Annotated in this window: 218 protein-coding genes, 1 pseudogene, 2 riboswitches and 3 other annotated features (2 of these 224 cut by a window edge); of the genes and pseudogenes, 185 read left to right on the top strand and 34 right to left on the bottom strand. The window is 46.7% G+C overall.

The features are described 5' to 3' along the window. The 44 genes from AF331_RS06320 to AF331_RS06095 all read left to right on the top strand — a co-directional run. Nucleotides 1-2314, top strand: the 3' portion of a protein-coding gene (locus tag AF331_RS06320; protein ID WP_053427266.1) for a PolC-type DNA polymerase III. 2006 nt of this gene lie to the left of the window's left edge; 2314 of the gene's 4320 nt are visible here — the last part of the coding sequence; its start codon lies off the left edge, out of view; its stop codon occupies nucleotides 2312-2314. Nucleotides 2315-2499: 185 nt separating this feature from the next. Then, complete coding sequence (gene rimP / locus AF331_RS06315) at nucleotides 2500-2970, top strand: ribosome maturation factor RimP (RefSeq protein WP_048004018.1); 471 nt, start codon at nucleotides 2500-2502, stop codon at nucleotides 2968-2970. 36 nt (nucleotides 2971-3006) lie between these two features. Further along, a complete protein-coding gene (gene nusA, locus AF331_RS06310) occupies nucleotides 3007-4137 on the top strand; it encodes a transcription termination factor NusA (protein ID WP_053427265.1) in 1131 nt (376 codons plus the stop codon). 11 nt (nucleotides 4138-4148) lie between these two features. Then, a complete protein-coding gene (rnpM, locus tag AF331_RS06305; RefSeq protein WP_053427264.1) occupies nucleotides 4149-4418 on the top strand; it encodes an RNase P modulator RnpM in 270 nt (89 codons plus the stop codon). Nucleotides 4419-4428: 10 nt separating this feature from the next. Continuing rightward, entirely contained in the window at nucleotides 4429-4746 is a 318-nt protein-coding gene (locus AF331_RS06300) for a YlxQ family RNA-binding protein (RefSeq protein WP_053427263.1), read from the top strand. A 4-nt stretch (nucleotides 4747-4750) separates the two neighbouring features. Further along, on the top strand, nucleotides 4751-6901 hold the full coding sequence (gene infB, locus AF331_RS06295; RefSeq protein WP_053427262.1) for a translation initiation factor IF-2: 2151 nt from the start codon (nucleotides 4751-4753) through the stop codon (nucleotides 6899-6901). Then, a complete protein-coding gene (locus AF331_RS06290) occupies nucleotides 6898-7176 on the top strand; it encodes a DUF503 domain-containing protein (RefSeq protein ID WP_053427261.1) in 279 nt (92 codons plus the stop codon). Before infB ends, AF331_RS06290 begins: the two co-directional genes overlap by 4 nt. A gap of 40 nt (nucleotides 7177-7216) precedes the next feature. Then, nucleotides 7217-7585, top strand: a complete 369-nt coding sequence (gene rbfA / locus AF331_RS06285; protein ID WP_048004012.1) for a 30S ribosome-binding factor RbfA — start codon at nucleotides 7217-7219, stop codon at nucleotides 7583-7585. 62 nt (nucleotides 7586-7647) lie between these two features. Continuing rightward, on the top strand, nucleotides 7648-8556 hold the full coding sequence (gene truB, locus AF331_RS06280) for a tRNA pseudouridine(55) synthase TruB (RefSeq protein WP_053427260.1): 909 nt from the start codon (nucleotides 7648-7650) through the stop codon (nucleotides 8554-8556). Nucleotides 8557-8574: 18 nt separating this feature from the next. Beyond that, entirely contained in the window at nucleotides 8575-9519 is a 945-nt protein-coding gene (ribF, locus tag AF331_RS06275; protein ID WP_053427259.1) for a bifunctional riboflavin kinase/FAD synthetase, read from the top strand. Between the two features lie 133 nt (nucleotides 9520-9652). Beyond that, nucleotides 9653-9922 (top strand): 30S ribosomal protein S15, encoded by a 270-nt coding sequence (rpsO, locus tag AF331_RS06270; RefSeq protein ID WP_053427258.1) that lies wholly within the window; start codon nucleotides 9653-9655, stop codon nucleotides 9920-9922. A 242-nt stretch (nucleotides 9923-10164) separates the two neighbouring features. Continuing rightward, nucleotides 10165-12285 carry a polyribonucleotide nucleotidyltransferase gene (gene pnp / locus AF331_RS06265; RefSeq protein ID WP_053427257.1) on the top strand — a complete coding sequence of 707 codons (2121 nt, stop codon included), beginning with the start codon at nucleotides 10165-10167 and terminating at the stop codon, nucleotides 12283-12285. Between the two features lie 115 nt (nucleotides 12286-12400). Beyond that, nucleotides 12401-13369, top strand: a complete 969-nt coding sequence (locus AF331_RS06260; RefSeq protein ID WP_053427811.1) for a polysaccharide deacetylase family protein — start codon at nucleotides 12401-12403, stop codon at nucleotides 13367-13369. 47 nt (nucleotides 13370-13416) lie between these two features. Further along, complete coding sequence (locus tag AF331_RS06255; RefSeq protein WP_053427256.1) at nucleotides 13417-14658, top strand: M16 family metallopeptidase; 1242 nt, start codon at nucleotides 13417-13419, stop codon at nucleotides 14656-14658. 88 nt (nucleotides 14659-14746) lie between these two features. Continuing rightward, nucleotides 14747-14980 carry a YlmC/YmxH family sporulation protein gene (locus tag AF331_RS06250; RefSeq protein WP_048004006.1) on the top strand — a complete coding sequence of 78 codons (234 nt, stop codon included), beginning with the start codon at nucleotides 14747-14749 and terminating at the stop codon, nucleotides 14978-14980. Between the two features lie 165 nt (nucleotides 14981-15145). Then, the gene (dpaA, locus tag AF331_RS06245; RefSeq protein ID WP_053427255.1) at nucleotides 15146-16045 is read left to right on the top strand and encodes a dipicolinic acid synthetase subunit A; all 900 of its coding nucleotides are present in this window, start codon (nucleotides 15146-15148) and stop codon (nucleotides 16043-16045) included. Then, on the top strand, nucleotides 16042-16635 hold the full coding sequence (locus AF331_RS06240) for a dipicolinate synthase subunit B (RefSeq protein ID WP_053427254.1): 594 nt from the start codon (nucleotides 16042-16044) through the stop codon (nucleotides 16633-16635). The genes dpaA and AF331_RS06240 overlap by 4 nt, the downstream gene beginning before the upstream one ends. Nucleotides 16636-16782: 147 nt before the next feature. Next, nucleotides 16783-17829, top strand: coding sequence for an aspartate-semialdehyde dehydrogenase (gene asd / locus AF331_RS06235; protein ID WP_082346783.1), 1047 nt, complete (start codon nucleotides 16783-16785; stop codon nucleotides 17827-17829). An 84-nt stretch (nucleotides 17830-17913) separates the two neighbouring features. Further along, entirely contained in the window at nucleotides 17914-19170 is a 1257-nt protein-coding gene (dapG, locus tag AF331_RS06230; RefSeq protein ID WP_053427253.1) for an aspartate kinase, read from the top strand. Further along, complete coding sequence (gene dapA / locus AF331_RS06225; protein ID WP_268786504.1) at nucleotides 19167-20036, top strand: 4-hydroxy-tetrahydrodipicolinate synthase; 870 nt, start codon at nucleotides 19167-19169, stop codon at nucleotides 20034-20036. The genes dapG and dapA overlap by 4 nt, the downstream gene beginning before the upstream one ends. Nucleotides 20037-20574: 538 nt before the next feature. Continuing rightward, nucleotides 20575-22248 (top strand): ribonuclease J, encoded by a 1674-nt coding sequence (locus AF331_RS06220; protein ID WP_235576325.1) that lies wholly within the window; start codon nucleotides 20575-20577, stop codon nucleotides 22246-22248. 115 nt (nucleotides 22249-22363) lie between these two features. Further along, on the top strand, nucleotides 22364-23104 hold the full coding sequence (locus AF331_RS06215; RefSeq protein ID WP_053427251.1) for a ClpP family protease: 741 nt from the start codon (nucleotides 22364-22366) through the stop codon (nucleotides 23102-23104). After that, nucleotides 23101-23307 carry a YlzJ-like family protein gene (locus AF331_RS06210; RefSeq protein WP_053427250.1) on the top strand — a complete coding sequence of 69 codons (207 nt, stop codon included), beginning with the start codon at nucleotides 23101-23103 and terminating at the stop codon, nucleotides 23305-23307. Before AF331_RS06215 ends, AF331_RS06210 begins: the two co-directional genes overlap by 4 nt. 178 nt (nucleotides 23308-23485) lie before the next feature. Then, complete coding sequence (locus tag AF331_RS06205; protein ID WP_053427249.1) at nucleotides 23486-25831, top strand: FtsK/SpoIIIE family DNA translocase; 2346 nt, start codon at nucleotides 23486-23488, stop codon at nucleotides 25829-25831. Between the two features lie 395 nt (nucleotides 25832-26226). Beyond that, nucleotides 26227-26952: a GntR family transcriptional regulator gene (locus AF331_RS06195; RefSeq protein ID WP_053427247.1), complete on the top strand. Its 726-nt coding sequence runs from the start codon at nucleotides 26227-26229 to the stop codon at nucleotides 26950-26952. A 43-nt stretch (nucleotides 26953-26995) separates the two neighbouring features. Next, nucleotides 26996-28087, top strand: coding sequence for a BMP family lipoprotein (locus AF331_RS06190; RefSeq protein ID WP_053427246.1), 1092 nt, complete (start codon nucleotides 26996-26998; stop codon nucleotides 28085-28087). 206 nt (nucleotides 28088-28293) lie between these two features. Next, entirely contained in the window at nucleotides 28294-29829 is a 1536-nt protein-coding gene (locus AF331_RS06185) for an ABC transporter ATP-binding protein (protein ID WP_053427245.1), read from the top strand. After that, complete coding sequence (locus tag AF331_RS06180) at nucleotides 29822-30871, top strand: ABC transporter permease (protein WP_048003994.1); 1050 nt, start codon at nucleotides 29822-29824, stop codon at nucleotides 30869-30871. Before AF331_RS06185 ends, AF331_RS06180 begins: the two co-directional genes overlap by 8 nt. Then, on the top strand, nucleotides 30872-31831 hold the full coding sequence (locus tag AF331_RS06175; RefSeq protein WP_053427244.1) for an ABC transporter permease: 960 nt from the start codon (nucleotides 30872-30874) through the stop codon (nucleotides 31829-31831). It begins immediately after the preceding gene. Between the two features lie 186 nt (nucleotides 31832-32017). Next, the gene (yfmF, locus tag AF331_RS06170; RefSeq protein ID WP_053427243.1) at nucleotides 32018-33289 is read left to right on the top strand and encodes an EF-P 5-aminopentanol modification-associated protein YfmF; all 1272 of its coding nucleotides are present in this window, start codon (nucleotides 32018-32020) and stop codon (nucleotides 33287-33289) included. Between the two features lie 4 nt (nucleotides 33290-33293). Further along, on the top strand, nucleotides 33294-34583 hold the full coding sequence (gene yfmH / locus AF331_RS06165; RefSeq protein ID WP_053427242.1) for an EF-P 5-aminopentanol modification-associated protein YfmH: 1290 nt from the start codon (nucleotides 33294-33296) through the stop codon (nucleotides 34581-34583). Between the two features lie 58 nt (nucleotides 34584-34641). Further along, complete coding sequence (ymfI, locus tag AF331_RS06160; protein WP_053427808.1) at nucleotides 34642-35355, top strand: elongation factor P 5-aminopentanone reductase; 714 nt, start codon at nucleotides 34642-34644, stop codon at nucleotides 35353-35355. 245 nt (nucleotides 35356-35600) lie between these two features. Beyond that, on the top strand, nucleotides 35601-35858 hold the full coding sequence (locus AF331_RS06155) for a DUF3243 domain-containing protein (protein WP_048003989.1): 258 nt from the start codon (nucleotides 35601-35603) through the stop codon (nucleotides 35856-35858). A gap of 172 nt (nucleotides 35859-36030) precedes the next feature. After that, nucleotides 36031-36822, top strand: a complete 792-nt coding sequence (locus tag AF331_RS06150) for a DUF3388 domain-containing protein (RefSeq protein WP_048003988.1) — start codon at nucleotides 36031-36033, stop codon at nucleotides 36820-36822. A gap of 19 nt (nucleotides 36823-36841) precedes the next feature. Then, complete coding sequence (locus AF331_RS06145; RefSeq protein ID WP_053427241.1) at nucleotides 36842-37750, top strand: helix-turn-helix domain-containing protein; 909 nt, start codon at nucleotides 36842-36844, stop codon at nucleotides 37748-37750. A 53-nt stretch (nucleotides 37751-37803) separates the two neighbouring features. Beyond that, on the top strand, nucleotides 37804-38382 hold the full coding sequence (gene pgsA, locus AF331_RS06140; protein WP_053427240.1) for a CDP-diacylglycerol--glycerol-3-phosphate 3-phosphatidyltransferase: 579 nt from the start codon (nucleotides 37804-37806) through the stop codon (nucleotides 38380-38382). A 63-nt stretch (nucleotides 38383-38445) separates the two neighbouring features. Beyond that, complete coding sequence (locus AF331_RS06135) at nucleotides 38446-39684, top strand: competence/damage-inducible protein A (RefSeq protein ID WP_053427239.1); 1239 nt, start codon at nucleotides 38446-38448, stop codon at nucleotides 39682-39684. 213 nt (nucleotides 39685-39897) lie between these two features. Further along, entirely contained in the window at nucleotides 39898-40935 is a 1038-nt protein-coding gene (recA, locus tag AF331_RS06130) for a recombinase RecA (RefSeq protein ID WP_053427238.1), read from the top strand. 408 nt (nucleotides 40936-41343) lie between these two features. Next, nucleotides 41344-42903 (top strand): ribonuclease Y, encoded by a 1560-nt coding sequence (rny, locus tag AF331_RS06120; protein WP_048003983.1) that lies wholly within the window; start codon nucleotides 41344-41346, stop codon nucleotides 42901-42903. Nucleotides 42904-43011: 108 nt separating this feature from the next. After that, nucleotides 43012-43815, top strand: a complete 804-nt coding sequence (locus tag AF331_RS06115; protein WP_053427236.1) for a TIGR00282 family metallophosphoesterase — start codon at nucleotides 43012-43014, stop codon at nucleotides 43813-43815. 133 nt (nucleotides 43816-43948) lie between these two features. Next, the gene (gene spoVS / locus AF331_RS06110; RefSeq protein ID WP_034760060.1) at nucleotides 43949-44209 is read left to right on the top strand and encodes a stage V sporulation protein SpoVS; all 261 of its coding nucleotides are present in this window, start codon (nucleotides 43949-43951) and stop codon (nucleotides 44207-44209) included. Between the two features lie 81 nt (nucleotides 44210-44290). Then, the gene (locus AF331_RS06105; protein ID WP_053427235.1) at nucleotides 44291-45220 is read left to right on the top strand and encodes a dipeptidase; all 930 of its coding nucleotides are present in this window, start codon (nucleotides 44291-44293) and stop codon (nucleotides 45218-45220) included. Nucleotides 45221-45349: 129 nt separating this feature from the next. Beyond that, nucleotides 45350-47101 (top strand): 2-oxoacid:acceptor oxidoreductase subunit alpha, encoded by a 1752-nt coding sequence (locus AF331_RS06100; protein ID WP_053427807.1) that lies wholly within the window; start codon nucleotides 45350-45352, stop codon nucleotides 47099-47101. Then, entirely contained in the window at nucleotides 47088-47954 is an 867-nt protein-coding gene (locus AF331_RS06095) for a 2-oxoacid:ferredoxin oxidoreductase subunit beta (RefSeq protein ID WP_053427234.1), read from the top strand. Before AF331_RS06100 ends, AF331_RS06095 begins: the two co-directional genes overlap by 14 nt. 67 nt (nucleotides 47955-48021) lie before the next feature. Here AF331_RS06095 and AF331_RS06090 read toward each other — a convergent pair whose 3' ends face one another. Next, on the bottom strand, nucleotides 48022-48537 hold the full coding sequence (locus AF331_RS06090; RefSeq protein WP_053427233.1) for a hypothetical protein: 516 nt from the start codon (nucleotides 48535-48537) through the stop codon (nucleotides 48022-48024). Between the two features lie 469 nt (nucleotides 48538-49006). On the opposite strand from AF331_RS06090, the gene AF331_RS06085 reads away from it, so the two are divergent. From AF331_RS06085 to AF331_RS06070, 5 genes are all read left to right on the top strand, one after another. Beyond that, nucleotides 49007-50188, top strand: a complete 1182-nt coding sequence (locus AF331_RS06085) for a BMQ_0737 family morphogenetic spore coat protein (RefSeq protein ID WP_142245911.1) — start codon at nucleotides 49007-49009, stop codon at nucleotides 50186-50188. Between the two features lie 41 nt (nucleotides 50189-50229). Continuing rightward, entirely contained in the window at nucleotides 50230-51345 is a 1116-nt protein-coding gene (locus AF331_RS06080; RefSeq protein WP_160316494.1) for a hypothetical protein, read from the top strand. A 23-nt stretch (nucleotides 51346-51368) separates the two neighbouring features. Further along, nucleotides 51369-51503, top strand: a complete 135-nt coding sequence (locus AF331_RS23010; protein WP_258523385.1) for a hypothetical protein — start codon at nucleotides 51369-51371, stop codon at nucleotides 51501-51503. Continuing rightward, entirely contained in the window at nucleotides 51487-51897 is a 411-nt protein-coding gene (locus AF331_RS06075) for a M67 family metallopeptidase (protein ID WP_268786313.1), read from the top strand. The genes AF331_RS23010 and AF331_RS06075 overlap by 17 nt, the downstream gene beginning before the upstream one ends. Before the next feature lie 134 nt (nucleotides 51898-52031). Further along, nucleotides 52032-52730 (top strand): glycosyltransferase, encoded by a 699-nt coding sequence (locus AF331_RS06070; protein WP_053427230.1) that lies wholly within the window; start codon nucleotides 52032-52034, stop codon nucleotides 52728-52730. Nucleotides 52731-52880: 150 nt separating this feature from the next. Here the strand turns inward: AF331_RS06070 and AF331_RS06065 are convergent, their stop codons facing one another. Further along, the gene (locus tag AF331_RS06065) at nucleotides 52881-53786 is read right to left on the bottom strand and encodes an NAD-dependent epimerase/dehydratase family protein (RefSeq protein WP_053427229.1); all 906 of its coding nucleotides are present in this window, start codon (nucleotides 53784-53786) and stop codon (nucleotides 52881-52883) included. A gap of 76 nt (nucleotides 53787-53862) precedes the next feature. Continuing rightward, entirely contained in the window at nucleotides 53863-54930 is a 1068-nt protein-coding gene (locus AF331_RS06060; RefSeq protein ID WP_053427228.1) for a glycosyltransferase family 4 protein, read from the bottom strand. Nucleotides 54931-55105: 175 nt separating this feature from the next. On the opposite strand from AF331_RS06060, the gene AF331_RS06055 reads away from it, so the two are divergent. The 7 genes from AF331_RS06055 (at nucleotide 55106) to AF331_RS06025 (ending at nucleotide 62003) form a co-directional block, all read left to right on the top strand. After that, nucleotides 55106-55807 carry a glycosyltransferase family 2 protein gene (locus AF331_RS06055; RefSeq protein WP_053427227.1) on the top strand — a complete coding sequence of 234 codons (702 nt, stop codon included), beginning with the start codon at nucleotides 55106-55108 and terminating at the stop codon, nucleotides 55805-55807. Beyond that, complete coding sequence (locus tag AF331_RS06050; protein ID WP_053427226.1) at nucleotides 55804-56763, top strand: hypothetical protein; 960 nt, start codon at nucleotides 55804-55806, stop codon at nucleotides 56761-56763. Before AF331_RS06055 ends, AF331_RS06050 begins: the two co-directional genes overlap by 4 nt. Nucleotides 56764-56945: 182 nt before the next feature. Next, nucleotides 56946-58154, top strand: a complete 1209-nt coding sequence (locus AF331_RS06045) for a glycosyltransferase family 4 protein (protein WP_053427225.1) — start codon at nucleotides 56946-56948, stop codon at nucleotides 58152-58154. 97 nt (nucleotides 58155-58251) lie between these two features. Beyond that, nucleotides 58252-59346 (top strand): non-hydrolyzing UDP-N-acetylglucosamine 2-epimerase, encoded by a 1095-nt coding sequence (gene wecB / locus AF331_RS06040; RefSeq protein ID WP_053427224.1) that lies wholly within the window; start codon nucleotides 58252-58254, stop codon nucleotides 59344-59346. Then, on the top strand, nucleotides 59336-60328 hold the full coding sequence (locus AF331_RS06035) for an SDR family NAD(P)-dependent oxidoreductase (RefSeq protein WP_053427223.1): 993 nt from the start codon (nucleotides 59336-59338) through the stop codon (nucleotides 60326-60328). The genes wecB and AF331_RS06035 overlap by 11 nt, the downstream gene beginning before the upstream one ends. Then, nucleotides 60325-61140 (top strand): SDR family oxidoreductase, encoded by an 816-nt coding sequence (locus tag AF331_RS06030; RefSeq protein ID WP_053427222.1) that lies wholly within the window; start codon nucleotides 60325-60327, stop codon nucleotides 61138-61140. Before AF331_RS06035 ends, AF331_RS06030 begins: the two co-directional genes overlap by 4 nt. Further along, complete coding sequence (locus AF331_RS06025) at nucleotides 61122-62003, top strand: NAD-dependent epimerase/dehydratase family protein (protein ID WP_082346780.1); 882 nt, start codon at nucleotides 61122-61124, stop codon at nucleotides 62001-62003. The genes AF331_RS06030 and AF331_RS06025 overlap by 19 nt, the downstream gene beginning before the upstream one ends. A gap of 34 nt (nucleotides 62004-62037) precedes the next feature. Here AF331_RS06025 and AF331_RS06020 read toward each other — a convergent pair whose 3' ends face one another. Next, a complete protein-coding gene (locus AF331_RS06020; RefSeq protein ID WP_053427220.1) occupies nucleotides 62038-62919 on the bottom strand; it encodes a glycosyltransferase family 2 protein in 882 nt (293 codons plus the stop codon). A 122-nt stretch (nucleotides 62920-63041) separates the two neighbouring features. Here AF331_RS06020 and AF331_RS06015 point away from each other — a divergent pair, with 122 nt between their 5' ends. Then, nucleotides 63042-64202: a hypothetical protein gene (locus AF331_RS06015; RefSeq protein ID WP_152915547.1), complete on the top strand. Its 1161-nt coding sequence runs from the start codon at nucleotides 63042-63044 to the stop codon at nucleotides 64200-64202. Between the two features lie 255 nt (nucleotides 64203-64457). Here AF331_RS06015 and AF331_RS06010 read toward each other — a convergent pair whose 3' ends face one another. Beyond that, nucleotides 64458-65420, bottom strand: a complete 963-nt coding sequence (locus tag AF331_RS06010; protein ID WP_152915546.1) for a coiled-coil domain-containing protein — start codon at nucleotides 65418-65420, stop codon at nucleotides 64458-64460. A gap of 303 nt (nucleotides 65421-65723) precedes the next feature. On the opposite strand from AF331_RS06010, the gene miaB reads away from it, so the two are divergent. The 6 genes from miaB to AF331_RS05975 all read left to right on the top strand — a co-directional run bounded on the left by miaB (nucleotide 65724) and on the right by AF331_RS05975 (nucleotide 74108). Then, entirely contained in the window at nucleotides 65724-67280 is a 1557-nt protein-coding gene (miaB, locus tag AF331_RS06005) for a tRNA (N6-isopentenyl adenosine(37)-C2)-methylthiotransferase MiaB (protein WP_053427217.1), read from the top strand. Nucleotide 67281: 1 nt separating this feature from the next. Beyond that, nucleotides 67282-67713, top strand: coding sequence for a YlbF/YmcA family competence regulator (locus AF331_RS06000; protein WP_053427216.1), 432 nt, complete (start codon nucleotides 67282-67284; stop codon nucleotides 67711-67713). Nucleotides 67714-68177: 464 nt separating this feature from the next. Then, nucleotides 68178-68714: an outer spore coat protein CotE gene (locus AF331_RS05990; RefSeq protein ID WP_048003961.1), complete on the top strand. Its 537-nt coding sequence runs from the start codon at nucleotides 68178-68180 to the stop codon at nucleotides 68712-68714. A gap of 144 nt (nucleotides 68715-68858) precedes the next feature. Beyond that, complete coding sequence (locus tag AF331_RS05985) at nucleotides 68859-71021, top strand: DNA topoisomerase III (protein ID WP_082346878.1); 2163 nt, start codon at nucleotides 68859-68861, stop codon at nucleotides 71019-71021. 135 nt (nucleotides 71022-71156) lie between these two features. Further along, nucleotides 71157-72599, top strand: coding sequence for a carbon starvation CstA family protein (locus tag AF331_RS05980; protein ID WP_053427213.1), 1443 nt, complete (start codon nucleotides 71157-71159; stop codon nucleotides 72597-72599). A gap of 168 nt (nucleotides 72600-72767) precedes the next feature. Continuing rightward, nucleotides 72768-74108: an aspartate aminotransferase family protein gene (locus AF331_RS05975; RefSeq protein ID WP_200908237.1), complete on the top strand. Its 1341-nt coding sequence runs from the start codon at nucleotides 72768-72770 to the stop codon at nucleotides 74106-74108. Nucleotides 74109-74152: 44 nt separating this feature from the next. Here the strand turns inward: AF331_RS05975 and AF331_RS05970 are convergent, their stop codons facing one another. Next, entirely contained in the window at nucleotides 74153-75046 is an 894-nt protein-coding gene (locus AF331_RS05970; protein WP_053427212.1) for a VanW family protein, read from the bottom strand. Between the two features lie 164 nt (nucleotides 75047-75210). On the opposite strand from AF331_RS05970, the gene AF331_RS05965 reads away from it, so the two are divergent. The 3 genes from AF331_RS05965 to mutL all read left to right on the top strand — a co-directional run bounded on the left by AF331_RS05965 (nucleotide 75211) and on the right by mutL (nucleotide 80567). Continuing rightward, nucleotides 75211-76002, top strand: coding sequence for a hypothetical protein (locus AF331_RS05965; protein ID WP_053427211.1), 792 nt, complete (start codon nucleotides 75211-75213; stop codon nucleotides 76000-76002). Nucleotides 76003-76130: 128 nt separating this feature from the next. After that, nucleotides 76131-78725 (top strand): DNA mismatch repair protein MutS, encoded by a 2595-nt coding sequence (gene mutS, locus AF331_RS05960; protein WP_053427210.1) that lies wholly within the window; start codon nucleotides 76131-76133, stop codon nucleotides 78723-78725. A gap of 9 nt (nucleotides 78726-78734) precedes the next feature. Continuing rightward, nucleotides 78735-80567: a DNA mismatch repair endonuclease MutL gene (mutL, locus tag AF331_RS05955; protein ID WP_053427209.1), complete on the top strand. Its 1833-nt coding sequence runs from the start codon at nucleotides 78735-78737 to the stop codon at nucleotides 80565-80567. Between the two features lie 40 nt (nucleotides 80568-80607). On the opposite strand, the gene AF331_RS05950 is transcribed toward mutL, so the two are convergent. Beyond that, nucleotides 80608-81054, bottom strand: a complete 447-nt coding sequence (locus AF331_RS05950) for a DUF4385 domain-containing protein (RefSeq protein WP_053427208.1) — start codon at nucleotides 81052-81054, stop codon at nucleotides 80608-80610. A gap of 141 nt (nucleotides 81055-81195) precedes the next feature. Between AF331_RS05950 and AF331_RS05945 the strand changes: the two genes are divergently transcribed. The 6 genes from AF331_RS05945 to spoVK all read left to right on the top strand — a co-directional run bounded on the left by AF331_RS05945 (nucleotide 81196) and on the right by spoVK (nucleotide 87992). Continuing rightward, nucleotides 81196-82206: a class I SAM-dependent methyltransferase gene (locus AF331_RS05945; protein ID WP_053427207.1), complete on the top strand. Its 1011-nt coding sequence runs from the start codon at nucleotides 81196-81198 to the stop codon at nucleotides 82204-82206. A 12-nt stretch (nucleotides 82207-82218) separates the two neighbouring features. Then, a complete protein-coding gene (locus AF331_RS05940) occupies nucleotides 82219-84594 on the top strand; it encodes a penicillin acylase family protein (RefSeq protein WP_053427206.1) in 2376 nt (791 codons plus the stop codon). Nucleotides 84595-84639: 45 nt separating this feature from the next. Beyond that, nucleotides 84640-85431, top strand: coding sequence for an aminoglycoside adenylyltransferase domain-containing protein (locus AF331_RS05935; RefSeq protein ID WP_053427205.1), 792 nt, complete (start codon nucleotides 84640-84642; stop codon nucleotides 85429-85431). Between the two features lie 70 nt (nucleotides 85432-85501). Continuing rightward, a complete protein-coding gene (gene miaA / locus AF331_RS05930) occupies nucleotides 85502-86452 on the top strand; it encodes a tRNA (adenosine(37)-N6)-dimethylallyltransferase MiaA (RefSeq protein WP_053427204.1) in 951 nt (316 codons plus the stop codon). A gap of 28 nt (nucleotides 86453-86480) precedes the next feature. Beyond that, a complete protein-coding gene (hfq, locus tag AF331_RS05925; RefSeq protein WP_048003951.1) occupies nucleotides 86481-86717 on the top strand; it encodes an RNA chaperone Hfq in 237 nt (78 codons plus the stop codon). Between the two features lie 339 nt (nucleotides 86718-87056). Beyond that, a complete protein-coding gene (gene spoVK, locus AF331_RS05920; RefSeq protein WP_235576324.1) occupies nucleotides 87057-87992 on the top strand; it encodes a stage V sporulation protein K in 936 nt (311 codons plus the stop codon). A gap of 32 nt (nucleotides 87993-88024) precedes the next feature. On the opposite strand, the gene AF331_RS05915 is transcribed toward spoVK, so the two are convergent. Continuing rightward, nucleotides 88025-88633: a trimeric intracellular cation channel family protein gene (locus AF331_RS05915; RefSeq protein ID WP_053427203.1), complete on the bottom strand. Its 609-nt coding sequence runs from the start codon at nucleotides 88631-88633 to the stop codon at nucleotides 88025-88027. Nucleotides 88634-88823: 190 nt separating this feature from the next. Here AF331_RS05915 and AF331_RS05910 point away from each other — a divergent pair, with 190 nt between their 5' ends. The 3 genes from AF331_RS05910 (at nucleotide 88824) to glnA (ending at nucleotide 92080) form a co-directional block, all read left to right on the top strand. Continuing rightward, the gene (locus AF331_RS05910) at nucleotides 88824-90101 is read left to right on the top strand and encodes a methionine gamma-lyase family protein (RefSeq protein ID WP_053427202.1); all 1278 of its coding nucleotides are present in this window, start codon (nucleotides 88824-88826) and stop codon (nucleotides 90099-90101) included. Nucleotides 90102-90293: 192 nt separating this feature from the next. After that, entirely contained in the window at nucleotides 90294-90707 is a 414-nt protein-coding gene (locus tag AF331_RS05905) for a MerR family transcriptional regulator (protein WP_053427201.1), read from the top strand. Between the two features lie 38 nt (nucleotides 90708-90745). After that, nucleotides 90746-92080 carry a type I glutamate--ammonia ligase gene (glnA, locus tag AF331_RS05900; protein WP_053427200.1) on the top strand — a complete coding sequence of 445 codons (1335 nt, stop codon included), beginning with the start codon at nucleotides 90746-90748 and terminating at the stop codon, nucleotides 92078-92080. 239 nt (nucleotides 92081-92319) lie between these two features. On the opposite strand, the gene AF331_RS05895 is transcribed toward glnA, so the two are convergent. Continuing rightward, on the bottom strand, nucleotides 92320-93780 hold the full coding sequence (locus AF331_RS05895) for a SulP family inorganic anion transporter (RefSeq protein ID WP_053427199.1): 1461 nt from the start codon (nucleotides 93778-93780) through the stop codon (nucleotides 92320-92322). Between the two features lie 122 nt (nucleotides 93781-93902). On the opposite strand from AF331_RS05895, the gene AF331_RS05890 reads away from it, so the two are divergent. Next, entirely contained in the window at nucleotides 93903-94445 is a 543-nt protein-coding gene (locus AF331_RS05890) for a recombinase family protein (RefSeq protein WP_053427198.1), read from the top strand. Between the two features lie 52 nt (nucleotides 94446-94497). On the opposite strand, the gene lexA is transcribed toward AF331_RS05890, so the two are convergent. Further along, on the bottom strand, nucleotides 94498-95118 hold the full coding sequence (gene lexA, locus AF331_RS05885; RefSeq protein ID WP_053427197.1) for a transcriptional repressor LexA: 621 nt from the start codon (nucleotides 95116-95118) through the stop codon (nucleotides 94498-94500). Nucleotides 95119-95227: 109 nt separating this feature from the next. On the opposite strand from lexA, the gene yneA reads away from it, so the two are divergent. The 10 genes from yneA to AF331_RS05835 all read left to right on the top strand — a co-directional run bounded on the left by yneA (nucleotide 95228) and on the right by AF331_RS05835 (nucleotide 105169). Beyond that, on the top strand, nucleotides 95228-95599 hold the full coding sequence (gene yneA, locus AF331_RS05880; RefSeq protein ID WP_082346773.1) for a cell division suppressor protein YneA: 372 nt from the start codon (nucleotides 95228-95230) through the stop codon (nucleotides 95597-95599). Nucleotides 95600-95611: 12 nt separating this feature from the next. After that, nucleotides 95612-96262 carry a YneB family resolvase-like protein gene (locus tag AF331_RS05875; protein WP_053427195.1) on the top strand — a complete coding sequence of 217 codons (651 nt, stop codon included), beginning with the start codon at nucleotides 95612-95614 and terminating at the stop codon, nucleotides 96260-96262. A 69-nt stretch (nucleotides 96263-96331) separates the two neighbouring features. Next, nucleotides 96332-96562 carry a DUF896 domain-containing protein gene (locus tag AF331_RS05870; RefSeq protein ID WP_053427194.1) on the top strand — a complete coding sequence of 77 codons (231 nt, stop codon included), beginning with the start codon at nucleotides 96332-96334 and terminating at the stop codon, nucleotides 96560-96562. A 195-nt stretch (nucleotides 96563-96757) separates the two neighbouring features. Continuing rightward, entirely contained in the window at nucleotides 96758-98764 is a 2007-nt protein-coding gene (gene tkt / locus AF331_RS05865; RefSeq protein ID WP_053427193.1) for a transketolase, read from the top strand. A 53-nt stretch (nucleotides 98765-98817) separates the two neighbouring features. Continuing rightward, on the top strand, nucleotides 98818-99273 hold the full coding sequence (locus AF331_RS05860; RefSeq protein ID WP_053427192.1) for a GNAT family N-acetyltransferase: 456 nt from the start codon (nucleotides 98818-98820) through the stop codon (nucleotides 99271-99273). A gap of 102 nt (nucleotides 99274-99375) precedes the next feature. After that, complete coding sequence (gene sirA, locus AF331_RS05855; RefSeq protein ID WP_053427191.1) at nucleotides 99376-99813, top strand: sporulation inhibitor of replication protein SirA; 438 nt, start codon at nucleotides 99376-99378, stop codon at nucleotides 99811-99813. A gap of 85 nt (nucleotides 99814-99898) precedes the next feature. Then, on the top strand, nucleotides 99899-100120 hold the full coding sequence (locus AF331_RS05850; RefSeq protein WP_048003937.1) for a YneF family protein: 222 nt from the start codon (nucleotides 99899-99901) through the stop codon (nucleotides 100118-100120). Nucleotides 100121-100370: 250 nt separating this feature from the next. Then, nucleotides 100371-101492, top strand: a complete 1122-nt coding sequence (locus AF331_RS05845; protein ID WP_053427190.1) for a CamS family sex pheromone protein — start codon at nucleotides 100371-100373, stop codon at nucleotides 101490-101492. 133 nt (nucleotides 101493-101625) lie between these two features. Then, nucleotides 101626-103368: an ABC transporter transmembrane domain-containing protein gene (locus tag AF331_RS05840; protein ID WP_053427189.1), complete on the top strand. Its 1743-nt coding sequence runs from the start codon at nucleotides 101626-101628 to the stop codon at nucleotides 103366-103368. 4 nt (nucleotides 103369-103372) lie between these two features. Further along, a complete protein-coding gene (locus AF331_RS05835) occupies nucleotides 103373-105169 on the top strand; it encodes an ABC transporter ATP-binding protein (RefSeq protein WP_053427188.1) in 1797 nt (598 codons plus the stop codon). A 92-nt stretch (nucleotides 105170-105261) separates the two neighbouring features. Here the strand turns inward: AF331_RS05835 and AF331_RS21790 are convergent, their stop codons facing one another. Next, nucleotides 105262-105435 carry an aspartyl-phosphate phosphatase Spo0E family protein gene (locus AF331_RS21790; RefSeq protein ID WP_079516015.1) on the bottom strand — a complete coding sequence of 58 codons (174 nt, stop codon included), beginning with the start codon at nucleotides 105433-105435 and terminating at the stop codon, nucleotides 105262-105264. Nucleotides 105436-105703: 268 nt separating this feature from the next. On the opposite strand from AF331_RS21790, the gene AF331_RS05830 reads away from it, so the two are divergent. The 3 genes from AF331_RS05830 (at nucleotide 105704) to AF331_RS05820 (ending at nucleotide 107429) form a co-directional block, all read left to right on the top strand. Further along, nucleotides 105704-106408, top strand: a complete 705-nt coding sequence (locus tag AF331_RS05830; protein ID WP_053427187.1) for a cytochrome c biogenesis CcdA family protein — start codon at nucleotides 105704-105706, stop codon at nucleotides 106406-106408. Nucleotides 106409-106495: 87 nt separating this feature from the next. Continuing rightward, complete coding sequence (locus tag AF331_RS05825) at nucleotides 106496-106855, top strand: response regulator (protein WP_053427804.1); 360 nt, start codon at nucleotides 106496-106498, stop codon at nucleotides 106853-106855. Nucleotides 106856-106949: 94 nt separating this feature from the next. Further along, the gene (locus AF331_RS05820) at nucleotides 106950-107429 is read left to right on the top strand and encodes a CcdC family protein (RefSeq protein WP_053427803.1); all 480 of its coding nucleotides are present in this window, start codon (nucleotides 106950-106952) and stop codon (nucleotides 107427-107429) included. A 139-nt stretch (nucleotides 107430-107568) separates the two neighbouring features. On the opposite strand, the gene AF331_RS05815 is transcribed toward AF331_RS05820, so the two are convergent. After that, a complete protein-coding gene (locus AF331_RS05815) occupies nucleotides 107569-107994 on the bottom strand; it encodes a DUF2621 domain-containing protein (protein WP_053427186.1) in 426 nt (141 codons plus the stop codon). Nucleotides 107995-108220: 226 nt separating this feature from the next. On the opposite strand from AF331_RS05815, the gene AF331_RS05810 reads away from it, so the two are divergent. From AF331_RS05810 to AF331_RS05750, 13 genes are all read left to right on the top strand, one after another. Beyond that, complete coding sequence (locus tag AF331_RS05810; RefSeq protein ID WP_159642138.1) at nucleotides 108221-109534, top strand: ATP-binding protein; 1314 nt, start codon at nucleotides 108221-108223, stop codon at nucleotides 109532-109534. 219 nt (nucleotides 109535-109753) lie between these two features. Continuing rightward, the gene (locus AF331_RS05805; protein ID WP_053427184.1) at nucleotides 109754-110269 is read left to right on the top strand and encodes a hypothetical protein; all 516 of its coding nucleotides are present in this window, start codon (nucleotides 109754-109756) and stop codon (nucleotides 110267-110269) included. A 100-nt stretch (nucleotides 110270-110369) separates the two neighbouring features. Further along, nucleotides 110370-110507, top strand: coding sequence for a YvrJ family protein (locus tag AF331_RS05800; RefSeq protein ID WP_048004508.1), 138 nt, complete (start codon nucleotides 110370-110372; stop codon nucleotides 110505-110507). A 111-nt stretch (nucleotides 110508-110618) separates the two neighbouring features. Beyond that, nucleotides 110619-111761 (top strand): exonuclease SbcCD subunit D, encoded by a 1143-nt coding sequence (locus AF331_RS05795; protein ID WP_053427183.1) that lies wholly within the window; start codon nucleotides 110619-110621, stop codon nucleotides 111759-111761. Beyond that, nucleotides 111758-114889 carry an AAA family ATPase gene (locus AF331_RS05790; RefSeq protein WP_053427182.1) on the top strand — a complete coding sequence of 1044 codons (3132 nt, stop codon included), beginning with the start codon at nucleotides 111758-111760 and terminating at the stop codon, nucleotides 114887-114889. Before AF331_RS05795 ends, AF331_RS05790 begins: the two co-directional genes overlap by 4 nt. 11 nt (nucleotides 114890-114900) lie before the next feature. Beyond that, entirely contained in the window at nucleotides 114901-115710 is an 810-nt protein-coding gene (locus AF331_RS05785) for an acetate and sugar kinases/Hsc70/actin family protein (RefSeq protein WP_053427181.1), read from the top strand. A gap of 75 nt (nucleotides 115711-115785) precedes the next feature. Further along, a complete protein-coding gene (locus tag AF331_RS05780; protein ID WP_053427180.1) occupies nucleotides 115786-116385 on the top strand; it encodes an SCO family protein in 600 nt (199 codons plus the stop codon). Between the two features lie 571 nt (nucleotides 116386-116956). Beyond that, nucleotides 116957-117508: a VanZ family protein gene (locus AF331_RS05775; RefSeq protein ID WP_082346767.1), complete on the top strand. Its 552-nt coding sequence runs from the start codon at nucleotides 116957-116959 to the stop codon at nucleotides 117506-117508. Nucleotides 117509-117582: 74 nt separating this feature from the next. Then, on the top strand, nucleotides 117583-118788 hold the full coding sequence (locus tag AF331_RS05770) for a phospholipase D-like domain-containing protein (RefSeq protein ID WP_053427178.1): 1206 nt from the start codon (nucleotides 117583-117585) through the stop codon (nucleotides 118786-118788). A gap of 96 nt (nucleotides 118789-118884) precedes the next feature. Beyond that, nucleotides 118885-119328 (top strand): hypothetical protein, encoded by a 444-nt coding sequence (locus tag AF331_RS05765; RefSeq protein ID WP_053427177.1) that lies wholly within the window; start codon nucleotides 118885-118887, stop codon nucleotides 119326-119328. Then, nucleotides 119294-119920 carry an NUDIX hydrolase gene (locus tag AF331_RS05760; protein ID WP_053427176.1) on the top strand — a complete coding sequence of 209 codons (627 nt, stop codon included), beginning with the start codon at nucleotides 119294-119296 and terminating at the stop codon, nucleotides 119918-119920. Before AF331_RS05765 ends, AF331_RS05760 begins: the two co-directional genes overlap by 35 nt. Before the next feature lie 35 nt (nucleotides 119921-119955). Then, entirely contained in the window at nucleotides 119956-120582 is a 627-nt protein-coding gene (locus AF331_RS05755; protein ID WP_053427175.1) for a metal-dependent hydrolase, read from the top strand. 55 nt (nucleotides 120583-120637) lie between these two features. Further along, nucleotides 120638-120859, top strand: a binding site (T-box leader). Nucleotides 120860-120946: 87 nt separating this feature from the next. Beyond that, nucleotides 120947-121942 carry a tryptophan--tRNA ligase gene (locus AF331_RS05750; protein ID WP_053427174.1) on the top strand — a complete coding sequence of 332 codons (996 nt, stop codon included), beginning with the start codon at nucleotides 120947-120949 and terminating at the stop codon, nucleotides 121940-121942. Between the two features lie 90 nt (nucleotides 121943-122032). Here AF331_RS05750 and AF331_RS05745 read toward each other — a convergent pair whose 3' ends face one another. Further along, nucleotides 122033-123166, bottom strand: a complete 1134-nt coding sequence (locus AF331_RS05745; RefSeq protein WP_053427173.1) for an alcohol dehydrogenase catalytic domain-containing protein — start codon at nucleotides 123164-123166, stop codon at nucleotides 122033-122035. 246 nt (nucleotides 123167-123412) lie between these two features. Further along, nucleotides 123413-123521: riboswitch (SAM riboswitch) on the top strand. Nucleotides 123522-123596: 75 nt separating this feature from the next. On the opposite strand from AF331_RS05745, the gene AF331_RS05740 reads away from it, so the two are divergent. Genes AF331_RS05740 through metH form a run of 4 tightly spaced genes read left to right on the top strand, consistent with a single transcriptional unit; the run spans nucleotide 123597 to nucleotide 131191 of the window. Next, nucleotides 123597-124718 (top strand): methionine biosynthesis PLP-dependent protein, encoded by a 1122-nt coding sequence (locus AF331_RS05740; RefSeq protein WP_053427172.1) that lies wholly within the window; start codon nucleotides 123597-123599, stop codon nucleotides 124716-124718. Next, nucleotides 124711-125898 (top strand): cystathionine beta-lyase, encoded by a 1188-nt coding sequence (gene metC / locus AF331_RS05735; protein WP_053427171.1) that lies wholly within the window; start codon nucleotides 124711-124713, stop codon nucleotides 125896-125898. The genes AF331_RS05740 and metC overlap by 8 nt, the downstream gene beginning before the upstream one ends. 15 nt (nucleotides 125899-125913) lie before the next feature. Then, on the top strand, nucleotides 125914-127764 hold the full coding sequence (locus AF331_RS05730) for a bifunctional homocysteine S-methyltransferase/methylenetetrahydrofolate reductase (protein ID WP_053427170.1): 1851 nt from the start codon (nucleotides 125914-125916) through the stop codon (nucleotides 127762-127764). Continuing rightward, nucleotides 127745-131191: a methionine synthase gene (metH, locus tag AF331_RS05725; RefSeq protein ID WP_053427169.1), complete on the top strand. Its 3447-nt coding sequence runs from the start codon at nucleotides 127745-127747 to the stop codon at nucleotides 131189-131191. Before AF331_RS05730 ends, metH begins: the two co-directional genes overlap by 20 nt. A 19-nt stretch (nucleotides 131192-131210) precedes the next feature. On the opposite strand, the gene AF331_RS05720 is transcribed toward metH, so the two are convergent. Beyond that, complete coding sequence (locus AF331_RS05720) at nucleotides 131211-132017, bottom strand: STAS domain-containing protein (protein ID WP_053427168.1); 807 nt, start codon at nucleotides 132015-132017, stop codon at nucleotides 131211-131213. Nucleotides 132018-132141: 124 nt separating this feature from the next. Continuing rightward, complete coding sequence (locus tag AF331_RS05715; protein WP_160316492.1) at nucleotides 132142-132360, bottom strand: hypothetical protein; 219 nt, start codon at nucleotides 132358-132360, stop codon at nucleotides 132142-132144. Nucleotides 132361-132730: 370 nt separating this feature from the next. Here AF331_RS05715 and AF331_RS05710 point away from each other — a divergent pair, with 370 nt between their 5' ends. From AF331_RS05710 to AF331_RS22870, 12 genes are all read left to right on the top strand, one after another. Next, on the top strand, nucleotides 132731-133564 hold the full coding sequence (locus AF331_RS05710; RefSeq protein ID WP_053427166.1) for an STAS domain-containing protein: 834 nt from the start codon (nucleotides 132731-132733) through the stop codon (nucleotides 133562-133564). 109 nt (nucleotides 133565-133673) lie between these two features. Next, nucleotides 133674-134645, top strand: coding sequence for a ring-cleaving dioxygenase (locus tag AF331_RS05705; protein WP_053427165.1), 972 nt, complete (start codon nucleotides 133674-133676; stop codon nucleotides 134643-134645). A gap of 13 nt (nucleotides 134646-134658) precedes the next feature. Continuing rightward, nucleotides 134659-135270, top strand: a complete 612-nt coding sequence (locus tag AF331_RS05700) for an alpha/beta hydrolase (protein WP_053427164.1) — start codon at nucleotides 134659-134661, stop codon at nucleotides 135268-135270. Nucleotides 135271-135356: 86 nt separating this feature from the next. Next, nucleotides 135357-135659, top strand: coding sequence for a TIGR04104 family putative zinc finger protein (locus tag AF331_RS23150; protein WP_053427163.1), 303 nt, complete (start codon nucleotides 135357-135359; stop codon nucleotides 135657-135659). A 105-nt stretch (nucleotides 135660-135764) separates the two neighbouring features. Further along, on the top strand, nucleotides 135765-136748 hold the full coding sequence (locus AF331_RS05690; RefSeq protein WP_053427162.1) for a DUF3231 family protein: 984 nt from the start codon (nucleotides 135765-135767) through the stop codon (nucleotides 136746-136748). A gap of 167 nt (nucleotides 136749-136915) precedes the next feature. Then, a complete protein-coding gene (locus AF331_RS05685; protein WP_053427161.1) occupies nucleotides 136916-137608 on the top strand; it encodes a YwaF family protein in 693 nt (230 codons plus the stop codon). A 68-nt stretch (nucleotides 137609-137676) separates the two neighbouring features. Then, complete coding sequence (locus tag AF331_RS05680) at nucleotides 137677-138243, top strand: glycerol-3-phosphate acyltransferase (RefSeq protein WP_053427160.1); 567 nt, start codon at nucleotides 137677-137679, stop codon at nucleotides 138241-138243. A gap of 12 nt (nucleotides 138244-138255) precedes the next feature. Continuing rightward, nucleotides 138256-139866, top strand: coding sequence for a GNAT family N-acetyltransferase (locus AF331_RS05675; protein ID WP_053427159.1), 1611 nt, complete (start codon nucleotides 138256-138258; stop codon nucleotides 139864-139866). After that, nucleotides 139859-141721, top strand: coding sequence for an LTA synthase family protein (locus AF331_RS05670; protein WP_082346765.1), 1863 nt, complete (start codon nucleotides 139859-139861; stop codon nucleotides 141719-141721). Before AF331_RS05675 ends, AF331_RS05670 begins: the two co-directional genes overlap by 8 nt. Before the next feature lie 524 nt (nucleotides 141722-142245). Beyond that, nucleotides 142246-143085 carry a YitT family protein gene (locus AF331_RS05665; RefSeq protein ID WP_373921207.1) on the top strand — a complete coding sequence of 280 codons (840 nt, stop codon included), beginning with the start codon at nucleotides 142246-142248 and terminating at the stop codon, nucleotides 143083-143085. Nucleotides 143086-143184: 99 nt separating this feature from the next. After that, a complete protein-coding gene (locus AF331_RS05660; protein WP_053427157.1) occupies nucleotides 143185-144003 on the top strand; it encodes an undecaprenyl-diphosphate phosphatase in 819 nt (272 codons plus the stop codon). Nucleotides 144004-144140: 137 nt separating this feature from the next. Next, nucleotides 144141-145010 carry a GNAT family N-acetyltransferase gene (locus AF331_RS22870; protein ID WP_235576322.1) on the top strand — a complete coding sequence of 290 codons (870 nt, stop codon included), beginning with the start codon at nucleotides 144141-144143 and terminating at the stop codon, nucleotides 145008-145010. Nucleotides 145011-145032: 22 nt separating this feature from the next. On the opposite strand, the gene AF331_RS05645 is transcribed toward AF331_RS22870, so the two are convergent. Beyond that, nucleotides 145033-145260: a hypothetical protein gene (locus AF331_RS05645; protein ID WP_053427156.1), complete on the bottom strand. Its 228-nt coding sequence runs from the start codon at nucleotides 145258-145260 to the stop codon at nucleotides 145033-145035. 193 nt (nucleotides 145261-145453) lie between these two features. On the opposite strand from AF331_RS05645, the gene pssA reads away from it, so the two are divergent. Then, nucleotides 145454-146128 carry a CDP-diacylglycerol--serine O-phosphatidyltransferase gene (gene pssA / locus AF331_RS05640; RefSeq protein ID WP_053427155.1) on the top strand — a complete coding sequence of 225 codons (675 nt, stop codon included), beginning with the start codon at nucleotides 145454-145456 and terminating at the stop codon, nucleotides 146126-146128. Between the two features lie 38 nt (nucleotides 146129-146166). Here the strand turns inward: pssA and chrA are convergent, their stop codons facing one another. Continuing rightward, on the bottom strand, nucleotides 146167-147345 hold the full coding sequence (gene chrA / locus AF331_RS05635; RefSeq protein ID WP_053427154.1) for a chromate efflux transporter: 1179 nt from the start codon (nucleotides 147343-147345) through the stop codon (nucleotides 146167-146169). Between the two features lie 16 nt (nucleotides 147346-147361). Next, nucleotides 147362-147670, bottom strand: a complete 309-nt coding sequence (locus tag AF331_RS05630) for a PadR family transcriptional regulator (protein WP_053427153.1) — start codon at nucleotides 147668-147670, stop codon at nucleotides 147362-147364. A 369-nt stretch (nucleotides 147671-148039) separates the two neighbouring features. Here AF331_RS05630 and AF331_RS21785 point away from each other — a divergent pair. The 3 genes and pseudogenes from AF331_RS21785 to AF331_RS05620 all read left to right on the top strand — a co-directional run. Continuing rightward, nucleotides 148040-149815, top strand: a pseudogene (locus tag AF331_RS21785) (hypothetical protein); the annotation flags it as partial. 267 nt (nucleotides 149816-150082) lie between these two features. Continuing rightward, nucleotides 150083-150328 carry a hypothetical protein gene (locus AF331_RS23235; RefSeq protein ID WP_235576360.1) on the top strand — a complete coding sequence of 82 codons (246 nt, stop codon included), beginning with the start codon at nucleotides 150083-150085 and terminating at the stop codon, nucleotides 150326-150328. 178 nt (nucleotides 150329-150506) lie between these two features. Beyond that, the gene (locus AF331_RS05620; RefSeq protein WP_053427152.1) at nucleotides 150507-151952 is read left to right on the top strand and encodes a lipase family alpha/beta hydrolase; all 1446 of its coding nucleotides are present in this window, start codon (nucleotides 150507-150509) and stop codon (nucleotides 151950-151952) included. Nucleotides 151953-152001: 49 nt separating this feature from the next. Here the strand turns inward: AF331_RS05620 and AF331_RS05615 are convergent, their stop codons facing one another. Further along, nucleotides 152002-153195 carry a S8 family peptidase gene (locus AF331_RS05615; protein ID WP_053427151.1) on the bottom strand — a complete coding sequence of 398 codons (1194 nt, stop codon included), beginning with the start codon at nucleotides 153193-153195 and terminating at the stop codon, nucleotides 152002-152004. 548 nt (nucleotides 153196-153743) lie between these two features. On the opposite strand from AF331_RS05615, the gene AF331_RS05610 reads away from it, so the two are divergent. The 9 genes from AF331_RS05610 (at nucleotide 153744) to AF331_RS05575 (ending at nucleotide 162293) form a co-directional block, all read left to right on the top strand. Further along, complete coding sequence (locus AF331_RS05610; protein ID WP_152915545.1) at nucleotides 153744-154010, top strand: CD3324 family protein; 267 nt, start codon at nucleotides 153744-153746, stop codon at nucleotides 154008-154010. A 283-nt stretch (nucleotides 154011-154293) separates the two neighbouring features. Beyond that, nucleotides 154294-154932: a FusB/FusC family EF-G-binding protein gene (locus AF331_RS05605; protein ID WP_053427150.1), complete on the top strand. Its 639-nt coding sequence runs from the start codon at nucleotides 154294-154296 to the stop codon at nucleotides 154930-154932. Nucleotides 154933-155029: 97 nt separating this feature from the next. Next, on the top strand, nucleotides 155030-156094 hold the full coding sequence (gene rlmN, locus AF331_RS05600; protein WP_053427149.1) for a dual-specificity RNA methyltransferase RlmN: 1065 nt from the start codon (nucleotides 155030-155032) through the stop codon (nucleotides 156092-156094). 329 nt (nucleotides 156095-156423) lie between these two features. Beyond that, nucleotides 156424-156903 carry a MarR family winged helix-turn-helix transcriptional regulator gene (locus AF331_RS05595; RefSeq protein ID WP_053427148.1) on the top strand — a complete coding sequence of 160 codons (480 nt, stop codon included), beginning with the start codon at nucleotides 156424-156426 and terminating at the stop codon, nucleotides 156901-156903. 15 nt (nucleotides 156904-156918) lie between these two features. Beyond that, nucleotides 156919-157557, top strand: a complete 639-nt coding sequence (locus tag AF331_RS05590; protein WP_200908247.1) for a nitroreductase family protein — start codon at nucleotides 156919-156921, stop codon at nucleotides 157555-157557. Nucleotides 157558-157594: 37 nt separating this feature from the next. Continuing rightward, entirely contained in the window at nucleotides 157595-157894 is a 300-nt protein-coding gene (locus AF331_RS05585) for a putative quinol monooxygenase (RefSeq protein ID WP_053427146.1), read from the top strand. Between the two features lie 70 nt (nucleotides 157895-157964). Next, nucleotides 157965-158348, top strand: coding sequence for a nuclear transport factor 2 family protein (locus tag AF331_RS05580; protein WP_053427145.1), 384 nt, complete (start codon nucleotides 157965-157967; stop codon nucleotides 158346-158348). Between the two features lie 240 nt (nucleotides 158349-158588). Continuing rightward, nucleotides 158589-159137 carry a CotD family spore coat protein gene (locus AF331_RS23085; protein ID WP_327205387.1) on the top strand — a complete coding sequence of 183 codons (549 nt, stop codon included), beginning with the start codon at nucleotides 158589-158591 and terminating at the stop codon, nucleotides 159135-159137. Nucleotides 159138-159239: 102 nt separating this feature from the next. Next, nucleotides 159240-162293, top strand: coding sequence for a DEAD/DEAH box helicase (locus AF331_RS05575; RefSeq protein WP_082346761.1), 3054 nt, complete (start codon nucleotides 159240-159242; stop codon nucleotides 162291-162293). A gap of 33 nt (nucleotides 162294-162326) precedes the next feature. On the opposite strand, the gene AF331_RS05570 is transcribed toward AF331_RS05575, so the two are convergent. Beyond that, complete coding sequence (locus AF331_RS05570; RefSeq protein ID WP_053427143.1) at nucleotides 162327-162827, bottom strand: DinB family protein; 501 nt, start codon at nucleotides 162825-162827, stop codon at nucleotides 162327-162329. 136 nt (nucleotides 162828-162963) lie between these two features. Here AF331_RS05570 and AF331_RS05565 point away from each other — a divergent pair, with 136 nt between their 5' ends. The 7 genes from AF331_RS05565 (at nucleotide 162964) to AF331_RS05535 (ending at nucleotide 170328) form a co-directional block, all read left to right on the top strand. After that, nucleotides 162964-163152: a hypothetical protein gene (locus tag AF331_RS05565; protein ID WP_053427142.1), complete on the top strand. Its 189-nt coding sequence runs from the start codon at nucleotides 162964-162966 to the stop codon at nucleotides 163150-163152. 140 nt (nucleotides 163153-163292) lie between these two features. Beyond that, nucleotides 163293-164033, top strand: coding sequence for a glycosyltransferase (locus tag AF331_RS05560; protein ID WP_053427141.1), 741 nt, complete (start codon nucleotides 163293-163295; stop codon nucleotides 164031-164033). A 31-nt stretch (nucleotides 164034-164064) separates the two neighbouring features. Then, a complete protein-coding gene (locus tag AF331_RS05555; protein WP_053427140.1) occupies nucleotides 164065-165267 on the top strand; it encodes a glycosyltransferase family 4 protein in 1203 nt (400 codons plus the stop codon). Nucleotides 165268-165339: 72 nt separating this feature from the next. Then, entirely contained in the window at nucleotides 165340-166212 is an 873-nt protein-coding gene (locus AF331_RS05550; protein WP_053427139.1) for a sulfite exporter TauE/SafE family protein, read from the top strand. 235 nt (nucleotides 166213-166447) lie between these two features. Beyond that, the gene (locus tag AF331_RS05545) at nucleotides 166448-167035 is read left to right on the top strand and encodes a TetR/AcrR family transcriptional regulator (protein WP_235576321.1); all 588 of its coding nucleotides are present in this window, start codon (nucleotides 166448-166450) and stop codon (nucleotides 167033-167035) included. A 47-nt stretch (nucleotides 167036-167082) separates the two neighbouring features. Continuing rightward, nucleotides 167083-168489 carry an MDR family MFS transporter gene (locus AF331_RS05540; RefSeq protein WP_053427137.1) on the top strand — a complete coding sequence of 469 codons (1407 nt, stop codon included), beginning with the start codon at nucleotides 167083-167085 and terminating at the stop codon, nucleotides 168487-168489. A 393-nt stretch (nucleotides 168490-168882) separates the two neighbouring features. Further along, the gene (locus tag AF331_RS05535) at nucleotides 168883-170328 is read left to right on the top strand and encodes an N-acetylmuramoyl-L-alanine amidase (RefSeq protein ID WP_053427136.1); all 1446 of its coding nucleotides are present in this window, start codon (nucleotides 168883-168885) and stop codon (nucleotides 170326-170328) included. A gap of 119 nt (nucleotides 170329-170447) precedes the next feature. On the opposite strand, the gene AF331_RS05530 is transcribed toward AF331_RS05535, so the two are convergent. After that, entirely contained in the window at nucleotides 170448-171197 is a 750-nt protein-coding gene (locus AF331_RS05530; RefSeq protein WP_053427135.1) for an AAA family ATPase, read from the bottom strand. Between the two features lie 54 nt (nucleotides 171198-171251). Continuing rightward, the gene (locus AF331_RS05525) at nucleotides 171252-171473 is read right to left on the bottom strand and encodes a hypothetical protein (protein ID WP_053427134.1); all 222 of its coding nucleotides are present in this window, start codon (nucleotides 171471-171473) and stop codon (nucleotides 171252-171254) included. A gap of 165 nt (nucleotides 171474-171638) precedes the next feature. Between AF331_RS05525 and AF331_RS05520 the strand changes: the two genes are divergently transcribed. The 5 genes from AF331_RS05520 to AF331_RS05505 all read left to right on the top strand — a co-directional run bounded on the left by AF331_RS05520 (nucleotide 171639) and on the right by AF331_RS05505 (nucleotide 176217). Next, entirely contained in the window at nucleotides 171639-173108 is a 1470-nt protein-coding gene (locus AF331_RS05520) for a flavin monoamine oxidase family protein (protein WP_235576320.1), read from the top strand. Nucleotides 173109-173209: 101 nt separating this feature from the next. Then, nucleotides 173210-173575: a CotD family spore coat protein gene (locus AF331_RS21775; RefSeq protein ID WP_152915543.1), complete on the top strand. Its 366-nt coding sequence runs from the start codon at nucleotides 173210-173212 to the stop codon at nucleotides 173573-173575. Between the two features lie 165 nt (nucleotides 173576-173740). After that, entirely contained in the window at nucleotides 173741-174847 is a 1107-nt protein-coding gene (spoIIP, locus tag AF331_RS05515; protein ID WP_160316491.1) for a stage II sporulation protein P, read from the top strand. A 104-nt stretch (nucleotides 174848-174951) separates the two neighbouring features. Then, nucleotides 174952-175725 carry an aminoglycoside 6-adenylyltransferase gene (locus tag AF331_RS05510; RefSeq protein WP_053427132.1) on the top strand — a complete coding sequence of 258 codons (774 nt, stop codon included), beginning with the start codon at nucleotides 174952-174954 and terminating at the stop codon, nucleotides 175723-175725. A 57-nt stretch (nucleotides 175726-175782) separates the two neighbouring features. After that, entirely contained in the window at nucleotides 175783-176217 is a 435-nt protein-coding gene (locus AF331_RS05505) for a DUF2512 family protein (protein WP_053427131.1), read from the top strand. Nucleotides 176218-176253: 36 nt separating this feature from the next. On the opposite strand, the gene AF331_RS05500 is transcribed toward AF331_RS05505, so the two are convergent. Further along, nucleotides 176254-176502 (bottom strand): hypothetical protein, encoded by a 249-nt coding sequence (locus AF331_RS05500; RefSeq protein WP_053427130.1) that lies wholly within the window; start codon nucleotides 176500-176502, stop codon nucleotides 176254-176256. 155 nt (nucleotides 176503-176657) lie between these two features. Here AF331_RS05500 and AF331_RS05495 point away from each other — a divergent pair, with 155 nt between their 5' ends. From AF331_RS05495 to AF331_RS05485, 3 genes are all read left to right on the top strand, one after another. Next, the gene (locus AF331_RS05495) at nucleotides 176658-177239 is read left to right on the top strand and encodes a lysophospholipid acyltransferase family protein (RefSeq protein WP_053427129.1); all 582 of its coding nucleotides are present in this window, start codon (nucleotides 176658-176660) and stop codon (nucleotides 177237-177239) included. Between the two features lie 145 nt (nucleotides 177240-177384). Further along, nucleotides 177385-178173, top strand: coding sequence for a hypothetical protein (locus AF331_RS05490; RefSeq protein ID WP_053427128.1), 789 nt, complete (start codon nucleotides 177385-177387; stop codon nucleotides 178171-178173). Next, entirely contained in the window at nucleotides 178173-178634 is a 462-nt protein-coding gene (locus AF331_RS05485; protein WP_053427127.1) for a hypothetical protein, read from the top strand. The genes AF331_RS05490 and AF331_RS05485 overlap by 1 nt, the downstream gene beginning before the upstream one ends. 83 nt (nucleotides 178635-178717) lie before the next feature. Here AF331_RS05485 and fbpA read toward each other — a convergent pair whose 3' ends face one another. Beyond that, entirely contained in the window at nucleotides 178718-178915 is a 198-nt protein-coding gene (gene fbpA, locus AF331_RS05480; RefSeq protein WP_235576319.1) for a Fur-regulated basic protein FbpA, read from the bottom strand. Nucleotides 178916-178997: 82 nt separating this feature from the next. Beyond that, a riboswitch (SAM riboswitch) is annotated at nucleotides 178998-179102 on the bottom strand. Nucleotides 179103-179256: 154 nt separating this feature from the next. Here fbpA and hemG point away from each other — a divergent pair. After that, nucleotides 179257-180645: a protoporphyrinogen oxidase gene (gene hemG / locus AF331_RS05475; RefSeq protein ID WP_053427125.1), complete on the top strand. Its 1389-nt coding sequence runs from the start codon at nucleotides 179257-179259 to the stop codon at nucleotides 180643-180645. Here hemG and AF331_RS05470 read toward each other — a convergent pair. The 3 genes from AF331_RS05470 to AF331_RS05460 all read right to left on the bottom strand — a co-directional run bounded on the left by AF331_RS05470 (nucleotide 180631) and on the right by AF331_RS05460 (nucleotide 183759). Beyond that, entirely contained in the window at nucleotides 180631-181938 is a 1308-nt protein-coding gene (locus tag AF331_RS05470; RefSeq protein WP_053427124.1) for an amino acid permease, read from the bottom strand. The genes hemG and AF331_RS05470 overlap by 15 nt on opposite strands. Continuing rightward, nucleotides 181935-183173: an MFS transporter gene (locus AF331_RS05465; protein WP_053427123.1), complete on the bottom strand. Its 1239-nt coding sequence runs from the start codon at nucleotides 183171-183173 to the stop codon at nucleotides 181935-181937. Before AF331_RS05465 ends, AF331_RS05470 begins: the two co-directional genes overlap by 4 nt. A 196-nt stretch (nucleotides 183174-183369) precedes the next feature. Further along, on the bottom strand, nucleotides 183370-183759 hold the full coding sequence (locus AF331_RS05460) for a tautomerase family protein (protein ID WP_053427122.1): 390 nt from the start codon (nucleotides 183757-183759) through the stop codon (nucleotides 183370-183372). Nucleotides 183760-183921: 162 nt separating this feature from the next. Here AF331_RS05460 and AF331_RS05455 point away from each other — a divergent pair, with 162 nt between their 5' ends. Together AF331_RS05455 and ileS are read left to right on the top strand one after the other, a co-directional pair. Beyond that, nucleotides 183922-184329 carry a hypothetical protein gene (locus AF331_RS05455; RefSeq protein ID WP_053427121.1) on the top strand — a complete coding sequence of 136 codons (408 nt, stop codon included), beginning with the start codon at nucleotides 183922-183924 and terminating at the stop codon, nucleotides 184327-184329. Nucleotides 184330-184392: 63 nt separating this feature from the next. After that, nucleotides 184393-184607 (top strand) — a binding site (T-box leader). 52 nt (nucleotides 184608-184659) lie between these two features. After that, nucleotides 184660-187746, top strand: a complete 3087-nt coding sequence (gene ileS, locus AF331_RS05450; protein ID WP_053427120.1) for an isoleucine--tRNA ligase — start codon at nucleotides 184660-184662, stop codon at nucleotides 187744-187746. Nucleotides 187747-187761: 15 nt separating this feature from the next. Here ileS and AF331_RS05445 read toward each other — a convergent pair whose 3' ends face one another. Next, nucleotides 187762-188787, bottom strand: a complete 1026-nt coding sequence (locus tag AF331_RS05445; protein WP_053427119.1) for an STAS domain-containing protein — start codon at nucleotides 188785-188787, stop codon at nucleotides 187762-187764. Between the two features lie 182 nt (nucleotides 188788-188969). Here AF331_RS05445 and AF331_RS05440 point away from each other — a divergent pair, with 182 nt between their 5' ends. The 3 genes from AF331_RS05440 to AF331_RS05430 all read left to right on the top strand — a co-directional run bounded on the left by AF331_RS05440 (nucleotide 188970) and on the right by AF331_RS05430 (nucleotide 190603). Further along, on the top strand, nucleotides 188970-189857 hold the full coding sequence (locus AF331_RS05440; RefSeq protein WP_053427118.1) for a diacylglycerol/lipid kinase family protein: 888 nt from the start codon (nucleotides 188970-188972) through the stop codon (nucleotides 189855-189857). Next, the gene (locus tag AF331_RS05435) at nucleotides 189854-190165 is read left to right on the top strand and encodes an iron-sulfur cluster biosynthesis family protein (RefSeq protein WP_053427117.1); all 312 of its coding nucleotides are present in this window, start codon (nucleotides 189854-189856) and stop codon (nucleotides 190163-190165) included. Before AF331_RS05440 ends, AF331_RS05435 begins: the two co-directional genes overlap by 4 nt. 69 nt (nucleotides 190166-190234) lie before the next feature. Next, nucleotides 190235-190603 carry a nucleotide excision repair endonuclease gene (locus AF331_RS05430; protein WP_048003582.1) on the top strand — a complete coding sequence of 123 codons (369 nt, stop codon included), beginning with the start codon at nucleotides 190235-190237 and terminating at the stop codon, nucleotides 190601-190603. A 38-nt stretch (nucleotides 190604-190641) separates the two neighbouring features. On the opposite strand, the gene AF331_RS05425 is transcribed toward AF331_RS05430, so the two are convergent. After that, entirely contained in the window at nucleotides 190642-191031 is a 390-nt protein-coding gene (locus tag AF331_RS05425) for a hypothetical protein (RefSeq protein WP_053427116.1), read from the bottom strand. Nucleotides 191032-191170: 139 nt separating this feature from the next. Between AF331_RS05425 and AF331_RS05420 the strand changes: the two genes are divergently transcribed. The 7 genes from AF331_RS05420 (at nucleotide 191171) to AF331_RS05390 (ending at nucleotide 201207) form a co-directional block, all read left to right on the top strand. After that, nucleotides 191171-192925 carry a cache domain-containing sensor histidine kinase gene (locus tag AF331_RS05420; protein ID WP_053427115.1) on the top strand — a complete coding sequence of 585 codons (1755 nt, stop codon included), beginning with the start codon at nucleotides 191171-191173 and terminating at the stop codon, nucleotides 192923-192925. Next, nucleotides 192922-194493 (top strand): response regulator transcription factor, encoded by a 1572-nt coding sequence (locus tag AF331_RS05415; RefSeq protein ID WP_053427114.1) that lies wholly within the window; start codon nucleotides 192922-192924, stop codon nucleotides 194491-194493. The genes AF331_RS05420 and AF331_RS05415 overlap by 4 nt, the downstream gene beginning before the upstream one ends. Next, nucleotides 194490-195818, top strand: a complete 1329-nt coding sequence (locus AF331_RS05410; RefSeq protein ID WP_053427113.1) for an ABC transporter substrate-binding protein — start codon at nucleotides 194490-194492, stop codon at nucleotides 195816-195818. The genes AF331_RS05415 and AF331_RS05410 overlap by 4 nt, the downstream gene beginning before the upstream one ends. Nucleotides 195819-196213: 395 nt before the next feature. Then, a complete protein-coding gene (locus AF331_RS05405) occupies nucleotides 196214-197179 on the top strand; it encodes an ABC transporter permease (protein WP_053427112.1) in 966 nt (321 codons plus the stop codon). Between the two features lie 16 nt (nucleotides 197180-197195). Beyond that, nucleotides 197196-198074 (top strand): carbohydrate ABC transporter permease, encoded by an 879-nt coding sequence (locus AF331_RS05400; RefSeq protein WP_053427111.1) that lies wholly within the window; start codon nucleotides 197196-197198, stop codon nucleotides 198072-198074. Between the two features lie 20 nt (nucleotides 198075-198094). Beyond that, entirely contained in the window at nucleotides 198095-199708 is a 1614-nt protein-coding gene (locus AF331_RS05395) for an ABC transporter substrate-binding protein (RefSeq protein ID WP_152915542.1), read from the top strand. A gap of 20 nt (nucleotides 199709-199728) precedes the next feature. Beyond that, a complete protein-coding gene (locus tag AF331_RS05390; RefSeq protein ID WP_053427109.1) occupies nucleotides 199729-201207 on the top strand; it encodes a glycoside hydrolase family 32 protein in 1479 nt (492 codons plus the stop codon). A 66-nt stretch (nucleotides 201208-201273) separates the two neighbouring features. Here the strand turns inward: AF331_RS05390 and lysS are convergent, their stop codons facing one another. Then, nucleotides 201274-202809, bottom strand: a complete 1536-nt coding sequence (gene lysS / locus AF331_RS05385) for a lysine--tRNA ligase (RefSeq protein ID WP_053427108.1) — start codon at nucleotides 202807-202809, stop codon at nucleotides 201274-201276. A 66-nt stretch (nucleotides 202810-202875) separates the two neighbouring features. Then, nucleotides 202876-203129, bottom strand: a binding site (T-box leader). A gap of 219 nt (nucleotides 203130-203348) precedes the next feature. On the opposite strand from lysS, the gene AF331_RS05380 reads away from it, so the two are divergent. From AF331_RS05380 to AF331_RS05360, 5 genes are read left to right on the top strand one after another with little or no spacing between them, the layout of a single operon-like run. Further along, a complete protein-coding gene (locus tag AF331_RS05380; protein WP_053427107.1) occupies nucleotides 203349-204098 on the top strand; it encodes an IclR family transcriptional regulator in 750 nt (249 codons plus the stop codon). 19 nt (nucleotides 204099-204117) lie between these two features. Next, the gene (locus tag AF331_RS05375) at nucleotides 204118-205074 is read left to right on the top strand and encodes a sugar kinase (protein WP_053427106.1); all 957 of its coding nucleotides are present in this window, start codon (nucleotides 204118-204120) and stop codon (nucleotides 205072-205074) included. An 18-nt stretch (nucleotides 205075-205092) separates the two neighbouring features. Further along, complete coding sequence (locus AF331_RS05370) at nucleotides 205093-205731, top strand: bifunctional 4-hydroxy-2-oxoglutarate aldolase/2-dehydro-3-deoxy-phosphogluconate aldolase (protein ID WP_053427798.1); 639 nt, start codon at nucleotides 205093-205095, stop codon at nucleotides 205729-205731. Then, the gene (gene dgoD / locus AF331_RS05365; RefSeq protein ID WP_053427105.1) at nucleotides 205728-206876 is read left to right on the top strand and encodes a galactonate dehydratase; all 1149 of its coding nucleotides are present in this window, start codon (nucleotides 205728-205730) and stop codon (nucleotides 206874-206876) included. Before AF331_RS05370 ends, dgoD begins: the two co-directional genes overlap by 4 nt. Before the next feature lie 35 nt (nucleotides 206877-206911). Continuing rightward, nucleotides 206912-208264: a GntP family permease gene (locus tag AF331_RS05360; RefSeq protein ID WP_053427104.1), complete on the top strand. Its 1353-nt coding sequence runs from the start codon at nucleotides 206912-206914 to the stop codon at nucleotides 208262-208264. A gap of 336 nt (nucleotides 208265-208600) precedes the next feature. Here AF331_RS05360 and cyoE read toward each other — a convergent pair whose 3' ends face one another. Next, a complete protein-coding gene (gene cyoE, locus AF331_RS05355) occupies nucleotides 208601-209512 on the bottom strand; it encodes a heme o synthase (protein ID WP_053427103.1) in 912 nt (303 codons plus the stop codon). 128 nt (nucleotides 209513-209640) lie between these two features. On the opposite strand from cyoE, the gene AF331_RS05350 reads away from it, so the two are divergent. The 6 genes from AF331_RS05350 to AF331_RS05325 all read left to right on the top strand — a co-directional run bounded on the left by AF331_RS05350 (nucleotide 209641) and on the right by AF331_RS05325 (nucleotide 213075). Further along, nucleotides 209641-210237 carry a TetR/AcrR family transcriptional regulator gene (locus tag AF331_RS05350; RefSeq protein WP_235576318.1) on the top strand — a complete coding sequence of 199 codons (597 nt, stop codon included), beginning with the start codon at nucleotides 209641-209643 and terminating at the stop codon, nucleotides 210235-210237. Between the two features lie 116 nt (nucleotides 210238-210353). Continuing rightward, nucleotides 210354-210962, top strand: coding sequence for a DedA family protein (locus AF331_RS05345; RefSeq protein ID WP_053427101.1), 609 nt, complete (start codon nucleotides 210354-210356; stop codon nucleotides 210960-210962). Between the two features lie 79 nt (nucleotides 210963-211041). Further along, nucleotides 211042-211302, top strand: coding sequence for a hypothetical protein (locus tag AF331_RS05340; RefSeq protein ID WP_053427100.1), 261 nt, complete (start codon nucleotides 211042-211044; stop codon nucleotides 211300-211302). Between the two features lie 142 nt (nucleotides 211303-211444). Next, the gene (locus AF331_RS05335; RefSeq protein ID WP_053427099.1) at nucleotides 211445-211765 is read left to right on the top strand and encodes a hypothetical protein; all 321 of its coding nucleotides are present in this window, start codon (nucleotides 211445-211447) and stop codon (nucleotides 211763-211765) included. Between the two features lie 486 nt (nucleotides 211766-212251). Continuing rightward, on the top strand, nucleotides 212252-212608 hold the full coding sequence (locus AF331_RS05330) for a n-acetylglutamate synthase (protein WP_159641994.1): 357 nt from the start codon (nucleotides 212252-212254) through the stop codon (nucleotides 212606-212608). Continuing rightward, nucleotides 212605-213075, top strand: a complete 471-nt coding sequence (locus AF331_RS05325) for an 8-oxo-dGTP diphosphatase (protein WP_152915541.1) — start codon at nucleotides 212605-212607, stop codon at nucleotides 213073-213075. Before AF331_RS05330 ends, AF331_RS05325 begins: the two co-directional genes overlap by 4 nt. Nucleotides 213076-213095: 20 nt before the next feature. Here the strand turns inward: AF331_RS05325 and AF331_RS05320 are convergent, their stop codons facing one another. Next, complete coding sequence (locus AF331_RS05320) at nucleotides 213096-213974, bottom strand: LysR family transcriptional regulator (protein ID WP_053427098.1); 879 nt, start codon at nucleotides 213972-213974, stop codon at nucleotides 213096-213098. A gap of 111 nt (nucleotides 213975-214085) precedes the next feature. Between AF331_RS05320 and AF331_RS05315 the strand changes: the two genes are divergently transcribed. From AF331_RS05315 to AF331_RS05275, 9 genes are all read left to right on the top strand, one after another. Further along, entirely contained in the window at nucleotides 214086-215171 is a 1086-nt protein-coding gene (locus AF331_RS05315; RefSeq protein ID WP_053427097.1) for a citrate synthase/methylcitrate synthase, read from the top strand. Nucleotides 215172-215401: 230 nt separating this feature from the next. Further along, nucleotides 215402-215875, top strand: coding sequence for a GNAT family N-acetyltransferase (locus AF331_RS05310; RefSeq protein WP_053427096.1), 474 nt, complete (start codon nucleotides 215402-215404; stop codon nucleotides 215873-215875). 37 nt (nucleotides 215876-215912) lie between these two features. Continuing rightward, nucleotides 215913-217694 carry an ATP-binding protein gene (locus AF331_RS05305; protein WP_053427095.1) on the top strand — a complete coding sequence of 594 codons (1782 nt, stop codon included), beginning with the start codon at nucleotides 215913-215915 and terminating at the stop codon, nucleotides 217692-217694. After that, a complete protein-coding gene (locus tag AF331_RS05300; protein ID WP_053427094.1) occupies nucleotides 217691-218341 on the top strand; it encodes a class I SAM-dependent methyltransferase in 651 nt (216 codons plus the stop codon). The genes AF331_RS05305 and AF331_RS05300 overlap by 4 nt, the downstream gene beginning before the upstream one ends. Next, nucleotides 218338-219243 carry an alpha/beta fold hydrolase gene (locus AF331_RS05295; RefSeq protein ID WP_053427093.1) on the top strand — a complete coding sequence of 302 codons (906 nt, stop codon included), beginning with the start codon at nucleotides 218338-218340 and terminating at the stop codon, nucleotides 219241-219243. Before AF331_RS05300 ends, AF331_RS05295 begins: the two co-directional genes overlap by 4 nt. Further along, entirely contained in the window at nucleotides 219227-219445 is a 219-nt protein-coding gene (locus AF331_RS05290; RefSeq protein WP_053427092.1) for a hypothetical protein, read from the top strand. The genes AF331_RS05295 and AF331_RS05290 overlap by 17 nt, the downstream gene beginning before the upstream one ends. Before the next feature lie 79 nt (nucleotides 219446-219524). Then, complete coding sequence (locus AF331_RS05285; RefSeq protein WP_082346869.1) at nucleotides 219525-220232, top strand: HAD family hydrolase; 708 nt, start codon at nucleotides 219525-219527, stop codon at nucleotides 220230-220232. 242 nt (nucleotides 220233-220474) lie between these two features. Beyond that, nucleotides 220475-221749 (top strand): histidine--tRNA ligase, encoded by a 1275-nt coding sequence (locus AF331_RS05280; protein WP_053427091.1) that lies wholly within the window; start codon nucleotides 220475-220477, stop codon nucleotides 221747-221749. A 110-nt stretch (nucleotides 221750-221859) separates the two neighbouring features. Next, nucleotides 221860-223038, top strand: coding sequence for a TraB/GumN family protein (locus tag AF331_RS05275; RefSeq protein ID WP_053427090.1), 1179 nt, complete (start codon nucleotides 221860-221862; stop codon nucleotides 223036-223038). A gap of 88 nt (nucleotides 223039-223126) precedes the next feature. Here the strand turns inward: AF331_RS05275 and AF331_RS05270 are convergent, their stop codons facing one another. Both AF331_RS05270 and AF331_RS21770 read right to left on the bottom strand, forming a co-directional pair. Continuing rightward, the gene (locus tag AF331_RS05270) at nucleotides 223127-224431 is read right to left on the bottom strand and encodes a hemolysin family protein (RefSeq protein WP_082346867.1); all 1305 of its coding nucleotides are present in this window, start codon (nucleotides 224429-224431) and stop codon (nucleotides 223127-223129) included. Between the two features lie 51 nt (nucleotides 224432-224482). Beyond that, a complete protein-coding gene (locus tag AF331_RS21770) occupies nucleotides 224483-224887 on the bottom strand; it encodes a MerR family transcriptional regulator (RefSeq protein WP_179125808.1) in 405 nt (134 codons plus the stop codon). A gap of 216 nt (nucleotides 224888-225103) precedes the next feature. Here AF331_RS21770 and AF331_RS05260 point away from each other — a divergent pair, with 216 nt between their 5' ends. The 6 genes from AF331_RS05260 to AF331_RS05235 all read left to right on the top strand — a co-directional run. After that, on the top strand, nucleotides 225104-225928 hold the full coding sequence (locus AF331_RS05260) for a M55 family metallopeptidase (protein ID WP_053427088.1): 825 nt from the start codon (nucleotides 225104-225106) through the stop codon (nucleotides 225926-225928). Nucleotides 225929-225942: 14 nt separating this feature from the next. After that, on the top strand, nucleotides 225943-226875 hold the full coding sequence (locus tag AF331_RS05255; protein WP_053427087.1) for an ABC transporter permease: 933 nt from the start codon (nucleotides 225943-225945) through the stop codon (nucleotides 226873-226875). Then, nucleotides 226875-227822: an ABC transporter permease gene (locus AF331_RS05250; protein ID WP_053427086.1), complete on the top strand. Its 948-nt coding sequence runs from the start codon at nucleotides 226875-226877 to the stop codon at nucleotides 227820-227822. Before AF331_RS05255 ends, AF331_RS05250 begins: the two co-directional genes overlap by 1 nt. A 4-nt stretch (nucleotides 227823-227826) precedes the next feature. Beyond that, the gene (locus AF331_RS05245; protein ID WP_053427085.1) at nucleotides 227827-228840 is read left to right on the top strand and encodes an ABC transporter ATP-binding protein; all 1014 of its coding nucleotides are present in this window, start codon (nucleotides 227827-227829) and stop codon (nucleotides 228838-228840) included. A 42-nt stretch (nucleotides 228841-228882) separates the two neighbouring features. Beyond that, on the top strand, nucleotides 228883-230508 hold the full coding sequence (locus tag AF331_RS05240) for a peptide ABC transporter substrate-binding protein (RefSeq protein WP_053427084.1): 1626 nt from the start codon (nucleotides 228883-228885) through the stop codon (nucleotides 230506-230508). A gap of 69 nt (nucleotides 230509-230577) precedes the next feature. After that, nucleotides 230578-230686: the 5' portion of a S66 peptidase family protein gene (locus AF331_RS05235; RefSeq protein WP_053427083.1), read on the top strand. Its footprint extends 818 nt past the window's final position; only the first 109 of its 927 coding nucleotides appear in the window; its start codon is at nucleotides 230578-230580; its stop codon lies off the right edge, out of view.

Raw genomic sequence — 230686 nt, 5'->3', positions numbered from 1 at the left:
AGTGTTCGAAGGCATGATGCAAAAAGGCATCGAGGAAGTGCTCGAAACAGCTGAATTCTATGATTACCTTGAGGTTCATCCGAAAGAAGTCTATCAGCATCTGATTGAACTGGATCTCGTGCAGAGTACGAAGAATCTGGAAGATATCATCAAGAATATCGTCGATCTCGGAGAACGGATCAATAAGCCCGTTGTGGCAACAGGAAACGTGCATTATTTGAATGAAACAGACAAGATTTATCGGAAGATCCTCGTGAGTTCCCAAGGTGGGGCGAACCCGCTTAATCGTCATGAACTTCCCGATGTCCATTTCCGTACGACGAATGAGATGCTGGATGCCTTCTCCTTCCTCGGAAAAGACAAGGCCGAGGAGATCGTGGTCGAAAACTCAAACAAAATCGCCGACATGATCGACTCCATCAAACCGATCAAAGACGACCTTTTCACCCCTAAAATCGAAGGGGCAGATGAGGAAATGCGTCGCATGAGCTATGAGATGGCCAAAAGCATTTATGGGGAAGACCTTCCTGAAATCGTCGAAGCGCGTCTTGAAAAAGAGCTGAAGAGCATCATCGGCCATGGATTCGCCGTCATCTATCTCATTTCTGCCAAACTCGTTAAGAAGTCACTGGAGGATGGATATCTTGTTGGGTCCCGTGGATCCGTCGGCTCATCATTCGTCGCCACCATGACGGAGATCACAGAAGTGAATCCACTTCCTCCGCACTACGTGTGCCCGTCCTGCAAGAAGTCGGAGTTCTTCGATGACGGTTCCGTTGGTTCGGGATTCGATCTGCCGAATAAGGACTGTCCGGATTGTGCGATTCCATTCAAAAAAGACGGCCACGATATCCCGTTTGAAACATTCCTAGGATTCAAGGGGGACAAGGTTCCCGATATCGATTTGAACTTCTCGGGGGAATACCAGCCGAAAGCCCATGATTACACGAAGGTGCTGTTCGGGGAAGACAACGTCTATCGTGCCGGGACGATCGGTACAGTAGCCGAGAAAACAGCCTATGGATATGTCAAAGGGTACGCAGGAGACAACAACCTGCAGATCCGCGGCGCAGAGGTCGATCGCCTCGTCAGCGGGTGTACAGGCGTGAAGCGGACCACCGGGCAGCATCCCGGGGGGATCATCGTTGTACCGGATTATATGGATATCTATGATTTCTCACCGATTCAGTTCCCGGCGGATGCGAGTGATTCGGAGTGGCGCACCACTCACTTCGATTTCCATTCCATCCATGATAATCTCCTCAAGCTCGATATCCTTGGACACGATGATCCGACGGTGATCAGGATGCTCCAGGACTTATCGGGAATCGATCCTAAGACGATCCCGACGGATGATCCGGAAGTCATGAAGATATTCAGCGGCACGGAGTCCCTCGGAGTCACCGAAGAGCAGATCATGTGTAAAACGGGTACCCTGGGGATTCCAGAGTTCGGAACAAGATTCGTCCGGCAGATGCTTGAGGATACGAAGCCGACAACATTCTCTGAACTTGTGCAGATCTCCGGTCTTTCCCACGGGACCGATGTATGGCTTGGGAATGCACAGGAATTGATCCATAATAAAATATGCAATCTGAGTGAGGTTATCGGATGCCGGGATGATATCATGGTCTACCTCATCTATCAGGGTCTTGATCCCTCATTGGCATTCAAGATCATGGAGTTCGTCCGAAAAGGAAAAGGGCTTCAGGATGAATGGGTGGATGAAATGAAGAATAACGGTGTACCGGATTGGTATATCGACTCCTGCCTGAAAATCAAGTACATGTTCCCGAAAGCTCATGCTGCCGCCTACGTTCTGATGGCAGTGAGGATTGCATACTTTAAAGTCCACCATGCCCTTTTGTATTATGCCGCCTACTTCACCGTTCGTGCTGAAGACTTCGACATCGAAGCCATGGTGAGGGGCTCTCAAGCTGTAAGGGCCAAGATCGAAGAGATCAATGCCAAAGGACTGGACGCCTCACCAAAAGAAAAGAACACGCTCACCGTCCTTGAGCTTGCACTTGAGATGTGTGAGAGGGGCTACCAATTCCAGAAGGTGGATCTATACCGCTCGGAAGCCGCCGAATTCGTCATCGACGGCGATACCCTCATCCCACCATTCAATGCGATTCCGGGTCTTGGGACGAATGCCGCCCTCAATATCGTAAAGGCGAGGGGAAATGGAGAATTCCTTTCCAAAGAGGATCTACAGCAAAGGGGACGGGTATCCAAGACCATCATCGAATATCTGGATAATCACGGATGCCTGGAGTCCCTGCCGGAGAAAAACCAGCTGTCCTTGTTCTGACCATGATGTAAGGGAATTTTATTTGCATAAAAATATCGGTTATGGTATATTTTTATTGGAAATACTAAGGATAGCTCTAACGTCGAAGAGTGGGGTCGCACCCCACTCTTTCGTTATTACTTGGAGATTTTTTCTATCTTTTATAGTCTTGGTGCAAGATTTTTCATATAGACCAGGAGGTAAGTATGAGTAAAATTACAACACTTGTAGAAGAACTTGTCACACCCATATTGGATGACCTTTCTCTGGAACTGATCGATATGGAGTACGTGAAAGAGGGATCAAACTGGTTCCTTCGCATTTTTATCGATAAGGACAGCGGTGTTGATATCGAGGAATGCGGAATCGTCAGCGAACGCCTCAGCGAGAAGCTGGATGAGCTCGACCCGATCCAGCACAATTATTTCCTGGAGGTCTCCTCACCGGGAGCAGAGCGCCCTCTCAAAAAAGAGAAGGACTTTGAGAAGTCCATCGGAAAGAATGTATACGTGAAACTATATGAACCGATGGATGGAGAAAAAGCATTCGAAGGTTTGCTGTTATCATATACGCCCGAGAAGCTAGAACTTGAACTGACGATCAAAACGCGTAAAAAGAAGGTTGAAATACCGATGGATAAAGTCGCGGCTGCAAGGCTTGCCGTAACCTTTTCCTAACCGAACAACCGCAAAATAAAGGGGGATAAAACCGTCATGAGCACGCAGTTATTAGATGCTCTAACTGTATTAGAGAAAGAAAAAGGCATTGCGAGAGATGTGATCATCGAAGCGATCGAAGCCGCTCTTGTATCGGCCTATAAACGGAATTTCAATCAGGCACAGAATGTAAGGGTGGACTTGAACCTGGACACAGGTACCATGAGGGTCTTCGCCCGCAAGGAAGTCGTGGATGAAGTATTCGATTCCCGTCTTGAGATTTCCGTGCCGGATGCAACAGACATCAATCCAAGCTATGAAGTAGGGGATGTGGTGGAGCTTGAGGTCACTCCGAAGGACTTCGGACGGATCGCAGCCCAGACGGCCAAGCAGGTCGTCACACAGCGTGTACGCGAGGCGGAACGCGGCATCATCTACTCTGAGTTCGTAGATCGTGAAGAGGATATCATGACAGGCATCGTCCAGCGTCAGGATAACCGCTTCATCTATGTGGCTCTTGGTAAAATCGAAGCACTGCTTCCTGTAAGCGAACAGATGCCGAATGAGACTTACAAGCCCCATGACCGCATCAAGGTCTTCATCACCAAAGTCGAGAAGACGACCAAGGGACCTCAGATCTTTGTTTCCCGTACTCATCCAGGCCTGTTGAAGCGCCTCTTCGAAATCGAAGTTCCTGAAATCTTCGACGGTACGGTCGAAATCAAATCTGTTGCACGCGAAGCCGGGGATCGCTCCAAGATCTCCGTTCACGCAGATAATGGTGAAATCGATCCCGTCGGTGCCTGTGTCGGAACCAAGGGTGCCAGGGTTCAGGCAATCGTCAACGAACTCAAAGGGGAAAAGATCGATATCGTGCAATGGTCCGAAGATCCTGTCACATTCGTTGCGAACGCATTGAGCCCTTCCAAGGTGCTTGATGTACAGGTGAATGAGGAAGAGAAGTCCACGCGCGTCATCGTGCCGGATTACCAGCTTTCCCTCGCCATCGGGAAGCGCGGTCAAAATGCCCGTCTTGCCGCCAAGCTCACAAACTGGAAAATTGATATCAAAAGTGAAACAGATGCCAGGGAACTTGGTCTCTATCCCCGCGAGGAGTCCTTCCTCCCAGAAGAAGAAGAGTACGACGCGGATGAGCCTTTGAATATTGATTTCAACGATCAAGATTAAGAGGTGGACACATGAGTACCAATAAAAAGATCCCGCTCCGCAAATGCGTAGCGACCGGTGAAATGAAACCGAAGAAAGACATGATACGAATCGTCCGATCGAAAGAGGGGGAAGTGTCCGTGGACCCGACCGGTAAGAAGTCCGGGCGCGGCGCCTATCTTTCTAAAGATCGGGACATCATTTTGCAAGCAAAAAAGAAGAATACGTTAGCCAATCAACTTCAAGCGAAGATAGATGATTCATTGTATGATGAGTTGATACGTCTTGTAGAAAAGGAGTAACATTTAGCGTATGGAACAGAATCGTTGGATGTCCCTTTTAGGATTGGCCAATCGGGCACGTAAGACCGTATCCGGTGAAGAACTGGTGATCAGGGAAGTCCGCAGGGGTCGGACGAAGCTTGTGATCCTGGCCCGGGATGCTTCCGAGAACACCCGTAAGAAAGTGACGGATAAATGCACCTATTATAAGGTCCCGGTCCGGTTCGTCCCGGATCGATCCCTTCTTGGCCAGGCCATAGGGAAGGATGAAAGGGTGGTCGTCGCCGTCATGGAAGCGGGGTTTGCCGGCAAGCTTTCCGAAATGCTCGATGAATCTCAGTGGGGGTGAACATATGAGCAAGATCCGTGTATATGAATATGCGAAAAAACATAATGTTTCAAGTAAAAACGTGATCGACAAATTAAAGGAATTGAATATTGAGGTATCAAATCATATGGCAACTTTAGAAGACGGTACAATCAAAAAATTGGATAAAACATACGAAGGCAAAAAGCCTGCAGCAGGCAGCAAAGAACAAAAACCTGCAGCACAGTCTGGCCAAGGTGACAGCAAGAAGCCTGCTCCGGCGGCTCAGAAAAACAACAAAGGACCACAGAATCGCGGCAACAACAACAATAAAAAAGGTCCGAACAACTTTAACCGCAATAACAAGAATAATAACAACCGAAATAAACAGAATCGCAACACGAAGCCTGCTCCACAGCAACAGCCTGTGAAGAAAAAAGAGCTTCCTGCCAAAATCACCTTCACTGATTCCCTGACGGTAGCAGAACTTGCGAAAAAGCTCTATAAAGAGCCTTCTGAAATCATCAAAAAACTCTTCATGCTCGGCGTCATGGCTACGATCAATCAGGAGCTTGACAAAGATTCCATCGAATTGATCGCCGGTGAGTACGGAGTGGAAGTAGAAGAGGAAATCAGGATCGATGCAACAGATCTTGAAGTCTACTTCACAGAAGATGATGCAGAGCAGGTACAGGAACGTCCTTCGGTCGTGACCATCATGGGACACGTTGACCACGGGAAAACGACACTCCTTGACTCCATCCGTAATACGAAAGTGACGGCAGGAGAAGCAGGAGGAATCACCCAGCATATCGGTGCTTATCAAGTGGAAGTGGAAGGCAAGAAAATCACTTTCCTTGATACCCCTGGACACGCAGCCTTCACTACAATGCGTGCACGTGGTGCGAAAGTGACCGATATCGCGATCATCGTAGTAGCTGCAGATGACGGTGTAATGCCACAGACGGTCGAAGCGATCAACCATGCGAAAGCCGCTGAAGTTCCTATTATCATCGCAGTGAACAAAATGGATAAAGAAGCAGCCAATCCTGACCGTGTCATGCAGGAACTTACAGAGTATGAACTGGTTCCGGAAGCGTGGGGTGGGGATACGATCTTCGTTCCGTTATCCGCCCTGTCTGGAGAAGGGATCGACAACCTTCTTGAAATGATCATCCTTGTGACTGAGGTGGAGGAGCTAAAAGCGAATCCAAAACGTCTTGCACTGGGTACTGTCATCGAAGCACAGCTGGATAAAGGACGTGGCTCCGTCGCGACACTCCTCGTACAGAATGGAACGCTCAAAGTCGGGGACCCTATCGTAGTAGGTAACACGTATGGCCGCGTTCGTGCCATGGTCAATGATCTTGGACGCCGTGTGAAGGATGCCGGTCCATCTGCGCCTGTTGAAATCACTGGTCTGAACGATGTACCTCAAGCAGGAGACCGCTTCGTCGTATTCGAAGACGAAAAGACGGCCCGTTCTGTTGGTGAGGCACGTGCTACACAGGCCCTTCAGGCACAGCGCGGCGAAAAATCCAAAGTCAGCTTGGAAACTCTGTTTGAACAAATGAAACAAGGGGAAATGAAAGACCTGAACCTTGTTCTTAAAGCAGATGTTCAAGGTTCTGTTGAAGCACTTGCTGCATCCCTACTTAAAATCGAGGTGGAAGGTGTCAATATCCGCATCATCCATACCGGTGTAGGAGCCATCAATGAGTCTGATATCACACTTGCTTCGGCTTCCAACGCCATCGTGATCGGATTCAACGTCCGTCCGGATGTGAATGCTAAACGTACGGCTGAAGCAGAGGGTGTTGAAATTCGTCTTCACCGCATCATCTACAAAGTGATGGAAGAGATCGAAGCAGCCATGAAAGGGATGCTTGATCCTGAATTTGAAGAGAAAATCATCGGTCAGGCAGAAGTACGTCAAACCTTCAAAGTATCCAAAGTGGGTACAATTGCAGGAAGCTATGTAACAGAAGGGAAAATTTCCCGTGATAGCGGCGTGCGCCTGATCCGTGATGGAATTGTCATCTTCGAAGGGGAGCTTGATGCACTCAAGCGTTTCAAAGATGATGCGAAGGAAGTAGCTCGTGGATATGAGTGTGGGATTACCATCAAAAACTTCAATGATGTAAAAGAAGGCGACGTCATCGAAGCCTTCGTCATGGAGGAAATCTCCCGTTCATGATCACCTGCGCCGAATTCGAATGCATGATCCATCAATCAGGATCGCTTAAGGAAAAACGGGCGGTCCTGCAGCGGATCATGACCAGGCTCAAGCAAAAGTATAATGTCTCTGTTGCTGAAGTGGGGCATCAGGATGCATGGCAGAGGACGTCCCTTGCCATCGTCTCTGTGGCCTCCACGAAAGCGGCCAGTCAAAAGGAAGTGGACAGGGCGCTTGCCTTTGTCGATTCCTTCCCTGAGTGGGAGAGGCTGCGTACAACAATCGAATCATTGTAGCACCAGTGATTCATCATAATCCGTTTTTTGAGGTGATAGTATGAGCCATCGTGCTAATCGAGTTGGCGAACAAATGAAAAAAGAGCTGGGTGATATCATCGGGCGCAAGATCAAAGATCCGCGCATCGGGTTTGTGACGGTCACGGATGTTCAAGTAACCGGGGACCTTCAGCAGGCCAAAGTGTATATTACCGTCCTTGGTGGTGAAGCTCAAAGGGAAGATACCTTGAAAGGTCTTGCCAAAGCGAAAGGCTTCATCCGTTCCGAAGTGGGACAAAGGATCCGGCTCCGCAAGACGCCAGAGATCATTTTTGAGTTCGACGAATCGATCGACTACGGCAATCATATCGAATCCCTGTTGAAAAGTGTTCAAGACGAACCAGGAGATTCAACGAATACCGATAAGTAATGCATGGGGCTGATCCAAATCGGATCAGCCCTTTCATTTTCCCTATGAAGGAGTGAAGGAACATGAATGGCATCTTGCCTCTATGGAAGGAACGGGGGATGACGTCGCATGATTGCGTGTTCAAGCTAAGGAAGCTCTTGCGCACTAAAAAGGTGGGGCATACAGGTACGCTCGATCCCGAAGTTGAAGGCGTCCTCCCCATCTGCATCGGAAGGGCGACCAAGGTTGCAGAATATATCACGGATTCCGGCAAGGAATATGTAGGAGAAGTGACCCTTGGCTTCTCTACGACAACCGAGGATGCGACGGGTGAAAAGGTGGAGGAAGCCCCGGTGGAAGGGAGCATCACCCGAAGGGAAGTGGAAGAGGTCCTTGGCGCCATGACCGGGGTCATCCGACAGACGCCTCCCATGTTCTCGGCGATCAAGGTGAACGGCAAGCGTCTCTACGAGTATGCCAGGCAGGGGATCGAAGTGGATAGACCATCACGTGAAGTGACGATCCACCACTTCGAGATTATCGGAGAATGGGAAACCCTCGAAGGAGAACATCCATCGTTCACGTTCAAGGTAGGGTGTTCAAAAGGCACCTATGTACGCACGCTTGCCGTCGAAATCGGGCAGCGGCTTGGCTATCCATCACATATGTCATCCCTTACCCGTACAAGATCGGCATCCTTCGTCAAAGAGGACTGCCTGAGTCTAGCCCAGGTAGAAGAAGCACTCAAAACAAGGCAACCGGAAGAGCTGTTGATCCCTCTCGAATACGGGCTTTCTCATTTGCCGAAATGGGTGATAAATGATACATTAGCATTGAAAGTAAAGAACGGGGCACGCTTGGAAGAACCGGCTGAATGGCCGCAAGAGGAACAGGTGATGATGGTGCATGAAGGAAAGGCGATCGCCATCTATCAACGTCATCCGTCAAAGGGTGGGATCATCAAGCCTGTCAAAGTCCTGTTCAATGACTAATGAAAAAGGTGAACTGCTGTGAAAGTGATAACGCTACATCATCCCCCATCGTTCGATGGACTGGACCTTCCGCCGCTCGTAGTGGCACTCGGTTATTTCGATGGGGTTCACCGGGGGCATCGACAGGTCATCACCACGGCCGTCGAGAAAGCAGGGGAGCTTGGGGCCTCAAGTGCAGTCATGACGTTCGATCCCCATCCCTCCGTCGTCCTTGGACATAAACGGAAGCACATAAAATACATTACTCCGATGGAAGACAAGATTGAACAGATCGAGGGATTGGGCGTGGATTATCTGTTTGTCGTCCGGTTTACATCTGAGTTCGCCGATCTCACCCCGCAGGAATTCGTGGACCTGTATCTGATCGGGATGAATGCCATCCACGTAGTGGCCGGATTCGATTATTCATACGGCCGCCTCGGCAAGGGATCGATGGACAGCCTGCCATTCCATTCCCGGGATCATTTCGGTTCTACGGTAGTGAATAAGCTGACTGAATCCGATACGAAGGTAAGTTCGACCTTGATCCGCCATTCTCTTGATGAAGGAGCCATCGCTGAAGTGAATAAACTCCTTGGAAGGCCCTATACGATGAGGGGAATGGTCGTCCACGGGGAGAAGAGGGGACGGAAGATCGGGTTCCCCACGGCAAATATCGACCTGGCCGATGACTATCTTACACCAAAGGTGGGCGTGTATGCCGTCAAGATGAAGATCAAAGGCCGGTGGTATGACGGAGTATGCAACATCGGGTATAAACCGACGTTCAAAAATCCCGATGAATACAGTCTTTCGATTGAAACCCACGTGTTCGATTTCGACTCTTCCATTTACGGGGAAGAAATTTATCTTCAGTGGCATAAGTGGATCAGGGATGAGAAGAAGTTCAATGGAATTGAAGAACTGATCGCCCAAATCCAAAAAGATAAGGAATCAGCCATAGCATATTTCAAAGGAATTTGAGATTGCCCTTGATTTTTGACTGGAATAGTAGTATTCTTAAAAGTGTATGAAATGAACCTTTGCTTGGCACATCGATTCACCAACGACTGCTGGGTAACAGGGGATTTGAAAGAAATGAATGGAGGTGAAAAGGATGGCTATCACTAAAGAGCGTAAAAACGAACTAATCAGTGAGTACAAAACACATGAGAACGATACTGGATCTCCAGAAGTTCAAATTGCTGTCCTAACAGAAGAAATTAACAACCTGAACGATCACTTGCGCGTTCACAAGAAGGACCACCACTCTCGTCGCGGTCTTCTTAAAATGGTAGGTCACCGTCGTAATCTTCTATCTTACCTACGTAAGAAAGATGTACAACGCTACCGTGAGTTAATCACAAAACTTGGTTTACGTCGATAATCAGACAAAAGGAAGCGGGAATTTTTCCCGCTTTTTCTTTAGTTTTCATAATCCTATCCATTCATCATGAAAGAAAGCAATCGGTTTTGTCTACAATACATAATAGGATGAACGAGGTAAGCCTTCCGCCTGATCCGTACCTGAGGTGACGAGGCTCCTTTTTATAAAAAATGTTCGTAACAATCATACAGGCATGCGTCATCAATGCCTTTAAGTGATATATAAAGAGAGGGGTACAAAAGATGGAACAGACCAAACAAACATTTTCCATTGATTGGGCCGGACGTGAATTGACCGTCGAAGTCGGCCAGCTTGCCAAGCAAGCCAATGGTGCTGCACTGATAAGATATGGAGATACCGCTGTCCTGAGCAGTGCTACAGCGTCAAAGGAACCGAAACCACTAGATTTCTTCCCTTTGACAGTAAACTATGAAGAAAGACTATATGCAGTAGGTAAAATCCCTGGAGGCTTCATCAAACGTGAAGGACGCCCGAGTGAGAGAGCCATCCTTGCCAGCCGACTGATCGATAGACCGATCCGACCACTATTTGCCGATGGTTTCCGTAATGAAGTCCAAGTCATCTCCATGGTCATGAGTGTCGATCAGGACTGCTCATCCGAAATGGCTGCTATGTTCGGGTCTTCTTTGGCGCTTTCTGTATCGGATATCCCGTTCGAAGGACCGATCGCTGGAGTCGTCGTCGGGCTGATCGATGGAGAATTCATCATCAATCCGACAGTCGAGCAGCTTGAGAAGAGTGAAATCCACCTTTCTGTAGCTGGTACGAAAGACGCCATCAACATGGTTGAGGCAGGGGCAGATGAAGTTCCTGAAGAGACGATGCTTGAGGCGATCATGTTCGGGCATGAAGAGATCAAAAAGCTGATTGCCTTCCAGGAAGAAATCATCGCAAAGATGGGTAAAGAAAAACTTGAGATCAAACTGTTCGAACTGGATGAAGTCATCGAAACGGAAGTGCGCTCCCTATGTGAGAGCGAATTGATCCCGGCGATCCAGGTCCAGGAAAAACACGCACGTGAAGAAGCAATCAAAGAAGTGAAAAATAAAGTCATCTCTGTTTACGAAGAAAAAGAAGCAGATGACGCTACGTTGAAACAGGTCAAAAAGGTATTGGACAAACTTGTAAAAAACGAAGTGCGCCGTTTGATCACGGAAGATAAAGTCCGTCCTGATGGGCGTGGAGTGGATGAAATCCGTCCCCTTTCCTCTGAAGTCGGTCTTCTTCCTAGAACGCATGGTTCAGGCTTGTTCACACGTGGACAAACCCAGGCCCTCAGCATCTGTACGCTGGGTGCACTTGGTGACGTTCAGGTCCTTGATGGTCTGGGCATTGAAGAATCCAAGCGATTCATGCATCACTATAACTTCCCTCAATTCAGCGTGGGAGAAACAGGTCCGATCCGTGGCCCTGGCCGTCGTGAAATCGGACACGGAGCGCTCGGAGAAAGAGCTCTTGATCCGATCATCCCTGATGAATCCGACTTCCCATACACGATCCGTCTTGTATCCGAAGTCCTTGAATCCAACGGATCAACATCCCAGGCAAGTATCTGTGCAAGCACCCTGGCGATGATGGATGCGGGTGTTCCGATCAAAGCACCGGTTGCAGGTATTGCAATGGGTCTGATCAAATCAGGTGAACATTATTCCATCCTGACTGATATCCAAGGCATGGAGGATCATCTTGGAGACATGGACTTCAAGGTGGCAGGAACATCCAAAGGGGTTACTGCCCTGCAAATGGACATCAAGATCGATGGACTTTCAAGGGAAATCCTTGAGGAAGCCCTCCAACAAGCGAAAAAAGGCCGTATGCAGATCTTGGACAGCATGCTTGCAACGATCTCAGAATCAAGGACGTCCCTATCCGCCTATGCTCCTAAGATCCTTACGATGCATATCAATCCGGATAAGATCCGCGACGTCATCGGGCCAAGCGGTAAACAGATCAATAAGATCATTGATGAGACCGGCGTGAAGATCGACATCGAGCAGGATGGAACCATCTTCATCTCGTCCACTGATGAAGAGAGCAACAAAAAAGCGAAAAAGACGATCGAAGATATTGTCAGGGAAGTCGAGCCTGGCCAAATGTATCTTGGGAAAGTCAAGCGCGTAGAGAAGTTCGGAGCATTCGTCGAAATCTTCGCAGGAAAAGATGGACTCGTACACATTTCAGAGCTTGCTGAAGAGCGCGTCCGTAAAACAGAAGACGTAGTCGCTGTCGGGGACCAGCTTCTTGTGAAGGTGTTGGATATTGATAATCAAGGCCGTGTCAACCTATCAAGGAAGGCCGTCCTTAAAGAACAGCGTGAAAAAGAAGAGCAAAACCAGGCATAATGTTGTCGATCAAGCCGTCTTGGTGGGATTCCATCCCGCAAGGCGGCTTTTTTTTGCCCGCGTTCTACCTTGTCCCATTCCTTCATACTATTAATAGGGAGGACGGTGAATGCAAATGGGGAGAAAATACTTGATAGCACTACCTGTAATTGCTATTCTGACTTTAGCGGCTGTACAAAACCCTTTGACCGATCAGTATGTCGCGCATCTTAAAGGCCAGTCGGTGACGACAACTTCTAATAAGAGCAACCTCATGCAGCAAATCAAGGAAAAGGCATCCGGGGGGATCAAGCCGCAAGATGCCGTGATTGATCCGGTATGGAAGGCAACACCCGGCTATAATGGTATCGATTTGGATATAGAGGCTTCCTATAAGCAAATGAAGAAGACAGGAACCTTTGATGATGATAAACTTGTGTGGAAGCAGTTGAAGCCTTCTAAGCATCTGGAGGACCTTCCGCCTTCTCCTGTGTACAGAGGGAATCCGGAGAAACCGATGGCTGCATTTATCATCAATGTTGCCTGGGGTAACGAGTATATCCCTGATATGCTGGAGACGCTCAAGAAGCACCAGGTATACGCCACCTTCTTCCTTGAGGGACGGTGGGTAAAGAATAATCCGAAGCTTGCCAGGATGATTGTCGAAGCGGGTCATGAAGTAGGGAATCATTCCTATTCCCACCCTGATATGAAATCCCTGCAAACCTCCAAGGTGAGAGATGAACTGAAACGCACGAATGATATCATCGAGGTGACCACTGGAGAAAAGGTTAAGTGGTTTGCCCCTCCGAGTGGGAGCTATCGGGACGAAGTGGTCGAAATTGCCGATGAAATGGATATGAGGACCATCATGTGGAGTGTGGATACGATTGATTGGCAAAAACCGAGTCCGGATGTGTTGATCGACCGCGTGATGGGAAAAATGCATAAAGGAGCCATTGTCCTTATGCATCCCACTGCGTCTACGGCAAACGCCCTGAATGCCCTCATCGTCCAGGTGAAAGAAAAGGAATTGAGACTAGGGACGGTCTCTAGTTTAATGAAAGAAGAAAGAATCCTTGAAGAAGGAGATAATTCTCCTTGAGTGAGGAAATAGTAAGGACAGGTACATCAAGACTAGGAGGAACTTTTTTGATTAAGAAATATACTTGCCAAAATGGACTGCGAATTGTGCTCGAACAAATCCCGACGGTCCGATCAGTTGCCATCGGGGTTTGGATCGGCGCAGGTTCACGCAATGAAACAAAAGAAAACAACGGGATCTCACATTTTCTTGAACATATGTTTTTCAAGGGGACGAAAACGAAGACGGCAAGGGAAATCGCCGAGTCATTCGATAGTATAGGCGGTCAGGTTAATGCGTTCACATCAAAGGAATACACGTGCTATTATGCGAAGGTGCTCGATAACCATGCCGGCTATGCCTTACATACGTTAGCGGATATGTTCTTCCATTCCACTTATGTGGAAGAGGAATTGAAAAAGGAAAAGAATGTGGTATACGAAGAGATCAAAATGTACGAAGATACACCTGATGACATCGTGCATGATCTATTGAGTAAAGCCGTATATGAAGATCACCCACTGGGCTATCCGATCCTCGGAACGGAAGAAACACTGGACACGTTCAACCAGGCAAAGTTGAAGCAGTATATGCATGACATGTATACTCCTGATCAGGTAGTCGTGTCCATTGCAGGCAACGTAGACGAGTCCTTCATCAAAGAGGTGGAAAAGCTTTTCGGATCCTATGAGGGAGGAAAAGGCCGCGACGACCGTGACCAGCCTCAATTCTTCTATAATAAACTTGCACGGAAGAAGGATACGGAGCAGGCTCATTTATGCCTTGGGTATAACGGCCTTCAAATCGGTCATCCCGACATCTATAACCTCATCATCCTGAACAATGTACTCGGAGGCAGCATGTCCTCACGCCTCTTCCAGGAAGTAAGGGAGCAGCGGGGACTGGCGTACTCAGTATTCTCCTATCACTCCTCCCATGAAGATAGTGGAATGGTCACCATCTATGGAGGGACAGGAGCCAATCAGCTTGATGAGCTGTTCGATACAATCGACTCCACATTGAAAGGCCTCAAGGCAGAGGGTATCACGGAAAAGGAACTCCTTAACAGCAAAGAACAGTTGAAAGGAAATCTGATGCTGAGCCTTGAAAGCACCAACAGCCGCATGAGCCGCAACGGGAAAAATGAACTGTTGTTGAAACAGCACCGGACGCTGGATGAGATCGTCGATGAAATCGATGGCGTCACCATCGATAAGGTGAATCAATTGACCCATGAGATTTTCACGGACGACTATGCAGCCGCATTGATCAGTCCTGATGGGAACCTGCCGTCCAATATGAGAAGATGATCAAAAAAGGTCAGCACATGCTGGCCTTTTTTTTGATTCTGATTGTGAAGAGGGTTGTATACATTAATAATAAAGGGAGGGGAAGCCAGTGAGATTGAGTGAACTGAGCGGAAAGGAAATCGTGGACTACGGAAGAGCTGAAAGGTTGGGGGTTCTGGGACATACTGATCTCGAATTCGATCATCGATCGGGTCAGATCGATGCCTTGATCATTCCCATGGGCAAGTGGATGCGCAAGCAAAGCGGGGAAATACGGGTCCCATGGCATATGATCAGGACCATCGGAACGGATATGATCATCCTGGAAGTGGCCAGGGAATGAAAAAACGGGGAAGCCCGTTTTTTTTTGCTTTCTTGTGATGCGCTCCCAAGTGGGAGGAAGGAATGCACGAGGCATCTCCTCACCCTTTACGTGCTCTATACATAGACTGAAGAAGTGAAAGGCTTCAAGAAGATGCGATTATGGTAAAAGTAGGTGAAAGCACTGATGTTGACCGGAATGCACATCGCAGTTCTGGGTGGAGATGCTCGCCAATTGGAGATTATCCGTAAACTTACTGAGTTGGATGCGAAGATATCCCTTGTCGGTTTTGAACAATTGGATCATGCATTCACCGGGGCTACGAAAGAGAAAATGAGTGAAATTGATTTTTCCATGATGGACGCCATCATTTTACCGGTTCCGGGTACCAATCTTCAAGGGGAGATCGAAACCATCTTTTCAAATGAAAAAGTCGTGTTGACAGAAGAAATCTTAAGCAGGACACCTGACCATTGTACGATCTACTCCGGAATCACCAATGATTATTTAAGCGGGATCGTGGATGCGTCAAAACGCGATCTTATTCAGCTGTTCGAAAGGGATGACGTCGCCATCTATAATTCCATCCCGACAGTAGAAGGTACGATCATGATGGCCATTCAACATACGGATTTCACCATCCATGGTTCGAATATCGTCATCCTCGGACTTGGACGTGTGGGGATGAGCGTGGCCAGGACCTTCCATCATCTCGGGGGCAGGGTGAAGGTGGGAGCAAGGAAAACCGAGCACTTGGCAAGGGCCTCAGAGATGGGACTGGATTCCTTCCAATTAGGTCAGCTGGAAAAGCATGTCGGGCAATGTGATATCTGTATCAATACCATTCCGGCTCCCATCATTACACCCAGGGTCATTGCAAAGATGCCCTCACATATCCTCGTTATCGACCTTGCTTCCAAACCGGGAGGGACCGACTTCCGATTTGCCGAGAAGCGTGGGATCAAGGCACTCCTTGCCCCGGGTCTCCCGGGTATCGTGGCACCGAAGACGGCAGGTCAGATCCTGGCCAATGTTCTATGCAAGCTGATGGATGATCGAAACAAAGGAAAGGGGAGTTCTACGTGAGCATTAAAGGAAAAAGAATCGGATTTGGTCTGACTGGTTCGCACTGTACCTATGATGAAGTATTCCCGCAAATCGAGAAACTGGTCAACGGGGGCGCGGATGTCCTGCCGGTCGTATCGTCAACCATGATGAATACGAACACACGGTTCGGAAAAGGGGAGGACTGGGTCAAGAGAATTGAAGACGTGACGGGACACAAAGTGATTGATTCAATCGTGAAAGCAGAGCCCCTCGGTCCGAAGATTCCCCTGGACTGTATGGTGATTTCGCCCCTTACAGGCAACACCATGAGTAAATTCGCCAACGCCATGACCGACTCCCCGGTCCTGATGGCGGCAAAAGCGACTTTGAGGAATCATCGTCCCGTTGTACTTGGGATCTCAACAAATGATGCCCTGGGGCTTAACGGTATCAATCTGATGAGGCTGATTTCCACAAAGGATATCTATTTCATCCCATTCGGCCAAGATGCACCTGAGCTAAAACCGAAATCCATGGTGGCACGGATGAGCTTGACTCAGGAGACAATCGAAGCCGCGATGGAGGGAAGGCAGCTTCAACCTGTCGTGATTGAACGGTATCTGGATTGATCGCAAGGGAAGGCTTCCGCATGGATAGCCTTCTTTTCCTTGTAAGAAAAAGAGTCTATTGAAAGAAGATTCTTTATGTTAGAATATACTTTATTATAGTAAATGGCTAAATTGCTATTATGAAAAGTTTTGGAAGGAGAGAGGATTTTGAATACAACGGAATTAAACGTGGCAGTCGTCGGTGCAACCGGGGCAGTCGGACAACAAATGCTGGAAACATTAGAAAAAAGGGATTTTCCGATAAAAAATCTGATCTTACTATCTTCTGCCCGTTCGGCAGGTTCAACAGTATCTTTTAGAGGAAAAGAGTATACGGTGGAAGAAGCGAAGCCCGAAAGCTTTGAAGGGGTGGATATTGCCTTGTTCAGTGCAGGGGGAAGCGTATCAAAGCTTCTTGCTCCAGAGGCAGTGAAAAGGGGGGCCATCGTAGTCGACAATACAAGTGCCTACCGTATGGATCCCGAAGTTCCGCTCGTTGTGCCTGAAGTAAATGAGGAAGATCTGAAACTTCATAAAGGCATCATTGCCAATCCCAACTGTTCGACAATCCAGATGGTTGCCGCACTAGAGCCATTGCGTAAAGCCTATGGACTGAAGAAGGTGATCGTTTCTACGTATCAAGCTGTATCCGGAGCCGGTGCAGTCGCCATAGATGAATTAAATGATCAGGCGCAGGCGATCCTGTCGGGCGATTCCTTTGAGCCGGGCGTCCTGCCGGTCAAAGGGGATAAAAAACATTATCAGATTGCCTATAATGTGATCCCTCAGATTGATCTGTTCCAGGAAAATGGTTTTACCTTCGAAGAAATGAAGATGATCAATGAAACGAAAAAGATCATGCATCAACCCGATTTGAAGGTGTCAGCCACATGTGTCAGACTCCCAGTAGTAACAGGTCACTCTGAAAGTGTATATATTGAGATTGATAAGGACTCCATTTCGGTGGGGGATATTCATGCGCAACTCACGGCAGCTCCGGGTGTAACCCTTCAGGATGTACCCGAGGAACAAATTTATCCGATGCCTGCCGATGCAGTAGGGAAGCCGGATGTTTTTGTCGGACGCGTGAGAAAAGACCTTGATGAAGACAACGGATTCCACATGTGGATCGTATCCGATAACCTTTTGAAAGGCGCTGCCTGGAATTCAGTGCAGATTGCTGAAAGCCTATTGAAATTGGGTCTGGTTAAATAAGCAGAAGAGGATCAAAACAACATACGACGACTAACTCAAGCAACCATCCCCCTACCTCTTGACCATTGATGAAGAGGTGTAGACATGAAAGTGATCGTCCAGAAATTCGGAGGTACTTCCGTAAGGGATGAATCAACAAGGCTGAAAGCCATCGCTCATACAAAAGAAGCCATCAGTGAAGGGTATAAGGTGGTCGTGGTCGTCTCCGCCATGGGGAGAAAAGGGGAGCCGTATGCAACCGACTCCCTTCTCGGACTCATAGGTGGAGGGAACACGAGAATCAGCAAAAGGGAACAGGACTTATTATTATCATGCGGAGAAATCATTTCGAGTCTCGTCTTTTCCAATATGCTCCTCGAGAATGGGGTGTGTTCCACGGCGCTGACCGGGGCTCAGGCAGGCTTTCGCACCAATGATGACTTTGGCAATGCCAGGATCATGGAAATGGATTGCGAAAGGATCAAAAAAGAACTTGATCTTCATGATGCCGTAGTGGTAGCCGGGTTTCAAGGAGCGACCCCCGGGGGTGATATCACGACGATCGGAAGGGGAGGGAGCGATACCTCCGCCTCCGCACTCGGCGTCGCCTTGGAGGCAGAGTATATCGATATCTTCACCGATGTGGAGGGAATCATGACGGCGGACCCACGCATTTCATCCAGGGCGCGCCCCATTAAGGTCGTATCCTATAATGAAGTATGCAATATGGCGTACCAGGGGGCAAAGGTCATTCATCCGCGAGCGGTTGAAATCGCCATGAACTCGAATGTACCCATCAGGATCCGGTCCACGTATTCGAAAGATCCGGGCACCCTCGTCACCACACCGGGCTACATGAAGGATCATGAACATTTCAGAAGTCACCCCGTCACAGGCATAGCCCATGTACAGTCCCTTACACAGATCAAGGTATTCGCACGGGAGGATCAATATGATCTGCAGGCGGAAGTGTTCAAGGCGATGGCGAGGGAAGGCATCTCCGTGGATTTTATCAACATTTCCCCTCGGGGGGTCGTATATACGGTTTCTTCCACTTTGAGCGATCGTGCCATTACCGTCCTGAAGGATCTCGGTCATGTTCCCCATGTGGAACGGGAATGCGCAAAGGTATCCGTGGTTGGAGCGGGGATGACCGGTGTTCCGGGTATCACATCCGTCATTGTGTCCTCCCTTTCTGATCTAGGTATCAGGATCCTGCAGTCTGCCGACAGTCATACAACCATCTGGGTACTCGTAAAAGAGAATGATCTTGTGAATGCCATCAATGCCCTTCATGATGCCTTTCAACTGCAAGAGAGGGATGCTGCCTGGTTAGCGCATCAATTTGAGGAGAGTGAATAGTTGTGAATTTTGGCCGTGTATCAACAGCGATGGTCACACCGTTTGATCGTAAAGGGAATATCGATTTTAATAAAACGACACAGTTGATCAATTATCTGATCGAACATGGGACTGATTCTCTCGTGATTGCCGGGACAACAGGAGAATCCCCGACGCTTACAAAAGAAGAGAAACTTGCATTATTCCGTCATGCAGTCAAAATCGCAGATGGCCGGATCCCTGTCATTGCAGGTACCGGAAGCAATAATACGAAGGAATCCATCGATCTGTCCAAAAAAGCGGAAGCGATCGGTGTCGATGCCATCATGCTTGTAGCACCATATTATAGTAAACCAAGTCAGGAGGGCATGTTCCTTCACTTCAAAGAAGTGGCAGACGCCGTCACATTGCCGGTCATGCTTTATAATGTCCCTGGAAGGTCCGCCGTCACCATTTCACCGGACACCATCATCCGACTATCGGAGGTTCCGAATATCATGTCGGTAAAAGAGGCAAGCGGCGACCTTGGTGCCATGACGAAGATCATCGCGTCCACAGCTGACGACTTCCTCGTATATTGTGGAGATGATGGTCTGACCCTGCCGGCCCTATCGATCGGTGCCGATGGAATCGTCTCTGTTGCTTCCCACATCATCGGGAAAGAAATGCAGCAAATGACAGAGGCCCATCTCTCTGGAGATACAAGTCGTGCAGCGAAACTGCATCAGGAGTTGCTGCCTTTGATGGAAGGGCTATTTGCAACCCCGAGCCCCGGACCTGTCAAAACCGCCCTGCAGCTTAAGGGTCTTGATGTCGGTTCAGTCCGCCTTCCGCTGATTCCACTGACGGAAGATGAAAGGAAGAGCCTCAGCAAACTTTTATCATGAAAACTCAAGTGAGGCTGAGACAAACATGTTTTAGTCATAGTAAAACCCGAATCATTTTTGCCTACGATAAAGCAAATGATTCGGGTTTTAAATTGGTTTAATGAACATTCAAATTTCATCGTTTCTAGCGGTTGATCGGAGTGCAAGACGAAGACTCCAGCGGGAAAAGTAGCTGATGTGAGACCCCGCAGGCGTGCCGAGGAGGCTCACGGGCTACCCGCGAAAAGCGAAGTCTTGCACGGAGATCATGAGCGGTAGTAAGATCCTATACTGATCGTGTTCGGCATTAAAGGGGCTTTTTTAGTTTTATCCCATCCGCATTCATCATATAGAGGTGTACTCTGTGATAAATTTCTAGGTCAAAGAAGGATTCCTCACGGCCATTCTCGAAATAGTACATATTCGAACGTGCACTTTTCTACATAGACGTCAGCCAGAAAGTAGAGGATAATTTTGGTTGTATTATGAAAAGGGTTTCCTTTATAATGATTTTAACTGATATAAGATCGGGGAAAGCACAACATAGGAGGACATAATGGTGAGTAATAGCAAAGTGAAACATGAAGAAATCAAGATCATCCCCTTGGGCGGAGTAGGGGAAATCGGTAAGAATATGTATATTGTAGAAGTCGATGAAGATATTTTCGTCATCGATGCAGGGTTGATGTTCCCTGAAAATGAAATGCTCGGGATCGATATCGTCATACCGGACATCCAATACCTTGAACAAAACCGCGGGAGAGTAAAAGGGATTTTCCTTACCCATGGTCATGAAGACAGCATCGGGGCCATTTCTTACCTATTGGATAAGGTGCGGGCACCGGTTTACGGGACAAGATTGACCAATGCACTTGTGAAGGCAAGACTGAAAGATGAGCAGGTGCGCACCGACGTAAAGTTCTACACCATTCATTCGGACAGCAGGCTTCAGTTCAACGGTGTAGATGTGACGTTCTTCAAGACGACTCACAGCATACCGGACTCTGTAGGAGTTTGCATCCATACGTCCCAAGGGGCCATCGTGCATACAGGCGAATTCAAGTTCGATCAGTCCGCTAAGCACTTCTATCGTCCAGACCTTGGAAAGATGGCGCAGATCGGTGAGGAGGGAGTACTCTGTCTCCTGTCGGACAGCACTGAAGCCGAAAGACCTGGTTTCACCACATCGGAATCGGTCATTGAAACGCATCTGAACAGTGCGTTCAGAAAAGCAAGGGGGCGGGTGATCGTCGCTTGTTTCGCCTCGAATCTCATCAGGCTCCAGCAGGTATTCGATGCAGCTGAACAGAACAAGCGGAAAGTCGTGGTTGTAGGCAAAAGCCTGAAAAGAGTATACGATGTCGCCCTGAAGCTTGGGTATCTCCACGTCCGTGAAGACTTGATCATAGGCATCGACCAGATCGGTGAATTCTCAAGTGATGAAGTGGTCATCCTTGCCACCGGCTCACATGGAGAACCATTCGAGGCACTTCAGCGCATGGCCAAGCGTTCCCACAGGCATGTGAACATCGAGAAGGGTGATACCGTTCTGATTACGGCGACGCCATCACCGGGCATGGAAGTGATCGCTGGGAGAACGATCGACATGGTGTACAGAGCGGGAGCAGAAGTATTGACCGCTGATAAGAAAGTACATGTTTCCGGTCATGGGTCACAGGAAGATCTGAAACTTATGCTCAATATCATGAAACCGAAATACTTCGTTCCGATCCAAGGGGAATATAAGATGCTTATTGCCCATAGTAAGATCGCTCATGATATCGGCCTTCCTTTCAAGCAAATCTTCATCCTCGACAAGGGAGATATCCTACAGTATAAAGACGGGAAGATGAGGATGGGCGGCCGGGTCCAGGCCGGCAATGTACTGATCGATGGGATCGGAGTAGGAGATGTCGGCAATATCGTCCTCAGGGACAGAAGACTCCTATCTGAAGATGGTGTATTCACTGTCGTCGTCACGATCAACCGGAAGTCCAAGAGCATTGTAGCAGGACCGGAAATCATCTCCAGAGGGTTCGTATACGTGAGGGAATCGGAAGCTCTCATCGAGAAAGCGTCAGAAATCGTCGAGAGTGTGGTCCATAATTATCTGCAGAAAGGGTCATTCGAATGGACGACCATCAAGCAGGATGTAAGGGACCAGCTCAACTACTTCTTATACAATAAAACGAAAAGAAGACCGATGATTCTCCCGATCATCATGGAAGTTTAATCCAAGAAGGCTATCTGTTGTCCATGCAGATAGCCTTTCCGTTTTACGCAAGGGTATAAATCCTCCCCTTTATTGAATAATAATGGTATGCACAAAGCGAAAAGGAGTTGGACTTATGGATACAAGAATGGAACAGGAAGATCAGCCGGGCAAGGATGATAAAGATAAACCGTCAGGCTTGATGGAGAAGATCCAACAGCTGGGACAAACCAATGTGCCACAGCTTTCACAGGACTCAAATATTCACTGTCTGACAATCGTGGGACAGATCGAGGGCCATATGCAGCTCCCACCACAAAATAAAACAACGAAATATGAGCATATCCTTCCTCAGCTCGTGGCCATTGAACAGAATCCTAAAATCGAAGGGCTCGTCGTCATACTCAACACCGTCGGCGGAGATGTGGAAGCGGGTCTTGCCATATCAGAGATGATTGCATCGCTCTCTAAGCCGACAGTATCCCTTGTTCTTGGCGGAGGGCACAGCATAGGTGTCCCGATTGCCGTTTCGTGTGACTATTCATTCATCGCGAGCACTGCCACCATGACAATCCATCCTGTACGATTGACCGGCCTTGTGATCGGAGTGCCGCAGACATTCGAGTATCTGGACAAGATGCAGGATCGCGTCGTGAGCTTTGTAACCAAGCACAGTAACATTTCTGAATCAGATTTCAAGGACCTTATGTTCGCAAAGGGGAACCTTACACGTGATATCGGGACGAACGTCGTCGGTGATGATGCGGTCAAATACGGACTCATCAATGGGATCGGAGGGATCGGTCAAGCCATCAAGAAAATCAATGAGCTGATCGAACTGAACCGTACCGATGATGGGGAGGGACTGATCCAATGATCCTCTACACCATCATTCCCCAGGAAGCCGTATTCGCGACAGACCCAGAAGTATATGCCTCCCAGATGATGATCGACTACGAAGGAGTGCCGCTGATGGTCCAGAAGGAAGAGGAGAATTACCGGGTGTTGAGGGTGATGAGCAGTGATCCTTCCCATTTCCTCGACAATCGCTTCTCTCCTGGAATGATCCTTGGTAATTAAGGCATAAAGAGGATTCTTTCACCATGTAGGGTATGGTATACTAAAAAAGAGACATAAGATGAACATGACGGATGGGGACTGACACCTGTGGCGAAGAAGGATGCCGATAAGGGTCAGCCCTTTCTTCATCTTCACGTACATAATCCGAAAGACTTCTTAAGAATTTAGGTGAATTGAATTGGCGAAAAAAAAGAAAAGGAAAAAAAAGGGTTCTAACACCAACGCACTGAAGCAGACCATAAAATATGAAATCACCGGCTTGATGCTGTTGACACTCAGTTTGATCTCCGTCATCAAGTTGGGGGCGGTGGGAAGGGCCGTGGTCCATTTCTTCCGGTTCTTCATGGGAGAATGGTATATGGCAGCCCTGCTTCTCATGATCTACATCGCGGGATACCTGATGGTGAAACGGGAAGTACCGCTTCTCTTCAGCAGGAGATTGGTAGGGATATATATCATCGTGGCGAGCTTCCTGCTCCTCAGCCACGTGAAGCTTTTCGATCTGCTGAGCAATGATGGTGCCTTTGAGCATCCGAGTGTCATCATGAACACATGGGATCTCTATTGGATGGATATCAGGGGAGAATCCAGTACCTCCGACATCGGAGGCGGGATGATCGGCAGCGTCCTGTTCGCCGTGTCCTATTTCCTCTTTGATTCACAGGGGGCACGGATCATGAGTGCGACCTTCATCATCATCGGGATCATCCTGGTGACCGGTCGATCCCTTGGAGATGTACTCGGTCGGATCGGAAAAAGATTCGGGGCATTCATCACCTCCCAGTGGGAAGCATTCAAGGTGGATATGGCAGAATGGAAAGAAGAAAAAGCGAAAAAGAAGCTGGAAAAGCCAGCTGTTGAAAAGAAAATGCAGGAGAAGGAAACGAAGGTGCCTTCCGTCGATCCGATACCAGATGTTGAGCCTCAGGTCGATACCCGTGAACCGATCATATCGAATTTTGCCGAGAAGGCCTATGCCCATGAACGCTCCGATAAAGAAGAGCCGGTAGCAGGGGAGCCGAAAGATGATTCAACTGATAAGGGCGTTCAGGATGATGCTCCTCCGATCACCTTCACCGAAGTTGAAAATAAAGATTATAAGCTTCCGTCGATATCTCTGTTGAAAAGTCCGAAAAAGACAGATCAGAGCAACGAATACCAGCTGATCCACGCGAATGCCGCAAAGCTCGAACGCACCTTCCAAAGCTTTGGTGTCAAAGCGAAAGTGACTCAGGTCCATCTTGGGCCTGCCGTAACCAAATATGAAGTGCACCCGGATGTCGGGGTGAAGGTGAGCCGCATCGTCAATCTCAGCGATGATCTCGCATTGGCGCTCGCTGCAAAAGACATCAGGATCGAAGCACCGATACCGGGGAAATCGGCTATAGGAATCGAAGTGCCGAATTCGGAAGTGGCCATGGTATCCCTCAGGGAAGTGCTCGAATCAAAGGAAAAAAACAAACCTGATTCAAAACTCCAGATCGGATTGGGCAGGGATATTACAGGGGAAGCCGTACTTGCCGAACTGAATAAGATGCCCCATCTCCTTGTAGCGGGAGCCACGGGTAGCGGGAAGAGTGTGTGCATCAACGGCATCATCACGAGTATCCTCATGAGGGCCAAGCCCCATGAAGTCAAACTCATGATGATCGATCCCAAAATGGTGGAGCTCAATGTGTATAACGGAGTTCCCCACTTGCTGGCGCCCGTCGTGACGGAGCCAAAGCGTGCCTCTCAGGCATTGAAAAAAGTCGTGAATGAAATGGAGCGCAGATATGAGCTCTTCTCCCATACAGGGACGCGGAATATTGAAGGGTACAATGACTATGTCAAAAGACAAAACCTTGAGAACGAAGATAAACAGCCGCTTCTTCCTTATATCGTGGTCATCGTCGACGAGCTTGCCGACTTGATGATGGTTGCATCGAACGATGTAGAGGATGCCATTACCCGTCTTGCGCAGATGGCCCGTGCGGCAGGGATCCATCTGATCATTGCCACACAGCGACCGTCGGTGGATGTCATCACAGGTGTCATCAAGGCGAATATCCCTTCAAGGATTGCCTTTGCGGTATCTTCCATGACCGATTCACGAACCATCCTTGATTCGGGAGGAGCAGAGAAACTCCTCGGAAGGGGCGATATGCTCTTCATGCCTGTCGGTGCTTCCAAACCGACCAGGGTTCAGGGGGCTTTCTTATCCGATGAAGAAGTGGAAGAAGTCGTCGACTTCGTCATATCGCAGCAAAAAGCTCAGTACCAAGAAGAGATGATCCCGGATGAAGTCCAGGAAGAATCCGGCAGTGGGGAAGCGGAAGATGAGCTGTATGATGATGCAGTCCAATTGATTGCTGAAATGCAGACTGCTTCTGTATCCATGCTGCAGCGACGTTTCAGGATCGGCTATACAAGAGCTGCCAGGATCATCGATGAAATGGAAGTACGGGGAGTCGTCGGACCGTATGAAGGAAGCAAGCCCAGGAGCGTCCTCGTAGGCAAGCCTTCCGAAGAACAATCCTCCTAAGAGCCCATACCCCTTATAACATGAGCTGAAAGACCCCGCTTGAGCATCTGCTCAAGCGTTTTTTTTTATCAAAATCAAAAAGTTATCCACCAATGAGTTATACTATTGGTAACGCTTTCTATAAAAGTGTATTGTTTCATTAGTGTGAACATTGCTACATATGCGCGTTGAAAATGTAAAAAACAGGGCGTTTATTGATAAAAACATGAAAAAATCAAGGGTTTTTTCCATATGGAAGGGCATTTGGAAGATAAATTTTTTAATAAATCATTTTTTTCGACAAAATCACACAATGCTATTTATTTATGTTTTGAAAAGTGTTATAGTATTTTCGATTAGTAGGAAAGATATACATCAGAGGTCTGATGACTTGAGAAAATTTGGTGGTGGTTCCGTTGACAATTAAGACAGACAATCGGCATTTGTATTTGCAGGTCATTGATCGCTTGAAGAAAGACATCGAAGCGGGGATGTACAGAGAGAAAGAAAAACTTCCTTCCGAATTCGACCTTTCCAAACAGCTCGGCGTTAGTCGCGCTACGCTGAGGGAGGCACTCAGGATCCTTGAGGAAGAGAGTGTCATCGTCAGGCGGCATGGAGTCGGTACATTTGTCAATGCCAAACCCCTCTTCACTTCGGGTATCGAACAGCTCAGCAGCGTGACCAATATGATCAGGCAGGCTGGGATGGATCCGGGGACTATTTTTTTGAGCTCGACGACCCAGGAAGCAACCGAGGAAGATATGAAACGCTTCTCATTGAAAGAACCGGAGGATGTCATCCTCATCGAGAGGGTGCGTACGGCGAATGGGGAACCTGTCGTCTACTGCATGGATAAGATCCCGGCGAGGATCATGCCGCGGAACTTCACCCATGAAGACAATTCCATCTTCTCCGTTCTGGAGAAAAGGGAGAATAAGAGAATCACATATGCGGGGGCACATATCGAGCCTCTCGGATATCATGATAAAATCTCCCCGATCCTGAACTGCGAGCCTGAAACGGCACTTCTTGTGCTGAAACAGATGCACTTCAGTGAGAATGATGAACCGATCCTCTATTCGGTGAACTACTTCCGCTCGGATAAGTTCAGCTTTCACGTGCTTAGGAAGCGTGTATGATCCGCCTTTCTACTAATTTATAACAATACTAGGGGGTACTCAGGTGAAAAAGCGTAAATTTGGTTTGGCGATGTCATTCGTGTTGGCTGCAGGAACAATTCTAGGTGCATGTGGAACAAGCGATGACAAAGATAATGCAAGTGACGGGAAAGGCAAGGATGATAACTTCACAGTGGCAATGGTAACAGATGTCGGCGGTGTTGATGATAAATCATTCAACCAATCAGCTTGGGAAGGCCTTCAAGCTTACGGTAAAGAAAATGACTTGGAAAAAGGAAAAAAAGGATTCGATTACCTTCAATCCCAATCCGATGCTGATTATGCTACCAACCTGAACAACTTGGCTCGCCAAGACTTTGACTTGATATATGGAATTGGATTCATGATGAAAGGTGCGATCGAAGATATCGCCAGCCAACAGAAGGACTCTCACTTCGCCCTTGTGGATGAAGTTGTAGATCAACCGAATGTTGCCAGCATCATGTTCAAAGAGCAGGAAGCTTCTTTCCTAGCGGGAGTAGCGGCTGGTCTTGCAACCAAAACCAATAAAATCGGATTCATCGGCGGAGTGGAGAGCCCGGTTATCGAGCGTTTCCATTCAGGATTCATCGCCGGTGTCAAAGCAAGTAACCCTGATGCAGAAATCGTTGCAGACTATGCTGGTGCTTTCGATAAAGCAGAGCTTGGTCAGACGATTGCTTCAAAAATGTACTCTTCTAAAGTAGATGTCATCTTCCACGCAGCTGGTGGAACAGGTAACGGATTATTCAAAGAAGCGCGTGATCTGAAAGCAAAAGATCCTTCCCGTGAGCTTTGGGCGATCGGTGTCGACTCTGACCAGGTAGACGAAGGAAAAGTGGGAGACCACAACATCGTCCTGACTTCTGCCCTTAAACGAGTGGACAACGCGGTTAAAGATGTAGCGACTCAAGCGAAGGACGGAGATTTCCCTGGTGGGAAAGAAATCTTGTTCGGTCTTAAAGAAGACGGTGTAGGTCTTGCGGAAGTGAACGAAGAACTTTCCAATAAAGACGAAGTCGTGAAAGCCGTTGATGAGTGGAAAGAAAAAATCAAGAGCGGTGACGTGGAAGTACCTTCTTCCATCAAAGACGCTGAAAGCTTCAAAGCCAACTGATTATAGTTCATTGGGGATAAGCGGGCCAAGGATAGCCGGTCTCTTATCCCTTTTTTGCAGCAAAATATAAGAAAATTGAAAATCTAATTGAAGGGTAGAAACCGATTCTATCTTTCACTTAGTTTTTTACAAGGGAAATCGATCTTAAGGTCTGACCTCTAACTACTAGATAAATTGTCCCTAGCCTATCGCAAGGAGTGAATAAAATGGATTATGTAATCGAGATGCTGAATATCCGCAAGGAGTTCCCAGGCATCGTAGCTAACGACAATATTACTCTCCAGCTCAAACAAGGTGAAATTCATGCGCTTCTTGGTGAAAATGGAGCCGGTAAGTCCACGTTGATGAACGTGTTGTTCGGACTCTATCAACCTGAACAGGGTGAGATCCGCGTGCGGGGTAAAAAGGTGGACATCACGAATCCCAACATTGCCAATGATCTCGGGATCGGAATGGTCCACCAGCATTTCATGCTCGTAGATACGTTCACTGTAACGGAGAACATTATCCTCGGCCGGGAACCAAAATCAGGTGCAACGGTGGATATTAAAAAAGCTGAAAAAGAAATATCGGATATATCTGAGAAGTATGGCCTGAGGGTCGACCCTTCTGCAAAAATCTCAGATATTTCAGTAGGGATGCAGCAGAGGGTGGAGATCCTTAAAACACTTTACCGCGGAGCTGAAATCCTGATCTTCGATGAGCCGACCGCCGTCCTGACGCCACAGGAAATCAAAGAGCTGATCCAGATCATGAAGACCTTGATCAAAGAAGGAAAATCCATCATCCTTATCACTCACAAACTGAAGGAAATCATGGAAGTGTGCGATAATGTAACCGTTATCAGAAAAGGAAAAGGAATCGGTACTGTCAGCGTGTCAGACACCAACCCTAATCACCTGGCAAGCCTCATGGTCGGAAGGGAAGTCACCTTCAAAACGGAAAAGATTCCTGCGTCACCTAAGGAAGTGGTTCTCGAAGTTCGCGACCTCCAAGTGAAGGACTCCCGGAATGTGCCGGTCGTGAAAGGATTGAACCTCGACCTGAAAGCAGGAGAGATCCTCGGTATTGCAGGAGTCGATGGAAACGGTCAAAGTGAACTGATTGAAGCCATCACCGGCCTCATGAAAGCAGACAGTGGTTCGATCAAGCTGAATGGCAAAGAGATTTTGAACATGAAACCGAGGAAGATCTATGAAGCGGGTGTCGGGCATATCCCGCAAGACCGTCATAAGCACGGGTTGGTACTGGACTTCCCGATCGGTGAAAATATCGTTCTTCAAAACTACTATAAAAAACCGTATTCAAATAAAGGCATCCTGAGCTATAAAAATATTTACAATCATGCAAGGAAAATCATCGCAGAGTTTGATGTTCGTACGCCGTCGGAATACACACTGGCAAGATCCTTGTCCGGGGGGAATCAGCAAAAGGCGATCATCGGAAGGGAAGTCGATAAAGATCCGGATCTTCTCATCGCCGCACAGCCTACCCGTGGCCTCGATGTTGGGGCAATCGAATTCATCCACAGGCGTCTCATCGAGCAGCGGGACAACGGAAAAGCCGTATTGCTGCTTTCGTTCGAACTGGATGAAATCCTGAATGTAAGCGACCGTATTGCTGTGATCTATGAAGGACAGATTGTCGCGATCGTCGATCCAAAAGAAACGACGGAACAGGAGCTCGGCCTCTTGATGGCTGGTTCGAAAGGGAAAGGAACGGGGGAAACATCACATGTCTAATCGTCTAACTAATATATTGATCCCTATCATATCAGTGGTCCTTGGCATCCTTGCCGGTACCATCATCATGCTCGTGAGCGGGTATAATCCGATTGAAGGGTATTCCGCCCTATGGGACGGGATCTTCGGTGAAGTCTACTTCGTAGGGGAAACACTCCGTCAGATGACACCTCTGATCCTAGCGGGTCTAGCCGTTGCATTTGCATTCAGGACAGGCTTGTTCAATATCGGGGTTGAAGGACAGCTTATCGTGGGGTGGCTTGCAGCCGTGTGGGTGGGTACATCCTTCGGCGATCTGCCAAAGTTCATCCATTTGCCGCTCGCTGTCATCGCAGCCGCATTGGCCGGCGCCTTATGGGGGTTCGTTCCAGGACTTTTGAAAGCCCGGTTCAGGGTGCACGAAGTCATCGTAACCATCATGATGAACTATATCGCCCTGCAGGCATCGAATGCCATCGTACGTGATGTATTGACAGATAGAAAGGAACGGACGGATTATGTAGCGGAATCAGCTTCCCTGAAGTCGCCATTCCTTGAATCCATCACCGACTTCTCACGCTTGCACTGGGGAATCATCATTGCCCTTGCGTGTGCATTCATCATGTGGTTCCTTCTTGAAAAGACTTCCCGTGGATACGAACTGCGTGCTGTCGGTTTCAACCAGAACGCGTCTCAATATGCCGGAATGAACGTGAACGGCAATATCATCCTGTCCATGGTCATTTCAGGAGCGTTTGCAGGGCTTGCCGGTTCCATGGAGGCTCTGGGGACATTCGGTTATGCATCCATCAAGGGGGGCTTCACAGGAGTCGGATTTGATGGGATTGCGGTAGCGCTCTTGGGCGGAAATGCAGCAATCGGGGTCATCTTCGCAGCACTGCTTTTCGGTGGCTTGAAGGTCGGGGCCCTGAATATGCCGCTGGATGCAGGAATTCCGAATGAGCTGGTCGATATCATTATCGCCCTTATCATCTTCTTTGTGGCATCAGGTTATATCATCCGCTATATGATTCAACGATTCAGAAAAAAGGGGGTGAAATAAGTGGGGTTCATCGATATCTTAACCATACTTATTCCATCAACATTATTGTGGGCATCACCACTTATTTTCACATCACTTGGTGGAGCATTCTCAGAGCGATCAGGGGTCGTCAATATCGGCCTGGAGGGATTGATGGTCATCGGAGCCTTCTCCTCCATCGTCTTTAACCTTGCATTTGCCGATACGTTCGGAGCTGCCACGCCGTGGGTATCCCTCCTTGTCGGGATGCTTGCAGGTGCATTGATTTCCATTCTTCACGCTGTCGCATCGATCAGCTTCAGAGCTGACCAGACCGTTTCAGGTGTGGCCATCAATCTCCTTGCTGTTGGTTTGACGCTTTTCCTTGTAAAGCGCATTTACGGAAAAGGCCAGACAGATATCATTTCAGAAGGGTTCTCAAAAATCGATGTGCCTGTTCTTCATAAGATACCGGTGATCGGTGACATCTTCTTCAGCAATACGTACTGGCCGCCGTTTGTGGCAATCATCGCGGCATTCCTTGTTTGGTTCATCATGTTCAAAACGCCATTCGGTTTGCGTCTGCGCTCTGTCGGGGAACATCCCATGGCAGCTGACACGATGGGCATAAACGTGACGCGAATGAGATATATCGGCGTCATCCTCTCCGGAGCCTTTGCTGGCATCGGGGGCGGAGTATATGCGCAGTCGATTTCATCTGATTTCAGTCATGCTACCATCAGCGGACAAGGCTTCATGGCCCTGGCTGCGCTGATCTTCGGAAAATGGCATCCGCTTGGCGCCATGGGCGCAGCAATCTTCTTCGGATTCGCTCAGAGCCTAAGCATCATCGGAAGCAGCCTTCCGCTATTTGAAAATATACCAAGCGTTTACCTATTGATCGCACCTTACGTTCTTACGATCCTGGCTCTGACAGGATTCATCGGACGTGCAGATGCACCCAAAGCTCTTGGAACACCTTATATCAAAGGAAGTCGTTAATGGAAAGGAGCCCTTCATAAAGGGCTCCTTTTGCATGTTTTCCGTGTTTTTCTCATATAATAGCCCATTAAGGTTTTACCAGCAGAGGAAGATGCTTGAAAACGCGTGCGGCAAACATGTATAGTTAGACGTAAATACCCGCAAAATATAGGTGTTTATGCAAGATATGAAGGAGGCTTGAGCCGAATGTCTGATATTAACGAAGTGATCAAGAAGAAGAACGGATATACGCTACATATCGTCAAAACTGAAAAATTCAAAACAAACAGCATCGTCTTTAAAATGAAGGCGCCTTTGGATCAAGATACCGTGACATTGAGAGGGCTGCTGCCGCATGTGATGCAAAGCAGTACTAAATCCTACCCGTCCACGACTACACTGCGTTCCCACCTTGATGAACTATATGGGGCGAACTTTTTTGTCGACCTTGGAAAGAAGGGGGAGTACCATATCGTCAGCATGTCTGTTGAGATAGCCAATGAAAAGTTTCTCGCTGATTCTGAACCACTCCTTCAAAAAGGAATCGAATTTTTAACGGAGGTCCTTTTCAATCCCCATGCCACCGATGAATTCGACCCTGCAACGGTCGAGAAAGAGAAGCGGAATCAAAAAATCCGGATTCAATCGGTCTACGATGACAAAATGAGGTATGCGAACTCCCGTCTGGTGGAGGAAATGTGCAAAGGCGAGCGATTCGCCCTTCACGTCAACGGAGAGAAGGACGAAGTCGATGCGATTACACCGAAGGCGCTTTATGATTACTATGAGCGCGTCATGCAGGAAGATCAATTTGATCTTTATGTGATCGGCGACGTCGATGCGGATGAAGTAGAAAAGCTGTGCGATGGTCTCATGAATCTTTCCGAACGGGATCCTAAGCGTGTCGACCAAGGTATTCAAAAGCAAATCCAGAAGGAAAATGTCATCAAGGAACAGCAGGATGTCAAACAGGGGAAATTGAATATCGGCTACCGTACCCATACTCAATATGGCGATGAGGACTATTTTGCGCTTCAGGTCTTCAATGGGATATTCGGTGGATTCTCCCACTCCAAACTGTTCATCAATGTACGTGAAAAAGCAAGCCTTGCCTACTATGCAGCAAGTCGCCTCGAAAGCCACAAAGGGCTACTCATGGTCATGAGTGGAATCGAGTCGAAGAATTATGATCAAGCGGTGGGAATCATCGATGAGCAGCTTCAAGCCATGAAGGCCGGTGATTTCACTAGTGATGAGCTGGAACAGACCAAGGCAGTCATGCGCAATCAGATGCTTGAAACCATCGATACCCCGCGTGGTCTTGTGGAAGTCCTGTACCAAAACGCCTTTGCCGGTATCGATATCGGCTTGAGTGACTGGCTCGCAAAAATCGATGCAGCCACAAAGGATGAAGTGGTGAAAGCGGCCAATAAAGTTGAACTTGATACGATTTACTTTTTAACAGGAACGGAGGGGTAATGATATGAAGAAGATTACCTTCGGTCAGCTGCAGGAAAACCTTTATTATGAGAAGATGGCAAACGGGTTGGATGTGTACATCCTTCCTAAGGAAGGATTCAATAAAACCTATGCAACCTTCACGACAAAATATGGAAGCATCGATAACCATTTCGCCCCTCTCGGAGAGGAAGAATTGGTCAAAGTTCCAGACGGCATCGCCCATTTCCTCGAGCATAAGCTTTTTGAAAAAGAAGACGGAGATGTGTTCCAGCAGTTCAGTAAGCAAGGCGCTTCTGCCAACGCCTTCACGTCATTCACGCGCACAGCCTATCTTTTCTCCAGTACCACTAACGTGGAGCGGAATCTGGAAACACTGATCGACTTTGTGCAGGATCCTTACTTTACGGAAAAAACAGTTGAAAAAGAAAAGGGGATCATCGGACAGGAAATCACCATGTATGATGATAACCCCGATTGGCGCCTGTATTTCGGCGTGATTGAAAATATGTACAAAAATCATCCTGTCAAGATTGACATAGCAGGGACGATCGAGTCCATTACACCTATCACGAAAGACATGCTCTATCAGTGCTACGGCACGTTCTATCATCCGAGTAATATGTTGCTGTTCGTTGTCGGTTCCGTGGACCCTGAGGCTATTATGAATCAGGTCAGGGAAAATCAAGGCAAAAAGGATTATGAAAAGATGCCTGAAATCAAAAGGGAATTCGATCAGGAACCCGATGAAGTGGCAGAAAAGAAAAAAGTCCTGAAAATGAACGTGCAAAGCCCAAAATGTTTGGTTGGCCTGAAGGCATCCGACCCCCATCAGCAAGGCAAGGAAATGCTGAAGCAGGAGCTTTCCATTAACGTTTTCCTTGATATTTTGTTCGGGAAAAGTTCAAATCACTATTCGGACCTTTATAATGACGGGCTGATCGATGAAACGTTCAGTTATGATTATACCCAGGAAAATGGGTTTGGTTTCCTAACTGCCGGTGGGGATACGGAGAAGCCGGATGAATTGGCCGATCGCATTCAGGCCCTCCTTCTGAAGGCTGTGAACGAACCGATCGTGACCGAAGAAAACCTGGCGAGGACGAAGAAGAAGAAAATCGGAGCCTTCCTCCGTGCCATCAATTCTCCTGAGTTCATTGCCAATCAGTTTACCCGCTATGCATTCAATGAAATGGATCTATTCGATGTCGTACCGACACTTGAAAGTCTGTCTGTGGACGACATCACCAATGCAGCCGCAGGTCTGATTGATGAAAAACGGATGACCGTATGCCAGGTTGTACCAAATTCATGATGCTTGAAGGGGAACTGTCCATAACCGGCAGTTCCCCTTCTTGTGTAAAGGAGGAATGATCATGAAATTCGCTCTCATTACCGGTGCTTCTGGAGGTATCGGTAAAAGCACGGCAAAGAAGCTTGCCAGTGAGGGATGGAGTCTGTATCTCCATTATCATCGAAATGAAGAAGCCATCACAACATTGATGGAGGAGATTAAAGGAGTGGACGTGATACCGGTCAAAGCGGATCTCACTTCCTCCGGGGGAGTGGGGAAACTGATTGAACAGATCTTTGATCTGGACGCCATTGTGTACTGCAGTGGAACGTCTCACTGGGGACTGTTCCAAGATCTGTCCGAAGAAAGCATGGATGAGATGATCAGCCTGCATGTAAAGAGCCCGATGCTCCTGGTACAAGCCTTACTTCCGAAGTTGGTCAGGAAAAAAGGATCCATTGTGCTCATGAGCTCCATATGGGGCCAGACGGGTGCATCCTGCGAAGTCGTTTATTCTGCTGTGAAAGGAGCCCAGCTTTCATTTGTAAAGGCCCTTAGCAAAGAGGTAGCTCTTAGCGGCGTAAGGGTCAACGCAGTGGCCCCTGGTGCTGTGAGTACCAATATGCTCTCCGGTTTTACAGAAGAAGACGTCCAGGGGATCAAAGAGGAAATCCCCATGGGGGAACTCGCCCACCCCGACCAAATAGCAGACGCCGTGGACTTCCTCCTCTCACCAAAAGCAGCTTACATAACCGGCCAAACCCTATCCGTCAACGGGGGCTGGTACACCTAGAAAAGCGGATTCGGGGAGAACTGACCCGACAAGCATAAGGACGTCAGGACAGAAAGGCGTCCTATGCCTTTATGGTCTGAGGGAGTTATGACCTCGAGGGTCACCCCGGAGCAGCTGGACAAAAGAAAAGCGGATTCGGGGAGAATTGACCCGACATGCCTCCATTGAAATTTTGAGACCGTACGCATAATTCCCTTGAAAAGATGCAAACTAAGCTTGTATCTCAATAAAGGAGGTCATATGACATGTCAGTATTAGAAAACTGGTCTGATTGGAAAAACTTCTTGGGTGATCGCTTGCACCAGGCTCAGCACAGCGGGATGGAAAACGAAACCGTGAATGATCTTGCTTATCAAATCGGTGACTACCTTTCCAAACAGGTGGAAGCTAAGAACGATCAAGAAAGAGTCCTTGCAGATCTTTGGTCTGTTGCTTCACCTGATGAGCAGCATGCTATCGCCAACATGATGGTCAAGCTTGTCAACAATAACGGAACTCGCTAAAGAGAGGGGATTTTCCCTCTCTTTTTTACATTGTCCCATCCAACGTGAAAAATAGAGAAAATGTAGGCAATTATGTAGGTTTTTCTTTTATATTAGAAAAAAATACTTTATTATAATACCTAGAGTTTAAAATCCCCGAATCTGGATCATTGCCTTTGAAGGAGGAAACCCGATGGAAAGGAAAGAATGGTACCTGGAATATGAGATTCAAAAGAACCGACCCGGCCTGTTGGGGGATATTTCTTCCCTGCTTGGTATGCTCTCGATCAATATCGTCACCATCAATGGAGTGGACGAAGGGAGACGGGGAATGCTGCTCCTTGCTGACACGGATGAGCAGATCGGAAGACTCGAATCGATCCTGCAGACGATGGATACCATCAATGTAACCAAGCTTCGAGAACCGAAACTGAGGGATCGCCTCGCTGTCAGGCATGGACGTTACATCCAGCGGGATGCAGATGATAAAAAGACCTTCCGTTTCGTCCGGGATGAGCTCGGGCTCCTTGTCGATTTCCTTGCAGAACTATTCAAGCAGGAAGGACACAAGCTTGTGGGGCTGCGTGGTATGCCCCGCGTGGGGAAAACGGAATCCATCGTCGCTTCGAGCGTTTGTGCCAACAAAAAATGGCTATTCGTTTCTTCCACTTTATTAAAGCAGACCATCAGAAGCAAACTGATCGAAGATGAATATTCAGACGATAATCTCTTCATCATTGACGGGATCGTATCCACCCGGAGGGCAAATGAACAGCATTGGCAGCTTGTCAGGGAAATCATGCGCATGCCGGCGGTCAAAGTGATTGAGCATCCCGATGTATTTGTACAAAACTCCGAGTATACCCTGGAGGATTTCGATTACATCATCGAATTGCGGAACAATCCTGAAGAGGAAATTACATATGAATTGGTCGAACAAAATAATTTATTTCAAAATTCCGATTTCGGCGGTTTTGATTTTTGATATTGGAAGGTGTTAAAAAGTGTCTGAATTAGGAAAACGTTTAAAAGATGCAAGGGAGTCTAAAGGCTATAGCCTCGACGATCTGCAGCGGATCACGAAGATCCAGAAACGCTATTTGACCGGAATCGAGGAAGGTTCGTATGATTCCATGCCCGGTAAATTTTATGTGAGGGCCTTCATCAAGCAGTACTGTGAAGCGGTCGGCCTGCCACCTGAAGAAATCTTTGAAGAGTACAAGTCCGAAATCCCTGTTACACAGCACGAAGAAATCCCAGATTCCCTTTCAAGGGTCCAGACAAGAAAGACGGTGTCCGAAAGTTCCTCGAAGGTCCTCGATTTCATCCCGACGTTGCTTATCGTGGTGGTGATCATCGGCATCCTCTTTGTCCTGTGGGTCTTCATCCAAGGGAAAATGGGCAATGATGATGCTGCAGACAACGATACGAATAAAAACAGCCAGGTAGCGGTGGACGAGAAGGATGTACCGAAGGAAGATGATGGTGAAAAAACATCATCTGACAAAGAAGAAAAACCTGCAGCCGATGAGGATAAAAAGCAGGATAAAGAAGATGAATCAAAAGATACTAAAAAAGAGAATGCACAATCGCTCGAGCAGACTTCTGTGCAGGGATACAAGACGACCTACGAACTGAAGGGAACAGATCAATTCAATCTTTCGTTATCTGCTGACGGTGATTCGTGGATAGGTGTGTATAATGAAAATGATAAGGTGTTATTTGAAGGCACCTTGACGAAAGGTAGCAAAGAGGATTTCGATTTCTCAGGAGAATCACAGGCCTATCTCATCGTCGGGAATGCTGCCAACACAGGGATCACCATCAATGGGGAGGAAGTCGAGTACGGAATCCCAACCGATGTGGTCAGACAGGATGTTATCATTAATTACAGCAAAGAATCTTCAGAGTAAGGAGAAAGGGGCGCCTTCCCTTTCTTCTAGTGCACTGGATTGGAGGCAATACATTGAATTTACCTAATAAAATCACCATTTCCCGGATCATTCTGATCCCGCTATTCCTCATTATCATGCTGGTTCCCTGGAACTGGGGTGATATGCGCTTCCTTGGGGCGGATCTTCCTGTCAATCAATTTGTTGGGGCCCTCATATTCATCATCGCCTCTACGACAGACTGGATCGATGGATATTACGCGAGGAAATTGGATCTCGTCACCAATCTCGGGAAGTTTCTTGATCCCCTTGCGGATAAGCTACTAGTATCTGCTGCCTTGATCGTACTGGTTGAGATGGGAGTGGCTCCTTCATGGATCGTCATCATCATCATCAGCCGTGAATTTGCCGTGACGGGTCTAAGACTTGTGCTGGCAGGAGAAGGCGAAGTGGTAGCTGCTGGTCAGCTCGGTAAGATCAAGACGTGGGCGCAGATCATTGCCATTTCGGCATTGCTGTTGAATAATGCCATCTTCGAGCTCATGAACCTGCCGTTCGATGTCATTGCCCTTTGGATTGCCATGTTCTTCACCATCTGGTCCGGTTGGGACTATTTTTACCATAATCGCAAAGCGTTTGTTAATTCAAAATAACGGAAGGAAGGGGCTGATTCAATTGGAATCATCCCTTTCTTCTTTCACCGGGAGGAAATAATCATGAATGCAGAAATTATTGCAGTTGGATCGGAATTACTTTTGGGGCAGATTGCTAATACCAATGCCCAGTTCATATCAGAAAGGCTTGCCGAGGTCGGAGTGAACGTGTTTTATCATACAAGCGTGGGGGATAACCCGGCGAGACTTGAAGAGGTCATCAAACATGCCGAAGAGAGGGCGGACCTTCTTATCTTCACGGGAGGTCTAGGACCGACCAAGGATGATCTGACCAAAGAGACCATTGCAAGGAGTCTGGGTGTCAGCCTTTCCATGGATGAAGAAGCCATGGACTCCATCAGGGCTTATTTTGAAAAAGTCGGCAGGGTGATGACTCCCAACAACGAAAAGCAGGCACTGATTCTCGAAGGTTCGGTACCATTGAAAAATGATTTCGGCATGGCACCCGGTATGGTGTTCCAACAGTCCGGGAAAGCGTATATCCTGCTGCCTGGCCCGCCTTCTGAGATGAGACCGATGTTCAGTACCTACGGGGTTCCTGCCGTCATGCGCCTCATGAAACGAAAAGAAGTGATCCATTCCCGTGTACTTCGATTCTTCGGGATCGGGGAGTCGCAGCTCGAAGCCGACCTTGAAGAACTCATCGACCGGCAGACGAATCCGACGATCGCACCTCTTGCCGGGGACGGAGAGGTTACTTTGCGATTGACGGCCAAGCACGAGTCAAAAGATGTCGCAGAGACTCTCTTGAATGAGTTGGAATCGGAAATTCGGCAAACAGTCGGGGAGTACCTATACGGATACGACCAGGACTCCCTTGAGGGGGTGGGCTTCAGGCTCCTGAAAGAAAAAGGCCTGACCCTTGCGGCAGCTGAAAGCCTCACGGCAGGCTTGTTCCAATCCAGCCTCGCCTCGATCGCAGGCGCTTCTTCCGTCCTTGAGGGGGGAGTGGTATGCTATCAGGATTCTGTGAAGAGGAATGTGCTGAACGTACGGGAGGAAACGTTGAAGAATTACGGTGCGGTCAGTCGTGAATGCGCCATCGAGCTTGCGGCCAATGTGAGAACCTTGTTCAAATCCGATATAGGCATCAGTTTCACTGGTGTAGCAGGACCAGAAGCGCAAGGGGATCTGCCTCCTGGAACCGTTTGGATCGGCATCGCCTCAGGTGATGAAGAGCCGAGGGCATACAAGCTCACACTGGCTGGAAGCCGAAACGGGAATCGCAGCCGGACAGTGAAATACGGGTGGCATTACTTGGTGAAGGAATACAAAGCATAAGAAATCGTATGGGTGCCTGCAGGGCACCCATTTTTTCATAGGATTGGAAAAAGTAAGAGAACCCTTAAAATAGGCGATGGATAAAAAACCGAATGAATGTTCGACTTTTTGCTTGTTTTCTATTAAAAAAACCTTTATAGTTATAGATAGGTTGGAAGTGAGACAAGCGTATAGATTGTTAACCAGTTAACCATTCTGAAGGAGGAATCATTTGTGAGTGAACGTAAAGCAGCCTTGGATATGGCTTTAAAACAAATAGAGAAACAATTCGGTAAAGGTTCCATTATGAAATTGGGAGAAAAGACCGACAGGGAGATCGTGACGGTACCAAGTGGATCACTTGCCCTTGACGCAGCGCTTGGGGTAGGCGGTTATCCACGTGGTAGGATTGTCGAAGTCTATGGACCGGAATCTTCTGGTAAGACAACCGTTGCCCTTCACGCCATTGCAGAGGTACAGGCCCAAGGTGGCCAGGCAGCATTCATTGATGCTGAGCACGCATTGGATCCCGTTTACGCACAAAAATTGGGAGTCAATATCGACGAACTCCTGCTTTCACAGCCGGATACAGGTGAACAGGCATTGGAAATCGCCGAAGCCCTCGTACGAAGCGGTGCAGTCGATGCGATTGTGATTGACTCTGTGGCAGCCCTGGTGCCTAAAGCCGAGATTGAAGGGGAGATGGGGGATTCCCACGTTGGTCTCCAAGCACGTCTCATGTCCCAGGCCTTGAGGAAGCTTTCTGGTGCCATCAACAAATCCAAGACCATCGCCATCTTCATCAACCAGATCCGTGAAAAGGTCGGGGTTATGTTCGGAAACCCGGAAACGACACCTGGTGGACGCGCACTTAAATTCTACTCTTCCGTACGTCTTGAAGTCCGTCGTGCCGAGACCCTTAAACAGGGAAATGAAATGGTTGGGAACAAGACAAAGATCAAAGTCGTCAAGAACAAGGTCGCTCCTCCATTCCGTGTTGCAGAAGTGGATATCATGTACGGAGAAGGGATTTCCAAAGAAGGTGAGATCGTCGACCTCGGTTCAGAACTTGATATCATCCTCAAGAGCGGTGCCTGGTATTCCTATAATGAAGAGCGTCTTGGTCAAGGACGTGAAAATGCAAAAGTATTCCTCAAAGAGAATCCGGACATCCGCAATGAAATCATGCTGAAGATCCGTGATCACTATGGTTTGGATACAGGCCGCGCCGAGACAGAGGAAACGGGAGAAATGAGTCTGTTAGACGACTGATCTACTCCTCCTTGGCTTTGGCTGCGCTTTCCACCCCAAAGAGTCATCGTACATTGCTTGCGGGGGAAAGGGCAGATCACGGCTTTATGAAAAGCGGACTGGTTATGGCCAGTCTGCTTTTCTGCTTTTTAAGGAATGAATTGTCCGGGAAGTGACCACAATGATACTAATGTCATTCATTCAGGAGAATAAAACGTGCCGATTGATGGGATTGCTTCATAAATCTGGACACAAAGCTCCCAACCCCTTGACAATAAATTTTCTGAGATTTAAAATTAACATGTATATTTTACAATATTTTCGAATGACATTTGAAAGCCTTGCGCTGTATGTTGAGATCAATTTGTGCAATGTACAAGCCGACATGTAAAAAACATGATGAAAGTGATAGCAAGAGGAGGTGAAATGATGCAACCTATAACACTCATCTCCATTTTGCTTAGCCTTATCGTCGGTGTCGTTGTTGGATACTTTATTCGCAGATCCATTGCCGAGGCGAAGATTGCAGGAGCCAAAGGTTCCGCAGAGCAGATTTTGGAAGAGGCCAGACGTGAAGCGGATGCTCTGAAAAAAGAGGCCTTGCTTGAGGCAAAGGACGAAAATCATAAACTTCGCACTGAAATGGAAAATGAACTCCGTGAACGAAGAAATGAACTGCAAAAACAAGAAAATCGTTTGATGCAAAAAGAGGAGAATCTGGACCGTAAAGATGAGACGCTCGATAAACGGGAATCTCAGCTTGAACGCAGAGAAGGTACTCTAAACGAGAGACAACAACATATTGAAGAGATGGAAAGCAAAGTGGACGAGATGGTAAGATTGCAGCAAACGGAGCTTGAACGCATCTCGAGCCTGACGCGGGAAGAAGCGAAGGGCATCATTCTTGAGCGTGTGGAAAATGAACTGTCCCATGATATTGCCATCATGGTTCGCGAACACGAAACCCGTGCTAAGGAAGACGCAGACAAGAAGGCGAAGGAAGTTCTATCCCTCGCAATTCAGCGTTGTGCCGCAGAACATGTGGCTGAAACGACTGTCAGCGTCGTGAACCTGCCTAACGATGAGATGAAAGGTCGTATCATCGGAAGGGAAGGAAGAAACATCCGTACTCTGGAAACACTAACAGGAATTGATCTCATTATCGATGATACCCCAGAGGCGGTCATTCTTTCAGGATTCGACCCGATCCGCAGGGAGACTGCTCGAATCGCACTTGAGAAATTGGTCCAGGATGGTCGTATCCATCCGGCACGCATCGAAGAAATGGTCGACAAATCCCGTCGTGAAGTGGATGAATACATCCGCGAGATCGGTGAGCAGACCACATTCGAAGTAGGTGTCCACGGATTGCATCCCGACCTCATCAAGATCCTCGGTCGCTTGAAGTACCGTACGAGCTATGGACAGAACGTCTTAAAGCATTCCATCGAAGTAGCTCATCTATCCGGGCTGTTGGCGGCAGAACTTGGTGAAGATGAACGTTTGGCAAAACGGGCCGGTCTTCTTCACGATATCGGTAAGGCCATCGACCACGAAGTGGAAGGAAGTCACGTTGAAATCGGCGTTGAACTTGCCACCAAGTACAAGGAACATCCGGTTGTCGTGAACAGTATCGCATCCCATCATGGGGATACCGAGCCGACGTCTATCATTGCAGTCCTCGTCGCTGCAGCAGATGCTCTTTCTGCAGCAAGACCGGGCGCAAGAAGCGAAACCCTTGAGAACTATATCCGACGCCTTGAGAAACTCGAAGAGATCTCAGAGTCCTATGAAGGGGTCGAGAAGTCATTTGCCATCCAGGCAGGGCGTGAAGTCCGGATCATGGTCCGGCCGGAAGCCATCGACGATCTGGAATCTCACAGACTTGCAAGGGACATCCGAAAACGGATCGAAAGTGAATTGGATTATCCGGGACATATTAAAGTCACGGTGATTCGTGAGACAAGGGCAGTAGAATACGCGAAATAACAGGTTGACTCAGGAGGGGCTCCCCTTTCTGAGTCAGCTTTTTTATTGATTCAAATGCTTCCGGATGTGATACAATAACGTAATGAAGCAAACAGAAGGGATTTTTTTATGAAATTATTATTTGTAGGAGATGTCGTAGGCTCAATGGGCCGGGAAATGATCTCTGAATATTTACCTAAATTGAAGAAAAAACATCTTCCGGATTTTACGATTGTAAACGGGGAGAATGCCGCCTCAGGCCGGGGAATCACGGAAAAGATATACAAGCAGTTCATCCAGGATGGAGCCAATATGGTGACCCTTGGGAACCATGCATGGGACAACAGAGATGTTTTTGACTTCATCGACGGAGCAAAGCAGATTGTTCGACCTGCGAATTTCCCTGAGGGTACACCGGGTCAAGGGTTGGTATTTGCCCAGGTACACGGCAAGGAAGTTGCGGTGATCAATGCGCAGGGTAGGACATTCATGCCACCACTCGATGATCCTTTTGCTGTTCTGGACGACTTGGTGACCGAAGCAAGGAAACGGACGCCGATCGTTTTCGTTGATTTTCATGCCGAAGCAACAAGTGAAAAACAGGCGGTGGGCTGGTTCCTCGATGGCAGGGTATCTGCCGTCATCGGAACACACACCCATGTGCAGACAGCAGACAACCGGATATTGCCGAACGGGACGGCATTCATGTGTGATGTCGGCATGACGGGTCCCTATGATGAAGTACTCGGAATGAACAAAGACTCGGTTATCAAACGATTCCAGACGAGTCTTCCTGTGCGCTTCGAAGTACCTAAGACCGGTAGGAAAACCCTGAGTGCCTGCTTGATCGATATTGATCATAAAACCGGAAAGGCATCGAAGATCGAACGCATCCTCATCAATCAAGATCATCCGTTCATGACTGAATACTAAAATTCACTCCTTTTTCATCCATACCGGAATGATTTGTCCATTTCCTGAATATAGTAGCAGTGGAATTGTTTATACCAAGTTTGTTCTTTACCACAAGCATACGGTATAGGGGAAATGACAAGGAGGAAAAGGAATGGAAATATTAAAAGTTTCAGCAAAATCTAATCCTAATTCTGTAGCAGGTGCACTTGCCGGTGTTCTTCGTGAGAGAGGGGGAGCTGAAATCCAGGCAATCGGTGCCGGTGCACTGAACCAAGCTGTAAAGGCCGTTGCCATCGCCCGCGGATTTGTGGCTCCGAGTGGTTTAGATTTGATCTGTATTCCGGCATTCACAGATATCCTGATCGACGGAGAAGAACGAACCGCGATCAAGTTGATTGTAGAACCAAGATAAAGAACGTCAAGGGCTGTCCGCCAAGGTGGACAGCCCTTATTTCGTTGATTACGATAGATATAACTACCGGGAGGTGTTTGTATGATCATCGATACACATTGTGACGTACTAATGAAACTGTATATGGATCCGGGTCGACATTTATTCAATACAAAAAATGGATTGATGATCACCTACCCACAGCTGAAGCAGCAAAATAGTCGGATGCAGTTCTTCGCCATATTTGTACCTACCGATCTGAAGCCTGGCGAACGGTTTCAGGCTGCCCTGACGATGGTCAATCTCTTTCACCGTCAAGTGATCGCTCCCAATGAGAAGATGGTGATGGTACGTTCAAGGAAAGACGTACTCTCTTTGCAAGAAGGTGAAATCGGCGCCATGCTGTCTCTGGAAGGCATTGAAGCAATCGAAGAGGATATGGAGAAATTGGAGATTCTCTATCGCCTGGGGGTGGCGTCAGTCGGTCTGACCTGGAACTGGGCCAATGCCGCAGCAGACGGGGCTCTTGAACCGAGGGGGGCGGGGCTGACGAAGTTCGGGAAGGAGATCATCACGTTCCTCAATGGTCATGGGATGTGGACGGACATGTCACATCTCAGTGAAAAAGCATTTTGGGATGCATTGCCTGTTGCCGAACATCCTATCGCTTCCCATTCGAACGCCTATACGATTTGTCAAAACGCACGAAATTTAAAGAATGATCAAATAGAGGGGCTGATTGCAAAGGACGGATTCATCGGCATCACCTTCGTTCCTCCATTCTTGAATACAGGGAAAGAGGCCTCCATGTATGACGTGATCCGCCATGTCGATCATGTGTGCAGTCTTGGTGGCGAGGACCATATCGGTTTTGGATCTGACTTTGACGGAATCGATCAAACGGTGAGCGGGTTAAGCAGCTTTTCTGATTATGGATCGCTGATCGGTATGCTTCTTCGATATTTTTCAGAAGCTCAAGTGCGAAAATTCATTGGTGGAAATGCACTGAAAAAGCTTCCTGAAATCGTGTAATCCATAGTGGAATGGTGCGAATTGCAGGTAGTGATTTTTAGGCAAAAGTGATACACTGTTTAAGTGAGTAAGGTATAGGGGGAGACCGTTTTCCCATTTAATAGATTGCTATGGAAGGGATTGAATGGAATGAAGCATCAGCTTTCCTGGAAGGTCGGCGGACAACAGGGAGAAGGGATCGAGAGTACAGGAGAAATCTTCTCCATGGCTTTGAACCGTCTCGGATATTATTTATACGGATATCGTCATTTCTCCTCGAGGATCAAGGGGGGACATACGAATAACAAGATCCGCGTTTCAACCACGCAGGTAAGGGCGATTGCCGATGATCTTGATATTCTCGTTGCGTTCGATCAAGAGACGATCGATGTGAACTATAAGGAATTACATAATGAAGGCATCATCATTGCCGATGCGAAGTTCAAACCGGTCAAACCAGAGGATACGGCTGCAGAATTGTATGTGGTTCCTTTCACGGAGCTTGCCACAGAGCTTGGTACCTCCCTGATGAAGAATATGGTTGCGGTCGGCTCCACATGCGCAGTGATGAACCTTGACCCATCTGTATTCAAAGAAGTGGTCGTTGAAATCTTCGGTCGTAAAGGGGATGCCGTGGTCGAGAAGAATATGGAGGCGATCAGGCAGGGATTTGAGAAGATGAATGCCGATCTAGGGGACAAAGCCGGTTCCCTTCAGTTGGAAGCGGCAGATGGGAATAAGCGTATGTTCATGATCGGGAATGACGCCATTGCCCTCGGTGCCCTTGCAGGGGGAGTGCGCTTGATGGCTGCTTACCCCATCACTCCGGCATCGGAGATCATGGAATATCTGATCAAGAAGTTGCCACTGGTTGGCGGGACCGTGATTCAGACCGAGGATGAGATTGCTGCGGCCACGATGGCGATCGGTGCCAACTATGGCGGAATCCGATCATTCACTGCATCTGCAGGACCTGGCCTTTCACTCATGATGGAGGCTATCGGATTATCCGGCATGACCGAGCAGCCTCTAGTCGTGGTGGATACACAAAGGGGAGGACCGTCTACCGGACTTCCTACAAAGCAGGAACAATCCGATCTGATGGCGATGATTTACGGAACGCACGGCGAAATTCCTAAAATCGTCCTCGCTCCAAGTACGGTGCAGGAAGCGTTTTATGATACGGTTGAAGCCTTTAATCTCGCCGAGGAGTATCAGTGCCCTGTCATCATCCTGTCCGACCTGCAGCTTTCATTAGGAAAGCAGACCGTGGAGCCGCTTGATTATTCAAAAGTGGAGATCAGGAGGGGGAAGCTTGCAGAAGAAGAGCTGGATGAACTTGAGCCGAAACACTACTTCAAGCGCTATGAAGTGACCGGAGACGGCGTGTCTCCAAGGGTGATCCCAGGTATGAAGAACGGCATTCATCATGTTACCGGGGTGGAGCATGACGAAACGGGGAAACCGTCGGAGTCGCCTGTGAACAGGCAGGCACAGATGGATAAGAGGATGCGCAAGCTTAATGATATCCGCTTTGACACACCGGTTCACATTCAGGCACGACATGAGGAACCCGATCTCCTACTCGTGGGATTCAATTCCACAAGGGGAGCGATCGAAGAAGCCATGGTACGTTTGGAGAAAGAGGGGATCTCAGTCAACCATGCCCATATCCGCCTCATTCACCCTTTCCCTACGGAAGCCATACAGCCTCAGCTTGCAGCCGCGAAAAAAGTGGTCGTCATCGAGAATAATGCTACCGGACAGCTGGCGAATATCTTGAAGATGAATGCAGGCTACGGCCAAAAGGTCGTCAATATGACCAAATATGACGGGACACCTTTCCTCCCGCATGAAATACATGAAAGATGTAAGGAGCTGACGCAAAATGGCAACATTTAAAGATTTCAGGAATAATGTCAAGCCGAACTGGTGTCCCGGATGTGGTGACTTCTCTGTCCAGGCCGCCATACAGCGTGCTTCTGCGAATGTAGGGCTGGATCCGGAACAGCTGGCCGTCGTTTCAGGTATCGGTTGTTCCGGCAGGATTTCCGGCTATATCAATTCATACGGTTTCCACGGGATCCATGGTCGTTCCCTGCCTATAGCCCAGGGGCTGAAAATGGCAAATAGGGAGTTGACGGTGATTGCATCCGGAGGTGATGGCGATGGTTTTGCCATCGGGCTCGGTCATACGATCCATGCAATCCGGAGAAACGTCAACATTACGTATATCGTCATGGATAACCAAATATACGGATTGACTAAAGGACAGACTTCCCCAAGGTCTTCTACCGGTTTTAAAACAAAATCCACTCCTCAAGGGAGCATCGAACCTGCACTTGCACCGATGGAGATGGCTTTGACCGCCGGTGCCACATTTGTCGCACAAAGCTTTTCTTCCGACCTGAAGGAACTGACTGCACTGATTGAAGCCGGGTTGAACCATGAAGGGTTTTCTCTGATCAACGTATTCAGTCCATGTGTGACCTATAATAAGATCAATACGTACGACTGGTTCAAGGAAAACCTCACCAAGCTTTCCGATGTGGAAGGATATGATCCTTCAAATAAGGAAGAAGCCATGAGCCTCCTTATGGAGAAACAGGGACTCGTGACGGGTCTCATCTATCAGAACAGCCATCAACCTTCCTATCAGGAATTGATCCCCGACTACTCGGAAGAACCACTTAGTTCCCATGATATTCGTCTCGAAGAAGCTACGTTCGACCAATTGGTGAAGGAATTTATGTAAAACAAACCGGGCTCTCACGGAAGAGTCCGGTTTCTTTATGTGCACAGATCGGAACATCCGGCTCTGCTCATCGCTGACCACGTTGCATGCTTCTCATGTAACCCGCTTTTAGAGCCAGGAATCTTTGCTTCAAGCGTTCCAGGGCCTCGGCTACTTCGTTTTGTCTTTTCTTTTCCTCGTTTATAGAGGTGATCAACTTCCTGATCTCTTCATTCTTCTCATCAATGATCTTTGTAAACTCTCCGTGTGTTGATTCCTTGTGATGCCTTTCCTTCGCGAGTTCTGCCTCCAGTTGTAGGACTGTCTCTTTCAGTCTTTCGATCTCCGCCTTATCGTTCTTCACGATGTCTTCATTATCCCTGATAAGGAAAGAGAGGCTGTGGCGTGCGATGTCTTCCTTGGCGCTTCGTTCGGTCAGCTGCCGGTTTACTTCCTTCAGCTCCTCGATTTGGCGCTTCAGTGACAGGATTGCCTTTCTTGATGAAGTGGACTCCAATTCTTCATATTCCTGTTTGAACCTTTGCATTTCCGATTTATAATGGATGATCAGCTGATTGAGCTGGATGGGATCGAGCCGATTCATGCGGGTCACCTCTTTTTCGCTGGTTTCTTTTACTTCTATATATATGTATGAACCGGGTCATTCGTCCATCCAATGAATAAAGCCGTGTAAACTTCCCAGCGTTTACACGGCTTTCTTTCTATATTTTTATCCGCACACGAATATTCATTCTAAGCGTAAACGTTTAACCATTCTTATTCATTCTCATCATCTCTTTGAATGATGCGACCATTGTTATTCCCGATGCGGGCGCATGTATGGAATCCATTCATAAGAGGTTGTTCTTCACCTTCCTTTTACATCCTATGCACGTCCAATGGAAAATTGTTGGATAGGTGTCAGGGGGGCTGCGCCTTTTTTTTACATGCTGAAAATCATGCCGTTTATATTTTTTTTGGGGAATCTAGGTGTTTTCTCTATACCGATTCGCGATGCCCCCATAGGATGTAGTGTTAAATAAATATTCATGTAGACGAAAGGAAGGATTTGTTTGAATAAGCGTAAACAACTTAGGGGTTCCCAGACTCCTACGCCAACACCATCACCATCCCCAATTCCATTGGATCCAAATGATCTTGCTCCAGAATGTATTCGTGTCGACAAAGTGTATGATTGGGTGTTTTATGCCAATCGATACGAAAACAAAAACTTCATCCCTGATGAAGACTGCCGTGCAGCCGTCAGTGCAGCACTAGCGGCCGGTCAACGTGTGGAAGTACAGACAGCTCCGGTTGATCCTGCTAGCGTCAGTGTGACTGGTACCATCCTTGAAAATGGTAACCCTGGCCGCGTCCTGATTGTATGGACAGTTCCAGTTGAAGTCACCATCCTAATCGCAGGTGTACCAGCTTGTACGTTCACAGTCCGCACTCAATTCACTGATGAAATCATGCTTTGTGTGCCGACTGGCATCACGAATGCCAACCTGAACATCCGTGCAACGCAAGTCATCGCCTCTTCCGGTGGCGTCCTTATGGGACCAGATCCATTCGGACCGATGATTCCGCTTCGTGTTGTCCTTTGTAAAGATGTTCAAGTGGAATTCCCTGTGAAGTTGGAAGTATTGGCTAAGTTCTGCTTCCCACGTCCAAATAACATTCCAGTACCAGAAGAGCAACTTCAGTGTGACCTGAGCCTTCTTGAGTTCCCACGTCAATGCCCTGGCTTGTTCCCGGTTGCCAACTGTGAGTGCCAAGGTACAGCTCTTGCAAGAAATGAAGATACCGAAGCCACATTCGGTACCGGAGCAGCAGCAGAACTTGTTACAGGTCTATCCACTCTCAGAGCGGAAATCTGTCAAGAATGTTCCCTTGGGGACAGCACATGGTCTTACTCCTTTGTTGATACTGAGGTCGGACCGACTCCTGCACCGACTGCTACTGGATTCCAACCGGACTTCAGCTTCAGCTTCAACCCGTCTTCAATCGACCGCGTAACATGTGGTACAGATGCATTGACTGCAGTCGGAGAAGGGATCCGCTACTTCGACGGCGCACCTGAGCAATTGTTCTACGAACTTCAAATTTTCACAGGCTTGCTTGGACCGATTGCTGAAGGCTTCCGCCTGATCCTTCGTAACACTGCCAATGCCGTTATTTTCGACAGTGGAGTAGTAGAAGCCCTCGTTGAGTTCAGCGAGTGTCAAACATTCAATGACCTATTGAACGGCTAATGATTAGGGAGAGAGGGGAAACTCTCCCTCCTTTTTTTAACATGGAGAGAATCTGTACATATGATGAAGGAAATGGATTGGTGGAGGTGTTGGCGATGGTGGATAAAGGTGAAGGAGAGGCATTGAAGGCATTGGGTGATATCAAGCTCATTTCAGAAGAGGTGGAGTCACTGTTCGGGGAATTGGCGGAACACGATCCAGGCCGTATCGAGAGAGCAAGGATGCAGGAGGAAGCAGGTGGCCGCCGGGTTGTTGAATCCCTCCAGGCTCAATTGAAAGAATGGAAGACCAGGGAAAGGGAGCAAGGAGAGGTGATCCTTACCCTGAAAAGAAAAATGGAGCAGCTAAAGGAAACGATTCATCAGGAGAGAGTGAAAGGAGGAGGGCCATCGACCCCTCCAGTGGAAGTCATCATGATCGAGAACAAGGGTCCCGAAATGCTGAAAGCAGTGAAGGAGAGGCTGGTTAAGCTCGTATATGAGACTCCCTCCAGTAGTGTTGTCAGGATTGACTGCGGTGGTATCCTCATGGGGTTGGAGACGAATATAAAGATGGTGGAGCTGTTTTATCAACAGCTGAAATCTCATTCGGAAAGGTGGAGATATACGATGTGGCATTTTTTATCCGGTAGGGAGCACGCCGAAATGAATGTTGAGATCTTAAGGAGGCTGGAGGAAATCGATGAGCAGCTACGAGAGTATTCAGCAAAGTTCACAGAAGTGAAGGGTGCGATAGCCGAGCAGCAAAGCATAAACGAATCGGCTCAAAACCATCTCACCGAAGTGAAGAAGATCCAGGAAGAAATCAATAAAATTGAAACCTATTATGAGGAAGAAATCCAAAGCCTGAAGCAACAGATCGACCACTTCAAGGAGCGGGAAGGGGAGCTCGAAAGGGAAATCACCCTTCTGCATGATCAGCAACAAAGTGCTCCTAAACAAAGTGCAAGGGAACTTGAATTGGAATCTGAGATTGAAGCATTAAAAAGTAGGATCAAACAACAATCGAACAAAAAAAATGATCTGTATAACCAGATGAAATCCCAGAAGAAAGCGGAAGTCCCGCAGGTGAACCCGGAATTTGATGAGTATGGAAACATTCCCTTGCCCTCCGATTCCAAGAAGACGATGTTCAATCCGCAAAAGTACTTCCGATGACCCATGGAAGGGGGTGAACCACCATGATGAAAAAAGATCAAAACCAAATATACAGACAGAAAAAAAGCATACCCATCGGCATCAAAAAAGAACAAAGGGAAAAAATCGCAGCAGAGCGCACCAAGTTCAAGTTTAAAGGGTGTGGGTGCAACGCGTAAAGAGTCAGTCTTTCTTTCAAAGAATCTCTATAGCAGGTTGATCCTGGAGGCGAAATCTTCCATGCCGAATGAAGCATGCGGACTCTTATCAGGAAGCGGATCCAAATGCACAAGGGTATGGCCGATGAGAAATACCGAACCGACCCCGTTTTCCTTTGCCATTGATGAAGCGGAAAAGGAACGTGCGGTCAGGGAAATGAATGAACAAAATGAGGCATTTATCGGATTATACCATTCTCATCCGAATGGACTGCCCGTCCCTTCTCAAGATGATATCGATCATGCACCAGATGTGTTCTATTTCATCATTTCCGTTGGAGGAGCGGAAGAAGGGATCCGCTGCTACAGAATCCGTGGAAGGCAGGTCATGCATTTGACCATCATTGTGGAATAAGAGTGCCATTGCACTCTTTTTCCCATTTGTCGTATTAATTGAGAGGGTAGATTACGAGAGACGGTGAAACGCACAAGCGGGTTAACGACTCTATGCATATAGTATAGGGAGACAAGCAGGAAAGAGGTGATTATGTGAAAGTCTCAATCATCATCCCATTTTACAATTGTCCATATGTCGACCAGGCGATACGAAGTGCCATCCACCAAACCTATCCTGATATTGAAGTCATTGTAGTGGACGATGGTTCTACCAAGTTCACCGAGAAGATCAACCCTTACAGACACCGAATCAAATACATCCGGAAATCAAACGGAGGAACGGCTTCGGCTCTAAATGAAGGGTTGCGGCATGCAACGGGTCATTACTTCGCCTGGCTGAGCTCCGATGATCAATTTGTCGCGGATAAAATACAAAAGCAAGTGACGTTCATGCAGAGGAATGGATCAAGACTCTCCTATACGGCATTTAAAACGGTTGACTCAAACAATACGATCATTAGCGAGATACGTTCTGCCCCCATGAGGCATGGGACATTCAAGCAGCGGCTGCTTCAAGGGTGCCCGGTGAATGGGTGTACGGTCATGGCAGAAATTTCTCTCATGAAGCAGGCAGGCTGGTTTGATGAAGGATATAAATTTGCACAGGATTATGAAATGTGGTGCCGACTCAGTTTGTTTACGCCCATGCATTACTTTGACGAATCCCTCGTGTTATACCGTGTGCACCCGGGGATGGGTACGGCCCGTTTTGCAGGCGGGATAGCAAATGAAGCACAACAGATTCAACAAACGTACAGCAAACTCTTCCAATCTCCCAGACGGAAAAAATAGAAGGCGGCTGGGATAAACATATTGTAGTCATAGTAAAACCCGAACTCCTTTTATCAGGCAAAGGAGTTCGGGTTTTTTCATTTCTTTAATGACCATTACGAATGATTTGTTCCTATCGGGTAATGGGAGTGGATGATCTCTGTCATTCCATTATCGACGGAGCGTTTCGGAAATGCCCATGTCCATGTTGTACCGGGGAGTCCAGCCCAGGATCCGGTTGATTAAAGCCGGATCCAGACAGCTGTGTTTAATATCCCCCGGCCGATCCTGCCCGTGGACATAGGGGATGGATTCCCCTGTGGTAGTCTCAAGGATCTTGATAACGTCGAGCAGTGATGTGGGGATACCGGTCCCTACCACGAACGTTCCCACATCCGGAGCCCTCCCAGCCGCCATGTTGGCAGAAACGATGTCTTGCACATATACATAGTCCCTCGTCTGCAATCCGTCTCCATTCACCTTTAACGATTCTCCTTTAGAGAGTTTGTCGGTAAAGACTGCGATGACACCGCCTTCCCCTTTTGCCGTCTGTCTAGGACCATATACGTTTCCATATCTCAATATAGTGTAAGGGATAGAGAAGAGGTCGTGATAGAGGGTGATATATCGTTCAGCTGCTAGCTTGGAGAGGCCATAAAATGAAAGGGGAGAAGCAGGCATACCCTCTGTGAGCACAGACTCGGATGAATTTCCGTATACAGCAGAAGTAGAGGAAAAGACAAATTTCTTCAGGGACAAATTCCTGCACGCTTCCAGGATGTTGATCGTGCCCCCCACATTCACCGACATATCCGTGTGCGGGTCATTCAATGATCGGTTCACATCTGCTTGTGCTGCAAGATGATAGATGACATCCGGTTTAATGGAAGTGATAAGTTCCCTTGCTTCTTGAGATCTTATATCCACCTGATGAAACGAAGCGGCAGCAGGCAGATGCTTTACTTTTCCGCTGCTTAGATCATCGATGATATGAACGTCCAATCCCTCTTTGATTAAATTGTCAGCGAGATGAGAGCCGATGAAACCCGCTCCACCGGTTACAATTGCTTTTTCCATAGAGTTCACCTCTGTTTTTAATACCCTATGCAAAAAAGACGATTCGGGTTGAACAGCACGCCCATGAAGGGGGATTTTAGATGCCTAAAGTTTTGAGCATGCCGTAGAAGTGAATTCTATAAGCTTCGTGCCCAAACTGCGATTTGAGGTGGAGAAGGGCATTTTCGATGATGTACGAGCGCAGCTGTCCATCATCCATGAGCTGCACCCCCTGCTGTACTGCTGTCTGGACGTTCCCGATCGAATAATATTTTCCCGTTTGGTTATGGAGCACCGCGCTTCTGATCCCGTCTGAATCTGATGTGAGGACGGGGCATCTGCAACTCATCGCTTCCAAAGGGGAATAAGGGGCTCCTTCGACCTTGGACGTGCAGCACAGGAATCCTCCGGAATCACCGATTTTCGAGAAATAATGAGGCATCTGGGAATGAGGGACATTCTGAAGGAGGTGAAGGTGGTCATCAAGTTTTAAAATCGATTTCAGCGTGTTGAAATCCTGACGTTCTTTTGGGGTGGATAGACTTGGATCTTCGAACATATATAGCTGGACTCCAGGCTTCCTTTTGATCATCTCGTGCCCGATGTGCAGGAATTCCCTCCAGTTTTTATTATCCTCGAGCCTGCCGATCCATGCGATGATCGGGGATGGGTGCTTCGGGAGGGCCTTGTAGGCAAAGGCATCCGCATCAAAGCAGTTATTGAATCCGAATGTTGGGGTGCCAGGGAAAAACTCATTGAATATGGCTCCGATATGCGGTGTTTTCGGGTAGAGCAACCCATCGCAGAACTGATTGACATAGGGAATGGCATTTTTCATCTCAGCCCGTGCTGTTGCCTGGGGACCATATCCCTGTATCTCCAATAGAATCTTCCCGTTGTAGCCAAGTTTCCGGAATCGTTCCATGCCTCTGTAGTCGGATGTGATGATGATGGCATCGTACCGGCCTTTTTTCAGGATCCTCTGGATGTCTGCATCCTGATCAGCGATATACACATTGCTTTCTTCGTGGTTCAACAGACCCCTTTTCTTGCTGTAGTAGAGAAAGTCGCTCTGGATCCCTGCAGAACGCAAAGCGGCAGCCCTCTGTCGATTCAGCGTTTCTACACCGCCACTTGGGACATAGAAGACGAATAAAACATTCAAGATAGTATCCTCCTTTAATCGAATGGACTTTTAGGTCCTTATTATCAGGTATATGTAAGACACGGGAAGTTGTACAGGACATTCAGGGAATAACCGCTGAAATTCCTGATTTTACTGTCAACGGAAACAAGCTTTACATAGTATGGAGAAGAAAAGCTTATGAGGGGGTGAAAGGATGATTCCAAAAGTGTCTATTATCATTCCGTTCTATAATTGTGCTTACGTGGATCAGGCAATCGAGAGCGCCCTCAATCAATCGTATCCGGCAATCGAAGTGATTGTGGTGAACGATGGCTCCACCATGCATCTGGAAAAGCTTGAACCTTATGCCGATCGGATTACGATCCTCCATAAAGTCAATGGAGGAACGGCAACAGCATTGAACTGGGGAATGGATACGGCTACAGGGACCTATACCGCCTGGCTCAGTTCCGATGATCTGTTCCTCCCGGAGAAGATATCCCTGCAAGTCGAGTATATGGAGCGGAACCGGATCGACCTCTGCTTCAGCGATTATCTTCTCATTACCGATAAAGGAACAGAATGGATGTGGTCGGTCAATGAATCCTTCGAGGATATAAAAAGGCTGGAAGACGTTCTGGCGTATCGCAATCCCATAAACGGGTCAACGATGCTCATGAAGAGGATGATCTTCACGGAAGCCGGATTCTTCGAGCCGAAGCACCGTTTCACCCATGATTATGAGATGTGGATGCGGCTGATGATGAAGGGATACTCATTTGGTTATCTTCATTTGCCCCTCATCAAGTATCGCACCCACCCGGCATCGGGTAGCATGAACCATCAAGCCGATATCCGCCGGGAAATGAATGACCTGCAGTTGCTATATGGAGAGAAAAGGAGTGAAGAAGATTGAGAGAACTTATCCTTTCGGGTGCCACCCAGAAAGCCGGTCTGAAGAAGGACTGGGAACAATTTAAAAAAGGGCTCGTCCTTTCGTTTCACACAAAATCGCAGCAGATTCAAAAGGTGATTGAATATATCTCACCACCGGCCGTGTGTGCTGATGATGACCCCTCGATATCGTTTACGGCCGCTACGCTGAGGAAGAACAAGCTCTATGTGCCGACTCATACAGAAATATTGGTATACGATTTGAATACCTATCAGCTCGAGAAGTATTTCACCTATCCTTCATTGAATGATGTTCATCACGTGTATCCAAGAGCCAACGGGAATCTGCTTATTTGTAACACAGGGCTTGATATGGTGATCGAAACGTCCCCTAAAGGTGTGATCCTGAACGAGTGGAATGTAGGCAGGGGCGGGCCTTGGAAAAGTTTTGATCCGTCGATCGACTACCGGAAAGTCCCTACCACCAAACCCCATACACATCACCCGAACTTTGTGTTTGAACTGGACGATGAAATATGGGTCACAAGATGCCTGCAGAAAGACGCGATCTGTTTGACCGATCCTTGGAAAGAGATCACGATCGGCAGGCAGCTCATCCATGATGGAGTCCTTTATAAGAACCATTTGTATTTCACGCAGGTGGACGGCCACATCATCAAAGTGAATGCAGGGAGCCTGCAGGTCGTTCAGGATATCGACCTCACAACCGTCGGCTCACATGAGGAAAAGCTGGGGTGGTGCAGGGGGATCAAACCGCTTACCGAGGACATCATCCTGGTGGGATTCACACGGATCAGACCGTCAAGCAGGGTGAATGAAGATGGCTCCAGGGAGTATTACGGTCAGCACGGATTCCTTCCAACCCGTGTAGCCTGTTATAACATCAAGGAAATGGCTTTGATGTGGGAGAAGGATCTTGAGCCCCATGGAATGAATGCCATCTATTCAATTAGCTGATTAAAGGAGAGTGGAAGAGTTGTTGCCCAGAAAAAATACCTATCGATATCCCGGCAGGAGTGTGCCCATTTCGGCTAAAAAACCGCTTCCAAAACCCCATATGAATACACAATCGAAATATGCCATCCCAGATCCACGTCTGAGAGAACTGCTCGACCGGCATACAGGGGGATGGTGAACCGATGAAAATCCTGATTGCTACCATCTTCCCATTACCCGGAGGCGGCATTTGGTCATTTGTCTCCAATCTTCATGATGGTCTTGTTGCAAAAGGGCACTCCGTCGATATCATCTGCTCGAACTCTACAAACACTCAGGTATTGAATCTCTTAAAAGGGAATACGATCGAACTACTACCCTTCAGGCCCATGGTCGAGCGGAAGCTGAAGAAGTCCATTCCGAGATTGATTGAGGATCCATGGGTGTATCATGCAGAAGTGAACAGATATCTTTTTGAACGTGGACTGGCAGAACATGATTTGTCGCAATATGACCTCATCCACTGTCAGGATGTCCTGTCGGCGGTATCGATCAGCAGGATGAAACCTGCCCATACACCCATGGTTACATCCATCCATGGTTTTTTGTCCGGAGCGATCTTCCATCAAATCAAAGCGACTAATCCCGGCAGATCCGATGGTGATATCTGGAGCAGTTTCGTCCTTCAGTATTACGCCAGGTTGGAGAAAATCGGCTATGACAGCAGTACAACTCTCCATACGTCAAGCAGGTGGATGAGGGGCATCCTGCTGAATCAATACAGCGTACCTTCTTATAAGATCATGACCTTCAACTATGGGGTTCCCATCGAACAATTCCCTGCATATCCCGGAAAGCGTCCTTCAGGAAAGTGTACCATTGTGGCCATCAGCAGATTAGTGTACCTGAAAGGCCTCCACCACCTTCTGGAGTCGCTCGAAATGCTCTCTCCCTCACTGGAATGGGAATGCCAGATCCTGGGAGAAGGTGAGATGCAGGAGAAACTGGTGGCTCAGGCAAGGCAGCTTGGGATTGAATCCAAGGTGAGCTTCCTTGGTAACCGGAATGATGTTGTGCAGATTCTGCAGAAGGCAGACGTTCTGGTCATTCCGAGCCTTCAGGAAAATCAGCCGTTCGCTGTCATCGAGGCGCAAATGATGGGGGTGCCGGTCATTTCCTCCAATGCTGGAGGTCTTCCGGAAATGGTCGATCATCAAGGAACGGGTCTGATCGTGGAGAAAGGAAACAGCCTCCAGCTCTCCAATGCATTGGATCTTATCATCCGACACCCAGCGGAACGGGATCGTATGGGGCAGCAAGCTTGGAAACAGAGCAGGGAAAAATGGGGTCTCCCATCCCTCATTGAGAATGCTGAGGCATTCTATCAGTCAGCGATGAATTTGAATACCTGATGGATGCGCCTTTTTATCAAAACATGGTGAAGAGTCTAGGACAGCTCCCGTATTCTATCATAAAGTATTAAGACGAAACAGAAAGGAGAGGTCACAGGTGAAAATCGTTACAGTACTGGGGACGAGGCCGGAGATCATCAGGCTGAGCCTCATCATGAAAAAGCTTGATCAACTTGCGGATCGGCATGTCATCGTGCATACAGGGCAGAACTTCACCCACTCATTGAACGGTGTGTTCTATCAGGAGCTTGGTCTGCGTGCACCTGACTACGTCCTGTCGGATAAGCAGCAGTCACTTGGCAAGCAGCTATCTGCCTTATATGAAGGACTTGAAGAGATACTGATCCGCGAGAAGCCGGATAAAGTGCTTGTGCTTGGCGACACGAATAGCGGGCTGAGTGCCATCCTGGCCGAACGGATGATGATTCCTGTCGTCCACATGGAAGCAGGGAACCGCTGCTTCGATTTGAATGTACCGGAAGAGAAGAATCGGAAGATCATCGATTCAGTCTCGTCATTCAATCTCGTTTATACGCCGTATAGCAAAACCAATCTTCTCAATGAAGGAATGACACCAAGCAAAATCATCACAACCGGCAATCCCATCTATGAAGTTCTGAAGCATTATGAAACGGACATTGATTCCAGCACCATACTTAAAGAACTTTCATTAGAAGAAAGGGACTATTTCCTGGCTACGATCCACAGGGCAGAAAACGTAGACAACCCCCACCACCTCACCTCCATCATCCAAGCCATGAACACCATTGCGACCACCTACAAAAAAAGAATCATCTTCAGCGCACATCCGAGAACACGCTCCAAGTTATTGGCCATGCCTGATCTATCCATCGATCCAAGAATTGAATTCCATGAACCATTCGGATTCTTTGATTTCATACAGCTCGAAAAAAAGGCGTATTGCGTATTGACCGATAGCGGAACGGTCCAGGAAGAGTGCTGTATCTTCCATGTGCCGGCCGTAACAGTCAGGAAGACGACCGAAAGACCGGAAACGGTTGACTGTGGCAGTAACTTCATTTCCGGCCTGGTGGAAGCGAACATCGTCAACGGCGTGAACGTCATGTGTTCCAAGACTGCAAATTGGAAGTGTCCTGCAGAATACTTGGATGAACATGTGTCGGATAAAGTGATCAATATACTTTTAGGAGGGACAGAAATTGTTTACTAATAAAACCATCTTAGTAACGGGAGGAACGGGATCGTGGGGTAACGAACTCGTATCCCAGCTTCTTGAGAAAAATCCGAAGGAAATCAGGATCTTCTCCCGGAATGAAACCAGTCAGGTACTGACAAAGCAAAAATTCGAGAACGACCCGCGCCTGACGTTCCTGATCGGGGACGTGCGTGATAAGGAAGCAGTGATGGAGGCGGCTCAGAAAGTCGATTACATCTTCCATCTTGCGGCACTTAAACATGTACCGGTGTGTGAGCATCAGCCTCTTGAGGCCCTGAAGACGAATGTGATGGGTACCCAGAATATCATCGACGCCGCCATTGAAAATGAAGTGGAGAAGGTGATCAATATCTCCACTGACAAAGCGGCCAACCCGTCCAATTTCTATGGGTTTACGAAAGCGATGGGAGAAAAACTGATCATCAATGCCAATGTCCTGACGGATAAAACGAAATTTGTTTGTGTACGGGGCGGGAATGTACTGGGGACAAACGGAAGCGTCATCCACGTCTTCAAGCATAGCATCAAGGAAAAGTCGAAAATCGGGATTACGGATAAAAACATGACCCGTTTCTTCCTCACCATCAAAGATGCCATCAAGCTGTTGTTCAAGGCCACCTACGAAAGCCATGGGGGAGAAATCTTCGTCATGAAGATGCCGACGTGCAAGATCATGGATCTGGCTCAAGTACTCATCGATCGATATTCACCTGATCAGGAAGTGACAGTGGAGGAACTCGGGATCCGACCGGGGGAAAAACTGCATGAATTGCTTTTGACGGAGTTTGAAAGCCACAACACAATTGTATATGACAACGAATACTTCGTCATTCTCCCCACCATTCATATTGAAGGATTAACAGAATTTTACAAAGACTTCCCGCAGGTCGATCTTGATACGTATTCCTCAAGTGATAACATCATCAATTACGATCAGATCAAGTCCATGCTGAAGGACGGGGGCTTTCTGGAATGAGGATCCTCGTATTGGGGGGCAGGGGCATGGCCGGCCATGTCATCACTTCCTATATGAAAAAGCAGGGACATGACGTCCTCTACACCACCAGGAATGAAGACGGGATCCAACTTGATGTAACAAGCCTTGCCGCTGTAAGGAATGTCATCTTGCATCACAAGCCGGATGTGCTCATCAATGCCGTCGGACTCCTGAATGGAGATGCAGAGGCCAGACTCAAGGACGCCATCATCGTTAATGGCCTTCTGCCCCATTTTTTGACGGAAGTACTGGATGAATACGGTGGAAAACTTATCCATATCAGTACAGATTGCGTCTTTTCAGGAGAAAAGGGAAGCTATGTAGAGAATGATGAGAAGGATGGCACCACTGCCTATTCCAAGACGAAGGCGATCGGGGAGGTGACCCGCTCACCTCATCTGACCATCAGAACTTCGATCATCGGACCTGAATTGAAGGAGAATGGAATCGGTCTCTTTCACTGGTTCTTAAAGCAACATGGTGAAGTGAAAGGATATGCGAATGTATTTTGGAACGGTGTGACCACCCTCGAACTTGCCAAAGCCATCGATCACTTGATCCCGACTGGTGTAACAGGACTCTATCATCTGTGCACACCGGGAAGAATCAGTAAGTATGAGCTCCTTCAACTTTTCAAAGAAGTTCTCAAAAAAGATGACGTGACCATCACAGCGTCCCTGACTCCGGTTCATGATAAGACGCTCGTGCATACCCGGAAAGACGTTCATTATCCGGTTCAGGATTACAAAAACATGCTCATAGAAATGGTCGAATGGATGCGACAAAAATGAAACGGGTCCTTGTGACCGGAGCCTCGGGGTTCACGGGACGTCACGCTTGTGCCTTGTTTGCAGGCATGGGTCACACAGTGTACGGTCTAGTGAGGAAACCGACAATGATGAAAGATGTGACGCTTGTTCCATGCGATATTATGGATGAACAGCAAGTGAAACGGGTGGTGCAGGAGGTGAACCCCGACATCACGCTTCATCTCGCTGCGCAGAATCACGGTGGTGTTGCCTGGGAGAAGCCTGCTTTCACATTCCGCATAAATGTACTGGGAACCTTGAATCTGTTGGAAGCCTTGAGGATCTGCGCACCGAAGTCTATCATATTGATCACGGGTTCGGTACTGGAATGGAACGCCGGCTCTCAGCCGGCGCATCCATATGGCGTATCCAAGCTCATGCAGACGGGCCTTGCTTCCTCCTGGTCTACACTTTTCGGATTGGATGTTCGGATTGCCCGCTCCTCTAACTTATGCGGTCCGGGAGAATCAACCGGCATCTGCTCCCTTTTAGCAAGGAGCTGTGTGGAAGAGAAGAAAGCTTTTCACTTCGCCAATGTACTCGATCAAAGGGATTTCCTAGACGTCAGGGACGCGGTTTGTGCCTATGAGAGGATTATTGCAAATGGAGAGCGCGGAGGGAATTATACGGTGGCCTCCGGTCGGAACCGGACCCTTCTGGAAGTAGCGAGGGCTATAAGGGATATAGCTGGAAGCGGAATCACCTTCAGTACAGACCTCTTTCAGCGAACTGTCCAGGAGGTGTACCCTGCGGTAGAAACCCGGGGTCTGGGATGGGAACCGGCCATTCCGTTCACACAAACATTGGAAGATATCCATGACTATATGAAAACAACAAAAAGGTAATCGGGATGATTACCTTTTTGTTGTTTTCGCAAGATCAGAAGTAGATCGAAAATTTCTTGAATAGTGTATCGATGCTGGTCTTCCTTTTTTTCATATACTCTGTTCTTTTTTGGAGCACCCCGTCCTGGAGCACCTTTCGGTCAATCTTGATGGATGAACCATGCACAATCAGGGATTTGGCCCTTTCAATCCTGGCGTCATCAAAATGAAGATAGGCCATTCTCATGAGGTTGTAGTAGATCCCCTCGTAGTTCACACTGTACGGGTGGGCCGTCCTGAACAAATGGAGGATGGTCACCGTAGGATCGCAGTGGCATCGGTATCCGAAAAGCCAAAGTTTGATCGAAATTTCTACATCTTCGTGCCCCCACGAATAAAATCCAGGTTCAAAACCGCCGATATCATCGAATGTCTCTTTCTTCATGACAATGCATGCACCGGGAAGGATAGCTGTTTCAAAAAGCCCCCTCCCTCTGGGGTTCCACTTAATCTTCAGTGAAGGAGTCAAAGATTGTCCGTATCCTACGATGGAGGGGTCTTCCAGTGAACCGATGGCTGGACAAACGGCATCTGTCACCCCGCTTGCCAGTGGATAGACAAGACGATCCAACCAGAAATGCTCAAAGGTCATATGGGCATCACAAAAAGCGATATAAGGGTAGTGTGCAGCTTCCGCCCCCAGATTCCTGGCAACAGAGGGACCTACCCCTTCTGCCCGTACATAGATCACTTTTTGTTTATGTTCATAGGTTGGGAGAAAGGCGAAGCCGTCATCGGTGGACGAATCGTCCACAAGGATCGCCTCGACCTCGACATTCGTCTTGACGTTGAAAAGGGAATCCAACGTCATCTTTACATTCTTTCCTTCGTTCTTCACAGGGAATACAACGGAAACTTTGGGTATATGCCTGCTCATCTCGACGCTCCTTTACTACATGCCTCTGAATCAGTGTATGTGGCTTCGGTCCGACCGTGAATCATGCAGATAACATAAGTCAGGGGATGAGTTCATAAGATGAGTATTGGGTGATGCACATGGTGAAATGGAAAGTGGATGGAAGAGAGATGGGGGAGCTTGCAGATCACCTCCTTCCGTATATTCAATGGTTTTGCGCAGAGTATAAGTTCGAGTATAAAAGGGATCGATCAGGAGAGATGGAGGTATTTTCACCATTGTTCGGAAAGGAAGTGGAGGTAGCTGTAACCGGGATCAAAGAAGAAGCTTTTTTTCGTGTGTTCAAATCCATTATGGAGTTTAATGGAATGAAAGTTCGCACAGCAAAAAACAGGGAAGAGGAACCACCGGACAAATTCATCGATGTCCAATTTGCTCAGACGGAAGATAAAGAACGATCACTCTCGTTCGGATTTTCCAATGCCGTCGAGGCAGTCGATGTTAAAAGTCTTATTAAAATCTATCAAGGAGATATTAAATTCGGGAGCATCAACGTGCTGCCAGGAAGACCTTTTGACCATCGATATCGCTTTGTTTTCAAGGGCAGGGAGTGGGATGACTTCCTTTCTGTGGAAGCCCCGTCCATTGTGGCAAACTGCATGCTGAAATCCATCCTGAAGACGGATTTGATTCCATACCTGACCCTTTTGTCCATCGGAGGAGCGCCTCCACCTATGAAGCCGATCGACACCCCAGTAAAAGAAGCAAGGGTGCAGGAAATCGAAGACAGGGAATATGAAGAAGCGAAGAGAAGGAAACAGCAACAGCGCACCGAGAAAATCGTGAGCGCTCATTCTTACTTTGATTACAATGTTTTGCCGAATCGGAAGCTGGATAAGTATACGGTGAAAGCTGATTTCTTCATTAAAAATACAGGGACAGCCGTTCTCGAAAATCCAAAGCTCTGTTTCCGTGTCGATCCTCATGACCGGGTCGAAATCGGCGGTCAGATCCTTCCTCCTGAAATGAGTGAGCTTTTCTCCCTCCAAGGCCAGACCGGAGCGCAAGGATGGCAGTATGCAGGCAAGGATTGGCTTGAAAAGGCGTATGAAACAGGGGAATACTGGATTGAATCCATTCAACCTCTTCAAATGGCTCCGGGCGAAACCATCAAGGTGGAAGGCGTACAGTTTTCAATCGAATCCCTCGATGAACAAACTGCTGCCACGATCGTGGGGTTTGTATATGTGGAAGGGGAGAATCTACAGATCCAGTCACAAAACAAAATCCTCATTACATTTTAATGGTTAGGCTGGAACAAATGTGTTTAAGTCATGGAAAGACCCGAATTCATTTACCGAAAATAAGGTGAATGAATTCGGGTCTTTCATTTCTTCATGACAATTTACATTGATTCATTTACATGATTGGAGTGCAAGGCGAAGACTCCCGGGAAAAGAGTGGAACACCGTAGGATTGCAGGGGAGACTTACAGGCTACAGAACAAATGGAGGTCCTGCACTGAAATCGTCAAAAACCTGGTTCGACAGCACCTTCTTTTATGATTCGGATTTGGAGGTCCGTATGGAACTGGGCTTGATCTGGCGCCTGCGATGATGTTCGATCATCCCTTTCAGCTCCTGGACCTGAGAGGATAGGGAATGATTCGTCGAGCGGATGGACTGGATTTCCTCATAGAATCGGCGATCCGTTTCTTCGATCAGCTCCTGCATGAATACATGCTGTCGCTGAATGCCGAGTATCTGGAGAGCCTCTATATCATCCAACCTTTCTTCCTGTTCTTTCCTCTTTTGATCTATATCCCCGAATCTTGATTCCATAAGCCATTCGTAATCCTTCATTTCCTCCTGGATCCCTGCCATCATTTCTTTGATGAACGTCATCTTTTCGATTTCGGCTACTTTCAACTGTTCTTTTGCTCGTTCAAGGGAAGTTAGGGCGATGGTACGCTCAGATACCAACTTCTCGAACTGTTCCGTTTTCGTAATCAGGCTTTTGAAAAGGTCGTTCTTGGAATCCTCCGAACGGCAGAGAGCTTTTCTCAAATCTTCGATATGGGCTTGTTGATTGAGCAATTTCTCATCCTTCTTCAACGCATCGGTTTTGATGCGATCATACCATTCTCTCAATGCATCATTCTCATCCGTAAGAGCAGAGACTTCCAGCTCCCGTGTTGAGATCGTTCCGTTCAGTTGAGCTTTTTTCTCATTCAGGATATTGACTTCACCCTGTATGGTGAGGAATTTTTCCTTCCATTTATGCAGGGAGGATTCAGAGGCCAACAATTGCTCACGTAGATTGCCTGCTTCTGCGGTGATCTCCTCTGATATTTGGAAAAAATGATTCCGATCCTTGATTAATTCTTCCTCGATTGCCTGCTGAGATGCGATTTCGTCCAGAGAGGCTTCCCATTGTAATTGAACTTCTGATAGGCGCTTCTTATAAAAAGCTGCTTCTGCAAACAATGCCCCCCGACTCAGACGGGCAATCTCTTGTTTCAATAGGTGCAACTGTGATTTTAAATAGATGGTTTCCCCGTTTTCGATATAATACGAGGGGTGTTTTTCTTCCTGTCTGATGACCTTCTCCTCCTCGATCGTTCGTTCATTTTACCGTATGCACCCCTCGTCGCGGCGCAACCGGGGAGAATGCCCAATTTGTGCGGCATTGTTGATAGATGCAGGGAGCTATTGTATGATCTTCCAAAAACCGATATACTTAAACAAGCAGAATACCTTCTTATTGAAGCGGTTACAGTGCGGGGAGGTCGTTCTCTCGTTACAAAGCTAGAAAGGGGACTACTCATGAATGAGGAACAGCGAAAACATGGACAGCAGGCTAATCCGACATCAGCTAAAAGCGAGAAGGATTACAGTCAATATTTTCAGAGCGTCTATATTCCGCCTTCGTTGAAAGAAGCAAAAAAACGCGGGAAAGAGGAAGTCCAGTATCATAATGACTTCACCATTGATGATAAATTCAAAGGCCTTGGAACAGGAAGGAAATTCTACATACGTACATACGGTTGTCAGATGAACGAACACGATACCGAGGTCATGGCCGGGATCTTCATGGCCCTGGGCTATGAGGCAACGAATAACACGGATGACGCGGATGTAATCCTTTTGAATACATGTGCCATCCGGGAGAATGCCGAGAACAAAGTGTTCGGGGAGCTCGGTCACCTTAAAGCGCTGAAACGGGAGAATCCGGGACTGCTCATCGGCGTATGCGGCTGTATGTCACAGGAAGAATCCGTCGTCAAAAAAATCTTGAAAACGTATCAGCAAGTCGATATGATCTTTGGTACCCATAATATCCACAGACTCCCTGAAATCCTTTCAGAGGCATATATGTCCAAGGCCATGGTCGTGGAGGTCTGGTCCAAGGAAGGGGATGTGATCGAGAACCTTCCGAAGGTGCGCAGGGGAAATATCAAGGCTTGGGTGAATATCATGTATGGCTGCGATAAGTTTTGCACGTACTGCATCGTACCCTATACACGCGGTAAAGAGCGGAGCAGAAGACCGGAAGAAATCATCCAGGAAGTACGGTCGCTGGCCGCTCGAGGGTATGAGGAAGTCACCCTTCTTGGCCAGAACGTCAATGCATACGGTAAGGATATTGAAGACATGGACTACGGACTCGGTGACCTGATGGACGAATTGAGGAAGATCGATATCCCTAGGATCCGCTTTACAACCAGTCATCCACGCGATTTTGATGATCATCTGATCGAAGTCCTTGCGAAAAGAGGGAATCTCGTCGAACACATCCATCTTCCTGTTCAGTCCGGTTCCACTTCTGTCCTGAAGATCATGGCCAGAAAGTATTCCCGTGAGGTCTTTCTTGACCTCGTGGAAAGAATCAAGACGGCCATGCCGGATGTGGCCCTGACCACAGACATCATCGTCGGTTATCCGAATGAAACAGAAGAGCAATTCGAAGAGACCCTTTCCTTGTACAGGGAGGTGGGCTTTGAATCGGCCTACACGTACATCTACTCCCCGCGGGAAGGGACCCCTGCGGCCAAAATGACGGATAACGTCCCAGACGATGTGAAAAAAGACCGTCTGCGCAGACTGAACGCAGTGGTCAATGAGTTTTCCGGGAAATCCCTCCTGCCCTATAAAGGCGAAATCGTGGAAGTCCTTGTAGAAGGGGAGAGTAAGAAGAATCCGGAGGTGCTCGCCGGATATACAAGAAGGAGCAAACTAGTGAATTTCAAAGCCCCCAAGACGGCCATTGGCAAAATCGTGAAGGTGAAGATCACCGATACCAAAAGCTGGTCGCTCGACGGGGAAATGATCGAAGAAGGTCTAATCGGATCTGAATTTCAAATACCGGCAGAGGTGAACTGATATGGCGAAATATACAAAAGACGATATTATCAAGCATGCAGGCAATCTAGCACAAATGATTGCAGATACAGAAGAAGTGGACTTCTTCAAACGTGCAGAGGCACAGATTCACGAAAATCAAAAAGTGAGAGAAATGATTGCAAGCATCAAGAGCCTTCAAAAGCAGGCGGTCAACTTCCAACACTACGGTAAAAGCGAAGCACTGAAGATGGTTGAAGCGAAAATTGAAAACCTGGAAAAAGAAATTGACGCTATTCCCATTGTCCAGCAGTTTAAAGAATCCCAAGAAGATGTGAATGATCTGCTTCAGATCGTAGCATCGGTCATCTCCAACAATGTGACCGACCACATCATCGAAACGACCGGCGGGGACATCCTAAGGGGAGAAACCGGGTCTCAGGTCCGTAATTCCATGCCGGGCAGCTGCTCATAAGTTTCCCATTAGATAAGGCTGAAACAAACATGTTTTAATCATCATAAAACCCGAATTGTTGCCTGCTGTAAGGCAATAATTCGGGTTTTCATTTGTTTAATGAGCTTTTTTATGGTGTCTAACGGTGACTGGACTGCAAGGCGGAGACGACTGCGGGAAGAGTGGCACCCTGAAGGCATGCCGGGGAGGAACGCCGGCTCCCCGCAGAAAGCAAAAACTTGCAGAGAAATCGGTTTAAAGAACCTAAATGGATCGTGTCCGTCATGACCGGCGCCATGGTCCCAACAACATATCTCTTCGTCCATCGTTGCGCCTCGCATACGCTCTCTTTTCGTAACATCCCTTGGGTATTCGCATACAATACAGTATCTCGCAACAATCCTTTCATGCAATCCAATTTACTCGCACAAACACCTAAGTCATCGCATAAGATGAATTGAAAATGAATGAGGAGGTACGCTCGAATGGCAGAATATAGAGAGATCATTACAAAAGCGGTCGTAGCGAAGGGACGCAAATTCACTCAGTCCCATCATACGATTTGCCCGCCGCATCACCCATCGAGCATTTTAGGCTGCTGGATCATCAATCACGAGTACAAGGCACACAAAGTAGGGAAAAAAGTAGAGATTCAGGGTTGTTATGATATCAACGTATGGTACTCCCACAGCGATAACACGAAAACATCCGTGGTCACTGAGCGAGTCGAATATACAGACGTCATCAAATTGAAATACCGCGATCCTGATTGCTCGGATGATCTTGAAGTGTGCGCCCGCGTACTCCAACAGCCGAACTGCTGCGAAGCGGTCATTTCACCGAATGGGAATAAAATCATCGTTCATGTAGAACGTGAATTCCTGGTGGAAGTGATCGGTGAAACAAAAGTATGTGTCCTGGTGAATCCTGACGGCTGTGATGATCATGATTGGGACTGCGACCTGGATGACGAAGAGTTTGAAGAATTGGATCCGGAATTCCTTGAAGGCATCGAAGAGTAAAGATTGCTAGGAAGACGGCCTCTTCCTAGTTTTTTTATGAAACCATCCGAACGGATGGTTTCTTCTTTGTGGCAAGCACCTGCCCGATTGCTTTGAAGTATGCTAAAATGGGTGGGAAGACCGATCATGAAAGGATTTTTAAACATGAAAAAAACAGTGGTTCTGGCAGAAAAGCCTTCTGTCGGAAGAGATATCGCACGGGTGCTAAACTGCACACAAAAAGGGAACGGATTCATGGAAGGAAAAGAGTACATCGTAACCTGGGCCCTTGGGCATCTCGTTACCCTTGCAGACCCCGAAACCTATGATGACAAGTATAAAACGTGGAAGATAGAAGACCTGCCGATGCTTCCGAAAGATCTGAAGCTGGTAGTAATCAAAAAAACAGGGAAACAATTCAATGCCGTAAAAACCCAGATGAACCGGCCGGACGTAAAAGAAATCGTCATAGCAACGGATGCCGGACGTGAAGGAGAACTCGTCGCCAGGTGGATCCTGGAAAAGGCGAAGCCGCAAAAGCCGTTGAAGCGTTTATGGATTTCATCCGTAACCGACAAAGCCATTCAGCAGGGTTTCAGCCGTTTAAAAGATGGAAAAGCCTATGAAAATCTCTATAGGGCTGCAGAGGCAAGGTCGGAAGCCGATTGGTATGTCGGCATGAATGCCACGAGGGCCTTGACAACCAAACATAATGCCCAGCTTTCCTGTGGTCGTGTACAAACTCCGACCCTCAGTATCATCGCGCAGCGGGAAGAGGAAATCAGGAACTTCAAGCCCGTCCCGTACTATGGTATCCAAGCGGTCACCTCAAAAGGGACCTTTACATGGCTCAAAGGTCAGGAGACAAGGTCGTTTTCAAAGGAAGAAGTGGAACGGGTAGAAGCTTCCTTGAAAGCGCAAAAAAAACCGCTTACGATCGATACGGTAAAAAAAGCAACGAAAAAAAATCCTGCACCATCCTTTTATGATTTGACTGAGCTCCAGCGCGATGCCCATAAGGTATATGGTTTTTCGGCAAAGGAAACGCTGTCGATCATGCAGAAGCTTTATGAACAGCATAAATTGGTCACATACCCCAGGACCGACAGCAGGCATCTCTCGAGTGATATGGTCGATACATTGAAAGATCGTCTGATGGCCGTCAATGTCCAAGAGTACAGGGGAATCGTGCATCATGCATTGAAAGGAAAGCTTACCCTTTCAAAAGCGTATGTAGACGACGCCAAGGTGAGTGATCACCATGCCATCATCCCAACGGAAGAAACTCCTTTTCTTCAGAAGCTCCAGGACAGGGAACGGAAAATTTATGATCTGATCGTGAAGCGTTTCGTCGCTGCTTTCTATGCTCCGTATTCTTATGAGCAGACCACCGTCACGGCTAGCATCGACCAGAACCGGTTCCAACTCAAGGGGAACAGGGTACTGGATCAAGGTTGGAAGGCCGTTTATGAGAATGAAATCGTCGAAGGTTTGAAGGCCGTGATAGCTGAAGGGGAGAGTCTGCCCCTGTTGTCGGTAAAGCATACGGAAGGCAGGACCACACCGCCGGGAAGATTCAATGAAGGAACCCTTCTGACCGCCATGGAAAACCCACGCAAGTACATGAAAGGAAGCGATCAGGATTTGTTGGAGGCCATATCGGAAACCGGGGGACTTGGTACCGTGGCGACTCGTGCCGACATCATTGAAAAGCTATTCCACACGGCTCTTATCGAAGAGACGGGGAAAGAAATCACCATCACGTCCAAAGGGAAACAGCTGCTTGATCTGGCACCCTCTGAGCTCAGGTCTCCGACACTGACTGCAGAATGGGAAATGAAGCTGGAGCAGATTGCCAGTGGCAAACTGAGCAAACAAGAATTCATGAAGGAAATCAAGGAATATACGAAAAAGTCGGTCCATGAAATCAAGCAATCCACAAAAAAATTCTCCCATGACAATCTCACAGGAACGAGATGCCCGGATTGCGGGAATCTCATGCTTGAAATTAAGAATCGTAATGGGAAAATGCTCGTTTGTCAGGATCGTGAGTGTGGACATCGCAAAAATGTCAGTAAAAAGACGAATGCACGCTGCCCGAACTGCCACAAGCGCCTTGAACTTAAGGGAGAAGGCGATGGACAACTGTTCGTATGTGTGTGCGGTCACAAAGAAAAGCTTTCTACCTTCAATCAGCGGAGGAAGAAGGAAAAGGGCGGTAAAGCAACAAAAAGGGATGTCAATCAGTACTTGAAAACCCAGCAGAAGGACGAACCGGTCAATACGGCTCTTGCCGATGCACTTGCTAAATTAAAGCTTGATCAATAACTGTAAAGACGGTCTTTGGGCCGTCTTTTTCTATGGGTAAAAAGAAACAAGTTTCATTATTTTGAATATTTGGTTGATTTAGTTATCGAATCATATTAAGATTGCGGTTATATCAATTAAAAGGGGGATCGGCATATGCTGACTTTCATCACGGCATTATTCATTCTGATTGCAGGCTACTTCGTTTATTCAAAGGTGGTCGAAAAGATTTTCGTCATCGACGACCGAACGATCACCCCGGCCTATTCAAAACGGGACGACTTGGATTATGTACCGATGAGCTGGTGGAAGGCAAGCCTCATCCAGCTTCTGAACATAGCGGGACTTGGACCGATCTTCGGTGCCATCATGGGTGCTCTGTACGGACCGGTTGCATTCATCTGGATCGTCATCGGCTGTTTGTTTGCAGGAGCTGTACATGATTACTTTTCAGGGATGCTGTCTTTACGGCATGGTGGTGCTCAGTTCCCTGCCATCGTGGGGAATTATCTCGGGAAACCGGTGAAGGTGGCGATGAATCTACTGTCCATCGTCCTCATGATACTAGTGGCGGCAGCCTTTACGGCGGGACCTGCCCAGCTCCTAACAGAGCTGACTCCTTTATCATTCATGACATGTCTCATTCTCATATTCATTTACTTTGTGGTCGCTACGGTTCTTCCGGTCAACAAAATCATCGGGAGGATCTATCCATTCTTCGGTGCTATCTTGATCTTCATGGCACTATCCATCGGTATCGGTTTATTCTTTTTTGAACATCCGATCCCGAATCTTACGTTGGCGAATTTACATCCCGGAGACCTCCCCATCTGGCCGCTGTTGATGGTAACCGTTTCATGCGGGGCGATTTCGGGGTTCCATTCCACGCAGAGCCCGATTCTTTCAAGAACGTTGAAGAAAGAGAGCGAGGGGAGGAAGGTGTTTTACGGTGCCATGGTGGCTGAGGGCGTCATCGCTCTGATTTGGGCGGCAGCCGGGATGGCTTTCTTCAACGGGACGCCGGGTCTTCAAGAAGCCCTTGCCGCAGGAGGACCTGCCGGTGTGGTGAACGAGATCAGTACCACAACCCTTGGTACCGTTGGCGGCGTCTTTGCTGTATTAGGTGTCATCATCCTCCCGATCACCACTGGAGATACTGCCCTACGCTCATCAAGGATGATGCTGGCCGAATTGATCCGCGATATCCGAAAGCGGGATACGGACAATAAGTGGCTCCCTGTCCTGTTGGTCATTCCGGTTGCGCTCCCCACGTTTCTCCTGACCCAGATCGACTACAGCTTTTTATGGCGATATGTGGGATGGTCCAACCAAGTGGTGGCGACTGTCATGCTATGGACGGGTTCCATTTATTTACTGAGGAAGGCTGCATTCCACTGGATATGCACGATTCCTGCCTTATTCATGACCGCGGTCGTGAGTATGTATATCTTTTACGCACCTGAAGGATTCGGACTCGATTATAAGCTGTCCATGATCCTTGGATCGGTGATTTGGGCGGCAGTCCTGATCTGGTTCCTCCGTCAATGGAAGATGAGTCGTCCGGTCCGGTCTCTCAGCCCTGAAACACTCCAATCCTGAAGGGACTGGTCATAGAGCCGGACGGTTAGTCAAACCGTCCGGCTTCTTAATGTGTTTCAGTTTATCCCCGAAGCCCGTTAACAGGAGAATCTGTTCGGAAACCACCGCTTCTAAAGGTGGACAGCCCCGAATAAAGATGAGTAGGGGAATACCAATCAGGAAGGAGCGATGGTGGTGGATCAACACAAAGATCTGTTACAAGATGAGCGAAGGGTATGGCATTCCATGAAGCCATATAATCCAGATTCGACCATGGTGGTGACAAAAGCAGCCGGTGCGTGGGTGACCGATCATGAAGGGGCGCGTTACCTCGATGGAATGGCGGGGTTATGGTGCGTGAACATAGGATATGGAAGAGAGGAACTTGCAGTTGCAGCTTATGAACAACTAAGGGAAATGCCATATTATCCCCTTACTCAAAGTCATCGGCCGGCAATCGAACTGGCGGAAAAGCTGACCGAGCTTATCGGGGATGATTATGTGTTCTTCTTTTCCAACAGCGGTTCAGAAGCAAATGAGACGTCATTCAAGATAGCCCGTCAGTATCATCAGCAAAAGGGTGAAGCCAATCGGTATAAGATCGTGGCAAGATACCGGGGGTACCACGGGAATACCCTTGGGGCTTTATCTGCAACCGGTCAGGCTCAGAGAAAATATAAGTACGAACCCCTGGCACCAGGATTCATCCATGTGAGGCCGCCGGATGCTTACAGGGATGAACCGGGATCAACCGGAAAAGACCTCCCTGCCGTCCAGGCGCTCAATGAAACACTTACATGGGAACTCAGTGAGACGATTGCAGCTGTCATCATGGAACCGATCATCACAGGCGGTGGGATCGTCATGCCTCAGGATGGCTATATGAAGGCAGCGAAAGAAGTATGTGAAGCCCATGGTGCACTTCTGATCGTGGATGAAGTCATTACAGGATTCGGACGAACGGGAAAGGCATTCGGATTCATGCATTATGGAGTAAAGCCGGATATCATCACGATGGCGAAGGGAATCACCTCAGCATACCTTCCACTTTCTGCGACGGCAGTCAGGAGAGAGGTGTACGAGGCCTTCAAGGGTAGTGAGGAATACGATTACTTCCGGCATATCAATACATTCGGGGGGAGCCCGGCGTCATGTGCCGTGGCCATGAAAAATATCGACATTATCCAAAAGGAACAGCTTATTGACCGGTCTGCGCGGCTTGGAGAGAAGGCTTTAAACTACCTACGTAGAAAACTGATCACTCATGCCCGGGTAGGTGATGTTAGGGGAAAAGGGCTCCTTCTTGGAATCGAGCTGGTGAAGGATAAGTCGACAAAAGAGCCCCTTGATGGGAAATCCGTAAGCAGTGTAGTGGATTATTGTAAACAAAAGGGTATCCTGATCGGCAAAAATGGAGCCACGGTAGCGGGATTCAATAACGTACTTGCCCTTTCACCTCCCCTTGTTATTGAGGAAGACGACCTTGACCTCATGCTTGAAACCATAGTTGAAGGAATCAGTCGTTTATAATATCGATCAAGCCCTCGCGGTCGCGAGGGCTTTTACGGTTGCAATCAAGGGCGTTCTCCTGATGGTTTGGCAGGCGATGCGCCTGGGACGCTCCTCTTCTCGGCTTCTACTTGATCGGAAGAATAAATGGTGACGATCATTTGACCCCCGATGACTTTTGACCGGATCAGGATCGGCTGATGATATGGGTTGCGGAACGCAAAATCTGGTCCATACCAGCTGACAGTCGCGTCTCTTCCTTTCGGGACGTACGGGACCCTTTTGGAATGGTGATAGCGTTCCACGATCTTCACCCCTGCACGATCAACGGCATTGAAGAGAGTAGATGAAACCTGGCAAATCCCTCCCCCGATATCTTCCGATAATTCTCCCTTGACGATAACGGGAGCCTTCATATAACCCTTTCCTTTTGTGCGTTTACCCACCGTTTTGTTGAATGAGAACGTCTCGCCTGGAAAGACGACTGTATTGTTGATCTGTCCGGAGGCCAGGATAATATTATTCGTTCGTTCTTCATTTTTTTTATTGAAATACGTTACATAGGATCCGATGCGATTCGTGCGTATATGAGCAAGGATTTCTGTATCAACCTTTGGGTAGGTCTTCAATGTCGGAACATCAGTGGAACTTACACCTTTGTAAAGGTAGTTCATCATGGCTTCTCTTAAGCCGTCGCGGTCAAGCATGAGTCCTGTTTGTCCAGGGATGATCCGGTTATGCTCATCAATTTTGGCATTGATGGGTGCTTTATACGTCTTTTCCTGCAGAAGGGAAACAAGATGGTTAAAATGGTCTTCATTAAGTATCGGTAGATCAAGGTAGGGAAGAGCAAGAGATTTCTCCTTGACCGTAATGATTTCATCCCCTGTATCAAGTTCAAGGGGGTGCTGATTCGATAGTCCGATCATGGCTGCAAATAAAAAAGTGGTCCAAGCCATCATTATCACCCTTTCCCTTATAGTATGGTTCCCCCGTATACGGTCATACGGGGGAAGGATGATTACCAAAAATTAATGGTTATGGAACGGCTCGAATAACGAAAAAGTATGAGGAAGAGTACGGGCAAGCGTCCGGAAGAAATCAATTAGCAAGGGGGCATTTGATGGCATTGATGATGAAAGTGCTCATGACTGCATCCATTTTAAGTGCGGTGCCATTCAGGATCGACTATATGACGGACACGCTTCCGTGGAAGGATACGAACCTGCTTCTTCCCAAGTATTCATATTTCGAGCTCATCGATGTGGAGACAGGCAAGACGTTTCAAGTCCAACGACGGGCGGGGAATAAACATGCAGATGTCCAACCGGTCACAGAAGCGGACACGAAAGTGATGAAAGAAATCTACGGGGGACATTGGAGCTGGAGCAGGAGGGCGATCCTGGTGAAGTCGGGAAACCTCCTCATTCCTGCTTCCATGAATGGAATGCCTCACGGGGGAGGAGCTCTTCAGAATGGATTCCCGGGACATTTCTGCGTCCATTTCCTTGGAAGTACGACCCATAAGACCCCGCGTCCAGATTTCGCTCATACCCTGATGATTCATAAAGCTGCCGGAGAACTTCCGGAGTTCCTTGCGTCCCTGAAACCGGAGGGAGCCATGAGGGTAGTTGAGATGGCTGTGAAACAACGGGATGAAGAGTTGCTGGGAAATATGCTCATGGAAGGCAAGGGGAGGGATTCGGAAACCCTATTGGAAAAAGTGAGAACGATGAAGATCTCTTCATTCGAAGTGAAGGAAACAAGCCCGTTCCTGGCCAGGGTCAAAATCAAGGTGAAATGGACGGACGGGAAAAGGGGGGTCCATCATTCTGATGTAGTAATAAATCTTCATCAGCCTGAAGGGATTTCGGGTTGGAAGATTGGTGGAAAAGAACTGAGCGGTTCATTTTGATCATGACTGGCAGTAGGCGGATGATATACTCTCATCCGCCTGTTTCCATTGTTTCCGGAATGAAACCACACGGTGGGATATGATATAATGAGACGTCTAGCAGAATACGGAAAGGTTTGAATGAACCCATGACTCAATACACGCCAATGATTAAACAATACTTACAGGTGAAGGCAGAATATCAAGATGCCTTTTTATTTTTTCGTTTAGGGGATTTTTATGAAATGTTCTTCGATGATGCCATTTCAGCTTCGCAGGAACTAGAAATCACTCTTACAAGCAGGGACGGTGGAGGGAAAGAACGGATCCCGATGTGCGGGGTTCCATACCATTCTGCGCCCAATTACATAGAGCAACTGATCAATAAAGGATACAAGGTCGCCATTTGTGAACAAACAGAAGACCCGAAGCATGCCAAAGGGGTCGTGAAGCGTGAAGTCGTACAGCTCATCACCCCGGGTACCGTGATGGAAGGGAAAGGGTTGAGTGATAAAGAGAACAACTATATCGCCGGTGTGGTTTCCTTTGAAGATGACACATACGGCCTTGCCTACAGCGATCTGTCGACGGGCGAAACCAACGTCACCCTTGTAGCCGACGGCACGGGGCAGCTATTGAATGAACTGTCCACCATCGGGGCCAAGGAGGTAGTCATAACGCCGGATATGGAGGAGGAGCAACAGCTCAAGCTCAAAGAACGTCTTGACGTGACTCTCTCATTCGAGGCTGGTCAAGGACCAAGTGATGCGTTCGAGCACTTACTGGTCGGGCTGAAACAGGAAAAATTAAAACAGACGGCAGCTCTTCTCATGCATTATCTGTTCAGGACTCAAAAGCGGAGCCTGGATCATCTGCAAAAGGTGGAAACCTATCATTTGAACCATTTCATGAAAATGGATTACTATTCCAAACGAAATCTTGAGCTGACGGAAACCATCCGTTCCAAAGGCAAAAAAGGATCTCTCCTCTGGCTCCTGGATGAAACCATGACCGCAATGGGAGCACGTCTTCTCAAGCAATGGATCGACCGGCCTCTCATCTCACGCGGGGAGATTGAAAAGAGGCAGATGGTCGTCGAAGTATTCCTTGAACGGTTCTTTGAAAGACAGGACCTGAGGGAAAGGCTGAAAGAAGTCTATGACCTTGAAAGACTCGCAGGGCGAGTGGCATTTGGAAACGTGAACGCAAGGGATTTGATCCAGTTGAAGAAATCCCTCCAGCAGATTCCGATATTGAAATCCCTCATCGCCTCACTGGATCATCATTCCATTGACCGCTACAGTAAAGAACTTGATCCTTGTGAAGATCTGACGGATCTTCTGGAGCTTGCCCTCGTGGAGAATCCTCCCCTTTCCATCAAGGAAGGCAGTTTGATCCGGGATGGTTATCACGCGGAGCTTGATCAGTATCGCGATGCCAGCCGCAATGGGAAGTCGTGGATTGCCGCTCTGGAACGGGATGAACGCGAACGTACAGGGATTCGTTCTCTGAAAGTCGGCTTTAATCGAGTGTTCGGCTATTACATCGAAGTAACAAGGGCAAACCTTCACCACCTTGAAGAAGGAAGGTATGAAAGAAAGCAGACGCTCACAAACGCTGAACGATTCATCACACCGGAGCTGAAAGAAAAAGAAGCGCTCATCCTGCAGGCAGACGAACGCAGCGTGGACCTTGAATATGAATTATTCATCGGGATCAGGGAGCAGGTGAAGGAATTCATCCCACGCCTTCAGCGTCTGGCTAAGGTTGTAAGTGAACTCGATGTTCTTCAATGTTTTGCAACAGTCAGTGAAAAACGGCACTACAGCAAGCCGGTCTTCAATGAACAAAGACGTATCGCCGTCAAGGATGGCCGCCACCCGGTGGTTGAAAAGGTCATGGGGGCAGATGGGTACGTGCCCAATGATTCCTACATGGACAGCGAGCGGGAAATCCTCTTGATCACTGGACCGAACATGTCAGGGAAAAGTACGTATATGAGGCAGCTTGCCCTCACAAGCATACTGGCCCAGATTGGCTGCTATGTCCCGGCTGCTGAAGCTGACCTTCCGATATTCGATCAAGTTTTCACGAGGATCGGAGCAGCAGACGATCTGATATCAGGACAGAGCACGTTCATGGTGGAAATGCTTGAAGCCAGGAACGCCATCGTCAATGCGACGGAGGCGAGTCTGATCCTGTTTGACGAAATCGGACGCGGGACGTCCACTTACGATGGAATGGCCCTGGCACAGGCGATCATCGAGTACATCCATGGGCATATTGGTGCCAAGACGTTGTTCTCGACTCACTATCATGAACTGACGGTACTGGAAACCGAACTGCCTAAAGTCAAAAATGTTCATGTGAGTGCCATGGAGCAGAGTGGAAAATTGGTGTTCCTTCACAAAATCAAAGAAGGGGCGGCAGATCGAAGCTACGGGATCCATGTGGCGGAACTTGCCGAGCTTCCGGAGATCCTCATCACAAGAGCCAATGAGATCCTTTCGACCCTAGAAAGCAAAAAAGGGATGGAAGAATCGGCAGCGACCATTGTAAAGGAGGATGAGCCTGGCCAGCTTTCCTTCTTCGAAGAAGGAAAGAAACAGAAGACCGTTGCAAAAGAGCTTTCCACAAAGGAAACGAAAATTCTGGATGAGCTCAAGAAACTGGACATTCTTGATATGACTCCGATTGATGCCATGAACACCCTTTACGGAATCCATAAGAAACTGAAGAAATAAGGAGGCAGTATCGTGAAGATCTTTCAGCTCGATGACTCCCTATCAAATAAAATAGCAGCCGGGGAAGTGGTGGAGCGCCCTGCATCCGTGGTGAAGGAACTCCTTGAAAATAGTATCGATGCAGGCGGCACCATCATCGAAATCCATGTGGAGGAGGCAGGACTGAACTCCATCCGCATCATTGATAACGGGGATGGGATCGATGAAGAAGATGTCAAAACGGCATTCAAGCGACATGCCACGTCAAAGATCAAGGATGAGAACGATCTCTTCCGTATCCGCACCCTAGGGTTCAGGGGAGAGGCCCTGCCAAGTATCGCCTCTGTCTCCTACTTCACGATGAAGACCTGCACGGGAAATGGGCCTGGAACCAAAATAGAGCTTGCAGGTGGTATTGAAGAAGCGTTTGAGAAGACTTCTTCTCGCAAAGGCACCGATATCACGGTGTCCCAACTGTTCTTCAATACGCCGGCAAGGTTGAAATATATGAAGACGATTCATACGGAGCTGGGCAATATCACCGATGTGGTCAACCGTATAGCTCTGTCTCACCCTGAGATTTCCATCAAACTCCTCCACAACGGGAAGTCACTCCTCCATACGAATGGGAACGGAGATGTGAGGCAGGTCCTTGCATCGATCTACGGACTCGCCATTGCGAAGAATATGGTGCCGATTCATGTGCAGTCCCTGGATTTCAAGGTCACAGGCTATGTATCCATGCCTGAGATCACCAGAGCTTCACGCAACTACATTTCAACCATGATCAATGGAAGATTCATAAAGAATTATGCACTGGCTAAGGCGATCGGGGAAGGATATCACACCCTTCTGCCGATCGGCCGGCATCCCATTGTCCTGTTGAATATTGAAATGGATCCAGTCCTTGTCGATGTCAACGTCCATCCTTCCAAAATGGAGGTAAGGATCAGCAAGGAGCAGGAGCTTAACGCCTTGATCAGTGAAGGGATCAAAGCCGTATTCAAAAAGAAGGAGCTCATTCCCACCGGTTCTGTCGCACCAAAATCAATGGCCGCCAAGTCTGAGCAAACGTTCATGACCCTCGACCACGTCTCACCCTCGAAGCCGACGATCCCAGAGGTGGTTAAGGAGCGTCAGCCAATCATGGTACAGACTGAGCCGAAGGTTGAGGAATACTCACAGGCAGCTCATGTTGAAGTCCCGCAAGAGGCGGAACAGCCACTGCGCACAGCTCCGATCGAAACAGCTGTGGAACAGGATGACAGAGAGGACCACTCAAGGATCCCGCCCCTTTATCCAGTCGGACAGATGCATGGAACCTATATCTTTGCACAGAATGACCAAGGTCTGTATATCATCGACCAGCATGCCGCTCAGGAGCGGATCAAATATGAATTTTTCAAAGAAAAAGTAGGCGAAGTGGCCAAGGAATTGCAGGATATGCTTGTGCCCATGACCCTGGAGTTTTCCACTGATGAATTCATCAAAATCGATGAATGCAGGGGTATGCTCGAAGAGGTCGGGGTATTCCTTGAAGACTTCGGTCATAATAGCTTCATCGTCAGGTCCCACCCACAGTGGTTCCCTAAGGGTGAGGAGCAGGAGACGATCGAAGATATGATCGAACAGGTCCTGAAGATGAGCCGAGTCGATATCAAGAAGCTGCGTGAAGAAGCGGCCATCATGATGAGCTGCAAGGGTTCCATCAAGGCCAACCATCATCTTCGCAATGACGAGATCCTTTCCCTTCTTGATGAGCTGAGAAGGACGACGGATCCGTTCACCTGTCCCCACGGACGACCGATCATCATTCACTATTCCATTTATGAGATGGAAAAAATGTTCAAACGGATCATGTAAAAGAAAGCAGGGGGATGCGCCGCATCCCCCTGCTTTCTTTTTATCCGTACTTTTTCTGATGCTGTTTTTTCCTCTTGAGGTAATCCGGATCCTCTCTCACTTGTATCCACTTTTCTTCAAATATAGAAGCGGATTCAGCTTTTTCATCATCTATTTCCCTATCATTCACATTTCCATCATTGTCGTATTTCTTACCACCAGGGTAGTTGGCATACCTTCTTGCCCTTGTATAGCCCATCTGCAGGAACTTACGCGCCATATCCATCCCCACAAAATCATCTTTCTTCTGATAGTCCAGGAACATAGCATGGATCTTGTCGGATGATTCCTGTGCAATCGCCGGCGTCTTAAACTTCCAATGAGGCAGGATTTCACTTTTATATGGTTCGACCATCAATACTCCTTGTTCACCCCGCCCAACGCGGTATAGTTCAGGAGACTCTCTGAAATCGATCTGTTTATAGTCTAGGGAATAGTCAAAAGCCATCACTCCACCTCCTACGGTCCTTTTACCCTATACCCGCAAGGAAGAAACGGATTGTTCTCTCTCTTAATTGAAGGAATTTTGAGAATGAAAGGGTAATAGTATATAGAGGTAATGAAAGCGTTTTAATATAAGCGTGAGAGGATGAAAGCAACGATGGAAAATACATATTTGGAACCTTCTTATCGAGTGGACAAGCGCAGTTTTACAAAAAGGGAGCACAATCGTTTTGTGAAGCTGAAAGGAGTGAGGGATTGGTCCGGCGTCTCGTGGGATCAGGTGGGAAGACCGTTCGAGGTGACCCGGGTTTCCAAAGAGAAGAAAGAGTGGGAGCTGAGGGAGGGGAAAGCCTTGCCGGTCCATGCTTCATGGGAGATGTTCAATCGTTCCTTCCATGAGTGGTTCGTGAAGGATGTACCGGACAGTCTGAGTCACAACAGAAAGAAGATTGTTGGGGAGGCCCTAAAGCTTCATCTGACATCATCTGTGGAAGCGATGAACGATCATTTGCGCCTGCACTTATGGAATTATGTCCACCGGATCCAGGATGGAATATGGGACCCCAGGGGGAAGCGGGAATTGTTCAAGGGATTGGATGTCAAGAAGCCAAGAATCTTATTTCTTGGTGCAGCTGAAGGGTATGAAGCGATGCAGTTGGCCGCCATGTACCCCGGAAGCAGCATCGTGATGGTAGATTATGATCCTTTCTGTAAGGACACCCGGTATGAGGATTTTCCTGGATCCTATCCCTTTCTCGGAGAAAACCCCGATACCGGCGGGATGAAAGTCTACCATAAGAGAGATTTCCCTACAGATTATGTAATCAGTGACATCAGGGAGCTTTCATATGCTAAGGAGTTTGATATCGTCCTGAGTGTCGGGTTATTGGAGCATTTCCCCGATGAACATAAGCCTGAAGTCGTCGATTGGCACCGGAAATTTCTTAAGCCAGGAGGGTACATGATCCTTACGACCCCAAGAGCCCAGTGGAAGTCGAAGGTGTATTACAATCTTATGGCAGATGTGATGAATCATACGTATCGTGAGCTCATGACGGTAGAACAGATGGGACTCTATTTGTATGAAAACGGGGCCGACATCCTCCAGCATGGATACATCAAAGTGCATAACGGAATTATCGCAAAGACGAGATAGGGAGGGGTTAAGTTGGAAATAAAGCTTAAAAAGAATCGGAAAAGAACAATCATCATAGGCGGAATCGCCTTCCTATTTTTGTGCATGACTTCCCTCATCTTCTATGCCGACTCGTTCATCGGACGCTCGCTTCCTCAGCTTGAAGGGGAATTGGCTGTTCCAGGCCTCTCGGGTGAGGTAGAGGTGGTGAGGGACGGCAAAGGGGTCCCCCATCTCTCTGCATCCAGTGACCGGGACCTTTATATGGCACAAGGGTACATTCAAGCGCAGGACCGATTGTTCCAAATGGACCTTAGTCGAAGGCAAGCGTCAGGCCGACTGAGCGAGGTAGTAGGGGAAAAGGCCGTTGACCGGGATAAGTTTTTCCGTACCCTCGGCCTCAGACGTGCTGCAGAAGCTTCTCTTGAAGGGTATTCACCTGAAGTCAAGGAGGTCTTGGGGTGGTTTGCAGATGGGGTGAATGCCTATATCCAAGATTCCAAGGAGAAAAAATCCTTGCCGGCCGAGTTCACCCTCTTGGGGTATGAGCCTGAGAAATGGACGGAAGTAGACTCATTGACAATCGGGAAGTATATGGCTTTTGATCTTGGTGGCCACTGGCAAGGTCAGGCTTTCAGGTATTGGGCACTGCAATCATTACCTGAGGACAAGGCAATGGATCTTTTTCCTTCCTATCCCGAGGATGCCCCCACGATCATACATGAAACCACAGACCTTTCCATGAAATGGGGCAACGCCATTACCGAGCCTGTCATCCCACCTGAGATGAACGGAAGCAACAACTGGGTGGTGAGCGGTTCCAAATCGGAAAGTGGATATCCCATGCTTGCGGATGATCCCCATCTTTCATTGGGTAGCCCGTCCATCTGGTATCAGATGCATCTTGAATCGCCAGACGTGAATGTGAGCGGGGTGATCTTTGCGGGGATTCCAGGCATTATACTCGGTCATAATGAAACGATAGCATGGGGTGTGACCAACACCGGTCCGGATGTTCAGGACCTCTACATTGAAAAGCGCCATAAAGAGGATAAAAATCACTTCCTCTATGATGGGAAATGGGAGGAGGCCGAGGTGATCAAGGAACCCATTGCTGTAAAAGACAGCGAGACGATTCCGTATGAGGTCACGGTTACACGACACGGCCCGATCGTATCGGAATTCGCGAATCAGGATGATAGCGAAAACGCGCTATCCATGAGATGGACCGCCCTTGATCCGAGTCTCGAGTTGCAAGCCATCATCGACATGAATAAAGCGTCCAATTGGACCGAATTCGAAAAGGCAATGGAAGATTTTCATACGCCTACCCAGAACTTCGTATTCGCTGACAAAGATGGGACGATCGCATACAAAGCAAACGGCAAAATCCCCATCCGGAAGAAAGGGGACGGACTCCTGCCGGTACCAGGATGGACATCGGATTATGAGTGGACGGGATTCATTCCGTATGAAGAACTGCCGAGGGTCGTGAACCCTGCTGAAGGATACATCGCCACCGCTAACAATAAGGTAATCGGAGATGGGTATCCTTATCATATCAGTCATCATTGGGCGGGTCCTTATCGGTACATGAGGATAAGCGAGGTACTTGAATCAAAAGAGAAGCTGACGAAGCAGGATATGAAGGACATGCAGCATGATCATATGAATTTACAGGCAAGGGAGTTTGTTCCCCTTCTCTTGAATGCACTGGAAGGAAAGGAGCTTTCTGAACAATCCCGGGAAGCCCTTCAGCTGCTCGCGGATTGGGATTATGAAGATGATGCCGATGCAGCCGCTCCGCTTTTATTCCACCAGTGGATGGACCGGATGAGCAATGAGCTTTTTGACGACAGCATCCCGACCGATATGATGAAGCTGTTTGAAGGAAAACAGAACGTAGTGGACGAACTGATCAGGAAGGCAGCGAAAGGGAAGGTTTCCCCATGGTTTACGGAACAAGGTGGATTCGAATCATTTCTTGCCGAAAGCCTGTCCGATACACTGGAGGATGGTTTTGATCGATACGGTTCAAATATGAGCGAGTGGGCATGGGGAGACTATCACAGAGTCTACTTTGAAAATCCCCTTTCCTCGGCTTCATCCATCCTTGAATGGTTCCTGAACCGGAGAAGCCCTGAACCAGTCGGAGGTAGTCGGGTCACCGTGGGGGCCGCAAGCTATAATGATGAAGGGATCGTCAATCACGGGGGCTCATGGCGATTCATCATTGATATGGTAGATATGTCCAAGGCCGACCATATCGTGGGACCTGGTCAGTCCGGTCATTTTAAGAGCCCTTGGTATGATGATCAAATCGATGACTGGATAGAAGGAAAGTATCATGAAACGACCTTGAAGCCACCTGCGGACGGCAAACAGCTCCGCTTGGTACCGGAAACATAAACAGGGGCCGGATAGTCCGGCCCCTGTCCAATGGGAGGAAGTATGATGGAAGAGTATGCAACCGCACTTGCAAAACGGATCAGTGGGCTGTTCGGGAATAAACTGACGGGGGTCTATCTCCACGGCTCACTGGCCATGGACTGCTTCAATCCGGAAATCAGTGATATCGATCTTCTGATCATCGTGGAGAATGGATTAAGAAAAGATGAAAAAGAAGCGCTCGATGCCTTGTTCCTAAAGGAATACAGAGGCGATCACCTTCCTGCAAAAGGGTTGGAAGTCAGCGTCATTACACGCGGGAATGTCTACCCCTTGCTGTATCCGACACCTTTCGAGTATCACTTTTCAGATATGCATATAGACGCCATAAGACGGGGAGTGGCCACTTTCCCAGCAACAGACCCAGACATTGCCGCCCATATCGCCGTCATCCGTGCGCGGGGGAGGGTATTGATTGGTGAGCCGATTGAAGCGGTCTTCGCCCCTGTTCCATACCATTACTATATGAAAGCCATTTGTTACGACATTCACGATGCGGAAGCGGATATTTCGAAACAGCCGACCTATATGATCCTTAACCTGTGCCGGGTATATCAATTTTGTATCAAGCAGTCTGTCGCTTCAAAAAAAGAGGGAGGAGAGTGGGGACTCCAATCCTTGCCAGTACGTTTTCATCCCATCATCCAAAAAGCACTGAAGGTGTATGAAACGGGGGAAATGTGGCAAACAGCCGTTGAGGAAGAGGCTTCTTTGACGGATTTTGCCGTTTATATGACTTCTATCATCAGGGAAAAGAGTATCAATTTTCTAGAACATGACGATAATTTGAAGATATAATACATCTTTACGTATCATTATGGTACGATAGCGAATGAGGAATGACTACATAGAAGGCAGTGGATAGACGTTGAACAAAGAAAAGCTAATCGTCCTGATCGGCCCGACGGCCGTAGGGAAGACGAAGACGAGCATCGAATTGGCGAAGGCATTCGATGGCGAAATCATCAGTGGGGATTCCATGCAGATCTACAGGGGGATGGATATCGGCACGGCGAAAATCCGCCATGATGAGATGGAAGGGATCCTCCACCATCTGATCGATATTAAAGATCCCATTGAATCGTATTCGGCTGCTGAGTTTCAGCAGACGGTCAGGAAATTGATCACAGAGATCCATGCGAGGGGTAAAATGCCCATTATCGCCGGAGGGACCGGTCTTTACATCCAGTCGGTCCTCTATGACTACCGATTCACGGAAACGCCGGGAGACGAAGCGTTCAGGGAGCGCTTGGATGCTGAATCACGTGAGCTAGGTCATGAAGCCATGCATCGCAGATTGGCTGATGTGGACTCTGAAGCGGCCTCTCAGATCCATCCGAACAATATACGCCGGGTGATCCGTGCCCTGGAGATCCATCACACTACAGGAAAAACCATGACAGAGTATCAAAAGCAGCAATCCCGGGAGCTCCAGTATGATGTGGCTCTCATTGGCTTGACCATGGATCGGGACAAGCTTTATGAGCGGATCAATCTCAGGGTGGACATGATGATGGACGACGGGCTTTTGCCCGAGGTGAGATCCCTGTATGAAGATGGGATCAGGGGTGTCCAATCGGTGCAGGCGATCGGGTACAAAGAAATCTACGACTACTTTGACGGTAAGGTGAGCCTTGAAGAGGCCGTGGAGAACCTGAAACAGAACTCCCGAAGGTATGCAAAACGTCAGCTCACGTGGTTCCGGAACAAAATGGATGTCGACTGGTTCGATATGACTGCATCGGAGCACCGTGATGAAATAATCGCCGACATTTCGAAATTCATTGCAGGAAAGCTCGACTTAGAGTCGAATAATTAGTATATAGAGATATAGAGGAGGATGCTCGATGAAACAATCCATTAACATTCAGGATCAATTCTTGAATCAACTGCGTAAAGATGGGTCACCAGTTACTGTGTTCCTATTGAATGGTTTCCAAATCCGAGGTCAGGTGAAAGGGTTTGATAATTTCACCGTGTTATTTGAAACGGAAGGGAAGCAACAGCTTGTTTATAAGCATGCCATTTCCACTTTTGCACCTCAGCGAAATGTTCAACTGAATTTCGATGAGCAAAACGTGTAATCATAGTTCAGGAATGGGGGCCGCTCAGCGGTCCTTTTTTCATTTTCAAAAAATGGCGCGCCTAGCCTTATGGACACTTACCGGCCGGTTGTACCCGTGGAAAATACAGTTTCTGATGAAAATAGGATTAATGAATCCTCATCTACTGAATAGAATGATATGAGGGGGATACGATAATTGCTGCCTTGATCAAGAATGACGGACGATTTATTTCTCGGGAAAGCGCAGGAACTGACAAAAGAATGTTCCTTTGTCGAAGCGTACCGGGGGTGAAAATCCGCAGAATGTGTTTGCATATAGAATGGCGAGGTGAACCCTTTGGACCAACAACCGATGCGAATGAAGAACAACGGTCAGATCAGCATCGTCCTCAATTCACAAAAACGGAATCCGCTGCGGGATACGATGATACAGGAATCCATTCCTCAGTCCATGCCTCAGGAGCATGCTGCTTTGAAGGAAATAGAAGAAGAATTGGGTACGCTCATCGGAATGGACGAAATGAAGAAAATGGTGAAGGAAATCTATGCTTGGATATACGTGAATAAAAAACGGGAAATGATGGGGTTGAAAGCGGGCAAGCAAGCACTTCATATGATGTTCAAAGGAAATCCCGGAACAGGGAAGACAACCGTGGCACGGATCATAGGCAAGCTGTTCCTGAAGATGAACGTGCTGTCGAAAGGACATCTTATAGAAGCCGAAAGAGCGGATCTGGTAGGAGAATACATTGGTCATACCGCTCAGAAGACCCGTGATCTAGTCAAAAAAGCGCTGGGTGGGATCCTGTTTGTCGATGAAGCCTACTCACTTGGGCGCGGAGGAGAGAAGGATTTCGGAAAAGAAGCCATCGATACCCTGGTGAAGCATATGGAGGATAAACAGCATGAGTTCATCTTGATCCTAGCGGGCTATTCCAAGGAAATGGATCATTTTCTCACGCTGAATCCAGGTCTTCAGTCAAGGTTTCCCCTCGTGTTTCATTTTCCCGATTATTCCGTCGATCAGCTGATGGACATCAGCAAGCTCATGCTGAAGGAAAAGGAATATATGCTCAGCCATGATGCCGAACGGAAAATACGGGAGCATCTTCACGGGGTGAAGAATGCCATTACAGCAAACGCATTTTCCAATGGCCGGTATGTACGGAATATCCTTGAGAAGTCCATTCGTGCCCATGCCATGCGTCTTCTCATGGAAAATAATTATGATCGGCATGAATTAATGACACTGAGGAGCAACGATCTTGTCTTCACACGGAAGGACAGTGATTAAAAAACATGCATTCGTGATGAATGCATGTTTTTTCAGGCTTCCGATTGGAGCCTCTTATTCGGCAGTTTCCATTTATATAAATAGGAAAACACACGTAACGCCGTGGTGATGACGAAGAGGGCATATAATTCGATCGGTGATTCGGCCATCCCGAACCCGACAGCCACACCTGAGACGACGGCCCATACCGCGTAAATCTCAGATCTGAATACAAGGGGTTTCCTGCCGGCAAGCAAATCCCTGACTATCCCGCCTCCCGTACCCGTCAGCACAGCGGCCACGATCACTGCGCTCATGGGATGATCCATGTTGACGGCATACAAGGCACCCTGGATGGCGAATGCAGACAAACCGATGGCATCAAAGAAGTTGCCCCACCGTTTCCAATGCTTCAATAGATTGTGAGGGAATAAAAAGACGGCGGTAATGGCGAGGAGGGCGATCTGAAAAAGCATGCCCTGCTCCCATAGGGCGGAAATGGGTACTCCGATCAATAAATTCCGGATCGCTCCGCCACCGAAAGCCGTGACAATACCGAGTACGTATACACCCAATATGTCATATTCTTCTTCCATCGCTACAATCGCACCTGACACCGCGAAGGCAACAGTGCCGATGATACTCAATACTTCCCATGTCATACCCTGGTCTTCCTCTCCTGCTCGTACTCTTTAAACCTATCTGATTGTATCATGGGAACATGGATTTGCAACCATTTTTGCCATAGTGTTTGGTAGGAATATTTGATATGATTGGTCTGTTGGTCCGCAGCATTCAAATTGACTGTGCGCCGGCGCAAAGGAATTTGAAAGCAGAAGGGATTTTATAGACATGTTTGATCAATTAAAACACGGAGAGGTCTTAAGGCCGTTAGCCCGATCCGTTGAACAATCCATAGCCCACATCCATGCAGCCATCGATGAGCGGGCAGAACAAAATCAATTCAATGTACTAACTTCTTTTCAGAAGCATCGGGTGAGCGACTCCCATTTCAACCCTTCGACAGGGTACGGGTACGATGATGCAGGAAGGGATACGTTAGAGAGCATTTACGCAGATGTGTTCGGCGGAGAGGCGGGACTCGTACGTCCCCAGATCATTTCGGGCACACATGCGATATCCATCGCGCTCTTCGGCATCCTCCGTCCTGGAGATGAATTGGTATACATAACAGGAAAGCCTTATGACACCCTTGAAGAAATCGTCGGGATCAGAGGGAAGGGAGCAGGATCCCTGAAGGACTTCCATATCGATTACCGGAGCATCGACCTTACTCCCGACGGGAAAGTGGACTTCGAGGCAGTAAGATCTGCACTCGGCACGAAAACGAAAATGGTGGGGATCCAGCGTTCGAAGGGATACGCCAACCGTCCTTCCTTCACAGTGGGAGAGATCAAAGCCATGATTGATTTCGTCAAAGCGATCGATCCATCGATCGTCGTTTTCGTTGATAACTGCTACGGTGAATTTGTTGAAGACCGTGAACCATGCCATGTCGGTGCCGATCTTATGGCGGGATCGCTCATTAAGAATCCCGGAGGCGGACTTGCGAAAACGGGAGGATATATCGTAGGGAAAAAAGAACTGGTCGAAGCGTGTTCGTACAGGATGACCTCACCTGGTATCGGTGCTGAGGCGGGTGCTTCCCTCTATAGTCTCCAGGAAATGTATCAAGGATTTTTCCTCGCTCCCCACGTGGTGGCCCAGTCCTTGAAAGGGGCCGTCTTCACCAGCGCATTCCTGACAGAGCTCGGGATGGATACGAATCCGGCACCCGGCGCTCCACGGACCGATCTGATTCAATCTGTCCAATTCGGTGACAGGGACCGGATGGTCGCCTTCTGTCAGGCGATTCAATTTGCATCCCCTGTGAACTCTCATTTCACCCCATATCCGAACTATATGCCGGGTTATGTTGACGATGTCATCATGGCTGCAGGCACGTTCATACAGGGTGCGAGCATCGAATTATCGGCAGACGGACCATTGAGGCCTCCATACGTTGCGTATGTACAGGGAGGACTAACTTACTCCCATGTGAAGATCGCGGTATGCACGGCCGTCGATGAATTGATCGAAAAAGGTTTTATGCCCCATATAAAAGGTTAATAAGATATGTACAAAAGGATAGTCAATCAATGGCTATCCTTTTATGATTGATCAGCGGACTCCAGATGAAAAAATCGCACTATTCAAAAAGGACTCTCAAAAAATATGTAAGGAAAGCTAACATATTATTGACAGAATTCCTGACATTGAATATAATGAACACATGAACGAACAACAAAAGGGGGAATCACGATGAGCGGAAGTGAAATTCGTCGAACGATGGCATTGTTTCCAATCAGCATTGTCATGCAGCTCACGGACTTGACGGCTCGTCAGATTCGATACTATGAAGAGCATGAATTGATCAATCCGGCCCGTACGGAAGGAAATCGCAGGCTCTTTTCCCTGAACGACATCGATAAACTCCTGGAGGTCAAGGATCTTTTGGAACAAGGGATCAACATGGCCGGAATCAAAAGGATTTTCGCTGTCTCGGGTCAGGAAACGAAAGTAGCATCTGACGTTAATGGCAAGAAGGAAGAAAAAGCACGGCAGGATCTTTCTGACGATGATCTCCGCAAGCTGCTCCGGAATGAATTGATGCATTCCGGGCGCTTCAGTAAAACATCTCTTCGTCAAGGTGACATGTCACGCTTCTTTCATTAAATAAAACCTTTACTAAACCTGAGGAGGAATTACGCAAAATGGCAAAGTATACTCGTGAAGATGTACTAAGATTGGCGAATGAAGAAGGTGTAAAATTCATCCGTCTCCAGTTCACAGACATCCTGGGAACAATTAAAAACGTAGAAATCCCTTTCAGTCAGCTTGAAAAGGCGCTAGACAACAAAATGATGTTCGATGGTTCTTCCATTGAAGGATTTGTACGTATCGAGGAATCGGATATGTATCTTTTCCCTGATCTTGATACGTGGTTGGTATTCCCTTGGACAGCTGAAAAAGGGAAGGTTGCCCGTTTGATCTGTGACATCTATAACCCAGATGGAACTCCGTTCGAAGGAGATCCGCGTAATAACCTCAAACGTATTCTAAGCCAGATGGAAGAGCTTGGATTTACGGATTTCAACCTCGGGCCTGAACCGGAATTCTTCCTATTCAAGCTGGATGTGAATGGTGAACCTACTCTTGAATTGAATGATAACGGAGGCTACTTCGATCTTGCACCTACGGATCTTGGAGAAAACTGCCGTCGTGATATTGCCCTTGAGCTTGAAGAAATGGGCTTTGAAATCGAAGCTTCCCACCATGAGGTTGCTCCTGGTCAGCACGAGATCGATTTCAAATATGCCAATGCACTCAAGGCGTGTGACGATATTCAAACATTCAAGCTGGTTGTTAAGACCATTGCCCGCAAACACGGTCTGCATGCTACCTTCATGCCAAAACCGTTGTTCGGAGTGAACGGTTCTGGAATGCACTGCAATATGTCACTATTCAAAAGCGGAGTGAACTCATTCTTCGATGAGAAAGGCGATCTTCAATTGAGCGATACAGCGCGTCAATTCCTCGCCGGTATTATCAAGCATGCTACGAGCTTCACGGCCATCACGAACCCTACGGTCAACTCTTATAAACGTCTTGTTCCTGGATATGAGGCACCATGTTACGTTGCGTGGTCAGCTCGCAACCGTAGCCCTCTAATTCGTATCCCGGCATCACGCGGACTCAGCACGCGCGTTGAAGTGCGAAGCGTCGATCCGGCTGCCAATCCATACCTTGCAATGAGTGTACTGCTTGCCGCAGGTCTTGATGGAATCAAGAATAACCTGGAAGCACCAAAGCCAATCGACCGTAACATCTACGTTATGGACAAAAAAGAGCGTGAAGAGGCAGGAATCACTGATCTTCCGGCAACCCTTCATGCTGCCCTTGAGCAGTTGAAAACGAATGAAGTCATCGTTGGTGCTCTTGGTGAGCATATCTTCGAACACTTTGTGGAAGCGAAGGAAATCGAGTGGGATATGTTCCGTACACAAGTTCACCCTTGGGAGCGCGAGCAATATATCCAAATGTATTAATCTACTTAAAAATCCCCCTGAAGGGTTGTACCCTTCAGGGGGATTTTTTTTACGATTTGATCAGAATAAATATCGCATACATCCTGCGAATAGGGGGGAGGGAATGAACTTCCTCATTGGGAGAATTGAAACTGCTATTATATGAACCAACGAGTGAGATGGATCTAATGTAGACCATTGTCCGTCCCATAAGACGATGGTGATACTAAAAACGGATGCCGCAGCATCCGTTTTGTATATTAAGCTGATAGAGTCGTTTTTTGGTCTATCAACAGTAAGAGGGAGTCCTGAATCTTTTTACTCGATGAGCTTAGTCCGACCGTCTCCACTTCACAGCCTTGGTCTCTGCACTTTGACAAGACTTTTTCGAAGGCTGCCACAGCGGACTCATCCCAGATTTGTGCACCGGTAAAATCGATTTTCACATGTTGTACCTCATTGGACAATTGGAATGCACCCACAAACGTATCCACGGATGCAAAGAACAATTGACCCTCCACTTTAAAATGACGATTCACACCCTCCACTTTTTCCGTCACCTTCAGCTTGGATATCTTGGCCACAAAGAACATGGCGCTGAGCAATACCCCTGCAATGACTCCTTTTGAGAGATCGTGAGTGGCAACCACGATGGCGACGGTGATGAGCATCACTGCGGCATCTGTTTTAGGAGCTTTCCTGATATAACGGAATGATGACCAGTCGAACGTGCCGATAGACACCATGATCATGATTCCGGCCAGAACCGCCATGGGGATCTTTACGACGAAATCCCCAAGTACGATGATTAGGAACATCAGGAAAGAGCCTGCAACAAAGGTGGATAATCGTCCCCGTCCACCGGATTTCACATTGATCACCGACTGACCGATCATCGCGCATCCGGCCATCCCACCGAAGAATCCATTGATGATATTGGCGATTCCCTGACCCCTTGCTTCCTGATTTTTATTGCTTTCCGTATCCGTCATGTCATCTACGATGGAAGCCGTCATAAGGGATTCGAGTAGTCCTACAATCGCGAGGGCGAGTGAGTAGGGTAAAATGATACCCAATGTCTCAAGTGAGAACGGGATATCGGGAAGGAAGAACGAAGGCAGGGTCTGACGTATCGTCCCGAGATCTCCAACGGTCCTCAAGTCTGCCTTCGAAAACAAGGCAACGGCAGTTAGCGCCACAATAGCCACTAGGGGTGCGGGGATGGATTTTACGAATCGGGGCAGCACATACACAACCACCAATGTGATCGCCACAAATACATAGGTCATCCCATTAATGTTGAAAAAGTGAGGCACTTGGGCTGAAAAAATCAGAATGGCCAGTGCATTTACGAATCCGATCATCACAGCGCGTGGGATGAATTTCATGAGCTTCGCGATTTTACATACACCGAACAGGAGTTGGATGACTCCTGTCAGGATAGTGGCTGCCAACAGATAGTTCAACCCATAATCTTTGACAAGGGGGACCATGACAAGGGCCATGGCGCCGGTAGCAGCAGAAATCATGGCAGGCCTTCCGCCGACAAAGGAAATGATGACGGCAATACAAAAAGAAGCGTATAGCCCGACCATGGGATCGACACCGGCTATGATGGAAAAGGCAATGGCCTCAGGAATGAGCGCAAGGGCTACGACAATCCCGGAAAGGATGTCTCCCCTGACATTCGAAAACCATTGTTCTTTTATGGTATTCTTCATATTGTCACCTCTAAAAAATCATAAATTTTAAACCAATAGAAAACAGTTTATCACCGATTTTCCCAAAAGTGAACCTTTTCGGGAAAAATAATTGCAAACAGGTGAGGGGGAAGGAGATAGGTATGATCATCGGATACTACAGACCGAGCAATGATGATCCTGAAGGACGGATCCAGGAGCAAAAACTGCTGGAGAAAAAATGCACAGTTTTATACAAGGAGGAACATTCTTCACCGAAGAGGAGAGTGAACTTGGAAGCGCTGGTTGCAGAAGCAGGGCAGGGGGATACAGTCGTCGTGGCTTCTTTAATCGACTTCGCTGATTCCACCCGGCAGCTATTGGAACTTTTGAATGAGTTAGAAACGAAGGGGACACAGTTCATTTCCATCTCTGAAGGGCTGTCGACCAGTCCCGGGGAGACGTACCGTTTTCAGGAGGTATTGGAGCATCTTATAAGCTTTCAAAGTGATGTGATCAGTGAAAGGACAAAAAAGGGCTTAGGAGAAGCGAAAGAGAAGGGAGTCAGTACGGGACGACCACGCAAGCCTGATGAAAATGTAAAAAAGGCCATCGCCATGTATGAATCAAAAACGTACAGCCTGGCAGAAATAAAAGAAAAAACGGGCATCAGTAAGTCCACTTTATACCGTTATCTTGAAAGATAGAAGAAAAGGAGCTTCCGTCACATGTGACGGAAGCTCCTTTTTGCTTGTCATTTTAATGAACTTGTCGGTAAACACCGACGACCTTGCCTAGAATGGATACATTGCGTAGGATGATCGGATCCATGGAGGAATTTTCAGGCTGAAGCCTCACAAAATCTCTTTCTTTGAAGAATCGTTTCACGGTCGCTTCATCTTCTTCCGTCATGGCGACTACGATCTCCCCATTGTTGGCGGTTTGCTGCTGCCTTACGATGACGAAATCCCCGTCGAGGATACCGGCTTCGATCATACTGTCACCCATGATTTCCAACATGAATGTATGCTCGTCAGCAGGAGCCATTCTTTCCGGGAGAGGAAAGTACTCTTCGACATTTTCAACCGCTGTGATCGGTTGACCGGCTGTGACCTTCCCGATGAGGGGAACATTCACAACATTATGGCGGGGGATCGAGTCTTCCACCAGGTCGAGGATCTCGATGGCTCTTGGCTTGGTCGGATCCCGGCGGATGAGGCCTTTGCTTTCGAGTCGGGCCAGATGGCCGTGGACAGTGGAGCTTGAGGCAAGTCCAACGGCTTCCCCGATCTCACGTACGGAAGGCGGATAGCCCTTTTCTTTTACGGAGCTTTTGATATATTCCAAGATATCCTGCTGCCGTTTGGATAGTTTTGTCATAGTCACGCACCTCAATCTATCGATCTTATGTTCCCATTATAACATGGGGTTGGGAACGATACAAACATAAGTTCGAATTTTTGATTGACTCCAAACGGATGTTCGTATTATGATGGATACAACAAATAGAACAAACATTCGTATGGAGGGGAACATTATGGCAGGAAAACTTTGGGCGAATTACTCATATATACTCGTATTTTTTGGTTTGGCACTTATGGCATCAATCTATTTCATTCTTCAAATGGGAGGCGGAGTATCTTATCATAGTATCGAGGTGCAGGATGGCGATACGCTCTGGACCATCGCAGAGGAATACAGCAGCGACTCTTCCATGTCCACCGATGAATTTATCAAGTGGGTTGGAGAAAGGAATAATCTTTCCACTTATACAATTTCTGCGGGTGATTCACTGGTGCTTCCAGTCGAAAAGAAGCTTGGGATCAACGGGGATTATCAGTATGTCATGAACGAGGAATAGAGGGGTTTTTTAATGAATGCAATCATCTACTGTCGGGTGAGTACGAAGAAAGATACACAGGAAACATCACTCGAACGTCAGGAAGAAGAGCTGTCCAAGCTTGCGCTGGAGTATGGGATGCAGGTGACATCGGTCATAAAGGATCAGGCAAGCGGTTATGATCTTGACCGGCCCGGCGTCCTCGAGATGCTGGACATAGTTAGGGATCAGTCGATCGATGCAGTGTTGATCCAGGATGAGACGAGGATTGGAAGGGGCAATGCGAAGATCGCACTGATTCATTGCCTGTTGAAAGAAGAGGTCAAAATCATCAGTCAATCCCACAGCGGCGAGCTCCACCTTTCGGACTCCGACTCCATGGTCATCAATATCGTCAGCATGGTGGAAGAATATCAGCGCAAGCTGCATAACCTGAAGATCAAAAGGGGGATGAAAAGGGCAGTTGCGAATGGGTTCCGTCCCCAGAAGAATCTGAAGAACAAAGGGAATATCGAAGGCAGGGAACGAAAGGAAGTCCCCGTCGAAGAAATCGTCAGGCTACGAAAAAATGAGTTAACTTTTGCAGAAATTGCCGCTACTTTGCGTGGGTTCGGCTATGACGTTTCGAAGGCAACCGTCCATCGGCGCTATAAAGAACATATGGACTCCATTGATCAGGCGTAACCCTTGTCATCACCCTTTATATTTAGTAACATGTCGTTATACGTTACCGAAATCAAAGGGGTTTTATAGATGCTTTCAAAAGAAAAAATGAATCGTATCAATGAATTATCCAAAAAATCCAAGTCTACCGGGCTTTCAGCAGATGAAGCGAAGGAACAGACCAGATTGAGGAAAGAATATCTTGAGACGTTCCGTCAATCCATGAAAGGGACCATAGAGAATACCAGAATCTTTGATCCTGATGGGAATGAAGTGACGCCCAAGAAGATACAAGATATTCAAAACAAAAAGAAACACTGATTGTAAGTCAATACTGGATCACGCTGCCTTTTAAGCGTGGTCCTTTTTGATTATGTCGAATAAAAGAGGCAGTGGTGAATTCAGAATGGATATCAGTTTTAACAAAAAGAGAGACGTGGTATCATTCAAGATAGTTGTATAAACAGCCAAAGAAGATTAATATTAAGTAGAGATTGAAAAGGAAGGATGTCTGACATGTTTGATAAAACAGATCAATTAGCAATTAACACAATCCGAACGTTATCGATCGACGCGATCGAAAAGGCAAACTCCGGTCATCCGGGAATGCCGATGGGTGCAGCCCCTATGGCGTATGCCTTATGGACACGCTTCATGAACCATAACCCAAAAAATCCTCATTGGTTTAACCGTGACCGTTTTGTTCTCTCTGCAGGACATGGGTCAATGCTTTTATACAGCTTGCTTCATCTTTCAGGCTACGACGTTTCCATGGACGATTTGAAGAATTTCCGTCAGTGGGGAAGTAAAACACCTGGACACCCTGAGTATAAACATACAGCAGGTGTAGAAGCGACAACTGGCCCGCTTGGACAAGGAATCGCGATGGCGGTTGGTATGGCTATGGCTGAGAGACATATGGCAGCTACTTATAACAAAGAGGGCCACGACATCATCGATCACTTTACATACTCCATCTGTGGAGACGGAGATTTGATGGAGGGCGTTTCAGCTGAAGCCGCTTCACTTGCTGCTCACTTGAAATTGGGCCGCTTGGTCGTTCTTTATGATTCAAATGATATTTCCCTTGATGGGGAACTTGATAAATCATTCTCCGAAAGCGTCAAAGGACGTTTCGAATCCTACGGCTGGCAATATGTCCGCGTGGAAGATGGAAATGATCTTGAGGAAATCTCTAAAGCCATTGAAGAAGCACAGGGTGATACAAACCGCCCTACCATGATCGAGGTGAAAACGGTCATCGGCTACGGTGCACCTAATAAATCAGGTAAGTCTGCTGTTCATGGTGCTCCACTAGGGGAAGACGAGATGAAACTCACCAAGGACTACTATAAATGGACGTTCGATCAAGACTTCCATGTTCCGGATGAAGTCTACGCCCGTTTCGAAGAGAAAATCCAACAGGCTGGAAGTGAGAAAGAGGAAGCATGGGCGAAGAAATTCGTGGCATATCAAGATGCTCTTCCAGAGCTTTCTGCACAGCTTGAAACAGCCATCAGAGGCGAATTGGCTGAAGGATGGGATAAAGAAATCCCTGTTTACGAAGAGGGCAGTTCATTGGCAAGCCGTGCTTCTTCAGGAGACGTACTGAATGCCATCGCTAAAAACCTGCCGACGTTCATCGGTGGATCCGCTGACCTTGCGGGTTCAAACAAAACGAACATCAAGGGTGAAGCAGACTTCTCTGCAGAAGCGTATGATGGGCGCAACATCTGGTTCGGTGTCCGTGAATTTGCCATGGGTGCGGCTATGAACGGTATGGCCCTTCACGGCGGCCTGCAGGTGTTTGGCGGAACATTCTTTGTGTTCAGTGACTATCTGCGTCCTGCCATCCGTTTGGCGGCTCTGATGGGACTACCGGTCACATACGTATTCACTCATGACAGTATCGCAGTCGGAGAAGATGGACCTACGCATGAGCCTGTAGAACAGCTTGCTTCACTTCGTGCGCTTCCGAATCTATCTGTCATCAGACCGGCAGATGGCAACGAAGTAGCGGCTGCGTGGAGACTTGCTGTTGAGTCGAAAGATCAGCCGACCATGCTTGTCCTTTCACGTCAGAATCTGCCGACCATGAAGTCTTCTGCTGATAAAGCGTATAACGGTGTAAGCAAGGGTGCTTATGTAGCATCCCCAGCTGGTAAGGATCAGCCTGATGCGATTTTGATTGCTACCGGTTCGGAAGTGGGTCTTGCCATGGACGCTCAAAAAGCTCTTGAAAAAGACGGAATCAATGCATCGGTTGTCAGCATGCCTTCTTGGGATCGTTTTGAAAAACAATCTGCGGAATATAAGGAGTCCATCCTTCCGAAGAGCGTGAAGAAACGTCTTGCCATCGAAATGGGCTCTCCACTTGGATGGGACCGTTACGTAGGTGATGAAGGTGATATCCTCGCCATTGACGGATTCGGTGCCTCAGCGCCTGGAGAAAAAGTGATGGAAGAGTACGGATTTACAACAAATAATGTTGTGTCCCGTATTAAAGCCTTACTTCAAAAGTAAAACATCCTGAGCCGGCTCATCCATTGAGCCGGCTTTTTTAGGTGGTGTACATGATGGAAATCAAATGTGAACATCAAAAAGAGCGGAGCGCCTTCATCTCCCTTTTGATGCTTGCCGATGAATCAGAAGCTGCAGTAAGAAGGTATCTTGAAGATGGAGAAGTATACACTTTCTCATACGATGGAGAAATCGTGGGGATCATGCTCATAGTGGAATTGGATTCAACCATAATCGAGATAAAAAACATGGCAGTCGTAGCCTCATTCCGTGGAAAGGGGATCGGCCGGCAGATGATCGAGTCGATAGAAAAGAAGGTCAGGAATTCAGGATATCGTACCATCCTTGTAGGGACATCCAATTCGTCCATCGGCAATCTGATGTTCTATCAAAAATGCGGTTTCCGCTTCGAAGCCATCAAAAAGGATTTCTTCCTCGACTATCCCGAGCCATTCTATGAAAATGGAATAAGAGGGTTGGACATGGTGATGCTGAAAAAAGAATTGGTATGAAACGGCGATTCGACAAAACTAGTCCATCTTCTCAACAAATTCTGACAACTCCCCTTTCTATGTTTGGGTATACTGAATAGTATAATGGGAGGGGGAGTAACTGTGCGACGCTATCAGGTCTATTGGATTGCAGAGGAGTTTGCCCAGCATTTTTACGGTAGGGAACGGATGTTTCACCAGCTTTTCAACGAGATGGAGAGTTCCACCGGGGAACTGCACACCATCATTTCAAAACAAGTGGAGTATATTACAAGGCCGATTCCATACCTCCCGACGAGACGCTTTATACAAAATGAATTACTATCGGTACAAGGTTCCGGTTGGGACGATGATAGAGCCATGATCCAACAGGAGTCATCCGGGGTCTCTCTTGAATTAAAAGAGAGAGCGTTGACGATTCATGCATGGGGTCTGGATGAATCAGAGTATATTTTCTTTGAAATCCTAAGAAGACATATGGGATACTTATTGGCTGTAGATATCCAAAATGAACGTTTTGGATGGTTAAAGCCAATAAAACAAAGAAAATTTATATATTAATTAAGAAATTATGACAGAAATATTGTATAATCTTCTTTGGTTTAGTACACTTTTATAAGGACAACATGAAGGAGGAAGTAATCGTATGTCAACGACCGCTATAGCTATTCTGGTCGGCGTGATCGCACTGCTTGCCGGAGTTGCGCTAGGGTTCTTCATCGCTCGTAAGTACATGATGAGCTATCTTAAGAAAAACCCGCCGATTAACGAACAAATGCTACGCATGATGATGATGCAAATGGGACAGAAACCGTCTCAGAAAAAAATCAATCAAATGATGAATGCTATGAACAAAAACATGAAATAATCATCCCTGTTCGATGGGACTGAGATAAATCATTTCGCTACGTTTTATTGGAGAGTAAGACTTTTCTACTGGAATTGCTGTCAGATTGGTTTATCCGTTTTATCGCAAAAAGCCACTTTCCATCGGGAAGTGGCTTTTTTGCGGGAAGGAAAGGTGAAGGTTTGCTAAAATGATGGATTTCACAAATTAGGATGAATATCATTCTTCAACCAATTTGATTTGTGGTAAACTATAGTCCGGAGGTTGTTGTATGAAAAAATGGATGATTGCTTCACTTTCACTATTGATCTTCGCATCAGGATGCGCGAATAAGCCTTCTGAAGTTATTAATGATGAAACACTTGAAGCGCAAAGCAAGGCAGCCGGTAAGGCGAGAGAATATTTAACCTATAAGATTGATCAAGAAAAAAAGTCCGTCAATCGTGGACTGATCACGCAGACGGTGAATAACCGCAGCGATATGGATGAAATTGAAACGGGCTTGATGTCTCAGTCGATTAAACACTTTCCTCCCGATAAAGTGAACTATCAGGAAGGTCAATACCTGACCGGCATCAAGGATTGGATCAAACGTAAGTCTTCTTCAAACAAAACAGGTTTGAATCCTGAATTGGAGATAAAGGATGGTATGGGATGGGAGGACCAGGTGAAGCTCGAAAAGGACAACCCTGCCTATCTTGCTTACATACATGAACAGAACTACGTAGATTCTGATGGAAAGATTCAAGGGATCTCCCTGGGACTTGCCATGAACTCGGTCGATTATATCAGGGTGCAGGACAGTCAAAAGCTCATGCACTTTGACGAAAAGGAAATCAGTTCAAAAGAAATGGCTGCATATGGGAAAAAGGCCGCCGAAACGATCGTGAAACGAATCAGGAAAAACTCGAAATTAAAAGATGTTCCCATTATGATTTCCCTGTATAAACTTCAGCCGACCAATAGCGTCGTGCCCGGTAACTACTTCACCACGGCGTTCATCGATGGCAACGACAACTCAATCAAGAAGTGGAGTGACCTCGATGAAGAATACTATTACTTCCCAAGTGATAAAGGGGAAGAGAAAAACCGGGACTTGGCGAAGAACCTGTTGAACCTTGAAGACGAGGTATCCAAGTACTTTTCACACCAGGATATCAAACTGGTCGGTAAAGCACTGTATTCCGGCGATTCAATCAATAAGCTTGTGATCGAAGTGAACACAGGGATGGTCAAAGAGGCAGAACTGATTGGATTTTCTCAAGTGTTCGGCACTGAAATCGTGGATTATTTCCCTAATATCCCTGTGTATGTGTACGTTAAAACACCTAAAGGGGTCAAGGCCACGATGGTAAAAGAAGTGGACCAGGAACCGTTCGTCGACATTCAATGAGCATCTCTTCGGAGGTGCTTTTTTTTGAGCTGTAATCCGTGGCGCTTTCTTTTAAAAGACTATTTTTTTCGTTTATTACTGCCTGAGTATTTGGTAAAATAAAGAGTCTTAAGAAAATTATGGGGGAGTAGATATGAGGGTATTTTTAGATTTAAAGTGGTTTTTTCTCCAAGAGAAAAAGTCATATATCACCGGGATTTTAATCCTTTTGATGGTAGCCTTCCTGCAGTTGATCCCTCCTAAAGTCGTCGGGATCGTCGTGGACAGGATCAAGGACGGTACCCTGTCGCGTTCCGATATTATAAGGTGGATGCTGCTTCTTGCGGGAACGGCAGTGGCTATGTACGGGTTGAGATATGTGTGGAGAATCATGATATTCGGTTCAGCGAATCGACTTTCAAAACTTCTCAGGAACAAGCTTTATCACCATTTTACGAGGATGGCTCCTTCGTTTTTTCAGAAAAGGCGTGTTGGAGATCTTATGGCTCATGCCACCAACGATTTGCAGGCCATCCAGCAAACGGCCGGTTCGGGCGTATTGACCCTCGTTGATTCACTGTCAACAGGTGGATTCGTCATCATCGCCATGGCCTTCACGATCAGTTGGAAACTCACGCTGATAGCATTGATCCCAATGCCCTTCATGGCCATACTGACAAGTTACTATGGAACGCTTCTTCATAAACGTTTCCATAAGGCACAGGAAGCGTTCTCATCACTGAATGATAAGACTCAGGAAAGTGTGACTGGAGTCAAGGTGCTGAAGACATTTGGTCAGGAAAAAGAGGATATCCAATCCTTTAAGCGTGAGTCGGAAGACGTCGTGCAAAAAAATATGAGTGTGGCAAGGGTAGACTCATTGTTCGATCCCACCATTTCCATCATTGTAGGTCTTTCGTTTTTCCTTTCCATTGTATTCGGATCGAGGTTTGTGCTGAACGGTGAACTGACGATAGGAGAGCTCATATCATTCACAACCTATCTTGGTTTGCTCATTTGGCCGATGCTTGCGTTTGGTTGGTTATTCAATATCGTCGAGCGTGGGAGGGCTTCCTACGACCGGGTGTCGAGATTATTGGGGGAAGAAGTCGAGATTGCAGATGGAACAGTTAGGGAGCAGCCGAAAGGTGATATCGAATTTAACATCGAATCATTCGCTTTTCCAGGAGAAGAGCACCCCACTCTTAAAGATATCCACTTTACTTTGGCAAAGGGCCAAACCCTCGGGGTGGTCGGAAAAACCGGATCAGGAAAAACGTCTCTTCTGAAACTTCTACTCAGGGAATTCGAAGGCTATTCCGGAGAAGTTCACTTTGCAGGTCTACCAATTACAGCGTATACGCTTGATTCATTACGGCAATCGATTGGATATGTTCCTCAGGATCACTTCTTGTTCTCAGCGACGATCAAGGAAAATATCGCCTTCACTGATCCGCTGTCATCCATGGAGAAGGTGAAACGAGCCGCAGAGTCTGCCCAGATCCATCATGACATAGAAGGGTTCTCTCAAGGGTACGATACCGTTGTCGGAGAAAGGGGAGTCTCTCTTTCAGGAGGACAAAAACAGCGGATATCCATCGCCCGGGCATTGCTGATGGAACCGGAATTGTTGATACTTGACGATTCCCTCTCTGCTGTGGATGCGAAGACGGAAGAAGCCATCCTTACCTCACTGAGGAAGGAACGTGAAGGAAAGACCACCATCATTACCTCCCATCGCCTGAGCGCCATCGTTCATGCCGATCTGATCCTGGTCATGGATGGAGGCGCGGTGATCCAAAGGGGTAGACACGAAGAGCTGATGATGGAAGACGGCTGGTATAAGGAAATGTATCTCCGTCAGCAATTAGAGGATATTGTAGAATTTGGAGGGTGAGCAGATGGAACCGATACCTGCACTTAGCCCCAAGGATCAGCGAAAGATCTTTTTCCGCCTGATGGGGTATGCAACGCCGCATCGAAAGACGATTTATTTGGCTTTCTTTTTACTCTTATTAACAACGATCGGGGATGTGTTCGGTCCCATCCTCATAAAGGTGTTCATCGATGATTATCTGACACCGGGAGTCTTCCCATATGGTCCCCTTGTAGCGCTGGGCACGGGTTATCTCCTCATTCAACTGGGGAATGTCGTGGTCTCCTACTTCCAACTGCTAAAGTTCCAGGAAATCGCCCTGAAGATCATCCAGCAGCTTAGGGTCGATGTGTTCACCAAAGTCCAAGGGCTTGGGATGAGATATTTTGATCGTACTCCTGCAGGCAGCATTGTCTCGAGGGTCACCAATGATACGGAAGCGATAAAGGATATGTTCGTAAGCGTCCTCGCTTCTTTCATCCAGGGAGGATTCTTGATCATCGGTATCTTCATTGCTATGTTTGTCCTCAATGCAAAGCTTGCAGTCTTTTGTTTGTTCATCCTCCCTGTATTGATCTGGATCATGAGCCTGTACAGGAAGTATAGCTCCGTATTTTATCAAGATATGAGGGAGAGACTGAGCCAGTTGAACGCAAAGCTGAGTGAATCTCTTTCCGGAATGTCCATCATTCAAATATTCAGGCAGGAAAAGAGGATGAGGGAAGAATTCGGCGAAACCAATGAACAGCATTTCAATGCGAATATGAGAAATATCAAAGTGGATGGTCTTCTTCTGAGACCGGCTATCGACCTGGTCTATGCAGCGGCCCTGATGGTCGTATTGACCTATTTCGGGGTGGCCTCATGGGATCGTCCGATTGAAATAGGGGTTTTGTATGCATTTGTGAACTATCTGGATCGTTTCTTTGAACCAGTCAACCAGATCATGATGAGGCTCAGTCTGTTCCAGCAGGCCATCATTGCTTCAAACAGGGTGTTCACCCTTCTGGATGAACAAGAATTGAATCCTTCCCAGGGAAAAGACGGGCAATCGTTGAAAGTCAGCGATGGGAAGATTGTGTTTGATAACGTATCTTTCTCGTATGACGGGAAGCAGGATGTGTTGAAGAACATCTCGTTTACAGCAAACCCTGGGGAAACAGTAGCGCTCGTCGGTCATACGGGAAGTGGAAAGAGCTCGATTATCAATCTTTTGATGAGATTCTACGAATTCGAGCGGGGGAGGATCATGATTGACGGAGAGAGCATCAAGTCATATCCCGTTCAAGAAATAAGAAAGAAGCTCGGGCTCGTCTTACAGGATCCTTTTCTATTCTATGGTGATGTGAAAACGAATATCCGGTTGTACAATGAGCAATTGAGTGATGAAGAAGTAAAAGCGGCAGCGGAATTCGTCCAGGCAGACAGCTTTATCCGAAACCTACCGCAGGGGTATGATGATCCTGTGGTCGAAAGGGGCTCGACGTTCTCAAGCGGTCAGCGGCAGCTTATCGCCTTTGCACGCACGATTGCCACCAAACCGAAAATCCTTATATTGGATGAAGCGACGGCGAATATTGATACGGAAACGGAAGAAGCCATTCAGGGAGCACTCTCCAAGATGAGAGAAGGACGCACGACCATTGCCATTGCCCACAGGCTTTCCACGATTCAAGATGCCGATCTGATCCTTGTCCTCCATAAAGGGGAGATCGTCGAGAGGGGAACCCATAAGGAATTACTGGACGGTAGAGGAATCTATCACAAAATGTATCTGCTCCAGAATGGGATGGTTGAAGGAATGGAAGATGCCATGACCTGACGGGATTCAAACAGGCAGCCCTGTCGGGGCTGCCTGTTTTTTTCCGTATATTAGAATACTATTAATCAAAAATTTTAATGGGGATGGCCGGCTCAATGAAGGACAACAGCATTTTTTATGTATTGCGCATTATAACGGTTCAAGAGGCGATCGAGTTCCTGGCTGAACTGGATGGCTTGAGGAGACGTCAATCCATTCTCGGCGACGATGGCAATGAGTTGGGCGCGTTTGAGTTCAATTCGATCAAGTAGCTCTTTTTTAGACACGGCTGTTTCCTTTCTTTTGTATAACCTGACAAGGTCTATACAAAACTAGTAATAACTGTAACTTTTTTATTAGTATATCGAAAAACGAAGTTTTTTTCAAAGTAAAAATTCGTTTTTATTAAAAAGATAAGAGTCTTTAATGTTTTTGTTAACAATGCTTGTCCCCTGTAATCATACCGACATAAACCTTTCACATGAACATTTCTCATAAAGTTCATTTTTGTCTGATAGAATAGAAATATAAAATAAATATAAGGGGGATGTCAACTTGTCTGATGTAAATATTTTTCTTGCGTTCGGCGCCGGGGTCCTTAGCTTCATTTCCCCGTGCTGTCTTCCGCTCTATCCGGCTTTTCTATCATACATAACCGGAATGAGTGTAAGCGAGCTGAAAACCGAAAACGCCATGCTTCAAAAAAGGAGCCTGCTCCATACGCTGTTCTTCTTGATCGGCTTTTCCGTTATCTTTGTTGCCATCGGATTCACGTCTTCTTTTGTCAGTGGATTCTTCACACAATATCAGGATCTCATCCGGCAAATCGGTGCGATCTTCATTGTGATTTTCGGTTTGATGGTGATCGGTGTGTTCAAGCCTGAGAGTCTGATGAAGGAAAGGCGATTTGAATTCAAGAATCGTCCTGCCGGTTTTTTAGGGTCGATCTTGATCGGGATGGCGTTTGCTGCCGGCTGGACACCTTGCACGGGACCGATTCTAGCTTCTGTTATCGCGCTGGCGTCGAGCAATCCTGGGTCGGGTATGATTTATATGCTGGCCTACGTTCTCGGTTTTGCCATCCCGTTCTTCGTTTTATCATTCTTCTTGGGGAAAATGCAGTGGATCAGAAGGAATACCGGCCGGATTATGAAAATCGGCGGATACATCATGATTGTCGTGGGGATCATGCTATTTTTCGATTGGATGACCAGACTCCTTGGATACCTGATTTACGTCTTTGATTTCACAGGCTTCTAATCCTTTCCAATCTATGATATAGTGAAAGCGTTAAATTCCAATAAGTTACACATTTAGATAGAACAAGGAAGAAGGGTGGTGCGAAACGTGGCGGGCATTCTGATTGTGGACGATGCAAAGTTCATGAGGGTCACCTTGGGGAATATGGTACGCTCCGGAGGACATGTCGTGGTGGGGGAAGCAGAGAACGGACTCGAGGCGGTAGAGAAGTTCAAGGATCTTCAACCCGATCTTGTCACCATGGATGTCACAATGCCGGAGATGGACGGGATTCAAGCAGTGAAACGGATCATTGATGAATATCCAGGTGCTGTGATCATCATGTGTTCTGCCATGGGTCAACAACGTGTGGTAATGGACGCAATCGAGGCCGGGGCAAAAGACTTCATCGTCAAGCCCTTTGAAGAGAGCAGGGTCTTGGAAGCAATAGGGCGCATACTTTCGTAAGGGTTTACATAAAATACGGCTGAAGTGTTTTCGTTTTATGGAAGAATCATGTTATACTGATGATAAGCTAGAAAGTAGAAGATAAAGGATGATGATGGTTATGGTGATTGCTTCATCCATAGCAGCGATTCTTATGGGGTTCATGGTGATTTTTATCCGCACGAAAGCCCAAAAGAAACCAGTAAGCGCAAAAAAAATCATATTGCCTCCGGTGTTCATGAGTACAGGGGCCCTTATGTTCATATCCCCCTTCTTCAGGGTCCATCCTCCTCAAATCATAGAGGCGCTTTTCGTAGGAATGGTTTTCTCCATCCTATTGATCAAAACGTCCAAATTTGAGATCAGGGATGATGATATTTACCTTAAGCGGTCAAAGGCATTCGCATTTATTTTAATCGGGTTGCTGATTATCAGGATTGTCGGGAAAGTCTTATTGAGCACCTCCATCGACTATGGGGAACTAAGCGGTATGTTCTGGATCCTCGCATTCGGAATGATCGTGCCGTGGCGCATAGTCATGTATATCCAATATAAGAAGATCCATCAGGAACACCAGAGCTTCTCAACGATTTAAAAAAAAGGCTGTCGCAATCAGATGCGACAGCCTTTTTGTCATTTCCTGTCCTTCTTGATCTTCCGGTAGAAGAAGATTCCACCAGAAGTGAGGATGAGCAAATAAAGTAAAATCGGTAGTAGAAGGATCGGGCCCATATTCAAAACAGATGCCTGTATGGAGATGCATCGATTTCCATTTCATCCAGTTTCTTCAGAAGGAATTTATGATCCCTTTTCGGTGTCGCCATAATATATCCCTTGATGATCAGATCCTCCGATATATCTTCTGCATGTTCTGAAACGGCTAATTCCCCGATCTTGCCTGCTATTTTATGCTTCGCCACATCGCGGAACAACTCAGGTACCGGAGTGACGAGTTCATTGAGCATTTTCTTCCCATCATCATTCCATAGATGAATCGTTTCATTCACATAATGCTCTTCCCAGTCCATATCCGACTTTCCATCTTCCTTAGGAAAACGTTTAAGGAATTTTCTGAACATGAAAAATCCCCCGATGGCAAATGAGGCTGTGAGAAATACGACCCAAAACAAAATAAAGTAGAGAAACCATCCTTCAAGCACGTGATCACCTCAACATTTCGTGTATTCCCTTACATTATTATAATCAAGCTGGTGAAATGTGACAAGATGATGCGCAAAATTCGACGAATTGTATGATGTTCTCAATAAGAAATGATATACTGATGATAGCGTTCATGTAAATTCTTTCTAGTAATGACATTTTTTAATTTTTCGAAGTGTTAGGAGAAGGAGTCGTTCTGTGATGAGGTATCGGGGAAGGGTATCAATGACGTTGATCGGAATCATCTTCATTCTTATATGGGATATTGTTTACTACACCGAGATGAATCTGCAGATGGATGCGGTGTTAAATATCATGTCCTCATGCATCCTATTAATCGTCTTGTATTGGGCGGGCGGTTATCTGGATAAGAAATCAGAGAAAATAGCATCCTATAAAGATAGTAAAGATGAGATGAAGATCATCAATGAAGAGATGCAGCATGTGCTTCAAAGCATTGAAGAAGTTGTTTTTCATACAGACGCCAAGGGGTGCTTTCAATTTCTAAACCGATCCTGGGCGGAATTCAGCGGATATTCGGTGAAAGAAAGCCTTCAGAAAAATGCCCTTCACTTTATTTCTTTGCATGAGAGACATGAAGTGTTGCGTATGATCAGACAGCATATCGATCAGGGCAAACCAAAATTCAAAATGGATTTTTCCTATCAGAAGCGCGATGGAACACAACGCTGGGGAGAAATGAACATCAAGCTGAACTATGATCAGGCAGGCAGACTTGTGGGGACGGTGGGAACGATTTCCGACGTGACAGATCGCATCCATACGGAAGAAGAGCTGAAGGAGCTGAATGAAACACTGGCGATTGAATCGCAAAAGCTTTCAGTAGCCGGTCAGCTTGCTGCGGGCATCGCCCACGAAGTGAGGAATCCCCTTACTTCAATTAACGGGTTTCTACAGCTTATCAGGGATGATGCAGATGAAAAGACGAAGGATTATCTTGAAATCATCTTTTCGGAAATCAAGCGAATCGAATTGGTCCTGAGTGAGTTATTGATCCTCGCAAAGCCCCAGACCGTTTCATATCGCCATATTGATGTCAAAGAAACGCTTGTGCATGTGCAGAAGCTGTTGAACACCAATGCCATCCTCTATAACATCGATATCCGGACGGAATTTTCACCTGACGATCTCTTTATCAAAGGGGATGAAAACCAGTTGAAGCAAGTGTTCATCAACCTGATAAAAAACGGGATTGAATCCATGCCCAGGGGAGGGACCATCACGCTTAAAGGTCTGCTTAACAAACACAATAAGGTCGTATTGACGTTTGAAGACCAGGGTGTGGGGATGAAGCGGGATATCCTTGATAAGCTCGGGGAACCTTTTTTCACAACCAAAACGAAGGGGACTGGGCTGGGTTTGACGATCTGCCTCAGGATCTTGAGGGATCACCGGGCAGATGTCAGGGTGAACAGTGAACCGGGAGAAGGAACGAAATTTTTCCTATCCTTTGAATCTGCTGGCCCTCCCACTCGAAAAAAACGTGAAAAAGCTGATGCTCAGGCATCTGTGCGGTGAAAATAAGCACAGGAAAAAGGTCACTCTTAACACTTGGTATGAATTGAATATTCTTAAAATTATAACTTTGGAGAAATTAGGAAATATTCCTTTACTTCAGCTCTGGCCCCATGATACTATACATTTTGTGGAGTTTACACAATGTTCCAGTGCAGGTTCAGGCATTTGAAGAACAGAGTGTAACACCTTACATATGAATGTACGAGAGGGGAAACAAACATGAAAAAATGGTTGATTGCAGGATTGGGACTTTCACTTGCACTTGTCGGTTGTTCCAATGCCGATGAAGACAAAAAGGAAAGCACAAACAAATCAGAAGAAAAAGCAGACGCTAAAGGCGATCTAATGGATTACTACTTGAACCTTACCACAACTGTAAATGGTGTGGATGGAGATTTAAACGCCTATGAGGGTGCGATTGCAGGCGAAGAGCCACCTAAAGGCGATGAGCTCAAAACCCTTCAAGACGCTGCTGCTGCATCTGCTTCAGAAACAGCCACAGCAGTAGAAGGTATGGACATACCGAAAGAACTTGAAGACCAGAAGGCAGACTTGGAGAAATTCCAATCTACCCTAGCTGAATCCTACAAAATGAAGTCGGAAGAATTGGCGAAAGATGATGCCAATACAGAAGAAGCCGATAAGAAATTCACGGAAGCAGAATCTCAAATCTCCAAGATCCTTGAAGATGAAGGACTATCAAGCCCAAGTCTTGCAACAGATCTTAACGGTTAATACAGAAGGGACCTCCTATTACAGGAAGGTCCTTTTTTTTGTTTCAAGGGTACCTTCAATCTGCAAAGCTTCCTATAGTAAAGGAAAGGAGGTGCTCAAGATGGATGCGTTCATTTCATTCATATCGGAAGTCGGCTTTCCCATCGTCGTAACCATGTATCTGCTGTATCGGATCGAAACCAAGCTAGATGCTGTCATTACCTCGTTGCAGACGCTGCCCGACCGGATGAAGGATTGAAAAGGGGGGAGTGACCCCCTTTTTGTTATGGCCTCCGGCTGATAGTGGGACAGGGACTTGTCCTGTCTGATATAATTTGAGGTAACAGATTACGAGAAAGGAAGAGATCATGTGAAGTTCATACATACTGCCGACTGGCATCTGGGCAAGCTTGTACACGGTATCTATATGACAGAAGAACAGCGCTACGTCCTGGACAGGTTCGTTGAGCTTGTAGAGGAGGAGAAACCGGATGCCGTCGTCATCGCCGGTGATTTATATGACCGCAGTGTCCCTCCGACAGAAGCAGTCGAGCTGCTGGATGAAACCTTATACAAAATCAATGTGGATCTGAATACCCCCATTGTGGCCATTTCAGGTAACCACGATAGTGCAGAAAGGCTGTCATTCGGTTCTTCGTGGTATAAACATAGCGGTTTTCACTTGAAGGGGAAGCTGACGGACGATTTCACCCCTGTGACGATCAACGGGGTGAATTTCCACTGTGTACCTTACTGTGAGCCTGGTACGGTCAAACATCGACTCAAGGATGAACGTATCACTTCTCATCATACGGCCATGGAAGCGATCGTATCGCGCATCAAAGAAAATCTGGGGGATGGACCCAATGTACTGGTCGGACATGCTTTTGTACTTGGCGGCCAAACCACTGATTCAGAAAGAATATTGTCAGTGGGAGGTTCAGGGTGTGTCGGGGCTGAATTATTTGATGCCTTCGATTACACGGCCCTGGGGCATCTTCACAGTCCTGACGCCATTAAGCATGATAAAATCCGCTATTCGGGATCTTTGATGAAATATTCATTTTCCGAAGCGGCCCAAAGAAAATGCGTCACCATTGTTGAGATGGACCATGATGGGGAATTTCAACTGAAAGAGAAGATCCTTAAACCCCGTAATGATATGAGGGAACTGGAAGGGTATCTGGATGAGCTCCTCGATCCTGCTTTTTATACAGAACAGGAAGTGGGGGATTACCTCAAAATAACCCTGAGAGACCAGGGAGCCCTGATCGACCCCATCAATAAATTGCGTCAAGTATATCCAAATGTCCTTCATCTGGAACGGAAGATTGAACGTAAAGACGAAAAAAAGAAGCAGCTCGTACGTCTACAGCAGCATAAACAGACATCGGGTATCGACCTGTTCAAAGACTTTTATAACGAAATGACCAGCAGTGAATTCACTCATGAAAAAGAAGTCCTCATCCAAAAGGTCCTGGAGAAAGCCACAAAGGAGGTTGAATCACGATGAAGCCATTACAGCTGACCATGCAGGCTTTCGGTCCCTATGCATCCAGGGAAGTCATCGACTTCAGGGAACTGGAGAATCGGACGATGTTTGTCATCTCCGGTAAGACGGGTGCTGGAAAGACGACGATCTTCGATGGGATTTCATATGCCATATACGGAAAAGCAAGTGGGGAAGACCGCAGTCCCGTTGATCTGAGAAGTCAATTTGCCAAGGAAGAAGAGTTGACGGAAGTGGAGCTTCTATTCACCTTGCGTGGAGAAACCTATAGAATATGGCGTTCCCCCCAGCAAGAGAAAAAGAAGGCAAGAGGAGAAGGATTCACGACCATGAATGCACGCTCCGAGCTTTATCGACTCGGTGGCGATGGTGATGAGCTGCTTGCAGCAAATGTGCGTGAGGTAGATGAAAAGATCCGCAGTATGATTCAACTCGATGCCAACCAGTTCCGTCAAATCCTTATGATTCCCCAGGGAGAATTCAGGAAGCTTCTCACTTCGGATAGTAAGGATAAAGAAATCATTCTTCAAAGGCTTTTCCATACTGAATTGTACAGAGCCGTCCAAGAACAACTGAAGGAAGAAGCCGACCTCCTCAAGAATCGGGTATCGTCCTCCGTCGAGGATCGCACCCGGGAGCTTTTGAACATTCGTTTTGTTGACAATGAAAGCATGCGAGAACTGCTCCTCTCCGATCCCCTGAAGGATCAGGCCATTATGGAGCTACTCCCTCCCCACATCGATTCATTGAACGAGTCAAAGGGTAAGATCGAAGTGAAACTGGTGAAAATTCAAGAAAAAAGGGATGCCCTCCAACGGGAACTTGCCGAGGCCAAGTCACTGGTCGAGCAGTTCAATTTAAAAGAAACCCTCCTCCGGAAGAAAGGAGAACTGGAAGGGGATAAACCCCGTATAGAGCAGTTGGAAAGGGAAATCAAACTGGCCAACTATGCGGCTCTCCTGGTACAGCAGGATGATTACTGTAAAAAACTGAACAAAAAGCTGAAAGCGGAAGAAGACATACTCCAGCAGCTTACGGACACGAAGAAACAAATTGATGCCCGTCTCGTAAAGGCCAAAGCGTATTTTGAAGAAGAGGCAAAAAGACAGGAAGAGCGTGATCGGGTGGCACGTTATGTGCTGGAGCTTGAAGGAATGGAAAAACAGGTCCAATCCATCGATGATCTTCAAAGGAACACAGCCAAGTTGAAGCAAGAACAGGATCAGTTCCTTTACAATGTCCATACCACAAAAAAACAGGCCGACGGTGTCAGGGAAGGGATGAAAGAACGGGAGGCTGAGCTTGAAAAGGAGGATGAACTGTTTAAAGAGATTCATGGTGTCGAAGAGACTATTCGTGAGAAGAAGGAAAAGCAGGACCTCTTAGAAGAGTTGTCCAGCCTTTTTCAAAAAGAAGAAGCACTATCGAATTCAGTCAGGGCACTCAGGAGGGACCAGGCTTCGAACGATGCCCGTTTGTCCGATGCACGGTCCACCTTCCTATATCTTGAGGACAAACGCAATTCCGCTCATGCAGACCGGCTCTCGGCTCTGCTGGAAACGAACCAGCCCTGTCCGGTCTGCGGGTCCCTTCACCACCCAGAACCTGCAAAAGGTCAATCAGAATTACCTTCAGAATCGGAGTTGGAGGCAGCAAGGGAAGCAAAGGAAGCCCTCGAGGAAGTGAAAGGGAAGATCTCCATCGAAATCGGCCGGGAAGAAGGCAGGCTACAAGGAATCCAGGATCAGTGCCGGGACAGGTCTGAGCGCTTGAAAGAGCGGATGGGTCCATTTGAGCGGGATGAAATCCAAGTGAAATCACAGGAGAATCGTGAAGAAATCCAGCACCTCAGCTTAAAACTGAACCACTTGAAATCACGTGAAGAGAGGGTGAGGGTCCTTAAAGAGGAAGTGAAACATGAGAGAGGGAAGCTTGAAGAACTCCAAGAGGTGATCATAGACGCTGAGAATCAACTGGAAAACGCAAAATCTGCGTATGTTTCCTCTCATGCGAAACTGGTGGAGATCACCTCCTCTATACCGGAGAATCTTCGCTCCCCTGATGCATTCAGGACCGAACTATCCAAAGCCAAAAAACAAAAAGAAGAGCTGCAACGCGCTCATGAGCAGGCCCAAGAAGCCTTTAACAAACTTCAAAACGAAGAACAGATTAAACAGGGGCAGATCTCGGATAAACAACAATTGCTCACTTCCTTGCAGGAAGAAATGAAGGAAGAAAGGCAACATTTCAAAGATATGTTGGATAAGCAGGGCTTCAAGGACTATGGTGCATATATAGAAGCCAAAAGAAACGAAGAACAAATCCTTCATCTTACTGATCAGGTGAGAAAGCACGGAGAAGAAATGCGGTCGGTCCATGATCGTCTGTCTGACCTCATGAAGCATCTTGATGGGAGGGAACGGCCTGACCTCGAGTCCTTGAATCAAAGCCTCATCTTCTGTACCGAAGAATGGAAAACGGCCAATCAAGAACTTAATCGCATGCAGACCGATATATCCCAGAATGAAGGAATCTTTCACCGGGTCAATGACATCAATGCAGGAATCAAGGAACTCGAGGCACAATATCTTACCGTGGGTCACCTGGCGGAAATCGCCCGTGGACAGAACACGAATCGTATTACGTTTGAACGGTATGTACTCGCTTCCTTCCTTGAAGATATCTTATTGGTGGCAAATGACCGACTGAGGAAGATGACTTCGGGCAGATATGAGTTGATCAGGAAAAATGACAGAAGTAAGGGGAACGTGCAGAGCGGGCTGGAACTGCTCGTATTCGACCAGTTCACAGGACAGGAGAGGCATGTGAAGACCTTATCTGGTGGAGAGAGCTTCAAAGCGTCCCTCGCACTGGCGTTGGGGCTTGCCGATATCGTTCAACAGCATGCCGGGGGAGTGTCCCTTGAGACCATGTTCATAGATGAAGGATTCGGTACCCTGGACCCTGAATCACTTGATCATGCCATTGAAGCTCTAATGGATATTCAAAGCAGCGGAAGACTCGTCGGGATCATTTCACACGTTCCTGAATTGAAGGAACGCATCGATGCAAGACTTGAGGTCATTTCTTCCCAGAATGGGAGCCACACAGAATTCAGGATTTCAGGATAGGAGGATGTATGATGAGGCGGGTGATCGGTGTAGATGCAGGCAGTACGTTGACCAAGCTCGTATATGAAGAGGATGGAAGAATGCACTACAAAAAATTCCCTACGTATGATCATCTTTTCATCCGGAATTTCCTTAAGCTTGGTGCCACTGATTCAGTGGTGGTGACCGGTGGAAGGGCAGACTTGTGGAGGGAAGCGGAAAGCGTCCCTCTTCATGAATTTGATGCCGTCACACAGGGAACCCGGGAGCTGATGAAACTCCAAGGGAAATCCCTGGACGAGTTCATATTGGTGAATATCGGAACAGGGACATCCTTCTTCCAAGTGAAAAAAGGCGAGTATGAACGGATGTTAGGCAGTGGAATCGGCGGTGGGATGTTCATGGGGTTAGGCACGAGGTTAACAGGGGTGACCGACTTTCAGGAACTGGCGAGACTTGCCGGAGGAGGGACACGGCAGAACGCCGACCTTCTCGTCGGGGATATATACAGGGAAGAAGAGGTGGGCATCGCACCGCATTTGACGGCGGCAAATTTCGGGAAATCCCCTTCTTCCACTGAAAGCCCGGGAGATCGACTGAGATCGTTAACGAATATGATGGCGGAAACCTTGATCCTTTTATCAATGAGTATTGCCACCCATATGCCCAAGCCCGTGCTTGTGTTTGTCGGAAATGGTGTGGAGGGAAATGCAGCGCTTCAAGCAGATTTGGGAAGTTTCAGGGCATGGTTGGGGTATGAGCCTGTTTTCCCTGATAACGGGGGATATGCAGGGGCCATTGGAGCCTATATGAAGGGCTTGAATTCACAAAATGGTCAATGATAATCGGCTGGGGGTGATTGTATTTGTACCCATTCTTTACTAACATAGAACGTGGAGAACAGAATCAGAGGGGGTATGGTTTTGAAAAGGAAAGCGTTTTTATCGGTGATCGGATTTATCATGATCCTTCTGTCAGCTTGTAGCAACAGCGGTTTCCAAGCAGATACCAATTATAAAGTGGGGAATTTTTCATTCATCAATCAAAAGGGTGATACCGTGTCCTTGGATGATCTGAAGGGGAAAGTGTGGATTGCTGATTTTATCTTCACCAATTGTGAAACGGTCTGTCCACCGATGACATTCAATCTCACCAAGCTTCAAAAGGAACTGAAAGATGAAGGGGTAGAGGATTATCGCATCGTATCCTTCAGCGTTGATCCCGAGAATGATACGCCCGAGAAATTATCGGAGTACATAGGCAACTTTGAAGCAAATACCGATAAATGGGATCTTCTTACAGGCTATGAATTCGACAAAATTAAAAATCTGGCCGAGAAATCCTTCAAATCGGTCGTGGCCAATGTATCAGATTCCGATCAAAAGATACATGGGACCAGTTTCTACCTGGTTGACCAAGAAGGGACCGTCGTGAAAACCTATAGTGGGAATTCGGATGTTCCATACGATGAAATGGTTTCAGATATGAAAGCCCTTATAAAAGAAGGGAAAAAATAAGCCTGAAAAAGGCCGAGACAAATGCATAGTAGACATAGTAAAACCCGAACTGGATGCGCCTGAGAAAAGGCAGAACAGGTCGGGTTTTTAATATGCTATGTCTTCGTTCCTGTCGCTCGATCGATGTGCAAGATTTATGTTAGGAGGTTAACGAGCTGCCCGCTGAAAGCCAAGTCCTGCACGGAAAACATCAGCGATAGGAAGTACCTATACGGATCCTGTCCGTCATTAAGTGATACCTTTTTAGTTCTGTCTCATGAAAGAGATTTCTATCATGGTGTGGACTGACATAGACTGGATAGTGGATGACGTGGTAAAAGTGGCCGATTGCGGTTTCGGTATGATAGAGTAATGAAGATAGTTTGAAAAGCGCAGGTGAAGGAACATGAGGAATAAGGGTATATTTATTGTGGATTGTCTTATAACATTCTTTATTCTTCTTTGGGGATTGAATGCTTTTTTGAATGGTGAGGTCATAAAAGGGATCTTATTTGTACTATGTTTTCTCATCATGGCCGGAGTGTTCCTTTTTCGCTTCAGGCAGAAGAAGTGAGGATGGTGATGGAGTAATATGATGGAGCTTTGGCGTTCCTTCGGCTGGTCGGTGCCGATCTTGCTTACGGCCGCCACCGCCTTGATCATGATCATCATCACGAATCAAGGCCGATCCCGAAAGCGGGATCTTCTTCCGAAAGTGTTCACGATTCTTTCAATCGGTGCCGTCTGCCTCCTGACATTGACCCCTCTGGATGGACCGAATATATCGGAAGGACAAACCAATTTTGATCCATTTTCAAATTTGAGGTTGAATCTCCATGGGCCTCACATTGAAGTACCAATTCGGAATCTGTTGGCAAACGTCCTTTTGTTCGTCCCATTCGGTTTTTTCGCAGCCTGGTGGATGAAGCGGAAAAAGGCATTGTGGTGGAAAGTGACGGGTGCTGGAGCACTTCTGTCCTTGATCATTGAAGGATGTCAGTATGTATTCCCTCTCGGAAGGGCGACAGATATCGATGATTGGATGATGAACACCCTGGGTGCCTTGGTGGGGGTCCTCTTGTTTCAGGTCGGCCAGAGCCTATATAGAATAATAAAGAACAACTGGAGAAGGGGAAGGCCGTAGACAACGGCCTTCCTTTCTTATGTATCACGTCCCTCCTTAAGACAAAAGCTATAGGAAAAAGGAGGAGGGATAAAATGAAAAAATGGATGATTTGGATCCTTAGCCTATGCCTGTTCCTATCGTATTTACTCTGGCTGATGAATGTGGATGTGAAAAAAGGAGCGGCAGAATATGAACAAAATCATCCACCGGTCCAGACGTCCTTTTATAATGGTAAGGCTTCCATTTTGAATGACGGAAAATCATTTTACTCTTCCTTGACAGCAGATGTCGAGAACGCCAGTCAATCCGTGAGCATTCATTTCTTCATCATACGGGATGATGAAGTGACCCGCCCCTTCTTTTCTTTGCTACAAAGAAAGGCAGAGGAAGGAGTCGATATTCGGTTATCGGTTGACGCGATCGGATCAGATATGAAAGGCAGGACGATCGAAGGGTTGAAAGCAAGCGGCGTGAAATTCCTCAAAAGTCGATCCGTCAAACCGGAACATGTATTTTATCGGCTGCATCACCGGAACCATAGGCGCATTATCGTCATTGATGATGCCATCACCTATATAGGTGGATTTAATTTGGGTAAAGAGTATATTGGGAAAGACCCCGACCTTGGCTACTGGAGGGATTATCATCTTCGGATCGAAGGTGGTGTGGCCAGGGAAGCCTCCCTTCAATTTGATCGTGACTGGAAAGAAGATGGCGGGAAGGCAAAGCAGCTAACAGAAGGGAAATCGACCATACGCTCCGGGGATTCGCAATATTCGCTGCTGTTCAGTACAGGCGGGGATCTGGAAGGACGGATGATTGATTGGATTGATGACGCAGAGGAAAGCCTGATTGTCGCCACTCCCTATTTCATTCCGACGGATTCCCTCATGCACTCTCTGAAACGTGCCATTTCGAGGGGAGTGGATGTGCGCATCCTCGTCCCGGATGATACGGATGCCTGGTTCACGAAGCCACCAGGTTATAAAATTGAAAAAGAGCTCCTGGAGGCAGGAGCAAGTGTATATCTGTATGAGAAAGGCTTCTTTCACGGGAAGGTCATGATCATCGACCATCAGTGGGCAGACCTTGGAACGGCAAATTGGGACCCGCGAAGCTTGTTCCTGAATGACGAAAGCAACTGTATAATCAAAGGGAAGAAGGCAACAGAACTCGAACAGCTGGTTCTGAAGGATATGGAGGATGGCCGCCGGCTGTCATTCAAGGATTTTGAAAGAATTCCCCTGTGGCAAAAAGGTCTTCAGTACACACCAAAGTGGGTTTTTCGCTACTTTTAGAAGGGAATGTGTTACAATGTATAAATGGTTTTTTCTGCCCGTGATCAGTTGTCGGGAGCAGAAAGAAGATTGAAACGCAACAAAAGGAGAATATGAATGGACTCGGCAGTGATATTTGATATGAATGAAACATTTATGAGAGAGGACGACATGAAAGAGGTGTGGAAAGAAGAAGCGCCAGAGCTTATTCACTATCTTTCCGCGAGCGGGTATAGGATATTGGCCGTGAACTGTCCAATGATGGAACAGGCGAAGGAGTATTTTCGTGAACTTGGCTTGCTGGAATATGTAAGTGGTTTTTATGATAGGGGTGCACCTCTTCCCTCAGAATTGATTGACTCTTCCACCGGAATCCTTGTTGGAGGAACTGGATCAAAACTCTCAGAGATGGGCTGTATGACCATCTGTATCGGGGATCTGTCTTCAGAGGATGGGGCGGATGTTTTTCTAGAAAGGCCGATACAACTCAAATCCTACTTAGAAGCGATAAGGGAAGGGGTACAGTATGAAAGAGAAGGAGATACTCTCCATATTCAATGATCGATACGAACGTATCGGAAGGGCTGATCGTGAAGAGATCCACTCAAAAGGATATTGGCATGAGACGTTTCACTGTTGGATTGCCTTCCGGGATCAGGGAAGGGACATGGTTTATTTTCAACTGAGAAGCATGGGAAAGAGGGACTTTCCAGGTCTGCTGGATATAACCGCAGCCGGGCATCTCTTGGACCATGAGGCCGTTTCGGATGGTATCAGGGAAGTCTATGAGGAGCTTGGGCTTGCGCTTACATTTGAAGATCTTCACCCTCTGGGAGCGTTGAAGGAGGAATTGATCGATGGGCCACTGATCGATAGGGAATGGTCGAATGTTTTCCTTCTTGAACAGCATATCCCATTTGAAGCATTTCATCTTCAAGAAGAGGAAGTGGCCGGGATATTTGCTGCCGGTCTTGATGATGTGGAGAGTCTTATCAAAGGTGGGAAGGACTCCATCCCAGTGGACGGATTCAGGATTCAAAAAGGGAAGAAGGAATATATCAGTTCAAAGGTAGCGTGGGAAGCATTTGTTCCACACGAATCAACTTACATGCTTCAGGTGATTGATCGCATACGTGATAGATTAAGAGAGTAATCCTACATATTTTTATAGCGAAAGAGGGAAATGACTTGAATGGAACGGCACATATGACAGTGGGAGCGGCTGTCGGATTCATCATTGCCCAAACGTACGGTGCGGATGCAGTCGATACTGCCTCGCTTGTCGCTGCAGGAGGGGTGTCTGCGCTTATTCCGGATCTTGATGTGAATGGCAAGCTCAGCAATAAAGTGACTTTCTCCTCCAAAATGGTGAGGTCTGCGGTCCAGGTGGTTTCATTGTTGGTGATGCTATACAGCTACTTAGAAGGAACGGGGAATGAAAGATGGCTGGGGATCGGGTATGGTGTCCTCATCCTGATCTTCTCGACATTCATCACTCAACGAAGGATGCTCACCATCACCGGCATTGGGATAGCGGCCTGCGGTTTTCAGCTCGATACATCATGGATGTGGCTGATGGGGATCTACGTGATCATCGCCTCGTTGGTTTCACACCGGACATATACCCATTCCATCCTGGGGATCATCTATTTTTATTTCGTGGCTCTTGCCTTTCAGGGTGCTGTGATGGTGGATGGTTTGTTTCAGGCAGCCATGATCGGCTATATCAGTCATCTCATCGGGGATATGAAGTTTCTCCCATTCAATAAAAAGGGAGTGAAACTTTTTCTTCCCCTCTCTTCTAAAGAAATTTAAAAGGATGGAAAGGATTGACTGGTCGAACCTGATTCTGTATGATGATAAAAACAATAGTTGAGCGTCGATAAAGAGTAGTAAACGGAACAGATGCCGCAGAGAGCTGATGGTTGGTGTGAATCAGTGCATATGGCCGTTGAATGGACTTTGGAGCTTCCCGGAATGGGCGGATTTCCCACCGATAAAAGGGAGTCCGACGGTAGATGGTCACCGTTGGCCGATAAGCGCATGCTTGATGCATGAATGAAGGTGGCACCACGGGTCTCCCGTCCTTTTCCGAGGACGGGGGACTTTTTTGTTTATAAAGAAATAAATATCATCGGCATTTAGAGAAGGCGACAATCACAGGGGGGGAAGGACTAAGATGAAACAAAGGGTGTTAACAGGTATCAAACCTACAGGGAGAATTCATTTAGGGAACTACGTTGGTGCCATCAAGCCTGCACTGAAGCTGGCGGAATCTGAGGAATTTCAGGCATCTTACTTCATCGCCGACTATCACGGGATGACCAAGGTACAGGATGCGGAAGAAATGAGAAACCTTACAAGGGGGATTGCGGCAGCGTGGCTAGCACTGGGTCTTGACCCTGAAAAGGTAACGTTTTATAGACAGTCTGACGTACCGGAGATCTTTGAACTCACATGGATCCTCTCCTGTGTCACGCCAAAAGGACTCATGAACCGCGCACATGCATATAAAGCCATGACCGATGGCAACAAGGGGGCTGGACAGGAAGTTGATCATGGCGTGAACATGGGTGTCTACACATACCCTGTCCTCATGGCATCCGATATTCTGTTATTCCAGGCAGACAAGGTCCCTGTGGGAAAAGATCAGCTACAGCATATCGAAATTGCCCGCGATATTGCAGGATACTTCAACAAGCAGTATGGAGGGACCTTCAAACTCCCTGAGCATTTCATCCAGGAGCAGTCGGCTGTAGTACCTGGTTTGGATGGGAGGAAAATGAGCAAATCATACAATAATACCATTCCCCTTTTCGAAGAACCCGCAAAACTGAAGAAGTTGATCAATAAGATCAAGACCGATTCCTCGCTTCCGACAGACCCTAAGGACCATGATCAATCTGTGATTTTCGCTTTGTACAGGGAATTCGCCTCTCAAGAAGAGGTCAGCGTGATGAAAGACCGGTTCAGGGATGGAATCAGCTGGGGAGAGGCGAAAGCGGAACTGTTCCACGCCATCAATGGAAAAATGACCGGGCCGAGGGAAAGGTACATGGAACTGATGGGCTCTCCTGAAAAGATGGAGGCGATACTGGCCCGCGGAGCACAAAGGGCAAGGGAGACAACCGCTCCTTTTCTGACAGAAATCAAGAAAAAAATAGGGATTCTTTAATGCGAACCCATGCCTATTGCTTAAATCAAAAGCCCGGACTTCCTGGTAATAAGGAGGTCCGGGCTTGGTCGATTTAATGGGCGGGCTTCTTTATGGCTTCAGAATTACTTTGATGTTCCCGTCGGATTTCTCGTCAAAGATTTTATAGCCTTCGCTTGCCTCTTCCAGAGGAAGCGAGTGGGTGATGATATCAGTCGGGTCAAAAGCTCCATCTTCAATCATGCTGTAGAGCTTCGGCATCAGATGAATCACTGGAGCCTGGCCCATTTTAAGGGAAACGTTCCTGCTGAAGAAGTCACCGATCGGAAAACCATTTGCCTCAGTCGCATAGACGCCCGTCAACTGAACAGTACCGAACTTGCGCACCGCCTGAGAAGCAGTGATGATAGGACGGATCGTGCCGAACTGATTATCAAAATCAGATCCGAATGATTCACCGGAAGCAACAGTCCCGTCCATCCCGACGCAGTCGATCACGACATCTGCTCCTCCATTCGTATCTTCGTGCAACAACTGTCCGATATCCGGATTTCCCGAAAAGTCATAGATTTCTGCTCCATTCGTCTTCTTGGCATGATCAAGGCGATGCCTTACCTGATCAACGGCAATGACTCTTTTTGCTCCTTTTAACTTGGCGAATTTTTGAGCCATGAGTCCGATTGGACCACTGCCGAGGATGATGACGGTATCACCAGCCTTCACACCGCTATTCTCGACGCTCCAATATGCAGTTGGGATGACATCTGAAAGGAAGAGCACACTCTCGTCAGGAAGTTCACTTTCTTCGGGCACTTTGAACGAGGTGAAATCTGCGTAAGGAACCCTCAGGTATTCGGCTTGTCCACCAGGGTAATTCCCGTTCATTTCGGTAAAGCCGAAAAGCCCGCCGACTTCACCATGGGGGTTCGATTCATCACATTGACTTTCCATCTGGTTCTGACAGAAGAAGCATTCTCCGCAGCCGATATTGAAGGGGATCACGACACGGTCTCCTTTTTTCAATGTCTTTACGTCTGCTCCCACCTCCTCGACGATTCCCATCGGTTCGTGACCGACCACATAATCCCGTGGTGGTTCGATTCCTGCCTTATATAAGTGCAGGTCCGATCCGCAAATTCCGCTTGCCGTGATTCTTACGATCATATCTGTGCTTTCCTGGATATCAGGAGCCTCGACTTCCTTCACCGTCATGTTTTCTTTGCCTTGGAACGTTACTGCTTTCATCGATGTCACTCCATTCATATTTTGTAAGATTATTGTAGTTGTTTAGACGTAATGGTGATGAGTTAAACCTAAGTACTGCATTTCATCGTCACCCACCCTTTCGTCATAAAAAGGTGAATGCGATGAAAAACGCATCAATCACCATGAAAGAAGTCTGAGTTTTGGTTTAAATTCGTCAATTCGCATTGACATTTTCCCTTTACTGGTATAAATTATGGGAAAGCCATTAAACAATTAAATACGCAATTCTTATCAAGAGAGGTAGAGGGACTGGCCCGATGACACCTCAGCAACCAGCCGTGAACAAGGTATGGTGCTAATTCCAGCAAGCTGAAAAAGGCTTGGGCGATAAGAGGGACTTAACCATTCAAACCTTCTTATTCGTATAAGAAGGTTTTTTGATGTAAATAGGATTAAAGGAGAGGTCACGATGAGTCGACATATTGAAACATTACTGGTGCAGGCGGGGAACAGAAAGGATGCAGGAACAGGTGCTGTCAGTCTCCCCATCCACTTATCGACAGCGTATGAACATAAGGGCATCGGGCAGTCGACGGGCTTCGATTATTCCCGTACGGGGAATCCAACGAGAAGTGCATTGGAAGAAATCCTTGCGCAACTGGAAGGGGGGCAGAAAGCATATGCCTTCTCATCCGGCATGGCTGCGGTCCACGCCGTTCTGTCGCTATTTCAGAGCGGGGACGAACTGGTCGTTTCCAAAGATCTTTATGGAGGAAGCTACAGGCTGTTTAAACAATACGAAGCACAGTATAAGATGAAATTCCGCTTTGTGGATACAGCATGCATTGAAGAAGTGGAAGCATCTGTCACGCCATCCACGAAGGGGATATTCGTAGAGACTCCGACGAATCCCCTGATGAATGAAGCACCGATCCGGGAAATCAGCCGGGTGGCAAGGAAACATGATGTCCTGCTCATTGTGGACAATACCTTTTATACCCCGGTCATTCAGAGGCCGATTGAAGAGGGTGCTCATATCGTCGTCCATAGTGCAACGAAGTATCTTGGAGGTCATAACGATGTCCTCGCCGGTGTAGTGGTGGTCGACTCAGAATCTCTGGCCGACAGAATCTATACGGTTCAGAATTCTATCGGTGCCACTCTTGCACCATTGGACTGTTGGCTCTTGATAAGAGGAATGAAGACGCTTGGCTTGAGGATGAAACAGCACGAATCAAATGCAAAACAGATTGCTTCGTATCTTGAAAGTCACCCATCCATCACTGATGTCCTGTATACAGGGAAAGGCGGAATGCTTTCGTTCCGTTTGAGGAAAGAGGAGTGGGTCGGGCCGTTCCTGGAGCGCCTGGAGTTGATTACATTCGCTGAAAGTCTTGGGGGAGTGGAGAGTTTCATCACGTACCCGGCTACCCAGACGCATGCGGATATTCCCGAAGAAGAACGGATTTCTCTTGGAATATGCAACCGGCTACTACGATTTTCAGTGGGTATCGAAAATGCAGACGATCTCATTCAAGACCTTGAGCAAGTATTGACGAATCTGGAGAAAGAGGTGTTTTTATATGAGTGATAAAAAGGAGTTCAGCATCCAGACATCCCTCATCCACAGTAACGGAGTGGATAAAGAGACCGGCGCCGTCAGTACGCCGATTCATCATGCGACCACATTCCACCAATCTGATTTTGATCAGTATGGAAACTATGATTACAGTCGTTCGGGTAATCCCACTCGTGAGAAAGTCGAAGAAGCCATCGCGGAACTTGAGGGCGGTGTAAGAGGGTTTGCTTTTTCATCGGGTATGGCTGCCATTTCTACTAGCTTCCTTTTGTTATCAGGTGGAGACCATGTCCTGGTATCTGAAGAGGTGTACGGAGGCACGTATAGGATGATCACGGAAGTATTGACCAAATTCGGGATCGAGTACTCTTTTGTCGACATGAAAGATCTTCACGAAGTCGCCTGCGCCATTCGCCCGAATACAAAGGTGATCTATATGGAGACTCCCTCCAATCCGCTGCTCAATATCACCGATATTGAAGGGGTCGTCAAGCTTGCCAAAGCCCATGGGTGTATGACGTTCCTTGATAATACATTCATGACGCCCCTCCTCCAAAGACCCCTCAGTCTCGGAGTGGATGTGGTCCTCCACAGTGCGACGAAATTCCTTGCCGGTCACAGTGATGTCCTGGCGGGACTCGCCGTGACAGGAAACGAAGAGATTGCCAAAAAGCTCGCATTTTTGCAGAATTCCTTTGGGGCAGTCCTTGGTGTCCAGGACTGCTGGCTGTTGCTTCGCGGGATGAAGACCCTTCATGTGAGATTGAAAGAGTCGTCCGAATCAGCCTTCAAGATTGCCAGATTCCTTGAGAAAAGGGGAGAAGTGGAGCATGTATTTTATCCGGGCCTCACTTATCACCAAGGTCATGAAATCCAAGTAAGGCAGGCTGAAGGACCGGGAGCGGTGCTATCCTTCCGGCTAAAGGGAGCAGAGGAAGTAAAGCAGCTCATCGATAATATCAACATTCCTGTATTTGCTGTGAGCCTTGGGGCAGTGGAGTCGATTTTATCCTATCCATCAAGGATGTCACATGCCTCCATGCCGCGGGAAGAAAGGGAAAGAAGGGGGATTACAGACGGTCTTCTCCGACTTTCCGTAGGACTGGAAAACGTCTATGAACTGATTGCGGATCTTTCCAAAGGACTGGATGCCATAAAATTAACTAAACCATCAAGAATCATTAACTTGTAGGAGGGAGTGAACAGGATGAACACTCTATTGGATGCACTATCTGAAAAAATACTGATTGCGGATGGTGCGGTCGGAACCCTTTTATACTCGTATGGGGTTGACCGATGTTTTGAAGAATTGAATCTATCCCATCCCGAAGAAATCATCAATGTGCATAAGCAATATATCGAGGCGGGCGCTGATATTATCCAGACCAATACGTATGGTGCGAATTATTCGAAACTTTCCAGATACGGCCTTCAAGATCAGGTGAAAGAAATCAATGAAGCAGCCGTACGACTGGCGAAAAAGGCAGCCGGGCAAGGAACATATATCCTCGGGACCATCGGGGGGATTCGGGCGATCAATCAGCATATCAGCCTTGAAGAAGTGAAAAGGGGCTTTAGAGAACAACTATACTGCTTGCTCCTTGAAGGGGTCGATGGGATCCTCCTCGAAACCTATTACGACTTTGAAGAGCTCAAAACCGTTTTGCAAATCGTGAAGAAAGAAACCGATCTGCCGGTCATCGCACAGGTATCCATGCATGAAACCGGAGTATTGCAAAACGGGATGGATATAAAGGACGCCCTTGGGGAATTGGAACTCCTCGGTGCCGATATTGTCGGGATCAACTGCCGGATGGGTCCTTTCCATATGGTAAAGTCCCTGGAGGGAGTTCCTTTGCCCAAGTCGTCCTTTTTGTCGGTCTATCCGAACGCAAGTCTTCCAAACTATGAGGAAGGGCGCTTCTACTATGCGGCAGAGCCTGATTACTTTGGAGACATAAGCAATGAATTGCGCCTCCAGGGTGCCAGAATCATCGGGGGCTGTTGCGGAACGACACCTGCCCATATAAAAGCTGTAAAGGAACGGTTGATATCAAGGGAACCGGTGAAAGAAAAAAAGGTGAAAACGCAAGAGCTGATTAAGCTCAAAGATCCCCATATTCAAAAAAACCTCCTCCATAGAAAGGTAAAGGAGAAAAAAACGCTCATTGTTGAACTGGATCCCCCGAAGCATCTCGACACCGGATTGTTCTTCCAAGGAGCAAAAGCACTAAAAGAAGAGGGAATCGATGCTATAACCCTTGCGGATAATCCGCTTGCTTCCCCCAGGGTCAGCAATGATGCAATGGGAACCCTAGTCCAACAAAAATTTGGCCTTGATCCCCTTGTGCATATCACTTGCCGTGATCGTAATCTCATCGGCCTGCAATCCCACTTGATGGGCCTGCACACCCTTGGTATTCATAATATTCTGGCGATAACAGGCGATCCCGCAAAGATCGGTGATTTTCCAGGTGCTGCCTCGGTATACGATCTTTCCTCCATCGAACTGATCGAGCTCATCAAGCAAAATAATGACGGATTATCTTTTTCTGGTAAATCGCTGAGACAACGGACGAACTTTTCTGTTGGTGCGGCCTTCAATCCTAACTTCAGGCATTTGGATGCTTCCGTAAAGCGTCTTGAGAAAAAACAGCACGCTGGAGCGGACTATTTCATTTCACAACCGGTTTTCAGCTGTGAACACCTCGTACAAATTGCAGAAGCGACCAGTCATTTGCATGCGCCATTATTCATCGGAATCATGCCACTAATCAGTTCGCGCAATGCCGAGTTCCTTCACCATGAGGTTCCGGGGATCAAGGTGCCAGATGAAGCACGGAAATTGATGAAAGAAGCAGAGGGAGATGCGCTACAATCCAGGGCGGTGGGCATGGAAATTGCAAAGGAATTAGTGGAAACGGCAATGGAACTGTTCAACGGGTTGTACATCATCACTCCGTTCATGCGCTATGATATGAGCATTGAGTTGATCAGGTATGCTAATTTGATTGAAAAGGAAAAGAGGGAAGTACCATATGACCACAACATTGTTTGAACAACAGCTCAAGAAGAAAATAATGATTCTTGACGGTGCGATGGGCACGATGCTTCAGCAAGCAGATCTCTCTCCGGATGATTTCGGTGGGGAAGATCTTGACGGATGTAATGAACATTTGGTGTTGACGGCTCCAGACGTTATCACCCATATTCATTCTGAATACTTGCGTGCAGGTGCGGATATCGTAGAGACCAATACATTCGGAGGGACCCCTGTCGTTTTGGAGGAATATGGGATCGGACATAAAGCGTATGAGATCAACCGTGTGGCTGCAGAACTTGCAAGGAAGGCAGTAGATGCATTTAGCACGCCAGATTGGCCAAGGTTCGTTGCTGGAGCGATGGGGCCAACCACGAAAACGTTATCTGTAACGGGCGGGATCACATTCGATGAACTGGCCGATGATTACAAAGTTCAGGCAGAAGGCCTACTTGCTGGTGGAGTGGATGTCCTTCTCCTCGAAACGAGTCAGGACGCCCTGAACGTCAAGGCGGCAAACTTAGGGATCAGACAGGCCTTTTCCACTGCAGGCAGAGAAATCCCAATCCTTCTTTCCGGAACCATCGAGCCTATGGGCACGACGCTTGCCGGTCAGAATATCGAAGCGTTCTACTTATCACTTGAGCATTTGAATCCCCTTGTAGTGGGGTTGAATTGCGCAACGGGACCAGAATTCATGACCGATCACCTGAGGACGCTCTCGGGACTTTCATCCTCGTATGTGAGCTGCTACCCAAACGCAGGGCTTCCGGATGAAGAAGGCCATTACAACGAAACGCCTGCTTCTTTAAGCGTCAAGATGAAAGGATTTGCAGAAAAAGGCTGGTTGAATCTTGTGGGAGGCTGTTGCGGTACGACACCAGAACACATCCATGCCATTCGTGAAGCAGTGAAGGATCTGCCACCGCGACTACCGGAAGAAGCTCATCCCCACGCGGTATCTGGCATCGAGCCCTTTATCTACGACGATCCCGATAATCGCCCCATCTTGGTAGGGGAAAGAACCAATGTCATCGGATCAAGAAAATTCAAAAGGTTGATTTCAGAAGGGAAGATCGAAGAAGCATCGGAGGTTGCCCGTGCACAGGTGAAGAATGGGGCGCAGGTGATCGATATCTGTCTTGCCGACCCTGACCGTGATGAAGCTGAAGATATGAACATCTTCATCCAGGAAGCTGTTAAAAAAGTGAAGGTTCCCCTCGTTATCGATTCAACGGATGAAGAGGTGATGGAGGGTGCTCTCCGGTTCATACAAGGGAAGGTGATCATCAATTCAGTCAATCTTGAGGATGGGGAAGAGCGCTTTGAGAAGGTGGCTGGCCTTGTGAAAAAATACGGAGCAGCCATAGTGGTGGGAACCATTGATGAGGAAGGGATGGCCGTCAGTGCAGAGCGCAAGGTGGAAATCGCAAAGCGTTCACACAAGCTTTTGACCGGTAAATACGGTATCCGTTCAGAAGATATCATATTCGATCCCCTCGTATTCCCTGTTGGTACAGGGGACGAACAGTATATCGGTTCGGCTTCGGCAACGATTGAAGGGATCAGGAGGATCAAGGAGGTGCTACCCGAGTGTCCGCATATTCTCGGTGTGAGCAATGTGTCCTTCGGGCTCCCGCCGGTGGGAAGAGAGGTCCTGAATGCTGTTTATCTTTATCATTGTACGAAGGCAGGACTGGACTACGCCATCGTCAATACGGAAAAACTCGAACGATTTGCGTCCATTCCCGAAGAAGAGGTGAAGATGGCGGAACGGTTGCTTTTTGATACCACCGATGCCAACCTTGCAGAATTCACTGCCTTCTACCGAGGGAAGAAGAAAGAATCGAAGGTTCCCGTCAATACCATGTCCCTTGAAGAGAGGCTGGGGCACTATGTAGTGGAGGGCACAAAAGAAGGACTTTTGCCGGATCTGGAAGAAGCACTACAAAAATATGACTCACCCCTATCCATCATAAATGGCCCTTTGATGGCAGGAATGAGTGAAGTGGGAAGGCTCTTCAACGACAATCAACTCATTGTTGCAGAAGTCCTGCAGAGTGCAGAAGTGATGAAAGCATCTGTAGCCTTCCTTGAACCCCACATGGAGCAAAGCGAATCTTCATCTTCTAAAGGAAAGGTCATCCTTGCCACTGTGAAAGGGGATGTACATGATATTGGTAAGAATCTTGTTGACATCATCCTCAGTAACAACGGCTATGAGGTGCATGACCTAGGAATCAAAGTGGCGCCTCAGGAGCTCATTGAGGTCATAAAAAAAGAAAAACCCGACATCGTCGGTTTATCGGGACTCCTCGTGAAATCTGCTCAGCAGATGGTCATTACTGCCCATGATATGAAGCAAACGGGAATTGATGTTCCCATTGTCGTAGGAGGGGCCGCTCTTACCCGCAAATTCACCTCTACGAAAATTGCCAAAGAATATGCCGGTCTGGTGTTATATGCCAAGGATGCCATGGATGGTCTCAGCATCATGAATGGTATTCAAGATGTAGATAAAAGAAAAGAGCTGGAACAAAAACGGTCACTGGCCCTCGCTGCACATACTGAACCGGTTGCCATAAAAGAGGAGGAAGGCGGAGGTCTCGCGGTAAAGGTCCGTTCTGAGGTATCAACCGACGTCGATGTCTTCATCCCGTCAGACTATAACGATCATATTATACGGGAATTTTCACTTGATCATATCCGTCCATATATCAATGAGCAGATGCTTCTCGGCCACCATCTCGGAATTAAAGGGAAAATTACAAGACTCCTGGCTGAAGGAGACGAGCGGACGGTCGGACTTAAGAAGATGGTTGATGATTTATTTTTAAAGGCGAAAGAGGACGGACTGATCCAAGCGTCTGCTCTCTATCGGTTCTTCCCGGCACAGGCATCTGGGGAGGACGTTCTGATTTATGATCCCGAAGATCATCAGAAGATCATTGAAACATTCCATTTCCCTAGACAAAAAGGAAATCAGCATCTCTGCCTTTCAGATTACTTGAGGCCGGTTGAAAGTGGAGAGATGGACTACGTAGGCTTCTTTGCCGTCACAGCAGGATATGGAATCAGACAGTGGGCCAAAAAACTAAAGGAGGAAGGAAGATTCCTGGAAAGCCACGCACTCCAAGCGTTAGCACTGGAAACCGCTGAAGGTCTGGCGGAAAGAGTTCATGAAATGATGAGAAGCAGATGGGGGTTCCCTGACCCAGTCGATATGAGCATGCAAGATCGATTCAGGACAAAGTATCAGGGGCAAAGATTTTCTTTTGGTTATCCCGCTTGTCCCGATCTGGAAGATCAGAGCAAGCTTTTCAAACTGATTCAGCCCGAGCGCATCGGCATCCACCTCACCGATGGGTGCATGATGGAACCTGAAGCATCCGTCACTGCCATGGTATTCGCCCATCCGGAAGCGCGATATTTTAATGTCCTATAGAAAAAACAACGGAAATCCTTTAAAGGATTTCCGTTGTTTTATGTACAAATGTAAAACCCATTTCCTGAAGTGCAATGGCGATCGTCGGCTTCACTTCCAAAGATGAAAAATCAATGCCCATTTGAACAGCTGTTTGAGCGACTTCCGGCCTGATTCCTGACAAAACGATGTCCACTCCGATGAGGTTGAGTGCGGTAATGATCCTGAAAAGCTGCTGAGCCACCATTGTATCAACGATTGCTACGCCTGATAAGTCGATGAATAGAAGGTCCAGCTCTTTTTTTAAACTGTCCTCGAGTGAATGGGTGAGGATTGCTTTTGCCCGGTGAGTGTCAATGTCCCCGATCAAAGGAAGGATGCCGACTTTTGGAGCTACTTCAATGATCGGGCTGCTCAACTCACTGATCAGCTCTTGTTGACCGGACAAAATCCGGTCGGAATGGATTTCAAAAGTGCAGAGGAACACATCGGTCACCTTGTCGAATATTCGGTTGACCCCTAGCAACCATTCCAGGAAGACAGGGTCTGCTACGAATGCATCAGGTAGGGTTTCCTTTACCTTATCAACAAAGATGCGTTTAAGCCTATTCAGCTCGTGAATTTCCAAACGGGGTGTCCTGAAAAGACCCAATCTTTCATCGACTGCTTTTTCAGCCCAACCAATAATTTTCTCATCGGAAGGCAAAGGCTTGGAACGAAGAAGAAGGATGAACTCGATCAGTCCCTCCTTCAGGTTGTCGCTTTGGGGTGAACCTTTTGCCCACTCCTCAGCGATCTGCTCGCTCAATTCAAGGGTGAGGTGTTGATGGATGAGGTTTGTGTCCATATGTCTCTCGCTTTCGTATAGAGTTCGATCTCTCGTTATCTATACCCGTCGGGGGAATAAATAAACACAATATAATTGTATTTTTTGAATAGGGATTATAGTATTTCGTGAAGGTAAAAAGGGGTCAGTGGGATGTCAGATTCTTTTTGGGAAGTCTTAAAAATTCAGGTGATTGATACGATGATTCCATGATGATCAAAATTTTTTCTTCTGAAAAACCGCTGATCATCGCGAGGTTTTCAAGGGTGGGAGCTAATTCCAGCGACTTACAAAATCGACAGGCGCTTTGGATGGCCAATAATTCGATATAGTGTCTCGACAGCTTCTCTTTCAATTGTTTCATCCCCCTTCAATGGATTGGCCGTCTTCAGGATGGAGATCTACCCCGATGCAGGAAGGAAAGGTATCAACAAACACCATACAGGGATTCGTTTAAATATTCAATCTATTATTTCTATTATATACTTTATAATTGGAATTGTAGAGAAGTATTTTCAAATTCTCACGGTTTAAAAAAAAATTTGTCGAAAGTTCAATGTCAGGCTAGTATTAAAGAGTTTGGTGCTGGTAAAATGTGAAAGACTTCAGATATACTAATATCATCAAACGGGTTAGTTTAATGAACCTGCAGGGTAGAGGATAAAAGCCGCAAATGCTTAAATAGTTCATACATACAGGACTAGGGGAATTCCCCTGTCGCAAGGAGGAGCACCATGCCAAGCAATCAGGATTTTTACGAATTTTTAATCGAGAGGGCAAAACAGTTAACGGACGACTGGTATAATTCACTTGATAAAAGCAATACATCCGGGGTGTATTCCTCATCAAATCCACAAGTAATCGAAAATCTTAAAAATCAAAATTTTGAATTCCATGGGATTCTATGCAGTATTTTTATTAAAGAGCGACTTGAGTTCGAACAAGATCTGGATAAATGGATTCTGTCGATTGCAGAAGACAAAGAACACATCGACACGCCGAATCATCATATCCTGAAAGAGTTTGTAAGGGTAAGGGAGCAATACCTCGGCTTCTTACAAGAATTCAAAAATAGGTGGGCCTCTGAAGAAGACGGATTTGATGTTTTTAATGAATGGTGGAAACTGTTGGTTCAATCGTTCGATCACGCAATGGTCCGGTTCGTAGAAATGCAGACGGCAGTAGTGAATAAACAGCTCCAGGCTCAACAGGAAGTCATAAATGAGCTGAGTTCTCCTGTGATCAAGCTGAATGATCAGACTGCCCTGCTTCCACTTGTGGGCAATATCGAACCCACGAGGGCTGAGTATATTCTTGAAAGCGCCCTTGAACAATGCGTCGAGAAAGGTGTCTCTCAACTTTTCATCGATTTATCGGGAGTGGTCCTGATCGACACGATGGTGGCGCATCAGCTGTTCAATCTGATGGACGCTCTTCAGCTCATAGGTGTCAAACCCATTCTGTCCGGACTCAGACCTGAAATCGCCCAGACAGCCGTTCAGTTGGGATTGAAATTTGATAATCTCACCATCACCTCCACTCTTTCCCAAGCACTAAACAGGCTCTGAATATGGGAGGAATTAGAGAAAGCAATCCTGCTTTCTCTTTATTTTGACTTCTGATATCTTGAATTAAAGATAATTTTCGGTTATACTTTCACTAAAAGGAGGGGACAACATGGAGGTAAAAGCAATCAAGGGACATCACCATGTGTCGGCCATCACTGCGAATGCGCGCAAAAACCTGGATTTTTATACAAGTGTGCTTGGCATGAGATTAATAAAGAAAACAGTAAATCAGGATGATCCATCGGTGTATCATCTTTTTTATGCAGATGAACGTGGAAATCCCGGTACGGATTTTACTTTTTTTGAAATACCTCCCGCTGCCAGGACCCATTACGGCACGAATAGTATATCCATGACCTCTTTTAGGGTAAAGGATGATCAAGCACTTGCTTATTGGGAAGATCGATTTAGACAGCTTGGCGTGGAACATGAAAGCATTTCAGTACGCACCGGACGTGCGTCGATGTCCTTCCGGGACCCCGAGGGTCAGAGATTGATGCTCGTTTCGGATGAAAAAAATACGGGTGTCCCTGGAGGAATCCCTTGGGAAAAGGCGTCAGTGCCTGCTCGCTTTGGCATCACCGGTCTCGGGCCGGTCCAACTGACGGTATCAAGGAGTGAACGGACAGCCAGGGTGTTAACCGAAATCCTTGGCTTTAGGGAAACAAGGTCCTTTGCTTCCCCTGTGGATGGTCAAAAGGATATCAGGGTATTTGAAACAGGGGAAGGCGGAACGGGTAGTGAAATTTTCTTAGAAGAGCGCAAGGATCTCCCAGGTGAAAGACCGGGACGAGGCAGCGTTCACCATCTTGCACTGAGGGTGGAAGATGAAATGGAACTACGTAAATGGATTGACCGAATCAACAAGTCTGGCTATGCAAACTCGGGATTCGTTGACAGGTACTACTTCAGATCCCTTTACTTCCGCGATCCGAATGGAATCCTTTTCGAACTTGCTACGGATGGACCGGGATTCGACCAAGACGAAGAGTTGGAGTCGCTAGGAGAATCACTGGCTCTTCCCCCGCATCTTGAACCAAGGCGCATTGAGATTGAACAGTCATTAAAACCTTTATCCTAAGGAGGATGAGACCATGAAACATATTTATCAAAAAGGAACGAAAGAAAACGCACCGACACTTCTGCTATTGCATGGAACAGGAGGGGACGAGCGTGATTTATTGCCTCTCGCTGATATGATTGCCCCCGGCGCATCTGTTCTCAGCGTGAAGGGGAATGTCAGTGAAAACGGGATGCCAAGATTCTTCGCACGGCTCGCAGAGGGGGTTTTTGACGAAGAGGATCTCGTTTTCAGGACGAAGGAATTGAAAGACTTTATTGATCATAGCGCGGGAGAGTATGGGTTCGATCGGGATCAGGTGGTCGCCATCGGATACTCGAACGGAGCGAACATCGCAGGAAGCATGATCTATCATCATGAAGATTCTCTTGCGGGCGCGATTCTTTTTCATGCCATGGTACCGAGAAGAGGAGTGGAAATTCCCGCACTTGAAAAACTTCCAGTCTTCATCGGCGCAGGCACGGTGGATCCGATCATCCCCAAGCCGGAAACGGAAGAGCTGGTCCGGAACTTGAGGGAATCAGGTGCAGATGTGACCGACTATTGGACAAGTGGCGGTCATGAGCTTAGGAGAGATGAAGTGGAAGAGGCATCACGTTGGTTCCATGATCATTTCGTTAAATAGGAGTACAGTCGGGATTCCATCTATCCCCCGGCCTATTGTAGTGATACAATCTAAGGAGAGTATCACTGTAGGAGGCTTCAATAGATATGCAAAAATGTGAAAAATGCGGTCGGTCATTCCGTTGGAAAGATGTTTTATTTTCCATTTGGCAATCCTATAAACCGATTACATGCAGTCATTGCAACACCAAACATACTATCAACTTCACTTCGAAATTCATCGTTTCCTTTGTGATTCTGCTCTTGGCGCTGGTGGTCATTTTTTATTTGGCTCCTGCCAATGGTTGGTCAAAACCAGCCACATTCGGAGTCGCACTGGTCGTGGTTTTCTGTATCACTTTCACACTTCCGACCTTTGTACGTTACGAGGTTCCCACAACTAAACGATAGCAAAAAGGTGCTTCTTTCGAGAAGCACCTTTTTTTGATGTACCTGATACGAATACATGTTAGGAATAAGACAACACTAAGTAAAAAGGATAAAGGAGCGGTCCGTATGAGCATAAAAGATATTCAACTCACAACGGCTGAGATTGCTGCCCTATGGACCACGTATATGAAATGTACGGCGATGGATTGCTTTTACCAGCATTTCCTCATCCATATGGAAGATGAGGCCATAAGGGATATTCTCGTTCAGCACGCAGATGCTAATACAGGGTGGATCCAGGAGTTAAAGTCCATATTCGAATATGAAGGGTTTCCTGTGCCGAAAGGATTTTCATCTGCTGATGTCGATCTGACTGCCCCGCCTCTCTTCACCGATATCTTCGTATTGAGCTTTGTGTACAGGGGAGGACAAGTGACGAACGAACATTTCACTTCCTTGCTAGAGACGGTGGCTCGAGCCGATGTGCTGTCTTTTTTTGAGGATTCGTTGGCAAAAAGTGTGAAGCTTTATAAGTCATCGTTGAATCTTATGCTTGAAAAAGGTGTGTATGACCGTCCTCCGAAGATCCCCTATCCCGATCGTGTTGGGTTTGTAAAAGAGAACCCTTCCTTGATCGGTCAGATCCTTGGAGAAAACCGGCCGTTGAATGTACTCGAATTGAGCGAACTATTCTTCATCATCGAACGTAACTGCATCGGCCTCGTCCTATTAAAGGGCTTCCTGCAGGTTGTAAAGGACCGGGAAGTGAGTGACTATTTGAAAAAAGGGAAGAAGCTCAGTGAAAAACAGATCACCGCGTTCAACAAGATCATTATGGAAGATGACGCATTCCCGACGTATCCGGTAACAATGGAAGTAACGAATTCCACTGAATCACCATTTTCCGATAAGCTTCTTGTGTTCTTCATTACAAGCTCGAATGCAGTGGGACTAAGTACGATGTGTCACGCCATTACCATGTCCACAAGAAAGGACCTCGGAGTACAATTCGCCATGTTCGTGACCGAGATATTAAAGTTTGGGTCTACTGGATTGGATCTGTTCGTAAGAAGAGGATGGATGGAAGAGCCGCCGCAAAAGAAAAAATAATCGGAATGATTGGTTCAACCCTCTTTCAGTGGAAAGGGGGTTTTATGCTACTATAAATATATCCGGTCCATCTTGAAACCCTACTTGATGCGCAGAGTGATTGAGCCTCATTCAGATTTCGCATCAGGCTGGACAGATGCACATCATACATATCTGGGGGAGCTGTCATGCTGGTAATCATCTATCCATTTAAATTATTCTCTGTTTCCCATATCACCGCGATCTTGTTGACACTTGTCGGAATCCTGTTCCTATTCCTGGTCCGTAACAAAATAGGACACAAAGGAAAAAGGGTCCTTAAAATCTGTCTTATCGCCAGTCTATTCCTATCTGAATTGACGTTCCAATTGTGGTATCTCATCAAAGGGGAATGGACAATTGAAACGAATCTTCCTTTCCAGCTATGCTCTCTGTCGATTTACCTTTGTGTGATCATGCTATTGACCAAAAGCTACAGGCTATTTGAGGTAACCTACTTTGCAAGCATGGCGGGTGCGCTCATTGCCATGATTACTCCCGAGCTTTTTTATGGATTTCCTCATATAAGGTACTTTCAATTCTTCATTGCCCATGCGGCAATCATTCTGTCTGCCTTCTACATGATCTGGATGGAAAGGTTCCACGTCAGATTCACTTCCGTTTTAAGGGCGTTTATTTCCCTCAACGCCATCGCAGTGGTGGTGTACTTCATCGATCGGGTCACGGGCGCCAATTATATGTTCCTTGCGCATAAACCATACAATTTAAGTCCGATCGACTACCTGGGTCCGTATCCGTGGTATCTCCTTTCTTTGGAATTTGTTGCTTTTTTTGTTTTTCTGCTTTTGTACCTACCTTTCTTTCTTTATAATAAAAGGTGAATTTGTTAAAATAGGAAACTTTTTCTTTTACTCTTCGTCTACTATTATGTAAAGAAAGGCGTTAAATCATGAATTTTATCATCGGAATCACTGTAGTGGTTCTTTCCTACTTAGCAGGGGGGATCATGGGTGCCCACTATTCGGTACGGGGATCTGGCGTTGATATTCGACAGGAAGGAAGCGGAAACGTCGGGGCCACCAATGCTCTAAGGGTCTCAGGCAGAAAGGCATTTGTCCTGGCTGTGATCGTGGATATCGCAAAAGTGATTGCCACCTTATTCATTGTGAGTGCAATGACAGAAGGAAATATGTATTTGATTGGTTCGTCATTCTTTTTAATGATCGGTCACTTGTTCCCCTTTCAACTGGGATTTCACGGAGGGAAAGGGGTGGTCGTCTACTTGGCTGCCTCCTTATTTTTATCCCCTCTCGCCATTGCCGGTTTCATCATGTTGATGGGGATAGGCTATTTCGCTTTGAGGAAATACAAGGTCGCAGGCTTCATCGCCATGACCTCCATACCCGTCACTTCCTATTTGACGGGTGACCCCACAGAGATATCGCTCTCATTGGCAGGACTATTCATAGTGGTAATGCTCATGCATTTGAAACCATCACATCATGTAAAAGCGTAGGAGGTAATCAGAATGGAAAGCCATTCTCTCGTCTATAAAGTGGCAACTGAAAAAGAAGAGATGGAGCAGATTAACCGGTTGAATTATCGTACATTCGTAGAAGAAATTCCTCAGCACACATCCAATGAGGAGAAGGCCCTCGTGGACCGTTTCCATGACGAGAATACATATATCATTGCCAAATGGGGCAGTGAGGTTGTGGGCATGATCGCCCTTAGGAGCAATCGCCCTTACTCCCTTGACGGCAAGATCGAGGATCTTGATCGATTCTTACCAAAGGGTTCAAGCACCTGTGAAATCCGCCTTCTATCGGTGAAAGAAGAATTCAGGAGTACAAGGGTCTTCTTTTCCCTTTGCGATCAGCTCGTAACTCATTGTCTCGACCATGGATATGATATGGCCCTCATTTCGGGTACCGTGAGACAGCTGAAACTCTATAAGAGAATGGGATTCATTCCCTTTGGTGAACGGGTTGGAAGTGGGGATGCCGTCTATCAGCCTATGTATCTTACTAAAGAAAGCTTTGAATCATCGACAAAAGCATTCATCCGGATGATGGAACGAAAGAACCGTGTGAGGGAGCTGTCATTTCTTCCTGGCCCTGTGCCCATGAGAAAGAAGGTTATGGATGCTTTCAAGGATGCGACGGTATCCCATCGTAATATAGAATTCATTGAGAACATGGACGAAGTCTGCTTGAAATTGAAGAAACTCGTAAATGCAAACCATGTACAGGTTGCGGTAGGTACGGGCACTCTGTCTAATGATATGGTAGCTGCCCAGCTTTCAACCCTTCCCGGACCAGGTTTGATTTTATCGAACGGTGAATTTGGATACCGTCTTCAGGATCATGCAGACCGCTTTGGTCTGGGGTACACCACCATTTCGAAAGAGTGGGGACAACCAATCTCGTCTGAAGAAGTGGAAGGGATTCTGAAGCAGAATAGTGAAATTAAATGGATATGGACGGTACACTGTGAAACATCGACAGGGTTTGTCTATGATGTGGAGAGTCTCTCTGACCTGTCGGTGGGTTATGGTGTACACCTGTGCATCGACGCGTGCAGTTCGGTCGGAATCATTCCCTCGGATTTCGGCCGTGCATACCTTGCCACCACTGTGAGCGGCAAGGGTATCGGGGCTTATCCAGGACTTGCGATCGTATTCCACCGAGACCCGATCGAACCCGACAAACGTCTCCCGCGTTATCTGGACATTGGCCAGTACGATAAGAATGCAAGCATCCCCTTTACTCACTCTTCCAACCTGGTGAACGCCCTGAATACGGCGCTGGATGGGGTGGATACAGCTTCCAGGCCAATAAGAATGGAACAGCTGAGGCGCCATTTGATCAGCGAAGGTTACCAAGTGATGGGTGAAGACACCTATTCACCGGGAATCGTTACGGTGGCATTACCAGCGGAAATCCCTTCAAGGGAATTTGGGGATAAATGCCGGAAGAGGGGGTTGATCCTGAGTTATGAAAGCGACTACCTCATGAAGCGGAATTGGATTCAGCTTGCCCTGATGGGAAGTTATCAGGAATCTGAAATCAACGAAGCTCTTGGTCGGATCAAGTCATGCATGGATACTTATCACAGGGAGTTTGTTTCCCATGGGTGATCGAAAGAGTACGATAAATGATTGGAAGTTTACCTTCATCCCGGTTCTCATCCCGGGATTCGCTTTATGGATCAAGACCGTCATCGTGCTTTTCGTCGGTTTTTCCCTGCACATCGACAATCTCCATGATGCACTGCTTGTGCTCATCAATCCGATCGCATCGATTCTCCTCCTCTTGGGAGTAAGCTTTTACTTCACTAAAAAAATCAGTCGCATCACCATCTTTATCGTCATGATCATTGCGAGTGGAATTCTGTATGGAGACCTTCTTTATTACCGATTTTACTCCGATTATGTGACGGTACCTATCCTGTTTCAGTTCAAGAACGTTGGAGGGATCGGACCCAGTACATTCGAATTGATCAGCGGCTGGGACATCCTCTTCTTCCTGGATCTGATTGTGGTCGGTGTTTATTTCTGGAAGACTCGGGCTATGAGGGTGGATGTTCAAAGGAAGCAAAAAGCAGGGTACATCCTTGGGAGTGTCCTCGTTTTACTTGTCACGATCGGAATCGGTCTGCTGAAGTCGCCCTATATGTTCGCTGAATCCTATGATAGGGAGCAGATGGTGAAGGCGATCGGCCCTTATAATTATCATCTTTATGACATTGGCATCGCAGCAGGCAAGCCGTTTTCAAGGACACTTGCCACTAAGGCAGATACAAAGGAAACCATTCGTTACATCGACTCCACCGACAAAGAAGAATCCGACTTGTTCGGAATTGCAAAAGGCAAAAATATTGTTCTGGTCAGTATGGAATCCACCCAGAATTTCGTGATCGGTCAAAAGGTTAATGGAAAAGAGATTACTCCCTTTCTCAATTCGTTGATCGAGGATAGCTTCTATTTCAGTCAAATCTATGATCAAACGGCCCAAGGAAAAACCTCTGATTCAGAATTCATGGTGGATAATGGATTATATCCCCTTGCCAGCGGGTCTACCTTCGTGCAACGACCTGAAAATACCTATAGGGCCCTATCGCACCTTTTGGATGAACAGGAGGATTACTACACGGCTGTTTTCCACGGGAACGATAAAACTTTCTGGAATCGGGACAAGATGTACGAAGCACTGGGTTATGACCGATTCTATTCCAAAGAGGAATATGAAGTAACGGATGATAATTCCGTGAATTACGGCATCAAAGATATTCCATTCTTTCAACAGTCCATGGATTATGTAGAAGATCTTCCTCAACCTTTTTACGCCAGGTTCCTCATGCTCACGAATCACTTTCCGTTTCTTCTTGATGAAGAGGATCAATTCATAGAAGAAGCAGATACGAGTGAAGGAGTAGTCAATCGCTATGTGACGACCGTAAGATATGAAGACGAAGCGATCAAGAATCTCATTGAGGATTTCAAGAAGAAGGGACTCTACGATGACACAGTCTTTGTTTTTTACGGTGATCATTATGGAATCTCCGAAAAGTATGAAACGGGTGCCTTCGAACTCCTTGGTATGGAGGACACCGTCATCAATCATATGAAGCTTCAACAGGTGCCTCTCATCATCCACGTTCCGGGTGAGGAAGGACGAACAATCGATACGCTTGGGGGAGAAATCGATATCAGACCGACGATTCTTCATTTAATGGGGATCGAATCACAGTCGAATCTGTCTTTCGGGCATAATCTCTTCACCAGGGTGGAAAATCACCCGGTGATCTTTAGGAATGGTGATTTTATCACTGAAAAATTCCTTTACAAAAACAACGTTTGCTACAATAGGAAATCTGAAGAAAGCGAAAACACGAGCAAATGTGATCCTTACAAAGAAATTGTAAGGAAGGAACTTGGGCTATCTGATGATATTATCTATGGTGATCTGCTGCGGTTCATAAAAGCGGAATAACGTATAAAGCTCTTTCCAATGTGGAGAGAGCTTTTACTATATTACTGGACTTTGTGCATATGATAGGGGAAGTGGCTCATTCGAAGCAAAACATCACAATCTTGTTTTCATGTTAGCGTGACTTTTACTCCTTATAGTTAAACGATTGCATACCCAAGTCGAATAGCATTGATTGGATTGGAGCGGTAGGGATCTGATTCCTGGGAAAATGAAGGCTTGACATGCTCTCCGCGGAAAGCAAAGCGCTGCTTTTACAGCGGGCACTGTATTTAGCCGTCGACTTTCCTATTACCAAGGTGAACATGCCCAAGAATAAGAAACGTTCACCTATCAAATACAGCCATTCTGTTAACGATCAGGGAGGTTAGGAAGAGATTTGTCGAAAAATGAAGGAATTTCCATGCGCCACAACGAATAGATTAATTAATAGAACCCGCATCGTACAGAGCGAGTCTTAAACTTTACCAGGAGGTCCTATGGAAAATTCAGTAGACTATTTGCCAATAAACCATAAAAAAATTCCAATGAAAGAAATCATCAAACGGGGGATCTTCATTACCCTTGGTGCCATTATCATGGCTGTAGGGCTGGAAATCTTCCTCGTTCCAAACCAGGTCGTAGACGGAGGGATCGTCGGCATATCCATTATGCTTGCCCATATTACAGGCTTCAAGTTGGGGCTATTTATCTTCATCCTGAACATCCCCTTTTTCTTCGTTGGATACAAACAAATCGGTAAAACGTTTGCGCTCTCCACCTTATACGGCATTGCCGTGTTATCAGCATTTACCACCTTCCTTCATCCTGTACCCGCCCTGACAAGCGATGTAATGCTCGCTACTTTATTCGGGGGAGTCGTTCTTGGAATCGGTGTTGGGATGGTCATCCGCTATGGAGGATCCCTTGATGGTACCGAAATCCTCGCCATCCTCTTTACAAAACGTCTACCGTTTTCAGTCGGTGAAATTATCATGTTCATCAATCTCTTTATATTGGCCAGTGCCGGCTTTGTGTTCAGTTGGGACCGGGCCATGTATTCGCTTCTTGCGTATTTTGTAGCCTTCAAGATGATTGACATCACCATCAAAGGGCTCGATGAGTCCAAATCCGTCTGGATCATAAGCGATAATTATCAAAAAATCGGTGATGCCCTCCTTTCAAGACTCGGCAGGGGAGTCACCTATCTATCCGGGGAAGGTGCCTTTTCAGGAGACGATAAAAAAGTGATCTTCTGCGTCATCACAAGACTTGAAGAGGCAAAACTGAAAGATATCGTTTCGGAACACGATCCCACCGCGTTCCTTGCCATCGCTGATATCGCAGAAGTAAAGGGTGGAAGATTCAAAAAGAAGGCGATTCATTAATTCACAACTTCGACCAAAATTCTTATTGCCCAGTGCCCCTCTTAAATCGTAAACTATATAAGTCTTACTTATTATGTAGTAATAGAGGAGAACTGACATATGGAATGGTTGACACTGTTGAAAGCTCTAATTCTTGGAATGGTCGAGGGATTGACCGAATTTGCCCCCGTTTCTTCCACTGGACACCTGATCGTAGTGGATGACCTGATGATCAAATCACAGGAGATACTGGGCAAATATCCGGCTAATACATTTAAAGTCGTAGTCCAGTTAGGATCCATCCTTGCCGTTGTGATTGTATTCAGAGATCGATTCATCGAGATGCTCGGTTTAAGAAGAAAAAAAGAAAAAACACATACATTAAAGCTCAGTCACATCATCGTTGGCCTTTTGCCAGCCATGGTCCTCGGTCTATTATTCGACGACTTTATCGATGAACATTTATTTTCCCTTAAAACGGTTCTCATCGGCCTTGCAGCGGGATCAATCCTGATGATAGCCGCCGATATGTTTCGCCCGAAGGTTCCCGTTATCGAGACCGTCGACCAGCTGACCTATAAAAAAGCAATCTTGGTCGGCCTAATGCAGTGCATCGCCCTTTGGCCTGGATTCTCACGATCGGGTTCAACGATCTCTGCCGGAGTCCTCTTCGGTCTCAGCTACAGGGCAGCTTCTGACTTCACGTTCATCATGGCCGTACCAATCATGGCAGGAGCGAGCGGGATTTCCTTATTGAAGAACTGGATGTATATGACGCCGGAATTTGCCCCTTTCCTCATCACCGGATTCATTAGTGCATTCATCTTTGCCTACTTATCGATCAGATTCTTCTTAACGGTCATCAGCCGTATCAAGCTTATTCCTTTCGCCATCTATAGGTTGGTCCTGGTGGCGGTCATTGTGATTTTTTTCATGTAAATACTTAACAAAAAACTGCCTAGGCAGTTTTTTTTATAAAGAGGGGAATACAGTAATCCTCTTTACAGTTGGATTATTTTACCTTAAACTAGTTTGATAGATATGAGGGGGTACGAATGATGTTTACATTTCAACGGTTGACTCAGAAAGAGGCTGAGGAAATTGCTTATTCATGGAAGTACGAAGGTATGTATTCATTCTATGATATGACAGAAGATGAAGAAGACCTGCTCGAATTCACAGATGCTCACACCAGGGGAGAGCACGTTTTTTCCTCGCATGTAAATGGGGAGCTGATTGGATTTCTTAGCTTGGATGTTCTGGATTGGATGATCGATATCGGTCTTGGACTTAAACCGGATTGGACAGGAAAAGGGAAAGGACGTGGATTTTTACAGTCCGCCATTTCGTTTATCCAGTCTCACTACACGTTTGATGCGTTGACCCTCTCGGTAGCGTCATTCAATCAAAGGGCCATATCCCTTTATTCTCATGTTGGCTTTGTACTGAATGGAAGCTTTGTTCAGAGAACAAACGGGGGAGAGTACGAGTTTATCAACATGATTCTGCCACCCCATAACGGAGTTATAGTAACCAGGGACTTTGACCAATCAAGATTGATGGAAATTCAAGAAGTATATCATTCCGTCGGGTGGAATAAGCATTCTTTGGACGTAATACTTGAGATCTATCGAAAGAGTAATGTTTTCAGTATGGTGTATGTGGACGGACGGGTAAGGGGCATGGGAAGAGCGTTATCAGACGGGGTTTTCAACGCAGCCATTTATGATGTGGTGACCCACGTGGATGCTCAACAACAGGGATTGGGAGCACGCATAATGGACGATTTGCTTGACCAACTTGCGCCCGTTTCGTGTGTTCATCTGATTGCGACGACAGGAAATGAAGGATTTTATTTAAAGCAAGGACTGTCCCCACTGAAAACAGGTATGGCCAGGTATAGAAATGAGAAACTTGAAAAGGAGTACCTCATAAAAGAAAAATAAGCACCGGAGGATACAGTGCTTATCAGATGATTTGATCCTTTTTGGAGGACGGGCTGTTCAATTCCATTTTTTGAAGCTCAAGCTTCATTTTCTCCGTTTCAAGAACAAAGTTTTCATGTTTCATTTGTTCGAGCTTGAGCTGATCTTCAAGCATTTTTTGTTTATACTTTGTTTGTTTTGTAAAATGATCTGAGATGATTGCAATGATCGGAATGGCAAATACCATGATTACTGCGATTGTGCCGGTCATATCCATTTCTCCTTTCGACTTTTTCATCCGTTATCAAGAGTATACCAGACTACTCCGTATAGTAGACAGTGGTTTCATGTATTTCTACGAATCAGAAGCATTCTTGGTTTCATAATTTATAAGGCACCCTGAACTTTTCCTGCTGATTTCATGATATGCTAGTACTAAAAATTAGAGAATAGTGAGGACATGTATGCGATTGAAAAAAATGATACCCAATATGTTCACACTTGGGAATCTGTACTGTGGTTTTTTATCAATAGGTTTTGCTGCCAGCGGTCAGTTTAAAAATGCCGCCGTGTTGATCATCATCGGCATGATGCTCGACAGTATGGACGGGAGACTTGCCAGGATGCTGAACGCCGACAGTGAGCTAGGAAAAGAATTGGACTCATTGGCGGATATCGTGACGTTCGGTGTGGCTCCTTCTTTCCTTGTATATTATACTTCTTTTTACCATTATGGCTTGCTCGGTTTCATTGTTGCCGGATTGTTCCCCTTGTTTGGTGGATATCGCCTTGCCAGGTTCAATACCAGTCCAAAAAAAGCATCTCTCCATTACTTTGTCGGTGTTCCGATCACCGCTGCCGGTGGAATCATGGCCATATTGACATTGTTCGGATCGATGATACCGAATATCGTCATTACCGTGATTTTCACGGCCATGTGTTTCTTGATGGTGAGCAGGATCCGTATCCCGAGTTTAAAAGAGGTTCCTCTACCCAAGTACGGGACGATTGTAACCATCTTTATAGGTGCCATGCTATATGTCATCTATAAGGGTACGTATGAGCAATTCCCTTACCTTATCTATATCGCGACCCCACTCTATATCGCCTATCTGGCGTATAAATTTGTGAAAAGATAAAGCAGAAAGAGCATGATCCCCCGATCATGCTCTTTCTGCTATAAAAATAGTGAACCGGCAACAATTCCGGTCACAACGATGACCCATGGAGGAAGCTTCCAAAACATCAGCATGCTGAAGAGAATGGCAGCCATGCCGAAATGAAGGGGAGACGTTATGGAACTCGTCCAAATGGGGTCATAGAATGCAGAGATCAATATCCCGACTACACCAGCATTTACTCCCATTAACACTCCGTTCATCCCGGGATTTCTCCTCAGGCCATTCCAGAAGGGAAGGGCTCCGAAGATGAGAAGGAAAGCAGGTAGGAAAATGGCGAGTGTCGCCAATAAAGCATATTCCCATCCGCCAATCGCTCCTCCAAGGAACGCAGCAAATGTAAAGAGAGGACCTGGGACTGCCTGGGCAGCACCATACCCCGCTAAAAATTCCTGACCGGATATGAAACCGGATGGAACCAATTCTTTTTCCAGTAGAGGAAGTACAACATGCCCTCCGCCGAATACCAATGCTCCTGCTCGGTAGAAGCTATCGAATAACGTCACCGCCATGGTTGAGGTGGCTTCCTTTAGTAGTGGGAGTCCACCCAGTAATCCGAAGAAGAGAACGAGGCATACGGTCCCGAATGTTTTACTGATGGGAAACTGGGAGTGTGTGTGCTGTTCAGTCTGCTCGTTCTGTTTCCTGTAAAGTAGGAAGCCGCATACTCCAGCAAGGATGATTACAGTAACTTGAGAAAAGGCCGATCCCCATAATAAAGTGAAAAGAATAGCCAAAAGGGCAATCCCTTTCCTGGTCAAGTCAGGGGTAAGTTTAGAAGCCATTCCGGTTATGGCATGAGCAACCACTGCCACAGCAACGATCTTAAGACCTTTTAGCCACCCCGCATCACTTACGCCCGTGTTTCCAAGGAAGATAGCAAATAGCGTTAAAACGATTACAGAAGGAAGTGTGAATCCGATGAAGGAGACGATCCCCCCGAATTTCCCACCTTTAAGAATCCCGATTCCGATCCCAACCTGGCTGCTGGCGGGGCCGGGGAGGAACTGACAAAGGGCAACCAGTTCCGAATACGTTTTTTCATCTATCCACTTCTTTTTTCTCACATACTCTTCGTGGAAATAACCTAGATGGGCGATCGGACCGCCAAAAGAAGTCAAACCAAGTCTGGTAGAGATCAGTAATAGTTCAAGCCAAGTCACGATTTTAGATTTCATTTTCTTTATCACCTCTTTAATCCTTTATTTCTTTAAAGAGTTCATAAGCTTTATTTCTGGCTTCATCCAGGACAATCATTCCTTTAGGGGTGATGCTGTAATACTTTCTGATTTTACCTTCAACCTTTATGTCCTCACGCTCCAATAGCCCATCTTTTTCCATGGAATGGAAGATTGGGTATAACGTTCCCGAGCTCATTTGATAGCCATGCTCCTGAAGTTCATGAAGCATCCACGTTACATATAGGGGATCTTCCTTGGCATGGTGAAGAATGTGAATGTGAATGAATCCGAGGAAGAGCTTCCTAAGTACTCTATCTTCCATGCTATTGACCTCCTTGTTGATATTGAAATCGAAAATCGATATCGGATTTCGTAATTATAATATCAGGAATAGTTGATCGGTTTCTATACATTTCTGGAATTTTACACAATCTTAACAATTCATATTTTGACATATCGATAAAAATCATATTCTACCATGGCAGATATCCAAGCTATTTTTTTTGGTTTGAATATGATAATGAAACTGTTTAGTGGGGTATTGTTTATGAAAATTAATGGTGATTTTAAAAACAACCGTCCTATGGATGTGAATGAAAGTTTTGATTATGTAAAATCGATAAATTTGGATCCGTATCATGTTCCAGCTGGCTGCCCTTCTATTTTTCCAAAAGGTTCATCTCCATCTCCTTCAGGACCCCAGGGGCCACAAGGTGCACAAGGGCCACAGGGACCACAAGGTAGTCGAGGGGAAACAGGAGCTCAAGGACCCCGAGGAGAACAGGGTTTAACAGGAGCTCAAGGTTCGCAAGGTATTACTGGAGCGCAGGGTCCACAAGGGGATCAAGGCGCAACGGGGGATCAAGGGCCACAAGGAACCCAAGGTGTAACTGGAGCTCAAGGTCCACAAGGGGATCAAGGCGCAACGGGGGCTCAAGGGCCACAAGGAACCCAAGGTGTAACCGGAGCCCAGGGACTACAAGGCGCTACCGGAGCTCAAGGACCACAAGGAGACCAAGGTGTTACGGGGGCACAAGGACCTCCAGGGACGCAAGGTGTAACGGGAGCTCTAGGTCCACAAGGGGATCAAGGCGCAACGGGGGCTCTAGGTCCACAAGGGGATCAAGGCGCAACGGGGGCTCAAGGACCTCAAGGAACACAAGGAGTAACCGGAGCCCAGGGACTACAAGGAACCCAAGGTGTAATTGGAGCTCAAGGGCCGCAAGGAGATCAGGGTCCAACAGGAGCTCAAGGTCCACAAGGAACGCAAGGAATAACCGGAGATCAAGGACCTCAAGGGGAGCAAGGTGTTACGGGAGCACAGGGACCACAAGGAGCCCAAGGTGCAACTGGAGATCAAGGTCCACAAGGAACTCAAGGAGTAACCGGGGCTCAGGGACCACAAGGAACGCAAGGTGTCACTGGAGCTCAGGGACCACAAGGGGACCAAGGTGCAACAGGGGCTCAAGGTTCACAAGGAACGCAGGGTGTAACCGGAGCTCAAGGACCACAAGGGGACCAAGGTGCAACCGGAGCTCAAGGACCTCAAGGAGCCCAAGGCCCTCAAGGAGATCAAGGTACAACAGGGGCTCAAGGACCACAAGGGGTCCAAGGTTCAACAGGAGCTCAAGGACCACAAGGAACTCAAGGTGCAACCGGAGCTCAAGGACCACAAGGAACTCAAGGTGCAACCGGAGCTCAAGGACCACAAGGAGATCAAGGTGTTACTGGAGCTCAAGGACCGCAAGGAGATCAAGGCGCAACGGGGGCACAAGGCCCACAAGGAACTCAAGGAGTAGCCGGGGCTCAGGGACCACAAGGAACGCAAGGTGTCACTGGAGCTCAGGGACCACAAGGGGACCAAGGTGTAACGGGAGCTCAAGGTCCTCAAGGGGACCAAGGTGTAACGGGAGCTCAGGGACCACAAGGGGACCAAGGTGTAACGGGAGCTCAAGGACCACAAGGGGACCAAGGTGTAACGGGAGCCCAGGGACCACAAGGGGACCAGGGTGCAACCGGAGCTCAAGGACCACAAGGGGACCAAGGTGCAACCGGAGCTCAAGGACCACAAGGAACGCAAGGTGTAACGGGAGCCCAAGGTCCACAAGGAGACCAGGGTGCAACCGGAGCTCAAGGACCACAAGGGGACCAAGGTGTAACGGGAGCCCAAGGTCCACAAGGAGACCAGGGTGCAACCGGGGCTCAAGGACCACAAGGAACGCAAGGTGTAACGGGAGCCCAAGGTCCACAAGGAGATCAAGGTGCAACTGGAGCTCAAGGTCCTCAAGGGGACCAAGGTGTAACGGGAGCTCAAGGCCCACAAGGAACTCAAGGGGATCAAGGTGCAACAGGGGCTCAAGGACCTCAAGGCACAACGGGGACGCAAGGAGCTACCGGAGCACAGGGTCCACAAGGAACGCAAGGTGCAACAGGAGCTCAAGGAACACAAGGAGTAACTGGAGCCCAAGGACCACAAGGTGTGCAGGGCGCACAGGGTCCGGCTTTCGCAGCTGAAGGTTTTTCAGGTAGAGCGGATGGCATTACTACAGCTGCTTCCCAACAGATTGCTAACTTCTCGGTAGCGGCACCGTATTATAGTAACGCGAACTTTAACGCCACGACAGGGACCTATACAGTACCTGCAACTGGAAGATACTCAATAAAGGCAACCATCAATTATACGACGACAGCTGCCATTTCGGTAACTCTGGGTGGGGGGATTAACCCATCATTCGTGGTAAGAAGGATTGCAGATAGTACGACACTCGTATCAGGTTTGTTCCCCGTGCTCAACGTTAACATTGCTTTGGTATTGACCCTCAGGACCATATTGGGAAATGGGACTGTTACGCTTGCAGGAGACGTTCAGCTGAATGCCAACGATACAATTGGATTGTTTTATGTATCCGACGGTCTAACAGTCAACCTGAATCTTGGGGCTGGCCAAGGAATTGTCTGGTCGGTATATCGAATCGCATAACGTAGAAAGGGTACGAATAAAGCCCCTACCTGTAGGTAGGGGCTTTATTAGGTCCATGGGATGAAATGTTCAAGAATGGATAGTTCTTTCTTCTCTTTTCTATATTTCTTCAACATATTGGCAAAAAAAAGACGATAATAGTAAGTAGACAGAATAGTTAGAATAAGGAGTGAGGAAGTTGAAAAGAAAGATCAGTTATTCCTGTTTACTTCTCATGTTCCTGTTTCCTTCTTGGTCGTTAGCGGGGGATTTTGGTAAAGATGATCCTTCGGGGAATCCCGGTGAGTGGTATGTCGGAACGAATCCAGCTGCACCAAAGCAGCCGATATTGTTTGTGCATGGGTTGAATAGCTCTTCAAATACATGGTGGAATGAGAATGATATGTACGATGTTGCTTATCGCAGTGGTTATAAGACCGCATTCATCGATTTATATCCACAAAAAGATATGTGGGCCAATGGTGCAATGTTAGCCGCGAAACTAGAAGAGATTTATGATTATTTTGGCGAAAAAGTGGTGGTTGTGGCTCATAGTAAAGGAGGAATAGATACTCAATCAGCTCTTGTCCATTTTGGGGCTGATCGCTACGTCTCCAAAGTGATCACACTATCGAGTCCTCATCATGGGTCACAGCTTGCTGATTTGGCTTATAGCAATTGGGCAGGCTGGCTGGCAGCCATCATCGGAAGCAAGAATGAGGCGACCGCATCTTTACAGACCGGATCTATGAGTCAGTTCAGGACACAAACTGACGGACGTAGTGGGAAGGTACCTTTTTACACGATGGGTGGAACTTCCTGGGGAGGATTCGGGGGATCATTGTATTGGGGAGGCTTATACTTATCTGGATATGGGAGTAATGATGGGGCTGTGACCATAGCAAGTTCAAGATTGCCGAATGCACAGGAGGTGGCCATAGGGAAGTGGGATCATAAAACAGTCAAAGAGGGATCTTCGACATTCTCTATTTTTCAGTCATTATTATCATCATCCTCCACTCATGATGCAATATCCAGGAAGGAATCTGCTCTCAAGACCAATACTTCATCCTTCATCCGCGGAGGTGAGTATAAAGAGCATGCGGATGAAACTTTCTGGGTAGAGGTTGGGGCAGAACGGATTATGATTGACTGGTTGGCTTCGAACTCGATGGAAGATGTCTACCTTACAAGCCCGGATGGCAAGGTAACGGCATTGAAACCATCTAAAAAGGATCAGGAAAGTTACTTCGACGGTGCGTTTCATCATGTGGGCACGGTTGAAAACCCTATTGAAGGCGAGTGGAAGGTGTCATCTTTGTCAAAAGAACCTGGGGCGTATTTACTGAATGTTGGTTTCACAAGTCCATTGAATGATGACTTGGTGGTAACGACGACCGAGAAGGGAGTCAGCGTTCAATCAAGTATCGTCAGTGGAATCACCGAGCACACAAAGTTTGAGTTCTACCCCAAGGGGAAACCTTTGTCCCAGTCTGTCAAAGGGAGTGATGCAGTGTTCAATGGAGGAGAAGGAACCTACAACCTGACAACGGATATTGAGTCTGATTTTAAAGGGAAACCGTTTAATAGAACCATCATTCAGAGTGTTTACCTGAACCAAAACGGCCAGATCGTAAAACAGTAGTGAACAAAATGAAAGAGCCCACCGTGAACGGTGGGCTCTTGTTTATCTATTAGTATCTTACAGCTTTGTTTGAATTGATTTTACCATACTTGAAGTTGGTTCCAGTGCCAGAGATCTTATCGGCGGTTTGTTCAATGGCCTGGCGGATTTGTACGTTATTCTTTCCTTGGCTTGCCAACAAAGCAGCCAAACCGGCTACATGAGGGGATGCCATGGACGTACCAGACATGTAGGAGTAGCCATTATTCGGAACGGTTGATGCTATGTTCACACCTGGAGCAGTGACATCCACCCACGTTCCGTAATTGGAGAATGATGCTTTTCGATCATTGGAGTCAATGGCACCTACTGCAATAGCATTAGGGTAAGAAGCTGGTTGGAATGTACGGGATACATTGTCATTTCCTGCAGCTGCAACGACTACAGCTCCTTTGTTCCAGGCATAGTCGACCGCACTCTTAAGAGTTGTGGAGTTACATTCGCAACCAAGGGAGAGGTTGAGTACCTTTGCCCCTTGATCGGCAGCATAGCGGATACCTGAGGCAATGCTGTCAAGTGAGCCGCTACCATTGGCATCAAGGACCCGTACGGCAAGGATCTTAGTATCTGGCGCCATACCGGCTACGCCAATTCCATTGTTCGTATCAGCAGCAACAGTACCGGCAACATGGGTACCATGTCCGTTAAGATCCATTGGGTTATTGTCCCTGTCGATAAAGTCGTACCCCTTTATTACTTTTCTTGCAAGATCAGGGTGGTTATAATCCACTCCGGAATCAAGGACCGCCACCGTTTGAGTGCTGCTTCCACGGGTTACATCCCAGGCAGCAGGGGTTGAGGTGTTTTGTGGTCCATACTGGTAAGCAGAATAGTAAGGGTCATTCGGTGACCAAGTCGCTTGGAAGGTATAGTTTGGTTCAGCATATTCTACATTCGGATTGTTTTCCAGTGCTTTAACGGCTTGATCGACGTCCGCTACTTCCAATACCTGAAATGGATCTTTTGCTGATGCTTTATGTTCATTTGCCTCCGCTTTGTTCAGAGCAGAACCTTGTGCCTTTTTGGATACACCATCTTTGAATTTGACGATGACTTCACCGGATTCGAAAGCACCTTTATCCACTGTTTTGTTGATAGGTTGGAACGGTTTCGGTGCTTCCTTGGCCAGAGAACTACCTCCGAAGGCAGGGAATAAAGCAAGGGAAGTTGCTAAGGATAGAGCGGCTATTTTTTTGAACTTCATAAAAGCATTCCTCCATTTTCTATTTTTTACGACAAATTAGCAGGTCGATCCTCCCTTCAGAATTCAAGATGAACAAAGGTCATTGTGATGAATGATAGATATGTAGGGGACCCTTATTACCTAGGATTCTAGCAGGTTGTGACAAAATATTGAATAGTTTTAATTTTCTATCAAAAAATGAATTCACTCTCAGTTTTTGATAGATTTCGCATAATGAACGTTTGGCATGAAAAGTTTCATGGTTGTATGGGGTTGAGCAACTTTAAGGATAGGTGAATGGTCACTTATTTTCTCAAATTGAAAATCAAATATATTAGGTTTATATAATAATATTATGGTAACTATAAGAAATTCTTATGGAAATCTTTCTGCTAGTATCAGTATACTGATACTAGGAGGTGATCATATGGAAATCCGTTTTCCGAAATCTGCAGCATCTCATGCAAAGCCTGTATGATTCGGCGATCCTTTGCATGGGGTGGTAGATAAAGATAAATCGCCATTCATAAGTCGGCTTTGTCCCTTATTGATTCAATAATGATAAGGAGCTGACACGATTGAAAGCAGTAAACCAAATTCCTGATTACTTAATGAGAGAATTACAAAACTATGTTCAAGGCCAAACCATTTATATACCAAAGCGAAAAGAAGAGTATAATGCCTGGGGCTCAAAGTCAGGAGGAAGGGAAGCGCTTAAACGGAGAAACACGTCGATTCTTGAAGCCTTCACTGGAGGAGAGTCGATTGCTTCCATTTCAAATAGATACTATTTATCCATCGAGACGATAAAGAAAATCGTCTACGGTAAGCGCTGAAGCGATACATCGGGATGATCAAGCTTTCATAAGAAACAGCTTGCTTTGACCTAAAGGGGTCTGAGCAGGCTGTTTTTTAAATGAGACAACCTTTACTGGCTTAGGCTACGAGCGAAAATGGTGTTTGAGTCCTGTCCCATCATTCATGACAACTTGACTCACCTTTCATGAAGTCCCAAATCGTTTTTTTATATGTGACGTTCTTTCTAACATTGTTCTCTACCTATGAACATGTGGATGAATGGGTTATAGTAGAGCTGAAAAGACGTAAGGAGAGGTCGTAATGGAACGATTCATACGAAATGATCAATTGAATGAAATATCAAATCAAACGCAAATCTTACTGAACGGTTATTCCACAGTGAATGACCTGAATGTTCTGCACGCCCTAAGGGGACTTGTGAAAGACAAAGTGTCAGGGTTGTTTACCGATCTGACCGTTTCTCAGGAGGGAAGGCTTAAAGCCATCGAGGCAGTAAAGGACCCTGTACAGGCAGAGGACTTTCTTTCAGGACTTGACCCCTATGTGATCCCGTTTCCACAATTGACCGAGGCAAAGCTGAAGAAGTTGTTTCCAAAAGTGAAGAAGCTGAAGATACCGGATCTTTCAGAGTTGAACGAAACGAACCTTTCGTATCTCGGATGGAATGATTACGGTCAGGAACGCAAATATTTGGTGATTGAACGGGAGGGGAAGTTGACAGGTTTAAAAGGCAGATTCACTCCTTCTAATAAAAAAGGGATCTGTGCCATCTGTCATTCATTCAGTGAAATTGGAATGTTCATGTCAGAATCAAGAAAATCCCAACAAGGAACCTATGTGAACCGAGGAAACTATGTCTGTCAGGATAGCATGGTTTGCAATGCTCGAATAAAAGGTCTTGAAAGACTACATGATTTTCAAGAGCGGATGAAGTCGTAATCCTCAGGGACTGTGTATAAATCCCTTGAAACATTGCGATACTTTCAGTAGTATAGATAAGTAGAAAATCGTAATGTTTTGAAATGAGGGTATAAAAATGGAGAAAACATCCATATACGGATTAACGATAGATCAGCTCACAGATTGGCTAGTCGAGCACGGCCAGAAGAAATTCCGTGCTGCCCAAGTGTGGGACTGGTTATATAAGAAGAGAGTAACGGAATTCTCTCAAATGAAAAACCTGAATAGTGCCTGCATCGAACTGTTGGAGAACCACTTCCACATTCAGACCCTTCAACAGGAAATCAAGCAGGAGTCCAAGGACGGAACAATCAAATTCCTTTTTAAACTTCAGGATGGGAACCTGATTGAAACGGTTCTTATGCGCTTTAATTATGGTCTGAGCGTATGTGTGACCACTCAGGTAGGGTGCAACATCGGTTGTACGTTCTGCGCAAGCGGCTTGCTGAAGAAAAATCGCGATCTATCCAGTGGTGAAATCGTGGAGCAGATCATGAATGTACAGCATCACCTTGATGCTGCCGGCAAGGATGAGAGGGTCAGTCACATTGTGGTTATGGGGATCGGCGAGCCGTTTGATAACTATGACAATATGATGGACTTCTTCCGGGTCGTGAATGATCAGAAGGGCTTATCCATCGGTGCACGTCACATCACCGTTTCAACAAGTGGACTGGCTGATAAGATTTATAAGTTTGCCGATGAAAACATCCAGATCAACCTGGCTGTATCCCTTCATGCACCGAACAACGAACTACGTACCAGGATCATGAAGATCAACCGTGCCTACCCATTAGAGAAGCTGATGCCGGCGATTGATTATTACCTTGAGAAAACAAACAGAAGGATCACGTTTGAGTACATCCTCTTGAGTGACGTGAATGATCATGTCGAAGAAGCGAAGCAACTAGCCAAGCTCCTGAAAGATAAGCGACACCTGTCGTACGTTAATCTGATTCCATATAATCCGGTAGATGAGCACAATCAATATCAAAGAAGCACGAAGGATGCCATCGTGAAGTTCTACGGAACTCTCCTGGATAATGGGATCAATTGCGGAGTGCGTGTGGAACAAGGTTCAGATATTGATGCCGCATGCGGTCAATTGCGCAGTAAACAAATCAAGAAAGCCATGGCGTAATCGAAGGACTGCCGTGAAAATACAATACATGACCGGGCGATCAGTTGATATGTTGATTCATATCGAGATCGTCCGGTTTTTATTTTTTTCTGTGACCTTACTCCAGACGTCGAGGCAGAAGCCTCATCAACAAATGAGAATACAATTGATATATCAACGATTGATTATTTGATTGAAACTTATTAGTTGACGCATCAAATATATCGTAGTATGATCATGCTTGTAACCTTTTAAAACATTGTTTTAAAGAGATTACACCATATGTTTGATGGGTCATGTAATATGAGCTGCATCCTTGACAGTCAGGTCGCTTTATAGTATATTAATTGATGTATCAATTATTGAGTGATCAATTGTTAGAGGAGGGGGATGCTTTGCCGAATCACTGTTCAGAAGAAGGTAAGATCATCTATCAGCTGAATGACATCTATAAATTAATGAGTCCCAAGTTCGAACGCTGTACCGGTATCAGTCAGTCACGCCTTGAGCTTCTCCATAAATTATTTGATGTTGACGAGATCAGTCAGACCCAGCTACAAAAAGAGGTTTGTATAGATGGTGCTGCCGTTACAAGACATTTGAAACAGCTTGAAGCACAAGGCATGGTCTCACGCAGGAAGAATCCTGCAGATAATCGTTTTACATTCGTCCGCCTGACGAAAGAGGGAAGAGAAAAAATCGATTCCTTTAAGCGTGAGAAAGAGCAATTCATCAGCAGGGTCCTGGACGGTTTTTCAGAGGCCGAGATGAAGAATCTTTCCGACAGTCTTTCCAGGATCCAGGACAACGTCAATAAAATCAACTATTAAGAAAAGGGGAATACCATCATGAATTCAGTTCGCAATAACGACTTCCAAGACCTCATTACCGGTCGCCGTTCCATCAGGAACTATGATCCGAGTGTGAAAATCAGTAAAGAGGAAATGAAGGAGATCTTGACTGAAGCAACACTTGCTCCGTCTTCTGTAAACCTTCAACCATGGCGCTTCCTTGTCATCGATAGTGAAGAAGGAAAAGCCACTCTTGCACCACTTGCAAAATTCAACCAAACTCAGGTTAATACATCTTCAGCAGTCATTGCTGTTTTCGTGGATATGAACAGCCTTGACTACACGGATCGCATCTACAATGATGCAGTAGAAAAAGGCCTTATGCCTGCAGAAGTAAGAGACAGGCAGATTCCTGGGATTAAAGGAATGTTAAGTCAGGTTCCTGTTCAGGAAATGCGTGAAATGAACCTGATCGATGCCGGTCTTGTATCCATGCAACTTATGCTTGCAGCACGTCACCACGGATATGACACCAACCCAATCGGTGGGTATGAAAAAGACCAAATTGCCGAAGCCTATGGAATGGATAAAGAACGCTACTATCCAGTTATGTTGATTTCAATCGGTAAAGCTGCAGACGCCGGGTACCAATCAGTCCGCCTTCCAATCGATGAAATCACTAAATGGAAATAATACAAAACCAACACTAACCATAAGAGGAGAATGAACCATGATTATTACACACGCTGAACTACAAGTGAACCCTGCAAAAGAAGAAGAATTCCTAGCTGAGATCCGCACACTCATCGCTGCTTCTAAACAAGAAGAAGGAAACGTGGACTACTCACTTAAACGCGATGTTGAAAACCCAAATCATTTCACAATGATCGAAATGTGGAAAGACATGGACGCAGTCCAAAGCCATAACAATAGTGAGCACTTCAAGGCATTTGGTGCGAAAGCAAAAGCTTTCCTTGCCGGCCCTCTTGCAGTGCGCATGTTCGAAGGACAAGAATTGAAACTTTCTTAATTGATGATTCAATAAGAAGCAGTTCCTCTTGGGACTGCTTTTCTTAATGGGAAAATGGAGGATGTACAAAATGGAAAATTTACAAAAATACTTTGATCTATTCGATCAATCCAGAACAAGTGAAAAAGCGTTTGAGGAATTGAGCGGACTATTTACAGAAGATATGACGTTTGTATTGAATGGGCATGAAAAACACGGCATCGATCAATGGAATCAATTCGTTAAGATGGTGTTCCAGGAAAATGTCGACCTCAAGCATATGTTTGAAGGCTGGGTATACGAAGAGAAAGAAGATCTGTATGTAACACCATGGGCGGTTTGTGGAAAACGTAAATCGGGTGAAGTCTACACCCAGACAGGGAAAGATTTTGCCAAGCTAGACACTTCTGGGAAAATCACGTATCTTGCCAATGTGCCTGACAACACAGACATGTTCTCGGATTATAAGAAGTAATGCGGCATGGATTGACACCTTCTACAATAAGAAGGTGTTTTTTTATTGGGCAGGGAATTTTTTGTCCTTTACTATATTTTGTAAGTTTGAAACACCTCCATACGTCTATTCCCGTGTATCGAATTGGATGAGCTGTTGACCACCACGGCAGCAATAAACAAATCCTAAAGATGACATATACGTAGTCCCCTTGGCGTTGGAGAGCATCCAGTTTTTCTTCGGGCGTAGGGTTTAGTTAGCATGTCCATGAGTGGAAAGCAAAAGGGTATTCATCATCAAGCAGTGAGAAGCGCTGCTTTTTTTATGAAAATCTTTAGGAAATGGGTATTCATACAGACAATGGACGCTTGTCCTGCTTATACTATCTTAGACCCAGAGAAAGAGAGGAGGATACAGATTATGTATAAAGGAAATAAAGGAGTTCAAGGTGCCCAAAGCGGACAGCAACCAATGAACTGCGGCTATCCGCAGGTTTCTCCAGCCCAAACAAAACCAACACAGATGATGCCTGCCCAGACCAGCCCAACAAAACAATACACTGAAAATGTAAACCAGGAAGTTCAAATCCCTATGGTTCACCCGAGCCACACGACGCAGGTGAATCACACACATTATAAATATATACACTCTTATCCACACACACAATCGGTGGTCAATTCCGCTTCGGAAGAACATGTATGCGCAGAGCCGCAACAAATGATGCCGATGCATCACTGCCCACCGCCATGCCCGCCTCGTCCATGCCCACCACGTCCATGTGGAAGGCCTAGACCAGGATTCTTCTGGTAAAATTTGATGGTGTCCTAAAAGGGCACCATTTTTTATTGTTTGGTTTCGTTCCAAACGGATAGTTGGTATTATGAGGAGTAGAATGTTGAAAGGAATCGGGATATGTACAGAATAACAGACCGCAAGATCAAAGATCGTTGTGGGGATCAATCATATAAAAAAGGGCAAGAGTATGTTAGACGCAATCGCGTCTCCATCCTCTCTATGGGGGATGGGCATGTGAGCGCAACGGTGAAGGGCGATGAGGACTTTTCTGTGATGATCGACCTGAGCAATGACTCTGCGTCTTGTTCATGCCCCAAACTGGCATCGTTTAAAAAAGAATGCCAACACATTGCCGCGGTGTGGCTGACCATGAGAGATGAGGCGGCAGCTGAAGAACTGATCGCACTCTTCAATGAGGATACAAGTGTCCCCACCGTCAAGTCGCATTTTGAAACCAGGGAAACTCTGCAGTTGTCTTGGTACATAAAGTATGAAGAAATCTTATATCTATCTCTTGGAATCGAAGGTAGGCCCGTTCATGACATCCACGGCTTCACTCAAGCAGTTAAGGAGGGAAAGTGTTTCAGGATCTCAGACGATTTCGATTATCTCCCTTCCTCCCATTGCTTAAAGCATGAAGACATGAAACTGTTAAATTGTTTAGAGCGTGGGAGAGAAGGCAATCAAAAAGCGGGATCACTTGTGGTTACGGTTCCTATATGGAGGGACATTCTTCCTCTTTTAGAGGCAGTTAAGGTTTTCTTCGAATATGCAAAGGGGGAGCGTGTAGAATTTATTATCAACCATGAGTTGCCGGACATTGGTTTTCATTTTGATCAATCAGATCTAGGCTATACCCTTCATATCAGGGGTGTACGGGATTTGGAGATCATTCCTTCTTATGGAGTGGCCATCGATCACGGGACCTTCAGGGCATTGTCTGCACAAAATGGACGGAAACTGATTGAGATGAAGAAACTGCTTACGTCATCTTCTGATGTGATCAGGATTCCTCAGACTCAGATCAATCTGTTCGTTGATAAGGTCGCAGTAGGCTTGAAAGATCTGGGGGAAGTCACGTTCTCTGAAACGATGATGGCCTTGCTCTCTCGCACCCCATTGGAAGTGAAGCTATACCTTGATCGAGTAGGGAATAGGTTGTTGGCTGGATTGGAATTTCAATATGGGCACCTCTCCATTAATCCTCTTGCTCCTGATCAAGAGGATGGAAAATTCCTGAGAGATCGGGTCCGGGAACAGCGCATTCTCGAGAAAATCGATGAGACCCCATTCACGCGAACAGAGGAAGGTTTATACCTTCAGAATGAAGAATTGGAATTTGATTTTTTGACATACGGGGTGAACGACCTAAAAGGGTATGTGAACATCTTTGCGACCACCGCAGTCCGCAATCGACTATATAAGCGCAAGGCATTACCGAGGCTTCGAGTGAAGGTGAATAAGGAACGGGGGAACTGGCTTCATTTCTCATTTGATATGAACGGGATCCCACATAAAGAAATTGAAGGGATCCTGGAGGCGTTAGAGGAGAAGCGCACCTATTATCCGATGAACGACGGGTCACTCTTGTCCTTGAAATCGAAAGAAATACGCGACATTGAGAAGTTTCTTCATACCGTCCAAGCCGATCGCCATGATCTCTTGAATGGAATGGGCATAGACGCCCCGCCAACAACTGAACTTCTTGACCTCGTAGAAGATAGTGACCTTTATCATCGCGAGGAATCCTATGCTACATTCATTCAAGGCATCCATCATCCTGAAACATTGGATTATCCTGTTCCAGAAGATTTGAAAGGGGTTTTGATGCCCTACCAGGAAGCGGGTTTTGCTTGGTTGAAATACTTGGCTTCATTCCGATTTGGTGGATTGCTCGCTGATGATATGGGACTCGGAAAAACCTTGCAGGCAATCGCCTATATCCTCTCTGAAAAAACAGGATCCAATGAACTGAAAAGTCCGATCCTGGTGGTGTGCCCGTCTTCTTTGGTTCATAACTGGCAAAAGGAAGTTGAGAAATTCGCGCCCGTTTTGAGGGTGCAGGTAATTGGAGGAGCGCCAGCAACTCGAAAAAAACTCATGTTGAATACGGAAGCAGACATATGGATTACGTCTTACCCCCTGATAAGAATGGACCACAGGCTGTATGAAAATATGGAATTTCATACGGTGTTTTTCGATGAAGCCCAAGCATTCAAAAACCCATTCACTCAGACAAGCAGGGCGGTGAAGAAGATCCGTTCTCAGCGGAGCTTTGCCATGACGGGCACCCCGATCGAAAATGCATTGGAAGAACTATGGTCGATTTTTCATGTGATTTCACCAGGTGTTCTGGGCGGGATTACTGATTTTAGCCATCTGCAACCCAAAGAAGCATCAAGGAAGGTGCGCCCGTTCATATTGAGGCGTATGAAGAAGGACGTATTGGCACAGCTGCCAGAAAAACATGAGTCGGTCGAAATGATTGACCTATTGCCGGAACAGAAGGCATTGTATGCGTCTTATCTAGCAAAGCTGAAGCACGATGAATTAAAGCATCTTGACCGCCATACATTGGACAAGAATCGAATCAAGATCCTTTCTGGTCTCACAAGGCTACGCCAGCTTTGCTGTCATCCAGGGCTGTTTGTAGAGGGCTATCGGGGAGGATCTGCCAAACTCCTTCATCTCCTTTCTCTCGTTAAAGATGCCAAAGCGGAGGGAAGGAGGGTCCTTATTTTTTCCCAATTCACAAGTATGTTGAAAATCATCGGGGGCGAGCTGCTCAAACAAGGCACGCCGTATTTCTACCTCAGCGGTGAAACCGATCCTCTTGAAAGGGTGGAGCTCTCGAGGCGCTTTAATGAGGGTGAACGAGATTTCTTCTTGATCTCCCTTAAAGCGGGTGGGACAGGTTTGAATCTGCAAGGAGCCGATACCGTCATCTTGTATGATACATGGTGGAATCCGGCAGTAGAGAACCAAGCAATGGACCGTGCCCATCGGATGGGGCAAACGAAAGAAGTCCAAGTCATCAGACTCCTATCTAAAGGGACGATTGAAGCAAAGATGAATGAACTTCAGCTGAAGAAGAAGGCGTTGTATCATGAGGTGATCGATCAGGATTACCGCTGGAGTCTGGAGGATTTAAAGATCTTAGTAGAAGAGTAAAAGAGCGCCTGGCTCCCAGGCGCTCTTTTTCGATCAAATCAGATCTGCTTTTAATTCACGAATCTGATCGATATGACGTTTTTCATGATACCCGATAAACGGCACCCATTGATCCAATCGCACCATCCCGAATACAGGATGAGGGTTTGCTTTTGTTTTCAAGTCATCCTCAGAAGGGATTGATTCAAGGAAATGTAGAAGTTCCTCGCGTGAGCTTTCAAGTCTTTCCTTCATCTCCCCTAGGGTTTTCATTTCATCAGCAGGTTCTACATATGAGGGGGCTTGAACTTTTCGTGAGCGGTCGACGGTAAGGTGTACGGGTTTATCGTCGACACTTTGTTCATCACCTTGTTCAAGTGCTTGAACCAATGAGTTCGTAATAGCTCTTTCCATTAGATAGAGGTGGTCGACAACTTGCATGATCGTCCACCGATTTGTGTGGATGGTCCGGTTGAGCTCCTCATCCGTAAGACTTTGTATTTCGCCGAGGAGTTCTTTACGAATATCTGTAATTAACGTAATGGATTCTTTCATTATTAGACCTCCAGTAGGTTTGTAGTCTACCTTCATTGTAGACCTTCAACCATTATCCGTACAGTAAATGGGTTTCAGAGGGATTCTTAAGGGTAATGTATGTTATGAATGCAGATTACGCTGAAGGGGTGGAGGGATGGATACGATCAAGAACGACATTGAACAATGGATTACTGAACACTTTTCCGGGGAAGATGTTACCATCGAAGAATATCCTTACCTTCCCCACGGCAAAAAAATAAATGAACCTTTAAAGAATGATTACGTGATCGTCTATTATCACGCTCATTATGATAGGCTAAACTTCTATTTTAAGCCGAACTGAATATGGATCTTTACTGGCTACGTTGGATGATCTCCATTCAACAGTGGCCAGTTTTTTTTTCGTGTAGGCAAAGGTATAGTCAGATGCTGAGTTTGATGAATAGGATGTAAAAACTTGTCCGGAATGAGGAGGATCATTTTATGCAGCCCTTGGTTTCAATCATCATCCCTTTTTATAACTGTGCGTTCGTTGATCAAGCCATTGAGAGCGCCCTGCAACAGTCATACCCGAACATCGAAGTTATTCTCGTGGACGATGGATCTGATCGAGAAGTAGAACGGATTCATCCTTATCTGTCTTCGATTCACTATGTAAGGAAAGCAAATGGGGGGACAGCATCCGCCATTAACACAGGTATTCACCATTCAAATGGTGAGTATATCGCCTGGCTGAGTTCGGATGATGTTTTCCTGCCGCACAAAGTAGAACAGCAAATCTCCTTCATGAAGAAGCACTATGCGAAGGCAAGCTTTACCAACTATGATTACATCGGACCTGATAATAATATTCTTATCCCTAAATGCGGCGAACAGTTCCAGCATGCAGAGGGGGTATATCGCTCATTTTTGACATCTAACCCGATTAACGGGTGCACCGTTATCCTTCACAGGGAAGTCTTCGATCGAGTAGGCTATTTTTCTACGGAGTTCAACTATACTCAGGATTATGAAATGTGGTACCGCATCTTACTGAAAGGTATTCCATTTTACTATCTTGACCAAGTCCTGTTGAACTATCGCGCCCACCCCAATCAAGGTACCAGTAAAAACCAGGAAGGAATCAAGAAAGAAACCTTTATGATCAAACATCATTATATCCCTAAGCTTGAAAATTTCCTCAACTTCCAAGGAAACAGGTTAAAGCGAGTGGTGTTCGAATGAAGGCAGCCCCGGATATGAAAGGTGGATCCGAATGAAAATCCTATTGGTTTCCTATTACCCCCTCCCATATGCGGGGGGAATTTGGACGGTTGTTTCGAACCTTCAACAAAAGCTGCTTTCACTGGGTCATCAGGTTGATTTGTTTTCCCAGCGCCCCGACTTGAGTGGGTATCGCATGCATCATCTTGATCATGGGATGATGCTCGAGTCCATGCGTTCGAAGATCATGTCGAGAATCAACAGAGAACTACCATTTCACCAACAGCATCCTATTATTCAGAAAGCAGAGATCTACCGCATCAATTTTGAAATGACACTAAGGGAGTATGGATTGGAATCATATGATGTCATTCATGCACAAGATGTTACCGCCGCCCAAATCATCGGATCGATGAAGCCCGCTCATATTCCGTTAGTCACAAGTGCACATGGGAGTCTCACCAAAGAGATCTTCCTCGTACTAAAATCCGTATATCCCCACCTATCCGATCATTCCATCCTGACGGGAAAGGATTTCAACTATTATAAACGACTAGAGAAAGAAGGATATAAGGAGAGCAAATATATCCACACCCAATCCAAATGGATGAAGTCACAAATTGAGACCGATTTCCGGGTGAATCCTACAAAGGTCATTTCATACCCATTGGGAATCCAAAACAGTCAAACCGGCACCCCGGTTTCAAAGAAAGATCAGTCCAAGGTGCTCATCTTCTCTGGAAGGGTTATTTATCTTAAGGGGATCACATTTTTACTTGAAGCCCTATCCCAGGTCAACTTGGGCCGTCAGGACTGGGAATGCCTGATTGTCGGGGATGGGGATTATCTACCGGCGGTAAAGGCGTTGGCAAAACGGCTTGGGTTGAATGACCGCGTGTCATTCCTCGGACATCAGCAGAACATGGAAGCCATCCTTGCTCAAGGTGATCTTCTCATCCAGCCGAGTCTTCAGGATACCCAGCCCCTTTCGGTTGTTGAGGGTCAGTTTGCCGGATTGCCGGCGATCGTCAGTGATGCTGCCGGGCTTCCGGAGATGATTCAGGACGGATTGAACGGACTGATTGTTCCCAAGGGTGATGCAAAGTCCCTACAGAATGCAATAGAGGCCTTGCTGAATGATGATGATCGACGCTGCAGGATGGGGCAGGCGGCGATTGCATGGGCCAATGAGCGTTGGACATTGGATGCCATGGTCTCTCAGACATTGGCACTTTATAAGAGGGCTTTGACATGATCGCTAGGAGCTATTTTGGAAAGATCGTTTGCCGTATTCCCGTACGTGCCTTTCGAGTGGTAAGTGAATGCCTTGCGTAAATTAATCATTTTTGCCATCGTCGGTTTTTTTGCACAGCTTGTGGATGGTTCCCTGGGGATGGCTTTCGGACTGACATCTTCGACCCTTCTTCTTGCCTATGGCGTTGCCCCGGCTATTGCTTCGGCTTCGATCCATATGTCTGAGATTGCAACGACGGCTGCCTCAGGCATGGCACATTGGAAGTTCGGTAATGTCAACAAGCGGATGGCCTTGCTTCTAATGATTCCTGGTAGTATCAGTGCTTTTATCGGAGCAGCATTTTTAAGCAGTATTCCAGGAGAGGCAATCAGACCTTATATATCTTCCTTTTTACTATTATTGGGGTTGTATATCTTCGTCCGGTTTCTTTTTTGGCCTTCTCCATCTGATGACAAACACAACGCGAAACCCGCTGCTTCTGTGCGAAAACGGATCTTATTACCTCTTGGAGCCACTGCAGGCTTTTTCGACGCAATAGGAGGAGGTGGGTGGGGACCGATCAATACACCCGTTTTGTTGTCAGGAAAGGAAGCGGTGCCACGGGAGGTCATCGGTACTGTGGATACAAGTGAGTTTGCCGTGACGTTATCCGCTACATTGGGGTTTGTCCTATTTTTAGGGTGGGAGAATTTTGATTGGCAGTGGGTGGCGGCATTCGTCATAGGTGGCGTTGCAGCAGCACCTCTTGCGGCACTGTTGGTCAAGAAACTTCCTTCGTTTCTCCTGGGCGTGCTTGTAGGCGGATTCATTATTCTTACGAATTCCTATACGTTACTCACTGTGTTCAATCAACCAGGCACCGTCATCCTGGGGGTCTGCATATTCATCCTGGCCACGTGGATCATCGGGGTCATATACAGTTTGAAGGGGAAAGGTACAAAATAAAACATATTTATCCAACAACATTGTTCATAAGTGAGCAAAGTTGTTGACATATGACACGATGTCACATAAAGTGGATAAGGTTCCATGTGACATCGTGTCATTTTGTATTGGGAAGTTATTGAGGGGTTTTGTCTTAATTTTATTGCATTGCGGGTATAGACCATTGAAGTTTTCTTCGTGGCAAACATCCGTCACTGAAGGAGTGTCCGAATTGCCCAAACCGACTTTTTTTAATTTGCGTGAAGAGAAACGGAGCAGGTTGATCGATGCTGCACGTGAAGAGTTTTCAAGGGTATCCCTTTATGAGGCCTCCATTTCGAATATCCTTAAAATGGCAGGTATACCGAGGGGAAGTTTTTATCAATATTTCGAGGATAAGGAAGACGCATTCTTCTTCCTGGTGGGAGAACATGCAAGGGAGAGGTTTGAACACTTCACATCCTTATTGCGTGAATATAAAGGCGATCTTTTTGAAGCAAGCAGGGAATTATTCAGGATGGTCCTGCAGCATTCCAGGGCAAGTGACCAAAACCGTTTCATGCGGAATGTACTCCTGAACATGAATTATAAAATTGAAAAGACCTTTACCCAGCATTTGACCAAAGAAACGTTGGATCAGCGCTATGCAGAAGTATATCATCTGATTGATCGCAGTCTTCTTAACATCCAGACGAGAGAGGATCTGTACCATCTCCTCCAGATCAACACTGCGATCACCTTCCATAACCTTGTGAAAAGCATATCGGATGAATTGACTGTAGAGGAAGCGCTGAATAAATATGACAGGGAGATCCACATGATAAGGAAAGGGGTTTCCATGTGAAGTATCTCCTGTGAAATAAAACCAGAAGAAAGAAGGGAGAATAGAAAATGGAGGATTCGCAACAAACACAAACATTCAACAAAACACCACTTCTTATCGTCTTGATTTCCGGTGCGTTTGCCGCCATTCTCAATCAAACATTATTAGGTACGGCTTTGCCCCATATTATGAAAGACTTGAACCTTGATGAAAGTACAGCCCAGTGGCTGACATCGATCTTTATGCTGGTCAATGGGATCATGATCCCGGTTACCGCATTCCTGATCGGTCGTTTTACGACACGGGCTTTATTCCTAAGTGCAATGGGCCTCTTCGCGGTTGGGACAGCCATCTGTGCTGTCGCGCCTTCATTTGGCTTTTTGATGGTAGGAAGAATCATTCAGGCCTCTGGCGCAGGTATCATCATTCCGCTTATGCAGACCATCCTGTTCATGATTTATCCCGTCGAAAAGAGAGGGGCGGCCATGGGGATGTTCGGGCTTGTTATCTCATTTGCGCCGGCGATCGGACCATCCCTTTCAGGGTGGATGGTAGAGGAACTGCCATGGAGGAGTCTGTTTTATGTGATCCTGCCGATCGTGATCGTAGACTTCATCGTAGCCTATTTCCTATTGAAAAATGTGACAAAACGTACATTCCCTAAATTGGACATCCTGTCTGTAATCTTGTCTTCATTCGGGTTTGGCGGTTTGCTATATGGATTCAGTATTGCAGGATCCAAGGGATGGGGAAGCTACCAGGTGGACCTATCCATGATTGTGGGTGGATTGTCACTTCTTTGGTTCATCCTTAGACAGCTACGATTGAAAGAGCCGATGCTTCAGTTCCGTGTGTTTAAAAATTCAATGTTCACGCTGACAACAGCTTTAGGCATGATTGTGTTCATAGCCATGATCGGTGCAGCCACGGTCCTTCCACTTTACATGCAGAATATGCTTGGATTTTCAGCACTTGAATCCGGTTTGATGCTTCTGCCCGGTGCCTTGATCATGGGATTGATGAACCCGATAACCGGCCGATTATTCGATAAATTCGGAGCCAGGTGGCTCGCGATTATAGGTCTTACAATCTTGTCCCTCTCGACGTTCATGTTCACCAATTTATCTGCAGAAACCACATTTGCTTACTTGGCAACATGGAATGCAGTTAGGATGTTCGGGGTGGCCATGGTGATGATGCCTGTTACAACAGCAGGACTCAATCAGCTGCCTTCTAATCTGATCCCTCATGGTACAGCCATGAACAATACGATGCGTCAGGTGTCCGGCGCCATGGGTACGGCGATGCTCGTGACCGTCATGACAACAAGCGCCATTCCAACAAAAGGGTTGGAGGGCATGATCCACGGGGTGAACGTCTCCTTCGTGGTGGCGGGCATCACCGCAATCGTGGCACTGATCCTATCTTTCTTTGTGAGGAATCCCGGTTCCAGAAGAATAAAGGGAAGTGCGTAACACACAATACACGAAATCCAATACCTAGCACATGAATCCGAGCGACCATTCGATTTTTTGAGAATGGTCGGTCGGATTTTTCCTTTTTTCAAACCGCGAAGAATTCCGAATCTAGTAACTATCCAATCATCCACACCAACTCTTCCTCCGGTTCATATGGTATAGGAGGAGGTGATAGACTTGTGAAAGCACTTTGGAAACACGTAAGAAATCCCCTTTCCTCCAATCCAGATCCCCTGCGGGATCTAGAAAAGGCAAAGGAGATACCGAGGATGGCAAACTTCGGATTCGCTACACGCCCCCTGCGTTTCTAAATGATTGGCAGCTTGTCCGAACAAGCTGGTATAATCCTGCATATACTATAGTAGTAACGATTAAAGGAGGAAATAACAAGTGAAGGTCATAATGATTGATCCCGGTCATGGTGGAAGCGATCCCGGGGCAAGCTATAAAGGCCATGAAGAGAAGTATTATAATCTGCTCATAGCTCTCGGACTGAGAGATTTCCTGCTGAAACATTATCAGGTCAACGTGATCATGACCCGTGAATCCGACCGGGAATTATCTTTGGAGGAAAGAAGCCGACTTGCCAATGCCAGGGGAGTAGATTTCTTTTTATCCATCCACCATAACGCAGGGGGAGGGACAGGGTTCGAAAGCTATATTTATGATGGAAAGGTATCAAATGACATGGTATCCCTCCAAGCGACCATACACAATGAAATCGTCTCATCCATCAGCAAATATAGTGTGGTGGACCGGGGAAAGAAAAGGGCGAACTTTCATGTATTGAGGGAAACAACCATGAATGCTCTATTAGTGGAGATTCTCTTCATCGATCGTGATACCGACGTCGCCTTGATGCAGTCAGCGGCATTCCGATCAGATGTAGTCTCCGGATTAGGAAAGGGGCTTGCCAAAGCCTTGGTGCTGCCTGATGCACAAAAGGCCGTCTTCAAAGTGATTGCGGGCTCCTTCGGTGATCGAAAGAACGCTGAAGAGAGGGTGGAAGAGCTTTCCAGAAGAAAAATCGATTCTTTCATCACGTCTTTTCTTCTAGATGGAAAAACATATTTCCGGGTTCAAGCAGGGGCATTTGCCGATCGGCAGAATGCTGAAAATCTTGTTCAAACGTTGAAGGGGTACAAGATTGATGCCTTTTTGGTCGTTGAAGGCGCCGTTTCATCCATTCCTCCCGTCTCCCAACCAAAACCAACAAATACGCCAAAGCCGACCTCTCCGCCAACGTCCACCCCAAAACCGACCCCTCCGCCACAGGCTCCTTCAAAACCGGGGTATTCCATCCTCGGTGAAAGTGTGTTGAAAGGACATCAACTCGATGAGTTTGCAAGGAAGGTGAACCCTGTTGCACCTCTTCTGGGAACCTATTATATCGCCCTTGGAAAATTGTATGGTATTCGGGGTGACGTAGCGTTTGCCCAAGCTCTGCATGAGACGAATTTCTTCCGATTTACTGGACAAGTCAAAGCTTCTCAAAATAATTATGCCGGTATCGGGACGACTGGTCCAGGTGTGGATGGTGCTCAATTCATGTCAGCCGAAGAAGGAGTCCACGCCCACCTTCAGCATCTATTCGCTTATACGACCACCTCTCCATTGCCATCGGGCATTCAACTAGTAGATCCACGGTTTAACCTTGTGAAAAGGGGCATCGCCCGAGACTGGATAGATTTAAACGGAAAATGGGCCGTGCCCGGAACCACATACGGTCAAATGGTTTTGGCTCTGCATGAACGGAATTTGAGCGATTCCATTGCGTCGGCAAAGGCACAGATCTTGTTGATGGAAGATGCGATGAAACAGCTTACGATTAAATAAATGCACAAAAAGACTGGGACAAACATGTGTTAGTCATAGTAAAACCCGAACTATCCTGCCTGAGACAAGGCAACTTTAGTTCGGGTTTTCTATTTGTCTCAGCCTCGTTTAGAAGAATATTATTCGTCCTTCAACAAATGGTGGATCATTCTTTCATGATCATTGAAGAATTGCTGCATGATACGGTAATGTCCTACTTCTTCAAGGTCCCTCTTCCTCATACCGTCTTCGCACAACTCAATGATGGTAGAGGAGGGGTAGGCCATTAAAATGGGGGAGTGGGTAGCAATGATAAACTGTGAGTTCTGTCTGATGAGCTCATGGATCCTTGTCAGCATCGCCATTTGTCTCAGGGGTGAGAGGGCTGCTTCCGGCTCATCCAGTATGTAGATCCCATTGCCGTGGAAACGATTCATAAAGGTGGAAAAGAAAGCTTCCCCATGGGACTGTTCATGTAGTGATGTCCCGCCATACGAATCGATGATCGGAGGGCCAAAAGGGTCTTCGTCGAGTTTCGAGATTTGGGTGGCTACATTGTAGAAACTCTCAGCGCGTAGAAAATATCCATCATCTGGTTTCTTGGGAGCACGGACGATGCGGAGGTACTGATCGAGTTCACTGTGTGAATCATACGTTGAAAACTGAAGGTTTAGAGATCCGCCCTCAGGGTTGAATCCAAGGGCCACAGCAATAGATTCGAGGAGGGTGGACTTCCCCATGCCATTTTCACCGACAATGAAAGTCACATCACGATCCAGATGGAGTTCGTCGAGAGTGCGGATGCTAGGTATGGTAAAAGGGTACCGGTCAAATGTAGGAACTTCTTCTCTTATTAACTTAATACTTTTCAGGTAGCGGAATGATTCCATAAAATCCTCCTTCTATTAAAAAAAGGCATCATGTTCACATGATGCCCACTGTTCTTATGAAGATGACGTCAATTCCAGGATCATGGAAGTGAGGTCCTCGATGTCTGAATAATAGGTTACAGAATGGGAGTCGGTCTTCAGCAGGAACAGCTGCCCTTCCCTGTCAAACGAAATGGAGATTTCATTCGGTTCGTTGCCCATAAAGGTATGAGTGATCTCACTCTCACCGAACTCCTTCATCGTTCTTAATAATTTGACTACAACATCACGTGTCATAGATTTCCCCCCTTTGTTCACTAAAGGGATTGACTAAATACAGTCTCTTAGACCCAATGACTAGCTTTAGTATAACAAAGATCCATGCAAAAAGAAACGCATGTTCTCTTGCGTATAGGGATGACTGTATGCACATATGATGTTCTAAGGAAAGGGGGAGTGGCTTTGAATCAGTGGGGAATCAGGACGGGGACACCGTCTCCAGAGTATCCTGACGACATGATCGCTATCATAAAAGGCGGACTGCCGCAGGGAAAAGGAAAGAAAAAGATCTTGATCATCGGCGCAGGGCTCAGTGGCCTGGTGGCGGCAACATTATTGAAGAAAGCTGGCCATGAGGTCACGTTATTAGAGGGCAATAATCGCATCGGTGGAAGGGTATATACGAAACGTTCCCCATTCTCTGAAGGGAATTATCTTGACATGGGAGCCATGAGAATTCCCGATAATCACCGTTTGGTCATGGAGTACATCCGCAAGTTCAACCTCCCGACCAATCCCTTTTTGAATACCACTCCATACGATAAACTGTATGTAAATGGAGTCTATACAACGGTTGATGAGTATGAGGGGAATCCGGATATATTAGGGTTTCCACTGACCCAATCCGAAAAGGGTAAGACGGCGGAACAGCTTTTCCTGGACACAACCAAACCCTTCATCGATGCCTATCAGAGTGGAAGCAAGGAGGAGCGGAAACGACTCATTGAGAGATTCTCGAATTACTCAATGGGCAGGTTCCTTAGAGAGAGTCCTTACGGAAATCCCCTTTCGCTCAATGCCATCAGAATGATCAGCGTGCTACAGGGGATAGAGGGATTTCCGGAGTTTTCTTTCTCAGATATTTTGACCGATATCATTTATCCGATTTTCAGGAAAGAAACTAAATTTAATCAGATCACAGGGGGGAATGATCGACTTCCATACGCCTTTAAAGAAGGGCTCAAAGACAACCTGTTGATGAATCAGCAAGTTTACCGCATCGTGCAGGACCGGGACGGGGTTGAGGTATATACACGAAACGGCAAACCTGGCATCTATCGGGGGGATTATGCCCTGGTGACCGTTCCTTTCACGGTTTTGCAGTCCATCGAAATTGAACCTTATTCGTCCATTTCTTTTAAAAAGTGGCAAGCCATTACGGAACTGACGAATGTTCCAGCGGTCAAGGTCGGCATTGAGTTCAAAAACAGGTTCTGGGAAGAAATGAAGATCGGCAATATCATCTCAGATCTCCCGTCCAGATTCACCTATGTACCGAGCAATGGCATCGGCAGTGGACGTCCGGGTGTTCTTCTCGCCAGTTACAGCTGGGGTCAGAATGCACTTCTATTTAACTCCATGTCGAAAGAGGAGATCTTTGCAAATGTCATGAAGGATCTTGAAAAGTTCTATGGCCCAAGGGTATATTCGGAAGTCAGCTCTTATGCTGTATACAATTGGAGCGTCAATCCATTTTCAGCTGGTTGCTTTACATTATTCACTCCCGGGCAAGAAACGGATTTTGCAGACTATATCCAGCATCCTGAGGGGAGGCTTCATTTTGCAGGGGAGCACACCTCTTCTTTCCATGGGTGGATGGAGGGGGCTATCGAATCCGGAATCAGGGCTGCATACGAGTTGAATGAGAGGTAGCATGCCCAAATCTATGAAAATAGGAGCTTATCCCACACCTTTCTTTCTATGGAGCATACTCTATCAAGTAAGGTATTTTCGTAGGAAAGGGGGAAAAACAAGTGGGAAATTACCAACACAATAGAAGAGTTTCACCTGATCGTGACGAAGTGATCGTCAACCCTACTCAACGCGTTGTGAATACCCGTACGAAAACGCGTACCGTCAAAAACATCCACCCGACTGAAATCATCAATGTCAACCGTACTATTGTCCGAAATGAAAACTATTACCCTGTACGCACGAGGGAAGTCAACGAAACAGTGGTTGAAAACTATGACTGTGGAAGAGATGTCAATCGTCCTGACTGCAGAAGGGTAAGTCCTGGAAGCGGCTGGGTCCGTCCGGCAAATGATGATCGCGATCGCTATGACGGCGGCCATCGATGTGGGAACCGCAACCGTCGCTGCGGCTGCAGGTGGTTCTAGTATAAGAGCATCCCTCGGGGTGCTTTTTTATTTACGAAGAATTATCCCTTCTATTATTCATCATTGGAGCATAGATTGAACTAGTAAAACTAAAAAATGGGAGATCTTATGATGCCGAATTTTCCTAGAAATCGAAACAATTTAGTTCCACTCGTTGCCGTCTCATTGAAAGCAATCATAAGGGTCGTCATAATTGGAATCGTCGTGATGTATGCCTCTATCTGGCTTATTTCCACCATGGCCATCAAACTGAAGGTCGATAGCCTCCTGTACTCCTCTGTCTCGGAAATGGTTCCGAAACAGACCTTCCTTATGCTCCTTTCACAGGAGATGACGGGATTGAGGATAGCCAATGAAGATCAGCTCAATCATGATTTTGATTGGCTTGAGAGTGTCACGAATGTATCACTATTGGATCCCAGGAGTTTATTTGGAAGGGAAATACCTGGAATTGAAAATTATCATACACATATAGCGGTAGCTGGTAAAGGGACAGATATTACAAATCTGCCGTACGAATCACCAGCCCCTACAGATGAACAGCTGACCAATCAGGAAGTTGACCAGGACCAGATCGATCAGGCGAATGACTCGAAGGACGACGGGGTAAAGGAAGTGGACAAGAAGTCTGTGTTCATCTATCACTCCCACAGCTGGGAAGCATTCAGCCCACTCATAAAGAATAATCAATCGAGCGACCCGGCAAGCACGAACGAAAAAGTCAACGTCATCGCAGTCGGCGCCAAGCTGAAACAGGAATTGGAGTCAAGAGGGATCGGGACCATTCAGGACAAAACCGATGTGAACCAGGCACTGAAAGAAAAGAGTTGGAGCTATTACGAATCCTATAAATTATCAAGAGGGCTCGTCCAGGAAGCCATCGCCCAGGACGAAGATCTGAATTATATCATTGATGTACACCGCGACTCACAGCCGAAGAAAGTAACCACTAAAACCATTAACGGAAAAGCATACGCACGCCTATTCTTTATCGTAGGAAAGGAAAATAAGAATTATGAAAAGAACTTGAAAATTGCCAGGGAGCTTCACGCCAAGCTTGAAAAAGAGTATCCGGGTATCAGCAGGGGGGTATTTGTCAAAACGAAGGCTGAGGGGAATGGTGTTTACAATCAGGATCTGACGGAAAGGGCCTTGCTCCTCGAATTCGGCGGGGTTGAAAATAACCTGGTGGAACTGTACAATTCTACGGAAGCATTTGCAGAGATCTTTGCAGGCTATTATCACAAAGATGCAGTCGAAGTAAACAATTGAACGGGCCTTACTGGCTCGTTCTTTTTTTTGTGAAAAAAGAATTGAAGAAAGTGCAAATAAGGAATATAATGGCGTAATATTCAAAAAGAGGAAGTGTGCCGAGGATGAAGCAATGGATCGCTGTCGAAGCCATCACCGAAAGCTTGAAAAAAGATAAGCGGGTGAAAAGTATATTTTTGAAGGGATCGATGGGGAGGGGAGAGGAAGATGAGTTCTCCGATGTGGATCTTTATTGTCTTGTCGAGCAAGGGGATCTGGCGTCTTTCGTCCAGGACCGGTTAAGACATTTAGAAGCCTATGGGAAGCTCCTGTTCCATGATGACTTGTTCATCATCGCACCACAGATCATCGCGGTTTATGAGGATCTGCTTCATATCGATCTTTTCACGGTGACGGAAAAGACATTCAAGCAAAAAGATTATTTCAAGGTCATTTATGATCCTGAAGACAGATTGAGCCCATTCGCGAGAAGTCAAAACCTTTTATTATCCGATGCCGAATTCAATGAATTCGCTGGTGACACCGGGTGGTTCCTCTTTCAATACCTCAAAGCCATGCGAAGGGGGAATGATCTGTGGGCAGCAGAAATGCTTCAGCACACAATGAGGAATTTCTCCAGTGTCCTTTTGCAACGATATAATCCTGATAGGGCGCAGCTTGGCTTTAAGACACTCGAAGCGAGTCTTCCGGAGGAACATGTCGGGAAAGTGAAGAAAATCATGGGGCTCATAGGGCCGTTCACGCATCAACAGGCAGCCGATGAGATTCTGATGTTGATTGAGGCTGAGAGAAACTGGATCAGGTCTGTATGGCTGGATGAACCTGGAAACCGACTATTGGATACCATGCTTCGTACATTGGGAGCCATAAGAAAGTAGAAAGTCTGATACATAATCCCTTCTTCCATGTAAATCCTAAAGGCAGGAGGGATGTTCTTGAAGTATGTTTCAGCATTTCTATTAAAACTCGTCGTCACATTCCTGATCCTCTACACGGTTTTGGCAGGGGTCACAGGTCTATCGATGGGTTCCATCATTGCGTTGACTGGTGTGCTTGTCCTAATCGGTTATTTACTTGGTGATTTGTATCTCCTGCCAAGGACCACGAATGGTTGGGCGGTGCTTGCAGATTTTGGTTTGAGCTCGATCATGGTGTATTTTCTCAGTTCGGCCTTGGTGGCTGGATCTCAAACCTTTCTTGTAAGATCTTTTGTGGCAGCGGTATCTGTAAGCTCATTTGAGTGGTTTTTTCACCATCATCTTAGAAAAAATGTTTTTTTGACTGATTCCTCTGCCCCTGTTTACCGGCAGGACTATCAAACTGAGGCATCAGAAGAGTTTCAACCCGACCTCGATCGGGACGAAAGGTAAAGGACGGTATGCTCCCATACCGTCCTTTTACCTGTTTCAGCGTGAGTCGCCTTGATTGAATGTCTTTGAGAACTGTTTTACTACGGCTTGTACCTCATTTGTTTTTTCGTCTTTTAATAATGGCGTGATCCTAGGGAGGAAAGAGAGTGCGTCTTCTTCTGAGAAGGTTCCTTCTTGTTGCTTATTGAAGTTCTCCATCAGGATCAGTTTTGCCTCTTCTTCCTTGCCATCCTGAACCCTTTGTAAAATGAAAGATAGAAACCTTTCTTGCCCTTGTAAATCCATTACAGGTCCTCCTTGAGCTCATGATTTGATGATATACCTTCTTATTGTACCAGCTGGACGCCCGTGAAGAGAGGAAATAAAAGTATCAGTTGTAAATTGGATGATTTCGACTATAATTAGTACCAGGTATTAAAACTAGATGATGGGGTGATCTCATGTATTCATTTCTTGCAAATCTGGCAAAATTGATTTTTGGAAAAGTGGAAATCCGAAATGCCCATCTCCTTCCTGAAGAGGGAGGCTATATTGTGACATGTTCACACAAAACATGGCTGGATGTCGTTGCCCTTGGCTTCAGTATGCCCGGACCCGTAAACTTTATGGCAAAGAAGGAACTTTTCGACCGGAAAATCCCTGCCTTTATTTTACATAAGATTCACGCCTTTCCTGTGAACCGTGAGAACCCTTCTCCTTCAAGTATCAAAAAGCCCGTTAAACTACTTCGGGGAGGGGCGATCGTAGGGGTCTTTCCTGGAGGGACCCGTTCAGATGAGGATGTGGAAGCGAAACGCGGTGCCATCACGATAGCAAACCTCTCCCGGGTGCCCATTGTACCGGCAGCCTATCACGGGCCGACATCGTTTAAAGAATTATTGCGCAACCGTCATAAAGCCGTTATCGTCATCGGCCAACCATACACCGTACGTGCAAAGGACAAGGAACAAATGACCGCAGAGACAAAGGTGTTATCAGGGAAAATCAATGAGTTGATCAAAGAAGCCCAAAAAATAAGCTGAAAGCTGTCTGTACAGATTTGATAATAGATCTGTACGGACAGCTTTTTATTTGGAAAAGGATTCGTACCATATTTTCATTTGATTATGTATGAATCCTCTTCCATGGCAGAAACTAACCACAGAATGAAGCAGGGAGGGGGATCTTATGAAGCGGTTGAATAATGCTGGTGAACAAGGGAATCTTGCGTACGTCAGCATATTCGGTACCACACAGATTCATTTGAGGAACCCCATGATTGTTGCGCTCTGGTCCATGGCCTTTCCAGGATTCGGTCATCTTCTTCTTTCCAAATACCTCAGAGGTTTCGCCCTGGTGATATGGGAGATCTATATCAACCAGACCATTCACTTGAACACAGCCATGGTTTACACGTTCATGGGTGATATCGACGCAGCAAAAAGCGTCCTGGATATTCAGTTCATGCATTTATACATTCCGGTGTATTTGTTTGCCATATGGGATAGCCACAGAACCGCCGTCGACCTGAATAAAGTTTATTTAAGTCATAAAGGAAACAAGTCGACCATCAACAGGAGGCTCGTCATTCGACCGCTTGAAATCAACTATCTTGATAAGAGATGCCCTGTTTCAGCTTTTTTTTGGTCTATGGCCGTACCGAGTGTTGGACATTTTTATAATCACCGGATCATATCGGGGCTTTTCACGCTTGTGACCACTGTTATTTACGTCTATCATTCCCACCTGTTGGAAGGAATTCATTATCTTATCTTGGGGAAATTGGAAACATCTGTTAACGTGCTCGATAAACAATGGTTATTGTACATGCCATCCTTTTACTTTTTTACCATTTATGACGCGTATGTGGGGGTCGTTGAGAATAATAAACTTTTCGACAGGGAACAGGCCGCCCTTTTAAAAGCGTATTACCAAAAAGGATCCTTGTTGATTGGCAAAGGATGGAGGGTTAGATAATGCAAATCATCGCATCGTTCAATCATTCTTCCTACATCGAAATGACCATCGTCAAGCTTGAAGAGAAGGGGGTGGATGATCTATATGCCATTCCCCTTGAAAGCAGGCAGAGAGAAACAAGGCTCTTTGACTCCATCCATTATTCAGATGGTCATTCCCTTCTCAATAAAGGCATGTTCCTTGCCGTGATCTTTTCGGTTATTGCCACAAGTCGTGGGTTTACTTTGGAATGGGGGCCGATCTACTGGGGGTTGATCGGGGCAGGGAGCGGATTGGTCCTTGGTTTCCTCATCGACCTGATACTGTTGAAGATCAAAGAGAGGAATCAGATTTTGGCAGATCATCATCAACCATCTGAAATCATCCTCATAATCAACTGTCGGTTAAAGGATGAAGAATGGGTAACCAGGACGCTATGGGAACATCATGCATTGGGGATTGCCGCGGTCGGAAAAGAGTGAAAGACGGACCAAACGATAAAAAACCATTCAATGCCTCATCATTGAATGGTTCAACCTTACTTTATGTGGAAGACATCGTCGGTCTAATCGGTTACTTTGTTGCAATTGATCCAATGGATGGAGCCCGACTCCGTATGGGGATGGCATTCTTTTTTTACGCTTCTAAACTCTTCTTCCAATTCTTCGAGGGTCAATTCGAACAGCTGTCTTTCTCCTTTTTTGTACACTTTGTGCACGATCAACTTATTGATCAATTCATTCCTTCTTTGCGTGGTTTCCATCATACTCACTCCTCATGAATGGTTGGGAAGAGGATATAAAAATCCCTCTTCAGGATAAGAAGAAGGATTGCCCGGACTCTTCGACTCATCTTTCAAGCACCTGCTTGTGGAATTAGCACAGTATCCCGATTTGGAACCTGTTGCTGAGGCTTCATAGGGCCATTCCCTCTGCCTCTCTTGATAAGCGTTATATGAAATATAGTATAAACCAAGTATACCAAGTTGTCAACTTGGTTTAATGTGCGATTTCAGACACACAAAATGAAGTGAATCACTCGTATAACCCGGTCAATCATGGTACCGTATGTATAGAATGAATAAAGCGGTTTGGAGTGAACGAGATGAAGACAGTGGCAGTTGTGGGTGGAGGTATCACCGGCCTTACGACACTATACTACCTTCAGGAATACTTGAAAGGTGAGGACGTAAGACTGATATTGATTGAAGGAGAAAATATGCTTGGAGGTAAAATCCAGTCGATCTCTTCGGATCCCTTCATCATGGAAGTCGGTGCCGATTCAATTGTGTCAAGACACCCGGGGGTCCTCGAGCTTGTCGGGGAATTAGGGCTCATGGATGAACTTGTATATAACGAAACGGGTACATCGTTCATCTACACGCAGGACACACTACATAAAATTCCAACAGATTCAGTGTTTGGAATTCCCATGACGAGAACTTCCCTGATGGAGAGTACGCTGATTTCCGACGAAGGAAAAAGGGCTGCACTACTGGATTACGAAACGGAGAATGACACGTTCACAAAGGAAGATTCCATCGGGGATTTCCTGGAGTTTTTCTTAGGAAAAGAGCTCGTACAAAACCAGATTGCACCTGTTCTATCAGGGGTATATTCAGGGGACTTGCATACACTGAGCATGTCTTCCACACTGCCATACTTATTAGATTATAAGAATGCTTATGGCAGTATCATGAAGGGGCTATGGATCAACCGTGAAAAACATCAGGGGAAATCCAACAAGAAATTTGTTTCGTTTAAAACCGGATTATCAGCCATCATCAATCGGCTGGATGAATGCACGCCGAACGCAGAAAAATACAAGGGGATCGGCCTCGAGAGCCTGAAAAAATCGGGTCGTATGTATTCATTGGAACTCACCAATGGTGAAACCATATCCGCGGATGCAACCGTCCTTGCCATTCCACACAATCGTGCAAGGGGAGTTCTCAACCACCCGGAACTGAATGAAGGCTTTTCCCTTCTTAAAACGAAATCGTTAAAAAGCATTTACCTTGGATTCGACCTTCCTGATACCGTATTGCCTGCAGATGGTACAGGGTTCATCGTCGCAAAAGAACAAGGTGGAGTGAAAAGCGACGCCTGCACGTGGACAAGCAGAAAATGGAAACACACGTCTGTGAATAGTCAGCTCCTCGTCAGGCTTTTCTATAAGGATTCCAATCCCCACTGGGCAGAAATTAAACATCTCACCCAGGAAGAGTTGCTTCACACAGCTCTTAGGGATATAGAAGCGACGATGGGACTCAAAGGGGTACAGCCCATTCAAAAAGAAGTAACAGACTGGTCCGGCCTGATGCCCAATTACAACCTGGAACATGCACAATCAGTAAGACAATTGGAATCAAGCCTTGCTGTTGAATTTCCCGGGGTCATGTTAGCGGGTGCTTCCTATTACGGTGTGGGCATTGGTGCCTGCATTCAAAATGGAAAGAAGACAGCAGAGCAGCTGTCTTCACGACTTCTTTGAGCGGTGCGAGGTCATGCTCCTGAACAACAGGGAGGCCAGGCCGATCACCATTAGTAGCACCATGCTCAGATAGAATCCGTATCTGCTCTCCTTCAATGTGAACGTTCCGCTGATGGCCAACACCAAGATTCCCAGTGCAACGAGGCTCACTCCGTTCCTCATGACGTCCCTGTCAAGAAGTTTGAAGGAAGAAAGCAGAATGAATGCCCAATTACAAAGCAACAGGATACCGGCGGCCGTGATGAATGCTTCAAAAATGATTCCCGGCAATAGTTGAGAAGCGATGATGGCACACGCCATGCCGGCAATGGATAGTAAAAGCGATGGAAGAGGGATATCCCTTTTCCATCTTTTTTTGAAGATTGCAGGGGCTTCTCCTTCATCCGCCATAGACCGTAGGAGTCGGGTGACGCTGAATAACGCTGCAGCCAATGCTGAAAAACCGGCAAACAGAATCACGCCGTTAAAACATGATGCGACAATCGGAATATTCCCCCGATTCAGGACAGATATGAAGGGGCTTTCCTCACTGGAAAAGTGGGTGGGCGCCTGCAGATTCATTGTGATCCAAAGTGCCAATACATACAATGAGCCAAGGCACATGATCAGTACCCTTCCACTTTTAAGTATATCTTTAGTATTGGAGAGCCTAGAAGCCATCAGACCGATGACTTCGATGCCGGCAAAGGAGTAGAAGGCAAAGATCAGAGAAGTTCTCATCCGATTGAATCCTTCATCAAAATGCACTGAACTATTCAAATGGAAGTGGTTTCCGGTCCCTGATAACAACGCTGCACCGATGAATAGGAAGATCACAAGCGCTGAGAGCTTGATGATGGAAAAAAAGTCTTCCGCTATATCAAATCCCCTTGCTCCGAGTAATACGACTGAAATGGATAGCACAGCAAAGATAAGGGTGAAAACCCATAGCGGAATGGAAGGGAACCAGTACCTGGACAAAATCCCAAGGGCGGTCAACTGCCCTCCCATGATCAAAATCGTAGAAATCCAATAAATCCAGCCGCACAGGAAGGCAGCCCAACTTCCATATGCTTTTCCAGCGTAGGTACAGAAAGATCCTTCACAAGGATCGGCCATGGTCATCGTGGCAAGTCGCTTGTACACAATCCATGTTGCAAATGCTGCGATTAGGAAAGCAGGGATGATGAAGCCCCCCGACGATTTAAGGGCTATGCCTGTACCCAGGAAATACCCGGTCCCTACCGTACCCCCAGCACCGATCAAGGATAGGTGCCACCACGAAAGTGCAGGTTCTGCTGAAGAATGCTTCATGATGAACCTTCAGCCGGCTGCGGTTTCTTCTTTTCATTTGTGTGGATCCAAAACATAACCAAAGCAATGATGATCACGGCAAAAAGTCCCGCCCCGATGAAACTCACATTCAATCCATTTTTCATAACCAGCGAAACCAGGGGGGGACCAGCTGCCACCCCAATAAAACGGGAAGAACTGTAGAGGGAAGAAATAGTCCCACGTTCCTCTTTTTCAATGTTTTCTGTGATCAACGCATCCAAGGTCGGCAGTAGGGCCCCAATGGCAATTCCGATAAAACCTGTAAGGCAGAGAAGGAAGACCAATTGATCCCTGAGAAACCCGACAAATGGTACGCAAAGAGTCAAAATGGCAAGACAACCCAAGATAATGCCCTTCATGATTTTTACATTTCCTTTGATGTTTTTTCCTGAAATGTAAGAAGCGATGCAAAGAGCGAGCAAAGGGATTGCCAGAACAAAGCCCTTCTTCACACCGTACAAGTGGTGAATCTTTTCGAATGAATCACTTAAGTAAAAAAGAATGCCGAATAGGACCAGCATCACATACGCCCCGATGGTAAATACGGTGAAAATCCATTTGCCATGCTCTTTGAAGATTCCTTTCGTTTTCTGGATGAACTCCTTAAGTTCCATGGGAGTATCCTTCTTCTTGGGTACTTTAATGAAAAAAATGACAAGGAGGATGGAAATGAGACTGAAAAAAGAGATGGAGAAAAACGGCAGGAACCACAAGAAAGCCGCGAAAGCCGCTCCTAATATTGGACTCAACACCTTGCCAAAAGTATTGGACGTTTCAATAATGCCAAGGCAAGAGCTTGTTTTCTCATCATCATCTTTGTACAGGTCACCCACCAGTGGAAGAATGATGGGGGCTGCTCCTGCAGCTCCGATTCCCTGCAGGACCCTTCCGATAATGATCCAAAGGAAAGGATCACTCATTTTCCAAGATGCGTAACCTGCAATCAGACCTCCGATCAAAGAGAACACAAGACTGGGGAGGATGACCATTTTCCGTCCGAATCGATCCGATAAATAGCCGGCAATGGGAATCAGGAAGATTGAAGCGATTGAGTAACTCGTGATGATCATGCTGGTTTGGAAGGATGAGATGCCAACCTTCTTTTCAAAAATCGGAAGCACTGGTATCAACATGGAGTTCCCGAGCGTCATGACGAGCGGGATGGAGGCCATACTGACGACACACCAGTTACTCACTTTTGATTGATCGTTCATTTTGACACCTCATAGTCATTATGGTTTATCACAAATACTGTTCCTTCTTACAAGTATGCGGCACGGCTTCACGAGCAATCCGTCGAAAATTATTCCAAGTGGCATCTTGATCGATTTGTAGAAGCCATCGTCTTCCTTTTCGTCTAAAGGAGCACAAAAAAAAGAGGCTGCAGCCGGGCAGCCTCTTCAATCGTTCTTATAGCTTTCCTGTAAGGAATTGTGCTTCCCCTTTACCGAAACTCCAATCGGCATCACGATTCGTCACGATCGAGACCATTAGATCGTCTGGAGAGATGCCGCAATCCTTCTCAAGCTTTTCAGCCAACAATTGATACAATTTCTTTTTCTGTTGATCGGTCCGTTGTTTACTCGTGATGGTGATGACGACCACATCATCACTTCTGTTGAAACCGAGTCCCGTATCTTCAATGATCATCTCATGCTTCGGATGTTGGTGGACAATCTGATAGCGGTCCCTTTCTGGAACACCAAAAGCCTCAAGGACTGCTTGATGGGCACTATCCAAGATTTTTTTTACTTTCGAAGGGTCTCTTCCCTCGATTATATCGAATGTAAGCAATGGCATACAATCGCCTCCTATTCTTGATGATAACGATAAGATACCACTCCAGAGCAACGTTAAACATGGAAATGAATGACGACACGAATTACTTGAAAATAACCGGTCATTCCATACATAATGGAAATAAATCCATTTATATTTAGAATTGTTGAGAGGAAGATGTTTGTGACCTGTCACATTTTGGTTGCCACAATCAGGAATATCGACGCCGAATCTGCCAGATGGGAAGAAGAGTTCGGGGTCGGTTTGACATCCGCGGAACAATATAGGGAGGATGTACCTGTCACCTTGCCGTATCTCTATGAGGCATATGATGATGATCTTCCTTTGTTGATGTTGTTGAATGAGCTCATGACAATAGGTGATGTAGTCGAGCTGTATGAATATTGTGAAGGGAAAAAGGGAGGAGTGGCCATGAATAGAAAAGAGGAAGCCGTAACGGTGAATCTTCATCAAAAGACCTACCAGGATCAGCATGGGACCTATAAGCTGAATCAAAAAAAATGGCTGAATGACCTGGCCACCAAAAGGTATTTGACAGACCGTAGTGTGACCACCTTTCTTAAATACTGAAAGGATGAATAAGGAAAAATTGATTGACTTTTAGAAGACGAGGGTGTATTCTTTTGGAAATATTTAAATTCCATGACGGGAAGAGTACAGAAGGAAACCTTCTTAAGAGAGCCGCTGTGTGGTGAGAAGCGGTGGAGAACCTTCCGGAAAATCACCCCCGAGAAGTCCTGCTGAAGGAAGTATAGGCAGGATCGGTGCACAGCCGTTACTGTGTTGACCGAGTGCCGTACAGATGTACGGAAGATGGGTGGTACCGCGGAATAACATCCGTCCCTTTTTATAAGGGGCGGATTTTTTTTGTTTCATTATCCAGGAGGAAGAGGGTAAAAGATGAAAACAGTCGATGTAAAAGAAAAAGCGCATAAGCGTGAAGAGCGGATCCAGAACTATTGGAAGGAAGCAAATACGTTTGAGAAGTCAATTTCGGAGCGGGAAGGAAAAGAAACATTTGTTTTTTATGAGGGACCACCGACAGCCAACGGCCTGCCCCATGCCGGTCATGTTCTGGGACGGGTCATCAAAGATTTTGTTGCAAGATACAAAACGATGCAAGGGTTCCAGGTGCACCGCAAGGCAGGGTGGGATACCCATGGATTACCGGTTGAGCTGGAAGTGGAAAAGCAGCTCGGCATCTCAGGTAAACAGCAGATCGAAGACTATGGCGTGGAAAAGTTCATCAATGAATGCAAGAACAGCGTCTTTCACTATGAGAAGCAATGGAGGGAATTCACTGAGGCCATAGGGTATTGGGTAGATATGGATGATCCGTATGTAACCTTGGAGAACGACTATATCGAGAGTGTGTGGCATATCCTCAGCGACCTTCACAAACGGGATCTCCTTTATAAAGGTCATCGGGTCACGCCGTATTGCCCGAGCTGTCAGACTACACTCAGTTCCCATGAAGTTGCTCAAGGCTATAAAGATGTCAAGGATCTCTCTGCTACCGCAAAATTCCGCATCGAGGGAAGCGATAATGAATTCATCCTCGGCTGGACGACCACGCCTTGGACGCTGCCGGCCAATATTGCCCTCGCTGTTAATCCGGAGCTAACATACGTAAAAGTAAAAAGTGACGGCGATACGTACATCGTTGCCGAAAGCCTGAAAGACAAGCATTTTTCTGAAGAAGCACCCATCGTATCCAGTTTCAAGGGCAGTGAATTGGAGGGAACTGCCTATGTCCCGCCTTTTCCATTTGTGAGTCCTGAAAAAGGACATATTGTGGTTTCTGGGGATTTTGTCACTGCCGATAGTGGTACAGGTATCGTGCATATCGCTCCTGCTTACGGAGAAGATGATTACCAACTGGTGAAAGATCATGGACTTTCATTTGTGAATGTCGTAGATGGTCAGGGAAAGTATACGGATGCCGTCCCTCCATTCCAAGGGCGGTTTGTCAAAGACTGCGACGTGGATATCGTGAAGTATCTTGCAGCTGAAGGGCTCCTGTTCCATAAAGAGAAATATGAGCACAGCTATCCCCATTGCTGGCGCTGTGATTCACCGCTTCTTTACTACGCAATTGAGAGCTGGTTCATCCGCACGACGGCGTTGAAGGATCAGTTCATCCAAAATAATGAACAAGTTGAATGGTACCCTGAGCATATCAAGGAAGGCCGTTTCGGTCATTTCCTTGAAAATATGGTGGATTGGAATATCGGCAGGAATCGCTATTGGGGCACACCACTTCCTGTCTGGATCTGTGAATCTTGCAGTCATCAATACGCACCGTCAAGCATCGAAGACTTGCGTAATCGCTCTGTGGAAGAGATCGATTCCGTTGAGTTGCATAAACCATTTGTCGATCACATCCATCTCACCTGTGATCAATGTGAAGGCTCCATGACGCGTGTACCGGAAGTGATTGATGTTTGGTTCGACAGTGGAAGCATGCCTTATGCACAACAGCACTATCCATTCGAGCATAAGGAACGATTTGAAAAGCAATTCCCTGCAGACTTTATCTGTGAAGGGATAGACCAGACCAGGGGCTGGTTCTACAGCTTATTGGCTGTTTCCACCTTGTTCACAGGGAAGGCTCCTTATAAGCGGGTACTTGCTACAGGCCATATATTAGACGGCGAGGGGAGGAAGATGTCGAAGAGTAAAGGGAACGCATTGAATCCGATGGATCTTGTCACTACGTTCGGGGCCGATGCTCTCAGATGGTCTCTCCTTGCCGATAGTGCACCTTGGAATAATAAACGGTTCTCTGAAAGAGTAGTCCTCGAAGCGAAATCGAAGGTTGTAGACACTCTGGTTAATGTTCATTCGTTCTACACCATGTATGCAAAAATCGATTCATTCACCTATTCAGATCTAGGCCAAGGACAAAGGACTCTGCTGGACAGGTGGATCCTTTCTAGATTGGACAGTGTATCAAAAACGATGAGTGAAGCGTTGGATCGCTATGACTTTACCAAGGGAGCACAGGCTCTTGAAGTATTCATCGGGGAAATCAGTAATTGGTATATCCGCCGCTCTCGGGATCGTTTCTGGGAGGGAGGCGTGTCAGATTCAAAACTTGCTGCATTCTCCACACTCCATCATGTGCTGGTGGAAACGAGTAAACTGGCTGCACCTTACATCCCATTCCTTGCAGAGGATATCCACCTTAACCTTACGGGCAAAAGCGTCCATCTTGCCGAATATCCGAAAGGAGGAACAGGTTACAGCGATCCATCGATCGAAAGGGAAATGGCTGCCGTCCTTCAAGTGGTTGAACTCGCTAGGAGCGTCAGAAATGCAAAATCGATCAAAACGAAGCAACCTCTATCGGAAATGACCGTCATTGCTACTGAACAACAAAATGGTGAAGCGTTAAAAAAACATCAAAGGATCATTCAAGAAGAGATCAACGTCAAACGGGTCCTTATACAGGAAACATCGAATGATCTTGTATCGTATGAAGTCAAGCTTAATTTCAAAAAAGCCGGTCCCGTATTAGGAAAAAAACTCGGCGCAGTCAAGAAATATTTAGATCAATTAAGTCAAAGTGAAGCAGAACAAATTGTCCAAGCGGAAACGTTACATCTGGATATCGAAGGCGAGCAATTGATTGTCCCATTTGAGCTTCTTCTTGTGGAGAGGGTGGCAGATGAAGGGCTTTCCATGGGCGCAAATGCTTCTTATCAGGTTATCCTCAATACGGAAATCACAGAGGAATTGAAGCTTGAAGGTCTGGCTCGTGAAGTCATAAGGGCCATCCAGACCGAGCGGAAAGAGCGCAATCTTCCAATAGACGCCAGGATTTCCCTTCGGTTGGACGGAGACCCGGAAATACGGAAGGCGATTGAAAACAATGAATCACTGATACGTGAAGGTGTCTTGGTGAGGGAGATGAAAGTAGAAGCATTATCCGGTGGAAAGGAAGTAACGTTGAATGACCGGAGATTGATCATCGACATCGGTTAATAAGAAGAACCCCGTTCAAGAAACGGGGTTCTTCTTTGTGATGAACAGCCCCATTTGATCGAGGGCATAATGGATGCCTTGCTGAAGGACAGAAAAACATGGGATCCGCTTGATGTCATGTCCGCTTTGGGCGATTTGAATACTGAATTCAGCCGAGATTCCTACCAGTAGGCAGCGGGTCCCGAGAAGGGAGGTGGCTGCGACAAATTTTTGAATGAAATTCAAAGTGAATTCATCCACCCCGATTAAGCTTGTAGCGTCGATGATGAGGTAATCCGCCTTATATCCCGGGAGATTAAGGAGGGTGCGGTTAAGGAGCTCTTCACCCCTCGTTTCATCATAGCGACCAACCAAGGGCACTACCAGGATGGAATCGAGGACGGGTATGATCGGAGAAGAAATCTCCTTGATGATACTTGAAAGAGTATGTGTTCTCTCGGCTGCTGCAAGCTCCATCTTTTGCTGCATTTCATTTGTTTGTTCTTCGATTAATGCGCTGACATTCAATGAAGGTGTGATGTCAGAGTGATTGAATTCATACTCACTATATGGGTCGCCTTCAAGTTGGCTCCTGTTCACCTTGTACCACATTTTCTCCCCGAATAAGCCCGTCAGGACCCCGGCCCAGTGACCTGGAAGAAATGTGCCTTCTTGATTTTTCCCTTGCTCCTTATTGACCTGATATTCCCAGCTGTTCCGGACGCGAATCACTGCATGAAGCTCTTCTTTTGAATAGGATACGATCTCTGTATCACCCCAGCCTGCTGTCACATAAGTGGTTGGAAGCTTGCCGAGGATGTCATCTACTTTCCCGAGGGAGCGCCTGTAAAAATCACTTACGATGGTTCCGGTCCTGTATCCCGAAGTTTCCAGTACAAGTCTTGACTCTTTATGACCTGCTATCTCTTCGATCGTATCAAAAAGGGTTTTGAATGCCGTATCCACCCAGAACATTACGACCCGTTCATTTTCGAAATGAACTTCCCCGTTTACAAGGTCCCAGTCGAATAAAGAGCCGCTTATATCGATTGCATGTTTCATGATTGACGCCTCCAACAAGATGATTTCTTTTCATATGTATAGAAGGGAGTGCAAAAATCTGCAAACCTAAATATTATTACCCTCCTTTTAATGTGAGTAAACATCATACCGATGATTTTTTAAGGATTTATCAATAGGTCCAGGGGGTATAGTATGAGAAATGACAGTCAGGGGGAGAAAGCATGAAAGAGGCGATGATCATTATCAATCCTTCTTCGGGCAAAGAAGAAGCGGTGGACTACAAGAAAAAAGCTATACATAATCTGGAAGGCTATGAGGTCTTCGTGCGTGAAACGAAGGGAGAAGGGGATGCCACATTGTTTGCGGAGGAAGCTTGCGAGAGAGGCTTTGACCTGATCATATGTATGGGTGGGGACGGAACCGTAAACGAAGTGATCAATGGCATGGCAGAGAAACCCCACCGCCCAGAGGTTGCCCTGGTGCCACTTGGAACGGTGAACGATTTTGCGAGGGCGATATCACTGCCGCTCGAGCCTGAGGAGGCCCTCGAGGTATTGAAATCAACCAATACCCGGGAAGCCGACATCGGGAAGGTGAATGACCGCTATTTCATCAACATCATCGCCGTGGGTGCATTGGCTGAAGCTTCATTCTCTGCGACTGCAGAGCAGAAATCAAAGCTAGGTCCTCTCGCGTATGTTGTGGAGGGTATGAAAAAAATGAAAGAGAAACAGCCGTTTCCGTTAGAACTGTCAGGCGAGCAGAACTGGAGTGGGGATTCCTTATTGACCCTCATCGCCATGACGAATTCCATCGGGGGATTCGAATCCATCGCCCCGGAAGCGGAAGTCGATGATGGATCACTTCATGTCTACATCATCGAAGATATGCCGATACCCAAGTTCCTCTTATTGCTTCCCAAAATATTGGCGGGTAAACTAACAGAAAGCCCTCAGGTTCATCACCTGGAAGCATCAGAGATCGAGGCGTCCTCATCATTCGATATGAAGGCGAATATTGATGGAGATGAAGGATGCACATTGCCGCTGACTGTAAAAAGTCTTCCCCGTCACGTGAAAATAAGAATTCCAGAAGGAGGATCAGCATGAATTTAACCTTGACAGAGCCTGCATTAAATAAGCTGACGGACATACCCCCTGGCCATTTGGTGCAGCTTGCCCTCGACCGGGGGAGCTGTGATATTGTGAATAATGTATACGAAATGAAAGTGATCCCGTCCAGAGAGCTTCAAGCCCATGAACGCGGCATTGAATATAAAGGTGTCACCTTCATTGTGGATGATGATTTTGAAGATGCCTACGATCATGAACTCACCATCGATTTTCAGAAAAATGCATTTGTATTCAAGAATAAGAATCAAACGTTCAACAATCGGGTAGGCCTCCGTTTTTTGTGAATGAGATGGCTTTCTATCCCGTTATATGATACTATTAGCCCTTACAGTATAAAAAGGACGTGACGTTCAATGATCAATATTACCATTCCAAAAGCGGATGTATCCATTACAGAACGCAAACAGAACGAAAATGAAGAAATCAAAATCCAACCGATCGAAGGTTTTATCGACCTTCATGAAATTCCACGTGATAAAGGAGGAATCATCCTTTTTTATGATAACAAGGACGAACTTCTGTTTGTTGGAAAAGCCAGAAAGCTGAGACAGCGTGTCAAAAAGCATCTGGAAGATAAAGTTTCACCCCTTCGTGAGCACAGGAAGGAAGTTCATCGCATCGATGTCTTGTTTGTAGAGGATGCCATGGAGCGTGAAATCTACGAAACATATATCATCAATGCGCTTAGAGCAAGATACAATGTGGAAAAAGCATTCTTTTAATGCGTGATCGGAAGCTCCTCTAAATGGGGGCTTCTTTTTTATATCGGGTGATGTGTGTGCCATTTCAGGAGATCCTCCTCTGGAATATGGGTATGGAGGGTTCCATTTCCGTCTTCTACATGATAGGTAACCTTTGTGACGTTGTCATGCCAGGTTAGTGCTATTCCTTTAATGAGAGCTGTCCTAAGCATTCCGGCCATATGGAGATGTACTCTATCATGCAGATCAAATCGGGTTTGATAGAAACGGGGCACCCCATTTGATTCACTGGAAGTTACATTAATATGCAGCCGGCCATTGTTTAGAATCATGTATAATAGTTGGTCTCCCACTTGAGACATCTCGTAACAATATCCCACCACGGTGCCTGTGTAGCCGCCTTCATAAAAAACGTCTCCGATTTCCATTGCCATGACGCTGCCTTTCATCCCTTTCCCTCCCCGTAAAATCAATTATCCCATCCTATGTATGGAAGCACGGAGGTAGAACGCGCCTTATAAATGTATCTACTGGAATTTATTGATCTATGATACATTTAGAAGACAGAAACGTTGAAAGGGAGCGGCCATGTACATATCACTCAGAATTCGACTATTACTGATCTTTACACTTGTCCTGACCATTCCTTTCCTTACCCTGTCCCTTCTGGTACCTGAGTGGTTCGGTACCATCATGGAAAAGAAAACGACCGAATCAACGGTAGAGATGATGGATCAATTTTCTCAATATTCCGATTCGCTGACGTCTCAGGTTGAAGACCTTGGTAAACAGGTTCTGGTGAATCCAGCTACACAGGAGTGGGTGCGATCAGAGGAGAACGGGCTGTCCGACTCAGATCTTCTCTACATGAAGAATCAGCTGAAAACAGAACTGTCCTCGATGATGGTGAATAATTCAAAATCAATGTCTGTATCTGTCTATTTAAATGATGGGACAGGTACTTCACAAACACTTCCTCCTTTGAGGGAGATTGTATGGTTCAAGGAATTCTATACCTATGATCAACGGTGGATGAGGTCACACCAGGAGTGGAGTGAAGAGAAAGTCAACAGCTACCTTCTACCCCTTTTCGATTTAAATACCATGGACCTCTCCGGTGTCATCAAAGTGAATTTCCCTACCGTCCAACTCGAAGATGCCCTTGAAAAAGTAAAGCTCGGTGAAGAGGGGCGTGTATCGTTGCTGGATTCTAAAGGAAGGGACGTGTTGGGCGGGCCTCCGGCTATTTCATCCGGCATCGTGAAAAAGAGCTTGAATGATATGAAACATCATACTTCCAGGACAGGTGTGGTGGACGTGAACCAAGGTGGAAATGAGCATTTGGTTTTTTATCAAAAAATGGGGGTTGGGGATTGGATTCTGATGAGTGAAATCAAAAAATCCGATCTCTACGCTCCTGTCCACACTCTTCAAAGAAATCTGCTATTGATCAGCGCCTGGATCTTTTTGCTGACCATATTGGTCTCTTTCATTCTGTCTTCTAATATCGTCAAGCCCCTGAGGAAATTGACTGATTCGATGAAGCTTGTTGAAAAAGGAAAATTCTCAGAGGCAGAAAAAGGTTTCCCCTCCATTCAGACGAGGAATGATGAAATCGGTTATGCCGTAAAAGCATTCAAGGATACGACCAAGACATTGGAGAAATTGATCAAAACAGAGTATCAGGAAAAGATCCGGAGGAAGGACGCTGAATATAAAGCACTGCTGCTGCAAATCAATCCGCATTTCTTAAACAATACACTTGAAGTAATCGGTGGTTTATCGGCACAAGGGGAAAATCGTAAAGTCATCGATGTGACCGTCCATTTGGGGCGGATGCTCTCTTATTCCCTTGATACAGAGAGGGATGTGGTCACAATAGGGGAAGAGTTGAACTATATGCGCCGCTACATGGAAGTATTAAAACTTCGCCATGAGGAAGCACTGAAAATTGAGATCGAAGAGGATCCGGCACTCGATAAAATAGCCATCATCAAGTTCATCCTGCAACCTCTTGTGGAGAATGCAGTTAAGTATAGCTTTGTACAAAATGATGTGGCTTCTATCGCCATCTTCACGCGGAAAATAGGAGATGAGGCCGTGCTGGTCGTTGAAGATAATGGGATTGGCATTCCAGACGCTGTCATCAAGGAACTTGCAAAGCTTGATCGGAATGAACATGCCGTTCTTGACAGCAGGGGTCAGAGCATAGGGCTGAAGAATGTACTTGGAAGATTGAAGCTATCCTACGGGAACCGTTTTTCCTATTCGATTGAAAGGAAGAATCCCGAGGGGACCCGGATCACCCTTAGAATCGGGATGGAGAAGGAGGAGGAAACATGAAAGTCTTGATCACGGATGATGAAGCGCAGGTTCGAAAGGGACTTCTATGGAAGCTCGATTGGGAAAAGGAAGGATTCACGGTTGTAGGGGAGGCGTCAAACGGAAAGGAGGCCCTTCGAATCCTGGAAGAAAAAAAACCAGATATCGTCCTGACGGATGTTAGGATGCCGATCATGGACGGCATTGAGCTGGTGAAAGAAATGTCCACCAGCCATCCGAAGGTCAAGACCATCATCCTCTCAGGGTACGCTGACTTTGAATATGTAAGGGCATCCATGCATGAGGGAGTGAAACGCTATTTGCTGAAGCCTGTGGATCCAGAGGAATTATCTTCAGCGCTGAAGGATATTAAAAACGAATTGGACAGTGAAAGGGCTGAAGAATACCAATCAGATCGAGCAAAAAAAATGATGGAAGATCAACTTGCCGAGATAAGAGAGCAATATCTCCTTCAACTTGTGAGGAATGAATGGGCAGGCTTTTCCATCAGTGAAGAGAAGTTGATGTACCTGGGTTTGGATACATTTTGCAGCGAAGAGGTGAGGTTTCTATCAATTGAGATCAGGGGAAGCATGTCCAGGTCCGACCTCAGGGCACTTTTCCTGCCTTTCCGGATGATCTGTCGGGAACTTGCCGGGGAGAGGGCCATTTCGTTTGTGGACGCAAGTTATCCTCACATGGTTCATTACATAAGCAGGATCAATGATGTGAATGGGCTGGCAACAGAAGTGCAACGGGCAGCAAAGAATTTCCTTGGACTCGAATCAGTGATAGGACTTGGGAAGCCTGTGAGGGGGACGATGGCCCTTAAATCCGGTTATGAAACTTCCATTCTGGCATGGGGGCAAAGCTCGATCAACATAGAGTCTCAAATGATCGATGATAACATGAGGGAGAATGACCCCGATTTTCCCGATGAGGCTGTAAAAGTGCTGAATGCTTATATTGAACAGGGAAATGAAAATCTCCTGCAATCGTTCATTACAAATCTGCTTGAAAGACAGTCCTCGATGATGGATTTTACACTCACAGCGAATAGGATCCTCCTGCATCTCACTATTCTTGCCGGGAAGTATGATCCCAAAAGGACAGAGGTGGGAGATGAGATCTGGAAATGCCAGAAAAGCATATGGGAGCTGACCTCTTATCAGGAAGTGACCCATCAGTTGATTGAGCTATCCCGGCGTATTATAAAAATGGCCAGCAAGCTCAAGGCGCCTGCAAATGGAGAAGAGGTCGTCTCACAAGTCAAAGCATATATGGACATCCATTATGCCACCGAGATGTCCCTTGCAACATTGGCAGGTCAATTCCATATCAATGCGGCCTATTTATCGGAACTCTTTAAGGCACAGGTTGGGCAGAATTTTACGGACTATCTGATTTCACTGCGCATGAAAAAAGCGAAGGAACTTCTTAGTGATACCGGTCTGAAAGTGATTGATATTGCCCATATATGTGGATTTTCAAGTTCAGGTTATTTCAGTACGGTGTTTAAAAAGAAATTCGGTGTGAAACCGATCGATTACAGAAAAGGATTGAGCACTGAAGGAGGAGGAGAGAAGTGAAATGGAAGCTTCCGATCCTGTTGGGACTCATCCTTGCCCTAGGGGCAGCGGGCTACTTTTCCATCGAACCGATTTTCAATGAGGGAGCAAAAGAAGTGGCAACCGCCCCCAAGCATACACCTGAAATCATCCTGAACTTCTGGAGGAATAAGGGTACGGCTCTTGAAAATCAGGCGTACGAAGAACTGGTCAAGACATTTAACGAAGAGCATCCCACCATTGAGGTGAAGATGACTCAGATCACTTATGAGGATTACGAACTGAAGCTTCGCACTGCCATCGCTGCAGGCAATCCACCTGATATCATGACAATTGATACCCCTACGCTTGCCTTGTATGCCAGTGCTGGTGCCCTATCATCAATCGATGATTATATGAGAAGGGAGGGGCAGATAGAAGATCTGGCGGAGCCCACTCTAAAAGGATTGAAGTATAAGGGGGATATTTATTTATCTCCCATCGCGGAGTCCAGCGTTGGTTTGTTTTACAATATCCGACTATTTGAAAAAGCAGGCGTTCCGCTTCCTTCGAAGGACCCGGATGATCCCATGACATGGGATGAGGTAGTCGAAGCGGCAAGTCGGATTTCAGCTCTATCAGATGAAATCATTGGAATCGATCCAGCTCAAGGATTTACCGAAGGAGAATCCCCCGCATACTACAAGATGCCGCTTATTTGGCAATTCGGCGGAGAAATCATGGATCCTCATAATCGCACAGCGGAAGGGTACCTGAATTCACCGGAAAGCCTGAAGGCACTCCAGTTCTTTCAGGATATGTACCAGAGTCAGGGGATAGCCCAAGTTGAGATGCCCCCGGATGCTTTTCAAAACGATCTATTGGGAATGATTGTACAAGGATCATGGATGACGGAAAGCTATGAACAGGATGATCCTCAGTTCAGGCTTGGAAAAGAATATGGCATAACTTCCTTACCAAAAGGAGTTCAGCGGGTTGTTCCAAATGGTGGATGGGCCCTCGGTCTCTCCTCGAAGGCAGCACATCCCGAAGAAGCTTGGGAATTTATCCGCTATGCCACGAGCTATGAGGGTTCTAGACGCTATATTGAGATTACCGGGGATGTGCCGGCAAGGTACTCCGTTACCCAAAGCTTTCCTGAATTGAAGGACTACCCTAAGAATATATTTGTCCATCAGGCCCAGGAGTACTCTAGGAACAGGCCCGTTACATCCGCCTATCCAGTCGTGAGTGAGGCCATACGTATCTTATATGAAGATATAGGAATCGCCAACAAAGATGTTGGTACCGCGGCCGATGAAGCCGTGAAGAAGATCGAAGATGGAATCAAGGATATGGGAGAATGATGGAAGAAAGATGATAGCTATAGAGGGAAGGGACCTGGATGGTCTCTTTTTTTATTTGTCCAGGGCTTTCGGTATGAGCTCATAAGGCAAAGGAGGCACCTTCAAGGCGAAGGAAGACTTGATGGTGCATTGGCTTCGCTTTTCTTTGTCCAGCTCCGGGTGCTTGAGGCTCGAGGTCATAAGTCAAAGTCACCCAAAAAGGCACAGAACGCCTTTCCGGGTGACTCGTCTTATGCTTGTCGGGTCAGCCCAACCCGCCTCCACTTTTCTTTACACCCGAAAATGTTGTAATGTATCAGCCGAAAATAGTGGACGTTTTTAGGTGGAGTATCCTTTAAAGTGAGATTTGTAGAGGGTGATATCGCTTACATTATAGAGAAAAAGGGGGAAACGATGTGCAGGAAATAGCTAAGGCAGGTACCGAACCTGCCGTGTCAGCAAAGCCGCAAAGCCGCTTGAAGGTCAAGTGGTCTTCCATTAAGAGAAACCATCTTCTTTATTGGTTATTGGCACCGGCCATTTTGTTAACCATTGTATTCAAGTACGTACCGATGTACGGTGCATCCATCGCTTTTAAGGACTTCAGCCCGATCCGTGGGATCATGGGGAGTGAATGGGTGGGGTTGAAGCATTTTACAAGCTTTCTTTCTTCCCCGAATTTCATGGAGATCCTTCTTAATACGATCAAACTGAGTTCGTTTGAACTGTTGATCGGCTTTCCGATTCCGATCATCCTTGCCTTGATGCTTAACCAGATCAGGAGGGCGGGTGTGAAGAAGAATATCCAGCTTGTTCTATATGCACCCCACTTCATTTCGGTGGTGGTCATTTCAGGGATGGTATTCCTTTTCCTTTCTCCAACGGGCCCGATCAACGCCATGCTTTCCTTCTTCACAGATAAGCCCGTCTCATTCATGTCAGACCCCGATGCGTTCCGTAGCATCTATATATGGTCAGGTGTATGGCAAGGTGCGGGATGGGCGTCGATTATCTATGTGGCTGCACTGGCCAATGTGGATCCGCAGCTCCATGATGCTGCAACAGTCGATGGAGCATCCCTTCTGCAGAGGATCTGGCATATCGATTTACCAACACTAAAACCGGTAATGGCCGTCCTGTTCATTCTGGCTGCAGGCGGGATCATGGCCATCGGATTTGAGAAAGCATACTTACTGCAGACGTCTATGAATATCCCTTCTTCAGAAATCATTTCAACCTATGTGTATAAGCGGGGACTACAGGCTGGGGATTATTCCTTTGCAACGGCTGTTGGATTATTCAACGCGCTGGTAAACGTCATCCTACTGGTCTTCGTCAACGGGGTGGTCAAGAAGTTGAATGAGGGAGAAGGACTTCTTTAGAAAGGGGAGCATTGAGATGAACAACTATTCAAAATCAGATCGATTCATTCTATTTACCAATAAGATCCTGTTATGCGGCATCGTCGTCGTGGTACTGTTTCCATTACTCTATGTGCTCCTGGCCTCCCTGTTGGAACCGAATGTGTTACTAAGTAAGGGATTGTCCTTGGATTCTTCTGATTGGACACTTGAGGGATATCGGAAGATTTTCGAAGATGGGTCCATTGTGAGGGGATTCATAAACTCCATGCTATATTCAGCGGGTTTTACCTTGGTGACAGTGACGGTCTGCATTCTCGCAGGCTATTCTCTATCATCAGATGAATTGGTCGGTAAGCGATTCATCATGATCTTCTTCTTGATTACGATGTTCTTCAATGGTGGACTGATTCCGACCTACCTTGTGATCAAGAACCTCGGCATGCTGAATACCGTTTGGGCGATCATCATCCCGAACGCCATCAATGTATGGTTCATCATTCTATCGAGAACCTATTTCAAATCAATACCCAATGAACTGAAGGAAGCGGCGAGGATCGACGGAGCTTCTGAATTCAAAATCTTCCTGAAAATTGTATTTCCGCTATCAAAACCGATCATTTTTGTCATTGCACTGTATGCGTTCATCGGCCAGTGGAATTCCTATTTCGATGCCATGATCTATCTTGAAGACAGGGACCTTTATCCACTACAGCTCGTCCTGCGCTCAATCCTTATACAAAATGAAGTACAGCCTGGAATGATCGGGGATCAGCAGGCGGCCGCAGAGCTACAGAGGATTTCAGAAATGATTAAATATTCATCCATTGTACTGGCGAGTCTACCACTCATCATCATGTATCCATTCTTCCAAAAGTACTTTGAAAAGGGTGTAATGGTCGGTTCACTCAAATAATCTCAAGGGGGAAAAGTAAAATGAAGAAATGGTCAAAAACAATGTCAGCTGCAGTGTTGACAGGGATCCTTGTTACTGCCGGGTGTAGCAACAACAGTAAGAGTGCATCTTCCGAAGATTACGAGCTTAAGGATGTCAAATTTCCTTTGAAAGAAGACGTCAGTCTGAAAATCATGACCTCCAGTTCACCACTTGCACCGAATGACCCAAATGAAAAACTGATCCTGAAGAGGCTGCAGAAGCAAACAGGCGTGGAAATCGATTGGACCAATTATACGGCAGGGGAAACCTTCGATGAGAAACGGAATCTTGCTGTCGCAAGCGGTGATTTGCCCGACGCCATCATGAACACAGGATACGGGGATTATGAAATCTTGAAGCTGGCAAAAGACGGAGCGATTGTCCCGGTGGAAGACCTGATTGAAAAGCATATGCCAAACTTGAGAAAGGTCCTTGAGGATGCCCCTGAGTATAAAGCAATGATGACGGCTCCGGATGGACATATCTATTCATTCCCATGGATAGAGGAGCTTGGTGCAGGAAAAGAAAGCATCCACTCTGTCGATGATTTTCCTTGGATCAATGTAGAGTGGCTGGATAAGTTGGGGCTCGATATGCCGACAAATACAGAAGAGCTGAAAGATGTTTTGAAAGCGTTTAAAACGCAGGATCCAAATGGGAATGGAAAAGCAGATGAAATTCCGATGTCGTTCATCATCAACCATGGAGGGGAAGATGTATCACATCTTTTCGGTGCATTCGGTCTAGGGGAGAACGGGGACCATACTGTGGTGACCGACGATGGTGAAATCAAAATGACGGCTTCTGAAGACGGCTATAAGGTGGCCATCCGCTATTTGAATGAACTTTACAAAGAAGGACTGATGGATGTAGAAGCATTTGAACAAGACTGGAATACCTATCTTTCAAAAGGAAAAGAAGGGCGTTATGGTATGTACTTCACCTGGGATAAGGCCAATATCACCGGGATGAACGATACGTATGACCTGCTGCCTCCACTAGAAGGGCCAGATGGGGAGAAAAACGTGACGAGAACAAATAATATGGGATTCGACCGGAATAAAATGGTCATCACATCGGCTAACAAAAATCTGGAGCTTACAGCAAAATGGATCGATCAGTTGTATGACCCTCTCCAGTCCGTACAGGATAATTGGGGAACGTATGGTGATGAAAAACAGCAGAATATTTTTGAATTCAATGAAGCCGATCAAGCATTGAAACACCTTCCTTTGGAAGGAACGGCCCCTGTTGAGCTCCGTGAGAAAACATCCATCGGTGGTCCTCTTGCCATATTGGATGAGTATTACGGACCTGTGACCACCAAACCGGATGATGCTGCATGGAGACTGGGGCTCATGAAGGATGTAATGGTCCCTCATATGAAGGCAGAAAATATCTACCCTAAAGTATTCTTCTCCTTGGAGGACCTCGATAAGTTATCCAAGATTGAAACAGATCTTTTTGCTTATATCAACCGTAAAAAAGCCGAATGGATTACAAACGGCAAGATTGATAAGGAGTGGGAAGCGTACCTGAAGGAATTGGACCGGCTTGGACTCCAAGAGTGGTTGGAAATCAAGCAGGCAGGGTATGATCGAAATCAGGAATAAGATAAAGGAGAATCATAAAGATGACAAATCAGACTGAAAAGGAAGTCTATACTGAAAAATTCCGTCCTCAATTCCACTTTTCACCTAGAGAAAAGTGGATGAATGATCCGAATGGAATGGTGTATTTCGAAGGAGAGTATCACTTGTTCTTTCAATATCATCCCGACGGAAACACATGGGGCTCGATGCACTGGGGGCATGCAGTCAGTAAGGACTTGGTCCATTGGGAGGAGCTTCCCATCGCCCTTTATCCTGACGAACTCGGGACGATCTTTTCCGGAAGTGCGGTGGTGGATTGGCACAATACCTCTGGCTTTTTCAAAGATGGTAAGCCGGGGCTTGTCGCGATCTATACCAATCACGATACCGACCCTATCTCGGGAGACGTCAGGCAGCGGCAAAGTGTCGCCTATAGTGTAGATAAAGGACGGAGTTGGTCAAAATATGAAGGGAACCCTGTTCTGGAAAATGCATCCGAACCAGATTACCGCGACCCGAAAGTGTTCTGGCATGGGGAATCAGGACAATGGGTGATGGTCCTGGCAACCGGTCAATCCATCACCATCTATCATTCTCCTGATCTGTTGCAGTGGACGTATGCAAGCACATTCGGTCATGAAGAAGGATCGCATGCAGGGGTGTGGGAATGCCCTGACCTGTTCCCTCTTGAATGTGATGGAAAAGAACGATGGGTCATGCTCGTAAGCATAGGAGATCATCCAGATACCATTGAAGGTTCTAGGACCCAGTACTTCATAGGGGATTTTGATGGGAAGACATTCATCAATGAAAATCCAGCCGATCTCATTTTATGGCTGGATCATGGCAGGGATAATTATGCAGGGGTGAGCTGGTCCGATCTGCAGGATGAGAGGAGGATCTATATCGGATGGATGAGCAATTGGCGTTATGCAAACGAAGTCCCAACGGATGGATGGAGGAGCGCCATGACGTTGCCAAGGGAGCTTGGTTTGAAGAAGGAGGATTCTGGATATCGACTCGTTCAGCATCCCGTGCGTGAACTGGATGTACTCTCAGGAGCCGGAAAAGAGAAGATGACGCCATATTCACTACATGAAGGGGAAACTTATCAAGAACGGATGCAGACAAATCTTGCTCATCTCCATTTTGAAACGGAGGCGGATACAAATTCGGTCTGGGCCCTGACAATTCGTCATGGAAGGGAAGAAGTGTCACTCTTCACTTGTCGGGTTGGTGAAGGGACCATCACCTTGGATAGGCGCCGTTCAGGGATCCATGCATTTTCAGCGTCGTTCCCGGCTGTTCAATCTGCTGAATATGCAGAAGGGGAACGGGGCGGTTTCCATCTTTATATTGATACTTCATCAATCGAAGTGTTCAGTACAGGCGGTGAACTGGCGATGACCAGTCTCATATTCCCGGAAGGTGAAAGTATAGATTTTGAATTTAAGACCTTGACGGGAAATGTTGTACTAAAAGAATGGAAGGTTTCTCAACTCCGGTCTATTTGGTCTTAAGAGAGTGTTTTTATTACCGTAAACAAATAAAAGACTGCAGGTGCTCCTCCTGCAGTCTTTTTGCAATCAAAATGCTAGCAATGCCATGAACCGGTCTTTTCCCACAGCCGAAAGGAGGAGGGGAAGCCTGGGGCCGTTTTTCTTTCCAAGGATGAGCATGTAGATGGTTTGGAACAGGGCTTTTTGTGCTGATTTCATCTTCTTTTTATCTTCCTGACGACAGATTTCATAAACAGAATGCATGGGGTCGGCTCCCGCAGCGATGGATGCTCGGAATAGGTGGACTTGCCTTTTGGTATCATCAGGGAGCGAAAGGAAGTAATCCATCTGCCTGTCGTCATTCACCTTGAATTCCTTCTCTGGATTCCATTTCTGGATCCAGTGCTTTACCCTTGCGCTGATCTCTTCAAGCTCTTCAGTTTGGACCGTCATTCCCTGATCGCTCAATATGGAGGCAAGCAGATCGGTACGGAAGGATATCAACGGGAGCAGGCCTGCGATTTGATTGAATGGGACCTTTGGACTCGTAATATCAGAGGCGACAAGGTCCATTACTTGCTCCATGACAGGATCATTCAGCGACCCATCCTGATAGGCGGAGAGAGCTCTCTCAAACTCGGAGTGGTTCTTGATCACATCATCATCCAACCCTATATGAAAAGCAGATTCCGGCCGGTGACGGGCGAACAGGAACAGAACGACTTCCGGGGGATATACATCTAATAGATCTTCAGCCTTTAAGACCGATCCTGAAGAACTGGACATTTTCTTGTGTGATCCCTTCTGGCTGATGAACTCGTATGAGGTATAGAGGGGAGCCCTGTAATCAAAGATTCTGTCGGCAATCACCTTCGAGACCGCAAAGCTGCCGTTTTCAGAGGAGTGATCCCTACCGCCAGGCTCAAACTTCACGCCTTCAACAGACCATCTCATGGCCCAATCCACTTTCCAATTCAATTTAAGAAAAACTGAATCAAGTGTTTCCGTTTCTTTCACTCCGCATCCGCATTGATACGTAAGAGTTAAAGTTTCCTCAGAGAATGACTCAATATGAACGTCATCCTTTCTGCACACTTTGCAATAAACCGTCGCAGGGTAAAAGGCATCGCGCTCATCCTCCGATGATCCATTCGTCTTGAACTCCATAAGAATGTCGTAGATTTCCTTCCGTTTTCTCAATGCACGTACAATCGAGGGAAGGTATCTCCCGGACGAATATTCCTTATGTTGATAAACAAACTCAGGGTGTATGTTGAACGTTTTGAGGGATGTTTCAAATTCGTTCTCGAAATGAGCCGCCCATGTTCCCTCTCCAAATGGATTAGGCACTTCAGAGTATGGCTTTCCTAAGTGTTCAGAAAAGGCAACATCAATGTTGGAGGGGATCTTCCTCAACCGATCATAATCATCCCAAGAGAAGATGAAACGGACGTTTTTCCCCATAGCCTTCAACGCTTGTGCCACAAAATGAGTTGTTACTACTTCCCTGAAATTCCCCATATGAACGGTGCCTGATGGGCTGATGCCGGAAGCGAGTGTATAGGTTTCAAGATCAGGATCAGTAAGGATGATCCTTTTGGCTATTTCATAAGCCCAGTGCATGATGAAATCCTCCTTTATCTAAGAACTGGTTTTCAACAAAAAAGCTCCCACCCCCAAGATCGAAATCTTGAGGGCGGAAGCTTACACATCCGCGGTACCACCTCAGTTTACCGTTACAGTCACCTGTACGGCCTTATCAGGTACGGCTTTATGCGATACCCTATCCTTTTAACGGTGGAATCCGCCACATCATCCTTGAGAACTCAATTCCTTGTGGAGCTCAGAGGTTTTTTTCAATAGGATTCTACAGCCCCCTTTTCAGCTACCGGAGGTCTCTTTACTGTTTTAACCCTAGCTACTCGTCTCATCATCGCTTTTTGATTGAATTGATGATAACAGAATATTCCTGATATGACAAGGTGCGTTGAAATTTTTTCACAGGAAGGTCCATGGTGTGACGATTTCATCCAATGATTAGCTGAATGCAAGTGGAATTTTCAGATTTTTTGTTGACGAAAGCGCTCTCAAATGCTATGGTTAAGGCAACAAAAATCACAAATAGAATTTTAAATCACATATGTGATTAAGAGGTGATAGATATGTCTGTTAAGTCGGCAAAGAGGGCGCTGGATATTATGGAGATCCTATCTCATTTCCCACGCGGTTTAACGATCAATGAGGTAAGTCTTAAACTTGGGCTCCCCCAGAGCAGCACATTTAATCTCATCAAGACCCTTACCCAAGAAGGATACCTGTATCAGGATGAGTTGAAAAAATATCGCCTGGGAGCAAAACTGATCAATCTGGGTACTGTAGCGATGGAAAGCCTGGACATCCATCAGATATCCCTCCCGTATCTGAATGTGCTGATGGAACGTATGAATGAAACCGTCTTCATGTCTGTCCTTTCAGGTAATGAGCTCGTATACATAGCAAAAATCCTGAGCAATCGCTCCATCCGGACGACTGCTGAACCTGGTCATGTCAAGCCCCTTTACTGTACAGGTTTGGGAAAAGCCTTTCTCGCTTTCATGCCGGAAGAGGAAAGGGAACGTTTATTGGACGGGATGACCCTGAAGCAGATCACACCTAGAACCGTGACAGATCGGAAGGAGCTTAGGTCCCAATTGGAAACATTCAGGGAACAGGGATACAGTATTGATGATGAGGAAAATGAAGAAGGACTCTATTGTGTGGCAGCGCCGATCTTCGACGCCAGAAGGGACGTGATCGCAGCCATCAGTGTGGCCGGCCCGAAAGAAAGGATGACCATTCGGGGTACTGAAGTAATCAGGGATTTACTTAGCACCTCACAAGCGATCTCACAGAAAACCGGATTCATTCAATAGGAAAGAAGGGATTGGAACAATGGATGTTGTCGCAATTGGCGAAACACTTTTATCATTGACACCTGCAGAAAATGGATTACTTCGACATGCTGAATCTTTGAAGCCGAAAGTGGCAGGTGCAGAAACGAACACGCTCATCGGACTGAGCCGTCTAGGGCATCGAACCGGATGGATCAGTGCGGTAGGAAACGATGAAATCGGCGAGAGGATCGTCGCTACGGTGCGAGGGGAAGGAATCGACACTGCCCATGTGAAAAAAGATGAGGAGCACAACACAGGAATCTTTTTCAAAGAAATCATCGGGGGCGGAGAGGTCAGGGTCCAATACTTCCGCGCAAGATCGGCAGCTTCCCATATGGAACCCGCAGACCTGCCTGCATCCTACATTCGATCTGCAAAATATCTTTATATTACCGGGATCACCCCGGCGCTGAGCGAAACGTGTAACCAGATGATCTTTGAAGCTATTAAACTAGCCAGGGAATCGGGAGTTCGCGTGGTATTCGACCCCAATCTCCGAAGGAAACTCTGGGGTGAAGAGGAAGCAAGGACCACTTTGACATCGTTATGCGAGCTCTCCGATATCGTCCTTATCGGCGGGACCGAAGGCAATTTCCTCTTCGGGACAACGGAAACGGATGAAATTGCCCACCGGTTATTCAAAAGCCCTCAGACCGGTCTCGTCGTTGTCAAGAAGGGAGCAAGGGGTGCCGCCTATGCCCTGCGTGGAAGAGAGGCATTTCAAGTGGAACCATATCCTGTAACAAACGTGGTCGATCCAGTTGGGGCCGGGGATGGCTTCGCAGCGGGATTCCTGTCAGGAATGTTACATGGGTTGAAGACAGAGGAGAGCGTCAGAATGGGATGCGCAGTAGGGGCCATGGTCACCATGGTCAGTGGCGACTATGAGGGTATGCCGGATGAGCGACGCTTGCATTCTTTTCTAAGCAGAGATCGGGAAGATATAGAACGATGAGAAGGAAGGCTGATGAAAATGAAAACGCTTAACAAGATTATCGAAGGAAAAGGAATCGCCATTATAAGGGGGTACCGTACAGAGGATGCCGTCAAGATTGCCCGCGCTTTGAAAAAAGGAGGCGTGACCCTTTTAGAAGTGACGTTGAATTCACCCGATGCCCTCCGCACCATCAGGGAGTTGTCTAATGAGTCCGGAATGACCGTCGGAGCCGGTACCGTTTTGGACGGTGCCGCTGCACAGGGAGCAATCGAAGCAGGGGCGAAATTCATTTTATCTCCCACGTTGAAGGTCGAAACGATCCGGACTGCGAAACGGTACGGGGTAGTCAGTATCCCTGGGGCGTATACGCCTTCTGAAATCTTGACGGCTTTTGAAGAAGGGGCAGATATCGTTAAGGTGTTTCCTGCAACGGCCCTCGGACCATCATTCATCAAAGATATGCAGGGACCGCTTCCTCAAGTCCGCCTTCTTCCGACCGGTGGTGTAACGGTAGAAAATGCAGCAACGTTCTTGGAAGCTGGCGCGATCGGCGTAGGACTCGGGAGTTCACTTGTGCATAAAACAGAATGTGTGGATGAGGCATTCTTAAACGAAATTGAAATGAAGGCCAAACGGTTCAGGGAACTGGCCATGATGAGAGGGGTAAGAACATGAAGATAACAGGATATGAGTTATTCCAAGTACCACCAAGATGGTTGTTCCTTAAGATCGAAACAGACGAGGGAATCACAGGCTGGGGTGAGCCGGTGATCGAAGGAAAGGCAGCATCCGTCAAAGCTGCTGTCGAAGAACTCATGCAGACGCTGATTGGAAAGGATCCTGCCCGCATCGAGGATCATTGGAACATGATGTACCGATCGGGCTTTTATCGTGGTGGGCCCATTTTGATGAGTGCCATTGCGGGCATAGATCAGGCGCTGTGGGATATAAAAGGGAAGTTTTACGATGCACCCGTCCATCAATTACTCGGAGGAGCCTGTCGTGATTCGATCAAAGTGTATTCATGGATCGGGGGAGACCGCCCGAGTGATGTTGGAAAAGCGGCTAAAGAAGTAGTGGATCGGGGATTTGAAGCAATCAAGATGAATGGTACCGAGGAGCTTCAATACATCGATTCCCATCAGAAGATCGATCAGGTTCTTGAGAGGGTGGCGGCCATCAGGGAAAGCGTGGGACCGTACGTCGGCATCGGGATCGATTTCCACGGAAGAGTACATAAACCGATGGCCAAGATTCTGGCCAAAGAACTTGAACAGTTCCGCCCGATGTTCATCGAGGAACCAGTCCTGCCTGAAAACAATGAGGCGCTCCGAGAGATTGCTGCTCATACGAATATTCCCATCGCCACAGGAGAGAGAATGTTCTCCAGATGGCAATTCAAGCCGTTGTTGACGGATGGATATGTAGATATCATTCAACCGGATCTTTCCCACGCAGGGGGGATCACGGAGTGCAAGAAAATCATTTCCATGGCAGAAGCCTTTGATGTAGCGGTAGCACCCCATTGTCCTTTGGGTCCGATTGCCCTCGCAGCCTGTCTCCAAGTGGATGCGACTTCCCATAATGCCGTCATCCAAGAGCAGAGCCTCGGCATCCATTATAATGTCGGAAGCGATCTGCTGGATTATATCGTCGATAAGGACGTGTTCCGTTATGAAGAAGGATTTGTAGAGATCCCTCAAGGACCCGGGCTAGGTATCGAAGTGAACGAAGAGGTGGTAAGAAAGATGGCGGCCGAAGGGCATGATTGGCATAATCCAATCTGGAGGCACAAAGACGGCTCCATCGCGGAATGGTAAGGGAAAAGGTTGACTGACAAAAGGGAGGGATTCACATGGATTCAGGAACAACGTTGATACTTATTACCGTATTAGGAATCGCACTGCTATTATTTTTAGTTATGAAATCAAAGCTTCAGGCATTTGTAGCACTGCTCATATCGAGCTTATTCATCGGACTCTTATCTGGAATGGAGCTGCAGGAAGTCATTGCCTCCATTGAACAGGGTATGGGAGGAACATTGGGGTTCATCGCAGTCGTTGTGGGCCTTGGTGCCATGTTCGGTGAAATGCTCCGGGTTTCCGGGGGAGCAGAACGTCTGGCGATTACACTGGTGAATAAATTCGGGGAGAACAAAGTACAATGGGCACTCGGTTTGACCGGCTTCATTGTCGCCATTCCCGTATTTTTGGATGTTGCACTGGTTATTTTGATCCCGATTGTTTATAGTCTTGCACAGAAAGCAAAAAAATCGACGCTTTATTTCGGAATCCCATTGCTGGCGGGACTTGCTGTGACACACAGCTTTGTCCCTCCTACACCTGGACCGATTTCAGTTGCGTCCATCCTCAATGCAGATCTGGGATGGGTCATCTTATTCGGATGTCTCGCGGGTATTCCGGCCATGATTTTGGCAGGACCTGTGTTCGGCCGGTACATCGGGAATAAAATCGATGTTAAAGTACCGGATTTCATCGATCAGGAAGAGCTCCAAAAGTTCAAGAATGAAAAAGATCTTCCAAGCTTCGGTATGATTTTCATCCTGATCATGATTCCATTATTCTTGATCCTTCTCAATACAGTGACGGGACTGGTTTTACCAGAAGGGAACACTGCGAGATCGATTCTTACTTTTATAGGTCATCCGTTCATCGCTCTGACGATCTCAACGCTATTGACGTTTTACTTCCTTGGGACGAAACGGGGTTATTCAAAGGACGATATTCAGAATATCGCAACAAAATCCCTGGAACCTGCTGGGATCATCATCCTCATCACAGGTGCAGGGGGAGTGTTCAAACAAACCTTGATCAATAGTGGTGTAGGGGATGTACTGGGTGAAATGATGGCAACGTCCAATCTGCCGCTTGTCGTCGTAGCATTTATTATTTCAGCATTCGTCCGTGTAGCACAGGGGTCCGCCACCGTCGCCATGATCACGGCAGCGGGCTTGATGTCTCCGATCCTTGGAATGGTGGAAGTGTCCCAGCCGATGCTTGGATTACTTGTCATTTCCATTGCGAGCGGAGCGACCGTATTCTCTCATGTCAATGATTCAGGATTCTGGCTCGTCAATCGTTTCTTCGGTTTGACGGAGAAGCAGACCTTACAAACATGGACCGTCATGGAGACGATCATCGGATTCGTAGGATTCGGTGTAGTGTTCCTTATCAGTTTCTTCGTTTAATCGAAAATAAAGCCCGGAATCCTGTAACCACACAGGATTCCGGGCTTTTGAGTTATAAGCTGCATTTAAGGATCCATAATAAAAAGGGGATGGGACAAAACTAAAAGAGGCCCCTTTAATACCGCTCATGATCTCCGTGCAAGACTACGCTTTCCGCGGGTAGCCCGTGAGCCTCCTCGGCAGGCCTGCGGGGTCTCACATCAGCTACTCTTCCCGCTGGAGTCTTCGTCTTGCACTCCGATCAACCGCTGGAAACGATGAAATTTTAATGTTCATTAAACAAATGATCCGGGTTTTACTATGACTAGAACATATTTGTCTCAGCCTCTTTACCGTTTAGAATATGATGCCCAGCAGGGAAAATACAATGACAGCTGAGAATAGCAGTGTCATGTGAAGTAAAGAATAAAAGAACATGGTATTTGCCCATTGACGCTGTTCCATTTTACGTCTTCCGTAGATGCTAAGAACGAGCCATCCCGCACTGAGCACAAGTCCGATCGTCATGAGGGTGATGCTCACGGGGATGAGAAGGAGACTGGCCAGTGCCAACACCACGAGATACACATTCGTTTGCATGACAGTACGCTTGAATCCTTTCACAACAGGCAACATTGGTACATTTGCTGCTTTGTAATCATCATGCTTCCTGATTGCGATGGCATAGAAATGTGGCATCTGCCAAATCATGCTGATGACGAAGAGGCTGATGATAGCCGGATGATCGATGGAAGAATGGACGGCGGTCCATCCGATCAGGACGGGCATGGCTCCGGAAATACTCCCTATCTCCGTATTATAGATTGTTCGTCTTTTGCTCCACATCGTATAGGGAACGACGTAGAAGAAGAGGCCGAGTAAGCCGAATAGAGCGGCCATAGGTGTCGTAAGTGCCAAAAGCAGCAATCCCACCAGGGCCATGCTGATCGCCATCCACAGGACTGTAATCGGCTGAATATCACCGGTGACGGTAGGACGGTTCTTAGTCCGCTCCATAAGGATGTCGATATCCCGGTCATAGAGATTGTTGAATGCACCGGCAGCACCAATCACCAAGGCAGACCCAAGAACGGCCAAAATGATATTAGGCAAATTCTCGATCAAATTCAAATTGAACGTATAAAGCGCCAGTGTCAATCCGGCGACCATTGGAATCAAATTGGACTTGATGATCCCGGTCTTGATGGTTTGAGTCAAGACCTCAGTATATGCGCGTTTCGTTGGTAAAACGTGCTCTTGAGTTTTCATTATTATCATCTCACTTAGCTGGATTCTATGAAGATAGTAATTCGGTTTGCACATACCGAAAAGAATATATATACTATATGGTATATTAATAGTATATTCGTAAACTGTCAAGAAATCAGGAGGGCATCATGAATAGAAGAATGACGCAAGAGGAAAGAAGGAACGAGACAAGACAAGCACTTCTAGGTGCAGCAATGGAACTATTTGCACAAATGGGTTTCCACGGTACTTCCATAGACAAAATCTCTGAAAAAGCAGGATATAGCAAAGGTGCCTTTTACGCCCATTTTGATTCAAAGGAGAATCTGTTCCTGATAATCCTTCAGCAGCAAATGGAGGGATACGTGAATGACATCGAATCCATCCTTGTGCAACAGGCTTCCATTGAAGACTTTGTGATAGCTATGAATCAGTACTATGAAAAACGGAAAACTCTCGAACAATCATCCTGTTTGCTTAACATAGAATTCCTACTTTACGCCATGAGGGATCCTTCCGTAAAGGAAAAGTGGTCTAACCTCATCCAAGCCTCGGTCGATCAGATTGCTTCAGGCATCAAGAAGCTCCTGGGGGATGTGTATCCTTCTAAAGAGCTGACGCCGGAAGAACTTGCCTGGGCAATCTTATCATTGGAGAATGGGATATCCATCTACTCCTTCATCCGGCAGGATCAGATTCCATCAAAATTGTATGAAAAAACATTGAAAGATCTCTTGATCTGTTAACATTGGCTGTCACTACTCATTGAACACTATTCATTATACCAGCTCTACATACAGACAGAGCAATCTGGATGTGACATTTCTCTAAACAATCGAATCTACCATCTTCGGAGGCAGACATGGAAAAGTGGATTATTGAAAGCATGGAACAATACGGTTACCTTGGGATTTTCTTATTGGTGGCACTAGAAAATATCTTCCCACCCATCCCATCTGAGATCATCCTGACGTTCGGCGGGTTCATGACGACAACGAGCAGTATGACGATTCCGGGCGTCATTCTCGCATCTACTGCAGGTTCTGTGGCAGGGGCCATCATCCTGTATGGGATCGGAGTATTACTCTCAAAAGACAAACTTGAACGGATTGTAGATAGATGGGGGCACATTCTCAGAGTCAAAAAGGAAGATATAAGAAAAGCAGATGGATGGTTTGACCTTTATGGGTATCGCGTCGTCCTCCTTGGACGCATGGTGCCGTTGATCCGAAGTCTCATTTCCATTCCTGCAGGAGTTGCAAAGATGAAATTCATCTACTTCCTCCTCTTCACCTTTATCGGTACATTGATATGGAATACCGTTCTTGTATGGGTGGGATCGGCTGTTGGAGATTCATGGGACAGCATCGTTCAATATATGGACGTATATTCTTCCGTCGCCTATGTGCTCATTGCACTCGTACTGATCTATTTTGCATACAAGTGGATGAAGCGATTCAAGAAGAAGTAAACGTTGCGACCAGGGCCTGGTCGTTTTTGTGTGGAACGGAATCCTGCTGGCTATACTACACATAAGGAGGAATGAATGCATGGCATCAAAGAGTGAGAGCTTGGAATGGAAATACAAGAAACTTGAGAGGCTGCTCGCTTCCACCCTTCAGTATTTGTCTGATGATGAAGTGGAAGAAATTGATCTCGAGTATCTGATGGAGCATACGGAGGGACTCCGAGAGTGGTGGCAGGAGTACCGGGAGGAAAACAAGAAAGCATTGGAAAAGGAAATTCAGCATCTTCTTCCTTCTCTTTCTCTTGAAGAACTAGAGGATTTAAGGGCAAAACTGAAAAGATGAAACGCTTATCACAAGGTCTTGGAGTTTGATGAACAAAGGGTGAACAAACGTTTACAATTAGGTTACAACTGCACATTATAGTTGGAACCCCCACCCATCAATCTGTTATAATCGGGATAGTTAGAGAAAGGGGCAGGGGGCCATGGAGCTGCAAAATTTAAGCACAGAAGAGATTGAACTCTGTTACCGCGCCGATCCATTCGAGATGACCCGGTCAATCTTAAAAGAGGACCTCAGGGGGCTTGAAATCATCTCGATCAAAGGGATTGAAAAGCGAAACCTGCTTCCGAAAGAAGTCGTCAATGTACTGTTGATTTATTTCTATCAGGAATTTGCTGGCCAGGTATATAATCGCACCGATTTGATCAAACTTTACAATTCCTGGGCATCAAATAATGTCAATACATTCAATGAAGCCGTCCAGATGGCGAAGGAAGATATCCGACAGCACCTTGGCCGCTGATTATGAACGTTCATAGATTTGAAAAGAGGCTGGGACAAGAGTGTTTTAGTCATAGTAAAACCCGAACTATCTTGCCTGAGATAGTTCGGGTTTTTCATTTGTTTCATGACCATTACTATACCATTACTATTTACTTGTTCCTAGCGGTTGATTGGAGTGCAAGACGAAGACTCCAGAGGGAAGAGTGGCTGATTTGAGACCCCGCAGGCTTGCCGAGGAGGCTCACGAGCTACCCGCGCGCAGTCTTGCACGGAAATCATGAGCGGTATAAAGAAGCCATACTGATCGTCAGGACCTTTTTTGTTTTTCCCAATCTCTTTTTGTTCCAAAGATTTTTATCTTTTGTTTACTTTTAGTAGAGCGTGCCAGCGCCCTTGTATAAGGAAGAGAAAATGCATAAATCGTGTCCTGTTTTATTATCAGATTATATTGAATAATAAAACAGACGTTGGTATACTGTGAAAATCATATCGAAGGAGGAATAGATTGTTGATCAACTACCATAATCGCATATTTACAGCTGTTGAAAACTCAGAAAACGGAGAGGTATCGACACGCACCATTTTCAAATACCGGCAGGAAGGAGATCTTCTGACAGGTTCCTATGAAGGAGGGGATATACAAAAAGGCTTCCTTATCGGATTGGTGGGCGATGATGGGTGTCTTGACTTCCGGTACAATCATGTGAATGTGAATGGAGCCATCCGGGGAGGGATATGCCGTTCTACTCCTGCTGTTTTGGAGGATGGCCGAATCGAGCTGAAGGAAGAGTGGGAATGGCTGGATGAGGCAAGATCGAAGGGGCATTCTGTGATCAGGGAAATCAAGGTGACCGACCGTTGACCATCGTACATACGAAGTTTTGGACGCTATGCTTGATCAAGGACGGAGATCGGGTACTGCTGATCGACCGGCAGCATGATGATTTTAAAGGCTTCATTCCACCGGGTGGCAAAGTAGAGTTTCCTGAATCCTTTACAGAAGCCGCCATCCGCGAGGTGAAGGAAGAGACCGGTCTTGAAGTAAAGAACCTGCAATACAAAGGGATTTATGAGTATGTCAACCCTGAGAGAATGGAAAGGTTTATCATCTTTAATTATCTTGCGACTGAGTTTACCGGAGAACTCTTGAAAAAACCGGCGGAGGGCATCCCCACGTGGATTGCCCTGTCCGACGTTCCAGGACTCCCTATGCAGGCTTCCATCAGGAGGCGATTCCCTTACCTGTTGAGAAAAGGTACATTCGAGATACATGTGACATGGGATGAATCCAGAGGTTGCGAGGGTGATGTCAGTATAACTGTCACATGAAGGAGTCAAAGACGAGCACGTTAATAATGGAAGCGGGACAAGAATTGAAGGAATTGCTGCTGAGTTTCATGTGGATATTTCCAAAGGGAGTATGCATTTGCTTCCGGTAGTTCAAAAGAATGGACTGGAATTTCCATCAGTCTCCCTTCAAGAAGTTCCCTTCTGACTGTGGAAGACGGCAAAAACGATACGCCAAGCCCCTCGGTAATGAATCGTTTGGTAATGTGAATCTGTGACACCTTCATCATCTTGGAGTTGGGGTAAAAATGTTTCAGGATCTCGCACAGTTCCTCCCAATAGCCTGGATGATTATGGGTGAGGATCCTCGCATGGTGGAGAACTTCTTCTTCATCGAGGGGAAGGGCGGATTCAAAATCTCTCCCATCATGCGGTGCAACAAGCATGACCCGGTCCGAGTAGAGTTTTTCGCTTCCCACCTCTTTATGAAGGGAGGGAAGACAGGACAGCCCGATATCAACTTCTTCGTTCATGACGGCGCGTTCAATATCATTGGACTCGATGATTTTCACGTCCACTTCAACGTACGGATATTCGTTCATGAATCGTTTCAATACGGCAGGCAGGATGGTATCGGCTATCAAAGGAGAGATGGCAATCTTCAATGCAGCGGTATACCCTTGCATGAAGGATCGCATCTTCTTCAATCCATCTTCATGAACCCTCACCATCTCTTTGGCTTCCCCCACAAAGTATCGACCTGCTTCGGTCAATGCCACCTTCTTGTTGCTCCGTTCAAAAAGGGCCACACCCAGCTCTTTTTCCAACTGTTTGATATGGACCGATACAGATGGCTGAGAGATATACAATTGTTCAGATGCCTTTCTGAAATTGCGTGTCTGGGAAGCGACGATAAACGTCCGTAACCAACTCAACTCCAACAGAATTCCTCCCTGATTAAAAAAAGTAATTAACTCATTTAAATATATATAATGTTCTTAATTGATACTCTACTATAAACTGAGAGTAATAACCAGTTAGGAGTGAAGAGCATGTATCAACCGGGTTTGAAAGGAATCGTCGCAGCTCAGACAGCCATCAGTCATATTGATGGAGAGAAAGGTCTTCTTATCTATAGAGGACATGATGTACGGACTCTTACAGGAAGATGTTCATTTGAAGAAGCTGCTTATCTTCTTTGGTATGGGAGGATGCCCTCTACAGAAGAAGCCGACCATCTGGGTGAGGAGTTAAAAACCAACCGGACGCTATCTGAACCTATGCTTGATATTCTTACACATCTTCCTGTAAACATGGATCCCATGAGCGTACTAAGAACCGTGCTATCAGCTGAAGGAGGTACAGAATATGTATGGAAGCCAACTCTGGATCAAGCAGTACGGATTACGGCGCTGATTCCGACCATCATTGCCTACAGGGAACGTCATCTGAAAGGGGCAGCTTTCATAAAGCCTCATGATGAATTGGGACATGTTTCAAACTATCTTTATATGCTTACCGGCATGGAACCCGATCATGCTGTTTCCCAGGCGCTTGAAACCTATATGATCCTGACGATGGAGCACGGGATGAATGCTTCCACGTTTTCTGCCAGAGTGACGGCATCTACTGAATCGGATTTGATTTCGTCTGTCATTTCAGCAATCGGCACGATGAAAGGCCCCCTTCATGGAGGGGCACCCACTGGGGTTATCGCTCTTCTGGAGGAGATAGGGACTGAAGAAAACGCGGAGAGTGTGATCCGGAAGAAGATTTCCCAAGGGGAGAAATTGATGGGGTTCGGTCACAGGATCTATAAGACGCGTGACCCCCGTGCAACCGCCCTTAAAGGAAAGTTGCTCGAATTCCACGGTGAAAATGAAGAGCTTGACCTCGCTATTGCAATTGAAGACATTGCGGTGAACCTTCTTGAGAAACTGAAACCGGGCAGGGGGCTATACACGAATGTGGAGTATTACGCCGCATCAATCATGAGAGCCATCCATCTCCCCGATCATCTTTTCACTCCGACGTTTACAGCGGCAAGGGCGGTTGGATGGACGGCCCATGTACTCGAGCAATCCGAAAATAATACAATATTCCGGCCGCAGTCTGATTACATCGGAACCCTAGTATAGAACCAGATGCTGCCATGGAATAAAGATAAGGTCCTCCATTAGGAGGGCTTCTTTTTGATGGACAAACATATGGGTGATACGGAAGGAACGGACATATGCCAGATTTGGATGAAAACATGATCAAAAAACACATTTTGTCAAAAAAAGATGAAATTAGACATGATTTTTAGGATATTTATGGTAAGTTATAAGAGAGCACTATACGAATATAAAGAATGGGGGTGAGTGCCTTGAATGTGATACCTGTTAAGGAGCTGAAAGTCAAGGAACGTGTGGGCTTTTTCCTCAGACACTGGGGAGGCACAGAGATGGTCATCTCTACTGGCATCCATGATTGTGTCAATTTGGATGGGTTTGCTTGTTTAGAAGACAGCGAGATCCTTGGACTCATCACCTTCGTGATGGGAAATCAAGAGTGTGAAATCATTTCATTGGACAGCCTGCGTGAAGGAGTCGGCATCGGTTCGTCCCTTCTTGGAAAGGTGGAAGAGGAAGCCAGCATCAATGGGTGCCTCTCCCTGTCTGTTATTACGACAAATGATAATCTCCATGCACTCGGGTTTTACCAGCGAAGGGGATTCCAATTAGTAGACCTTAAATGCAACGCTGTTGAAACAGCGAGAATTCATAAACCTTCCATTCCATATATAGCGGAAAACGGAATTCCCATAAGGGATGAGATTCTATTAAGCAAGCACCTTTGAAACCATCCAATGACCCCATTAGTGGAGGAGGATAAGCATGGAGTATATGTTATTAGTCGCTATTGCATTCATACCATTCATCATCTCGATTTCATTGACCATCTACTCCAGAACGACCGTCTCCATCGCCCTAGCCTGCTTCCTGGTGCTGCTCGGTGCTTGGCAGCTTGAAATTGCAGCCCTCTATGCAGATGGGCTCCTACCAGAATCGGTGATTGATCGCTTGTTCAGATTTTTCAGGATCGGTCCGATACTGATCATGCCGATCATCTATTATTTCATTTATTATCTGGTAAGTGAGCATGAAGAGTTGAGACGCTACAGGAAATGGATCAACCGGACCAGCCTGAGCATCATGATCGGATACAGTATCCTGGTCTACATCATCAACTTCACGGACTATGGTGTCACTTCCTATATGGTTGCCCCTGGGAGGGTATATTCACCTACCCACTGGCTTCCGGTCTATGGATCACTGAACTGGACGTTCCTCCTTAATATTTTTCTTGTTTTCGTTCACACATTCCTGCTACTCAGGGTCACCATCTTGATGAAGGATCCGATCTATAAACTCTTTTATGGAAAACTGATCATCGGGGCACTCTTTGTATTCTTGAATGGAGTGACAAGTGGATTTGGTGTATTCCCCTTATTCTTTTCAAGTTTCAATTCGATTTTGGTTGCCATCCTCTTATTCGTCGGATTCTTTCAGATGCAGACAGCGCGTGTAAAACAGGCAAACGCACGATTGGCGAAACAGAGTGAACTCTTGGAAGCCATTATGAATCTTAACCCGAACTATTTGATCGTCATGAACCAATCGAATCAGATCATCAAGGTCAATCAATCTGCTGAAAAGCTCTGGGATGTGAGCAAGGATGAACTCATCGGAGAAGATTTCAGCGTAGTGGCAGAACCTCCATACTCAATCAACCCATTGCGTAAAGACGTGCAGAGATTCGTGAATAAAACGGGGAGATCGTACTATATCCAGTGGGGATTCCAAAAATTAGATCAAGCGGAGAAGGAATATCACACTCTGTTCTATGGGATCGACTTCTCGAAACAAAAAGAGAATGAGCGGTTGTTGCTGGCCTCTGAAAAATCAAAAGTCATCGGGGAACTTGCAGCAAGCATCGCCCATGAAATCCGGAATCCATTGACCACCGTCAGGGGATTTATACAATTATCAAAGGAAGTCCAGAAAGAAAAAGGGTATGAAGATATCGTCCTTGAAGAAATCGATCGCATCAATGAGGTCTTGAAGGAATTACTGCTTCTCGCCAAACCCGAAGCGCAGGTGGAGCAAAACGGTGATAGTACCACCTCCATATCCGTTGTTCATGAGGTCAATACCATCAAGCTTCTGTTCGAGGCCATTGCCTTGGAACAAAATAAAAGCATCAGCATTTACCATACACTTGAGCAGGGACACCTTGCCCGATTCGAGAAATCCCATTTCAAACAGGTGATCATCAATATATTGAAGAACAGTTTTGAAGCACTCCCGAAAATGGGGAAAATCAAAATCAAGATTGATGAGAAAAACAGAAAAACGAGGATCCGCATCCTGGATAACGGACGGGGTATTGCGAGAGAACGACTATCCCGAATCGGTGAGCCGTACTATACCAATAAAGAAAAGGGCACAGGGATCGGTTTGACGATCTGCTTTAAATTGATCGCGGATTATGGTGGACAAATGAAGGTGAAAAGCAAGATCGGATGGGGGACGGTCGTCACCATCACCCTTGAACCGGTTGCGAAGGAAAGTATAGTATTTCATGGAGAATCAGACGGTAGGAGCACAGTGGTGTGAACAGTTGGGAGAAAGCATATCGTAAAACGGACAACCTTTGGGGGGATAGGGTTGATCGTTCCCTAATAGAATACAGTTCTCTCCTCAATGATGGAGATCCCGTTTTAGACCTCGGGATGGGAGAAGGAAGGAACGCGCACTATTTCGCTGCTAAAGGGCATCCCGTCACAGGTGTCGATTATTCTTCCTCAGCGGTCAGGCGCTGCCAGGAGCTCTGCATTGAGTCGGGATTTGAGATGGAAACGATCGTAGCTGACATGACGCAATTTCCCGTCCCCTCTTCATCGTATTCGCTGATTATCATAAGCAATGTACTGAACTTCTTCCATCCAGATGAGATCCAACGAATCATTCAAAAGGCGATCAGTGGCCTTGTTGTGGGGGGCATGATCTATATTCAAGCCTTCAATCGAAACGATCCTGCATATGCCAGAAATGAGAAGATGGCGAAAAAAGTAGATCAAGGTACCTTCTATAGAGAGAAGAATGATACGTACATTCATTTCTTCACCTTGGATTCACTCCTTGATTATTTCACAGGTTTTGAAGTGCTAGTGGTGACTGAATCCTACCGACTGGATCTTACACACGGAGAGCCCCATCATCATGGCATCATTGAGATGCTGGTCAGGAAGCAAGCAGGATGAAAGAACAGATCCGCTCCGTGAAGGTCCGGGGTGCAGCTATGGAAGTATGGGAAATGGGAGAAGGACCTCCGGTGATCATCTTGACTGGCATGAATTCGTCTATTTGGGAATGGCATGCTGTTGTACACGCTCTCTCTGTACAGCATCGTGTCATTCTATTTCATCGTCCCGGTCTTGGTAAGAGTGAATTAGGTGAGGCGATCCGAAGGACCGGAGCCCTGACTGAAGAACTGGCTGAGCTGCTTCCTTTGCTTTCGGTCCATGAGCCTGTAGTGCTCATCGGACATTCTTATGGAGGCTTATGTGCCCAGCATTTCGCCCGCTCGCACCCCCTCATGATCAAGGCGCTTCTTCTCGTGGATTCAACATCGGTCAACCTTCACCGACTGGATGCCCTCATGCTCCCTGTGATGGACGCAGACGATGATGCTGCATGGCTCGAAACCTGCCGCATCTATAGTGAGAAAACCTCTGAAGAACTTAAGGACCTTATTGCCCCCGGTTGTGTTCCTGGCCTGCCCACCTTACTGAATGAAAAGCTCCAAGATTTCCAGTGGAATCCCATCATGTATGCGGCCATGTACTCAGAGGTCACATGGTGGAAGGAAGATGCGATGATTATGAAAAATGGTCCTGGATTCCCGCAAATTCCGTTGACCGTCATTGCCCGTGATAAAGAATATGTCATCCGGCAGGAAGATGGACTCCCTGAGTGGGAGAAAAGAATATTTGAAACCCTTTGGGAAAAGCTGATGTATGAACAGTCAGAGCTGACTGACGACAGTCGGTTCATCATAGCGGAAGAATCAGGACATGCCGTTCATCTTGATCGGCCCGATGTCGTCGTGGAAGCCTTTCATCATATAGCGGAGAAGGTGCAGGTAAATGAAGGTGCTGGTTGATCTCGTTTTGTCCATTGATGGGACACATATGAGAAAAGGCGGGGAATTTGAGGTGAGGAAGCGACCGGATGTCCCGTTACTGGTTTGCCGATGGATCAATCAGATCAAGATGGATACCGGATACAGAGAAACGGAAATTGTCAGCGTATATCTGGACGGAGATGAAGATGTAACGGAACAAGTCAGGCTAGCTTGCCGATAAATGAGCGGTTATGGAAGATGGACCGCTTCAAGGGGCTGAGCTTTACATTGACAATACAGAACAATGGGAGGTCGATACAATGATCAAAGCGGTTTGTTTTGACCTTGATAATACTCTCCTGGACAGGGATAAGTCGCTTCATAGCTTCCTGGAGGATCAATACGCACGGTTGAATATGTTTGAACATGTGGAAAAGGACCCCTTCATGGATCGCTTCATCGAGTTGGATGATCGGGGTTATGTATGGAAGGATATCGTTTATGAAACCCTGATTCGGGAATTCGACCTGAGGGGGTGTACCATAGAAGAGCTTCTGTCTGATTATCTAACCCATTTTCACCATCACTGCATCCCCTTGGGCCCAGTGGAAGAGGTGTTGAAGGAACTGCGTGCACGGGGGATGCTGATCGGGATAATCTCAAATGGATTCCATCAGTTTCAATCTGACAATCTAAAGGCGTTGTCCATCCATCTATATGCACATACAATCCTCATTTCAGAATCGGAAGGGCTGCGCAAACCGGATAAGAGAATCTTTCAATCGATTGCCGGCAAAATGGGCGTGAAGGTTGAGGAATGCGCATTTGTGGGCGACCACCCCATCAATGATGTGAAGGGTGCCAAGGATGCAGGTATGACCTCGATTTGGCTCCGGGGTGATGGGTACAGCGTACCGGATCATGCAGATGCCATCATCGATCAGCTTCCTGATCTCATGGGTGTTTTGAGAAATCTGGACGTTGAAAGGCCAACCCTGCCTAGGCATAATTCCTCCGAGTCTATATAAATGAAAGCTTGCCTGATGATTGATATTGTGCTATTATTGTGAAAATTCGAGGTGTTTCTTATGACTTTATTCATTCAGACACAATCCCATCATCATATCAAGTAGCCTTGCCGGTTGTTTTTTTAAAAACCAGGAAGGCTATTACCCATTGAACCGCATCTGACTCTAGTCTCTACTTAGATCAGCTGCGGTTTTTTGTGTTCTGGATAAGGGGCCTTTGAATTAAAAAGGAGGATGACATAATGAGAAAGATGGATTATCAGAATGTAAGAGGAACAGCAGATTATTTGCCTGAAGCTGAAGGAATCCGAAGAAAGGTGAGGAATACACTGGAAGACGTGTTCATACAATACGGCTGCAAGCCGTTAGAAACGCCGATACTCAATTATTCGGATTTGTTGGCCTCCAAATATGGGGGTGGGGCGGAAATCTTGAAGGAGATGTACGTGCTGAGCGACCGGGGGGGACGCGATCTTGCCCTGCGTTATGATTTAACGATCCCTTATGCCAAAGTAGTGGCTATGAATCCGACGTTGAAAATGCCGTTTAAACGCTATGAAATCGGTAAAGTGTTCAGGGACGGCCCAATCAAAAAAGGAAGGATGAGGGAGTTCACTCAGTGTGATGTAGACGTCACTGGGGTCGATTCATGTGTAGCAGAAGCAGAGCTTATCATGATGGCACTGGATGCGTTCGACCGGCTGGAAATGGAAGTGATCATCCAATACAATAACCGGAAGCTGCTTGCAGGCATGCTGGAATCCTTCGGTATCCCTCCTGAGAAAAGTGGGGAAGTGATCCTCGTCCTGGATAAATTGGAGAAGATCGGCCTGGAAGCATGTGAAGAGGAACTGAAGAAAAAAGGACTTAGTGTCGTAGCATTAAAAGAAACAAAGCAATTCATCTTGGATTCCCCCACTTGCTTGGAGTACTTTTCACCCTATATAGAAAAAAACACATTGATCTCTGAGGGGCTGGCGGAACTGAGAGAGCTGGTGCAACTCCTTGAAGGTTTGGGATTGAAAGCTCAGTGCCAATTCAATCCATACCTTGCAAGGGGACTGGACATATATACGGGTACCATCTATGAACTTTTCATGAAGGACGGCAGCCTGGGATCGAGCATCGGAAGCGGGGGGCGCTATCATAATGCCATTGCCGGCTTGAAAGGGGAGGAGGGGGGATCCTATTCCACTGTCGGAATCTCCTTCGGCCTGGATGTCATTTTAACAGCCCTTTTGGAAAAGGAAGAAACCAGCCCTGAACCTTGGGTGGATTACTTGATCATTCCGGTCCAAGAAATGGAGCACTCCTTCAGGATGGCGCGTGTACTCAGACAAGAAGGGAACAGGGTCGAAGTGGACATGTCTGGTAGGTCCATAAGAAAAAGCATGGACTATGCCCGTAAGGCAGGGATCCCTTTTGTGGCGGTGATAGGAGAAAGGGAAGTTTCAAACCGGAGTTGCATGGTCAAGGATATGATGACAGGAAATGAGTCAGAATGGGTGTTCAGATGAACTTCAGAACAATCGGGGAATGCTGCAAAAAGATGATTTTATTTAAATTTTGCCAAAACTAGTTTATCATATGATAGAGAATGTCCATTGCTTGAAAAGGAAGGTACCCTATGTCAATTGAATCAGAACAGAACATTACCAGGATACATATTGAAGACAAAGAATTCATCCTCATCGGCACGGCCCATGTTTCCAGGCAAAGCGCCGAGCAGGTCAAGGAGGTTATTGAGCGGGAAAGGCCGGATACAGTGTGTATTGAGCTTGATGAACCGCGCTATCAATCCATTGTCGAAGGAGACAAATGGAAGCAGACGGATATCTTCCAAGTAATAAAGGAGAGAAAAGCAACCCTGCTCCTTATGAATCTTGCCATCGGATCATTCCAGAAGCGGATGGCCAAACAGTTCGGGATCAAACCGGGGCAAGAAATGATTCAGGGAATCGAATCTACCAAAGAGACGGGCGCCGAGCTGGTGCTGGCCGATCGAAATATCCAGGTCACGTTTTCACGGATCTGGAATAATCTCGGATTCACCGGTAAAGCAAAATTGCTCACCCAGATCATTTTCAGCATCTTCAGCGATGAAAGCATCACAGAAGAAGAACTGGAGCGGATCAAATCAAAGGATATGCTTGACTCCATGCTCAATGAATTCACGCAGGTGTTCCCGCAGTTAAAGACACCACTCATCGATGAACGTGATCAATACCTGGCTCAAAAAATCAGGACTGCACCCGGGGAAAAGGTGGTCGCAGTACTGGGTGCAGCCCACGTTCCAGGCATCACAAAAGAGATTCATAAAGAGCACGACTTGGAACGATTATCTGAGCGTCCTCCTAAATCAAAGGCGCCGAAAATCATTGGTTGGATGATCCCGCTTGCCATCATCGCGCTGATTGCCTATACCTTCATCAACAACCCTTCAGCTGGATTCGATCAATCCATCAGCTGGATTTTGTGGAATGGTGGATTTTCAGCCCTAGGGGTTCTGATCGGGATGGGGCATCCGCTGGCCATTTTGACGGCTTTTATTGCCGCACCCATCACCTCTTTGCATCCGCTCCTCGCTGCAGGGTGGTTCGCAGGTTTCGTGCAGGCATACTTTAAACGTCCAAGTGTAAAAGATTTTGATACATTATCGGAAGATGTCCTGAGCGTAAAAGGATTTTGGAACAATAAGGTGACCCGTGTCCTATTGATTGTGGTGTTAGCAAACCTTGGAAGTACCCTGGGTACGATCATCGGCGGGGCCGATGTGGTAAGGCTTTTCATTAAGAATTTCACATAAGGGGCGATTGTCAGGACTTTTATCCCCTGATTTTTTAATCAAAGATAAAACAAGAAGGAGCAGGTCATCCCTGCTCCTTCTTGTTTTTTTATACTGTTTTTTCAACCTCAAGGTAGTGGATCTGATGACCGTCATTATCATGGATCCTGAAGGTGTACCCTTCTTCGGTGACGATTTCCTTGCTTGCATTGGAATCGATGTTTTCAGAAAGGAACCATCCTCCGATTGTATCCACTTCCTCATCGCTGAGATTCGTGCCCAGGAGATTATTGACGTCCTGTATGAGAAGTTTGGCATCCAGGATGTAGTGACCGTCTTTAACTTTCCTGATTTCAGGTACTTCATCATCATCGAATTCATCACGGATTTCACCTACGATTTCTTCAATGATGTCTTCAACGGTGACCATACCGGATGTGCCGCCATATTCATCAAGAAGGATGGCGATATGGACGCGTTCTTTCTGCATCTTCACAAGAAGATCATGGATCGGGATGGTTTCAATGACTCGAATCAAAGGATTCACATATGGTTCGAGACTGTCGATTCCATCAGCAGATTGAATCGATGCGGTCAGAAGCTCCTTCACGTTCACAAAACCGAGAACATTATCTTTGTCTCCGTCCACTACAGGATATCTGGTATAGTGCTCTGTCGTAATGACGTCCATCACTTCATCCATGGTCGCATCTTTTGAGATGGAGATGATTTCCGTCCTGGGGACCATGATTTCCTTCGCAAGTCTTTCATCAAACTCAAAGATGTTATTCACATATTTGAGTTCCGACTGGTTGATTTCGCCACTCTCATAGCTTTCAGAAAGGAGGATGCGAAGTTCTTCCTCCGAGTGGGCCAGCTCATGCTCCGATGCGGGTTTCAAACCGAACAGTCCGACGAAGAAACGTGCGGACCCATTCAGGAACCAGATGAACGGAAACATGATGCGGTAAAACCAGATGATCGGCGAAGCAAAGAGCATTGTGATTGTTTCTGCTTTTTGAATGGCCATGGTTTTAGGTGCAAGTTCCCCGACGACTACATGAAGGAATGTGACAAGGGCAAACGCAATTCCGAATGAAAGGATATGGGTTAAAGACGCGTTCAGGTGAAAGTACTCGAATAACGGATGTAACAGGGTCTCCACAGTAGGTTCCCCAAGCCAGCCCAGGCCGAGTGCCGTCACGGTGATCCCAAGCTGACAAGCTGACAGGTACTCATCAAGATGGCTCACGACTTTTTTTGCCGATACTGCACCTTTTTTGCCTTCAGCGATCAGTTGGTCGATCTTGGATGTACGTACTTTGACAATGGCAAATTCCGTGGCTACGAAAAAGGCCGTCAAGGCGATAAGGACTGCAATTGCTGCTAACTTAATCAATAATAATGAATCAATGTCCAATGAATCGTCTTACAAACGTAAGACGTTCACCTCCCAGTAAAATATTTAGTTTAACAGCAGAAGGAGGGATTGGATGAGCGTTTGACTTTCTTTGGAAAGGTCTTTTTTTGCTTGTGAAAGTTCTTTATGGTTCAGAATCTCCGTCACTTCTGTGTTCAGGTCTTTCAGTTTCCATCTGAGTGCCCGTACGTCGATTTCCTCGGTATCTTTTTCGATCATTTTCTTCCTTATCATGTCCAAAGACATGCCGCTTGATTTCATATCATTGACTTCTCTTATCGTGTTTACACATGAAATATCATAATAGCGATAATTAGAAGGAGAGCGTTCGACTTTTAGAATCCCTATATTCGTATAATGATCGATCGTACGCTTAGTTACGTTCGCCAACTCGGCTAGTTCTCCAATTTTCAGTTTCTCTGTCCCAAACGATTTCCTCCTAACCGTCACGTGATAGTCTCTATTTTAAAGTAAACGACCAAAAAAGAAAATCTTTTTTCATTATTTGAGGATACTCAGATGTCCATGGGTGAAAAGAAGGTGGGGCAGGGCTCTATTTTTAGGAGTTTATTCCTTTTTTTCTCGAAATACCTTGTCACTTCCCTCTTTAATTATTATAATATTAAGAAAATTTAATAATATTTTCCTATGAAAGGAGGACGCAAGGTGAAGATTTATATTTCGGTGGATATGGAGGGAATCTCGGGGCTTGTGGATCAAACCCACGTTGATTCCAGGATGCACAATTATGAACGGGGAAGGAGAATCATGACGGATGAAGCGAATGCCGTCATCACTGCTGCTTTTGAAGCAGGCTGCACTGACATCCTCGTCAATGACAGCCATTCACAAATGAATAATCTGATGATTGAACTGCTGCATCCCGACACATCCCTGATCACCGGTGGAGCAAAGCCGTTTTCCATGGTACAGGGGTTGGACGAGTCATTCTCGGGTGCTTTTTTTATTGGCTACCATGCACGGGCATCGAAAAAGGGGGTCCTGTCCCACTCCATGACCTTCGGGGTGAGGAATATGTACATCAATGACATGGCCGTAGGAGAAATGGGGTTCAACGCTCTCGTGGCGGGATTCTATGGCGTCCCTGTTCTCATGGTATCGGGTGATGATCAGGCAGCCATTGAAGCAAATGAATTGATACCAGAGGTCAAGACGGCAATCGTGAAAGAGGCTATAACCAGGTCGGTAGCCAAAAGCCTTACGCCGAAGAAGGCCGCGGACCTGCTTGCCAGACAAACCCTCTCGGCCCTTTCCAACCGGTCGATAGTCAAACCCCTGATCCCTCCGGAAAACCCGATCCTTCGCATCGAATTCGCCAACTACGGTCAGGCTGAATGGGCATGTACCATGCCAGGCACGATCCTGGAACCGGATTCGACAACGGTCCGCTTCGATGCAGAAGATATCCTTGAAGCTTATCGTGCAATGATTGTCATGACCGAACTTGCAATGAAAACTACATTCTGTTAGAAAGTGTGAAGCTGATGAGTACATACCTGTTGAAGCGATTGGTTTCCATGGTGATCACCTTGTGGCTGATCATCACATTGACATTCTTCCTCATGCACGCCATACCGGGATCACCATTTAACGAAGAACGCAATACAAGCGAAGCCGTCCAAAAAAATCTTGAAGCCCATTATCACCTCGATGAGCCCCTGTTGGTCCAATACGGGCTATATTTGAAATCGCTTATGACACTGGACTTTGGTCCTTCCATCACCAAGCCGTCCCAGACGGTCAATGATTTGCTGAGCAGAGGCTTTCCGATCTCATTCGAACTCGGGATGATCACCTTGATCATCGCCGTCATTTCCGGGATCACACTCGGTATCGTGGCAGCCCTGAGACATAACGGATTCATTGATTATATGGCCATGACATTCGCTGTGCTGGGAATCTCGATCCCAAACTTCGTCATGGCTACCATGCTGATTCAGCAATTCGCAGTGTACTGGGAGATTCTGCCCGTGGCCACTTGGCAGAGCTGGAGGCATATGATTCTGCCCACCTTGGCGCTCGCCACAGGACCAATGGCCATCATAGCCAGGCTGACGCGTTCGAGCATGCTCGAAGTCCTGACCCAGGATTATATCCGGACAGCACGGGCAAAGGGACTCTCCCCGTGGAAAATCGTGTTCAAGCATGCCCTCCGAAATGCCCTCATGCCTGTTGTGACCATCCTTGGTACACTGGCAGCCGGTATATTGACGGGTACATTCGTCATTGAACAGATCTTTGCCATTCCGGGGATGGGAAAATATTTCGTCGAGAGCATCAATCAGCGTGATTATCCGGTCATCATGGGGACGACCGTCTTTTACAGTGCCTTCCTGATCGTCATGCTTTTCTTGGTGGATGTGGCATATGGACTGCTCGATCCGCGGATCAAACTACATAAGAAGGAGGCTAGATGATGGCGATCCCCAAACGAGAAGAAAAAGTGACCACCGTTCCTGACGAATGGTTTGCACCATTGGATAAGAGTAAAAATGAGCGGGAGGCAGTCGTCAGACCGAGCCTCTCCTATTGGCAGGATGCGTGGAAGCGACTCGTGAAGAACAAGCTTGCCATGCTCGGACTGTCTTTTCTGGTCGCCCTGATTGTCATGGCCATTCTCGGTCCGATCCTCTCTCCTCACAATGTCACGAAACAGATTCTTGCCGACCAGAACCTCCCGCCTTCAGCCGGTCATTGGTTCGGAACGGATGACATGGGAAGGGATGTTTTCACACGGACATGGTACGGAGCCCGCATCTCCCTGTTTGTCGGATTCATGGCGGCTCTCATTGATTTTGTCATCGGGATCCTCTATGGGGGGATATCAGGCTATAAGGGAGGTAAGACGGATAATGTGATGATGAGGATCGTCGAGATTCTTTACGGACTTCCTTACCTTCTGGTCGTGATCCTGCTTATGGTCGTCATGGGACCAGGATTGTTGACCATCATTGTCGCCCTAACCGTGACGGGATGGATCGGGATGGCGAGGATCGTAAGGGGACAGGTCCTCCAGATCAAGAATTATGAGTTCGTTCTTGCTTCAAAAACCTTTGGAACGAAAACGGGAAGAATCATCCGGAAGAACCTTCTTCCGAATACAATGGGACCGATTATTGTCCAAATGACCCTGACCGTTCCCAGTGCCATCTTTGCCGAAGCATTCCTGAGCTTTTTAGGATTGGGGATCCAGGCTCCATACGCGAGCTGGGGGGTCATGGCCAATGACGGGCTGTCGACGATCCTATCGGGGCATTGGTGGAGATTGTTCTTCCCGGCGCTCTTCATCTCCCTCACCATGTTCTCTTTCAATGTCCTGGGTGATGGTCTGCAGGACGCGCTGGATCCGAAATTAAGGAGGTAACACCATGGAAGAAGTTCTATCAGTGAATGACCTGCATGTATCGTTTTCCACATATGGAGGCGAAGTTCAAGCCGTACGTGGTGTGAGTTTCCAGGTGAAGAAGGGGGAGACCCTCGCGATTGTCGGGGAATCAGGTTGTGGGAAAAGCGTGACATCTCAAAGCATCATGAGGCTTATCCCCAGTCCACCGGGAAGGATCCGAAAAGGGTCCGTCCTGTACAAAGGAAAAGATCTTTTAAGATGCTCGGAGGCTCAGATGCGGCGTATACGGGGGAAGGATATCTCCATGATCTTTCAGGATCCGATGACCGCACTGAACCCGACCCTGACCATCGGGGAGCAGATCAAAGAAGGAATCCTGCAGCATGAGGACGTTACTCGAAAGGAAGCGGGGGTGCGTGCGCGGAAGATGCTGGAGCTTGTGGGCATCCCGAACCCCGAGGAGCGCCTCAAACAATATCCCCATCAGTTCTCAGGTGGTATGAGGCAGAGGATCGTCATCGCCATGGCCCTTGTCTGTCAGCCAGATGTGCTGATTGCAGATGAACCGACCACCGCCCTGGATGTTACGATACAAGCCCAGATTCTTGAGCTATTCAAGGAAATCCAAGACAAGACGGGTGTATCCATCATCCTGATCACCCATGATCTCGGGGTTGTCGCCCAGGTGGCAGATCGGATCGCTGTCATGTATGCAGGGAAGATCGTGGAGGAGGGGACCCGCAGGGAAATATTTTATACCCCTCAGCACCCCTATACGAAGGGACTCCTCCATTCAGTACCAAGGCTCGATCTCGTAGGGGAGGATCTGATTCCCATACCCGGCTCACCCCCGGATTTATTTGCACCTCCTGCAGGATGCCCATTCGCTGCAAGATGCGACATGGCCATGGAGGTATGCGACAGGGTGCACCCTGAGAAGACCCGCCTTTCAAAGGATCATCATGTGGATTGCTGGTTGCAGGATGATCGGGCAAAACAAGCCATGCTTTCAGCTGTGAATGTAACGATCCGTTAGATTCACAGATTGATAGATTAAAAATCATAAGGGGGAAATCAGATGAAGAAATGGAGCAAGCTGTTTATTTTCGGGATCATCCTTGTCATGCTCGCTGCTTGTACGGCCAACGAAGATGCTGGAAGCAATTCGGAAGGAAAGGATTCAAAGGACGGGAAAGGGGAAAAGATCCTTTATTTGAACAATGGAGCGGAGCCGACATCCTTTGATCCGCCGATCGGATTCGATTCCTATTCATGGACAGCGCTGAACAACTTAATGGAAGGGTTGACGAGATTAAGCGACAAGCATGAGCCGGAAGGGGCCATGGCTGAAAAGTGGGATGTATCGGAAGATGGAAAAGTCTATACCTTCCACCTGAGAGAAAATGCCAAGTGGTCAAATGGGGACGATGTAACGGCCAATGATTTCGTATTTGCCTGGAAGCGCCTGCTCGATCCAGAAACCGGATCTCCTGCATCCTTCCTCGGGTACTTTATCGAGGGTGGTGAAGCATATAATACCGGAAAGGGCAGTGCAGATGACGTAAAAGTGAAAGCGGTGGATGAAAAAACGTTCGAAGTGACATTGAAAAGCCCTCAGGCATACTTCCTGAGCGTCATCGCCAACCCGGCATTCTTCCCAATCAATGAAAAAGTCGCCACCGATAATCCTCAGTGGTTTGCCGAGGCCGACAGCTTCGTGGCAAATGGTCCATTCAAATTAAAGGAATGGGAGCATGACAGCCATTTTGTAATGGAAAAGAATGATCAATACTGGGACAAAGAGAACGTGAAGCTAAATGAAGTCCACTGGGCGATGGTCAATGACTCGAACACAGACTATCAATTATTCAAAACAGGCGAGCTCGATACGGCAGACGTTCCGGCAGATCTGAGCGAGGAATTGTTCAAGGACGGTAAGGTCAAGGTAGAAGATCAGGCTGGTACGTACTTCTACAGGTTCAATCTTGATCAGGAGCCATTCCAAAATAAAAATATCCGGAAAGCGTTCTCCATGGCAGTGGATCAGAAGCAGATGGTCGACTATGTAACCAAGAACAAAGAAGAAGCCGCCTACGGATTTGTCGCCAGTGGGTTCAATGATGCCGACGGAAACGATTTCCGCAAAACTAGCGGTGATCTTACCGCGACGGATGTAGAGGAAGCCAAGAGTCTTTTAGAAAAAGGAATGAAGGAAGAAGGCTATGAAAAGCTTCCTGCCATCACCTTGACCTACAGCACGAGTGACACTCATCAAAAAATCGCCGAAGCCATGCAGCAAATGTTCAAGGACAATCTCGGAGTGGAAGTGAAGCTTGCCAATATGGAGTGGAATGTGTTCCAGGATGAACAAAAAGCAGGTAAATTCCAGCTTTCCAGAAGCTCCTTCCTGGCAGATTATGCAGATCCGATCAACTTCCTTGAAAACTTCCAGACGGGGCATTCCATGAACAGGACCGCTTGGAGCAACAAGAAATACGACGAGTTGATCCAATCGGCCTTGAACGAAGCAGATGAACAGAAGCGTTTCGACATGATGTACGAAGCAGAGAAAATCCTCATGGACGATATGCCGATCATCCCGATCCATTTCTATAACTACGTATATATGCAAAATGAAGATGTTTCAGGTATCGTCCGTCATCCAGTAGGCTATATGGAGCTCAAATGGGCGGACAAAAAATAAAAGGAGCGGGAAGGACAGGGGGAATCTCATTGTCCCTCCCTCTTTTTCTACTAAAAGGATGTGCTACCTATGAAAGCTTCACCTCTTCAAAAGGGAGATAAAGTGGGTGTGATTGCACCGGCCAGCCCCCCAAATGTCGAAAACTTCAATAAGGCACTGCCTTTTCTGAAAGAGCTCG

Origin of the sequence: Rossellomorea marisflavi, assembly GCF_001274775.1 — a bacterium.
Classification (GTDB): domain Bacteria; phylum Bacillota; class Bacilli; order Bacillales; family Bacillaceae_B; genus Rossellomorea; species Rossellomorea marisflavi.
This window is presented reverse-complemented; position numbering and strand designations above follow the sequence as displayed.

Coding starts and splice junctions, on each gene's coding strand:
- rimP (WP_048004018.1), top strand. CDS start 2,500: ATGAGTAAAATTACAACACTTGTAGAAGAACTTGTCACACCCATATTG.
- nusA (WP_053427265.1), top strand. CDS start 3,007: ATGAGCACGCAGTTATTAGATGCTCTAACTGTATTAGAGAAAGAAAAA.
- rnpM (WP_053427264.1), top strand. CDS start 4,149: ATGAGTACCAATAAAAAGATCCCGCTCCGCAAATGCGTAGCGACCGGT.
- AF331_RS06300 (WP_053427263.1), top strand. CDS start 4,429: ATGGAACAGAATCGTTGGATGTCCCTTTTAGGATTGGCCAATCGGGCA.
- infB (WP_053427262.1), top strand. CDS start 4,751: ATGAGCAAGATCCGTGTATATGAATATGCGAAAAAACATAATGTTTCA.
- AF331_RS06290 (WP_053427261.1), top strand. CDS start 6,898: ATGATCACCTGCGCCGAATTCGAATGCATGATCCATCAATCAGGATCG.
- rbfA (WP_048004012.1), top strand. CDS start 7,217: ATGAGCCATCGTGCTAATCGAGTTGGCGAACAAATGAAAAAAGAGCTG.
- truB (WP_053427260.1), top strand. CDS start 7,648: ATGAATGGCATCTTGCCTCTATGGAAGGAACGGGGGATGACGTCGCAT.
- rpsO (WP_053427258.1), top strand. CDS start 9,653: ATGGCTATCACTAAAGAGCGTAAAAACGAACTAATCAGTGAGTACAAA.
- pnp (WP_053427257.1), top strand. CDS start 10,165: ATGGAACAGACCAAACAAACATTTTCCATTGATTGGGCCGGACGTGAA.
- AF331_RS06260 (WP_053427811.1), top strand. CDS start 12,401: ATGGGGAGAAAATACTTGATAGCACTACCTGTAATTGCTATTCTGACT.
- dpaA (WP_053427255.1), top strand. CDS start 15,146: ATGTTGACCGGAATGCACATCGCAGTTCTGGGTGGAGATGCTCGCCAA.
- dapG (WP_053427253.1), top strand. CDS start 17,914: ATGAAAGTGATCGTCCAGAAATTCGGAGGTACTTCCGTAAGGGATGAA.
- AF331_RS06215 (WP_053427251.1), top strand. CDS start 22,364: ATGGATACAAGAATGGAACAGGAAGATCAGCCGGGCAAGGATGATAAA.
- AF331_RS06210 (WP_053427250.1), top strand. CDS start 23,101: ATGATCCTCTACACCATCATTCCCCAGGAAGCCGTATTCGCGACAGAC.
- AF331_RS06185 (WP_053427245.1), top strand. CDS start 28,294: ATGGATTATGTAATCGAGATGCTGAATATCCGCAAGGAGTTCCCAGGC.
- AF331_RS06180 (WP_048003994.1), top strand. CDS start 29,822: ATGTCTAATCGTCTAACTAATATATTGATCCCTATCATATCAGTGGTC.
- yfmF (WP_053427243.1), top strand. CDS start 32,018: ATGTCTGATATTAACGAAGTGATCAAGAAGAAGAACGGATATACGCTA.
- yfmH (WP_053427242.1), top strand. CDS start 33,294: ATGAAGAAGATTACCTTCGGTCAGCTGCAGGAAAACCTTTATTATGAG.
- AF331_RS06155 (WP_048003989.1), top strand. CDS start 35,601: ATGTCAGTATTAGAAAACTGGTCTGATTGGAAAAACTTCTTGGGTGAT.
- AF331_RS06150 (WP_048003988.1), top strand. CDS start 36,031: ATGGAAAGGAAAGAATGGTACCTGGAATATGAGATTCAAAAGAACCGA.
- AF331_RS06135 (WP_053427239.1), top strand. CDS start 38,446: ATGAATGCAGAAATTATTGCAGTTGGATCGGAATTACTTTTGGGGCAG.
- rny (WP_048003983.1), top strand. CDS start 41,344: ATGCAACCTATAACACTCATCTCCATTTTGCTTAGCCTTATCGTCGGT.
- AF331_RS06115 (WP_053427236.1), top strand. CDS start 43,012: ATGAAATTATTATTTGTAGGAGATGTCGTAGGCTCAATGGGCCGGGAA.
- spoVS (WP_034760060.1), top strand. CDS start 43,949: ATGGAAATATTAAAAGTTTCAGCAAAATCTAATCCTAATTCTGTAGCA.
- AF331_RS06105 (WP_053427235.1), top strand. CDS start 44,291: ATGATCATCGATACACATTGTGACGTACTAATGAAACTGTATATGGAT.
- AF331_RS06100 (WP_053427807.1), top strand. CDS start 45,350: ATGAAGCATCAGCTTTCCTGGAAGGTCGGCGGACAACAGGGAGAAGGG.
- AF331_RS06095 (WP_053427234.1), top strand. CDS start 47,088: ATGGCAACATTTAAAGATTTCAGGAATAATGTCAAGCCGAACTGGTGT.
- AF331_RS06090 (WP_053427233.1), bottom strand. CDS start 48,537: ATGAATCGGCTCGATCCCATCCAGCTCAATCAGCTGATCATCCATTAT.
- AF331_RS06080 (WP_160316494.1), top strand. CDS start 50,230: ATGGAGAGAATCTGTACATATGATGAAGGAAATGGATTGGTGGAGGTG.
- AF331_RS23010 (WP_258523385.1), top strand. CDS start 51,369: ATGATGAAAAAAGATCAAAACCAAATATACAGACAGAAAAAAAGCATA.
- AF331_RS06065 (WP_053427229.1), bottom strand. CDS start 53,786: ATGGAAAAAGCAATTGTAACCGGTGGAGCGGGTTTCATCGGCTCTCAT.
- AF331_RS06055 (WP_053427227.1), top strand. CDS start 55,106: ATGATTCCAAAAGTGTCTATTATCATTCCGTTCTATAATTGTGCTTAC.
- AF331_RS06045 (WP_053427225.1), top strand. CDS start 56,946: ATGAAAATCCTGATTGCTACCATCTTCCCATTACCCGGAGGCGGCATT.
- AF331_RS06030 (WP_053427222.1), top strand. CDS start 60,325: ATGAGGATCCTCGTATTGGGGGGCAGGGGCATGGCCGGCCATGTCATC.
- AF331_RS06025 (WP_082346780.1), top strand. CDS start 61,122: ATGGATGCGACAAAAATGAAACGGGTCCTTGTGACCGGAGCCTCGGGG.
- AF331_RS06020 (WP_053427220.1), bottom strand. CDS start 62,919: ATGAGCAGGCATATACCCAAAGTTTCCGTTGTATTCCCTGTGAAGAAC.
- miaB (WP_053427217.1), top strand. CDS start 65,724: ATGAATGAGGAACAGCGAAAACATGGACAGCAGGCTAATCCGACATCA.
- AF331_RS06000 (WP_053427216.1), top strand. CDS start 67,282: ATGGCGAAATATACAAAAGACGATATTATCAAGCATGCAGGCAATCTA.
- AF331_RS05990 (WP_048003961.1), top strand. CDS start 68,178: ATGGCAGAATATAGAGAGATCATTACAAAAGCGGTCGTAGCGAAGGGA.
- AF331_RS05985 (WP_082346878.1), top strand. CDS start 68,859: ATGAAAAAAACAGTGGTTCTGGCAGAAAAGCCTTCTGTCGGAAGAGAT.
- AF331_RS05980 (WP_053427213.1), top strand. CDS start 71,157: ATGCTGACTTTCATCACGGCATTATTCATTCTGATTGCAGGCTACTTC.
- AF331_RS05975 (WP_200908237.1), top strand. CDS start 72,768: ATGGTGGTGGATCAACACAAAGATCTGTTACAAGATGAGCGAAGGGTA.
- AF331_RS05970 (WP_053427212.1), bottom strand. CDS start 75,046: ATGGCTTGGACCACTTTTTTATTTGCAGCCATGATCGGACTATCGAAT.
- AF331_RS05965 (WP_053427211.1), top strand. CDS start 75,211: ATGGCATTGATGATGAAAGTGCTCATGACTGCATCCATTTTAAGTGCG.
- mutS (WP_053427210.1), top strand. CDS start 76,131: ATGACTCAATACACGCCAATGATTAAACAATACTTACAGGTGAAGGCA.
- AF331_RS05950 (WP_053427208.1), bottom strand. CDS start 81,054: ATGGCTTTTGACTATTCCCTAGACTATAAACAGATCGATTTCAGAGAG.
- AF331_RS05945 (WP_053427207.1), top strand. CDS start 81,196: ATGAAAGCAACGATGGAAAATACATATTTGGAACCTTCTTATCGAGTG.
- AF331_RS05935 (WP_053427205.1), top strand. CDS start 84,640: ATGGAAGAGTATGCAACCGCACTTGCAAAACGGATCAGTGGGCTGTTC.
- hfq (WP_048003951.1), top strand. CDS start 86,481: ATGAAACAATCCATTAACATTCAGGATCAATTCTTGAATCAACTGCGT.
- spoVK (WP_235576324.1), top strand. CDS start 87,057: ATGAAGAACAACGGTCAGATCAGCATCGTCCTCAATTCACAAAAACGG.
- AF331_RS05915 (WP_053427203.1), bottom strand. CDS start 88,633: ATGACATGGGAAGTATTGAGTATCATCGGCACTGTTGCCTTCGCGGTG.
- AF331_RS05910 (WP_053427202.1), top strand. CDS start 88,824: ATGTTTGATCAATTAAAACACGGAGAGGTCTTAAGGCCGTTAGCCCGA.
- AF331_RS05905 (WP_053427201.1), top strand. CDS start 90,294: ATGAGCGGAAGTGAAATTCGTCGAACGATGGCATTGTTTCCAATCAGC.
- glnA (WP_053427200.1), top strand. CDS start 90,746: ATGGCAAAGTATACTCGTGAAGATGTACTAAGATTGGCGAATGAAGAA.
- AF331_RS05895 (WP_053427199.1), bottom strand. CDS start 93,780: ATGAAGAATACCATAAAAGAACAATGGTTTTCGAATGTCAGGGGAGAC.
- AF331_RS05890 (WP_053427198.1), top strand. CDS start 93,903: ATGATCATCGGATACTACAGACCGAGCAATGATGATCCTGAAGGACGG.
- lexA (WP_053427197.1), bottom strand. CDS start 95,118: ATGACAAAACTATCCAAACGGCAGCAGGATATCTTGGAATATATCAAA.
- yneA (WP_082346773.1), top strand. CDS start 95,228: ATGATGGATACAACAAATAGAACAAACATTCGTATGGAGGGGAACATT.
- AF331_RS05875 (WP_053427195.1), top strand. CDS start 95,612: ATGAATGCAATCATCTACTGTCGGGTGAGTACGAAGAAAGATACACAG.
- AF331_RS05870 (WP_053427194.1), top strand. CDS start 96,332: ATGCTTTCAAAAGAAAAAATGAATCGTATCAATGAATTATCCAAAAAA.
- tkt (WP_053427193.1), top strand. CDS start 96,758: ATGTTTGATAAAACAGATCAATTAGCAATTAACACAATCCGAACGTTA.
- AF331_RS05860 (WP_053427192.1), top strand. CDS start 98,818: ATGGAAATCAAATGTGAACATCAAAAAGAGCGGAGCGCCTTCATCTCC.
- AF331_RS05850 (WP_048003937.1), top strand. CDS start 99,899: ATGTCAACGACCGCTATAGCTATTCTGGTCGGCGTGATCGCACTGCTT.
- AF331_RS05845 (WP_053427190.1), top strand. CDS start 100,371: ATGAAAAAATGGATGATTGCTTCACTTTCACTATTGATCTTCGCATCA.
- AF331_RS05840 (WP_053427189.1), top strand. CDS start 101,626: ATGAGGGTATTTTTAGATTTAAAGTGGTTTTTTCTCCAAGAGAAAAAG.
- AF331_RS05835 (WP_053427188.1), top strand. CDS start 103,373: ATGGAACCGATACCTGCACTTAGCCCCAAGGATCAGCGAAAGATCTTT.
- AF331_RS05820 (WP_053427803.1), top strand. CDS start 106,950: ATGGTTATGGTGATTGCTTCATCCATAGCAGCGATTCTTATGGGGTTC.
- AF331_RS05810 (WP_159642138.1), top strand. CDS start 108,221: ATGACGTTGATCGGAATCATCTTCATTCTTATATGGGATATTGTTTAC.
- AF331_RS05805 (WP_053427184.1), top strand. CDS start 109,754: ATGAAAAAATGGTTGATTGCAGGATTGGGACTTTCACTTGCACTTGTC.
- AF331_RS05800 (WP_048004508.1), top strand. CDS start 110,370: ATGGATGCGTTCATTTCATTCATATCGGAAGTCGGCTTTCCCATCGTC.
- AF331_RS05790 (WP_053427182.1), top strand. CDS start 111,758: ATGAAGCCATTACAGCTGACCATGCAGGCTTTCGGTCCCTATGCATCC.
- AF331_RS05785 (WP_053427181.1), top strand. CDS start 114,901: ATGAGGCGGGTGATCGGTGTAGATGCAGGCAGTACGTTGACCAAGCTC.
- AF331_RS05780 (WP_053427180.1), top strand. CDS start 115,786: ATGGTTTTGAAAAGGAAAGCGTTTTTATCGGTGATCGGATTTATCATG.
- AF331_RS05775 (WP_082346767.1), top strand. CDS start 116,957: ATGATGGAGCTTTGGCGTTCCTTCGGCTGGTCGGTGCCGATCTTGCTT.
- AF331_RS05770 (WP_053427178.1), top strand. CDS start 117,583: ATGAAAAAATGGATGATTTGGATCCTTAGCCTATGCCTGTTCCTATCG.
- AF331_RS05765 (WP_053427177.1), top strand. CDS start 118,885: ATGGACTCGGCAGTGATATTTGATATGAATGAAACATTTATGAGAGAG.
- AF331_RS05760 (WP_053427176.1), top strand. CDS start 119,294: ATGAAAGAGAAGGAGATACTCTCCATATTCAATGATCGATACGAACGT.
- AF331_RS05750 (WP_053427174.1), top strand. CDS start 120,947: ATGAAACAAAGGGTGTTAACAGGTATCAAACCTACAGGGAGAATTCAT.
- AF331_RS05745 (WP_053427173.1), bottom strand. CDS start 123,166: ATGAAAGCAGTAACGTTCCAAGGCAAAGAAAACATGACGGTGAAGGAA.
- AF331_RS05740 (WP_053427172.1), top strand. CDS start 123,597: ATGAGTCGACATATTGAAACATTACTGGTGCAGGCGGGGAACAGAAAG.
- metC (WP_053427171.1), top strand. CDS start 124,711: ATGAGTGATAAAAAGGAGTTCAGCATCCAGACATCCCTCATCCACAGT.
- AF331_RS05730 (WP_053427170.1), top strand. CDS start 125,914: ATGAACACTCTATTGGATGCACTATCTGAAAAAATACTGATTGCGGAT.
- metH (WP_053427169.1), top strand. CDS start 127,745: ATGACCACAACATTGTTTGAACAACAGCTCAAGAAGAAAATAATGATT.
- AF331_RS05720 (WP_053427168.1), bottom strand. CDS start 132,017: ATGGACACAAACCTCATCCATCAACACCTCACCCTTGAATTGAGCGAG.
- AF331_RS05715 (WP_160316492.1), bottom strand. CDS start 132,360: ATGAAACAATTGAAAGAGAAGCTGTCGAGACACTATATCGAATTATTG.
- AF331_RS05710 (WP_053427166.1), top strand. CDS start 132,731: ATGCCAAGCAATCAGGATTTTTACGAATTTTTAATCGAGAGGGCAAAA.
- AF331_RS05705 (WP_053427165.1), top strand. CDS start 133,674: ATGGAGGTAAAAGCAATCAAGGGACATCACCATGTGTCGGCCATCACT.
- AF331_RS05700 (WP_053427164.1), top strand. CDS start 134,659: ATGAAACATATTTATCAAAAAGGAACGAAAGAAAACGCACCGACACTT.
- AF331_RS23150 (WP_053427163.1), top strand. CDS start 135,357: ATGCAAAAATGTGAAAAATGCGGTCGGTCATTCCGTTGGAAAGATGTT.
- AF331_RS05690 (WP_053427162.1), top strand. CDS start 135,765: ATGAGCATAAAAGATATTCAACTCACAACGGCTGAGATTGCTGCCCTA.
- AF331_RS05685 (WP_053427161.1), top strand. CDS start 136,916: ATGCTGGTAATCATCTATCCATTTAAATTATTCTCTGTTTCCCATATC.
- AF331_RS05680 (WP_053427160.1), top strand. CDS start 137,677: ATGAATTTTATCATCGGAATCACTGTAGTGGTTCTTTCCTACTTAGCA.
- AF331_RS05675 (WP_053427159.1), top strand. CDS start 138,256: ATGGAAAGCCATTCTCTCGTCTATAAAGTGGCAACTGAAAAAGAAGAG.
- AF331_RS05670 (WP_082346765.1), top strand. CDS start 139,859: ATGGGTGATCGAAAGAGTACGATAAATGATTGGAAGTTTACCTTCATC.
- AF331_RS05665 (WP_373921207.1), top strand. CDS start 142,246: ATGAAAGAAATCATCAAACGGGGGATCTTCATTACCCTTGGTGCCATT.
- AF331_RS05660 (WP_053427157.1), top strand. CDS start 143,185: ATGGAATGGTTGACACTGTTGAAAGCTCTAATTCTTGGAATGGTCGAG.
- AF331_RS05645 (WP_053427156.1), bottom strand. CDS start 145,260: ATGACCGGCACAATCGCAGTAATCATGGTATTTGCCATTCCGATCATT.
- pssA (WP_053427155.1), top strand. CDS start 145,454: ATGCGATTGAAAAAAATGATACCCAATATGTTCACACTTGGGAATCTG.
- chrA (WP_053427154.1), bottom strand. CDS start 147,345: ATGAAATCTAAAATCGTGACTTGGCTTGAACTATTACTGATCTCTACC.
- AF331_RS05630 (WP_053427153.1), bottom strand. CDS start 147,670: ATGGAAGATAGAGTACTTAGGAAGCTCTTCCTCGGATTCATTCACATT.
- AF331_RS05615 (WP_053427151.1), bottom strand. CDS start 153,195: ATGAAGTTCAAAAAAATAGCCGCTCTATCCTTAGCAACTTCCCTTGCT.
- AF331_RS05605 (WP_053427150.1), top strand. CDS start 154,294: ATGGAACGATTCATACGAAATGATCAATTGAATGAAATATCAAATCAA.
- rlmN (WP_053427149.1), top strand. CDS start 155,030: ATGGAGAAAACATCCATATACGGATTAACGATAGATCAGCTCACAGAT.
- AF331_RS05595 (WP_053427148.1), top strand. CDS start 156,424: ATGTATCAATTATTGAGTGATCAATTGTTAGAGGAGGGGGATGCTTTG.
- AF331_RS05585 (WP_053427146.1), top strand. CDS start 157,595: ATGATTATTACACACGCTGAACTACAAGTGAACCCTGCAAAAGAAGAA.
- AF331_RS05580 (WP_053427145.1), top strand. CDS start 157,965: ATGGAAAATTTACAAAAATACTTTGATCTATTCGATCAATCCAGAACA.
- AF331_RS23085 (WP_327205387.1), top strand. CDS start 158,589: ATGTCCATGAGTGGAAAGCAAAAGGGTATTCATCATCAAGCAGTGAGA.
- AF331_RS05575 (WP_082346761.1), top strand. CDS start 159,240: ATGTACAGAATAACAGACCGCAAGATCAAAGATCGTTGTGGGGATCAA.
- AF331_RS05570 (WP_053427143.1), bottom strand. CDS start 162,827: ATGAAAGAATCCATTACGTTAATTACAGATATTCGTAAAGAACTCCTC.
- AF331_RS05565 (WP_053427142.1), top strand. CDS start 162,964: ATGGATACGATCAAGAACGACATTGAACAATGGATTACTGAACACTTT.
- AF331_RS05560 (WP_053427141.1), top strand. CDS start 163,293: ATGCAGCCCTTGGTTTCAATCATCATCCCTTTTTATAACTGTGCGTTC.
- AF331_RS05555 (WP_053427140.1), top strand. CDS start 164,065: ATGAAAATCCTATTGGTTTCCTATTACCCCCTCCCATATGCGGGGGGA.
- AF331_RS05540 (WP_053427137.1), top strand. CDS start 167,083: ATGGAGGATTCGCAACAAACACAAACATTCAACAAAACACCACTTCTT.
- AF331_RS05530 (WP_053427135.1), bottom strand. CDS start 171,197: ATGGAATCATTCCGCTACCTGAAAAGTATTAAGTTAATAAGAGAAGAA.
- AF331_RS05525 (WP_053427134.1), bottom strand. CDS start 171,473: ATGACACGTGATGTTGTAGTCAAATTATTAAGAACGATGAAGGAGTTC.
- AF331_RS05510 (WP_053427132.1), top strand. CDS start 174,952: ATGAAGCAATGGATCGCTGTCGAAGCCATCACCGAAAGCTTGAAAAAA.
- AF331_RS05500 (WP_053427130.1), bottom strand. CDS start 176,502: ATGGATTTACAAGGGCAAGAAAGGTTTCTATCTTTCATTTTACAAAGG.
- AF331_RS05495 (WP_053427129.1), top strand. CDS start 176,658: ATGTATTCATTTCTTGCAAATCTGGCAAAATTGATTTTTGGAAAAGTG.
- AF331_RS05490 (WP_053427128.1), top strand. CDS start 177,385: ATGAAGCGGTTGAATAATGCTGGTGAACAAGGGAATCTTGCGTACGTC.
- AF331_RS05485 (WP_053427127.1), top strand. CDS start 178,173: ATGCAAATCATCGCATCGTTCAATCATTCTTCCTACATCGAAATGACC.
- fbpA (WP_235576319.1), bottom strand. CDS start 178,915: ATGGAAACCACGCAAAGAAGGAATGAATTGATCAATAAGTTGATCGTG.
- hemG (WP_053427125.1), top strand. CDS start 179,257: ATGAAGACAGTGGCAGTTGTGGGTGGAGGTATCACCGGCCTTACGACA.
- AF331_RS05470 (WP_053427124.1), bottom strand. CDS start 181,938: ATGAAGCATTCTTCAGCAGAACCTGCACTTTCGTGGTGGCACCTATCC.
- AF331_RS05465 (WP_053427123.1), bottom strand. CDS start 183,173: ATGAACGATCAATCAAAAGTGAGTAACTGGTGTGTCGTCAGTATGGCC.
- AF331_RS05460 (WP_053427122.1), bottom strand. CDS start 183,759: ATGCCATTGCTTACATTCGATATAATCGAGGGAAGAGACCCTTCGAAA.
- ileS (WP_053427120.1), top strand. CDS start 184,660: ATGAAAACAGTCGATGTAAAAGAAAAAGCGCATAAGCGTGAAGAGCGG.
- AF331_RS05445 (WP_053427119.1), bottom strand. CDS start 188,787: ATGAAACATGCAATCGATATAAGCGGCTCTTTATTCGACTGGGACCTT.
- AF331_RS05440 (WP_053427118.1), top strand. CDS start 188,970: ATGAAAGAGGCGATGATCATTATCAATCCTTCTTCGGGCAAAGAAGAA.
- AF331_RS05435 (WP_053427117.1), top strand. CDS start 189,854: ATGAATTTAACCTTGACAGAGCCTGCATTAAATAAGCTGACGGACATA.
- AF331_RS05430 (WP_048003582.1), top strand. CDS start 190,235: ATGATCAATATTACCATTCCAAAAGCGGATGTATCCATTACAGAACGC.
- AF331_RS05425 (WP_053427116.1), bottom strand. CDS start 191,031: ATGAAAGGCAGCGTCATGGCAATGGAAATCGGAGACGTTTTTTATGAA.
- AF331_RS05420 (WP_053427115.1), top strand. CDS start 191,171: ATGTACATATCACTCAGAATTCGACTATTACTGATCTTTACACTTGTC.
- AF331_RS05415 (WP_053427114.1), top strand. CDS start 192,922: ATGAAAGTCTTGATCACGGATGATGAAGCGCAGGTTCGAAAGGGACTT.
- AF331_RS05400 (WP_053427111.1), top strand. CDS start 197,196: ATGAACAACTATTCAAAATCAGATCGATTCATTCTATTTACCAATAAG.
- AF331_RS05395 (WP_152915542.1), top strand. CDS start 198,095: ATGAAGAAATGGTCAAAAACAATGTCAGCTGCAGTGTTGACAGGGATC.
- AF331_RS05390 (WP_053427109.1), top strand. CDS start 199,729: ATGACAAATCAGACTGAAAAGGAAGTCTATACTGAAAAATTCCGTCCT.
- lysS (WP_053427108.1), bottom strand. CDS start 202,809: ATGCACTGGGCTTATGAAATAGCCAAAAGGATCATCCTTACTGATCCT.
- AF331_RS05380 (WP_053427107.1), top strand. CDS start 203,349: ATGTCTGTTAAGTCGGCAAAGAGGGCGCTGGATATTATGGAGATCCTA.
- AF331_RS05375 (WP_053427106.1), top strand. CDS start 204,118: ATGGATGTTGTCGCAATTGGCGAAACACTTTTATCATTGACACCTGCA.
- AF331_RS05370 (WP_053427798.1), top strand. CDS start 205,093: ATGAAAACGCTTAACAAGATTATCGAAGGAAAAGGAATCGCCATTATA.
- dgoD (WP_053427105.1), top strand. CDS start 205,728: ATGAAGATAACAGGATATGAGTTATTCCAAGTACCACCAAGATGGTTG.
- AF331_RS05360 (WP_053427104.1), top strand. CDS start 206,912: ATGGATTCAGGAACAACGTTGATACTTATTACCGTATTAGGAATCGCA.
- cyoE (WP_053427103.1), bottom strand. CDS start 209,512: ATGAAAACTCAAGAGCACGTTTTACCAACGAAACGCGCATATACTGAG.
- AF331_RS05350 (WP_235576318.1), top strand. CDS start 209,641: ATGAATAGAAGAATGACGCAAGAGGAAAGAAGGAACGAGACAAGACAA.
- AF331_RS05345 (WP_053427101.1), top strand. CDS start 210,354: ATGGAAAAGTGGATTATTGAAAGCATGGAACAATACGGTTACCTTGGG.
- AF331_RS05340 (WP_053427100.1), top strand. CDS start 211,042: ATGGCATCAAAGAGTGAGAGCTTGGAATGGAAATACAAGAAACTTGAG.
- AF331_RS05335 (WP_053427099.1), top strand. CDS start 211,445: ATGGAGCTGCAAAATTTAAGCACAGAAGAGATTGAACTCTGTTACCGC.
- AF331_RS05315 (WP_053427097.1), top strand. CDS start 214,086: ATGTATCAACCGGGTTTGAAAGGAATCGTCGCAGCTCAGACAGCCATC.
- AF331_RS05305 (WP_053427095.1), top strand. CDS start 215,913: ATGGAGTATATGTTATTAGTCGCTATTGCATTCATACCATTCATCATC.
- AF331_RS05295 (WP_053427093.1), top strand. CDS start 218,338: ATGAAAGAACAGATCCGCTCCGTGAAGGTCCGGGGTGCAGCTATGGAA.
- AF331_RS05290 (WP_053427092.1), top strand. CDS start 219,227: ATGAAGGTGCTGGTTGATCTCGTTTTGTCCATTGATGGGACACATATG.
- AF331_RS05285 (WP_082346869.1), top strand. CDS start 219,525: ATGATCAAAGCGGTTTGTTTTGACCTTGATAATACTCTCCTGGACAGG.
- AF331_RS05280 (WP_053427091.1), top strand. CDS start 220,475: ATGAGAAAGATGGATTATCAGAATGTAAGAGGAACAGCAGATTATTTG.
- AF331_RS05275 (WP_053427090.1), top strand. CDS start 221,860: ATGTCAATTGAATCAGAACAGAACATTACCAGGATACATATTGAAGAC.
- AF331_RS05255 (WP_053427087.1), top strand. CDS start 225,943: ATGAGTACATACCTGTTGAAGCGATTGGTTTCCATGGTGATCACCTTG.
- AF331_RS05250 (WP_053427086.1), top strand. CDS start 226,875: ATGGCGATCCCCAAACGAGAAGAAAAAGTGACCACCGTTCCTGACGAA.
- AF331_RS05245 (WP_053427085.1), top strand. CDS start 227,827: ATGGAAGAAGTTCTATCAGTGAATGACCTGCATGTATCGTTTTCCACA.
- AF331_RS05240 (WP_053427084.1), top strand. CDS start 228,883: ATGAAGAAATGGAGCAAGCTGTTTATTTTCGGGATCATCCTTGTCATG.